187 protein-coding genes and 2 pseudogenes (1 of these 189 cut by a window edge) are annotated in these 230,686 nt (G+C 73.2%); 85 read left to right on the top strand and 104 right to left on the bottom strand.

Annotated features, from left to right (window positions below; translation table 11 throughout):
* Positions 1-94 precede the first annotated feature (94 nt).
* The 3 genes from ACWCXH_RS00005 to ACWCXH_RS00015 all read right to left on the bottom strand — a co-directional run bounded on the left by ACWCXH_RS00005 (position 95) and on the right by ACWCXH_RS00015 (position 1,849).
* Positions 95-592, bottom strand: coding sequence for an adenosine-specific kinase (locus ACWCXH_RS00005; protein WP_449798988.1), 498 nt, complete (start codon positions 590-592; stop codon positions 95-97).
* Positions 593-936: 344 nt separating this feature from the next.
* Positions 937-1,398: an ATP-binding protein gene (locus tag ACWCXH_RS00010; protein WP_449798989.1), complete on the bottom strand. Its 462-nt coding sequence runs from the start codon at positions 1,396-1,398 to the stop codon at positions 937-939.
* A 10-nt stretch (positions 1,399-1,408) separates the two neighbouring features.
* Positions 1,409-1,849, bottom strand: coding sequence for an STAS domain-containing protein (locus ACWCXH_RS00015; RefSeq protein WP_449798990.1), 441 nt, complete (start codon positions 1,847-1,849; stop codon positions 1,409-1,411).
* A gap of 180 nt (positions 1,850-2,029) precedes the next feature.
* Here ACWCXH_RS00015 and ACWCXH_RS00020 point away from each other — a divergent pair, with 180 nt between their 5' ends.
* Positions 2,030-2,248 (top strand): hypothetical protein, encoded by a 219-nt coding sequence (locus tag ACWCXH_RS00020; protein WP_449798991.1) that lies wholly within the window; start codon positions 2,030-2,032, stop codon positions 2,246-2,248.
* Positions 2,249-2,545: 297 nt separating this feature from the next.
* On the opposite strand, the gene ACWCXH_RS00025 is transcribed toward ACWCXH_RS00020, so the two are convergent.
* Positions 2,546-2,755 (bottom strand): hypothetical protein, encoded by a 210-nt coding sequence (locus tag ACWCXH_RS00025; RefSeq protein WP_449798992.1) that lies wholly within the window; start codon positions 2,753-2,755, stop codon positions 2,546-2,548.
* Positions 2,756-2,944: 189 nt separating this feature from the next.
* Here ACWCXH_RS00025 and ACWCXH_RS00030 point away from each other — a divergent pair, with 189 nt between their 5' ends.
* Positions 2,945-3,715, top strand: coding sequence for a pirin family protein (locus ACWCXH_RS00030; protein WP_449798993.1), 771 nt, complete (start codon positions 2,945-2,947; stop codon positions 3,713-3,715).
* 314 nt (positions 3,716-4,029) lie between these two features.
* Here ACWCXH_RS00030 and ACWCXH_RS00035 read toward each other — a convergent pair whose 3' ends face one another.
* Positions 4,030-4,512 (bottom strand): hypothetical protein, encoded by a 483-nt coding sequence (locus ACWCXH_RS00035; RefSeq protein WP_449798994.1) that lies wholly within the window; start codon positions 4,510-4,512, stop codon positions 4,030-4,032.
* A gap of 293 nt (positions 4,513-4,805) precedes the next feature.
* On the opposite strand from ACWCXH_RS00035, the gene ACWCXH_RS00040 reads away from it, so the two are divergent.
* Positions 4,806-5,120 (top strand): WhiB family transcriptional regulator, encoded by a 315-nt coding sequence (locus tag ACWCXH_RS00040; protein WP_449798995.1) that lies wholly within the window; start codon positions 4,806-4,808, stop codon positions 5,118-5,120.
* Between the two features lie 80 nt (positions 5,121-5,200).
* Here the strand turns inward: ACWCXH_RS00040 and ACWCXH_RS00045 are convergent, their stop codons facing one another.
* The gene (locus ACWCXH_RS00045; protein ID WP_449798996.1) at positions 5,201-6,217 is read right to left on the bottom strand and encodes a medium chain dehydrogenase/reductase family protein; all 1,017 of its coding nucleotides are present in this window, start codon (positions 6,215-6,217) and stop codon (positions 5,201-5,203) included.
* Positions 6,218-6,419: 202 nt separating this feature from the next.
* Between ACWCXH_RS00045 and ACWCXH_RS00050 the strand changes: the two genes are divergently transcribed.
* The 4 genes from ACWCXH_RS00050 to ACWCXH_RS00065 all read left to right on the top strand — a co-directional run bounded on the left by ACWCXH_RS00050 (position 6,420) and on the right by ACWCXH_RS00065 (position 9,885).
* A complete protein-coding gene (locus ACWCXH_RS00050) occupies positions 6,420-6,998 on the top strand; it encodes a helix-turn-helix domain-containing protein (protein ID WP_449798997.1) in 579 nt (192 codons plus the stop codon).
* Positions 6,995-8,305: an MFS transporter gene (locus ACWCXH_RS00055; RefSeq protein WP_449798998.1), complete on the top strand. Its 1,311-nt coding sequence runs from the start codon at positions 6,995-6,997 to the stop codon at positions 8,303-8,305. The genes ACWCXH_RS00050 and ACWCXH_RS00055 overlap by 4 nt, the downstream gene beginning before the upstream one ends.
* A gap of 86 nt (positions 8,306-8,391) precedes the next feature.
* Complete coding sequence (locus ACWCXH_RS00060) at positions 8,392-8,865, top strand: carboxymuconolactone decarboxylase family protein (protein ID WP_449798999.1); 474 nt, start codon at positions 8,392-8,394, stop codon at positions 8,863-8,865.
* A gap of 96 nt (positions 8,866-8,961) precedes the next feature.
* Positions 8,962-9,885, top strand: a complete 924-nt coding sequence (locus ACWCXH_RS00065; RefSeq protein ID WP_449799000.1) for an RNA polymerase sigma-70 factor — start codon at positions 8,962-8,964, stop codon at positions 9,883-9,885.
* Positions 9,886-10,102: 217 nt separating this feature from the next.
* On the opposite strand, the gene ACWCXH_RS00070 is transcribed toward ACWCXH_RS00065, so the two are convergent.
* From ACWCXH_RS00070 to ACWCXH_RS00090, 5 genes are all read right to left on the bottom strand, one after another.
* Entirely contained in the window at positions 10,103-10,723 is a 621-nt protein-coding gene (locus ACWCXH_RS00070; RefSeq protein WP_449799001.1) for a hypothetical protein, read from the bottom strand.
* Complete coding sequence (locus tag ACWCXH_RS00075) at positions 10,723-12,117, bottom strand: DUF58 domain-containing protein (protein ID WP_449799002.1); 1,395 nt, start codon at positions 12,115-12,117, stop codon at positions 10,723-10,725. The genes ACWCXH_RS00070 and ACWCXH_RS00075 overlap by 1 nt, the downstream gene beginning before the upstream one ends.
* On the bottom strand, positions 12,114-13,160 hold the full coding sequence (locus tag ACWCXH_RS00080) for an AAA family ATPase (protein WP_449799003.1): 1,047 nt from the start codon (positions 13,158-13,160) through the stop codon (positions 12,114-12,116). Before ACWCXH_RS00080 ends, ACWCXH_RS00075 begins: the two co-directional genes overlap by 4 nt.
* Before the next feature lie 108 nt (positions 13,161-13,268).
* The gene (locus tag ACWCXH_RS00085) at positions 13,269-13,808 is read right to left on the bottom strand and encodes a hypothetical protein (protein ID WP_449799004.1); all 540 of its coding nucleotides are present in this window, start codon (positions 13,806-13,808) and stop codon (positions 13,269-13,271) included.
* Complete coding sequence (locus tag ACWCXH_RS00090; RefSeq protein ID WP_449799005.1) at positions 13,805-14,803, bottom strand: DUF4129 domain-containing protein; 999 nt, start codon at positions 14,801-14,803, stop codon at positions 13,805-13,807. Before ACWCXH_RS00090 ends, ACWCXH_RS00085 begins: the two co-directional genes overlap by 4 nt.
* Before the next feature lie 370 nt (positions 14,804-15,173).
* Here ACWCXH_RS00090 and ACWCXH_RS00095 point away from each other — a divergent pair, with 370 nt between their 5' ends.
* Positions 15,174-15,620, top strand: coding sequence for a universal stress protein (locus tag ACWCXH_RS00095; RefSeq protein WP_449799006.1), 447 nt, complete (start codon positions 15,174-15,176; stop codon positions 15,618-15,620).
* 167 nt (positions 15,621-15,787) lie between these two features.
* Here ACWCXH_RS00095 and ACWCXH_RS00100 read toward each other — a convergent pair whose 3' ends face one another.
* From ACWCXH_RS00100 to ACWCXH_RS00115, 4 genes are all read right to left on the bottom strand, one after another.
* Entirely contained in the window at positions 15,788-16,168 is a 381-nt protein-coding gene (locus ACWCXH_RS00100) for an ArsR/SmtB family transcription factor (RefSeq protein WP_449799007.1), read from the bottom strand.
* Positions 16,169-16,789: 621 nt separating this feature from the next.
* Positions 16,790-19,168, bottom strand: a complete 2,379-nt coding sequence (locus ACWCXH_RS00105) for an FtsX-like permease family protein (RefSeq protein ID WP_449799008.1) — start codon at positions 19,166-19,168, stop codon at positions 16,790-16,792.
* A gap of 4 nt (positions 19,169-19,172) precedes the next feature.
* The gene (locus ACWCXH_RS00110) at positions 19,173-19,937 is read right to left on the bottom strand and encodes an ABC transporter ATP-binding protein (RefSeq protein WP_449799009.1); all 765 of its coding nucleotides are present in this window, start codon (positions 19,935-19,937) and stop codon (positions 19,173-19,175) included.
* The gene (locus tag ACWCXH_RS00115) at positions 19,934-20,437 is read right to left on the bottom strand and encodes a PadR family transcriptional regulator (RefSeq protein WP_238864452.1); all 504 of its coding nucleotides are present in this window, start codon (positions 20,435-20,437) and stop codon (positions 19,934-19,936) included. Before ACWCXH_RS00115 ends, ACWCXH_RS00110 begins: the two co-directional genes overlap by 4 nt.
* A 147-nt stretch (positions 20,438-20,584) precedes the next feature.
* Here ACWCXH_RS00115 and ACWCXH_RS00120 point away from each other — a divergent pair, with 147 nt between their 5' ends.
* The 5 genes from ACWCXH_RS00120 to ACWCXH_RS00140 all read left to right on the top strand — a co-directional run bounded on the left by ACWCXH_RS00120 (position 20,585) and on the right by ACWCXH_RS00140 (position 27,395).
* Entirely contained in the window at positions 20,585-21,892 is a 1,308-nt protein-coding gene (locus ACWCXH_RS00120; protein WP_449799010.1) for an ABC transporter substrate-binding protein, read from the top strand.
* 197 nt (positions 21,893-22,089) lie between these two features.
* Positions 22,090-23,790 (top strand): glycoside hydrolase family 13 protein, encoded by a 1,701-nt coding sequence (locus ACWCXH_RS00125; protein ID WP_449799011.1) that lies wholly within the window; start codon positions 22,090-22,092, stop codon positions 23,788-23,790.
* Between the two features lie 63 nt (positions 23,791-23,853).
* Positions 23,854-25,185 carry an ABC transporter substrate-binding protein gene (locus ACWCXH_RS00130; protein ID WP_449799012.1) on the top strand — a complete coding sequence of 444 codons (1,332 nt, stop codon included), beginning with the start codon at positions 23,854-23,856 and terminating at the stop codon, positions 25,183-25,185.
* 6 nt (positions 25,186-25,191) lie between these two features.
* Positions 25,192-26,511, top strand: a complete 1,320-nt coding sequence (locus ACWCXH_RS00135; RefSeq protein WP_449799013.1) for a carbohydrate ABC transporter permease — start codon at positions 25,192-25,194, stop codon at positions 26,509-26,511.
* A complete protein-coding gene (locus tag ACWCXH_RS00140) occupies positions 26,508-27,395 on the top strand; it encodes a carbohydrate ABC transporter permease (RefSeq protein ID WP_449799014.1) in 888 nt (295 codons plus the stop codon). Before ACWCXH_RS00135 ends, ACWCXH_RS00140 begins: the two co-directional genes overlap by 4 nt.
* On the opposite strand, the gene ACWCXH_RS00145 is transcribed toward ACWCXH_RS00140, so the two are convergent.
* The 6 genes from ACWCXH_RS00145 to ACWCXH_RS00170 form a co-directional block, all read right to left on the bottom strand.
* Entirely contained in the window at positions 27,384-31,553 is a 4,170-nt protein-coding gene (locus ACWCXH_RS00145) for an SAV_2336 N-terminal domain-related protein (RefSeq protein WP_449799015.1), read from the bottom strand. The genes ACWCXH_RS00140 and ACWCXH_RS00145 overlap by 12 nt on opposite strands.
* A 74-nt stretch (positions 31,554-31,627) precedes the next feature.
* Entirely contained in the window at positions 31,628-32,701 is a 1,074-nt protein-coding gene (locus ACWCXH_RS00150; protein ID WP_449799016.1) for an AAA family ATPase, read from the bottom strand.
* On the bottom strand, positions 32,698-34,335 hold the full coding sequence (locus tag ACWCXH_RS00155) for a VMAP-C domain-containing protein (RefSeq protein WP_449799017.1): 1,638 nt from the start codon (positions 34,333-34,335) through the stop codon (positions 32,698-32,700). The genes ACWCXH_RS00150 and ACWCXH_RS00155 overlap by 4 nt, the downstream gene beginning before the upstream one ends.
* 71 nt (positions 34,336-34,406) lie before the next feature.
* On the bottom strand, positions 34,407-35,291 hold the full coding sequence (locus tag ACWCXH_RS00160; protein ID WP_449799018.1) for a trypsin-like peptidase domain-containing protein: 885 nt from the start codon (positions 35,289-35,291) through the stop codon (positions 34,407-34,409).
* Between the two features lie 32 nt (positions 35,292-35,323).
* The gene (locus ACWCXH_RS00165) at positions 35,324-35,752 is read right to left on the bottom strand and encodes a CU044_2847 family protein (protein ID WP_449799019.1); all 429 of its coding nucleotides are present in this window, start codon (positions 35,750-35,752) and stop codon (positions 35,324-35,326) included.
* 230 nt (positions 35,753-35,982) lie between these two features.
* Positions 35,983-36,801, bottom strand: a complete 819-nt coding sequence (locus tag ACWCXH_RS00170; RefSeq protein ID WP_449799020.1) for a hypothetical protein — start codon at positions 36,799-36,801, stop codon at positions 35,983-35,985.
* Positions 36,802-37,324: 523 nt separating this feature from the next.
* On the opposite strand from ACWCXH_RS00170, the gene ACWCXH_RS00175 reads away from it, so the two are divergent.
* Genes ACWCXH_RS00175 through ACWCXH_RS00185 form a run of 3 tightly spaced genes read left to right on the top strand, consistent with a single transcriptional unit; the run spans position 37,325 to position 41,967 of the window.
* Positions 37,325-39,001: a GMC oxidoreductase gene (locus tag ACWCXH_RS00175; RefSeq protein WP_449799021.1), complete on the top strand. Its 1,677-nt coding sequence runs from the start codon at positions 37,325-37,327 to the stop codon at positions 38,999-39,001.
* Positions 39,002-39,032: 31 nt separating this feature from the next.
* A complete protein-coding gene (locus ACWCXH_RS00180; RefSeq protein WP_449799022.1) occupies positions 39,033-40,559 on the top strand; it encodes a patatin-like phospholipase family protein in 1,527 nt (508 codons plus the stop codon).
* A 22-nt stretch (positions 40,560-40,581) separates the two neighbouring features.
* On the top strand, positions 40,582-41,967 hold the full coding sequence (locus ACWCXH_RS00185; RefSeq protein ID WP_449799023.1) for an MBL fold metallo-hydrolase: 1,386 nt from the start codon (positions 40,582-40,584) through the stop codon (positions 41,965-41,967).
* Between the two features lie 306 nt (positions 41,968-42,273).
* On the opposite strand, the gene ACWCXH_RS00190 is transcribed toward ACWCXH_RS00185, so the two are convergent.
* The 4 genes from ACWCXH_RS00190 to ACWCXH_RS00205 all read right to left on the bottom strand — a co-directional run bounded on the left by ACWCXH_RS00190 (position 42,274) and on the right by ACWCXH_RS00205 (position 47,791).
* On the bottom strand, positions 42,274-43,791 hold the full coding sequence (locus tag ACWCXH_RS00190) for a DEAD/DEAH box helicase (RefSeq protein ID WP_449799024.1): 1,518 nt from the start codon (positions 43,789-43,791) through the stop codon (positions 42,274-42,276).
* 369 nt (positions 43,792-44,160) lie between these two features.
* Positions 44,161-44,364 (bottom strand): cold-shock protein, encoded by a 204-nt coding sequence (locus tag ACWCXH_RS00195; RefSeq protein WP_030303996.1) that lies wholly within the window; start codon positions 44,362-44,364, stop codon positions 44,161-44,163.
* Between the two features lie 356 nt (positions 44,365-44,720).
* Positions 44,721-45,815 carry a tryptophan 7-halogenase gene (locus ACWCXH_RS00200; RefSeq protein WP_449799025.1) on the bottom strand — a complete coding sequence of 365 codons (1,095 nt, stop codon included), beginning with the start codon at positions 45,813-45,815 and terminating at the stop codon, positions 44,721-44,723.
* On the bottom strand, positions 45,812-47,791 hold the full coding sequence (locus ACWCXH_RS00205; protein WP_449799026.1) for a LodA/GoxA family CTQ-dependent oxidase: 1,980 nt from the start codon (positions 47,789-47,791) through the stop codon (positions 45,812-45,814). Before ACWCXH_RS00205 ends, ACWCXH_RS00200 begins: the two co-directional genes overlap by 4 nt.
* Before the next feature lie 409 nt (positions 47,792-48,200).
* Between ACWCXH_RS00205 and ACWCXH_RS00210 the strand changes: the two genes are divergently transcribed.
* From ACWCXH_RS00210 to ACWCXH_RS00245, 8 genes are all read left to right on the top strand, one after another.
* Entirely contained in the window at positions 48,201-50,042 is a 1,842-nt protein-coding gene (locus ACWCXH_RS00210) for an FAD/NAD(P)-binding protein (RefSeq protein WP_449799027.1), read from the top strand.
* Positions 50,039-50,776, top strand: a complete 738-nt coding sequence (locus ACWCXH_RS00215) for a class I SAM-dependent methyltransferase (RefSeq protein WP_449799028.1) — start codon at positions 50,039-50,041, stop codon at positions 50,774-50,776. Before ACWCXH_RS00210 ends, ACWCXH_RS00215 begins: the two co-directional genes overlap by 4 nt.
* Before the next feature lie 3 nt (positions 50,777-50,779).
* The gene (locus tag ACWCXH_RS00220) at positions 50,780-52,270 is read left to right on the top strand and encodes a lyase family protein (RefSeq protein WP_449799029.1); all 1,491 of its coding nucleotides are present in this window, start codon (positions 50,780-50,782) and stop codon (positions 52,268-52,270) included.
* Between the two features lie 35 nt (positions 52,271-52,305).
* Entirely contained in the window at positions 52,306-53,244 is a 939-nt protein-coding gene (locus ACWCXH_RS00225; RefSeq protein WP_449799030.1) for a GHMP family kinase ATP-binding protein, read from the top strand.
* Complete coding sequence (locus ACWCXH_RS00230) at positions 53,234-55,498, top strand: pyridoxal-phosphate dependent enzyme (RefSeq protein ID WP_449799031.1); 2,265 nt, start codon at positions 53,234-53,236, stop codon at positions 55,496-55,498. The genes ACWCXH_RS00225 and ACWCXH_RS00230 overlap by 11 nt, the downstream gene beginning before the upstream one ends.
* Positions 55,495-56,214, top strand: coding sequence for an AzlC family ABC transporter permease (locus ACWCXH_RS00235; RefSeq protein WP_449799032.1), 720 nt, complete (start codon positions 55,495-55,497; stop codon positions 56,212-56,214). The genes ACWCXH_RS00230 and ACWCXH_RS00235 overlap by 4 nt, the downstream gene beginning before the upstream one ends.
* Positions 56,214-56,513: an AzlD domain-containing protein gene (locus ACWCXH_RS00240; RefSeq protein WP_449799033.1), complete on the top strand. Its 300-nt coding sequence runs from the start codon at positions 56,214-56,216 to the stop codon at positions 56,511-56,513. The genes ACWCXH_RS00235 and ACWCXH_RS00240 overlap by 1 nt, the downstream gene beginning before the upstream one ends.
* A gap of 175 nt (positions 56,514-56,688) precedes the next feature.
* Positions 56,689-57,432: an alanyl-tRNA editing protein gene (locus ACWCXH_RS00245; protein WP_449799034.1), complete on the top strand. Its 744-nt coding sequence runs from the start codon at positions 56,689-56,691 to the stop codon at positions 57,430-57,432.
* A 490-nt stretch (positions 57,433-57,922) separates the two neighbouring features.
* Here ACWCXH_RS00245 and ACWCXH_RS00250 read toward each other — a convergent pair.
* The 5 genes and pseudogenes from ACWCXH_RS00250 to ACWCXH_RS00270 form a co-directional block, all read right to left on the bottom strand.
* Positions 57,923-58,185: pseudogene (locus ACWCXH_RS00250) on the bottom strand (aldo/keto reductase); the annotation flags it as partial.
* A 15-nt stretch (positions 58,186-58,200) separates the two neighbouring features.
* The gene (locus ACWCXH_RS00255; RefSeq protein WP_449799035.1) at positions 58,201-59,013 is read right to left on the bottom strand and encodes an ABC transporter permease; all 813 of its coding nucleotides are present in this window, start codon (positions 59,011-59,013) and stop codon (positions 58,201-58,203) included.
* Between the two features lie 13 nt (positions 59,014-59,026).
* Positions 59,027-59,923 (bottom strand): ABC transporter permease, encoded by an 897-nt coding sequence (locus ACWCXH_RS00260; RefSeq protein ID WP_449799036.1) that lies wholly within the window; start codon positions 59,921-59,923, stop codon positions 59,027-59,029.
* Between the two features lie 3 nt (positions 59,924-59,926).
* Positions 59,927-61,123, bottom strand: coding sequence for an ABC transporter substrate-binding protein (locus ACWCXH_RS00265; protein WP_449799037.1), 1,197 nt, complete (start codon positions 61,121-61,123; stop codon positions 59,927-59,929).
* 39 nt (positions 61,124-61,162) lie between these two features.
* On the bottom strand, positions 61,163-62,224 hold the full coding sequence (locus tag ACWCXH_RS00270; RefSeq protein ID WP_449799038.1) for an ABC transporter ATP-binding protein: 1,062 nt from the start codon (positions 62,222-62,224) through the stop codon (positions 61,163-61,165).
* Between the two features lie 156 nt (positions 62,225-62,380).
* On the opposite strand from ACWCXH_RS00270, the gene ACWCXH_RS00275 reads away from it, so the two are divergent.
* On the top strand, positions 62,381-63,904 hold the full coding sequence (locus tag ACWCXH_RS00275; RefSeq protein ID WP_449799039.1) for a PucR family transcriptional regulator: 1,524 nt from the start codon (positions 62,381-62,383) through the stop codon (positions 63,902-63,904).
* Between the two features lie 100 nt (positions 63,905-64,004).
* A complete protein-coding gene (locus tag ACWCXH_RS00280) occupies positions 64,005-64,304 on the top strand; it encodes a hypothetical protein (RefSeq protein ID WP_449799040.1) in 300 nt (99 codons plus the stop codon).
* A 41-nt stretch (positions 64,305-64,345) separates the two neighbouring features.
* On the opposite strand, the gene ACWCXH_RS00285 is transcribed toward ACWCXH_RS00280, so the two are convergent.
* The 5 genes from ACWCXH_RS00285 to ACWCXH_RS00305 form a co-directional block, all read right to left on the bottom strand.
* Positions 64,346-65,536 carry a hypothetical protein gene (locus ACWCXH_RS00285; protein ID WP_449799041.1) on the bottom strand — a complete coding sequence of 397 codons (1,191 nt, stop codon included), beginning with the start codon at positions 65,534-65,536 and terminating at the stop codon, positions 64,346-64,348.
* A gap of 231 nt (positions 65,537-65,767) precedes the next feature.
* Positions 65,768-66,124 (bottom strand): hypothetical protein, encoded by a 357-nt coding sequence (locus ACWCXH_RS00290; RefSeq protein WP_449799042.1) that lies wholly within the window; start codon positions 66,122-66,124, stop codon positions 65,768-65,770.
* A gap of 512 nt (positions 66,125-66,636) precedes the next feature.
* Positions 66,637-68,016 (bottom strand): pyridoxal-phosphate dependent enzyme, encoded by a 1,380-nt coding sequence (locus ACWCXH_RS00295; protein ID WP_449799043.1) that lies wholly within the window; start codon positions 68,014-68,016, stop codon positions 66,637-66,639.
* 90 nt (positions 68,017-68,106) lie between these two features.
* Positions 68,107-68,532, bottom strand: a complete 426-nt coding sequence (locus tag ACWCXH_RS00300) for a hypothetical protein (RefSeq protein ID WP_449799044.1) — start codon at positions 68,530-68,532, stop codon at positions 68,107-68,109.
* 46 nt (positions 68,533-68,578) lie between these two features.
* Positions 68,579-68,794 (bottom strand): hypothetical protein, encoded by a 216-nt coding sequence (locus ACWCXH_RS00305; RefSeq protein WP_449799045.1) that lies wholly within the window; start codon positions 68,792-68,794, stop codon positions 68,579-68,581.
* Between the two features lie 192 nt (positions 68,795-68,986).
* On the opposite strand from ACWCXH_RS00305, the gene ACWCXH_RS00310 reads away from it, so the two are divergent.
* Positions 68,987-69,412 carry a helix-turn-helix domain-containing protein gene (locus tag ACWCXH_RS00310; protein WP_449799046.1) on the top strand — a complete coding sequence of 142 codons (426 nt, stop codon included), beginning with the start codon at positions 68,987-68,989 and terminating at the stop codon, positions 69,410-69,412.
* 66 nt (positions 69,413-69,478) lie between these two features.
* Here the strand turns inward: ACWCXH_RS00310 and ACWCXH_RS00315 are convergent, their stop codons facing one another.
* The 3 genes from ACWCXH_RS00315 to ACWCXH_RS00325 form a co-directional block, all read right to left on the bottom strand.
* On the bottom strand, positions 69,479-70,081 hold the full coding sequence (locus ACWCXH_RS00315; RefSeq protein WP_449799047.1) for a ClpP family protease: 603 nt from the start codon (positions 70,079-70,081) through the stop codon (positions 69,479-69,481).
* A gap of 1 nt (position 70,082) precedes the next feature.
* Complete coding sequence (locus ACWCXH_RS00320; protein ID WP_449799048.1) at positions 70,083-70,721, bottom strand: ATP-dependent Clp protease proteolytic subunit; 639 nt, start codon at positions 70,719-70,721, stop codon at positions 70,083-70,085.
* Positions 70,722-71,013: 292 nt separating this feature from the next.
* Positions 71,014-71,385 (bottom strand): winged helix-turn-helix transcriptional regulator, encoded by a 372-nt coding sequence (locus ACWCXH_RS00325; protein WP_449799049.1) that lies wholly within the window; start codon positions 71,383-71,385, stop codon positions 71,014-71,016.
* A 92-nt stretch (positions 71,386-71,477) separates the two neighbouring features.
* Between ACWCXH_RS00325 and ACWCXH_RS00330 the strand changes: the two genes are divergently transcribed.
* On the top strand, positions 71,478-72,317 hold the full coding sequence (locus ACWCXH_RS00330; RefSeq protein ID WP_449799050.1) for an SDR family oxidoreductase: 840 nt from the start codon (positions 71,478-71,480) through the stop codon (positions 72,315-72,317).
* A gap of 153 nt (positions 72,318-72,470) precedes the next feature.
* Here ACWCXH_RS00330 and ACWCXH_RS00335 read toward each other — a convergent pair whose 3' ends face one another.
* The 5 genes from ACWCXH_RS00335 to ACWCXH_RS00355 form a co-directional block, all read right to left on the bottom strand.
* Complete coding sequence (locus ACWCXH_RS00335) at positions 72,471-72,911, bottom strand: hypothetical protein (RefSeq protein WP_449799051.1); 441 nt, start codon at positions 72,909-72,911, stop codon at positions 72,471-72,473.
* Positions 72,912-73,173: 262 nt separating this feature from the next.
* Positions 73,174-74,019, bottom strand: a complete 846-nt coding sequence (locus tag ACWCXH_RS00340) for a serine hydrolase domain-containing protein (protein WP_449799052.1) — start codon at positions 74,017-74,019, stop codon at positions 73,174-73,176.
* 256 nt (positions 74,020-74,275) lie between these two features.
* Positions 74,276-75,370 (bottom strand): mechanosensitive ion channel family protein, encoded by a 1,095-nt coding sequence (locus tag ACWCXH_RS00345; protein ID WP_449799053.1) that lies wholly within the window; start codon positions 75,368-75,370, stop codon positions 74,276-74,278.
* 354 nt (positions 75,371-75,724) lie between these two features.
* Positions 75,725-76,120, bottom strand: coding sequence for an SsgA family sporulation/cell division regulator (locus tag ACWCXH_RS00350; RefSeq protein ID WP_449799054.1), 396 nt, complete (start codon positions 76,118-76,120; stop codon positions 75,725-75,727).
* A gap of 282 nt (positions 76,121-76,402) precedes the next feature.
* On the bottom strand, positions 76,403-76,843 hold the full coding sequence (locus tag ACWCXH_RS00355; RefSeq protein ID WP_449799055.1) for an SRPBCC family protein: 441 nt from the start codon (positions 76,841-76,843) through the stop codon (positions 76,403-76,405).
* A gap of 257 nt (positions 76,844-77,100) precedes the next feature.
* Between ACWCXH_RS00355 and ACWCXH_RS00360 the strand changes: the two genes are divergently transcribed.
* From ACWCXH_RS00360 to dnaE, 4 genes are all read left to right on the top strand, one after another.
* Entirely contained in the window at positions 77,101-78,018 is a 918-nt protein-coding gene (locus tag ACWCXH_RS00360; protein ID WP_449799056.1) for a SigB/SigF/SigG family RNA polymerase sigma factor, read from the top strand.
* Positions 78,019-78,127: 109 nt separating this feature from the next.
* The gene (locus ACWCXH_RS00365) at positions 78,128-78,610 is read left to right on the top strand and encodes an STAS domain-containing protein (RefSeq protein WP_449799057.1); all 483 of its coding nucleotides are present in this window, start codon (positions 78,128-78,130) and stop codon (positions 78,608-78,610) included.
* A 118-nt stretch (positions 78,611-78,728) separates the two neighbouring features.
* Positions 78,729-79,196, top strand: coding sequence for an ATP-binding protein (locus ACWCXH_RS00370; RefSeq protein WP_449799058.1), 468 nt, complete (start codon positions 78,729-78,731; stop codon positions 79,194-79,196).
* Positions 79,197-79,459: 263 nt separating this feature from the next.
* The gene (dnaE, locus tag ACWCXH_RS00375; RefSeq protein ID WP_449799059.1) at positions 79,460-83,026 is read left to right on the top strand and encodes a DNA polymerase III subunit alpha; all 3,567 of its coding nucleotides are present in this window, start codon (positions 79,460-79,462) and stop codon (positions 83,024-83,026) included.
* A gap of 165 nt (positions 83,027-83,191) precedes the next feature.
* Here the strand turns inward: dnaE and ACWCXH_RS00380 are convergent, their stop codons facing one another.
* The 5 genes from ACWCXH_RS00380 to ACWCXH_RS00400 are packed head-to-tail and all read right to left on the bottom strand — an operon-like array spanning position 83,192 to position 89,001.
* Positions 83,192-83,959, bottom strand: a complete 768-nt coding sequence (locus tag ACWCXH_RS00380; RefSeq protein WP_449799060.1) for a 3-oxoacyl-ACP reductase — start codon at positions 83,957-83,959, stop codon at positions 83,192-83,194.
* 5 nt (positions 83,960-83,964) lie between these two features.
* The gene (locus ACWCXH_RS00385; RefSeq protein ID WP_449799061.1) at positions 83,965-85,338 is read right to left on the bottom strand and encodes an aldehyde dehydrogenase family protein; all 1,374 of its coding nucleotides are present in this window, start codon (positions 85,336-85,338) and stop codon (positions 83,965-83,967) included.
* A complete protein-coding gene (locus ACWCXH_RS00390; RefSeq protein WP_449799062.1) occupies positions 85,335-86,084 on the bottom strand; it encodes a gamma-glutamyl-gamma-aminobutyrate hydrolase family protein in 750 nt (249 codons plus the stop codon). Before ACWCXH_RS00390 ends, ACWCXH_RS00385 begins: the two co-directional genes overlap by 4 nt.
* A complete protein-coding gene (locus tag ACWCXH_RS00395) occupies positions 86,081-87,439 on the bottom strand; it encodes a glutamine synthetase family protein (protein WP_449799063.1) in 1,359 nt (452 codons plus the stop codon). The genes ACWCXH_RS00390 and ACWCXH_RS00395 overlap by 4 nt, the downstream gene beginning before the upstream one ends.
* A complete protein-coding gene (locus ACWCXH_RS00400; RefSeq protein ID WP_449799064.1) occupies positions 87,436-89,001 on the bottom strand; it encodes an amino acid permease in 1,566 nt (521 codons plus the stop codon). The genes ACWCXH_RS00395 and ACWCXH_RS00400 overlap by 4 nt, the downstream gene beginning before the upstream one ends.
* A 213-nt stretch (positions 89,002-89,214) precedes the next feature.
* Here ACWCXH_RS00400 and ACWCXH_RS00405 point away from each other — a divergent pair, with 213 nt between their 5' ends.
* Positions 89,215-89,964 carry a FadR/GntR family transcriptional regulator gene (locus ACWCXH_RS00405; RefSeq protein WP_449799065.1) on the top strand — a complete coding sequence of 250 codons (750 nt, stop codon included), beginning with the start codon at positions 89,215-89,217 and terminating at the stop codon, positions 89,962-89,964.
* Positions 89,965-90,310: 346 nt separating this feature from the next.
* Here the strand turns inward: ACWCXH_RS00405 and ACWCXH_RS00410 are convergent, their stop codons facing one another.
* Positions 90,311-90,514: a cold-shock protein gene (locus tag ACWCXH_RS00410; RefSeq protein ID WP_449799066.1), complete on the bottom strand. Its 204-nt coding sequence runs from the start codon at positions 90,512-90,514 to the stop codon at positions 90,311-90,313.
* Positions 90,515-90,934: 420 nt separating this feature from the next.
* On the opposite strand from ACWCXH_RS00410, the gene ACWCXH_RS00415 reads away from it, so the two are divergent.
* Positions 90,935-91,162, top strand: coding sequence for a hypothetical protein (locus ACWCXH_RS00415; protein WP_449799067.1), 228 nt, complete (start codon positions 90,935-90,937; stop codon positions 91,160-91,162).
* Positions 91,163-91,298: 136 nt separating this feature from the next.
* Here the strand turns inward: ACWCXH_RS00415 and ACWCXH_RS00420 are convergent, their stop codons facing one another.
* The 3 genes from ACWCXH_RS00420 to ACWCXH_RS00430 form a co-directional block, all read right to left on the bottom strand.
* Entirely contained in the window at positions 91,299-92,630 is a 1,332-nt protein-coding gene (locus ACWCXH_RS00420; protein ID WP_449799068.1) for a hypothetical protein, read from the bottom strand.
* A gap of 164 nt (positions 92,631-92,794) precedes the next feature.
* Positions 92,795-92,953 carry a hypothetical protein gene (locus tag ACWCXH_RS00425; RefSeq protein WP_449799069.1) on the bottom strand — a complete coding sequence of 53 codons (159 nt, stop codon included), beginning with the start codon at positions 92,951-92,953 and terminating at the stop codon, positions 92,795-92,797.
* Positions 92,954-93,058: 105 nt separating this feature from the next.
* Positions 93,059-94,033 (bottom strand): LysR substrate-binding domain-containing protein, encoded by a 975-nt coding sequence (locus ACWCXH_RS00430; RefSeq protein WP_449799070.1) that lies wholly within the window; start codon positions 94,031-94,033, stop codon positions 93,059-93,061.
* A gap of 119 nt (positions 94,034-94,152) precedes the next feature.
* Between ACWCXH_RS00430 and ACWCXH_RS00435 the strand changes: the two genes are divergently transcribed.
* The 8 genes from ACWCXH_RS00435 (at position 94,153) to ACWCXH_RS00470 (ending at position 104,043) form a co-directional block, all read left to right on the top strand.
* Positions 94,153-95,838: an ABC transporter substrate-binding protein gene (locus tag ACWCXH_RS00435; protein ID WP_449799071.1), complete on the top strand. Its 1,686-nt coding sequence runs from the start codon at positions 94,153-94,155 to the stop codon at positions 95,836-95,838.
* A 64-nt stretch (positions 95,839-95,902) separates the two neighbouring features.
* Entirely contained in the window at positions 95,903-96,784 is an 882-nt protein-coding gene (locus ACWCXH_RS00440) for an ABC transporter permease (protein WP_449799072.1), read from the top strand.
* A complete protein-coding gene (locus ACWCXH_RS00445) occupies positions 96,781-97,773 on the top strand; it encodes an ABC transporter permease (RefSeq protein WP_449799073.1) in 993 nt (330 codons plus the stop codon). Before ACWCXH_RS00440 ends, ACWCXH_RS00445 begins: the two co-directional genes overlap by 4 nt.
* The gene (locus tag ACWCXH_RS00450; RefSeq protein ID WP_449799074.1) at positions 97,770-98,585 is read left to right on the top strand and encodes an ABC transporter ATP-binding protein; all 816 of its coding nucleotides are present in this window, start codon (positions 97,770-97,772) and stop codon (positions 98,583-98,585) included. Before ACWCXH_RS00445 ends, ACWCXH_RS00450 begins: the two co-directional genes overlap by 4 nt.
* Positions 98,582-99,565: an ABC transporter ATP-binding protein gene (locus ACWCXH_RS00455; protein ID WP_449799075.1), complete on the top strand. Its 984-nt coding sequence runs from the start codon at positions 98,582-98,584 to the stop codon at positions 99,563-99,565. The genes ACWCXH_RS00450 and ACWCXH_RS00455 overlap by 4 nt, the downstream gene beginning before the upstream one ends.
* The gene (locus ACWCXH_RS00460; protein ID WP_449799350.1) at positions 99,565-100,842 is read left to right on the top strand and encodes an alpha/beta fold hydrolase; all 1,278 of its coding nucleotides are present in this window, start codon (positions 99,565-99,567) and stop codon (positions 100,840-100,842) included. Before ACWCXH_RS00455 ends, ACWCXH_RS00460 begins: the two co-directional genes overlap by 1 nt.
* Positions 100,843-100,866: 24 nt before the next feature.
* Complete coding sequence (locus ACWCXH_RS00465) at positions 100,867-102,036, top strand: M6 family metalloprotease domain-containing protein (RefSeq protein ID WP_449799076.1); 1,170 nt, start codon at positions 100,867-100,869, stop codon at positions 102,034-102,036.
* Between the two features lie 780 nt (positions 102,037-102,816).
* Positions 102,817-104,043, top strand: coding sequence for a PP2C family protein-serine/threonine phosphatase (locus ACWCXH_RS00470; protein ID WP_449799077.1), 1,227 nt, complete (start codon positions 102,817-102,819; stop codon positions 104,041-104,043).
* 29 nt (positions 104,044-104,072) lie between these two features.
* Here ACWCXH_RS00470 and ACWCXH_RS00475 read toward each other — a convergent pair whose 3' ends face one another.
* From ACWCXH_RS00475 to ACWCXH_RS00490, 4 genes are all read right to left on the bottom strand, one after another.
* A complete protein-coding gene (locus tag ACWCXH_RS00475) occupies positions 104,073-105,188 on the bottom strand; it encodes a substrate-binding domain-containing protein (RefSeq protein WP_449799351.1) in 1,116 nt (371 codons plus the stop codon).
* A 32-nt stretch (positions 105,189-105,220) separates the two neighbouring features.
* Positions 105,221-106,285: an ABC transporter permease gene (locus tag ACWCXH_RS00480; RefSeq protein ID WP_449799078.1), complete on the bottom strand. Its 1,065-nt coding sequence runs from the start codon at positions 106,283-106,285 to the stop codon at positions 105,221-105,223.
* Positions 106,282-107,844 carry a sugar ABC transporter ATP-binding protein gene (locus tag ACWCXH_RS00485; RefSeq protein ID WP_449799079.1) on the bottom strand — a complete coding sequence of 521 codons (1,563 nt, stop codon included), beginning with the start codon at positions 107,842-107,844 and terminating at the stop codon, positions 106,282-106,284. The genes ACWCXH_RS00480 and ACWCXH_RS00485 overlap by 4 nt, the downstream gene beginning before the upstream one ends.
* A gap of 79 nt (positions 107,845-107,923) precedes the next feature.
* Complete coding sequence (locus ACWCXH_RS00490) at positions 107,924-110,815, bottom strand: SpoIIE family protein phosphatase (protein WP_449799080.1); 2,892 nt, start codon at positions 110,813-110,815, stop codon at positions 107,924-107,926.
* A gap of 170 nt (positions 110,816-110,985) precedes the next feature.
* Here ACWCXH_RS00490 and ACWCXH_RS00495 point away from each other — a divergent pair, with 170 nt between their 5' ends.
* Positions 110,986-111,894: a cyclase family protein gene (locus tag ACWCXH_RS00495; RefSeq protein ID WP_449799081.1), complete on the top strand. Its 909-nt coding sequence runs from the start codon at positions 110,986-110,988 to the stop codon at positions 111,892-111,894.
* A 55-nt stretch (positions 111,895-111,949) separates the two neighbouring features.
* On the opposite strand, the gene ACWCXH_RS00500 is transcribed toward ACWCXH_RS00495, so the two are convergent.
* Positions 111,950-112,534, bottom strand: a complete 585-nt coding sequence (locus tag ACWCXH_RS00500) for a hypothetical protein (RefSeq protein WP_449799082.1) — start codon at positions 112,532-112,534, stop codon at positions 111,950-111,952.
* Between the two features lie 420 nt (positions 112,535-112,954).
* Here ACWCXH_RS00500 and ACWCXH_RS00505 point away from each other — a divergent pair, with 420 nt between their 5' ends.
* On the top strand, positions 112,955-114,184 hold the full coding sequence (locus ACWCXH_RS00505; RefSeq protein WP_449799083.1) for a PP2C family protein-serine/threonine phosphatase: 1,230 nt from the start codon (positions 112,955-112,957) through the stop codon (positions 114,182-114,184).
* 81 nt (positions 114,185-114,265) lie between these two features.
* On the opposite strand, the gene ACWCXH_RS00510 is transcribed toward ACWCXH_RS00505, so the two are convergent.
* The 4 genes from ACWCXH_RS00510 to ACWCXH_RS00525 all read right to left on the bottom strand — a co-directional run bounded on the left by ACWCXH_RS00510 (position 114,266) and on the right by ACWCXH_RS00525 (position 117,676).
* A complete protein-coding gene (locus tag ACWCXH_RS00510) occupies positions 114,266-115,297 on the bottom strand; it encodes an alcohol dehydrogenase catalytic domain-containing protein (RefSeq protein ID WP_449799084.1) in 1,032 nt (343 codons plus the stop codon).
* A gap of 214 nt (positions 115,298-115,511) precedes the next feature.
* The gene (locus ACWCXH_RS00515; RefSeq protein ID WP_449799085.1) at positions 115,512-116,759 is read right to left on the bottom strand and encodes an MAB_1171c family putative transporter; all 1,248 of its coding nucleotides are present in this window, start codon (positions 116,757-116,759) and stop codon (positions 115,512-115,514) included.
* 12 nt (positions 116,760-116,771) lie between these two features.
* Complete coding sequence (locus ACWCXH_RS00520; protein ID WP_449799086.1) at positions 116,772-117,320, bottom strand: ParH-like protein; 549 nt, start codon at positions 117,318-117,320, stop codon at positions 116,772-116,774.
* A gap of 5 nt (positions 117,321-117,325) precedes the next feature.
* Positions 117,326-117,676 carry a hypothetical protein gene (locus tag ACWCXH_RS00525; protein ID WP_449799087.1) on the bottom strand — a complete coding sequence of 117 codons (351 nt, stop codon included), beginning with the start codon at positions 117,674-117,676 and terminating at the stop codon, positions 117,326-117,328.
* Positions 117,677-118,135: 459 nt separating this feature from the next.
* On the opposite strand from ACWCXH_RS00525, the gene ACWCXH_RS00530 reads away from it, so the two are divergent.
* The gene (locus tag ACWCXH_RS00530) at positions 118,136-118,807 is read left to right on the top strand and encodes a phosphatase PAP2 family protein (RefSeq protein ID WP_449799088.1); all 672 of its coding nucleotides are present in this window, start codon (positions 118,136-118,138) and stop codon (positions 118,805-118,807) included.
* Positions 118,808-118,814: 7 nt separating this feature from the next.
* On the opposite strand, the gene ACWCXH_RS00535 is transcribed toward ACWCXH_RS00530, so the two are convergent.
* From ACWCXH_RS00535 to ACWCXH_RS00640, 22 genes are all read right to left on the bottom strand, one after another.
* On the bottom strand, positions 118,815-120,158 hold the full coding sequence (locus ACWCXH_RS00535) for a glutamate-1-semialdehyde 2,1-aminomutase (protein WP_449799089.1): 1,344 nt from the start codon (positions 120,156-120,158) through the stop codon (positions 118,815-118,817).
* A 7-nt stretch (positions 120,159-120,165) separates the two neighbouring features.
* The gene (gene rfbC, locus ACWCXH_RS00540) at positions 120,166-120,714 is read right to left on the bottom strand and encodes a dTDP-4-dehydrorhamnose 3,5-epimerase (protein WP_449799090.1); all 549 of its coding nucleotides are present in this window, start codon (positions 120,712-120,714) and stop codon (positions 120,166-120,168) included.
* Positions 120,711-121,961 carry a polysaccharide pyruvyl transferase family protein gene (locus ACWCXH_RS00545; protein ID WP_449799091.1) on the bottom strand — a complete coding sequence of 417 codons (1,251 nt, stop codon included), beginning with the start codon at positions 121,959-121,961 and terminating at the stop codon, positions 120,711-120,713. Before ACWCXH_RS00545 ends, rfbC begins: the two co-directional genes overlap by 4 nt.
* Positions 121,958-122,905 carry a glycosyltransferase family 2 protein gene (locus ACWCXH_RS00550; protein ID WP_449799092.1) on the bottom strand — a complete coding sequence of 316 codons (948 nt, stop codon included), beginning with the start codon at positions 122,903-122,905 and terminating at the stop codon, positions 121,958-121,960. Before ACWCXH_RS00550 ends, ACWCXH_RS00545 begins: the two co-directional genes overlap by 4 nt.
* Complete coding sequence (locus ACWCXH_RS00555; RefSeq protein ID WP_449799093.1) at positions 122,902-124,233, bottom strand: hypothetical protein; 1,332 nt, start codon at positions 124,231-124,233, stop codon at positions 122,902-122,904. The genes ACWCXH_RS00550 and ACWCXH_RS00555 overlap by 4 nt, the downstream gene beginning before the upstream one ends.
* A gap of 5 nt (positions 124,234-124,238) precedes the next feature.
* Positions 124,239-125,522 (bottom strand): DUF4910 domain-containing protein, encoded by a 1,284-nt coding sequence (locus tag ACWCXH_RS00560; RefSeq protein WP_449799094.1) that lies wholly within the window; start codon positions 125,520-125,522, stop codon positions 124,239-124,241.
* The gene (locus ACWCXH_RS00565) at positions 125,510-126,535 is read right to left on the bottom strand and encodes an NAD-dependent epimerase/dehydratase family protein (protein WP_449799352.1); all 1,026 of its coding nucleotides are present in this window, start codon (positions 126,533-126,535) and stop codon (positions 125,510-125,512) included. Before ACWCXH_RS00565 ends, ACWCXH_RS00560 begins: the two co-directional genes overlap by 13 nt.
* A gap of 2 nt (positions 126,536-126,537) precedes the next feature.
* Complete coding sequence (locus tag ACWCXH_RS00570) at positions 126,538-127,185, bottom strand: PIG-L deacetylase family protein (protein ID WP_449799095.1); 648 nt, start codon at positions 127,183-127,185, stop codon at positions 126,538-126,540.
* Positions 127,182-127,976: a glucose-1-phosphate cytidylyltransferase gene (locus ACWCXH_RS00575; RefSeq protein WP_449799096.1), complete on the bottom strand. Its 795-nt coding sequence runs from the start codon at positions 127,974-127,976 to the stop codon at positions 127,182-127,184. The genes ACWCXH_RS00570 and ACWCXH_RS00575 overlap by 4 nt, the downstream gene beginning before the upstream one ends.
* Positions 127,973-129,208, bottom strand: a complete 1,236-nt coding sequence (locus ACWCXH_RS00580) for a class I SAM-dependent methyltransferase (RefSeq protein WP_449799097.1) — start codon at positions 129,206-129,208, stop codon at positions 127,973-127,975. The genes ACWCXH_RS00575 and ACWCXH_RS00580 overlap by 4 nt, the downstream gene beginning before the upstream one ends.
* A complete protein-coding gene (locus ACWCXH_RS00585; protein WP_449799353.1) occupies positions 129,209-130,480 on the bottom strand; it encodes a glycosyltransferase in 1,272 nt (423 codons plus the stop codon).
* Between the two features lie 14 nt (positions 130,481-130,494).
* Entirely contained in the window at positions 130,495-131,796 is a 1,302-nt protein-coding gene (locus ACWCXH_RS00590; RefSeq protein WP_449799098.1) for an O-antigen ligase domain-containing protein, read from the bottom strand.
* Entirely contained in the window at positions 131,789-133,312 is a 1,524-nt protein-coding gene (locus tag ACWCXH_RS00595) for a right-handed parallel beta-helix repeat-containing protein (RefSeq protein ID WP_449799099.1), read from the bottom strand. Before ACWCXH_RS00595 ends, ACWCXH_RS00590 begins: the two co-directional genes overlap by 8 nt.
* An 8-nt stretch (positions 133,313-133,320) precedes the next feature.
* Positions 133,321-135,279, bottom strand: a complete 1,959-nt coding sequence (locus ACWCXH_RS00600; RefSeq protein ID WP_449799100.1) for an alginate lyase family protein — start codon at positions 135,277-135,279, stop codon at positions 133,321-133,323.
* On the bottom strand, positions 135,276-137,477 hold the full coding sequence (locus ACWCXH_RS00605) for a bi-domain-containing oxidoreductase (protein ID WP_449799101.1): 2,202 nt from the start codon (positions 137,475-137,477) through the stop codon (positions 135,276-135,278). The genes ACWCXH_RS00600 and ACWCXH_RS00605 overlap by 4 nt, the downstream gene beginning before the upstream one ends.
* Before the next feature lie 36 nt (positions 137,478-137,513).
* Entirely contained in the window at positions 137,514-139,448 is a 1,935-nt protein-coding gene (gene asnB / locus ACWCXH_RS00610) for an asparagine synthase (glutamine-hydrolyzing) (protein ID WP_449799102.1), read from the bottom strand.
* A gap of 3 nt (positions 139,449-139,451) precedes the next feature.
* Positions 139,452-140,987, bottom strand: coding sequence for a Wzz/FepE/Etk N-terminal domain-containing protein (locus ACWCXH_RS00615; protein WP_449799103.1), 1,536 nt, complete (start codon positions 140,985-140,987; stop codon positions 139,452-139,454).
* Entirely contained in the window at positions 140,984-142,348 is a 1,365-nt protein-coding gene (locus ACWCXH_RS00620; protein WP_449799104.1) for a Wzz/FepE/Etk N-terminal domain-containing protein, read from the bottom strand. Before ACWCXH_RS00620 ends, ACWCXH_RS00615 begins: the two co-directional genes overlap by 4 nt.
* On the bottom strand, positions 142,345-143,640 hold the full coding sequence (locus tag ACWCXH_RS00625) for a glycosyltransferase family 4 protein (RefSeq protein WP_449799105.1): 1,296 nt from the start codon (positions 143,638-143,640) through the stop codon (positions 142,345-142,347). Before ACWCXH_RS00625 ends, ACWCXH_RS00620 begins: the two co-directional genes overlap by 4 nt.
* The gene (locus ACWCXH_RS00630; RefSeq protein WP_449799106.1) at positions 143,630-144,946 is read right to left on the bottom strand and encodes a nucleotide sugar dehydrogenase; all 1,317 of its coding nucleotides are present in this window, start codon (positions 144,944-144,946) and stop codon (positions 143,630-143,632) included. The genes ACWCXH_RS00625 and ACWCXH_RS00630 overlap by 11 nt, the downstream gene beginning before the upstream one ends.
* Before the next feature lie 72 nt (positions 144,947-145,018).
* On the bottom strand, positions 145,019-146,503 hold the full coding sequence (locus tag ACWCXH_RS00635) for a sugar transferase (protein ID WP_449799354.1): 1,485 nt from the start codon (positions 146,501-146,503) through the stop codon (positions 145,019-145,021).
* A gap of 716 nt (positions 146,504-147,219) precedes the next feature.
* Positions 147,220-148,263, bottom strand: coding sequence for a zinc-dependent alcohol dehydrogenase family protein (locus ACWCXH_RS00640; RefSeq protein ID WP_449799107.1), 1,044 nt, complete (start codon positions 148,261-148,263; stop codon positions 147,220-147,222).
* A gap of 174 nt (positions 148,264-148,437) precedes the next feature.
* On the opposite strand from ACWCXH_RS00640, the gene ACWCXH_RS00645 reads away from it, so the two are divergent.
* Positions 148,438-150,165: a GAF domain-containing protein gene (locus ACWCXH_RS00645; protein WP_449799108.1), complete on the top strand. Its 1,728-nt coding sequence runs from the start codon at positions 148,438-148,440 to the stop codon at positions 150,163-150,165.
* Between the two features lie 51 nt (positions 150,166-150,216).
* Here the strand turns inward: ACWCXH_RS00645 and ACWCXH_RS00650 are convergent, their stop codons facing one another.
* From ACWCXH_RS00650 to ACWCXH_RS00670, 5 genes are all read right to left on the bottom strand, one after another.
* Complete coding sequence (locus ACWCXH_RS00650) at positions 150,217-150,891, bottom strand: response regulator (protein WP_449799109.1); 675 nt, start codon at positions 150,889-150,891, stop codon at positions 150,217-150,219.
* A gap of 71 nt (positions 150,892-150,962) precedes the next feature.
* Complete coding sequence (locus ACWCXH_RS00655) at positions 150,963-151,769, bottom strand: universal stress protein (protein WP_449799110.1); 807 nt, start codon at positions 151,767-151,769, stop codon at positions 150,963-150,965.
* 22 nt (positions 151,770-151,791) lie between these two features.
* Positions 151,792-152,394 (bottom strand): CBS domain-containing protein, encoded by a 603-nt coding sequence (locus tag ACWCXH_RS00660; protein ID WP_449799111.1) that lies wholly within the window; start codon positions 152,392-152,394, stop codon positions 151,792-151,794.
* A gap of 22 nt (positions 152,395-152,416) precedes the next feature.
* On the bottom strand, positions 152,417-153,112 hold the full coding sequence (locus tag ACWCXH_RS00665) for a CBS domain-containing protein (RefSeq protein ID WP_449799112.1): 696 nt from the start codon (positions 153,110-153,112) through the stop codon (positions 152,417-152,419).
* 420 nt (positions 153,113-153,532) lie between these two features.
* Positions 153,533-156,253, bottom strand: a complete 2,721-nt coding sequence (locus ACWCXH_RS00670) for a bifunctional acetate--CoA ligase family protein/GNAT family N-acetyltransferase (protein ID WP_449799113.1) — start codon at positions 156,251-156,253, stop codon at positions 153,533-153,535.
* Positions 156,254-156,432: 179 nt separating this feature from the next.
* On the opposite strand from ACWCXH_RS00670, the gene ACWCXH_RS00675 reads away from it, so the two are divergent.
* On the top strand, positions 156,433-158,829 hold the full coding sequence (locus ACWCXH_RS00675) for a glycoside hydrolase family 65 protein (protein WP_449799114.1): 2,397 nt from the start codon (positions 156,433-156,435) through the stop codon (positions 158,827-158,829).
* A gap of 12 nt (positions 158,830-158,841) precedes the next feature.
* Here ACWCXH_RS00675 and ACWCXH_RS00680 read toward each other — a convergent pair whose 3' ends face one another.
* Positions 158,842-159,459 (bottom strand): Rv1733c family protein, encoded by a 618-nt coding sequence (locus ACWCXH_RS00680; RefSeq protein ID WP_449799115.1) that lies wholly within the window; start codon positions 159,457-159,459, stop codon positions 158,842-158,844.
* Positions 159,460-159,649: 190 nt separating this feature from the next.
* Between ACWCXH_RS00680 and ACWCXH_RS00685 the strand changes: the two genes are divergently transcribed.
* The 5 genes from ACWCXH_RS00685 to ACWCXH_RS00705 all read left to right on the top strand — a co-directional run bounded on the left by ACWCXH_RS00685 (position 159,650) and on the right by ACWCXH_RS00705 (position 161,812).
* Positions 159,650-159,889, top strand: a complete 240-nt coding sequence (locus tag ACWCXH_RS00685; protein WP_449799116.1) for a DUF1918 domain-containing protein — start codon at positions 159,650-159,652, stop codon at positions 159,887-159,889.
* 20 nt (positions 159,890-159,909) lie between these two features.
* Positions 159,910-160,065 carry a universal stress protein gene (locus ACWCXH_RS00690; protein WP_449799355.1) on the top strand — a complete coding sequence of 52 codons (156 nt, stop codon included), beginning with the start codon at positions 159,910-159,912 and terminating at the stop codon, positions 160,063-160,065.
* 64 nt (positions 160,066-160,129) lie between these two features.
* Entirely contained in the window at positions 160,130-160,327 is a 198-nt protein-coding gene (locus ACWCXH_RS00695) for a hypothetical protein (RefSeq protein ID WP_449799117.1), read from the top strand.
* Between the two features lie 10 nt (positions 160,328-160,337).
* A complete protein-coding gene (locus ACWCXH_RS00700) occupies positions 160,338-161,186 on the top strand; it encodes a universal stress protein (RefSeq protein WP_449799118.1) in 849 nt (282 codons plus the stop codon).
* Between the two features lie 92 nt (positions 161,187-161,278).
* Positions 161,279-161,812: a flavodoxin family protein gene (locus ACWCXH_RS00705; protein ID WP_449799119.1), complete on the top strand. Its 534-nt coding sequence runs from the start codon at positions 161,279-161,281 to the stop codon at positions 161,810-161,812.
* Between the two features lie 153 nt (positions 161,813-161,965).
* Here ACWCXH_RS00705 and ACWCXH_RS00710 read toward each other — a convergent pair whose 3' ends face one another.
* The 3 genes from ACWCXH_RS00710 to ACWCXH_RS00720 form a co-directional block, all read right to left on the bottom strand.
* Entirely contained in the window at positions 161,966-163,081 is a 1,116-nt protein-coding gene (locus ACWCXH_RS00710; protein ID WP_449799120.1) for a baeRF2 domain-containing protein, read from the bottom strand.
* Positions 163,082-163,202: 121 nt separating this feature from the next.
* Positions 163,203-163,634 carry a CBS domain-containing protein gene (locus ACWCXH_RS00715; protein ID WP_449799121.1) on the bottom strand — a complete coding sequence of 144 codons (432 nt, stop codon included), beginning with the start codon at positions 163,632-163,634 and terminating at the stop codon, positions 163,203-163,205.
* 276 nt (positions 163,635-163,910) lie between these two features.
* Positions 163,911-165,236, bottom strand: a complete 1,326-nt coding sequence (locus ACWCXH_RS00720; RefSeq protein ID WP_449799122.1) for an acyltransferase family protein — start codon at positions 165,234-165,236, stop codon at positions 163,911-163,913.
* 199 nt (positions 165,237-165,435) lie between these two features.
* On the opposite strand from ACWCXH_RS00720, the gene ACWCXH_RS00725 reads away from it, so the two are divergent.
* Complete coding sequence (locus tag ACWCXH_RS00725; RefSeq protein WP_449799123.1) at positions 165,436-166,044, top strand: hypothetical protein; 609 nt, start codon at positions 165,436-165,438, stop codon at positions 166,042-166,044.
* Here the strand turns inward: ACWCXH_RS00725 and ACWCXH_RS00730 are convergent, their stop codons facing one another.
* Positions 166,045-167,205, bottom strand: coding sequence for an NAD(P) transhydrogenase subunit alpha (locus ACWCXH_RS00730; RefSeq protein WP_449799124.1), 1,161 nt, complete (start codon positions 167,203-167,205; stop codon positions 166,045-166,047).
* A gap of 129 nt (positions 167,206-167,334) precedes the next feature.
* Here ACWCXH_RS00730 and ACWCXH_RS00735 point away from each other — a divergent pair, with 129 nt between their 5' ends.
* Complete coding sequence (locus ACWCXH_RS00735) at positions 167,335-170,883, top strand: hydantoinase B/oxoprolinase family protein (RefSeq protein ID WP_449799125.1); 3,549 nt, start codon at positions 167,335-167,337, stop codon at positions 170,881-170,883.
* Positions 170,884-170,926: 43 nt separating this feature from the next.
* On the opposite strand, the gene ACWCXH_RS00740 is transcribed toward ACWCXH_RS00735, so the two are convergent.
* The 3 genes from ACWCXH_RS00740 to ACWCXH_RS00750 are packed head-to-tail and all read right to left on the bottom strand — an operon-like array spanning position 170,927 to position 173,216.
* Complete coding sequence (locus ACWCXH_RS00740; protein ID WP_449799126.1) at positions 170,927-171,415, bottom strand: hydrogenase maturation protease; 489 nt, start codon at positions 171,413-171,415, stop codon at positions 170,927-170,929.
* A gap of 5 nt (positions 171,416-171,420) precedes the next feature.
* Entirely contained in the window at positions 171,421-172,350 is a 930-nt protein-coding gene (locus ACWCXH_RS00745) for a nickel-dependent hydrogenase large subunit (RefSeq protein WP_449799127.1), read from the bottom strand.
* Complete coding sequence (locus ACWCXH_RS00750) at positions 172,347-173,216, bottom strand: hypothetical protein (protein WP_449799128.1); 870 nt, start codon at positions 173,214-173,216, stop codon at positions 172,347-172,349. The genes ACWCXH_RS00745 and ACWCXH_RS00750 overlap by 4 nt, the downstream gene beginning before the upstream one ends.
* A 271-nt stretch (positions 173,217-173,487) precedes the next feature.
* Here ACWCXH_RS00750 and ACWCXH_RS00755 point away from each other — a divergent pair, with 271 nt between their 5' ends.
* From ACWCXH_RS00755 to ACWCXH_RS00775, 5 genes and pseudogenes are all read left to right on the top strand, one after another.
* Entirely contained in the window at positions 173,488-174,348 is an 861-nt protein-coding gene (locus tag ACWCXH_RS00755) for a universal stress protein (RefSeq protein WP_449799129.1), read from the top strand.
* A 14-nt stretch (positions 174,349-174,362) separates the two neighbouring features.
* Positions 174,363-175,067, top strand: a complete 705-nt coding sequence (locus ACWCXH_RS00760; protein ID WP_449799130.1) for a helix-turn-helix domain-containing protein — start codon at positions 174,363-174,365, stop codon at positions 175,065-175,067.
* A 337-nt stretch (positions 175,068-175,404) separates the two neighbouring features.
* Positions 175,405-175,653 (top strand): annotated as a pseudogene (locus ACWCXH_RS00765) (DUF397 domain-containing protein); the annotation flags it as partial.
* A gap of 38 nt (positions 175,654-175,691) precedes the next feature.
* Positions 175,692-176,915, top strand: a complete 1,224-nt coding sequence (locus ACWCXH_RS00770; RefSeq protein ID WP_449799131.1) for a PP2C family protein-serine/threonine phosphatase — start codon at positions 175,692-175,694, stop codon at positions 176,913-176,915.
* A gap of 241 nt (positions 176,916-177,156) precedes the next feature.
* Entirely contained in the window at positions 177,157-177,960 is an 804-nt protein-coding gene (locus ACWCXH_RS00775) for an MBL fold metallo-hydrolase (protein ID WP_449799132.1), read from the top strand.
* 115 nt (positions 177,961-178,075) lie between these two features.
* On the opposite strand, the gene ACWCXH_RS00780 is transcribed toward ACWCXH_RS00775, so the two are convergent.
* Positions 178,076-179,062 carry an Acg family FMN-binding oxidoreductase gene (locus ACWCXH_RS00780; protein ID WP_449799133.1) on the bottom strand — a complete coding sequence of 329 codons (987 nt, stop codon included), beginning with the start codon at positions 179,060-179,062 and terminating at the stop codon, positions 178,076-178,078.
* Between the two features lie 240 nt (positions 179,063-179,302).
* Here ACWCXH_RS00780 and ACWCXH_RS00785 point away from each other — a divergent pair, with 240 nt between their 5' ends.
* The 5 genes from ACWCXH_RS00785 to ACWCXH_RS00805 all read left to right on the top strand — a co-directional run bounded on the left by ACWCXH_RS00785 (position 179,303) and on the right by ACWCXH_RS00805 (position 182,133).
* On the top strand, positions 179,303-179,971 hold the full coding sequence (locus ACWCXH_RS00785) for an OsmC family protein (protein ID WP_449799134.1): 669 nt from the start codon (positions 179,303-179,305) through the stop codon (positions 179,969-179,971).
* Complete coding sequence (locus ACWCXH_RS00790; protein ID WP_449799135.1) at positions 179,968-180,393, top strand: CBS domain-containing protein; 426 nt, start codon at positions 179,968-179,970, stop codon at positions 180,391-180,393. The genes ACWCXH_RS00785 and ACWCXH_RS00790 overlap by 4 nt, the downstream gene beginning before the upstream one ends.
* A gap of 36 nt (positions 180,394-180,429) precedes the next feature.
* A complete protein-coding gene (locus ACWCXH_RS00795; protein ID WP_449799136.1) occupies positions 180,430-180,858 on the top strand; it encodes an Hsp20/alpha crystallin family protein in 429 nt (142 codons plus the stop codon).
* A 56-nt stretch (positions 180,859-180,914) separates the two neighbouring features.
* Entirely contained in the window at positions 180,915-181,193 is a 279-nt protein-coding gene (locus tag ACWCXH_RS00800; protein WP_449799137.1) for a dsRBD fold-containing protein, read from the top strand.
* A 436-nt stretch (positions 181,194-181,629) separates the two neighbouring features.
* A complete protein-coding gene (locus ACWCXH_RS00805; RefSeq protein WP_449799138.1) occupies positions 181,630-182,133 on the top strand; it encodes a universal stress protein in 504 nt (167 codons plus the stop codon).
* Positions 182,134-182,232: 99 nt separating this feature from the next.
* On the opposite strand, the gene ACWCXH_RS00810 is transcribed toward ACWCXH_RS00805, so the two are convergent.
* The gene (locus tag ACWCXH_RS00810; protein ID WP_449799139.1) at positions 182,233-183,078 is read right to left on the bottom strand and encodes an SDR family NAD(P)-dependent oxidoreductase; all 846 of its coding nucleotides are present in this window, start codon (positions 183,076-183,078) and stop codon (positions 182,233-182,235) included.
* Positions 183,078-183,674: a TetR/AcrR family transcriptional regulator gene (locus tag ACWCXH_RS00815; RefSeq protein ID WP_449799140.1), complete on the bottom strand. Its 597-nt coding sequence runs from the start codon at positions 183,672-183,674 to the stop codon at positions 183,078-183,080. The genes ACWCXH_RS00810 and ACWCXH_RS00815 overlap by 1 nt, the downstream gene beginning before the upstream one ends.
* Before the next feature lie 475 nt (positions 183,675-184,149).
* Here ACWCXH_RS00815 and ACWCXH_RS00820 point away from each other — a divergent pair, with 475 nt between their 5' ends.
* From ACWCXH_RS00820 to ACWCXH_RS00885, 14 genes are all read left to right on the top strand, one after another.
* A complete protein-coding gene (locus ACWCXH_RS00820) occupies positions 184,150-187,149 on the top strand; it encodes a BTAD domain-containing putative transcriptional regulator (protein WP_449799141.1) in 3,000 nt (999 codons plus the stop codon).
* A 335-nt stretch (positions 187,150-187,484) separates the two neighbouring features.
* A complete protein-coding gene (gene eccCa / locus ACWCXH_RS00825; RefSeq protein WP_449799142.1) occupies positions 187,485-191,483 on the top strand; it encodes a type VII secretion protein EccCa in 3,999 nt (1,332 codons plus the stop codon).
* A gap of 56 nt (positions 191,484-191,539) precedes the next feature.
* Positions 191,540-192,937: a type VII secretion integral membrane protein EccD gene (gene eccD / locus ACWCXH_RS00830; protein ID WP_449799143.1), complete on the top strand. Its 1,398-nt coding sequence runs from the start codon at positions 191,540-191,542 to the stop codon at positions 192,935-192,937.
* A gap of 13 nt (positions 192,938-192,950) precedes the next feature.
* Positions 192,951-194,288 carry a type VII secretion protein EccB gene (gene eccB, locus ACWCXH_RS00835; RefSeq protein ID WP_449799144.1) on the top strand — a complete coding sequence of 446 codons (1,338 nt, stop codon included), beginning with the start codon at positions 192,951-192,953 and terminating at the stop codon, positions 194,286-194,288.
* 2 nt (positions 194,289-194,290) lie between these two features.
* Positions 194,291-196,945, top strand: coding sequence for a hypothetical protein (locus tag ACWCXH_RS00840; protein ID WP_449799145.1), 2,655 nt, complete (start codon positions 194,291-194,293; stop codon positions 196,943-196,945).
* Positions 196,942-200,271, top strand: coding sequence for a right-handed parallel beta-helix repeat-containing protein (locus ACWCXH_RS00845; RefSeq protein WP_449799146.1), 3,330 nt, complete (start codon positions 196,942-196,944; stop codon positions 200,269-200,271). Before ACWCXH_RS00840 ends, ACWCXH_RS00845 begins: the two co-directional genes overlap by 4 nt.
* Positions 200,272-200,333: 62 nt before the next feature.
* A complete protein-coding gene (locus tag ACWCXH_RS00850) occupies positions 200,334-200,675 on the top strand; it encodes a WXG100 family type VII secretion target (protein WP_449799147.1) in 342 nt (113 codons plus the stop codon).
* Between the two features lie 70 nt (positions 200,676-200,745).
* The gene (locus tag ACWCXH_RS00855; protein WP_449799148.1) at positions 200,746-201,033 is read left to right on the top strand and encodes a WXG100 family type VII secretion target; all 288 of its coding nucleotides are present in this window, start codon (positions 200,746-200,748) and stop codon (positions 201,031-201,033) included.
* Between the two features lie 5 nt (positions 201,034-201,038).
* Positions 201,039-201,647, top strand: coding sequence for a hypothetical protein (locus ACWCXH_RS00860; RefSeq protein ID WP_449799149.1), 609 nt, complete (start codon positions 201,039-201,041; stop codon positions 201,645-201,647).
* A gap of 155 nt (positions 201,648-201,802) precedes the next feature.
* Positions 201,803-204,553, top strand: a complete 2,751-nt coding sequence (locus tag ACWCXH_RS00865; RefSeq protein WP_449799150.1) for a hypothetical protein — start codon at positions 201,803-201,805, stop codon at positions 204,551-204,553.
* Positions 204,554-204,613: 60 nt separating this feature from the next.
* A complete protein-coding gene (locus ACWCXH_RS00870) occupies positions 204,614-205,075 on the top strand; it encodes a YbaB/EbfC family nucleoid-associated protein (RefSeq protein WP_449799151.1) in 462 nt (153 codons plus the stop codon).
* Between the two features lie 2 nt (positions 205,076-205,077).
* Complete coding sequence (locus tag ACWCXH_RS00875; RefSeq protein WP_449799152.1) at positions 205,078-205,443, top strand: WXG100 family type VII secretion target; 366 nt, start codon at positions 205,078-205,080, stop codon at positions 205,441-205,443.
* Positions 205,440-210,095, top strand: coding sequence for a WXG100-like domain-containing protein (locus ACWCXH_RS00880; RefSeq protein ID WP_449799153.1), 4,656 nt, complete (start codon positions 205,440-205,442; stop codon positions 210,093-210,095). Before ACWCXH_RS00875 ends, ACWCXH_RS00880 begins: the two co-directional genes overlap by 4 nt.
* 338 nt (positions 210,096-210,433) lie before the next feature.
* Positions 210,434-210,835, top strand: coding sequence for a pyridoxamine 5'-phosphate oxidase family protein (locus tag ACWCXH_RS00885; RefSeq protein ID WP_449799154.1), 402 nt, complete (start codon positions 210,434-210,436; stop codon positions 210,833-210,835).
* An 18-nt stretch (positions 210,836-210,853) separates the two neighbouring features.
* Here ACWCXH_RS00885 and ACWCXH_RS00890 read toward each other — a convergent pair whose 3' ends face one another.
* A complete protein-coding gene (locus ACWCXH_RS00890) occupies positions 210,854-212,572 on the bottom strand; it encodes a GAF domain-containing protein (protein WP_449799155.1) in 1,719 nt (572 codons plus the stop codon).
* Between the two features lie 395 nt (positions 212,573-212,967).
* On the opposite strand from ACWCXH_RS00890, the gene ACWCXH_RS00895 reads away from it, so the two are divergent.
* Genes ACWCXH_RS00895 through ACWCXH_RS00905 form a run of 3 tightly spaced genes read left to right on the top strand, consistent with a single transcriptional unit; the run spans position 212,968 to position 218,422 of the window.
* Positions 212,968-214,458: a Dyp-type peroxidase gene (locus tag ACWCXH_RS00895; RefSeq protein ID WP_449799156.1), complete on the top strand. Its 1,491-nt coding sequence runs from the start codon at positions 212,968-212,970 to the stop codon at positions 214,456-214,458.
* Between the two features lie 26 nt (positions 214,459-214,484).
* A complete protein-coding gene (locus ACWCXH_RS00900) occupies positions 214,485-216,593 on the top strand; it encodes a flavin monoamine oxidase family protein (protein WP_449799157.1) in 2,109 nt (702 codons plus the stop codon).
* Complete coding sequence (locus ACWCXH_RS00905) at positions 216,590-218,422, top strand: alpha-keto acid decarboxylase family protein (RefSeq protein WP_449799158.1); 1,833 nt, start codon at positions 216,590-216,592, stop codon at positions 218,420-218,422. The genes ACWCXH_RS00900 and ACWCXH_RS00905 overlap by 4 nt, the downstream gene beginning before the upstream one ends.
* Before the next feature lie 82 nt (positions 218,423-218,504).
* On the opposite strand, the gene ACWCXH_RS00910 is transcribed toward ACWCXH_RS00905, so the two are convergent.
* Positions 218,505-220,889, bottom strand: a complete 2,385-nt coding sequence (locus ACWCXH_RS00910; protein ID WP_449799159.1) for a phosphoketolase family protein — start codon at positions 220,887-220,889, stop codon at positions 218,505-218,507.
* A gap of 275 nt (positions 220,890-221,164) precedes the next feature.
* On the bottom strand, positions 221,165-222,220 hold the full coding sequence (locus tag ACWCXH_RS00915) for a hypothetical protein (RefSeq protein WP_449799160.1): 1,056 nt from the start codon (positions 222,218-222,220) through the stop codon (positions 221,165-221,167).
* Positions 222,221-222,300: 80 nt separating this feature from the next.
* Here ACWCXH_RS00915 and ACWCXH_RS00920 point away from each other — a divergent pair, with 80 nt between their 5' ends.
* The 3 genes from ACWCXH_RS00920 (at position 222,301) to ACWCXH_RS00930 (ending at position 225,189) form a co-directional block, all read left to right on the top strand.
* Complete coding sequence (locus ACWCXH_RS00920; protein WP_449799161.1) at positions 222,301-222,885, top strand: TetR/AcrR family transcriptional regulator; 585 nt, start codon at positions 222,301-222,303, stop codon at positions 222,883-222,885.
* Positions 222,886-222,968: 83 nt separating this feature from the next.
* Positions 222,969-224,189: an MFS transporter gene (locus ACWCXH_RS00925; RefSeq protein WP_449799162.1), complete on the top strand. Its 1,221-nt coding sequence runs from the start codon at positions 222,969-222,971 to the stop codon at positions 224,187-224,189.
* Between the two features lie 58 nt (positions 224,190-224,247).
* On the top strand, positions 224,248-225,189 hold the full coding sequence (locus ACWCXH_RS00930) for an MBL fold metallo-hydrolase (protein ID WP_449799163.1): 942 nt from the start codon (positions 224,248-224,250) through the stop codon (positions 225,187-225,189).
* Positions 225,190-225,217: 28 nt separating this feature from the next.
* On the opposite strand, the gene ACWCXH_RS00935 is transcribed toward ACWCXH_RS00930, so the two are convergent.
* Together ACWCXH_RS00935 and ACWCXH_RS00940 are read right to left on the bottom strand one after the other, a co-directional pair.
* Positions 225,218-226,339, bottom strand: coding sequence for an aromatic ring-hydroxylating oxygenase subunit alpha (locus ACWCXH_RS00935; RefSeq protein WP_449799164.1), 1,122 nt, complete (start codon positions 226,337-226,339; stop codon positions 225,218-225,220).
* Between the two features lie 56 nt (positions 226,340-226,395).
* On the bottom strand, positions 226,396-228,843 hold the full coding sequence (locus ACWCXH_RS00940; protein ID WP_449799165.1) for a GcvT family protein: 2,448 nt from the start codon (positions 228,841-228,843) through the stop codon (positions 226,396-226,398).
* Positions 228,844-229,244: 401 nt separating this feature from the next.
* Here ACWCXH_RS00940 and ACWCXH_RS00945 point away from each other — a divergent pair, with 401 nt between their 5' ends.
* On the top strand, positions 229,245-230,686 hold the 5' portion of the coding sequence (locus ACWCXH_RS00945; RefSeq protein WP_449799166.1) for an APC family permease. The gene runs 115 nt beyond the window's last position; the window shows 1,442 of its 1,557 coding nt (coding positions 1-1,442); its start codon is at positions 229,245-229,247; the stop codon falls past the right edge of the window.

Below are 230,686 nucleotides of genomic sequence, written 5' to 3' on the forward strand. Positions count from 1 at the left end.
CAAGCGCCGCGCCAAGCACCACGACGTCGGCAAGTCCGTGAAACGCGCCGAGTCGATCAAGGAACACCAAGCGCAGCGAGGTTAAACGCCAAGCTCAGAGCTTGTAGCCGATCCGGCGCAGCAGACCGTGCCGGTCCGCGGCGTCCTCGTCGGTCTCGACACCGACCGGGGGTACGCCGTCGATCACGCCGATCACCCCGCGGCCCCGCCCGGTGAGGGCGATCAGGACGTCCACGGGGTTGGCGGTCGCGCAGAAGACGGTGCACAGCTCGGGCACGAGCTTGATGGCGTTGAGAACGTTGACCGGGTAGCCCTGGCTGAGCAGGATCACGAAGGAGTGGCCCGCCCCGATCGCCTGCGCGTTGCGCACCGCCAGCGCGACCAGCTCGTCGTCGTTGCCCGACCGGCGGACCAGGCAGGCGCCGGAGGCCTCGCAGAAGGCGATGCCGAAACGCAGGTGCGGCCCGACCCCGGCCATCGCCTCGTGCAGGTCCTCCACGGTCTTGATGAAGTGCGACTGGCCGATGATCACATTCACGTCATCCGGCTTTTCCACGCTCACCACGTCGAAGGACAGCCCGGCAGCAGTCATCAGGACACCTCCTGTTTCTCGTTCGGCATCGGACGATGCACGTCGCCCCGATCATGGCCACCGCCCGGGCACACGGCGCGGACGGCGCGCGGGCGGGGCGGCGACGAGGTGGAACGACCGGTCACGCCTGCCGCGGGACGCGGTGCTCGGCGCGGTGCCGGCCGGGTCGGGCGTGCGCCTCCGGCGGTTCGTCCGACCAGCCCGGGGCGTCGCGGTCCTCCAACTTCTCGCGCAGCCGGGCCCGCCCTTCCCGGGGCCGGAACCCTTCCCCGACCCCGACCCGGCACCGCCGCCGGAGCCCCATGCCGGCCAGCAGTGACGTCCGACAGCACCGGCGTCCGCGGTCAGCCCCGGCGGACGTGACGGTCGGGCGGAGACCTCACCTCCAACCAGACCGACTTCCCGTCCCCCTCCGGCAGGCACCCCCAGGCCCCGGCCAGCCTGTCCACCACGCGCAGGCCGTGCCCGCCCGGCAGGGCCGGGTCGGTGTGCGGGAGCACTTTCGGCGGCACCGGGCTGGCATCCGCCACCTCCGCCCGCAGCCGGCTCCCGTTCCAGGCGAGCCGCAGTTCGCGGGGCCCCCCGGGGGCGTGCAGGCAAGCGTTGGTGACCAGTTCCGAGACCATGAGCAGGACGTCCTCCGCGACGGCCTGCTGCTCGGCGTCCGCGGCGGGCAGCCAGTGCCACGACAACAGCGCCTGCCGGCTGAACTCGCGGCTGCGCTGCACCGCGCCCTCGATGTCACCGAACGCGAGCCGCCTGATCTGCTCGCCGCTCGGCAGTCGACCTGCTGCGGGAGTGGTCATCGAAGCCTCCTCAGGCCGAGCCTGACGGAGGAACGTCGCCCCGGGCGTCCGTCGGTGTCGGGCCGGGCTCCTTCAGGGCCGATTCGAGATCGGGATGGATCCGGAACACGCCGTCGGCACCGGTGACCGCGAACAGCCGTTCCACGACCGGGCGCGGACCGGCGAGTTCCAGTCGCAGCCCGGCCGCCTCGGCGTCGATGCGGGCCCGCAGCAGGATGTTGAGGCCCGTCGAGTCGCAGAACCGAAGCTCCCCGAGGTCGACCACGATCCGTTGGACGCCCTCGTCGACGGGCGCGGCGAACACGCCCCGCAGGCCGTCCGCCGTGCCGTGGTCCAGCTCGCCGGCCACCGCGACGATCCGCACCGGCCCCGCGTGGTCCACCGCGACGAGCAGGCCGTCGCGTTCGCGTTCCTTCTCCCCGTCGGCAGGGTCCTCGGCTGGCGGTGGCATGGCGGGCTCCCGGATCGGTCGGGACGGCGGCGTACCGTCCCGGACATCATCCCGCGCGTCACCACCGGCCGCGCGGACGACCTGATCGCGGGGCACCGTTCCGGGTGCGGCCTGGCGGACCGCCTGCTGGTCGTCCATGCCTCGCGTTTGCCCGCCCCGGGTCCGGCTACACGCTTGGACGTGCAGGAGCTGGAGGCGATCCCGTGGCGGTACCGGACAACGGCCGAAGCGGCCCCCACCGCGCCGGTCGCCCATCGCCGGGTGTTCGCCGGACGCCGTCTCCAGCCCCAACTGGTCGACGATGCCGCTCGGTTGGTAGCGACGGGCCTGGTACTGCCGGCGCTCACCACCGGTTCGGTCCTGCCCGCCGCCGCTCTGGCCCGGCACCTGCCGGGGTGAAGGCAGCCGGACCGGCGAGGTCGATCGCCGTGGTGGTCAGCCCGATCAGATGACTTGGGATCGGTGTTGGCGCGGGTGTCCCGGGCCCTGGGGAGCAGGCGGACAGGTTGAGCGGCCGGCTGCCGATGGTGAGGCCGACCAGGCCGGATCAACGGCCGCCACAGTCCACTCGCAGCAGGGGAGTTCCGGCATGGACGTTCTCTTCGTCACGAGCGTTGGGCGGCGAACGGGTGGTCCGGCGTGCCGATCCCGCGGGCGGCGGCGTTGCGCGCGACCCGGCCGGGCCCGGGTGCGGGGTCAGGAGGAATCCTCGTCGCGGACCAGCCTCAGCCCGGGGCGCGCGGCCTCGGTCTCCTGCTCGGCCGCCAGCCTGGCGCCCATCGCGCGCAGTTGGGCCTTGCCCTCGTCGTCGGCGTCCTCCTCGCCCGGGTACAGGGCCAGATAGCAGCCCCCTTGCTCGTCCTCCCAGGTGTAGCTCCGGTACTGCGGCGTCGTTTCGTCCGACATGGGAACCTCCGCTCCTCGACCCTCGGGTGGCTTGCCATGGATAACGAACTCCCCCCGGCCGGGATGCGGTGCGGATATCGAGGAATAGTTGAACCATGAACTATGTTGTTCGGAGGCACCGGGAAGCCCACCGGGCCTCGCCCGGCACCCCCAAGCCGCCGCCGCACGATCGCCTGAAAGGACCACGAGATGAGCACCCTCGCGAACCACCCCCGGATCGACGTCCGCCGCTCCGGTGAGCGCCTCGCCACGAAGATCGACTGGCTGGACTCCAAGCACTCCTTCTCGTTCGGCGGGCACTTCGACCCCGCCAACACCCACCACGGGCTGCTGCTCGTCAACAACGACGACATCGTCCAGCCCGGCAGCGGTTTCGAGACCCACCCGCACCGCGACATGGAGATCGTCACCTGGGTGATCCAGGGTTCCCTGGTCCACCAGGACTCCACCGGCCACTCCGGCGTGATCTATCCCGGACTCGCACAGCGCATGAGCGCCGGCACCGGGATCCTGCACTCGGAGAAGAACGACTCCTGGCGCCTGGGCGGCGCCGACGTCCACACCGACCCCGTCCACTTCGTCCAGATGTGGGTGGTTCCCGACGAAAGCGGCATCACGCCGGGCTACGAACAGCTCGAGATCGACAACGAACTGCTGTCCGGCGACCTGCTCCCGGTCGCCTCCGGCATGGCCAAGCACGAGGGCGAGTCCGCCATCCGCATCAGGAACCGCCACGCCGCACTGCACGTCGCCCGCCTGCAGCCCGGACAGAACGTCGAGCTGCCCGACGCCCCCTTCGTGCACCTGTTCGTCGCCCGCGGCGACGTCGCCCTCGAAGGCGTCGGTCCGCTCGGCGCCGGCGACGCCGTACGCTTCACCGCGGTCGGCGGCCAGAAGGTCACCGCGATCGAGCCCGCCGAGATCCTGGTGTGGGAGATGCACGCCACCATCGCCCACTGAACCGGCCCCGCCCGGCCGTCGGTCAGCCGCCGATGGCCCCGCGGCCGGTCTCGCCGAGCCGCCGACTCCCCACCGCGCTGCACCCCCCGCCCGCCCAGCGCGCCACGGCCGAGCGGGCCGGCCGGCGTCGGGAGCGGCGGCACCGATCACCCACCGGCCGGCCCGGGAACGGCGCCGCGACCCGCTCCGGGCCCCAGAACCCGCGCTCGACCTCGGCCGTGTCGTGCAGCAGCGGCTGCTCCCGTCGTCCGGGGGGTGTCGGGGACGAAGGGGGGCCGCGCCGCCGCAGCCCCACTTCCGTCGATCGACGTGGTTCACCCCGGACGCACCTCCCGCAGCGACGCCAGCCCGTGCAGGACCCGGCCCTCGGCCCGCGCCTGCTCCAGGCGCCGGGTGAAGACGTCCAGACGAGCCTGGGGCTCCAGCTCCATCAGCCCCGGCGGCCACGTGCCCGGCGGCACCAGGATCACCACCGCCGCGCCTCTGCCCTCGGCCGCCGCCAGCCACGTGGGCGACGCCGCGACCAGCGCGTCCGGCTCCCACACCTCGCGCCCGCCCACCAGCACCAGGCGCTCCATTCGCCCGCCGCCGACCTCGACGGCCCCGCTCGTGGCCGGCGGCTCGCCGGCGGCGAGCACGAAACCGCTGTCGACCGCGTTCGCCATCAGGTCCGCGTGCAGCCCGACCCCGACCTCCACGACCACCTCCGCGAGCGGCGGCCCGTCCGCCACCTCCCGCACCGCCAGTGCCCACACCACCGGCATGCGCCCACGCCCGTACTCCGTCTCGTCAGCCACACCCACCTCAACGAGCCACGGCCCCGGGCGGCACACACCCCTCACACGATCGGGCCCGGGCGCCGGCCGCGGCGACCCACCGGTGAGCGGCAAGGTCAGCGGCAGGATCCCGGAGGTCACGCGCCACGCGGCACGAGGCCCGCGCGGCGCGACCCGCCGCGGGTTCGATAGATTCACCCGATCGGGTGAGGTACCGCTTCCGTGGGAGCTGGGGCGGTGCGTAGTCTCGACGACCCGGTCTGTGATCAACTGTCAGGGCCGGTGGCGGAGCGAACCCTGGGGAGGGGATCGGCGTGGAGGACACGGACTGGGCGAAGCGCGGGATCTGCCGTACGGCGGATCCGGACGAGCTGTTCGTCGACGGTGCGGCGCAGAACCGCGCGAAAACGGTGTGCTCGGGGTGCCCGGTGCGGACCGAGTGCCTGGCGTACGCGCTGGACGAGCGGATCGAGCACGGGGTGTGGGGAGGCATGACGGACCGCGAGCGGCGAGCACTGCTGCGGCGGCGTCCGACGGTGGTCTCCTGGGCGCGACTGCTGGAGCAGGCGCGGACCGAGTACGAGCAGCAGGTCGGGCGCGTGCGGGCGGAGTTGGCCCGCGCGAGCTGACCGGGCCGCAGGGTGGCGCGGCCCGGTCGGGTCCCGTCCGGTCCTCCTGACGGATCATCGGAGCGCGGTCCTGAACACCGTCAGGGTGTCAGGACGACCTTCCCGGTGACGGTGCCGGACTCCGCCAGGCGCAGGGCCTCCGCCGCCCGGGTGAGCGGGAGCCTGGCGGCGATCGGCGCGGAGACCTCGCCGCTGCGCACGGCGGCGAGCACCTGGGAAAGGTCCGCGCGCAGGCGGTCCCGGAAGCGGTCCTTGGCGAGGGCGCGGCCGGCCCAGATGTTGTAGAAGTGGGCGCGGCGCCCGTTGGGCAGGGTGTTCCAGAGCCAGGTGCGGGCGAGGATCTTCAGGACGGGCCACTGCTTGGACCCGGTGTCGTCGCGGGTGGAGGCGCTGCCGTAGGCGACGAGCGTGCCGCCGGCGGCCAGGAGGTGCCAGGAGTCGATCACGCTGCGGCCGCCGACGTGGTCGAAGACGGCGTCGACGCCGCCGGGCGCCAGTTCCCGGACGCGGGCCGGGACGTCGCCGGAGCGGTAGTCGACCGGGATGACGCCGCGTTCTTGCAGGGCGTCGTGGTGCCGGGCGGACGCCGTGCCGATCACGGTCACGCCCGCCGCCAGGGCGAGCTGGACGAGGACGGAGCCGACCCCGCCGCTCGCGCCGTGCACGAGGATCGTCTGCCCGGCCCGCACCCGCGCCCGGCGGTGCAGCATCTGCCAGGCGGTGATGCCGTTGACCACGACGGTCTCCGCCTCGTCGGCGGCGAGCCCCTCCGGGACCTCGACGGCGTCCGCCGCGTCGAGCACGACGTGGCTGGACCATCCTCCGGTCTTCACCAGCGCGGCCACCCGCCGTCCGGTCAGGCCCGGGTCGACGTCCGCGCCGGTGGCCAGCACCCGACCCACGAGGTCGTAGCCGGGGACGAACGGGAAGGGCGGCTGGTCGTAGTACCGCCCCCGGCGCATCTGCTGCTCGGCGAACGAGACGCCGCTCGCCTCCACCGCCACCACGACCTGCCCCGGGCCCGCCTGCGGCACGCGGCCGTGCCGGATCTCCAGGCCTTCCGGCGCCACGATGCCCGGCAGAACGACCTGAACCATGCGGTCGGTCTCCATGCTGACCGCCCCCTTCCGTAGAGCTTGTTGCCTTCGCTAGAAGTTATAACGCCCAGCGCAAGTGAGCGTCAAGAAAAAGTGTTAGAGCATCTAACGGAAAGCTCGCCCGACTCTCCGGGCCACGGTGCAGAGAATTCTCTGCAGAGAGGCCTATGCAGAGACTCCTCTGCACCTTAGGGTGATCCCCATGACCGACCAGCCCCGCCGCCGGATCGACGCCAAGAGCCTGCGCGGCCTCGCCCACCCCCTGCGGATGCGCATCCTCGACGAACTGCGCACCACCGGACCCGCCACCTCCGCCCGCCTCGCCGAGCGGCTCGGCGAGAACACCGGCACCGTCAGCTGGCACCTGCGCCACCTCGCCGAACACGGCTTCATCGAGGAGGAGAAGGACCGCGGCACCCGGCGCGAGCGCTGGTGGCGGGCCGTACGCAGCCGCGACGTCCTCAACACCGCCGACTTCGACCGCGACCCGGCCACCAAGGGCGCCCTCGACGTCTACCTCGGCGAGATGCTCCGCGAGCAGTTCCGGCGCGTCGCGGACGCCCTGGCCGCCGAGTGGCCGGAGGAGTGGCGGGGCGCCGGCACCGTCTCCGGCTGGTCGAACCTGCGCCTCACACCCGCCCAACTGCGCGCCCTCAACGACGACCTGATGGCCGTGATCGACCGTCACACCCCCGACCCGGACGCCGAGCCCGATCCCGCGGCCCGTCCGGTGATCCTCCAGATCCAGTCCCTCCCCCGCAAGGAGTCCGACCCTTCATGAGCGCCGCCGACGTCTCGACCGAGCGCCCCACCACCGGTCTGCTGCGCCGCCACCGCGACTTCCGGCTGTTATGGACCGGCGAGACCGCCAACAAGTTCGGCTCCGCCGTCACCGGCCTGGCCATGCCGCTGATCGCGGTCACCACCCTGCACGCCTCCACCCTCCAGGTCGGCGTCCTGAGCGCCGCCGGCTGGCTGCCCTGGCTCTTGATCGGCCTGCCCGTCGGGGCGTGGGTCGACCGGATGCGCAGCCGCCCGATCATGCTGGCCGCCTCCGCCGTCTCGCTGCTCCTCTTCGCGACCGTCCCACTGGCCGCCCACGCCGGGATCCTGACGATGGCCCAGCTCGTCGCGGTGGCCCTCGCCACCGGTGTCGCCTCCGTCTTCTTCCAGACCGCGCACACCGCGTACCTGCCCGAGCTGCTCTCCCCCGCCGACCAGGCCGAGGGCAACGCCAAGCTCCACGGCAGCGCCTCCGCCGCGAGCCTCACGGGCCTCGGTGCCGGCGGCCTGATCGCCCAGCTCACCGGCCCCGTCAACGGCGTGCTCGCCAACAGCGTCACCTTCCTGCTCTCGCTGGTGTGCACCGGCCGGATCCGACACCGCGAACCCGTCAAGCGGGCACGGGCGAAACGCGCACTGCGCCAGGAGATCGGCGAGGGGCTGCGCCTGGTCGCCGGCGACGTCTGGTTCCGCACGTTCACGCTCTTCGGCGCCGCCTCGAACCTGACGCTCGTCGGGTACCAGTCGATCCAAGTCGTTTTCCTGGTACGGGAAGTGGGGCTGCCCGAGGGCGCAGTCGGCGGGCTCGTCGCCGCAGCCTCGACCGGTGGCATCGCAGGCGCGGCCGTGGCCCGTCGAGTCGCCGCCCGGATGGGCACGGCGCGGGCGATGCTCTTCTTCGAGCTGGTGCTGCCGTCCGTCGCCGTCCTGATCCCGCTCACCACGCCCGGCGCAGGCCTGGCGCTCTTCGTCCTCGGCGGGTTCGGCGTCTCGGCCGGGGTCGTCGCCGGGAATGTCATCAAGTCGACCTTCCAGCAGCGCTATTGCCCCGCCGAGCTGCTCGGACGGCTCTCGGCGAGCAGCGCGATGCTCAACTTCGGGACGATCCCGGTGGGCGCCGTGCTCGGCGGCCTGCTCGGCACCTGGATCGGCGTGCGGCCCACGATGTGGCTGCTCACCGCGGGCGTGCCGCTGGCGGCGCTGATCCTCTGGTTCTCCCCGATGCGCAAGCGCCGCGACCTGCCCACCACACGGGCGCAGCGGCGGGTCTCCGGGGCCCGCCCGGCCGCGGCAGTGACGTCCTGAGACGCGGATCACACCCGACCGTGTCACAACGCGGCGGGCTGTCCCGTCTCAGGGTGCAGCCACTCACGATCACGGAGGAGCACACCATGGACGCCCGACTCGACTACTTCGCCAACGCGACCATCGGCAAGAGCTTCAAGCACATCATGGCGGCGGGCAGGACCATCAAGGACTCGCCCCTGCCGCCCGCCACCCAGGAGCTCGTCGCCCTGCGGGTCAGCCAGATCAACGGCTGCGCGGTCTGCGTCGACATGCACACCAAGGACGCCGCCGCGGCCGGCGAGAGCGCGGTGCGGCTCAACCTGGTGGCGGCGTGGCGCGAGGCCACCGTCTACACCGAGGCCGAGCGCGCCGCACTGGCCCTCGCCGAGGCGGGCACCCGCGTCGCGGACGCGGCCGGCGGGGTCGGTGACGACGTGTGGGCCCGCGCAGCGGAGCACTATGACAAGGACCAGATCGCCGCCCTGGTGCTCCTCGTGTCGTTCATGAACATGGTGAACCGGCTCAACGTCATCACGCAGCAGCCGGCCGGGGCCTACGAGCCCGGACAGTTCCACTGACGTGACGGGCGCGGGCGCCTTCCGGTGGCACAGGGGATCGCCGGAAGGCGCCCGCGCGGCCCGGCAGCACCGATCGACGAGCGAGAGGACACCGACATGAGCAGGGTCGAGGACTTCGAGGAGCTGCGACCGCTGCTGTTCTCGATCGCCTACCGGATCCTGGGCAGCGTGAGCGAGGCCGAGGACGCCGTGCAGGAGACGTGGCTGCGCTTCGACGCCACCGCGGCGCAGCCCACCTCCACCAAGGCCTACCTGTCGGCCGCGGTCACCCGGATCTCCATCGACGTCCTGCGGTCGGCGCGGGTGCGGCGCGAGGCGTACGTCGGGCCGTGGTTCCCCGAGCCCCTGCTGAGCGATCCGTACCAGGACCCGGCGCGGGCGGCCGAGTTGGCCGACTCCGTGTCGATGGCGGCGCTGCTGCTCCTGGAGCGGCTCAGCCCGCTGGAGCGGGCGGTGTTCGTGCTGCGGGAGGTGTTCGCGTTCGGCTTCGACGACATCGCCGCGGCGGTGGGGCGTTCGGAAGCGGCCTGTCGGCAACTGCTGGTGCGGGCGCGGCGGCACATGGAGGCGGGGCGCCCGCGGTTCGCGGCGGACCGCCAGGAGCGGCAGGAGTTGGCGACGCGGTTCTTCGGCGCGCTGACCGACGGCGACGTGGGAGCGCTGCGGAACCTGCTCGCCGCCGACGTGCAGCTCGTCGGGGACGGCGGCGGCAAGGCTCCGCAGCTGGCCAACGCCGTCGTCGGCGCGGACAACGTGGCCCGCGTGCTGGGCGCGTTCTTCCCGCTGCTGCAGCGGATCGACGCAACGTGCGAGCCGCACGAGGTCAACGGGCAGCCCGGCGCGGTCGTCCGCGACCGGGACGGCAGGGTGCTCCACGCCATGACCCTCGACGTGCTCGACGGGCAGGTCCAGGCCGTCCGTGTGGTGATCAATCCGGACAAGCTCGGCCACCTCGGGCCGGTCGCCGACGCGTGGGCCGTCGGCCGGGAACTGAAGCGCGTCCGCCGCCAGTCGCCGTGAGCCATGGGCCGGGCTCGCGCACGCCGCGCAGCTCGCCGACCAGCGGACGCGCGAAGGAGGCGTGACCCCGCCGCCGTCCCGGCAGTGGGACCGCCACGAGGCACAGGTGCCGACTGCCGCCGCCGGGACCCGCGAGGACGGCGGCCATGTCGTCGGCGTCGTCGGGCGATCTCCACCCGGAGGTCGCCCGACGGCCGGATCCGGCTCCCGGGCGGTGTCACCCCTGGCCGGAACCGTCGCCGGCCCCGGCATCGTCCGCGGACCGCGGGGCCGGGCGCAGGGCGAGGGCGACGCCACAGGCCGCGGCCGTCAGACCGAGCAGGGCGATCGGGCGGGACCACTCGCCCGCCCCGGTGGGCGCGAACGCCACCGGCAGGACCAGCAGGCACGCCGTGACGGCGGCGACCGCGGAGGCCGGCCGCACGGTGCGGCGCCGGGGGCCGAAGGCGTCGAGGAGCAGCAGGTAGCCGATGAGCAGGACGGTCACCGCGAGGGCCTGCCACACCGGCGGCTCGCCCAGTGCGGCGAGCAGCACGGAGCCGGTGGCGAGGACGGTCGTGCGGGTGGCGGCGAGGCGCGCGGGCCAGCTCGCCGACCGCCTCGGCGGGCCGTCCGGCGGCGGGGCGGCCCAGAGTGCGAGGCCGGTGACGGCCACGGCCGCGGCGGGCCCGAACCGGTCGGTCGCGCCACCGCTCCCGGGGAGGCCGACGGCGGCGAGGGCCAGTGCGGCGCCGGTGCCGCGCAGGACGGCCCGTTCGAGCTGCGGGGCCCACCGGGCGGCGCCGGGCGGGGGCACCGCTTCCGTCGCACCCACCGGCGTCGGGGTCGTCGGGGTCATCAGGCCGCTCCCGTGATCGTGCGACGCAGCAGCGGCGCGAGTGCCAGGTCGAGGGTCTCGCCCGGCGTGTGGCGGACCACCGGGATGCCGCGGCCGCGCAGCGTCGAGCGCATCGCCTCGCGTTCGGCGTGCCACAGGCGCAGGGCGAGCGCGTCGGTGTCGTCGTCCGGCCGCGCGGCCGGTTCGCCGGCCGGGACCTCCACCACGACGAGCGGGTTGCCGCGTTCGCGCACCTGGCCGAGCACATCGAGGATCCGCTGGTCGGCGAGCGGCGTGAAGGCGTACACGAGGGCGTGGCCGGGCAGGGCCGGCAGCGGGACGCGGGGCACGACGGCGCCGCGCCGGGGGCGGTCCTGGCGGACCTCCAGCACGCTCTCCACCATGCGGTAGAACTGCCGGTCCCCGCTGCCCGCGGTGAGCCAGCGCAGCGTCCCGCCGGCCGCGACGAGGCCGATCCGGTCGTGCCGGCGCAGGTAGGCGCGGGTCAGTCCGGTGGCGGCGCGGAGCGTCTCGTCGAGGCTGCGCAGTCCGGTGGCGGCGTCGCGGAAGTCCGCCAGGGTGTCCAGCAGGACGACGGCGTCGGCGGCGCGTTCGGCGGTGAACTGGTTGATCTGGACGGCGTCGCGGCGGGTCGTCGACGGCCAGTGGATGCGCCGCTGCCGCTCGCCCGGCACGTGCGGGCGCACGCCGATCACCTCGGTGCCGGTGCCCCCGTGCGCGGTGGTGTGCTCGCCGATCCGCTCCGGCAGCCGCACCGGGATCGGGGTGAGGTGGGCCGCGCTGGGCACCGGGAAGACGTCCACCGTGCCGAGGTCGGTGCGCACGGTGCGCCGGGTCAGGCCACCGGCGTCGTGGACGTCGATGTCGATGACGCCGAGCTGCCAGCGGCCCCAGCTCTCGGCGTGGACGACCAGGTCCACGCCGGTCGCGGTGACGCTGAATGCGTCCAGCGTGACGCCGGGGCCGAGCGCCAGGGTGGGGTCGAGCCGGCCGATCCGCCCGTCGTGCCGGACGGTGACGTGCACGGTGACGGGCTCGCCCTCGAAGCAGCGGCGCGGCTCGGCGGTGTTGTCGGCGGACAGGCTGGTCGGCCGAGTGCGTCCCGGGGCGGTGAAGGCGAGCAGGACGGCGGGCCCGGCCGCCGGGGCGAGCAGCCAGGCGTGGCCGGTGAGCAGGGCGGCGACGGCCGCGGCGGTGGCCACGGTGAGCAGGCGCAGCGTGTGCTCACCGGCGCGCCAGTGCGGCGAGGGCGGGCTGCTCGGCAGGCCGTCGACGATCCGGGCACCGACGATCCGGGCGCCGACGACGGACCGGGCAGCGACAACGGCCCGGCCCGTGCCGCCTCGTGATCCGTCGGGGGCGGCGGACTCCCCCGACTGCGGCGGGCGGTTCACGAATTGGCCGCGCGGGGCAGGGTCTGCGGCGCCGGGACGGCGTCGGCCAGGCGCTTCACGACGTCGTCGGCCTCGATCTGGCGCACCCACAACTCCGGTGCGAGCGTGATGCGGTGGGCGAGCGCCGGGACGGCGAGCGCCTTGACGTCCTCCGGGGTCAGGTAGTCGCGGCCCTCCAGCATCGCCCGTGCCCGGGCCAGCTGGATCAGCGCGAGGCCGCCGCGGGGCGAGGCGCCGACCTGGATCTGCTGGTCGTTGCGGGTCGCGTCGACCAGCGCGATCACGTAGTCGACCAGGTCGTCGTCGACCTCCACCCGCTCCACCGCCGCGCGCATGGCCAGCAGCTCCGAAGGGCTGCCCACGGTGTCGAGCACCGCCTCCGGTGCCGCCCGGTCGAGCCGGGCGCGCAGCATCGCCGCCTCCGTGACCACGGGCAGGTAACCCATCCGCACGCGGAGCAGGAAGCGGTCGAGCTGCGCCTCCGGGAGGGCGTAAGTGCCCTCGTACTCGATCGGGTTGGCGGTGGCGATCACGAGGAAGGGGTGCGGCAGGCGGCGGGTCTCGCCGTCCATCGACACCTGGCCCTCGGCCATCGCCTCCAGCAGGGCGGCCTGGGTCTTCGGCGGGGTGCGGTTGATCTCGTCGGCGAGCAGGAGCTGGGTGAACAGCGGGCCGGGCCGGAACACCATCTCGCCGGTGTTCCGGTCGTAGAACGGGGCGCCGGTGACGTCCGAGGGCAGCAGGTCGGGGGTGAACTGGATCCGGCGGAAGTCCAGGCCGAGCGTGGTCGCGAACGAGCGCGCCAGCAGGGTCTTGCCGAGCCCGGGCAGGTCCTCGATCAGGACGTGGCCGCCGGCCAGGGCGCCGAGCATGACCAGGCGGAGCGCCTCCGGCTTGCCGACGACGGCCCGTTCGATCTCCGCGAGCACCGCGCGGGCGCGTTCCCCGGCCTCCTGTGGGGTCAGCTCCGGTATCGCCACAACTGGTTCGGCCGGGGTGTGCACGCCGTCGAGTACGGCGGGGGCCTGGGGTAGGACGGACATGGCTCTCCTGCAGGGATGTTCGTGGATGGTGGACTTCGAAGCACCGCGCGGGCCGCGCTCGACGCGGACCGGGACGCGTGGTCACGCCCTAGGAGGACGGCCGGACCGTCACAGGGACTCCAGCCGGTCGACGAGGGCGTGCAGGACCGGCGCCGGGACGGTCTCGGCCGGGGCCGGCGCCTCAGGGTCGATCCAGGGCCAGAGCCGGGGGCCGACCAGTTCGGCGGCCCGGTCGCGGTCGGCCGGCAGGCGCAGGCCGTGGACGTCCGACAGCCGTACGACGTACAGCCGTTGGAGGCGGGTGCGCAGCGGCCCGCCGTCGCCCTGCGGGTCGAGCGCCTGGCCGACGGTCCAGCGCCAGTCGCCGAGGCCGGGCTCGTGCGCCTCCATCAGCCGGGGCCGGCGCCGCAGGATCGTCTCCAGGGCGCCCGCGCCGGCCACGTACCGGGCGGTGACCAGGGCGGTGGCGGTCAGCAGGACCGCCCCGGCACCGGCCGCGGGCACGCCGCCCACCAGGGCGAGCAGGGGCTCGGCGAGGACGGCGGCCACGGTCAGCTCGATCAGGCTGTGCCGGATGGAGCCGGGCGCGGCGAGTTCACCGTCCGAGTCCTCGGGTGTCCGCGTCCGCGGGGTGGACCGGATTCTCATCGGCGGTGTCCTGTCGCGGCGGCCGGCGTCGGCTCGGACAGCGCGGGCGCACCCTCGGCAAGTGCCGCCGCGAGCGTTTCGGCGATGGCATCGAGGGCCGCCCGGGCTCGGCGCACCTGGCCGTCGTCCATCGGGTGGGTCGAGTACCTGGCCTCGCGGAACAGCGCGGTGAGCGTGTGTGCCTGGCCCGGGTCGATGCTCCGGTGCGACAGCGCGCGTTCCACCAGCTCCGTCGGACTGTCCGACGCGCGCCGGGAAACGCCGACGCCGGCCAGCGAGGCTTCCATGGCCACGAAGCAGGCGATGACGGCCGCCCGCGCGTCGTCCCCGGCCAGCGCCGTGCGGGCGGACACGACGGCCTCGGCGAGGACGTCCTCCGAGCGCGGCGGCGGCGCGGCGGGCAGCAGCACCCGGGTTTCCCGGCGACGCAGGCGCAGGCGCAGGCGCCGCAGCAGCATGACGGCGACAACCACGAACGCAACGGCCATCACCAGCCCCAACACACCGAACACGAGCCCGGGAAGGACCATGAGCGCCTCGTTGTCCGACGGCTGGACCGCTTCCGAAGGACGCGGCGTCGGTGTCGGCGGGAGATCCGGCGGCACGTGCGGCCTGAAGCCGTGGTCCCCGCCCGTGCGGGCGTTGAGGACCAGCATCAGCGCCGGCACCCCGAGGGCGGCCAGGGGCAGCAGGACCATCGCCGCCTCCCGCAGGCGCTCGGCGCGCGGCGTCGGCCCGGCGAGGTTCCGGACCTCCTCCCGGAAACGCACCGCGAACCGGCCGACGAGCACTGCCCAGCCGATCCCGAGCAGCACCACGAAGCCGATGACGCCCACCGGCCCGGCTGTGGCCGTGCCGAGCAGCCCGCCGTCGGGCCGCAGCGCCGCAGCGGCCGTCAGCAGGCCACCGACGACCAGCAGGACGCCCGTCAGTCTGATGTCCCCCCGGACCCGGCCGGTCCGCCGACGTCCGGTCAGCGGCGTTTCGCCGTCCATGCGCCCCCCGATTCCCCCACCGCGCGCTTGACGACGCGAATCGTACAACGCCGCACACCAACCGCCCGTCCCGGCCGGGCGCCTGTCGTCCACGACGACAACCCCCACCATTCCGTTCCTTCCGTCCCCCCGCCATCGCCCGCGGCCGATCGCGCGCGGACGCCGTCGAGATCGCGTCAAGGGCGCTGTGATCACACACTGCCAGAACCCGGCATTCTTCGGCCCCCTCCCGTGTCCGGAATCGATCACCCGGCGGGCCCCGCGCCGCCGTCACCCGGGTGCCGGGCCGTACTGGCGGCAGCGATCGGCGGCACGCACCGTGGTGGGTGGGGCAACGACGGACGGGGCAACGACCGACAGGACGGTACAGATGAACGCGAACGAATCCGTTCCCCGCGTCGTGGTCGGCGTCGACGGCTCGCAGCCCTCGCGCGCCGCGCTGCGCTGGGCGGTCCGGCACGCCGAGCTGATCGGCGGGGTCGTCGACGCGGTGGGCGCGTGGGAGCCGCCGAGCCACTTCGGCTGGTCCGCGCCCGTGGTCGACACGTCCTTCGACCGGAACCTCGCCGAACGACGCTTCGCCGAGGAACTGGACGAGGTGCTCGGCGACGACCTGCCGGTGCCGGTCCGCCGGACGATGGTGATGGGCGACCCCTCCGACGTGCTCCTCGACGCGTCGCGGGGCGCCGAACTGCTGGTCGTGGGCAGCCACGGCCACAGCGGGTTCACCCGGGCCCTGCTCGGCTCGGTGAGCACGCGCTGCGCACAGCACGCCGCCTGCCCGGTGGTCATCATCCGCCCACAGCAAGGCGATTGACGGATCCGGCACCGCCGGGAGGAGTCCAGCCCGGCCAGCGCCGACCTCGCCGCTCGCGGTGAGTTCCGGAAGGAAGCGGGAGGCGGCGGTGGCGGGCCTGCGGGGACGCGGGCTCAGGGGGATGTCGGCACCGCGGGGAGCGACGGCGCGCTCAGGGACGCGACGGGTCAGTCGCGGGTCGGGCGCTGGGGCTGGGCGAGCAGGCTGTTGAGGAGTTCGGCCTGGTCGCTGATCACGCCGCCGAGGATGGTGCGGGCCACCCGGAGGAGCTCGGCCACCCGGGGGTTGGTCAGGCGGTAGTAGACGGTGGAGCCCTCGCGGCGGGCGATCACGAGGTTCGAGCGGCGCAGAACCGCGAGCTGCTGGGACAGGTGGGAGGCCTCGACCCCGACCTCGGGCAGCATCTCGGCGACGGCGTACTCGCGCTCGCTCAGCAACTCCAGGACGCGGATGCGCACCGGGTGGCCGAGGGTCTTGAAGAACTCGGCCTTCAGTTGGTACAGGGGCGTGCCGACCGCGGGAGGTGGGGTGGGCGTTTCGGCGTTCACGTCGTCACCGTCTCCGTCGGGCCGAACATCATCAACAAGTCGACCCTAGCAATCGACCCGACGAACGCGCGGGTCAGGGCACGAGCCGTCCGACTCCGCCAGGTGCCCGCCGCCGCCCCCGGGCACAACTCCAGGGGCGACGGCGAGCGGCACGCACCCCCCGAGACCATCGGGGACGGACAGGCGGGGAGGAACGCCCGCAGCGACCGCACGGGCCACACCCACCCGGCACGGGCCGAGCCACCACCACTGCCCGCGCCGGGCGCAGAGCGGGCGGCGCGGCCGTGCGGCGCTGCGGTGAGATACGCGTTCCTCGACCTGACCTTGCATGCAATTGAAGAGCTTATCAACTGCTAAGGTCGTCATGTGTCAGCTCACCGGAAGCGTGCTGCCACACCGAGGCCGCCCCGGAACCGACGCCGGGGCGGCCTCGACGGCATCCCGCCCGAGCGTTGACCGAGGGATGGGCCGGCAACGCTCCCGCCGCTGAATCGACGCAACCCTTCGGCGCGACGGCGCATGCCTCACGCCCCCCGCGAACAGGCAGCCGGACAGCACGTCGCCCCGCCGGAGGGCCGGCGGGGCGAGTCAACAGGCTCTGCCGCAGCAGCCGAAGTCCGCCTACAGCCCGGGCGCGTCCGGGGCGCGGGTCCCCGGGCGGACGCGCAGCACCGGCAGCGCGGAGAGCACGGCCGCCGTCGTGGCCCCGACCGCGGCCACCGCGAGGACCGTCCAGGCGGACGGGGCGCGGGCGATCCCCGCACCGATGCCGCCCAGCTCGCCCTGCCGGTCGATGAGCCACCGGACGAGCGGAATACCGGCGGCCGCGCCCACGGCGGCCGTGGGCAGGGCGATCGCCGTGCCCCGGACGGCCAGCACCACGGCGGACTGGCCCGGGGTCAGGCCGGTCGCCCGGAGCAGCCCGAGGTCCCGGCGGCGCTCGTGGAAGCCGGCCGCGGCCGTGGTGAGCAGCTCCACCAGGCAGATGAGGGCGAGGAGGAGCAGCAGGCCGACCACGCTGGCCCGCAGGGCGCCGGGCCTGGTGACCGGGCCGGCCGGGAGGCGGAGCTCCACCTGCCCGCCGAGACCTGCGCGGGCGGGGAGGTCGCGCTGGACCTCGGCCGGGTCGTGGCCGGGACGCAGGGTGACCTGCCAGAAGCCGGGGCGGGTGGGGTCGCCGGGCCGGTCGAGGGTGTCGAAGCCGGTGGACAGGACGCGGCCGCCGTGCTCCGGTTCGAGGTCGCGCCCGACGACGTGCAGGATGCGCGGGGTCCCGCCGGTGGTGACCCGGACCCACTGGCCGACCTTGGCACCGAGCAGGTCGAGCGCGCCCTGTCCCGCGACCGCCTCGTCGGTCGCGCGGATCGCCCGGCCCTCGACGACGGTGTACGGGTACGGCGCGTCGGTGGTGCCGACGGCCCGCAGGGTGAGCGTCGCGGACTGGCCGGGCGCGAGGGCCTGGAGTTCGGTGCCCGGGTAGACGCCCCGCACGGCGGGGTCGGCGGCCAGGGCGCCGACGAGGTGCCCGTCGGCGGCCGTCTGCTCGGGCACGGTGCGGCGGACCGTGACGGACGGGGCCGTGACCCCGCCGTCGGGGCGGGTGACGGCGTCGAGCGTCGCCCAGGTGCTCAGGGCCAGGGTCGCGGCGACGACCGGAACGGTCAGCCGGACGGCGCTCACGACCAGGCCCGAGCGCCGGCGCAGGACGCCGCCGAGTCCGAGCACGAGGGCCGGCGGCAGCCGCCGCAGCAGGCCGAGCCGGACCGGACGGGCCGTCATGGCCGGCGGCCGGGTGCCGTCCGTCGGGGGGACGGGGGCGACCCGGGCGGCGCGCAGCGCCGGCAGGGCGGCTGCGGCCCCGACGGCCACGAGCGCGGCGGCCATCACGGCGCCGGTGGCCGCCGTGCCGCCGGGGACGAGCCGGTGGAGCGCGTCCGTCCCAGCGCCGAGGGCCGGGAAGGCGTGTGCGGCGATCGCGGCGCCGCCCGCGCCGAGCAGCACTCCGGTGCCCGCCAGCAGGAGCTGTTCGGCGATGAACATCCAGGCGACCTGGCCGGCGGTGAAGCCGAGCGCCTTGAGCAGGGCGATGTCACCGGTCCTGGCCCTGATCCGGCCGCCGGCCGCGCCGGCCACCGCGAGGGCGGCGGAGAGCAGCGCGGCCAGGCCGCTGAGTCCGAGCAGCAGGCCCGCCAGCCGGTTGTCCTGTTGCCGCGCGGCCCGCGCGTCCAGCCAGGTGGTGATCCGGGACACCCGGTCGGCGCCCAGGACGCTGACCACGCGCTGCGCCGTGTAGCCGGCGTCGGAGGGGTGGGCCAGGCGCAGTCCGAGGGTGAGGCCCTGCGCCGACCGGTCCGGCTGCACCAGGTCGAGGGTGGCGGGCAGGGTCCAGCCGAGGTCGTAGCCCGCGGCCTGGCTGGGCAGCTGGTCGGGACTGTCCGCGATGCCGACGACCCGCAGCTCGACGGGCGCGCCGTGGCTGTCGAGGACGGTCAGACGGTCTCCGGGGCGGGCCCAGGCGGCGTCGGCCGCGGACTGTTCGAGCACGATGCCGTGGACGTCGGCGGGGTCGAGCCAGGCGCCGGAGCGCAGCAGCGGGCGGGCCGCCCCGGGGGCGTCGCCGCGCAGCACGAGCGTGGTGCGGTCGGTGCGGCCCGCCGCACCGCTGGGGGCGGCGGCGCCGTCGGCGCTGCGGCCGACCAGTGTGGTCTCGGCCGTGTGCTGGGGCGGTGAGACCGCCACCACGCCGGGCTCACGGGCGAGCACGGCGGCCGACGGTTCGCCGGTCCCGCTCGCGGCGGCCGCGGGCGGGCGCAGGTCGATCCTGATGTCGGGCGATCCGGCGGCCCGGAACTGCCGCTGCCACGGGTCGGCGGCGGCGCCGAGCAGGGTGCCGGCGAGCAGGAGGGCGGCGGCGGTGCCGCCGGTGGCGAGAACGATCAGCAGGGCGTGGACGCGGTGCGAGCGCAGGTCGGCCCGGATCCAGCGGAGGAGAGCGCGCACCCGGTCACCCGCCGAAGTCGATGACGTCGCGGACCCCGTTGGCGCTGCGCCAGGCTGCCGGGGGCTCCTCCACCCGGGCGTCGTCGGCGATCCGGCCGTCGAACAGGCTGACGACCCGGTCGGCGGTGCTCGCCGCCCGGGCGTCGTGGGTGACCAGCACGATGGTGGTGCCCTGCTCGTGGTAGCGGCTGAGCAGCGCGAGGACGTCGCGGGTGCTGCGGCTGTCGAGGTTCCCGGTCGGCTCGTCGGCGAGGAGCAGCTGCGGCCGGTTGACCAGGGCGCGGGCCAGGGCGACCCGCTGGCGCTCGCCGCCGGAGAGCTCGCCGGGCCCGGCGGTGGCCTTGTGCGCGAGGCCGAGGTCGGCCAGGAGTTCCTCGCGGCGTTCCCGGGCGGTGCGGCCGGACATGCCCGCGAGCACCGCGGTGAGTTCGATGTTGTCGGCGACGGAGAAGTCGGAGAGCAGGTTGCCGCTCTGGAAGACGATGCCGTAACGGCGGCGGCGCAGGCGGGCCCAGGCGGCCTCGCGGAGCCGGTCGACCCGGCGGCCGTCGAGCCGCAGCTCGCCCTCGTCGGGCCGCAGCAGGCCGCCGAGGAGGTGCAGCAGGGTGGACTTGCCGGCGCCCGAGGGGCCGGTGACGGCGACGAACTCGCCCCGGTCGATCCGCAGGCTGACGCCGCGGACCGCGGGTATCAGGGTCGAGCCGCTCAGGTGCGAGCGCACCAGGGCGTCGGCGGCCAGCAGCGGCGGGGTGGGCTCCGCGCCGGTCATGTCAGCTCCTCCTGGCAGCGCTCCAGCCAGTCGAGGTCGGCCTGCAGGTGCAGCACCGCGCCCTCGATCAGCAGCAGCGAGGTCCGGTTGCCGCGCTCGGTGGCGGCCAGCTTGTTGAGTCCGCGCATCGTGTTGATGCAGTGCCGGCGCTGGTTGTTGATCAGCGTCAGCCGGTCGGCGAGGTCGGTGCCTTCGGCCAGGATGAGCTTCATGAAGAACTCGTCCCTGACCCGGGGCCCCTCGGTGGGCGCCTCGAACCAGCCGGCGAGTTCCTCGGTGCCCTTCTCCGTGATCTCGTAGACCTTCTTGTCCGGTCTGCCTTCCTGGGTCACCTCGGTGCCGCGGATCAGGCCGGACTTCTCCAGTCGGCTCAGGGTCACGTAGATCTGGCCGATGTTCGGCTGAGGGTACGCCGCGCCGAAGGTCTGCTCAAGCCCCTGCTTGAGCTCGTACCCGTAGGCGGGCTGCCGGGCCAGCAGCGCCAGCAGCTGATGGCGCACCGGGCGTCACCTCTTCCTCTTCGTTCATCGTCGCTGGTTACACCTCGGTCACACAGTACGGGCAGGTGGGCACCCGCGAGCAGGGAGGCCGTATAAAGGGACGTGCGTCGGCGCCCACCCGCGCGCGCGGCGGAACGAAGGAGCTCCATGGAAGACCGGCCGCCCACCGGGCCCGACCCGGGCCGCCGGCGCGTGACGCGCGCGCTGGTGGGCGGGGCGGCGGTGCTCGCGGCCGGCGGCGCCTCCGCCTGGTTCGGCCTGGCCGGGCGCACGGCGGCGGCGGGCGACCCGGAGGGCGTCGGGCCGGTCACGCTGGCCACCGGCCGGGACACCACGGGCTACCTGCGCGGGCTGCTGGCCGACTGGAACGCCGAGCACCCGGACCAGCCTGCCGAGCTGGTCGAGCTGCCCGAGGCGGCGGACGAGGTGCACGCCCAGCTCGCCGGGGAGCTGTCGGCCGGCGGCAGCCGGTTCGACGTGCTCAACCTCGACGTGGTGTGGACGGCGGAGTTCGCGGCCCGGCGCTGGACCGTCCCGCTGGACGAGTCGGACTTCACGCTGGACGGCTTCCTGCCCCCGGTCGTCCGGACCGGCCGCTACGACGGGCGGCTGTACGCGGTGCCGTTCGTCGCCAACGCCGCCCTCCTGTACTACCGCAGCGACGTGCTGGCCGCCGCCGGTGAGCAGCCGCCCACCACGTGGGACGAACTGGCCCGGCAGGCGCGGACGCTGGCCCCCGCGCACGGACTGGCCGGGTACGCCGGCCAGCTGAGCCCGTACGAGGGGCTCTCCGTCAACGCGCTGGAGGCCATCCGCTCGGCCGGCGGGGACCTGCTGGCCGGCGACGGGTCGGTCGTGGTCGACAGCCCGCAGGCCAGGGCCGGGCTGGAGTTCCTGGCCGGAGGTGTGCGCGACGGCTGGATCCCGGCCGAGGTGCTCGGCTACCAGGAGGAGGAGTCCCGCGCGGCGTTCGGCCGGGGCGGCCTGCTCTTCCTGCGGAACTGGCCGTACGTCTACCACGCGGTCGGCGAGCCCGGTTCGCCGGTGGAAGGGCGGTTCGGCGTGGTGCCGCTGCCCGGCCCGCACGGGCCCGGCAGCGGAGTGCTGGGCGGATCGGGGCTGGCGGTCAGCCGGTTCTCCCGGCGCCAGCGCACCGCGCGGGCGCTGATCGGCTACCTGACGAGCCGCCGGGCACAGTCCCGCGTACTGACCGACGGCGGGCTGCCGCCGGTCCGGGCGGACCTCTACACGGACCCGGACCTGACGGCCCGCTTCCCGTACCTTCCCGCGCTGCGCACGGCGATCCTGGCGGCCGGGGCGCGCCCCGGCGTGCCGCAGTACCAGCAGCTGAGCCTCGCGTTCAGCGAGTCGGCGTTCGAGGTCGTGTCGGGCCGTCGGACCGCCGGGGCGGCGCTGCCCCGGCTGGCCGCCGACCTGCGCGCCATCGTCGGCTGAGCCGACGTCGGCGGGGCGCTCGGCCCGCACTCGCTCGTCCTCTACCCGCGAGTACCTAACGAATACCTAACACGTATCTATGCTCGCGCGGGCCCCTCCTTCCGTAACTCCCGAGAAACCTGACCAAACAAGGGCTTAACACGGGCCATCTTTGCCTGCTATACCTAACGCGAATGCATAACCGTTGGAGTAGCGAGATGCCCACCCCCACCCTCCCCGACGGCGACGCGGTCACCCTTCCGCGCGCCCGGTCACACTCCCCCGCCATCCCCGCCGTCCGTGCCTGGTGGCGCGACGCCGTGATCTACCAGATCTACGTGCGCAGCTTCCGCGACACCGACGGCGACGGTGTCGGCGACCTCGCCGGCGTCCGCGAACAGCTGCACCACGTACGGCAGCTGGGCGCGGACGGCGTCTGGCTCAACCCGTTCTACGTCTCGCCCCAGCACGACCACGGCTACGACATCGCCGACCACTGCGCCGTCGACCCGGTCTACGGCGACCTCGCGGAGTTCGACCGCCTCGTGACGGACTGCCGGCTGCTCGGCCTCAAGCTCGTCCTCGACGTCGTGCCCAACCACTGCTCCAGCGAGCACCCGTGGTTCCAGAAGGCGCTGGCCAACGGCCCGGACAGCCCCGAACGGGCACGGTTCCACTTCGCCGACGGGCGCGGCGCGGACGGCGAGCTGCCGCCCAACAACTGGCGGGCCATGTTCGGCGGCCCGGCCTGGAGCCGGGTCACCGAGGCCGACGGCCGGCCCGGCCAGTGGTACCTCCACCTGTTCACTCCGGAGCAACCGGACTTCAACTGGCGCAACCCCGACGTCGCCGCCCACTTCGAGGAGGTGCTGCGGTTCTGGCTGGCCCGCGGCGTGGACGGCTTCCGGATCGACGTCGCGGCCGGGCTGTTCAAGCACCCCGACCTGCCGGACTCCCCCGACCCGGACGCGGACGAACGCACCCGCGACTCGGTCAACCCGCTGGCCTGGAACCAGCCGGAGGTGCACGGGGTCTGGCGCCGGTGGCGCGCGATCTGCGAGGAGTACACCGCCCGCGACGGCCGCGAGCGGCTGCTGGTCGGCGAGGCCTCCGTGCCCACGCCGGCGGAGCAGGCGCTGTACGTGCGCCCCGACGAACTGCACCAGGCCTTCTTCTTCCACCTGCTGCACGCGCCGTGGGACCTCGCACACTTCCACCGGGTCATCGACGACGCCGTGCGGGACATCACCGCCACCGGCTCGACGGTCACCTGGGTGCTCAACAACCACGACCAGGTCCGCACGGCCAGCCGGTTCGCGGGCGACGACCCCGCTGCCGGCCCCGCCCGCGCGAAGGCGGCCGCCCTGCTGATGCTGGCCCTCCCCGGAGCCGCCTACATCTACCAGGGCGAGGAACTCGGACTGCCCGAAGTCCTGGACCTCCCGGACGAGTTGATCACCGACCCGATCTTCCGCCGGACCGGCAGCCGGGCCGGGATCCGCGACGGCTGCCGGATACCGCTGCCCTGGTCCGGCCCCGAGGCGCCGTTCGGCTTCAGCCCGCCGGACAGTGCGGCCACGCCCTGGCTGCCGCAGCCGGCCTCGTTCGCCGCGCACACGGCCGAGCGGCAGCGGGCCGACGCCGGATCCGTGTTCCACCTCTACCGCACCGCCCTGCAGTTGCGCCGTGAACTCCCCCAGCTCGGCGAGGGCACGCTGCGGTGGCTGGAGGCCCCACCCGGAGTCCTCGCGTTCGTCCGCGGCGAGGGGCTGGTGTGCGCCGTCAACTTCGGCGGCGCCCCCGCTCCGGCCCCGGTCCCCGGTCCGCCGCTACTGGCCAGCGGCCCGTGCGCCGACGGCGTCCTGCCGCCCGCCACCGCTGCCTGGTGGATCAACTCCACGACCACTCACCTGATCTGACGTTACGTCATGGATGTCAGAGAACCTCGTGAACCCACCCACCCCACGAAGGAAGTCCCGACGATGAGACTCCGCAGCATCCTCCCCGCCATGTCCGCCGCCGTCGTCCTCGCCGCCACCGCGACCGCCTGCGGCAGCAGCGGCGGTGGTGGCACCGCAGCCGACTCCGCCACCCAGGAACTCAAGGGCCAGAGCCTGACCGTCGCCGCCGTGTGGAGCGGCGCCGAGCAGGAGAACTTCAAGAAGGTGCTCGACGCCTTCACCGCGAAGACCGGCGCCACCGTCAGCTACACCTCCACCGGCGACAACCTCTCCACCGTGGTCGGCAGCAAGATCGAGGGCGGCGACCCGATGGACGTGGTCATGGTCGCCCAGCCCGGCGTCATCAAGCAGTTCGCCGACAAGGGGTGGCTCGCACCGCTCTCGGCCGCCGTCACCGACGCCGCGAAGAAGAACTACGCCGGCATCTGGTCCAGCCTCGGCACCGTCAACGGCACCCAGTACGGCCTCTACTTCAAGGCCGCCGACAAGTCCACCGTCTGGTACAGCCCCACCGCCTTCCAGAACGCCGGCGTCCAGCCCCCGGCCACCTTCGACGACCTGCTCAAGACCGGCCGGGCGCTCTCCGACTCCGGCACCCCGGCCTTCTCCGTCGCCGGCCAGGCCGGCTGGCCCCTGACCGACTGGTTCGAGAACGTCTACCTCTCCCAGGCCGGGCCCGAGCTCTACGACAAGCTCACCCGGCACGAGATCCCGTGGACCGACCCGTCCGTCATCAAGGCCCTGACCACCCTCGGCAAGGTCCTCGGCGACCCGCAACTCGTCGCGGGCGGCGGGCAGGGCGCCCTGCAGACCGACTTCCCCACCTCCGTGCAGCAGGTCTTCGGCGCCCAGCCCAAGGCCGCCATGACCTACGAGGGCGACTTCGTCGGCGGCGTCATCGCCTCCGAGCTGAAGAAGCAGGTCGGCACCGATGCCAAGGTGTTCCCCTTCCCCGCCGTGGACGGCGGCAAGGCCCCGGTGATGGGCGCGGGCGACGCGGCGGTCGTCCTCAAGGGCGCCAAGCACGCCGAGGCCGCGCAGAAGTTCGTCGAGTTCCTGGCCGGCCCCGAGGCCGCGGCCGTCTGGGCCAAGGCCGGCGGCTTCATCTCGCCCAACAAGGCCGTCGACCCGTCCGTCTACCCCGACGACACCACCCGGCAGTTCGCCAAGTCGGTGATCGACGCCGGCGACGCCTTCCGCTTCGACATGTCGGACCAGGCCCCGGCCGCGTTCGGCGGCACCGCGGGCCAGGGCGAGTGGAAGGACCTCCAGGACTTCCTCGCCAACCCCTCCGACGTCCAGGGCGCCGCGGCCAGGCTCGAAGCCGACGCCGCCAAGGCGTACAAGGGCTGATCCGACATGTCTCTGCGCTCATCCCGCGGGGACCGGGCATCCGGTGGCGCCCTCCGGCGCCACCGGGGCCTCGCCCTGCTGTTCGTCCTGCCCGCCCTGCTCCTGCTCGGCGCCCTCGTCGTCTACCCCATCGGGTACTCGGTGGTCCGCAGCCTCTTCGACGCCTCCGGCCACCGCTTCGTCGGGCTCGACAACTACGGCACCGCCTTCACCGACCACGCCACCCTCACCGCCGTGCGCAACAACGCGATCTGGGTCGCCGTCGCCCCGGCGCTGGTGACCGCGATCGGCCTGGTGTTCGCGGTGCTGACCGAGAAGGTCCGCTGGGCCACCGCGTTCAAGCTGCTCGTCTTCATGCCGATGGCGATCTCCTTCCTCGCCGCCGGGATCATCTTCCGCACGGTGTACGACGCCGACCCGCACCGCGGGGTGCTCAACGCCGCCGCCGTCGCCGTCCACGACACCTTCGCCGACCAGCCCTCCTACCCGGGCGCCCGGCCGCGCCCCGGCACCGGCCTCGACCAGGCGCAGGGCGGCGACATCAAGGCGCCGGCCGCCACCCGCGCCGTGCTGCTGCCGCTCGTCGGCGTGCAGCCCGGCTCGCTCCCGGCCACCGCCCGCACGGCCGCGCAGCCGGCCGGCGGCGACGGGGTCAGCGGCACGGTGTTCCTCGACTTCGTCCCGGGTGGCGGCGGCCGCCCCGGGCAGCTGGACGCCGGCGCCGGAAAGAAGGGCCTGCCCGGAATCAAGGTCCAACTCCGGGACGGCGACCGGACCATCGCCACCACGACCACGGCCGCCGACGGCACCTTCCAGTTCGCCGCGGCACCGTCCGCCACCACCGCCGTGGTCCTGCCCGCCGCCGACTTCGCCGCCCCCTACCGCGGCGTCGACTGGCTCGGACCGGCATTCGTCACCCCCGCCATCATCGGCGCCTACACGTGGATCTGGGCCGGCTTCGCCATGGTCATCATCGCCGGCGGCCTCGCCAACCTGCCCCGCGAGACCATCGAGGCGGCCCGGATCGACGGCGCCGGCGAATGGCAGATCTTCCGCCGCATCACCGTGCCCCAACTCGCCCCGGTCCTCGGCGTCGTGTTCATCACCATGGTCATCAACGTGATGAAGATCTTCGACCTCGTCTACATCATCGCGCCCGGGCCGGTACAGCAGGACGCCGACGTGCTCGCGCTCCGGCTCTACCTCGTCTCCTTCGGAGGCGGCAACGACCAGGGCCTCGGCAGCGCGCTCAGCATCCTGCTGCTGCTCCTCGTCGTCCCGGTGATGCTCCTCAACATCCGACGCTTCCGAGGGAGCCGCGCATGACCACCACCTCGTCCGTCCCCGGCGGGCGGCCCTCCGTACCGCTCACGAGCCGGCTCGCCGCCCTCACGCGCAGCGGGCTCGTCCAGGCGGTGCTGATCGTCGCCGCCGTGGCCTGGCTGGTGCCCACCGTCGGCCTGCTCGTCTCCTCGCTGCGGCCCAAAGAGGCCGCCGCCACCGGTGGTTGGTGGACTGCGCTGACCCACCCCGCCCAGCTCACCCTGCAGAACTACACCGCTCTGCTCGGCGGCGGCGACGTACCCAAGGCACTGTGGAACACCGTGCTCATCAGCGTCCCGGCGACCCTGCTGACCGTCGCCCTCGCCGCGGGCGCCGGGTACGCCTTCGCCTGGATGCGGTTCCCCGGCCGGGACGGCATCTTCCTCGGCGTGGTCGGGCTGCTGGTCGTACCGGTCCAGGTCGGTCTCATCCCCGTCGCCAAACTGGAGGGCGCCGTCGGGCTGTTCGGCACCATCCCCGGTGTGGTGCTGTTCCACGTCGGCTACGGGCTGCCGTTCGCCGTGTTCCTGATGCGCAACCACTTCCTGGACATACCGGCCGAACTGCTGGAAGCAGCACGGATGGACGGCTGCGGGGAATGGCGGATCTTCCGCACCCTCGCCCTGCCGCTCGCCGCGCCGGCCGTCGCCTCGCTGTGCATCTTCCAGTTCCTCTGGGTCTGGAACGACATGCTGGTCGCGCTGATCTTCGCGGGCAACGACTCGCAGCCGCTCACCGTCTACCTGCAGTCCCAGATGCGGCAGTTCGGCAGCAACATGGACATCCTCGCGCCCGGCGCGTTCCTGTCCCTGATGGTGCCGGTGGTGGTGTTCCTCTGCTTCCAGCGGTTCTTCGTCCAGGGGGCGATGGCGGGGTCAGTGAAGTGAGGCGGCCGGGCCGTCACCTCCGCCGCCGCCGATCAGGCGGGCGATGGGACGGAGGCGGGGGTGGTGGGGGCCCAGGCAATGGAGGAGGTCAGCGTGGGCCGCGTTTGCAAGGCGGGTCGCCGCTTCGCGGTTCCCCATGGCGGCCCAGACCTGGGCGAGGCGCCAGCGGTTCTCGCCCCAGCCGGGGTGGGGACGGCTCTCGTCGTGCACCCGGCGGTGGAGGGCGGCCGCCTCTTCGAGGGCTTCCTCGGCCTCGTCGTACCGGCCGAGGGCGGAGAGCAGCATGCCGTACATGTCGAGCGCGGTGGCCAGCCGGTGCGGCTGCGTCTTGGCACGCTCCCGGCGGTAGGCGAGGACGGCGTCGGCGATATCCGAAATCTGCGCCAACTGCCTTTTTATGAGCTGCCGTTGTGTCGACTCCCCGGGCCGGCGCCCCTGGGGTGACTCCAGCCGGTCCAGGTACTCCCGCACGACGTCGACCAGCGTCTCGCTGGCGCTCATGATCACGTCGAGTCCGTCGGCATCCCGCGAAGTCCCCGCCTTGCGGATGCTCGTGACCAGGACCTCGCACACCGCGATGCTGGGACGCTCCTGAAGCAGCGAGAGCCGAGCCCGGTCGTGACGGATCGCCACCTCCAGCACGGCCACGTCCGGACGGACCGCGCCGAGTCGGAGCAGCCCGGTCCCCGCCTGCTCCAGGTGGGTCTCGGCCTCGGCCAGTCGGCCGGCCTCCAGCTCGGTGAGACCGAGTTCTCGCTGGATCTCCGCCTCGACGAGGGGGTCGGACCCTTCGGACTTCATCGTCTCGGCAGCAGCCTGGAGTTCGCTCCTGGACTCGTCCAACCGGAACAACTCGCGGTGAATGGCGGCCGTCAGGCGGCGGGCACGGACGATCTGGCCGTCGGGCAGCGCCAGTGCCTCGGCGACGCTTTCGAGGGCCTGCTCGAAGCGACCGGCGCCGAGGAGGACCTTGGCCATGAGCAGAGCCGGGTTCGCGGACGTGTACGTGTACGGCAACGTCCGGGCCAACGTCCGACGGTGGCGCAGGTACGCCTCGGCGGCGTCGAACTCGCCCTGGGCCGCGCGGAACCTGGCCAGCCGGTACAGGAGTTTGACACGCGTTTCCAGCGAGCGGTCGTCCACATCGGGATGCTGGAGCACCGTGTGGGCGTGCGGGAGGAGGGCCGTGCAGGCGGCCCATCGCTCGCGGGGGGTCGGGTCGGACCGAAAGGATTCGAGCACGGCACGTACGGCGGCGGACGCCCAGTTCATCCGCTCGTCCGGCGCCATCCGGGTCCGAACGGCCTGTTGCAGCCCGACGGGCATGTGGAAGGACACCGAACCGCGGCCGTCCGGCGTGACGCGCAGCAGCCTCGGAGCGGACACCCGGTTCAGGACCGGGGGCGAGAGCCCCGGGCCGCGTCCGCGAGCGGCTTGGAGGCCGTGGTTGATCAGCTCGACGGACAGCCCGGTGGGGGCCAGGAAGGCGCAGATGGTGAGGACGTCCAGTGCCTCCCGGCCTTCCTCCGCCAGTTCGTCGAGCAACGGACCGTAGTCGACCGGTAGTTCGCTTGCCGACCGGGCTGGGTCCGGGCCGGTCGCGGCAGCCGGTGACGACGCGGTGTCGGTTGCCTGGGCGAGCAGTCCGGGCAGGGCCGCCAGGTCGTCCTCCGGCGTTCCCGTGGGAGCGCCGGAGCGCGGATCCTTCGGTGGCTCGTCGGCGGGGAACTGGATGACGTGTCCGTCCAGGACGGCGCGGTCGCCGGTCAGCACCCGGGACGTGATGAGGACGCTGCCGTACCCTTCGGGCGGCCAGCGGTCCCCGAGCAGCGTGCGCGGCGAAGTGCCCGCCATCCAGCGCTCGTTCTCGGGCAGGTCCCGGCCGAGGTCGTCGATGACGATCAGCCAGCCGGGGTGCTCGACCAGCCACCGGTTCAGTACGGCCGCGGCGTCGCCGTCAAGGCCCTGCAGGACGGCCAGTTGGTCGAGGGACTCCGCGATGCTCGCGTAGTTGCGCCCGTCCACCCACCAGACCAACGAGTAGTCGGCCAGGTGCAAGTGCGCATAGGCGAGGGCGAGTGCGGTCTTTCCGATGCGGCCCGGGTGCTGGACGAGGCAGAGCGAGCGCCGTTCCGTGGGGTACTGCGTCCGGTGGGCGGCCGTGGCGGATCCCTCGGGGTGGAGGATGCGCTCGACCTGGAGGAGCCGGTTCTCCCATCCGGTCATGTCGGGGCGGCCCTGCGGGAGGTTGTTCCAAACCGGCTGGCTGGTGTCGGCCGGCCGCTGTGCGGGCCGCGTGGCGGTCACATCGACTTCCCGCGATCTGCGCCACAGCCACCGGCGTCGCGGGAGCTCGATGCCGAGGCTGATGGACTGTTCCTGGCGGATGGTGAGGGTGGATCCAACCCCCGCCTCCCGTACCCGCGACCCCGCCGGCAGACTGACCGCCAGCCGCTCCGCCAGCGCCCGGTCAGCGCCGCCGAGGCCGCGGAGCACCTCGACGGCGACCTCGGCGAACGGGACGCTCTCGGCCGGCAGCCCGGCGCCGCCCGCTGACCCGCCGTCCGCGAGCGCGGCCAGCGCGCGGAAGTCGAGCGTGCCGCCGAACGCGCCCGCCACCGACTGCGACACCCCGGCCAGCACACGCAGCACTTGGGCGGACTCGCTCCTCGTCAGGGTGCCGAGCAGCCGTTCCCGCACGCCCGGGCGGAAGTCGTACAGCACCGCCTCCGGGTCCTCGCCGGGCCGCTCGGGCGAGCGGCGTTCGAGCAGGCCCGACAGGTAGATCTCGGCGAGGTGCATGGCGGACGAGTCGCCGAGCATGGCCGCCTGGACGTGCCGCATGACCGGCAAACTCAGCGGTGCCGCGGCCAGGAACCCGGCCAGCTCGTACGCGGTCGGCGAGGCCTCCCGCCGGAAGCGGGCGAGCAGTCCGGCGGGCGGCTCCTCGGCGGGCGGTTCGGGCTCGCCGAAGGTCATCGCCCCGTCCAGCGGCACCGCCAGCGCCGGTGTCCAGTCCGACGCCCGCCCCGACAGCATCCGGGCCCAGGGCGCGAGCCAGTCCGCCCGCAGCTCCAGGACCCCGGCCCAGGCTGTCCCGCGGGTGCCCCACCCGTCGTCGTCCGGCACGTAGACGACCGTCGGGCGCTCCCCCGGCCGGACCCGGGCCCGGGTCGGAACGGGCCGCAGCGCCGTGCGGTGCCAGTGCCGTCGTGGCAGCACCTGGAGGACGGTGACCGGTGCGTGCCGGCTCCACTCGCGCATCACCGCGGGCAGCGCGCCGCCGTGCCAGAGCGGTCCGACGCCGTCTGTGAGCAGCAGGATCACGCGGCGCCCGCGCGGGTCGGCGGACAGCCCGAAGTCCCGTCCCTGCGCGCCCGCGCCGCGCGGTGTCAGGGCGGGCGTTCCGGCGCGGTCGTGCACCGACCAGGCGCGTACGCGGTGGAACGCGCCGTGGCGGCGCAGCAGTGCGACGAGTTCGTCGCCGAGGGCGGACCAGACCGCCATGGTCGGGCCGCCGTCCACCACGAGGTCCACGTCGAGCCAGCGTTCGGGGGCGCCGCGCCACACCGGGAGCAGCAGTCCGGCCTGGCCGGAGATGGAGACGGTGGCCTCCTCGTCCAGGACCAGCTCGTGGGCGGACCGGACGGTGCGGCGCAGCGGGCGCAGGGCGCGGGAGAGTGCGAGGGTGCCGGTCAGCGCGGGTCGGGCGGGGCTGCGGACGGTCGCCGCGGGGGCCGACTCCAGCGCACGAGGCCCCGGCGTGGGCGGCAGGTGGAGCGGGATCACCGGCTCGGGCTCGGCCGGTTGTGGTACGGGAGCCGCGCCGGCCGGTGCCGCAGCGGGAGCGGGCTCCGCACCGTCCTCCGCCGCGGCCCGGTCCACTGCCGCCCTCAGCGCCGCGCTCCACGCCGCCGTGGCCCGTTCGTCCGCCTCCGTGTCGATGGCGGGCAACGGCGGCAGCACCAGGCCCGGCCCGTGCCCCTGCTGGTGCGGCGCGGCCGACGGCGGGTCGGGCCGCAGGCCGCAGGCCCGCGCGAGCCAGAGCACGTCGGCCAGGTCGCGCGGGTCGGTGCTGCCCTCGGGTTCGGCGCCGTCGGCGGTCAGGAGGCGGCCGAGCTGGCGGAGCAGTTCCGGGGGCACGGGGGTGGCGGGCACGGCGGGGTCAGCGCTCCTCGGGGGAAGGCGGAAGGCCTGGCGCGCCGACTGCCCGCACGGTCCGGGACGTCATGTCAGCGTTCCTCCAGGGAGCGCAGGAGGTTCCGGTCGACGAGGTGCCGGCCGGCCTCGTCGTCCCACAGGCCGCGGGCGGCCATCAGCAGGGCGTTGAGCAACTGGTCGTTGGCGAGGTCGGCGCCCTCCTCGTGCTGCTTGGCGAGGAAGCGGGCGATCAGCTGCTCGCGGACCTCGGCGGGGACGGCCGCCGGGCCGGTGAGGTGGGCGGCGACCATCCGGGCCAGCTTGTCGGGACCCGGGCGGGGGATCTCCAGGCGCAGGCAGCGGCGGAGGAAGGCGGGCGGGAACTCGCGCTCCTCGTTGCTGGTGAGGACGACCAGCGGGAACTCGGTGCAGCGGACCCGGCCGCGGTGCAGCGAAGCCCGGCCGTCGTCGTCGGCGGTCATCACCTGGGCGTCCTCGTCGTCGAGTCGGCTGAGTTCCGGGATGACGAACTCGCCCTCCTCGAACACGGTGAGCAGGTCGTTCGGCAGGTCGAGGTCGGCCTTGTCGATCTCGTCGACGAGCAGCACCCGGGGCCGGTCCCAGGGCAGCAGTGCGGTGCCGAGCGGGCCGAGCCTCAGGTAGGGGCCGATGCCGGGGGCGGGCCGGGAGCGGGCGTCGGCGTCGGCGGGGCGCAGCCCGGTGTCCTGGAGGCGGCCGATCGCGTCGTAGTGGTACTGCCCCTCCTGGAGGGTGGAGCGGCTGGTGATCGGCCAGTGCAGCACCGGGCCGAGCCGCAGCTCGTGCGCGACGCTGTACGCGAGCGTGGACTTGCCGACCCCCGGCGGGCCGGTGACCAGCAGCGGGCGGCGCAGGTGCAGGGCCATGTTGACGAGGTGGATCTCCTTCTCGTCGGCCTGGTAGGCGGCGGCCTGGTGGGCGCGGCCGAGCTTGCGGGCGGCCACCGTCTCGGCCATCTCCGGCGGTGCGGGCAGCTCGGCCGCGTCGCCGTCGCGGCGGAAGGAGCGCCAGGGCGGGGCGTCGGGGAGGTCGTGGATGCCGTCGTGCGGGGCGCCGGTGGAGCGGTAGATCCACCAGGCCGGACCGTCGGCACGGTTCTGGGCCGCGCCGTCTCGGGAGGAGGTCAAGTGCGTGGTCCTTCCGGCGATGCGGATACGGGGGCGCGGAACGGGGCCGGGGCGAGCCAGGCGGCGTGCCCGGGCTCGTCCCAGAGCAGGGTGAGGTGGTGGCCGAGGTCCGTCCGGTCGTCCTCGCTGGCCGCGCGGCGGCGGCGCTGCACGTGGGCGGCCAGCGCGGGCAGCTGGGCGGCCGCCAACTCGCCGAGCAGCACGTGGAGTTCGGCCGGGCTGCCGGTGTCGTCACGCCGCCAGATCATGACCGGGATGCCCTCGCGCACGGCGTCCTTGACGGCCTGGTGCCCGACCTCGCGCCGCTTCGGGTGGTAGGCGTACGGGAAGGACAGCGCCAGGATCGCGGTCTGCGGGCGGCTGTCCAGCCACCGCCGGACGTCGCCCTTGGTGCCCCCGAGGTGCAGGGTGCGCCCGGTGAGCTCGGCGTCGATCGGGGCGGTGCCGTCGCAGTGCACGATCCAGCCGGGCAGGTCGGCGACGGTGCCCGGGCCGCAGCTCTCCACCGTGGCTTCCAGGGCCCGCCACTTGTTCTTCCACGCGGTGTGCCAGAACGCGGACCTGATCCGGTCCAACGAGCGCACCACGACCGGGAAGTGCATGCCGACGGGGTAGTCGTCCTCGTCCATCGGCCACAGCTCGGCGGGGTGGCCGAGCAGGGACCAGGGCAGCAGGAACTCCACCCGCAGTCCGTCGGCGTTCGCGGCCGCGGCGGCCAGGTCGCCCCACGTGGTCAGGTGCCGGCTGCCGTGCCGCTCCAGGGCCGAGCGCGGCAGCGGTTCGTCGCCCGCCCGCTTGGAGATCAGGCGCCAGGGCTGCTCGGTGGCGTCGTAGAGGGCGGCCTCGAAGACGTACACGGGCTCGGTGTCCGAGCCGACCGGCGAGACGTCGTCCAGCGTGATCTGCAGGACCAGCGGGTGGTGCTGGGCCGGGCCGGTGGTTTCGTGGTCCTGCCTCGTCGGGGCGGCCAGGTCGTCCTCCGCCAGCCCGAGTTCGCGAGCGTACCGCTCGACCAGGTCGGTCAGCGGGACGGCCTGCGGACCCGGGCACGCGGCGGCGAGCCGGACGAGGAAGCGCAGCAGCAACGGGGGCCCGTCGCCCAGGCGGGCCTGGTTGAGCCGGCTCACCGCCTCCGGCAGGCCGTCCTGCGGCCGGACCGGGTGGGTCTCGCCCGGTGCGCACGCGGACTCCACCAGGTGCAGCACCCGGGCGGGCCGCGGCTGCGGGTCCAGCGAACGCAGCGTCCGCAGGAGGACGAGCTGCGCCTGCGGGGCCAGCAGCCCGGGCTCGGCGACGGCGTCGACGGCGGCGTCCAGCCACCCGACGGCGGCGGTGCCGGGACGCAACGTGCTCAGGACGTCGGCGAGTTGGATCAGGGCGTGGGACGGCTCGTGCCACTGGCGGCAGGCATGGACCAGGTTCAGGAGGTGGTCCCGTGCCTGCGGGCTGTCCGGCACGACGAACGGCGCGGCGGGACCGAGCCGGTAGCGCAGCTCGCCCAGCACGAGGTGGCGGAACTCCGGCTGGTGGAGGTCCGCGACCTCGCAGAGGAACTCGTGCAGCACGGCGTCCGCCTTGGCCGACCACGGCGCCCAGCCGCCGGGCCCGTCGGCCGTCGGGTCGACGCCGGGCACGTGCGTACTGGGTAGGGGCCCTGGTGGGCGGGGGTGGCCGCCCAGCTTCCCCAGCCAGGAGAGGGCGCCTTTCACGAACCGCCCTCCGGGGCGCCGGTCAGCGCGCGCAGGTCGTCGACGGCGGCGAGGCCGGGACGAAGGAGCTCCAGGGCATCGGTCACCGCGGCCAGGGCCGCCGCCGGGTCGCGGTGCCGGAGGCAGGCCTGCGCCAGTTCCAGCAGGTGGTCGACGGCTTGCGCCTGGTGGGCGACGTGCAGCGGGCCCCGACCGGCGAGCGTCTCGTTGGCCGTCCGGATGACGCGGCGGCGGAAGTCCGGGTCGTGCATGTCGTCGATTCCGAGCAGGACGGGCAGCAGCCTGCGCGCCGCGGGCAGCGGGCGCGTCCTCCGCGGATTCGCGAGCCGGGCGCGCAGCGGGTCGTCCGCGGGCAGCACCTCGGCCAGCGCCGACAGCGGCGTGAACCAGCCGCCGCGCACGCCGTCGAAGTCCCGGCTGCCCTTGAGCACGCCGCAGACGGCGCCGGAGTCGAGGCGGATCACCATGCCGCCGCTGAAGCCGTCCCGCACCTCGTCGCCGGTCACCCGGACGAACCCGGCCGCCGGCCCGGCGACGGTGAGCAGCAGCGAGTCGCCCTGGACGCCGGGCGTCGGCGTGTACGGCGAGAAGCCGGCCACCGCCACCGCCGTGCCCGGGGGCGGCGGCTCGCAGTCGAGGACGAGCGCCGGCGGCTCGAACGGTGCGTTGAGCGTGAGCAGGGCGAGGTCGGGATAGTCGTGGAAGCGTCCGTCGCCGGGCTCGGCCGGGAACCGCCGGGGCGCGCAGATCACCGGCGTCCGCCCGAACCACCCCTCCACGGCCGGCTCGTTCACGGCCCGGCGCGCCACGTGGCCGGCCGTGAGCACGACGCCGGGCGCCACCAGGAACCCGCTGCCCAGGAACGACGCCCCGTCACACACCCGGACCGCGGCACCTCGCGCGGTCGGCCCGGTCACCGCTCGTCGCCGCCCTGCGGCGCGAACCCGGCGGCGTGCCCGGCGCGCGCCGCCGCGACCCGGGCGGTGTCCCAGCTCATCCGCACGGTGAACGACGCCTCACCGCCCGCCTCCGCCAGCACTCCGATCACCGCGCCGGACTTGACCGCCAGCTTGAGCCCGAACTCGACCTCCAGCGTGTCCGGTACGGCGGGCCCGGTCCCGACGATGCCGTCGGCGGCCCACCGCCCGACGCTCTTCACCACCTCGCGCACCGCGTCCAGCCGCTGCGGCAGTTCGGCCAGCGCCTTGGCGGCGGTGTCCCGCACCCCGGCGTCCCCACCCGGCTCAGCCGCGACGAACCCGGGCTCCGCCCGGTCCAGCACCGTCACCTCGGCATGGACGAACGCGCCCTCACCGAGATCCACCGTGATGACGTCCCCCATCAACCGACTCCCCTCAGTCCGGTCCAACGGAAGAACTATAGGACGATCAAACGGTGGTGACTGCTGATCAGCACAGGAGCAACCCCGGCACCGCTCCCCGGCGACGCTCCCCGGAACCGGTCGGGCCGGAAGGTTCGGTGGCTTTCCGGTCGCGTGACATCGCGCCGGAAGTCGCCATCGGTTCATCGGAAATTGGGCTGTGGAGCGGCCCGACGAGGTTCCCGGCGGGCTCAGTGGGGCCCGCGGCCGATGTCGCGGCCGAGTTCCAGGGCGAGGATCTGGTCCAGGCGCACGAAGGTCTCGAAGCGGGTGCCCGGCGGCAGATCGGCGCGGGTCTCCAGTGCGTCGAGTGCGCGCAGCGCGACCCGGGCGTCCAGGTCCTCGTCGAGGCCGTCGAAGCTCGCCCGGACCATGTCGGCCTCCGGCGGGCCGGAGGGCATGCAGGCGAGGTCGGCCACGAGCCCGCGCCAGCGGACCAGTCTCTCAGCGGCGTCCGCGAGGGCGTCGGCGGTGAGCCGCACCGGGGCGGTGACGGCGTGTTCGAGGAGGACGAGGCGCAGCGCGAGGGGATCGCCCTCGGGCGGCAGGGCCGGGGCCGGCGGCGCCGCGGACAGGTCGGGGCCGGCATTCGCCGGCTCGGCGGCCACCGGACCGGTGACCAGGAGTGCCGCGGCGGCCGACGGGCCGGGGTGGGCGTGGGGGCGACTGGTGACGGCCAGGTCGGCCTCCGCCTGGTCGGAGGTGTCCGCTTCCCGGCGTGTGCGCAGCTGGGCGGGCGGGTGGATGCCGAGTTGGTCGGCGGCGTTGCGCAGGGCCCGGATCCGCTCGTCGAGGCCGTCCGGGCCGTCCGGGACGGCGAGCTCGGTGATCACTTGCAGGCCGCGCGTCTCGCAGGTTCGACCCAGTACGTCACCGGTCAGCAGGGCGCGTAGATCGCCGAGCCCGAACGGGTGGGCCTGTTCTCCGACATCGACGGTCACGCGCAGGAGTCCGCTCCGACGGGGGCGGATCTCGCTGCGCCGGCCCGTCCGGGAATCGGTGATACGCAACAGCGTCTCCCTCTCGACTCAGTGGTGCGGTCAGGATGCGGCATCGTCCGGGTCGTCGTGGGTACGGCCACCGGCGTACTCGGCGAGTTCCCCCTGAAGGTCCTGACGACGCCGACCGTATCGAGACGTGCCGGGAGAACGTGATGACGCGTTCCTCCTGGTCCGGGGTGAGCTCGGCGCCCCAGCCCTCTGGCAGGACAATGTGCCGGACGGGCCCGGGCCAGGCGTGGCCGCACCTGCGTAGGCCCCTCCGGACCGGCCGGTCCCGCCGGTCCAGCCCCGGCCCGTGCGTCGCTCTCGTGGCCCAGATCATCCCCTCTCCATCACGGTCGCCGTCTGGCACATGTTCACTACCGCCACCGAGTACCACGACCTCGGTGGCAACTACCGACCACCGAGAGCCAACCGGTGAACGTGCGCCCACCTGGGCAGCGTGCGCGTGCCGACCTCCGGTGGGACGATGGGAGGACCCGGTGGGGTGGCCGGCCTGCGAGGGGGCGGTCGTCCCTTGGAGGCTGAGCGCATGGGCACCTTCGACGCCGTCGTGATCGGGTCCGGTTTCGGTGGTTCGGTGACGGCCTACCGGCTGGCGAAGGCGGAAATGAGCGTCTGCCTGCTGGAGCGCGGAAAGGCGTATCCGCCCGGTAGCTTCCCCCGTAGCCCGCACGACACCGCCGCGAACTTCTGGGCTCCCGACCACAGGCTGTACGGGATGTTCGACGTGTGGAGCTTCTCGGACCTCGATGCCGTCGTCTGCAGCGGACTCGGCGGAGGTTCGCTGATCTACGCCAACGTCCTGCTGCGCAAGCCCGCGGAATGGTTCGTCCAGGGCGGCCCCGACGGCTCCCCGGGCGGCGAATACTGGCCGGTGCAGCGCAAGGACCTCGATCCGCACTACGACGCGGTCGAGGAGATGATCGGGGTGCAGCGCTACCCGATCACACAGGAGCCCTACCACGGCACGTCGAAGACCGCCGCCCTCCGGGAGGCGGCGCACCGACTGGGTTGGGACTGGGAGTTGCCTCCGCTGGCGGTGACCTTCGCCAACCCCGGTCACCCTGCGGTGCCCGGGGTTCCCATCGACGGCGGCGACCGGAACCTGCACGGGGTGCCGCGCTACACGTGCCGCCTCGTCGGTGAATGCGACATCGGGTGCAACTTCGGCAGCAAGAACAGCCTCGACCTCACCTGTCTCAGCGTCGCACGGGACCTCGGCGCCACCATCCGCACCTGTTGCGAGGCGCGTTCCTTCGAGCGCGACGGGGACGGATTCACCGTCAGGTACATCTCGCGCGAGTACCTGGAGAACGGACAGGACGCGCCCGACCGACCAGTTGCGCGTACCGTCACCGGACGGCGACTCATCCTCGCCGCCGGCGCACTCGGCACCCCGTACCTGCTGATGCGCAACCGCAGTTCCGTCCCGGGGATCAGCCCGGCTCTCGGTACCCGCTTCTCCGGGAACGGCGACTTCCTGGGGTTCGTCTTCAAGGCCACCAGGACGCTGGACACCGGTGCCGTACCGCGTCTGCTGAGACCGAGCTTCGGCCCGGTCATCACCAGTGCCATGAAGGTTCCCGACCTCCTCGACGGCGGGAACGGGCGCGGGTTCTACGTTGAGGACGCCGGATACCCGGAGTTCCTCAACTGGCTGGTGGAGCAGAACGTCCTCACCGCCTCGGAACGCGTTCTGCGCTTCCTGTTGCGCCGCGGCTGGTCCCGGCTGCGCCACAGTCCCCGAAGCGAGATCGGCCGACAACTCACCGGCGCCCTGGGCAAGGGCCTGCTCACCGCCACGTCGATGCCGCTGCTCGGCATGGGACGGGACGTGCCGAACGGCCGGATGCGGCTACGGGACGGACGCCTCGACCTGGAGTGGGACACCGCGGCGTCGGAGGACTATTTCGAGCGGGTGAACCGGACGATGCGGGACCTGTCGGCAGAGCTGGGCGGACGGTACGCCTTCGATCCCCTGACGTACCTGAACCGTCTGATCACCGTCCATCCGCTCGGAGGTGCCCCGATGGGGCGCACCTGGCACGAGGGTGTCGTGGACGAGTACGGGCAGGTGTACGGCTGTCCGGGCCTGTCGATCGCGGACGGTTCGATCATGCCCGGGCCCGTCGGCGCCAACCCCTCCCTCACCATCGCCGCACTGGCCGACCGGGCGGCCGACAAGATCATCGAAGACCTCCGGTAGACAGGTAGGCACGTTCAGAGGGCGGTCCGCCATGACACACCATCATGATGCCAACGTCCACCGGTCGCTGATCCTCGCCGGCGGCGGTCTCAAGGTCGCCTTCCAGGCGGGCGTGCTCCAGGTCTGGCTCGACGAGGCCGGGTTGCGCTTCGACCACGCGGACGGTGCGAGCGGAGGCACCTTCAACCTCGCCATGTACTGCCAGGGAATGCCAGGACGGCAGATCGCCGAGAACTGGCGCACCATGCGACCGCTGCGGGGCATCAGTCCCAACTGGGCGCAGTACCTGAAGGGGCCGTACGCCGCGTCCCTCTTCACTCTCGACGGCTACCGTCGGTTCGTCTTCCCCTCGTGGGGGCTGGACTGGGAGAAGATCCGTGCCACGGACCGCCTCGCCACGTTCAACCTGTACGACTTCAGCACCAACGAGCTGAAGGTCCTGACCGCCGACCAGATGGACGAGGACCGCCTCGCCGCGGCCGTGTCACTACCGATGTGGTTCCCTCCCGTCCGCCTCGACGGGGAGACGTACATCGACGCGGTGTACGTCACGGATGCCAACATCGGTGAGGCGATCCGGCGGGGCTGCCGTGAACTGTGGATCATCTGGACGGTCAGTCAACGGCGCCGCTGGCACGACGGCTTCGTGGCGAACTACTTCCAGATCATCGAGACGGTGGCCAACAGCCGGCTGCAGGAGTGGCTGCGGCGGATCGAGGCCAGCAACGCCGCCCTCCAGTCGGGCGGAAACGGCGAGTTCGGGCGTCGGATCGACGTCAGGATGCTGCAGGCGGAGGTCCCGCTCAACTACCTGATCAATTTCAGTGGGGACCGCTTCCGCGAGGCGGTCGAGCTCGGCGTGCAGAAGGCGCGCGCATGGTGCGCGGAGCAGCACATCCCGCTGACCGCCCCGACGCCCTGTGCGGCCGACGACGGCACGAGCCTGCGGTTCGCGGAGCGCATGACCGGTGCGGTGGCCTTCGGCGCCCCGGGCGCCGATGCCCCGGCGGCACCCCGCGGACCGTCCGAGGGCCTGTCGGTGCATCTGACGATCCGCGTGGACGGGCTCGACCGCTTCATCGTGTGCCCCGACCACGAGGCGGCCGTCAGCGGTGAGGTGCGGTGCGACGCCCTGGGCGGGCGGCGCCCGGTGGAATGGGGATCCTTCAGACTCTTCATGGAGGATCCCGACCCGGAGCACCTGCAGATGCAGTACTGCCTCTTCTTCACCGACCGCGCCGGCAACCGGCTCACCCTCAGCGGCCACAAGGACGTCAACGAGGACTCCCGGCACGGGATGTGGGCCGACACGACGACGCTGTACACCAGGATCCTCCGTGGCCATCTCCACCCCGACGAGCAGGCCGGCGCCGAGGTCGTGGCCTGCGGGGTGGTCCGCATCCGTCTGCCGGCTCTGGCCTGCCAGTTGGCGAGCTTCCGGGTGCGGTCGGGGCCGGGCCGCTGTGCGGTGACCGCGCTGGGCAGGTTCGGCCGGTTCTTCCTCGGCCGGCTCTGGGACGTGTACGGCCAGGGCGTTCTGGCGTGGTCGCCGATCTGACCCGCGGAGAGGAGTGGTGGGCATGGAGCCCGTTCGGGGGTCGGTCGAGCTGGACCTCTCCGCCGACGTTCTCTGGGACGTCTTCCGGCGCCCCGACCGGTGGCCCTGGTGGAACGCCTGCATGGCATGGGTGGGCACCCGGGAGCTCTCCCAAGGGGGCCGCCTGGTCTGGCTCTTCGAGCCACTGCGCTGGTGGTACCCCTACCTGATGCCCGCCGTCGCCACCCTGGTGGAGGTGGACGAGGGCCGTCAAGTGACCTGGGAGGTCACCGCGTTCCCCGGATTCCGGGCGCGGCACTCGTACACGATCGAGCCGTTGGGACCGGGCCGGTCCCGGTTCAGCTCGTGGGAGCAGGCGGCGGGTCCCGCCTTCCGGGCGGCCGAGGCGTTCTGGCTCGCCCACTTCACCTTCGTCAGGAACGCCTCGCTGCAGGGCGCGCGACTGCTCGCGGCCCGGTTCCGGCAGGAGGGCCGTCTCGACCCGGCCACCCTGCCGCGCCGCCGCCGGATGCCGCTGGCCGGCGCACGGGACGTGCTGGGCGCGGCGGACGTGCTCCGGCTGCGCTACCAGGAACTGGCACCCGGCGTCTGGGCGGTGATCGGCGGAGGCGGCAACTCCCTTGTCGTGGAGTCCCTGGGCGAGGTGCTCATCGTCGACCCCAAGACTCCCCCGTTCAGCCGACTGCTCAGCCGTTGGATCGACCGGGAGTTGGGCGGCCGGTGCAGCACCGTGATCGACACCCACCACCACTACGACCACACTTTCGGCAACCCGGAGTACGACGAGGCGGCGATCGTGGCACACACCTCCGTCCCCCACCTCATGCTCCGGCGTGACGGCGGGTTCTGGCGCAGGCATCCCGCCGGGATGCCTCAGCCCGAGAACCTGGTCGTCGGCACGGACCACCTGCGGGTCGGGGACCAGGACGTCACCGTCCACCATCTCGGCAGGGCGCACACCGTCGGCGATCTCGCCGTCCACCTCCGCCGGAACGGACAGGACATCGTGGCGACCGGCGACGTCGGCTGCCCGGACCACTACCCCTTCCTCGACACCGGGGAGGGCGGAGCCGACCTCCCCGGTTGGGCTGCCGCGGCCGAAGCGCTGGCCGAGCGCTACCCGGACGCCGTGTTCGTACCGGGGCACGGCGCCGTCGGCTCGGCCCGTGAGCTGCGCCGAGGTGCCGACTACCTCCGCTTCCTCCGGGACTCGGTGATCGGGTCGGTCCACGACGGCCTGGACGAGGACGGCGCGGTGCGCAACGTGGACGTCTCGTCCTGGCGGCTGGCGATGCTGCCGGTCATGCGGTACGGAACGGCGTTCACGACGTCGGGTTCCAACGTCCGCAGGGCGTTCCGCCTGCTGTCGGGAACGGGCCGGGAGGGAGCGAGCCGTTCAAGTGGATAGGCGGCGGTGTTGCCGCAGTGCTCTTGGCCGGGTCGCTGATCTCCGTCCTCAACGGCGGGCGGCCACCGGTTGGCAGCCGGCGGCGCGGGCGGGCGCCGACGTCCTGGTGCGGTGGGGCCGCGTCCTCCACGCCCTGGAGCCGGCGCACCCCAAGGGGCCGCAGGAGAACGCCGTCGACGCGTGGCGGGACTACGCCGAGGTGCTGGTCCGCTCCCCTGTGACACGGTCTGCCCGCCCGCGCCGCTCATCAGCGGGCGCCGGCCGCCTGCGTCGAGCGAGTCCGGGTGGAGGCGGCCCGGCGGGCACTCACCGAGGCCGACGAGCCGGTGGCCGCACTCGCCCGCCGTCGCGGCCGGAGGCGGCCCGGGTGTCGCCGGAGGTCTGGGCGGGACGACCGTGGCGGCCGCGACTCGTGGACGAGCTGCGACGCGGCCGCTCGACAACGGGGTCGGGTACGACGACGGGCACGCCGGTGGGCACGCGGGCGCCGGTGATGCGGGCAAGATCCTCGTCGCCGGCGCTGACCCTGGTGGTGACGGGGGTGATGCCGGCGGTCGTCATCATGCGGGCCATCTCGCGGCGCTGGCTGGGCAGCACCAGCGTGACGACGGTGCCGGACTCTCCGGCCCGGGCCGTGCGCCCGCCCCGGTGCAGGTAGTCCTTGTGGTCACCCGGCGGGTCCAGGTTGACGACGAGGTCGAGCCCGTCGACGTGGATGCCCCGGGCGGCCACGTTGGTCGCGATCAACGCGGTCACCTGGCCGGTGCGGAACTGGTCCAGGGTGCGGGTGCGCTGCGGCTGGGACTTGCCACCGTGCAGGGCGGCCGCCTTCACCCCGTTCGCCAGCAGGTCCCCCACCAGGCGGTCCGCGCCCTGCTTGGTGTCGATGAACATGATCACCCTGCCGTCACGGGACGCGATGTGGGCGATCGTGGCGTTCTTGTCGAAGTTCTGCACGTGCAACACGTGGTGCTCCATGGTGCTGACCGCTCCCGCGGACGGGTCCACCGAGTGCGTGACCGGGTCCTTGAGGAAGCGCCGCACCAAGCGGTCGACGTTGCGGTCCAGGGTGGCGGAGAACAACATCGTCTGGCCGCCTCCGGCGACCTGTTCGAGGATCTCGGTGACCTGGGGCAGGAAGCCCATGTCGGCCATCTGGTCGGCCTCGTCGAGCACCGTGACGCCGACCCGGTCCAGCCGGCAGTCGCCGCGCTGGATCAGGTCCTTGAGCCGGCCCGGGGTGGCCACCACCACCTCCGCCCCGCGGTTCAGCAGCCACGCCTGCCGGCTGATCGACGTCCCGCCCACGACGGTCGCCATCCGCAGGCGTACGGCGCGGGCGTAGGGGGTGAGTGCCTCGGTGACCTGCTGCGCGAGCTCGCGGGTGGGGACCAGCACCACGGCCAGCGGGTAACACGGCTCGGCCCTCTGCCCAGCGGTGCGCGCCAGCACGGCGAGGCCGAACGCGATGGTCTTGCCGGAGCCGGTCCGGCCTCGTCCGAGGAGGTCGCGGCCGGCCAGCGAGTTCGGCAGCGTTGCGGCCTGGATCGGGAACGGCGCGGTGACGCCCTGGCGGGTCAGCACCGACAGCAGCGGCTTCGGCATGTCCAGCTCGTCGAAGGACTCGACGGCCGGCAGTGCCGGGGTGGTGCCCACCGGCATCGCGAACTCGCCCTGCGCGGAGGGACCCCAGGGGGCACTGCGGCCGGAGGGGCGTCGGCCTCCGGCGGGCCGGTCGCCGTAGAAGGAGCCTCCACTGGCACGGGAGCCGGCCGCGGAACGGAGGTCGGCGTTGTGGTACGAGGAGCGACTGGAGCGGGCCATGCGGAACCTTCCTCGGGGCGGCACGTCACGAGGAAGGCTCCGTGGCGCCGGGCGCCGGGCGGAGACCGCAAGGGAACGGGCCGGAAGTGTGACGGGCGGAGCGTGGACGGTGGAACCGTGCGGCAGGTCACCCACGGTCGGCGCTCACCGTGGAGGGCGGGAGCGAAGAACCTCGAACCGCGGGCCGTCACAGCAGGGCACCGATCCGGGCGCGGCGCTGTGCGTCTCACGTGGAAACGGCCGCCGGTGGCGGAGCCAAGGGCCTGAACGGCCGGGAGGATGCGCCGTGGCGCAATGACCGAGGGGCCCGCACCGGGCATGTACGCGGTGCGGGCCCCTCGCTGCTGGGCAGGTGCCGTGGCAGAAGAACTACAGCGGGCGAATGTTCTCGGCCTGCGGGCCCTTCTGGCCCTGCGTGACGTCGAACTCGACCTTCTGGCCCTCAAGCAGCTCACGGAAGCCGTTGGCGTTGATGTTCGAGTAGTGGGCGAAGACGTCGGGGCCGCCACCGTCCTGCTCGATGAAGCCGAAGCCCTTCTCCGAGTTGAACCACTTCACAGTGCCATTAGCCATTAAGAAATCTCCTTCAAGGGACTGCCCGAAGCACGCACGGTGCGGGCTTCGAGTCACCGCATGGAGCGCCCACCGGAAAAAGAGCCGGGGAACAGAAAATGCGCCTGCAATACATCAGCAGGCGCACACAAAGTTCATGGGAACCACTACTGCAACTGAATCGACTGTAGCAGGCCACGGCCCGCCGCGGTGGGATGTTTCACCCCCGGTTCCGGCGAAGCCTTCCCGCCGGGCGGCCGTCCCTTGCCGAAAGGACCGTGAACACGCTTGGAGAGCAAGCCCCTTGAGCATGTTGCCGCACCCCGTCGGGGCCGACGGCCCCCAGAGGAGAACGGAGCCACCGCCGGCGCAGGCCCCTACGTCGGCCAGGAGGAGGCGCCCGCTGGAGATCGGCGACGCTGCCAGAACGGACTGTCGGGCCAGCGCTGTTCGAGGGCGTAGTAGGCGGCGTGGTTGCGCCGGTAGGCGGCGGTGACCCTCGCGAGGTCGGCGGCGTAGTGGTCGAGGGCGCGCGGGTCTCCGTCGAGGTGGGCGTGGACGGCGGCCCCGGCTGCCTGTCCGGTGTAGAGCGCGGTGAGGATGCCCTGGGAGGAGAGCGGGTCATAAGCGGCGGCCGCGTCGCCGGCGGCGGTCCAGCCGGCGCCGTGGACACGGTCGAGGTGGGCGGTGTGGGCCGGTGCGCGGGTGGGCGGAGCGGACGGTGGGACGGGGTGGGCGGCGGCGCGGGCCGCTGTGGGGCCGGTGTCGGCCAGGCGGCGACGGAAGGCGTCGGCGTCGGTGCGGGCGGCGGGCAGGCCGGCGTCGGTGAAGAACGCGACGAGGAGCCGGCCGCCGGGCAGCAGGGCGCTGTACCACCAGCCGTCGGGCACGGCTTCGACGAGCGTGGTGCCGTCCGCGGTGGCGCCGGGGCCGAGGGCGAGGTGCAGCGCCACCAGCCGGTCGCCGACGACGCGGCGGGCGCCGTGGGTGGTGGCGACGGCGGCTCGGCGACCGGTGGCGTCGACGAGGTGGCGGCAGTGCACGGTTCGACCGGCGAGCACGAGGGTCCAGGTGGAGTCCCCGTAAGGGCCTGCAGGACGGACGGGGGCCTCGCGGACGTCCACGCCGGCCTCCGCGGCTGCGGCCCGCAGGCGGCGGTCGAACAGCGCGCGGTCCAGGTGCCAGCCGGGCCCGTACGGGTCGTTGATGCTGTCGACGGACCCCGCTTGGGGCGATCCCCACGCCGAGCGGTTGCCGTAGCAGGGCAGGTGCCCGTCGCCGGGGACCGTGTCGGCCACGCCGAGGTCGCGCAGCAGCATGCGTGCGGCGGCCGGCAGGGCCTCGCCGACCTGCGGCGGGCCGCCCGGGGCGTGGGCGAGCAGGACGCTGCGCCCCCGGGCGGCCAACGCGAGGGCGGCGGCCGAACCGGCCGGCCCGCCGCCCGCCACGACGACGTCGTACTCGACCGTCACGAGCCACCCGCGGTCGGCGTGCCGGACTCCTCCCCGAAGGGGTCGAGCTTGTCGAAGTACCCGATGGTGACCTCCTCGGCCGAGAGCCCGGTGAGCGCGAGGACGTCGCCGGCCACCTGCGCGGTGAGGGCGTCCTCGGCGAGGATCGAGGCGGACACGTGGATGGCGCTCAGGTTCCGGTGGTCGGAGACGCCTTCGAGCGGGAAGCCGGGCGTGGACTCGACCTGCATCCGCTCCGGGAAGCGCCCGTCGCCGACGGTGTACGGGCGGACCTCGACGATGCCGAAGTCGTACCACTCGGCGACGGCCTGTTCGAGCTGCTCCTTGTAGTCCGGCGACCTGAGGCCGCGCAGCCAGGAGGCCCGGCGGGCGAACGCGGCCTCGCGGCCGTCCTCGTCGGTCGCGGCGGTCTCCTTGTTGACGATCCGGTAGTCGCTCTCCTTGAGGACGTGGTTGGGCACCCGTGCGGGCCAGAAGGTGGGCAGGTAGGGGTCGTAGCGGGGGCCGAGCTGCTTGGCCGACTCGTAGCCCGAGCGGCAGCTGGCGGTGTCGGTCTGCCAGGGGACGGCCATCCAGCGGGTCAGGTCGCCGGGGCCCGACTGGTGCAGGGGCCCGTCGGGGCCGAGCGCGCGGGCCTGGGTGAGCTCGTCGCCGTAGTCGGGTTCGACGGTGCCCTCGGCGCGGTGGCGGATGCGCAGCGGTTCGCTGTACATCGTGGCGTGCCGGATCGGCCAGGTGACCTCGCAGCCGGGGTGGAAGGCGTCGGCGAGGCAGAAGTCGAGGGCGGCGCGGTCCAGCAGGCCGGGCTGGTCGGCGACCGGCGCGTCCTCCAGGCGCGGCGGGAAGCCGGGCCACGGCGTGGTCGTGAACTCGCCCTTCGTCCAGGCGAGGAGGATCGAGTCCTGGGTCGGGGAGAGCGTGAGGTACTGGAGGAGCGATGTGGGGATGCTCTTCATGCCGTCGCCGTAGATCCACGGCCAGGGCATCGGCGAGAGGCCGTCGCGCTCGGGGTCCCGCAGCGACGTGTAGACCTGGCGGCGCAGTTCCTCGTGCGTCGCGGAGGGATCGGCGAGCTTGGCGAGGTGGTCGGGGGCGAGGAAGTGCTCGGGCCCGCCGAAGCCGAAGTGGGTGGCGAATCCCTTGTTCACCCACTGGAGTTCGCAGAAGCGGCGCAGGATCGGTTTGACGTCCCGGTCGAAGTTGACGGTCTTGGCCGGCTCCAGCGTGCCCTGGGTGACGAAAAGGTCGTGGAGCAGGTCGTACAGGGTGCGCGCGGTCTTGATCTCGGGCGCGTAGTTGGGCGGGGCCACCACCACCCAGGCGGGTTCGACCCGGACCGGTGTGCCGCCGATGGTCACGGTGGCGGTGACCGGGCCGTCCGAAGTGTCGTCGCACCAGCCGTCGTTGTTGCCGTACGAGACGAGTTCGCCGCCCCGGGGGTTGCGGGAGGTGCCGAGGCCGCCGAGGACGACGAGGCGACCGGCGTCGTCGGTGTGCATCGAGCCGAGCGGGACGGGCGTGCCGAGGAAGGACCCGCCGGTGAACTCGACGGACTCCTTGCCGCCCGCCGTCAGGGTCTTGCGGCCGGGGTCGATGACGAGGCCGGCCCGGTCGGTCACCTTCGCGTTGCGCCGGGGCTCGGGCTTGTCCTTCATGTCGGGGATGTCCAGCGGCAGGCTGAACTCGTACCAGGCGGCCTTCTTGTTGGCCACGTGCACGGACCACTCGATGTGCACCTGCGGATCGGCGAGCGTGAGCTCGCGCACGACCCGGCCGTCCGCGCCGTAGCCGTAGAGCCGGAAGCGGGCGGCCTGGCGTTTGACCGCGCCCTGGTCGTCCTTGTAGAAGCCGGGCTGCTCGGCCGGTGGGTCGGGCACCTCGGGGCCGTGGAACCAGCCGTCCTCGCGGGCGCTGTTGCCGACCCGGGCGATGCCGATCGCGGGGTGGATCTTGACGTAGGCGATGTCGTTGGTCAAGGAGCGTTCCTTTCCGCGGGCTCGGGGCGCGGGCGTCATGGGCGCGCGCCCCACACGTCAGCGTCTTCGGTAAGCGAACCATCGAGGTTGAGGGCGCGCCCGGGTGACGTGGGGGCGCACGGGAGCACGTGCGCGCCGCCAAGGAGGCCGGAAGGGCACTCACCGCGGGCGGCGGTCCAGGTGGCGCAAGTTGTCCGACGCGCCGACGGAGAACCCATTCAACCCGTGAATCGTCCGGAAAACCACGCGTCACACTGGTCGAATTACGACCCTCCAGTACGGACCAAGTCGTAATCGGAGTATGGACTTTGGCATGTCCGTCGCGTAGCGTGGCGCCGTCGACCCCATCGGCCACTTCAGTCTCCGGGGGTTTCACTTGGGATCCGAGTATTCGATCGCCATCATCGGCATGGGATCTCGTGGCTGCAGCATCCTTGAGCGAATCATCACGCTGGCATTGAAGCCGGAAAAGCAGGGCGCGCCGCCAGGTCCGTTTCGAATAGAGATAATCGACCCCTTATCCGAGGGTGAGGGCCTTCATTCCGTCACCCAACCCGACTATCTGCTGCTGAACACCCTGTGCGGCGAGATATCGATGTTCCCCGACGCCGACGCGGTCGGGGCCGATGCGGGCGAGGCCGGCCCGAGCCTGTACGAGTGGGTCACCGAACGCGGCCTGCGGCTGGCCGAGGACGGGCACACGGTCGGCCGCTCCGGTCGCCCCGTCCGGCCCGACGACTTCCTGCCCAGGCGGGTGCTCGGCGAGTACCTCCGGTGGTTCTTCGCCCGCCTGCGCGACCGGGCGCCGTCCTGGATGAGCGTGAACCTGCACCGCACCGAGGCCACGGCCCTGTCCTCCGACCCGGACGCGGGCGTGCGGATCGAACTCGCCGACGGGACGACGGTCAGCACCGATTACGCCTTCGTGACCGTCGGCCACGTCCCCAATCGGGAGAAATCCTCGCCGCCCGCGCAGAAATCCCACCCGGCCACTTCCCGGCACATCACCGACCCTTATCCGCTGCCCGACAAACTTGCCGCTGTCGCGCCGACGGATTCGGTCGCCGTCGGCGGTTTCGGCCTGTCCGCCATGGACATCATCGCGGCATTGACGGTGGGCCGCGGCGGCCGGTTCGTCCGCGACGGCGGGCGATTGCACTACCGGCCCGGCGGCGCCGAACCGAGAATTCTGCTGTATTCCCGTTCCGGCGTTCCGTTCCGGGCCCGCCCGCACCGCGCACGAATGCACAGCCGTTTTCAGCCGGTCGTCCTCACCCGGTCGGCGGTGGCCGCGCTGCGGGCCGCCGGGCCCGTGGACTTCGAGGACGACCTGTTCCCGCTGATGCTGGCCGACATGCGGATCGCCTACCACCGGTGCCGCGCCCTGGTCGAGGGCGGCGAGGACGCCGAGGTGACGCTCGCCGCCGAACTGACCGCGGCGGCCGAGACGGACAAGCTCGCCGCGACGCTCGACCTGCTCGACCAACTGCACGGCCCCTTCGACCCCTTGAAGGCCTGGGACGACTCCGCGGCCATGGCACTGCAGGACAGCCGCGCCTACCAGCGCTGGCTGGCCGAGACGGTCCGCCGCGATCTCGTCGAGGCCGGGCACGGCCTGGACCGCAGTCCCGTGAAGGCGGCCCTGGAGGCGGTCCGCGAGGTCCGCGACACGCTCCGGGACGCCGTCAACTTCGGCGGCCTGACCAGTGCCTCCCTCGACCGCTTCCTGCGATCCACCGTGCCGCTGATGAACCGGGCGGTGGTGGGCCCGCAGAAGGAGCGCCACGCCGAACTGCTCGCCCTCATCGAGGCGGAGGTCGTGCGCACCCCCTTCGGCGCCGCGCCGTCGGTCCGCCGCAACGACGACACCGGCCACTGGACGATCGCCTCCACCCGCCTGGTGACACCGCACCGCGAGGACGTCGACTGGCTCTGCACGGGCAACTCGCCGTGGCCCGCCGTGGACTCCTCCGCCAGCCCGCTGATCCGTTCCCTCCACGAGACCGGACGGATCCGCCGACTGCTCCCGGACAGCGGCGCCGTGCGGGGCGCCGACGTCGACGCCTCGCTGCACCCGGTCGACGCCGCCGGCGTGAGCGACCGGCGGCTGTGGCTGATCGGGCCCCTGTGCGAAGGGGCGACGTTCTACAACCACCTCGTCCCGACCCCCGGATACTCCCGCGCCTTCGTCGACGCCCACCGCTGTGTCGCGGAACTCCTCGCGCTGGAGAACGAAAGGAACCCCCAGTGACCACCAACGCCACCGCCGGCCGCCCCGGCGCCGCCAACGAGCAGGACGAACTCGCCAAGGGCCAGTGGAACGACGCGTACCGGCTGGAGGAGGGCCACGCCAACCTGTGGGGCGACCCGCCGGTTCCCTACGTGGTGAACGCGGCGAAGCTGTTCGCCGACCACTCGGCCTTCGTGGTCCTGGACCTGCCGTGCGGTGACGGCCGCAACCTGCCGCCCCTCGCCCAGGCCGCGACGGTCGTCCTGGGCGGCGACACGTCCCGCAACGCGATCGGGATCGCCCGCCAGGTGGTCGCCGGGGCCAACGCCGACAACGTGGTCTTCAAGGTGACCGACGCGTTCGCGACCGGGCTGCCCGACGACTCCGTCGACGGGATCTTCTGCTGGGACCTCCTGGGCCACCTCACCGAGCCCGTCAAGGCGTTGCAGGAGCTGTACCGGATCTGCCGCCCCGGCGGGCACGTCGTCGCGAACATGTGGACGATGAACGACTGCCAGGTGGGCGACCCCGGCATGAAGGAGGTCAGGCCGAAGGAGTACCTGGACCACGCCGACTTCTACTGCCGCTTCTTCGACCGCCCCGACCTGGACGCCTACCTCGCCGACTGCGGGCTCACCGACGAGGTCGCCGCGGTGGAGCTGCTCCGCTGGATGGAGCCCCCGCACGCCGGCTACCGGCCCTACTTCCACGAGCACGAGAGCCTGGCCTTCACCATCCGCAAGAAGGGCCGATGACCCGTGGCGGCGCCACTGACCGGACGGATCACGACCGGCCCGCACGAGCTGTTGCACGACGAGGTGCTCGCGCCCCAGTTCGAGTTCGAGCTGGAACACCTCCTGCCCTGGTACCTGGCGATCGAGAAGGTCCTCGCCCTTGAGTACCGGCGGTTGGGCCTGATCGACGCCGGGCAGGCCGAGCTGATCGGCAAGGCGCTGCACGGCATCACGGCGACCGCGATCACCGCCGATCCCGAGCACAACATGTCGGACATCGCCTTCGCGCTGGAGCGGTACGTCGACCACCGGCTGCCCGCTCCCGTCCCGGCCTGGCACGTCGACCGCAGCCGCAACGACCTGCAGGCCTGCGCGCAGGTGATGTTCGCCCGGCACCAGCTGTCCCTGACCGCCGACGCCCTGCTCGCCTTCGGGCGCTCCGCGCACCGGCTGGCCGGGCGGACCGCCGAGCTGCTCATGCCCGGGTACACCCACGCCCAGGCGGCGCAGGTCATCACCCCCGGCTACTACCTCGCCGCGGTCGGCGAGGAGGTGCTGCAGGCGGCCCGCCGGCTCCTCACGGCCTACGACGAGATCGACCTGTGCCCGCTGGGCGCCGGCGCGATGGCCGGCCAGGAACTCCCCTGGGACCGTGACCGCTCCGCCCGGCTGCTCGGCTTCGCCGGCCCGCGGCCGCACGCCCTCGTGGCGGTCGCCTCGCGGGACTGGGCGCTGCGGATCACCGGCGAACTGTCGCAGTTCGGCGTCGTGCTGAGCCGCTTCACCACCGACCTGATCTCCTGGGGCAGCAGCGAGTACGGCTTCATCGACCTGCCGGACGCCTACGCGGGAATCTCGTCGGCGATGCCGCAGAAGAAGAACTTCCCGCTGCTGGAACGGATCCGCGGCAAGACGGCCCACCTCACCGCCTTCCACCTGGACGTGCTGACGGGCCAGCGGAACACCGCGTACTCCAACTCGGTGGAGGTCTCCAAGGAGGCCGGAACCCACGTCCTGACGGCGTTTCGGACCGCCCGCAGCGCGCTCGCCCTCGCCACCGCCGTCCTGGACAACCTGGAGTTCCGCGCCGACCGGATGCGCGAGGCCTGCGAACGCGAGTACCTCGGCGGTTTCACCCTCGCCAACCTGCTGACCCTGGACGAGGGCATCCCCTGGCGCATGGCCCAGGTGGTGGCGGGCGGCTACGTCCTGGCCGCCATCGAGCAGGGCGCGGCGCCCCAGGACGTCCGGCCGCAGCTCCTGCGCCGGGTCGCGAAGGAGCACGGTTTCGAAGTCGCCGAACCGCAGCGCCTGCTGGCGACCGCGTTCGACGCCGAGGCCGGCCTGCGGCGGAAGGTCTCCGCCGGGTCGACCCAGCCGGCCCAGGTGCGCGCCGTGCTCACCGCCCAGTGCGGCCGCTACGACGGGTTCGAGGCGGCCTGGCGGACGCGCAGCGACCGGGTGCGCGAGGCCGTGGCGGAGTCCGACCGCCTGCTGGGCATCACGTCCGCCTGAACGGACCGTCACGGACGGCCAATGAGGGAAACGACATGTTCATAGGAAAGGAAGCGGGCATCGGGGTCGCCAACGGCACCTTCGGGGAGCTGCTGCAGGGGATGCTGCTCGAACGCCGGCGCCGGTTCCTGGTGACCTTGCCCATCGACGCCTGGTCGACGGCGGTCTTCCGGGCCACCGCGACGACCGACGAGATATCGGTCAGTCCCGCCTCGAAGCACAAGTCCCGACAGCTGGCCACCCGCATCCTGCGGGCCCACGGCTACACCGGCGGCGGCACACTGGAACTCGACACCGCGATACCGGAGGGCAAGGGGCTGGCCAGCTCGTCGGCCGACCTCGTCGCCACCGCCCGCGCCGTGGCCGACGCGCTGGGAGTCACCCTGGACGAAGCGGCGACCGAGCACTTCCTCCGCGGGATCGAACCGTCCGACGGCGTCATGTACGCGGGCATCGTCAGCTACTACCACCGCGAGGTACGGCTGCGGGAGCGGCTCGGCTTCCTGCCACCGCTCACCATCGTGGCGCACGACCCGGGCGGCACGGTGAACACCGTCGACTTCAACCAGTCGGCCGCGGCACCGACCCTCCGGGAACGCCGCGAATACCGGGACCTGCTCGACGCCCTGGGCACCGCCGTGAGCTCCGGCGACCTCGCCGCGATCGGCCGGGTCTCCACCAGGAGCGCCGAGTTGCACGCCCGGCGGACCCCCCGGCCGGACTTCGAGGAGATGCGCGGGATCTGCCGGGACCACGACGGGCTCGGACTGGTCGTCGCCCACAGCGGCACCGTCCTCGGCATCCTCCTCGGCGAGCACGGCACCGACCCGGAGCGGGTCGAGCAGGTCCTCGCCCGCTGCGCCCGCCTGCCGGGCACGGTGCAGGTCCACCGCACCCTGGGCAAGGCCGATTACGACGCCCCGCCCCCCTTCGTCCACCACGCCGGCTCCATCGGAGGAGACTGTGCTCTTTGACAGTGTTGTCGACGCGATAGGCCACACCCCGCTGGTCCGGCTGCGTCTCGACGCGGCCCCGGGCGTGGAGGTCTTTGCCAAGCTGGAATGCCAGAACCTCTTCGGCATGAAGGACCGGGTCGCCCGCAACATCATCCTGACGGCCAAACGGACCGGCGACCTGCCCGACGGCGCCGCGATCGTCGAGAGCTCCTCGGGGACGATGGCCCTCGGCGTGGCACTCGTCGGCCGCGCGCTCGGCCACCCCGTCCACATCGTCACCGACCCGCGGATCGACGAGATCACGCTGGCCAAACTGCGTTCCCTCGGCTGCGAGGTCCACATCGTCAGGGCGATGACGGGGACCGGCTGGCAGGGCGCCCGCCTGGAGCTCCTGGCCCGGCTGCGCGCCGAACTCCCCGGCGCGTTCTGGCCGGACCAGTACGGCAACCCCGACAATCCGGCCGGCTACCGCGCACTGGCGGCCGAACTGCTGGACGATCTCGGCGAGTTCGACGTGCTGGTCGGCTCGGTCGGCAGCGGCGGCTCGCTCTGCGGCACGGCCCGGCGGTTACGGACCACCCTGCCGGAGCTACGGGTGGTCGGGGTGGACTCCGTCGGCAGCGTGCTGTTCGGGCAGCCCGACCAGCCCGGACGCAAGCAGAGCGGCCTCGGCAACAGCCTCATGCCGGGCAACCTCGACCGGCGGCTGATCGACGAGGTGCACTGGCTCAACGACCTGGAGGCCTTCACCGCGACCCGCGACCTCGCCCGCGAACAGCAGATCTTCGCGGGCAACACCTCCGGATCCGTCTACCAGCTGCTGCGCCACCTTGCGGCCGGCGCAGCCCCGGGGACGCGGATCGTCGGCATCCTCCCCGACCGCGGCGACCGCTACACCCGCACCATCTACGACGACGACTACTGGACCGAGCACCGGGTCGACCAGCAGGTACCCGCCGCCGAACCGGTCACGATCGCCCCGGACCGGGTCGCCGAGAGCTGGTCCCGCGCCGAGGAGATCGAACGCTCCGCGGACCGCCAGCGCCTGCTCTTCGTCGAGTCGAACACCACCGGCACCGGCCTGCTGGCGCTGCGGCTCACCCGGGACCTCGGGCTCACGCCGGTCCTGCTCACCAACTCCCCCGAACGCTACCCGGGCGTGGCCGCCACCGGCTGCGAGGTGGTCACCTGCGACACCAACTCCGCGGCGGCGCTGCGCCAAACCGTCCGCGCCAACTGGCGCCGGGAGGAGATCGCCGGGGTCGCCACCACCAGCGACTTCTACCTCCCCACGGTGGCCGGGCTCACCACGCTCCTGGGCCTGCCGGGGAACTCCGTGGAGAGCATGACCGCCTGCCGCGACAAGACCGTCACCAGGGCGCGGCTGGCGGAGGCCGGCGTCCGGCAGCCGCGGTTCGCGATCCTGGCCGACCCGGCGGAGGTGCCGCAGGCGGTGGCCCGGACCGGCCTCCCCTGCGTGGTCAAGCCGGCCGACGACAGCGGCTCCAACAACGTCCTGCTGTGCACCACCGCCGAGCAGGCGATCGCGCAGAGCCGGGTGATCCTGGCCGAGACCGTCAACGTCCGCGGGCAGGCCACCGCCGGCACGGTGCTCGTCGAGGAGTACCTGGACGGACCGGAGTTCAGTGTCGAGACGTTCAGCTGGGCCGGCGAGGTGCACTGCGTCGGGATCACCCAGAAGCACCTGGCCGGCCCGCCGCACTTCGTCGAGCACGGCCACGTCTTCCCGGCCGCCCTGGCGCCCCGCGTGGCGAACGGACTGGCCGAGGCCGCCCGGCGGGCCGTGCGGGCGGTCGGGCTGACCAACGGCGCCGCACACACCGAGGTGCGGCTCACCGACGAAGGCCCGGCCGTCATCGAGATCAACGGCCGGCTGGCGGGCGGGATGATCCCGGAGCTGATCCGGCTGTCCACCGGGATCCACCTGCTGGAGGAGCAGGTGCGGGCCGCACTCGGCCGCCCGCCCCGGCTGGACCGCGCCCCGACCGGGGCCGCCGCCATCCGCTTCCTGCTCGCCGACCGCGAGGGCACCTTCTCGCACGTCGCCGGGATCGAGGCGGCGCAGGCCCTCGAAGGCGTCCGGCATGTCACCGTCACAGCTCGCCCGGAACAGCGGGTGGAGCCCGCCCGGAACGCATACCATCGGCTCGGCTACGTCATCGCCGAGGGCGAATCCCCCGACGTGGCCGCCGAGTTGTGCGCCAAGGCGCACGACGAACTCACGATCGTGCTGCGAGAGCGGAACACATGACCAAAGCGCAATCCACCGCGAGCCCGGTACCCACCGCCGACAGCTGGCCACGGCAGAGAGCGGCCGTGCTGCGGGACGCGGTGGGCGTCGGGCTCGCGGTCGGCGCCCTGGGCCTGTCCTTCGGCGCCCTGGCCGTCGTCGCGGGCTTCTCCGTGCTGCAGAGCTGCGTGCTGTCCCTGCTGATGTTCTCCGGGGCCTCGCAGTTCGCCGTGATCGGCGTCCTCGGCGCCGGCGGCGCGGCCCTCACCGGCGCGGCGACCGCGGCCCTGCTGGGGGTGCGCAACAGCCTGTACGGGCTGAACCTGTCCGCCCTGCTTCAGGTCGGCGGCCTGCGGCGGGTGGCCACGGCGCAGCTGGTGCTGGACGAGAGCTCGGCGATGTCCATGGGCCGCGGCACCGAGCGAGAAGCGCGGCTGGCCTTCCACGCCACCGGGGCGGCGGTCTTCGTCTGCTGGAACCTGGCCACGCTCGCCGGCGCGCTCGGTGCGAAGGTCCTGCCCGACCCGGAGGCGCTCGGTCTGGACGTCGCGTCGCCCGCGGCGTTCGTCGCGCTGCTGATGCCGCGGCTGCGCGAGCGGCGGTACTGGGCGGTGGCCGCGGCGGCCGCCGCCGTCGCCCTCGCCGGGGTGCCGTTCCTTCCCGTCGGGGTGCCGGTGCTGCTCGCCGGACTCGTCGCCGGACTCGCCGGCCCGGCGCTGCGGAAGGAGAGCCGCTGATGTGGACCGCGATCCTGCTCGGCAGTCTCGGCGTCTACCTGCTCAAGCTGGCCGGGCTGTGCGTACCGGAGTCGGTGCTGAAGCGGCGGCGCGTCCAGGAGGTTTCGGCGCTCCTGCCGGTCGCCCTGCTGGCGGCGCTGGTCGCGGTGCAGACCTTCGGCAGCGGCCACCACCTCACGCTGGACGCCCGCGCGGCCGGCTTCGGCGTGGCCGTGGTGGCCGCGCTCCTGCGGGCGCCCTTCCTCCTGGTCGTGGCGCTCGGCGCCGCCACCGCGGCGCTTCTGCGGCTGCTCAGTTGACGTAGCGTCAAATGATCGACGACTGACCGCGTATGCTCGGAGCGACTGGCGACGCGCGGCCGTACGGGCGAGTACGGGCAGGTCTGCGCGCGAGGACCGCCAGAGGTACCGCAGTGTCACCGGAAAGGAGACGGAGCCGACGGGCCCGGCCGGGCAACTGCGGCTCCAACTGCCCATGGGAATCGACCACCACGGCCGTACACACCGCCTGGACTGGGAAGACGTCACGCTGAGGGAATGGGACTGCACGGTCCTGTGGTCGGATCCGGCCGACCCCGAGGCCGGAATCGTCCTGGACCGCTCGGCCTTCTACCCGGGCGGCGGCGGCCAGCCGCCGGACCACGGCGTGCTGATCTGGCAGGGTGTGCAGACCACCATCGTCGGCACCCGCAAGGGCGACGACCTGTTCCTGCTGCCCGCCCCCGGCGACCCGGTCCCGCCTGCGGGCACCACGGTGACCGGCGCCCTCGACGACCGGCGGCGCACCTCCCTGATGCGCACCCACTCCGGGCTGCACGTCCTGTGCGGCACGGTCTTCCGGGACTTCGGCGCGCTGGTGACGGGCAACAGCATGGAGCCCGGCGAGGCCCGGATGGACTTCAACCTGCCGGAGGTGCCTCCGGGCTTCAAGCAGGCCCTGGAGGACGCCGTCAACGCGGAGATCGCGGCCGACCGCAAGATCGTGGTCCGAGTCCTGCCGAAGGACGAGGCCGAGGCCATCCCCGACCTGGTCCGGACCCAGTTCAAGGCCCCGCCCAGCATGCCCGAGGTCCGCGTGGTCGACATCGTCGGTCTCGACGCCCAGGCCGACGGCGGCACCCACGTGGCCTCCACCGGCCAGATCGGCCGCATCGTCGTCACCAAGGTGGAGAGCAAGGGCCGCCAGAACCGCCGGGTCAGGATCCGGCTGGAGCCCTGACACCACGGCCTGTCCTCGGCGGGCTCGGCCCGGGAACCGGTCGGCCGCCGGCGGGGCCGGGCCGGTGAGCCGGGGCGCCTCCGACTCCGGCCCCGCCGCGCAGCGCTGAGGCCCGAGGCCGTGGCCGGCCATGGCCGCACGGGCGGGGAAAACCCGCAGCCACCGAAATACCGACGGCTTGTCATGACTGAAACACTGTCGGACCGGGCATAAGGCCGTCAGCCACCGATGGCCTCGGCTGAAGCTCCCCCACGAGCCCAACCGAGGCCTGGCCGGCGACCGGGCCTGGACGTGACTCCCCCCACGGAGTGGCGACCAGGCCCGCATGGTGTTCAACCAGCGACACGCAGCGTACATGTCATATCGACGTAACGCTACTGCCTCGTGCCCGGCCGCTCGTCCGCCCGCGCGAATCGGCCGGTTCCGCGGGCTCCGCGCCGCTCATCGCAGCAGCTCATCCGGGCCCGGCCGGGCGTCCCGCGCGCCGGCGTCACCAGCGGTCTGCACCTGCGACCGGATCCGACGGTCGTACAGCTCCCGTACGGCGGCCAGGGTGGCGTCCGGCAGCGGCGCCAGATCGGCGGCGGCCGCGTTGGCCCGGGCCTGCGCCACGTTGCGGGCACCCGGGATCACCGTCGTCACCCCCGGCTGCTGGATGATCCGGCGCAGCGCCGTCTGCGCCGCGGGGGCGCCCTCGGGCACGAGCGCGGCGAACTCCTCCGCCGCCTCTTTCGCGCCCGAGCGCGTCTCCCCGTACGTCCGACGGCTTCACGGTCGACCTCCGGGTGCGTCAGCGGACAGGCGCTGGGCGAGGTGGACGGGGATCACGGAGAGCAGGACCAGGACGGCGGCCACGACGTTGACGACGGGGGCCTGGTTGGGGCGGGCCAGGTTGGCGTAGATCCAGACGGGCAGGGTCTGGACGCCGGGGCCGGCGGTGAAGGTGGTGACCACGATCTCGTCGAAGGAGAGCGCGAACGCCAGCAGCCCGCCCGCGAGCAGCGCCGACCGCACGGCCGGGAAGGTGACGTACCGGAAGGTCTGGAAGGTGTGCGCGCCGAGGTCGGCCGAGGCCTCCTCGGCCGAGGGCGACATCCGGCGCAGCCTGGCGACGACGTTGTTGAAGACCACGACGATGCAGAACGTGGCGTGCCCGATGACGACGGTGAGCAGTCCGAAGCCGAGGCCCGCCGGGCCGAGCACCGTGCGGAACGCGGCGTTGAGCGCGATGCCGGTGACGATGCCGGGTAGCGCGATCGGGAGGATCACCAGGAACGACACCGCCTGCCGGCCGAAGAACCGGTACCGCTGGACGGCGAAGGCCGTCATGGTTCCGAGGACCAGTGCCACCAGGGTGGCCCCCGCTCCCGCCTGCAGTGAGGCGACGAGCGCGCTGCGGGCGCCGTCGGACTGCCAGGCCCGCACCCACCACTCGGTGGTGAGCCCGGTCGGCGGCCAGGCGAAGGACCGGTCCCGGTTGAGCGAGTTGAGGAGGACCAGCAGCAGTGGCAGGTAGACGACGGCGAGGCCGGCGGCCGTGGCCGCGCGCAGCGCGATCCGGGTTCGGCGGGAGAGGATCACTGGTGTTCGCCCCCTACAGCGAGTCCAGGGCGCCGGTCCGGCGCACGGCGAGCAGGTAGCCGATGATCATGACCACCGGCACGCAGGACAGCGCGGCGGCCAGCGGCAGGTCGAGCGTCACGTTGTCGGCGATCGCGGTGCCCAGCACCTGGGTCTTCCCGCCGACGATCCGCACCGCGATGTAGTCGCCCAGGCTCAGCGAGAAGGTGAACACCGACCCGGCGAACACCGAGGGCTTGACCAGTGGAAGGACCACCGAGCGGAAGGTCCGCCCCGCCGAGGCGCCCAGGTCGGCCGAGGCGTCGAGGAGGTCGGGCGGCAGGTTCTCAAGCCCCGCGTAGACCGGCAGGATCATGTACGGCAGCCACAGGTAGGCGAGGACGACGATCACCGCCGCCGTGCCGTACCCGGGGCCGGCCAGTCCGAACGGGCCACCGAGCCAGTCGAGGACGCCGCCCTGGCTGAAGATCGCCCGCCAGGCGTACGCCTTGACCAGGTAGCTGGCCCAGAGCGGGGTCAGCACGGCCACCACGAGGAGCCTGCGGGTGCGCGGCCGGGCGATCCGGGCCATGTAGAAGGCCATCGGGAACGCCACCACGGCGTCGATCACCGTGACCGCGACGGCGATGCCGAGCGTGCGCAGGGCGATCGACCGGTAGACCGGCTCGGTGAGGACGGTGGTGAAGTTGGCCGTGTTCCAGATCCGGACGACGTCGGAGGTGAAGTCGTCGACCGTCCAGAAGGCCGAGAGGAACAGGACGGCGAGCGAGCCCAGGTAGGCCAGCACCAGCCAGGCCATCGGCGCCGCCAGCAGCAGCGCCAGCCGCAGTCCGGCGTACCGGTGCAGGACGGAGGCCGCCTGCCGCACGCCGCCCCGCCGCAGTGGCGGGGCGGCCAGGTCGGTCGCCATCGGTCAGCCCTTGATCTCGGTCCAGGCGGCGGTCCAGGCGGCGTAGTCGGTGCAGGAAGCCCCTCGGCCGTCCAGGCAGTTCTTGACCGGGGTGGTCCAGTAGTGGACGTTCTTCCAGTACGCCTCGTCGGTGGCGTGGAAGGTGGTGCAGAAGTTCTTGTCCGACGTCCGGTCGCAGGCCTTGGAGTTGGCCGGGGCCTCGCCGAACCACTCGGCGACCTGGGCGTTGGCCTTCGGCGAGACGATCCAGTTCATCCACTGGTAGGCGCAGTCGGGGTGCGCGGCCTTCGCCGAGACCATCCAGGTGTCCGACCAGCCGGTCGCGCCCTCCTTCGGCAGCACCGCCTGGACCGGCGCCTTGTCGGCCTGCGCCATGTTGGCGATCACCTGCCAGGTGGTACCGACCACGGTGTCGCCGGTCTTGAAGGAGTTCTCCGCCTTCTGGTAGTCGCTCCAGTACTCGCCGACCGACTTGTGCTGGGTCTTCAACAGGTCGACGGCCGCCTTGAGTTGGGCGTCGTCCAGGGCGTAGGGGTTCTTGATGCCCAGGTCCGGCCTGGTCTTCATCAGGTACAGCGCCGCGTCGGCGATGTAGATCGCGGAGTCGTAGGCGGTGACGTGGCCGGCGTAGGCGAAGGCGCCGTCGAAGACCACGCTCCACGAGTCCGGCGCCGGTGAGACCTTGTCGGTGCGGTACATCAGCAGGTTGGCACCGCGGCCGTGCGGGATGCCGTACATCCGGCCGTTCACCGAGTTCCACGGCTGGTTCTTCAGGCCGTCGAAGACGTCCGCGTAGTTGGGCACGAGATCGGTGTTGACGGGTGCGACATCGCCGGCCGCGATCAGCCGGAGCGTCGCGTCTCCGGACGCCGAGACCGCGTCGTACTGGCCGGTCTTCATCAGCGAGACCATCTCGTCCGAGGTGCCGGCGATCTTCGTGTTGACCTTGCAGCCGGTCTGCTGCTCGAAGGGGTGGACCCAGTCGACGTTCTTGTCGTCCGAACCGTCCTCGGCATAGCCGGCCCAGGCGACCAGGTTCACCTGACCCTCACCGGCGCCCAGGGACTGGAGCACCGGCAGTTTCGGCGGGTTCGGACCGTGGGTGCCGGCCGTTCCGGCGGTGCTGCCGCAGCCTGCGGCCAGCAGGACGGCGGCGGTGGCGGCGGCGGCCGCGGGACGGGCGATCGCGGGGATGCGCATTCGGTGTGTTCCGATCTTCGAGGAAGTGGTGGGGACGGGCTACTCGCCGACGCGGACGGTGTGCTTCCGCTGCCAGGCCAGCACGACGTCGGTGCCGCGGTGCCGGACGACGTCGGCCGAGCCCTCGTCGAGGTTCTGCCGGACGGCGGTCAGCCGCCCGCCGGCCTCCAGGTCGACCAGGAACCGGGTGTGGCCGCCCGCGTAGACGACCTCGGCCACCCGCCCGGTCGCCGACAGCTCGTCGGGTCCGGCGGGATCGTCCGGGTGCGCTATCCGGATCCTCTCCGGCCGGACGCTGAACAGCCCGGCCTCGCCCACGACCTGCTCGGCCGCCGCGCCGTCCAGCAGGTTGGCAGTGCCGACGAAGCCGGCGACGAAGGCCGTGGCCGGGCGCTCGTACACCTCGGCGGGCGAGCCGACCTGCTCGATCCGGCCCGCGTTGAACACCGCGACGCGGTCGCTCATCGTCAGGGCCTCGTCCTGGTCGTGGGTGACGAACACGAAGGTGATCCCGACCTCGCGCTGGATCTGCTTGAGCTCCACCTGCATCTCGTGACGCAGTTTCAGATCGAGTGCGCCGAGCGGCTCGTCGAGCAGCAGCACCTTCGGGCGGTTCACCAGTGCCCTGGCCAGCGCCACCCGCTGGCGCTGGCCGCCGGAGAGCCGGGCCGGCCGGCGCCGCTCGAAACCGTCGAGCCGCACCATCGCGAGCGCCGCGCGCACCCGCTCCGCCCGTTGTGCCCTGGGCACCCGGCGGACCATCAGGCCGTAGCCGACGTTCTGTTCGACCGTCATGTGCGGGAAGAGCGCGTAGTCCTGGAACACCGTGTTGACGTCCCGGTCGAACGGGGCGAGACCGGTGACATCGGCTCCGCCCAGCAGGATCCGGCCGGAGGTCGGCGGCTCGAAGCCCGCGATCATGCGCAGCACCGTGGTCTTCCCCGACCCGGACGGGCCGAGCATCGCGAAGAACTCGCCCTCACCGATCTCCAGGTCCACGCCGTCGACCGCGCGGACCTGGCCGTCGAAGGTCTTCGCCAGCCCTTCGAGGCGGACCGCCGCGCGCGCCGGAGCCGGTCGGGGCGGATCGTCGTCGCTCATCAAGTCGTGCGGCCCTCCTGGTCGGTGTCGCGCCATCGGTGTCATGCAACGGACCAACGGCCCGGCGCTCGGAAACCTAGGAGGATTCCCCCGATCCGGCCATGGACGCCCGCACGGACTTCCGCCGCCGAGTTGTGCGGCGCTACAGTCCGGCGCATGTCCGTGACGCTGCGCGAACTGCTTCGGGAAGAGGTCCTCGGCCTGCGGCTGTGCACCGGCGCCGCCGGTGTCGACCGCGTCGTGCGCTGGGTCGCGGTGACGGAACTCGCCGATCCGACACCGTGGATGACGGGGGGCGAGCTGCTCCTCACCACGGGCCTGCGGCAGCGGACCGGCGCCGCGCAGACCGCCTTCGTCCAGCGGGTGGCGGCCGCCGGCGCGTCAGGCGTGGGCTTCGGCACCGGCCTGAGCCATCCCGCGGTCCCGCGGGCGACGGTGGCCGAGGCCGAGCGGCTGGGCCTGGCGGTGCTGGAGGTGCCGTACGAGACGCCGTTCATCGCGGTGAACCGCCTGGTCGCCGAACGGATCGCGGCCGAGGACCACAGCGCGCAACGGCGGCTGGCCGATCAGCACGACCTGCTGCTCCAGTCCCTGCTGAACGGCGAGGGCCTGGCCGCGCTCCTGCGGGTGCTGCGGCGGACCTGCGGGTCCGAGGTCGCCGTGGTCGACCGCCACGGCACGGTCCTCGCCGCCGCCCCGGAGCGTTCCGACGCGCTCGCCGAGGAGCTGCGCAGGGCCGGGCCGTCATCCCCCGGGGAGCACGACGGGCCGCTCCGGCTGCCGGTGCAAGTCGACGGGACGGTCGCGGCGTTCCTCTGCCTGCGGTCGGCCGGCCACGCGGCGGACGTACTCCCGCACGCGGTCGGGCTGGTCGGTCTGGAGCTGGCCCGCCGGCAGGCCCACCTGGCCGGGCGGCGGGAACTGGTCGGCCAGGTCGTCGAGGACATCGTGCGGGACGTGATCGCACCGGCGGCCGCCGAACGCAGGCTCGACGCGTTCGGGCTCGACGCCAAGGCCGCCCACCGGGTCGTCCTGGGCCGCCTGGCACCGGACGGCGGAGGGCCGGCGGCGGACCGGCGACTGGCGCGACTGCCGTGGCTCGCCCCGGGCCGCCCCGACTCCCCCGAGCCGGTGCTCACCGCCGTGGTCAACCGGTACCTGGTGGCGGTGGTCCCGCAGTCCGCGCCCGCGGATGCGCTGGCCCGGCGGTTCGGCACCGCGCTGTCCGGGCTCGACACCCGCGCCTCGGTCGGGATCGGCGGCTGCTACCGGGGCGTCGACGGCCTGCGCTGGAGCTGGTTCGAGGCCCAGGCAGCCCTCACCAGGGGCCCCGGGGTCCACACCGGCGACCCGCTCAACCTGCCGCGCCTGCTGCTGTCCAGCCCCGGCCTGCCGGTCAAGCAGCTCGCCACCGAGGTGCTGCGCCCGCTCACCCGGTTCGACGAGGCCAACCAGGCGGACCTCGTCTCGACCCTGCACGCCTACCTGGGCGCGGACTGCTCGGTCCAGGCGGTCGCCGACCGGCTGTACGTCCACCGGAACACCGTCCGCTACCGGCTGGACCAGATCGAGCGCCTCACCGGTCGGTCGCTGCAGTCCATGCAGGACCGCTTCCAGCTCTGGCTCGCCCTCCTCGCCGCCTTCCCCGACCGCGAGTCGGCCGGCTCCCAGCCCGACTGACCGCACTGCGGGCGCCCCTCGCGCGGGAACCGGATGACGCCGACTCCCGTCCCGCACGTCGGAGTTCACACGTTCGACCGGCACATCCACGGGGGACGGAATGTCGGAGAACATCGATCTCGGCGGAGCGTTCGTCGCCATCGTCGGGCTGGTGTTCGTCGGGGCAGGGCTCGCGGCGGCGATCGGCGTGGCCGCAAAGGCCGACCGACGGGCGCGGATCCTGCGGCACGGACTGCGGGCCGAGGGCCGGTGCCTGGAGACGTACGTGACGGTCGAGCGGCGGGTGGGCTCGGACCGGTCCGAACCGGGCCGTCACGTGCGGCACACGATCATCGGGTTCCGCACCGCGGACGGCCGCGGCGTCCGCACCGAGGAGACGTCGGCCGGCCGCGCTCCGTGAGGTGACGGCTCCACCGCTGAACGTTGCGGCCAGGGCCGCCGTCAGCGCGTCGGCCGTCGGCCCTTGCGGTGGTCCTGCTTCGGGAGGATCCGCCCGAGCATCGTCGGCCCCGAGGGTTCCCTGCGCACGGGTGCCTTCGGGAGCGGCGTCTCGTCCTCGAAGACGAAGGTCCGGCCGCTGATCTCGACCCACACGGACTCGTGCAGCAGCAGCCGCTGTCCGCGCCGCAGCTGCCACACCCGCCCCGGCCGGACCGCGCGCTCGGCGCCGTCGGCCGAGCGGACCCGGCAGCCGTTGGTGCTCGTGTCGTACGCCTCCAGGACGCCGTCGCGGCAGGCCAGCCGGACGTGGGAGCGGCTGACGAGGTGGGTGGCCGCGCCGGTGAGCCAGGGGCCGATCAGGACGGCCCGCTGCCCCTCGCGGGCCACCGGGTCGCGCCCAACGACGACGTCGTGACCGGCCACGACCACGACGCGCGTCTGCACCTCGTCGTTCACGTGGATCTTGACCTCGACCTGGCTCGGGCGCGGCCCGCGGTCGATCAGCGGCAGCCGGTGCGTCGGACAGACCGCCCGCCCCCGGTCGTGCCGCGGCAGCGCCTGCCCCGCGCCCGTCCGGCGGCCGCCCTCGAAGAGCCGGCAGCCGCGCTCCGGGCAGCGCCAGAGGCGTTCGAGGAACTCGCGGCGGGGGCCGCTGCCGGTACGCCGGTCGAGCATGCCGACGGAGAGCAGCAGACGCTCCTCCTCCTTGCGCGTGATCTGCCAGTCCTGCGGCACGGGCATGACCCGCCGGACGATCCCGACCCGGCCGCCGGGCAGGGGGACGGGCTTCACGAAGCGGTCGCGGTTGCCCGAGATCCACGGGTAGCGGCGGTGGAACTCGACGAACCCGTCGTCGCTGACGACCGAGACGCCGGAGAGGTCGGCGATCTCCAGCAGCCGGTCGTCCGCGACCGTGCGCGGCTCCATCAGCCCGGCCTCGACCCAGTCGTGCAGCTGCGCCCGCTCGGCCCGGCTGAGGTAGCCGTCGGTGAGCAGCGAGTCGTCGACGACGGCGTAGATCTGCAGGGTGTGGTCGCCCACGTGGGAGGCCAGCGCGCGGCAGAGCGCGGTGAGCCGCTGCAGGTCGGCCTTGCGGGCGCTCAGGAGGCCGTCGTCCCGGACGACGTTGGAGACGTCGACGACGAAGTCGGCCGAGGCCGGGTCCAGCGTCAGGAATTGCGCCGCAGACATGGGCCGAGGCTAGCAGCGACGGTGTCGATTCAACGTCAATGTCGCGGATTCTCAGGCCAGTTGCACGACAAGCACGGGTGATGCCGGTACTTCGCCATCACGGCCGGCCTGAACCTGGCGGTCCTCGCACTGGTGGGACTGGTGCCCCGGCGCGCCCAGCAGGCGCACGGCTGACGGACGGCGGCCTGCGGTGGGAAAGCTCGTGCTGGTGATCGGTGGTGACGACCAGGGTCATCTCTGCGGCGGGCTGTCCCGCGAGTAGGTGTCAGGCCGGTTGTGGGTGCCGCCGGAGTTCTGGTTGTGGATGGCCGCGTTGGCGGTGTACGACGTCCCGTCGGCGAAGTCGACCAGGCAGTGCAGGTGGGCGGTCTCCCCGCGCGCGGTGTCGTGAACGTGCGGGGTGCAGGAGACCGAACCGACCGGCCGGTGGTCCTGGGTGGTGATGTGGGACTTCATCGCGTTCTGCAGGGCCACGTAGGCGTCGCTGGTCGGCCCGCAGGCGACTGCTGCGGCGGCCAGGGCCACGGCCACGGTCACCAGGGAGGCCCGCGGCAGCCGAGCCGGCCCGCGAAGTCGGTCCACGCGCATCGGTGAGCTCCTGATCGCCGGTCGAAGGGAGCCCCGATCGTAGCCCCCGACCCGACGTCCACCGCGCCCGCGGCCTCGCCGTCCGGCCCACCCCGCCGAACGGGCCCAGCCGATCCCCGTCCCGTACGTCAACGCCTGCCGCTGACAGGGCGGTCGCCGATACGGTCCTCCGCCCGCGGACGACATTCCGACCGGCATGGCTGGAACTCGCCGCCTCAGGGCGGGAGTGGAGTTCGCCTGACGACATGGCTGCAAACCACAAGGAAGAAGTAGCCATGAGCGGCCCGGAGTTCACCAGCGCCCCCCGCGAGGCCCTCGCGGGCTGAACCCGCCCGGGGGCGTTTCCTCCACACGATGGAACGCTCACCGGAACCCCACCGAACCCCGCACAGACCCACACCCGCTTCCAGCCCTGGCGGGTCTTGGCTCGATGAACCACCACCCCGGCGCCGAGAAGCCAACGGGGGTGGCAGCACCGAGGGCTACCGCCCCTCCCCGTCGGCATCACTCGCCTACAAGAGCGCCGCCTTCGTCAGCACTCCGGCCGCCTTCCCGTCCACCAGCACCACCACCCCTGGCCGCCCGCCCGCCAGCGCGGCCCGCGCCTCGGCGGCCGACTGCCCGACCCCGACCGTCGGCAGGGCCGGCCCGAGCAGCGGGCGCACCGGGCCGTCGGCCTTGGCGCTGCCGTCCGCGAGCGCCGCCTGCAGCACCTCCCGGGACACCGAGCCGAGCACCTCCGCGTCGGCCACCCCGTACGGCCGCGCCGCCCGTGGCAGTACGACCGGGGCGACCCCGCCCGGCACGGCCCGCAGCGCCTCCAGCGCCCCGGCGACGGTCGCGTCCGCGCCGACCGTCACCAACGGGCCGGCTCCCTCCAGGGCTGCCCGCAGCTCCTCCTCCCCCGGCTCCTCCAGGAAGCCCAAGCGCCGCATCCACCCGTCGCTGTGGACCTTGGACAGGTAGGACCGGCCCGAGTCCGGCAGCAGCACCACGACCAGGTCGTCCGGCCCCAGTCCGCGCGCCACCCGCAGCGCCGCCGCCACCGCCGTCCCGGACGAAGGGCCTGCCAGGATGCCCTCCTCCCGCGCGAGCCGGCGCGCCGTCAGCAGCGACTCGCGGTCCGGAATCCGCTCGAACCGGTCTATCACCTCCGAGCGGTAGGCCTGCGGCCAGCGGTCCTCGACCGTCTCGGGGTGGAGGAAGTGGCCGATGCTCTCGACGAACCACGGGCTGCCGTCCCCGCCTCCGTACGACGAGGACTCCGGGTCCGCGCCGATGACCGTCACCGCGCCGCCGGACACCTGCTTGAGGTACCCGCCGGTGCCGGTGACGGTGCCTCCGGTGCCCACGCCCGCGACGAAGTGGGTCACCCGGCCGCCGGTCTGCTCCCAGATCTCGGGACCGGTGGTCCGGACATGGGCGTCCGGATTGGCCAGGTTGTCGTACTGGTTGGCGAGCCAGGCACCGGGGATCTCCTCAGTGAGCCGGCGGACCACGTTGAACAGGTGCCGCGGGTCCTCCTGCGGCACGGAGGTCGTCGCCAGCACCACCTCGGCCCCGTACGCCCGCAGGATGTCCGACTTCTCAGGTGCCGACTTGTCCGACACCCCGGCGATCACCCGGTACCCGCGCCGGCGGCCGACGATGGCGAGCCCGATGCCGGTGTTGCCCGAGGTCGCCTCGATGATCGTCCCGCCCGGCCCCAACAGGCCCTCCCGCTCGGCGGCCAGGACCATCGACAACGCGGCGCGGTCCTTGACGCTGCCGCCGATGTTGAGGAACTCGGCCTTGGCGTAGATCGGCGCGGCGGTCCCGGCGCCCAGCCGCGCAAGGCGGAACAGCGGTGTCCCGCCGATCGCGTCGAGGACGGACTCGTGCACTGCGGTCATGATGCGCTCCTTCATCCGGTGCAACGTGTGCAGACATGTCCGAGCCTGCCCACGCCCGCACCCGGCTAGACGGGTCCGAAGCGGGGTCGGTCACTTGCCTCCCCAGACGAACAGAAAGAGCACGAGGGGGACCAGACTCAACAGGACACCGATCACTTTGCCGATCGGGCCGCCATTCCTCCGACCTGCGAGCAGCAGCACGACACCGGACGGGAAGACGGCCACGAAGATCGGCAGCGGGATCAGCAGGAACCCTAGGGAGAGCATGATCTCGATGCCGAACTGCAGCCAGCCGACGACAAGGCAGGCCACGCGGAAGCCCCAACGCCCGGGCACCGCCAGGGGAATCAAGGTGCTGAAGCCGGCCAGACACCATCTGACGAGGGTCTCGCCGTCGGCGCCTGCCTCACCTGTCACGTACGCGACCGCGTAGATCAGCCACGAGGCACCGGCCCACGCGGCGAGCCCCCAAGGCCGGGGCTCGGCGTAGCGCGAGGCCAACGATCCGGTCATCATCCACCCCCAAGGATGCTTTGAACGCGTTCAAGATGCTTGAACGCGTTCAAAATAGCATCGTCATCCACCTCCTGAAGACCAGCCCCCTCAGGCGGCGGACGAGCACGCCATCCGGCAGCCGTGACAGGACGATCCGACCGGCCGCGCGGGAGCCGTGGTTGGCCACGGCGATGCTGCCGGGGGTGACCGAACCCGCCGGTTCGGAGGTGACGGACAGACAGCCGAGGACGGGAAGCAGCGTGCCGGCGATCCGGCTGAGCATGGACGTTCCTTCGCGGCCTTCGACGGCGGGCCGGTGCCGCCATCCCCGCGGAGCACCGCCACCGGCCGCCTGAGCAGCCGTACTCGATCCGGAGCGGGTTCACCGGCCCGCGGCTCCCGGCCGCCGCTCGGCTTCACCCAGGGCAGAACGTCACTCCCTTCCCCCGGCGCCCCGGATCCTTAGGCTGGAGGGGTGAGCACTCATGCGCCGAACGAAGCCCGCGTCATCCCCCTGCGCCCGCAGACCTCCCCGGCCGGTTCCGGTGGGGCGTCCAGTGCCCCGCAGCCGTCCGCGCCGAAGGAACCGCTGTGGCGCGACCTCGTCGGCGACGTGCTGCGGCGCGAGCGGCTCGCCCAGGAGCGCACGCTGAAGGACGTCGCCGAGGCGGCCCGGATCTCGATGCCGTACCTGTCGGAGCTGGAGCGCGGACGCAAGGAGGCCTCCTCCGAGGTGCTCGCGGCCGCCGCCCGGGCCCTCGGGCTCGGCCTCGCCGACCTGCTCTCGCTCGCCCAGGACGACCTGGCCCGGCACACCCGGAGCCGGACGGGCCGGAGCTCGGTCGGCCGCGGCCGTACGTCGCCCACCGCACGGTACGACGGACTCTGCCTCGTCGCCTGACCGAACCGGCGGCCGGTACACCCCTGTAGTACCGGCCACCGACCGGGCCGCTCGGGGCCCCGCGGCTCAGGCGAACGCGATCCGTCGGCTCAGCACCTCGTCGGCGATCCCGTACGCGACGGCCTCCTCCGCGGTGAGCACCTTGTCCCGGTCCATGTCCGCGCGCAGCGTCCCCACGTCGTGGTGCGTGTGCCGGGACAGGACCTCCTCCACCTGTGAGCGGATGCGGACCATCTCCTTGGCCGCGAGGCTGAGGTCGGAGACCGTCCCCTGCCGGCCGCCGCTGGCCGGCTGGCCGAGCAGCACCCGCGCGTGCTGGAGCACGAAGCGCCGCCCGGGATCTCCGCCGGCCAGCAGCACCGCCGCCGTCGACGCCGCCTGGCCGACGCAGAACGTCGAGATCGGCGCCTGCACGAACGTCATCGTGTCGTAGATCGCCATCAGTGAAGTGAACGATCCGCCGGGCGAGTTGAGATAGATCGAGATCTCCCGCTCCGGGTTCTCCGACTCCAGGTGCAGGAGTTGCGCGATGACCACGTTGGCGACGCCGTCGTCGATCTCGGTGCCGAGGAAGATGATCCGCTCGTTCAGCAGCCGGCTGAAGACGTCGTAGGACCGCTCGCCCTGCGCGGTGCGCTCGATCACGTAGGGAACCGTGTACGACCCCATGTCACAGCCCCATCCGTCGCCGCGACGAGGAGGGGCGGATGTCGGCGAGCGACTCCACGACCCGGTCCACGATCCCGTACTCCCTGGCCTGTTCGGCCGTGAACCAGCGGTCCCGGTCGCCGTCGCGCGCGATCGTCTCCTCGCTCTGCCCGGTGTGCTCGGCGGTGATCCGCTCGATGGCCTTCTTGGTGAACAGGAGGTTCTCCGCCTGGATCTCGATGTCCGCGGTGGAGCCGCCGATGCCCGCCGACGGCTGGTGCATCATGATCCGCGCGTTCGGCAGCGCGAACCGCTTGCCGGGCGCGCCTACGGTGAGCAGGAACTGCCCCATGCTGGCGGCGAACCCCATCGCCAGCGTCGAGACGTCGTTCGGGATGAGCCGCATGGTGTCGAAGATGGCGAGCCCCGCGGTGACCGACCCGCCCGGGCTGTTGATGTACAGGCAGATGTCGGTGCGCGGGTCCTCCGCCGAGAGCAGCAGCAGCTGCGCGCACACCCGGTTGGCCGACACGTCGTCGACCTGCGTGCCCAGCAGGACGATCCGCTGGGCGAGAAGCTGCGCCGCGAGGTGGTCGTCGAACCGGCTGGGCCGGGTGTCTCCCTCCTCCGCGCGGGGCGGAAGGGTGCCGAGTGGAGTCATCAGGTCTCCTCGAAGAAGCGGGAATGCCGTCGACTCCACTCTTGACCGCCGGAGACCCTCGGATGCGCTTTCTCTGCCCGCCGCAGATTCGCCACGGGCAGAGGCGACCTCAAGTTCCGGGCGACGGGATCCCACCAGTACCTGCGGCAGGCACCCCTGCACTCGCAGCGGCTCGTCCTCACCCACCACGCTCGTGGAGGGCCCGGCTTCGCGGAGACGGCCTTCGCCTGACCGGATCGGGCCGTTCACCGACTTCCGGTCCGCAGGCCGATGGCCGACCCCCGCTATCCGGCTATACGGCGTCGCGCGGCGGCAGCCGGCGTGTGATCCGGTCGAACAGGTCCGCCAGCGGCTCGCTGACCTCCTGGCCGAACTCCGTCAGTGCGTAGGTGACTTGAGGCGGTGACGTCGGCTCGACCTCTCGCCGGAGCAGACCGTCCCGGACCAGGACGCGCAGGGTCTGGGCGAGCATCTTCTCGCTGATCCCGTGGATGCTCTCGCGCAGCTCGTAGAAGCGGAGAGCGTTGCTCCGCAAGGAGATCAGCACCCAGACGCCCCACCTGCTGGTCACATGGTCGACCACGTCTCGCGCAGGGCAGTCGGTGTGAAACACCTCATACCGCTTCCCCGCCTCGGCCTGTCCGAACTGCACCCCTCCCACCATGTCATGAGCTTACCTCAAGGTATGTCCTTACGAAAGATTAGCCCGGCTCCTAACGTGAAGGCCACATCAGGGAATCGAGCAAGGAGCTGATCATGATCGTGGTGACCGGGGCTACCGGAAACGTCGGCCGGCCGCTGGTGCGGGCGCTCGCTGCGGCGGGCCACCAGGTGACGGCGGTGTCACGGCACGCGGCGCCGGTACCGGACGGCGTTCGCCACGTCGCGGCCGACCTCACCGAGCCCGCCGGCCTCGTACCCGTGCTGGCGGGAGCGAAGGCGCTGTTCCTCCTGCTGTCCGGCGACATGCACGCCGCCGGGGCCGGCCCGGCCGAGATCATCGGCCGGGCCGCGGCTCGCGGGGTCCGGCGCATCGTCCTGCTGTCCTCGCAGGGCGTGGCGACCAGGCCGTTCGGCCCGACGCGGATCGCGATGCGCGCCGTGGAGGACGCACTGCGGGAGTCCGGCCCGGAGTGGGCGATCCTCCGGCCTGGCGGATTCGCCTCGAACGCCCTCTGGTGGGCCGAGTCCATCCGCGCACAACAGCTCGTCGCCGCCCCCTTCGGCGACGTCGGCCTGCCGATCGTCGACCCGGCCGACATCGCCGAGGTCGCGGCGGCCTGCCTGCTGGAAGACCGTCACACCGGCGGCGTGTACGAGTTGACCGGCCCGGAGCCGATCACGCCCCGCCGGCAGACGGAGGCCATCGCCGCCGCGCTGGGCTCGCCCGTCCGGTTCTCCGAACTCACGCGTGACGAGGCCAGGTTCGCGATGGCCCGGGCCATGCCGGTGGAACTCGCCGACGACACCCTGGACATCCTCGGCTCCCCGAACCCGGCCGAACTGCGGATCAGCCCGGACGTCCAGCGGGTCCTCGGCCGCGCGCCGCGCCCGTTCGCCGACTGGGCCGCCCGCAACGTCGCCGCGTTCCGCTGATCGCACCGCCCCGGTTCACCGGAGTCGGGCCCGCAGGCCGACGGCCGGCCCCCACCTCGACGAGCGTGGGGCCGGCCGCTTCACTTCGGGTGTCGCCTCAGTCGGGCATCAACTGCCACCCCGGCAGTTGACGGCCAGGACCGTGGCCACAGGTCAGCGCACGGACACGGCGAACACCGGCGACGCGGTGTTCCCGCTGACGATGCGCAGCTCGTTGAGGCCCTTGATGCCGAGCTTCACGCCGAGCGAGTAGGCGCCGTTGCGGTTCGTGTTCACGGACGCCGGCAGGGTGACCCACTTGCCGTGCTGCTTCTGCTGCAGGGTCACCTTGGTCCCCGGCTTGAGGCCGGTGGTCGTGCCGTTGACCCGGAACAGCTCCCAGGCACGGACGGACGACACCGACAGCTTGGCGTTGATGCCGGCCTGGGTGGCGGCCGCGGCGGACGAGCCGGACGCGGCAGCCGTGGCGGCGACGGGCCCGGCGGTCGAGGCGGACGGGGCGGCGGCGATGGCGGTGCCCGCCAGGCCGATGGAGAGCACGCTGACGGCGGTCACGGCGGCCAGGCGCAGGGAGTTCCGCTTGGAGACGATCACGGGTGCACCTCTTTCGAGGGGAGGTGGTTGCCGGCCCGACCGCGGTGTCCGGTGCGATCCGGGCCCTGTCATGTACACGGACGCTGCACCGCGCGAATCGGTTGTGCGCGAAAAGTCACCACCTTGTAACAGCCTGCGACGCCCCCGATTCGCCCTCGTCCGGCCCACCTCCTCCCGTCGCCCTGCCAACCCTGTGTTCTGATCGTCCCGTTGACGCACCACCGACAGGAGCTCGCAGCGAGCCCACGCGTGACGCGTCGCGTCAGCCGCACAGGGCTGCCGCCTGCGCCTGCATCATCCCCTTGCTCGGCGGAACGGGTGCCTCGCCCTTCAGGTCGGCGCCGAGGTCGTAGACGTTGCCGACGAGGACCAGCTGCCGCTCACCGTCGGTGGTGGTGAGCGCGACGCTGGTGAAGCCGGGCCCGCCGCCGTCGGTCTCCCAGGCACCGATCGTCCTGGCCTGCGGCTCCGGGCCGCACGACACGTCCATGCGCTGCACGCCGAGCCCGTACGCCGGTGCGTGGGGGAAGTTCACCGTGGCGAGGAGTTCGCGCTGTTGCGCGGGGCGCAGCAGCTTGCCGGTGAACAGGGCCCGGTGGAAGTGGGCCAGGTCGTTGACGGTGGAGATCATGGCGCCGGCGGTCCAGCCGTACGACGGGCTGAAGCGGGTCACGTCCTGGCGCTTGAAGTCGTAACCGTGCAGGTGAGGGCCGTGGATGGCCGGATCGGTCAGCGGGAAGGAGGTGTCGTCGAGGCCGATCGGGGCGAGGATCCGCCGGTGGATCTCGGCGGACGCGCTGTGGGGCGTGACCGCCTCGATGACCAGACCGGCGACCAGGTAGTTGGTGTTGGAGTACGACCAGCCGGATCCGGGCGCGAACAGCGGCTTGTGCTGGACGGCACGGGTGATCACCTCGCGCGGGGTGTAGACGTAGCCCCGGTCGTGGCGCTCCAGGTAGGGGGCGAAGAACTCGGGCTCGGTGGTGGGGTCGTAGATGCCCGCGGTGTGGTTGAGCAACTGACGGACGGTGATGGCCGAACCGTCGTTGCCGTTCCCGTCGGGGTGGTTCGCGACCAGCCGGTCCGGCGCCCTCGGCCGCCGCCCCAACGATGGGCCGGACGTCCGTCCTCACACTGCGCTCACCGGCCCGCCGGGTGGTCCCGGCCCTGCTGGTCGCCCAGGCTCTCCTCGTCCACCTCCAGCCCGCCTCCGCCGCTCACGCGCACTGTCGCTCGGCCGCCGGCTGCGTCGTCCGATTACGGCTACGGCTTCGCCTGCGTCAGCCCCGACCGATCCCGGACATCGAGGACGCACCGGCGGGTTCCTGACCTTCCATCCGGTTTGGGGCCCACACCAACGGCGGTCACGTGGTGTGGGGGCCCCGGGCCGGGCGAGGGGTGTCGGCGGGCTCCCGGGTGTCCGGGCGCCGCACGGCCGCGTCCCCCACGGGTATGCGGGGCAGGGCGTACGGGTGTTCGTCCCGCAGGTAGCCGATGAGGTGCTCGCGCAGCGCGCAGCGGAGTGCGAACGCGTCGTCGGCGTTGGCCGCCGTGGCCAGCGCGCGGACGACGATCGTGGTGGGGGTGGTGTCGACCACCTGCAGGGCGCTGCCCTGACCGTCCCACAGGTCGCTCTTGGCCAGGAAGTCGTCGAACTCCTGCCGCAACAGCCCCACCGGGGCGTGGTGGTCGAGGTGGAGCAGCGCCGTACCGGTGATCCGACTGGAGCGGCGGGACCAGTTCTCGAACGGGCGGCCGACGAAGTAGGACATCGGCATCACCAGCCTCCGCTGGTCCCAGGTTTCGATGACCACGGCCGTCAGCGTGATTTCCTCGACCTTCCCCCATTCACCGGCCACCACCACCACGTCCCCGATGCGGGCCAGGTCACCGAAGGCCATCTGCACCCCGGCGAAGACGTTGGCGAGCGTGCTCTGCGCCGCCACGCCCGCCACCACGCCGACCAGCCCGGCGGAGGCCAGCAGGCTCGTGCCGACGCCGCGGACCTCCGGGAAGGTCATCAGGACGGCGCCCAGCGTGGCGACGGCGACGATCGCCTGGCAGATCCGGCCGAGCAGGCCGGCCTGGGTCCGGGCGCGCCCGGCCCACACCGGGTCCCGCCGGTGGACGGCGATCCTGAGGGCGCCCTCCGTGACGAGCACGACCAGGCGGCCGCACAGCCATCCGCCGGAGGCGATCGCGAGGATCACGGTCAGGTGCCGCAGCCCCTCGCGGACGGCGGGCGGTGCGGCGATCCACGGCTGCGCGGCGGCGAGCACGAGGCACGCCGCCAGCGCCAGGACCGGCCGGCGGCACCGGCGCACCAGGACCGGCACACCGACGGCGCCCCCGGGGACCGCCAGCCGCCGCGCCACCACCTGCGCCACCCGGTCGAGGCCGTAGGTGACGAGAGCGGCCGCGACACCGACGACGGCGAGGCGGAGCAGGCTCCACCACATGTGCCGGTCTCCTTTCCACGGCGGCGGTTCAGGCGGTTCAGTCGGGCGGCTCGGGCGGTCCGGGGCGGCCCGGCTGCGGCGCGGCCGGTTCGGGCACGGGCCGGAGGGGATCCGGCTCCGGGAGCGGATCCGGCGGGGGCTCGGGCGAGCCGGGCGGCGGTGGGGGGTCGGGCACCAGGGGCGGGCCGGGCGGCCTGGTCGGATCCGGCGGGGCCGGGGGCTCCGGCGGGAGCGGCGGCGGTGGCGGAAGGCCGGGCCCGGCGGGGGTGAGGGTCATGGGCTCCTCTCCTCTCGGTCGAATCGGTCGAATCGGTTGAGCCGGTTGAGCCGGTCGAATCGGTCGCTTCGGTGCGGTCACGCGTCCAGCAGGCCCCTCAGGCCTTGGTCCCAGTCGATCCGGGTGTGTTCGAGCCCGGGCGGGACGATGCGGGCGGCGGCGGCCAGGAACCGGGCGACCGCGTCGGCGGAGGCGGCGAGCAGGGCGACGCCCTCGTCGCCGGCGAGCGCGATCAGGACGTAGGCGTCGGCGAACGGTGCGACGTGGACGTCGCCCTCCCCCACGGGCACGTGGAGGCCGGCGACGAGCAGGTCGCGCGAGAGCGTCCACACCGCGTCGGGCTGGTAGGACGCGAAGTCCAGGGCTATCGCGTGCGGTTCGTCGGACCGGTAGGACCAGCCGACTTCCAGGAGCCGGCTGCGTTCGTCGCCGGTCATGAGTCGCATGGTGATCCGGGTGGCAAGACGTTCCATGGGGCGGTTCCCCTTTCCCGGGTTCGTCGGGACGGGACGACCGCAGGCTGTCCCGGCCCGTCCGTGTGTGGTGTCCGGTTGTCCGGCGCGTCCGGCAGTACGGCCTTCCTGCCGCAGGGTCAGAACTCCCGGGTGTCACGGCGCTGGTTCATGACTGCCTCCGCTCCTCTCCTCGCGGGCCGGGCCCGCGTCGTACGGGCCCGGCTGGTCGTGCCCGGTCGGCTGCCCCGGATGCCGCGGTTCATGCCACCCGATCGGAGGACCGCCCGGGACGTCCGGCGTTCAGGCGCACGGCGCTGGGCCGCTGCTGCTGCGCTCGACGTGGTGCTTGAAGTCGTTCAGGTCGTCGATGACGCGGCGGTCGACGAAGCCGAGCGCCTCGACGAGGTGCTCCCAGAGCCCGCGCGGCTCGATCTCCAGCTGGAGCATGACGCGGGTGGTCCGGTCGTCCACCTTGTGGAAGGTGACGACGCCGCTGTGGCGCACCGGGCCGGTCCCGCCGTCCCAGGCCACCCGCTCGCCCTCCACGACCTCCGTGGTCACGGCCTCGAACTCCCGGCGGCCGCCTGCCGTCACGACCACCCAGCTGCTGTTCCCGGGGCCGGACACGTCGACGCTCACCACGCCGCGCATGAACCGCGGGAAGTCCTCGCACCGCACCCAGCGCCCGTAGACCTCGCCGCGCGGCGCCGCTATCTCGACCGACTCCTCGATCCGTCCCATGCGCTTCTCCTCCTCGGCCTCCGTACCTGCCCCCCGACGCCGCCCGGGTGGCGGCCCACGGGTGCCCGGGTGCCCCGATCCCCGCCCGGCATGCACGGTGCGGCGCCTCCACTACGGTCCGTCCACGAATCGCCCGCCATGACGCCCTATCCGCCGCCCACCCGGCCGTTCACACAACCCTCACGACGGCAACCGGCATGGACCCGGCCTCGACGGGTACCCGGGGACGGACCGTACGCCGAGGGGAAAGGACCGACATGGCCACGACCAGTGACGAACTCCTCCACCGCGCGACAGGCCCGGCTCCGGACGAGGCCCCGCCGGTCGGCGCGCCCGGAAACCTGTGCGCCATCGCCCCCGGGCCCGACGGCATCCCCGAGCTCGACGGCATCGAGGACCCCCGCCACGTCGCGCCCGCCGATGCTCGCGAGCTGACCCGGGTGCTGCTGGTCAGGCTTTCGACGCTGGAGGAGGGCACCCGCGAGTACTCGTACGTGCGTGCCACGCTGATCGAGCTCAACCTGTCGCTGGTCCGGTTCGCGATCCGCCGCGTGGGCAACCGCCGGGAGCCCGTCGAGGACCTGATACAGGTCGGCTCGGTCGGCCTGATCAAGGCGATCGACCGCTTCGACCCCGACCACGGCGCGGAGTTCACCACCTTCGCCCTGCCGACCATCCTCGGCGAGATCCGCCGCCACTTCCGCGACGCCACCTGGGCCGTGCACGTGCCGCGGCGGCTGCAGGAGCTGCGCATCACCCTCGCGAAGTCCCGCGACGAGCTGTTCCAGCGCCTGGGCCGCGCGCCGACGGTGCCCGAGATCGCCGAACACCTCGGCCTGTCGGAGGAGGAGGTGACCGAGGGTCTCGCCGCCGCCAACGGCCACACCGCGGGCTCCCTGGACGCCCCCGCCACCGAGGGCCAGGAGGAGCCGAACCCGCTCGCCCAGCGCCTCGGCGAGGAGGACCCGCGGTTCGGCACCGTCGAGGACCTGATCGTCCTCAAGCCCCTCATCACCGCCCTGCCGGAGCGCGACCGGCTCCTCCTGGCCATGCGCTTCGGCGAGGACCTCACCCAGTCCCAGATCGGCGCCCGCCTCGGACTGTCCCAGATGCACGTCTCCCGACTCCTCAACCGCCTGCTGAAGAAACTCCACGCGAACCTCACCGCCCCCTGAGCCGGCCCCCCGCACTCCCGCGTCGCCGCGCACGCCACCCACGGCCTTGGCCGTGCCCGGGTGGCGTGCGTACGCTCATGGAGCACACCCGTGGAGGGGAAACACGACGATGCCCGCAGAGAACGAGCCCGCGACCGTGCCGACCACCGCATTCCCCGACCCCTTCCAGCCGAGCGCCACCCCCCGGCCCGACCTGGTCGTGGACACCCGGCACACCGACGCCCGGGCGGCCGTCTGCGCGCTGGCGGGCGACCTCGACATCGAGACCCTGGAGCCCGCCAGGAACGCGTTCGACGACCTGGTGCGGCAGCGCCCGCCGCTGCTCGTCGTCGACCTCGGGCTCGTCGACTTCTGTGACTCCTCCGGCCTGAACCTGCTGCTGCGGACCCGGATGGCAGCCATCGCGGCGGACATCGAGTTCCGCCTCGCGGCGCCGTCCGCCACCGTGCTGCGGCTGCTCGAACTGACCTGTGCCGACAGCGTGTTCTCGCTCCACCCGTCCGTGGACGCGGCGCTCGCCGCACCGCTGCGACCGGCGGCCCGAACCCGGACGGCGCCCGGCGCGGTCGATTCCGGCCGACGGCGCGCATGATCCGGAAGCGGCCGGGAAGCCGAGCAGACGAAGCACGACGAGACAGACGTAGCAGACTCAGCAGCCTCGACAGCCTCAACAGACGAAACGGACCGCGACGCCGAAGGGGAACCCGCACATGACGACCAGCCGGGCAACCCTGGACGACGACCGGCCGGGCACCGGCCCCACGCTGCCGCCCGGCGGACAGCGCCGGCACCTGCACCTGGCCGGGCAGCCGAAGCCCGTCGCCCGCGCCCGGGCGTACGCCGCGCAGGCCGTAGCCGACTGGTCGTGGCCGACGGGCCCCTCCGGCGGGGACGACATCGCGCTCCTCGTCGCCGAGCTGGTCGCCAACGCCATGCTGCACGCCGGCGGCCCGGTGGACCTCGTCCTCGACGCCTCCGAGACCCGCCTGCGCATCGAGGTCACCGACCGCTCGACCGTCCTGCCCGAACCGCGCCGCCCCCACCGCCCGGGCCTGCCCGGCGGGCACGGCCTCTTCATCGTCCAGAACGCCGCGACGCGCTGGGGCGCCCAGCCGCACGCCGAAGGCAAGACGGTCTGGGCCGAGATCGACGCCGTGCCGCCGCGCCCCGGCGACTGACCGGCCGCGCCTCGGTCATCAAACGGCCCTGACGGCGGCGACCGCAGACCGGATCCGCTCAACCGACACGTCCGGGGGCAGTCGTCACCGCGCAGCACAACTCGGCGGATCAACGCCTTGTCAAGGCCGCGGGAAGGATCCGTCAAAGTCTCCGCCGCGAAAGCCCCTTGCGGCGCGTCGTCCGCGCCGACCCGCTAGCCTGGGCCGCTCCTTCCCCCCGCGATCCCCGCGATCCCCGAGATCCCTCCGAGGAGCACAGCGCCGTGTCCGACAGCTTCGCGCACCTGCACGTCCACACCGAGTACTCGATGCTGGACGGGGCGGCGAAGAACGGCAAGCTGTTCGCCGAGGCGGAGAGACAGGGCATGCCCGCCATCGCGATGAGCGACCACGGCAACATGTTCGGCGCGTACGAGTTCTTCCACGCCGCCGCGAAGACGGCCGTGAAGCCGATCATCGGCATCGAGGCGTACGTCGCGCCGGCCTCGCGCTTCCTGAAGAAGCAGGTGTTCTGGTCCCCCGGCGGCCAGCGCCCGTCCGGCGCCGACGGCGAGGGCGGCAAGGACGTCTCCGGCGGCGGCCGCTACACCCACATGACGATGTGGGCGCGGAACGCGACCGGCCTGCGGAACCTCTTCCGGCTCTCCTCGCTCGCGTCGATGGAGGGCTACTACATGAAGCCCCGCATGGACCGCGAGCTGATCGCCGCCAACGCGGACGGCATCATCGCCACCACCGGCTGCCCCTCCGGCGAGGTGCAGACCCGGCTGCGCCTCGGCCAGTACGACGAGGCGGTCAAGGCGGCCGGCGCCTACCAGGACATCTTCGGCAAGGAGAACTACTTCCTGGAGCTGATGGACCACGGCCTGGACATCGAGCGCGAGGTCCGCTCCGACCTGCTGCGGCTGGCCAAGCAGCTGGACATCCCGCTGCTGGCGACCAACGACTCGCACTACGTGACCGCCGACCAGGCCGACGCCCACGACAGCCTGCTGTGCGTCGGCGTGGGCAAGAACAAGGACGACCCGAACCGGTTCAAGTTCCAGGGCACCGGCTACTACGTGAAGACCTCCGCCGAGATGCGCGAGCTCTTCCGCGAGCTGCCCGAGGCCTGCGACAACACCCTCGCGATCGCCGAACGCGTCGAGTCCTACGACGAGGTGTTCACCTACGTCGACCGGATGCCCCAGTTCGACGTGCCCGAGGGCGAGACCCAGGCCTCGTACCTGCGCAAGAAGATCGACATCGGTCTGAAGGCCCGTTACGGGGACAGCCCGAGCCAGGAGGTGCTCGACCGGATCGAGCTGGAGATGGGCGTGATCACCCCGATGGGGTTCGACGCCTACTTCCTCGTGGTCGCCGACATCTGCCAGTACGGGCGCGACAACGGCATCCCGGTCGGCCCCGGCCGCGGTTCGGCGGCCGGCTCGATGGTCGCCTACCTGACCGGGATCACCCAGCTGGACCCGCTGGAGCACGACCTCCTCTTCGAGCGCTTCCTCAACCCCGAGCGCATCAACCCCCCGGACGTCGACATCGACTTCGACGACCGCCAGCGCGACCAGATGGTCCGCTACGTGACCGAGAAGTACGGCGCCGCCTACACGGCCCAGGTCAACACCTTCGGCACCATCAAGGCCAAGGCCGCCGTGAAGGACGCCAACCGCATCCTCGGCTACCCGTTCTCCATGGGCGACCGGATCACCAAGGCGATGCCCCCGGACGTCATGGGCAAGGGCGTGCCGCTGGCCGACCTGTTCGACGAGAAGCACCCCCGCTACAACGAGGGCACCGAGATCCGGGCGCTGTACGAGAACGAGCCGGACGTCCGGAAGATCATCGACACCGGCCGGGGCATCGAGGGCCTCATCCGCGGCACCGGCGTGCACGCCGCCGCCGTCATCCTGTCCTCGACCCCGCTGCTCGACCTGATCCCGCTGCACATGCGGGACAAGGACGGCGTGATCATCACCGGCTTCGACTACCCGTCGTGCGAAGCCATGGGCCTGATCAAGATGGACTTCCTGGGTCTGCGGAACCTGGGCATCATCGACCACTGCATCAAGATCATCAAGGCCAACCGGGGCGTCGACGTCTCCATCGAGGACGTCCCGCTCGACGACCCCACCACCTACCAGCTGCTCGCCCGCGGCGACACCCTCGGCGTCTTCCAGCTCGACGGCGGGCCCATGCGCGCCCTCCTGCGGCTGATGAAGCCCACCGAGTTCGCCGACATCTCCGCCGTCTCCGCGCTCTACCGGCCCGGCCCGATGGGCATGAACTCGCACACCAACTACGCGCTGCGCAAGAACGCCCAGCAGGAGATCATCCCGATCCACCCCGAGCTGGAGGCCCCGCTCGCCGACGTCCTCGGCCCCACCTACGGCCTGATCGTCTACCAGGAGCAGGTCCAGCGCGCCGCCCAGGTGCTCGCCGGCTACTCGCTCGGCCAGGCCGACCTGCTGCGCCGCGCCATGGGCAAGAAGAAGAAGGAAGTCCTGGAGAAGGAGTTCATCCCCTTCCAGGCCGGCTGCCGCGAGCGCGGCTACTCCGACGAGGCCATCAAGGCCGTCTGGGACGTCCTCGTCCCGTTCGCCGGCTACGCGTTCAACAAGTCGCACTCCGCCGCGTACGGCCTGGTCTCGTACCAGACCGCCTACCTGAAGGCCAACTACCCCGCCGAGTACATGGCCGCGCTGCTCACCTCGGTCGCCGACGACAAGGACAAGATGGCGGTCTACCTGGCCGAGTGCCGGCAGATGGGCATCAAGATCCTCTCCCCCGACGTCAACGAGTCGGTGGTCGACTTCACCGCCGTCGGCAGCGACGTCCGCTTCGGCCTCAAGGCCGTCCGCAACGTCGGCGTGCCCGTGATCGACTCCCTGGTGCGCACCCGCGAGGAGAACGGCAAGTACACCTCCTTCCCCGACTTCCTGGACAAGGTCGAGCTGGTGGTCTGCAACAAGCGCACCGTCGACTCCCTGGTCAAGGCGGGCGCCTTCGACTCGCTCGGGCACACCCGGCTCTCGCTCAGCACCGTGCACGAGAGCGCGATCGACGCCGTCACCGGCGTGAAGAAGCAGCAGGCCATCGGCCAGGACGACCTGTTCGGCGCACTGGACGCCGGCGACGGCGCCGGCCCGGGCATCGGGCTGGACTTCCAGCTCACCGACCAGGAGTGGCCCCGCCGCCAACTCCTCGCCCTGGAACGCGAGATGCTGGGCCTGTACGTCTCCAGCCACCCGCTCGACGGCGCCGAGCACATCCTCTCCCAGAACCGCGACACCTCGATCGTCGAACTCCTCGGCTCCGGCCGCTCCGAGGGCGAGGTCCGCCTCTCCGGCCTGATCACCGCCGTGGACCGGCGCATCAACAAGGCGGGCAACGCCTGGGCGATCATCACCGTCGCCGACCGCGACGGCTCGGTCGAAGTCCTGTTCTTCCCCGCGACCTACAACCTCATGGCCGAGCAGATGATCGAGGACAACGTGGTCTCGGTCCGCGGCCGCCTCAACGAACGCGACGGATCGCTCAGCATCTTCGGCCAGGACATCACCACGCTCGACGTCTCCTCCGCCGAACTCGGCACCAAGCCGCCCGTGCAGATCACCGTCCCGGCCTCCCGGCTCACCCCCCAGGTGGTCGCCGAACTCAAACTCGCCCTCCAGGCCCACCCCGGCGACGTCCCCGTCCGCCTGCTGACCACCAACTGGGACAAGAACACCCTCTACGAGCTCGGCTTCCTGGTGAACCCCGACAACGGCCTCGCCTCGGACATCAAGACCCTCCTCGGCAATCGCGCCTGGGCGGGCGCCGCCGTGCGGGCCTGAGCCAGGGGATCAGCCCGGCGCCGCCGGCGGGTCGTCCGACCAGCCGGGGGCGCCGCGGTCCTCCGGCTGCTCGCGCAGCCGGAGGGCATCGCCGTTCCCCCATGCTGAGACGGCCCGCCCGCCCCTGTCATGGGGGCGGACGAGCCGGCGGCGGCCTCGCGGGAACTACTGCGGCGTCACGTACGCGCCGGAGATGCCGCCGTCGACGAGGAAGGTGTTGGCGGTCATGAAGGACGAGTCGTCGGAGGCGAGGAAGGCCACCGCGGCGGCGATCTCCTCGGGTTCGGCGAAGCGGCCGAGCGGGATGTGGACCAGGCGGCGGGCGGCCCGCTCCGGGTCCTTGGCGAACAGCTCCTGCAGCAGCGGGGTGTTCACCGGACCGGGGCAGAGCGCGTTGACCCGGATGCCCTCGCGGGCGAACTGCACGCCCAGCTCGCGGGACATCGCCAGCACGCCGCCCTTGGAGGCGCTGTAGGAGATCTGCGACGTGGCCGCGCCCATCACGGCGACGAACGAGGCGGTGTTGATGATCGAGCCCTTGCCCTGCCGCTGCATGTGCGGGATCGCGTACTTGCAGCACAGGTAGACGCTGGTGAGGTTGACCTCCTGGACGCGCTTCCAGGCGTCCAGGCCGGTGGTGAGGATGGAGTCGTCGTCCGGCGGGGAGATGCCCGCGTTGTTGAAGGCGATGTCGAGCCGGCCGTACTCGTCGACGGCCCGCTGGAAGAGGTCGCGCACCGCGTCCTCGTCGGTGACGTCGGCCTGGACGAACAGGCCGTCGACCTCGTTCGCGGCCTTGGCTCCGGTCTCGGCGTCGAGGTCGACGCAGACCACCCTGGCCCCCTCGGCGGCGAACCGGCGGGCGGTGGCCAGGCCGATGCCGCTGCCCGCGCCGGTGATGACGGCCACCCGGCCGTCGAGTCGCTGGGTCATGCTGATCACTCCTCCGTGGAGATGAAGACGTTCTTGGTCTGGGTGAAGGCGTCGAGGGCGTCCGGGCCGAGCTCGCGGCCGAGACCGGACTGCTTGAAGCCGCCGAAGGGGGTCGAGTAGCGCACCGAGGAGTGCGAGTTGACGGACAGGTTGCCGGCCTCGACGCCGCGGGAGACGCGCAGCGCGCGGCCGAGGTCCCTGGTCCAGATGGAGCCGGACAGGCCGTACTCGGTGGCGTTCGCGATGCGCAGGGCGTCCTGCTCGTCGCGGAACGGGACGACGGCGACGACCGGGCCGAAGATCTCCTCGGTGAAGGCGCGGTCGTCGTGCCGCACGGGTGCGAGCACGGTCGGCGGGTACCAGAAGCCGGGCCCCCCGGGGGCGGTGCCGCGGAAGGCGACGGCCGACTCGTCCGGGACGTAGGAGGAGACCCGCGTCCGGTGGGCGGCGGAGATGAGCGGGCCCATCTCGGTCTTCTCATCGGCCGGGTCGCCCACCCGGACACCCCGGACGGCGGGTTCCAGGAGCGCCAGGAAGTCGTCGAACACGGACGCCTCGACCAGGATCCGGGAGCGGGCGCAGCAGTCCTGGCCGGCGTTGTCGAAGACCGCGTAGGGCGCGGTGGCGGCGGCCTTGGCGAGGTCCGCGTCGGCGAAGACGATGTTGGCGCTCTTGCCGCCGAGTTCGAGGGTGACGGGTTTGACCTGGGCGGCGCAGCCCGCCATGACCTCCTTGCCGACCCCGGTCGAGCCGGTGAACACCACCTTGCGCACGTCGGGGTGGGTGACGAAGCGCTGTCCGACCACCGGGCCGCGGCCGGGCAGGATCTGCAGCACGCCTTCCGGGATCCCGGCCTGGAGGGCGAGTTCGCCCAGCCGCAGGGCGGTGAGCGGGGTGAGTTCGGCCGGTTTGACGATGACGGTGTTGCCTGCGGCGAGGGCCGGGGCCAGGGCCCAGGCGGCGATCGGCATCGGGAAGTTCCACGGCACGATGACGCCGACCACGCCGATCGGCTCCTGGAAGGTGACGTCGATGCCGCCGGCCACCGGGATCTGGCGGCCGAACAGCCGCTCGGGGGCGGCGGCGTAGTACTCGATGACGTCGCGCGCGTTGCCGGCCTCCCAGCGGGCGTTGCCGATGGTGTGGCCGGCGTTGGCGACCTCCAGTGCGGCGAGGTGCTCGCGGTCGGCGTCGACGGCGGCGGCGAAGGCGCGCAGCAGCCGGGCCCGGTCGGCGGGGGCGACCCGGCGCCAGGTGTCGAAGGCGGCCTTGGCGCGGGCCACGGCGGCGTCGGTCTCGGCGAGGCCGGCTAGTTCGAGGGTGGTGATCACCTCCTCGGTGGCGGGGTTGACGACCTCGAAGAGGTCCGGTTGGGTCATCGGGCGGTCTCCCTCTGGCTGGCGGGCATGGAGCTGGCGGTGATGAAGGCGTGGAAGAGACGCTGGTCGTCGGGGTCGGTCTCCGGGTGCCACTGGACGCCCAACGCGAAGCGGCGCCCGGGCAGTTCGAGTGCCTCGATGGTCCCGTCCGCGCTCCGGGCGGTGGCCCGCAGCCCGGTGCCGACCCGGTCGACGGCCTGGTGGTGGTAGCAGGAGACCTCGGCCGAGGAACCGAGGGCGGCGGCGAGCCGGCTGCCGTCCGCCAGGCCGACCCGGTGGCGCACGAAGCGGGCGGGGACGATCTGGTGGCTCCCGTCGGGCAGGTGCTGGAGGAGGGTACCGCCGAGCTCGACGTTGAGCAGCTGCATGCCGCGGCAGACGCCGAGCAGCGGCAGGTCGCGGGCGAGGGCGCCGTGCAGGAGGCCGCTCTCCCAGTCGTCGCGGGCGTGGTGCGGCGCTCCGGTGCGCGGGTCGGCGGTCGCCGCGTACCGGGCCGGGTCGATGTCGGGCCCGCCGGCGAGGACGAGCCCGTCCAGCGCGTCGAGCACCGTGGCGGTCCCGCCCGGTTGCGGCGGCAGCAGCACCGGGGTGCCGCCCGCGCGGACGACGGCGTCGACGTACGTCTGCGGCACGAGCGAGGCTCGCTGGTGCCAGACGGACCAGGCGGCCTCGTCCTGGTAGCTGGTGATGCCGATCAGGGGCCTACGGCGGTCGTCGGTCACGTCGGTCACGTCGGTGCCGGTCACAGCCGCTCGAATCCGCGGCGCCGCTCCCAGTCGGTCACCGCCCGTTCGTAGGCGGCGAGTTCGGTCCGGCCGGCGTGGGTGTAGTGGCGGACGACGTCCTTGCCGAAGGCTTCGTCGGCGACGGCGCTGCGTTCGAAGGCGTCGACCGCGTCGCGCAGGGTGGCGGGCACCCGGGGCGCGTCGGAGGCGTAGGCGTTGCCGGTGAACTCCGGTTCGAGTTCGAGCTGTTGCTCGACGCCGTGCAGGCCCGCCGCGATCAGCGCGGCGACCGCGAGGTACGGGTTGACGTCGCCGCCGGGGACGCGGTTCTCGAAGCGCAGCGACGGGCCGTGGCCGACCACGCGCAGGGCGCAGGTGCGGTTGTCGCGGCCCCACGCGATGGCGGTGGGCGCGAAGCTGCCGGGGACGTACCGCTTGTAGGAGTTGACGGTGGGGGCGAGCAGCAGGGCGAAGTCGGCCAGGCAGGCGAGCTGGCCGGCCAGGAAGTGTTCCATGGTGCGGGAGAAGCCGTGCGGCCGGTCGCCGGCGAACACCGGGGCGCCCTGCTCGTCGCGCAGGCTGAGGTGGATGTGGCAGGAGTTGCCCTCGCGTTCGTCGTACTTCGCCATGAACGTGAGGCTGCAGCCCTCCTGGGCGGCGATCTCCTTGGCACCGGTCTTGTAGACCGCGTGGTTGTCGCAGGTGGTGAGGGCGTCGGCGTACTTGAAGGCGATCTCGTGCTGGCCGAGGTTGCACTCGCCCTTGGCGGACTCGACGGTGAGGCCTGCGCCGGCCATGCCGTTGCGCAGCCGGCGCAGGAGCGGCTCGATCCGGCCGGTGCCGAGGACGGAGTAGTCGACGTTGTACTGGTTGGCCGGAGTGAGCCGGGTGTAGTCCTTGTCCCAGGCCTGTTCGTAGCTGTCCCGGAAGACGATGAACTCCAGCTCGGTGGCGGCGTGGGCCTGCCAGCCGTAGCCCGCCAGCCGCTCGATCTGGCGTTGCAGGATCTGGCGCGGGGAGACGTCGACGGGGCGGCCGTCGTGGTGGGTGACGTCGCACTGGACCATCACCGTGGCGGGGTGCCAGGGCACGGCCCGCAGGGTGGCGAGGTCCGGGCGCAGCACCAGGTCGCCGTAGCCGTCCTCCCAGGAGGAGATCTGGTAGCCGTCCACGGTGTTCATGTCGACGTCGACGGCGAGCAGGTAGCCGCAGCCCTCCGCGGCACCCGGCACGACGTCGGTCAGGAAGTAGTCGGCGGCGACGCGTTTGCCCTGGAGGCGCCCCTGCATGTCGGTCATGGCGAGCACGACGGTGTCGACGGACCCGTCGGCCACGCGGGCGCGCAGCTCGTCGAGGGTGAGCCGGGGGCGGGTCATCGGACCTCCAGATCGGTTTCGCGTGCGTCGGGTTCGGGCGGCGTGCCGTGGACGACCGGCCCGGTGAACCAGTGCCGGGCGGAGACCAGCCACCACAGGCCGGCGAAGCCGACCACGACGACGACCGCGACGGGCGTGTAGTTGAAGCTCTCGGCGGTGATCGGGCTGACGGTGGGGAGCATGAACAGGACGGTGATCACGGCCGTCCAGCCGACCGCGACCGCGCCGATCGGCCCGCTCCAGCGGCCCAGGTGCCAGGGGCCGCGCGGGAACTCCCGGCCCTGGCGCAGCCGCAGGTACACCGGGATGACGTAGGAGATGTAGAGGCCGATGACGGAGATCGAGGTCACGGCGGTGTAGGCGGTGTTGTTCCACAGCGCGGGCAGGCCGAGCAGCAGCGCGCCGCCGGTGGCCAGCCAGACCGCGTTGGTGGGGGTCTGGGTGCGCGGGTCGATGCGGTGCCAGAGGGCGGAGCCGGGCAGTGCGCCGTCGCGGGAGAAGGCGTAGATCATGCGGGAGTTGGCGGTGACGGAGGCCATGCCGCAGAAGAACTGGGCTCCGATGACGACGAGCAGCAGGAACTCGGCTCCGCCGTTGCCGATCGCGTCGATGAAGATCTGCGCGGGCGGGACGTCGGTGGCGCTGTTGAGCGCGCCGTCGTAGTCGCGGATCGCGAAGGTGATGCCGAGCAGCAGGACCCAGCCCGCCGCCAGCGAGACGGTGATGGCGTTGACGATGCCGCGCGGGCCGGAGCGGGCGGCGTCGTGGGTCTCCTCGGTCATGTGCGCGGAGGCGTCGTAGCCGGTGAGGGTGTACTGGGCCATCAGCAGGCCGAGCATCGCGACGTAGAACTGGTTGTGGAAACCGGTGTTGTTCACGAACTCGGTGAAGACGAAGGACACGGAGGCGTGCCGTTCCGGCAGCAGGGCGAGCGCGCCGACGATGACCGCGACGCCGGCCAGGTGCCACCAGACGGACACGTTGTTGAGGACGGCGACCAGGCGCACCCCTCGGGTGTTGAGCAGGCCGTGCAACAGCAGGATGACGGCGAAGATCTCCACGGTGTGCGCGGGGCTCGCTTCGACGCCGAACTGGAGCGTGAGGAAGGCGTTGGTGAAGAAGGCGGCGCCGTAGTCGACGCCGGCGGTCACCGCGACCTGGCCGAGGAAGTTGAACCAGCCGGTGAACCAGCTCCAGGCCGGGCCGCGGCTGCGGGCCAGTTTGGCGGACCAGTAGTAGAGCCCGCCGGCGGTCGGGTAGCTGGAACAGATCTCGGCCATCGCCAGCCCGACGCAGAGCGTCAGCAGGCCGACCACCGGCCAACCCCAGATGATCATGGCCGGGCCGCCGGTGTTCATCCCCGTCCCGTACAGGGTCAGGCAGCCGGAGAGGATCGACACGATCGAGAAGGAGACGGCGAAGTTGGAGAAGCCCGACATCGAGCGGGCCAGTTCCTGGGTGTAGCCGAGCTCGCGGAGCCGCTGTTCGTCGGCGGAAACAGCGGGGGTGTTCTCCGGAAACACGGGCGGGGCAGGGTGGTCGGGTGAGCGTGCGTCGGTCATGGGCACCCCTGGGGGTTGAGGGTGTGCCGGGTGGCGCGCGGCCACGACGGCGTGGCGCGGCCGCTCCGGCGGGTTCGACGGTCGGACGGCTCTTCAATGGTCTGGAATCAGACCATTGGGTGGGTGAGCAGCATCGTTCCGGCTGGCCCGGGGCCACGTCAAGAGAGACGGGGGAACCAAGTCGAAGATCCCGCTCGTGGGTACGATTCCGGCGTGGACGTCGACGAAGCACGCGAGCGGGCGCGCCTGGACTGGCAGGCCGGGTCGATCTTCCGCCCGGTCCGGACCGGCAACGCCTTCGAGGAGACCGTCGAGCGCCTGCTCCAGGCGATCAAGCTCGGCGTCTTCGGCTTCGGCGACCGGCTGCCGGCCGAGCGCGAGCTGGCCGCCCGGCTCGGCGTCAGCCGCGAGACCCTGCGCGAGGCGCTGCAGACCCTCCAGCAGGCCGGCTGCGTCGAGTCCCGCCGCGGCCGCTACGGCGGCTCCTTCGTCACCTACCAGCTGCCCGCACCGGACGTCGCCGACCTGCGGCGGGCCGCCCGCGACCTCGGCGGCGAACTGGAGGACGCGCTGACCTACCGCCACGTGCTGGAGACCGGCGCCGCCGAAGCCGCCGCCCGGCGCGCCCTCTCCCCCGACCAGCAGGCCCACCTGGAGGGCCGGCTGACCGACCTGGAGGGCGCCCCGCCGGCGCGTTACCGGCAGCTGGACTCGCGCTTCCACCTGGCCATCGGCGAACTCACCGGCTCCCCCACCCTGGCCGCGGGCATCGCCGAGGCCCGGATGCGCCTCAACGACCTCCTCAACGCCATCCCGATGCTGGACCGCAACATCGAGCACGCCGCCGACCAGCACCGCGCGATGGTCCGGGCGATCCTGGCGGGCGACGCCGACGCCGCCCGCCGCGCCACCGAGGAGCACCTCGCCGCGACGGCCGCGCTGCTCCGGGGCTTCCTGACGTAAGGCGGGTCCACCCGAACGGCCCTGCCCGGACCGCGACCGGCGCCGCGTGGCACGAGGATGAGCCGTGGCACGATCCGAGAGGAACTCGGGATCATGGCGATGGACCCGGGCATCCGGGCCCTCCTCGGGACGTTCGACCTCACCGGCGTGCCCGTCGTCGACACCACCGTCACCCAGATGTACGGCGAGTTCGGGGAGTTCGCCCACTCCGCCCGTCCGGACCGACGAACCTCCGCGCCAGCCGCCCCACCCGGAACGCGTGCCGACGGTACGACAGAGGGGCCCGCACCGCGCATTGCGCACGGCACGGGCCCCTCTCTTCCGGACGAAAGCCCGGGCAGAAGACCTACAGCGGGCGGATGTTCTCGGCCTGCGGGCCCTTCTGGCCCTGCGTGACGTCGAACTCGACCTTCTGGCCCTCGAGCAGCTCGCGGAAACCGCTGGCGCTGATGTTCGAGTAGTGGGCGAACACGTCGGCGCCGCCCCCGTCCTGCTCGATGAAGCCGAAGCCCTTTTCCGAGTTGAACCACTTCACGGTGCCAGTAGCCATGAGAAATCCCCTTTGAGAGACTGTCCGAAGTCTGCACCATGCAGACTTTCGAGTCGCCGCGATGAGAACCCGCCGGGAAAGAGCCGGAAAACAAAAATGCGCCCGCAAAAATCAGCAGGCGCACACAAAGTTCATGGGAACCACTACTGCAACTAACTCGACTGTAGCAGGATCGGACCCTCCCGGGCGAATACTTCGCGTGAATTTTCTGGCCCACCCGGCCGGACATGACCTCCCCGCTCCAACCGGGACAGCAACAATCATCCCTTGTAGGGCAGTTGGCGTTGCCCACGCCCCACCCCAGCGCGGCAGAAAGTTTGCGCCAGAACGAGGGGATGAGCCAACCGGCCGACGCACGGCGGCGGATTCGGACCCTCCGGGACGGCCCGTTCCGCCGGTTTTCGGAGCATACTGACCAGGATGAGAAACTCACCGGCAGTCCGACACCCCCTGCCCACCAGCCCCTTCAAAGCCCGGCCCGCCGCACCGCCCAAGCGGTTCGCCGTGGGCGACCGCGTCACCCACGACAAGTACGGTCTCGGCCGCGTCATCGAGGTGGAGGACGGAGCCGACGCCGCAGTCCTCGTCGACTTCGGCCCACGACAGGAGCGGATCACCCCGCCGTACGCCAGGATGTTCACCCTCTGACCGACGCCCCGGCGGTGAGCCCGGCAGCCAGCCGGCAGGGGCGGCGGACGCCGGCGATGTCCGGGCTGCGGCACCGTATGACGAGGCCGCCCCGGGCCTCTGCGCTCGGGGCGGCCACCCGCGTGAGCCGTTCGCGTCAGCGGACGATTCGCTCCACGATCCAGTCGACCAGCGGCTTGGTCACCTGACTGTGCTCGGTGTTCCGGCTGTCACACTTGAACTCGTCGAGCGCGCTCTTCTCGTCCGCCCCCTCGACCTTCTCGTACGGGTCGACACCCCACCCGGCCGGGTCGTAGTCAAGCGCGACCGCGCTGACCGAGGGGACGAAGCAACTGAACTTGTACGTCTCCGGGATGCCGGCACCGAGCGCCCCCGCGATCTTGCCGAACGAGTCGAGGGTGCCGCCGGGCGCACCGTCGAGGCCGGGGACGTACGAGGTGAAGCCCCGCCGGACCTGGCCGGCGGCCCGCATCTCACCGATCGGCTTGCGCTCGCCGCCATCGGGCTGGAAGTTGGCCTGGGCGTAGACGACCAGCGGTACCTGGTACTTGAACACCTCGCCGCCGGGCGGCAGGTCGCGGCCGGTGCCGTTGCCGGTGCCGTTGGCTACGCCCAGCTTGCGCGGCCGCCGCGGGAACTGGCCGAACTCGCGCAGCTCGGCCAGGAACTGCGTGCGCAGTTCACTGGCGGTGGCGACGGGGCCTTCGTACTTCGCGTCCGGGATCCAGGCGTACAGCAGCTGCTGCGCGGCGGGGCTTCTGATCAGCTCGGCCTCCTTCACCTTGCCGGGCTCGGCCGGCAGCGACTCGAAGAAGTAGGCCATCTGCTGGAGCACCAGCGGGATCCAGGCGCCGTTGTGCGGGGAGTCCCACGAGAGGTAGGTCCCGGTCTGGTGGTCCTGCTCCTTGTCCTCCATCTCGGCGAGCGCGTAGCGGGTGATGATGCCGCCCATACTGACCCCGCCGACGATCAGCTCCGCCTTGCCGCGGCGCCGCCGGATGACCTCCTGGATGGCGCTGATCACCACGCCGGCGTTGGCCTGGATGTAGGTGTGCCGCTGCTCGAAGCCGATCAGGACGACGTCGACGCCCGTGGCGAGCAGCTGGTCGAGGAACCCGACCTCGCTGCCCGGGTAGGGCGCGTTGAAGTGGGCGAACAGCCCCGGCAGGTCACTGGGGCCGTAGTTGAAGCCGTCCGCGAAGAGGAACGGCCGCTCCAGCTCGTCATGGCCGTCGGCCAGGTACACCGCGGCCTCGCCAAGAGCCACCTCCCGTCGGTACGGTCGGGCGGACCGCAGCGGCAAGGTGTACTTCGGCTTCCGGCCACCGGCACGCGCCACACCGATCGAGGTTCCGAACCACGGGCCCTGCGGCAGGCGCTTCGCGAACTCCGCCGCCTTCTCGGACGAGGAGGCCTCCTCGGACTGATTCCACGTCAGTTCGACGTCGATCCTGGCTTCCTGTGTCATGGGGACTGCTACCGCCTCTTCGTTGTGTTGTTCACGAACCTGACACGGCGCACCGCGATAGCACACGAACGGGCTGGGAGTGCATGGGAGTTGTCACACCTCCCTGCGCATGGTGAGAGATCGGCCCCCACCCTCGCAATGACTTATCGCGAATGCGCCATCACTCAATGTGCCGTACGTTCGCACAGAAACCGGATCGCCGCGCCGACTGAGCACAGCTCCGGTGCGAACAGGGCCCGGCGGCCGGCCGGGGTCAGGAGCGGCAGTGCTGCGCGGATGCCGGCGACACGCATGCCGGCAATCCGGTCGTGGTCGGCGCGCAAGCACAGGAAGATCACGTAGCCGGGCGGGGGGTGGAAGCCGGAACGTAGGCGGCTCAGGAACGTGCCCCGCCGCCGGACGGCAGTGGCGGGCCGACGGCAACGCGGTCAGCCCGTGCCCGCTGCCGCCCCGCTCCGGTCCCCGGCCGTGCGCAGCCACCGTTGGTAGGCCGGGCTGCGTTCGGCCGCGGCCCGGTGGGCCGCACGGGCGTGCTCGACCAGCTCCGCGCCCAGGGCTGCCAGTTGGCCCGCCTGGTGCCAGGCGATCAGGTGCCGGTACCAGAGCGGATCACCGGCGACGGGGCGGACGGCGATGCCCGGGGCCTCCTCGAACGTGGCCTGGCACAGACTCACCGCGTGCCCGCTGCGGACCAGTTCGAGCAGCAGTCGGCCTTCCGCCTCGTGGACGGTGCGCATCCGGTGGCCGGTCGCCCGGAAGGTGGTGGACCAGTACTCGCGGACGCGGTCGTCGTCCGGGCGCGGTGCGACCCAGTCCTCGCCCTCCAACTCGTCCAAGTGGACCACCGGCCCGGCGGCGAGGCGGTGGCCGGCCGGCAGGGCGACGAACACGGGCTCGGTGACGACCGCCCGCAGGACCACACCCGGGCGTGCGGGCAGCTCGTAGCCGGGGCAGTCGCCGACCACGGCGGCGTCGAGGCGCCCGTGCGCGAGGTCGTCGACCAGCGGAACGGAGGAGCCCTGCGCGCGGGAGGCGATCCGCGCCTGGGGGTGGTGGGTGCGCAACGCCGTGATCAGACCACCGAGCAGCGGGGCGTTGACGGACCCGAGCCGGAAGCAGGGCGTCGGGCTGCCAGCGCGGGCGGCCAGGGCGGAGGTGCTCAGTAGCTCGTCGACGGTGGGGAGGACGGCACGGGCGCGGGTGAGCACGGTCTCACCGAAGGCGGTCGGGACGGCGCCGGTGGGCCGGCGGTCGAACAGCGGGCCGCCCAGCACGCTCTCGATCCGGCGCAGTTGGGCGCTGAGGCCGGGCTGCGTGAGCCGGAGCGAGGCGGCGGCCCGGGTGAGGCTGCCGGTTTCGGCGATGGCGCAGATCATCCGCAGGTGCCGTATCTCAAGCTCCATAAGCGGATGTTATGAGCAGCCGGGAGCTCCCGGAAGGGGTCAGGACGGCCCAATCTTGTCCCACATGTGAAATGTCATATCGCATAGATGGAACCGGAAAGCGCACAGAAGGGGGACACATGAGGACACGAAGAGCCGCATGCGCCCTGACCGCGACCCTCGGACTGCTGTCGGCGGCGGCCTGCGGCGGGCCGGACGGCACCGGCGCCGCCGCGGACGCCACCCCGGCGCCGGGCGGCACGCTGCACGTCCTGTCCAGCATCGACCTGGAGCACCTGGACCCGGCCCGCGCCTACGTCACCTCCACCCAGGACGTGGGCCGCCTGCTCTACCGGACGCTCACCACGTTCGCCCCCGCCCCCGGGCAGGCCGGCGGACGGATCGTCCCGGACCTGGCCACCGACACCGGCCGCCCCGCCGACGGCTCCCGGACCTGGACCTTCACCCTCAAGGACGGCGTGAAGTTCGAGGACGGTCGACCAGTCACCAGCAAGGACGTCAAGTACGGCGTCGAGCGCACCTTCGCCGCCGAGCTGCCCGAGGGCCCACCGTACGCCCGGCTCTGGCTGGCCGGCGGCGAGACGTACAAGGGCCCGTACCGGGATCCGGCCGGGCTCGCGTCGATCGAGACCCCGGACGAGCGGACCATCGTCTTCCATCTCAACCGCCCGGTGGCCGACTTCGGCTCCGCCGTGTCGCTGCCGATGTTCGCCCCGGTGCCGCAGGACAAGGACACCGGTGCCGGCTACGACAACCGCCCGTTCTCCTCCGGCCCGTACCGGATCGACACGTTCGAGCCCAAGAAGCAGCTCACCCTGGTCCGCAACACCGCATGGGACCGGACCACCGACACCGTCCGCAAGGGCCTGCCGGACAAGGTCGTCATCGACCTCGATCTCGACCCGGCGGTGGTCGACCAGCGGCTGATCGCCGGTCAGGGCGAGGACGCGGACGCCGTCGCGCTGGAGCCGATCGGCCCGGCCTCGGTCGGACGGGTGATGAACGACCCGCGGCTGAGGAAACGCCTGGTCACCGGCGAGTCCATCAACACCCGCTTCCTCAGCGTCAACACCAGGCACCGGCCGTTGGACGACGTCCGGGTGCGCCAGGCCATCGCGTACGCGCTCGACAAGGACGCCCTGCGCACCACCCGCGGCGGCCCGATCGCGGGCGACGTCGCCACCACCCTGCTGCCACCCACCCTGCCCGGCGCGGCGCCCGAGGACCCGTACCCGAGCAAGGACGGCAAGGGCGACCCGGACAAGGCCAGGGCCCTGCTCGCCGAGGCCGGCCACGCCTCCGGCCTGGAGCTCACCCTCGACACCCCGGCCACCGCCGGCGGCAAGGCCCAGGGCGAGGCGGTGCAGGCCTCGCTCGCCCGGGCCGGCATCACCGTGAAGATCAACGAGATCAGCTCCTCGGCCTTCTACAGCACGGTCGGCAGCCCGGCCCGGCAGCACGACCTGGTGATCGACGGCTGGACGCCGGACTGGCCGGGTGCCTCCACCTATCTGCCGATCCTGTTCGACGGCCGGCTGATCACAACCGAAGGCAACAACAACCGCGCCCAGTACGACTCCCCCGAAGTCGACGCCCGGCTGGACGAGATCGCGGCCATGGGCGACCCCGCCGCCGCGCAGGGCGCCTACGGCGAACTCGCCAAGCGCATCATGCGCGACGCCCCCGTCGTGCCGTTCCTCTGGGACAGGGCCGCCGTCCTGGTCGGGCCGAACGTGACCGGCGCGTACGGGCACACCGCCTTCGTCGGCCGGCTCGACCTCGTCTCGCTGGGGCTGCGGAGGTGAGCGAGCGGACGATCGAGAGGTGCGCGTTTCGCGAAGCGACCGCCGGGCGAAGCGAGGAGGGCGCATGATCGTCCTGCGCAAGCTGCTGACGCAGCGCTCCGCGGCGGTGGCGGCGGCCGCGGTCGCCCTGCTGGTGCTCACCGCGCTCGCCGCCCCGCTGATCACCTGGCTGGCCGGCACCACCCCGACGGCGTTCCACGGCGAGGCGGTGGACCCGGCGCTCGGCGGACTGCCGCGCGGGGCCGCGGGCGGGATCGGTGCCGAACACTGGCTGGGCGTGGAGCCGGTCAACGGCCGGGACGTGCTCGCCCGCGTGGTGTACGGCGCGCGGGTCTCACTGCTGATCGCCGTCCTGGCCACCGCCCTGTCGGTGACGCTGGGCACTGCCCTCGGCCTGCTCGCCGGCTTCCTCGGCGGCTGGACCGACACCGTCATCGGCCGGCTGATGGACCTGCTGATGTCCTTCCCCAGCCTGATCTTCATGATCGCGCTGATCTCGGCCGCGCCCGGTGCCGACCGCCGGCTGCTGCTGGTCGTGGTGCTCGGGTTCTTCGGCTGGCCCTACGTCGGGCGGATCGTGCGCGGGCAGGCCATGGTGCTCGCCCGCGGCGAGTTCGTGGCGGCGGCCCGGGTGCTCGGCGCGTCCCGGCGGACACTGCTGCTGCGCGAGGTGCTGCCCAACCTCACCGGACCGGTGCTGGTGGTGGCGACGATGTCGATCCCGGCCTGCATCGCCACCGAGGCCGGGCTGTCCTTCCTCGGCGTGGGCGTCCAACCACCGACGCCCTCCTGGGGGCAGATGATCGCCACCGCCGTGCCCTGGTACGCCGCCGACCCGGCCTACTTCCTCATCCCCGGCGCCCTGCTGTTCGTCACCGTGCTCGCCTTCAACGTGCTGGGCGACGCCGTGCGCGACACGCTCGACCCCCGGAGCACACCCCGATGATCCTCTATCTGCTGCGAAGACTGGCCGTCACCGCGCTCATCCTGCTGGTCATCTGCGCCGCCACCTTCGCGATCTTCTACCTGATGCCCGCCGATCCGGCCCAGGGCGCCTGCGGCAAGGCCTGCAGTCCCGAACGGCTCGCCGGGATCCGCGCCACCCTCGGCCTGGACCGCTCCCCGCTCGCCCAGTTCGGGGACTACCTCGGCGGCATCCTCTCCGGCCGCACGTACGGCACCGGCGCGCAGGCCGTCCAGTGCCCGTTCCCCTGCCTGGGCTTCAGCTTCCAGACGAACCGGCCGGTCTGGGAGATGCTGACCGGCCGGCTGCCCGTCAGCGTCTCCATCGCCCTCGGCGCGGCCGTGCTGTGGCTGGCCGTGGGCGTGGCGGCGGGCGTGGTGTCCGCGCTGCGGCGCGGCAGCCTGTGGGACCGAGCCGCGATGACGGCCGCCCTCGGCGGGGTCTCGCTGCCGGTCTACTTCACCGCGCTGGTGCTCCAGTACCTCCTCGTGGTCAAGCTGAACGTGCTGCCCTACCCCACGGCCGTCCCCCTCACCGAGGACCCGGCCGGGTGGGCGCAGTCGATGGTGATGCCCTGGATCACCCTGGCCATGCTCTACGCCGGGGTGTACGCCCGGGTCACCCGCAGCGAGATGCTGGAGAGCCTCGGCCGGAACTACGTCCGCACCGCGCGCGCCAAGGGCCTGTCCGAGGTCACCGTGGTACGCCGGCACGCGCTGCGGCCCGCGCTGATGCCGATCGTGACGATCTTCGGCATGGACCTCGGCGCCCTGCTCGGCGGCGCGCTCATCACCGAGTCGGTCTTCGGCCTGCCCGGCGTCGGCAAGCTCGCCGCCGACGCGATCGCGGGCGCCGACCAGCCGGTGATCCTCGGCGTGACGCTGTTCGCCGCCTGCTTCGTGGTGCTCGCCAACCTGGTGGTCGACCTCGTCTACGCCGTGCTCGACCCGAGAGTGAGGGCCGTCGGATGACCCTCCTCACCGTACGCGGCCTCACCGTCGACTTCGGCTCCGGCGTCCGCGCCGTGGCCGGGCTCGACCTCGACCTGGCGGCCGGACAGGTGCTCGGCGTGGTCGGCGAGTCCGGCAGCGGCAAGTCCGTCACCAGCCTCGCCGTGCTCGGGCTGCTGCCCCGCGACGCCCGGGTCGGGGGCGAAATCCGCTTCGACGGGCGCGAGTTGACCGGCCTGAACCAGCGGTCCCTGCGTCGCCTGCGCGGCGACCGGATCGCCATGGTCTTCCAGGACCCGCTGTCCTGCCTCAACCCGTACTACCCGGTGGCCTTCCAGATCGCCGAGGCCTACCGAGCCCACCACCGGGCCGGGCGGAAGGCGGCCCACCGGGTCGCCGTCCGGATGCTGGAGCGGGTCGGCATCCCCGAGCCCGAACGGCGCGCCCGCTCCTACCCGCACGAGTTCTCCGGCGGGATGCGGCAGCGGGTGATGATCGCGATGGCGCTGTGCCTGGAGCCCGACCTGCTGATCGCCGACGAGCCGACCACCGCGCTCGACGTCACCGTCCAGGCCCAGATCCTCGGCCTGCTGCGCGAGCTCCGGCAGGAGGCCGGTACCGCGATCATGCTGATCACCCACGACATGGGAGTGGTCGCCGGCCTCGCCGACCAGGTCGTCGTGATGCACGACGGCCGGGCGGTCGAACGCGGCTGCGTCCACGAGGTCTTCCAGCGGCCGCAACAGCCCTACACCCGCGGCCTGCTCGCCTGCGTCCCACGCATCGACGGGCCGCTGCCGCACCGGCTGCCCACCCTGGAGGCGACCACATGACCACTCCGCTCGAAACCCCCCTGCTCGAAACCCACGGCCTGGTCAAGCGGTTCCCGGTCCGCCACGGCCTCACCCGGCGCCTCGCCGGACACGTCACCGCCGTCGACGGCGTCTCGCTGCGGGTCGGCCCGGGCGAGACCCTCGGCCTGGTCGGCGAGTCCGGCTGCGGCAAGTCCACCGTGGCCCGCCTGCTCACCCGGCTGGAGCGGCCGACCTCCGGCACCATCCACTTCGCCGGCCAGGACCTCGCCGACCTCGACGAGACCCGGCTGCGCCCCGTCCGCCGTGAACTCCAGATGGTCTTCCAGGACCCGCTCTCCTCGCTCAACCCCCGGCAGACCGTCCGCCGGATCCTCGCCTCGCCCTTCGCCTACCAGGGGCTGGAACCCGACGAGCCGGTGGAACGGCTGCTGGAACGGGTCGGCCTGAGGGCCGAACACGCCGACCGCCACCCGCACGAGTTCTCCGGCGGCCAGGCCCAACGCATCGGCATCGCCCGCGCGTTGGCCCTGCGGCCGAAGCTGGTGGTGTGCGACGAGCCGGTCTCCGCCCTCGACGTCTCGGTGCAGGCCCAGATCCTCAACCTGCTCAAGGACCTCCAGGACGAGCACGCCCTCGCCTACCTGTTCATCGCCCACGACCTCGGCGCCGTCCGGCAGATCAGCACCCGGATCGCCGTCATGTACCTCGGGGCCGTCGTCGAGAGCACCGACCGCGACACCCTGTTCGCCGCCCCGGCCCACCCGTACACCCGCGCCCTGCTGTCCGCCGTACCGCTGCCCGACCCGGACGCCGAGCGCGCCCGCGAGCGGATCGTGCTCCGCGGCGACCTGCCCAGCCCGCTGGACCCGCCCAGCGGCTGCCGCTTCCGCACCCGCTGCCCCGAGGCGGCCGACCGCTGCGCCGCCGAGCGGCCCGTCCTGCGGGCGATCGCCCCGGGGCACGACGTCGCCTGCCACTTCGCTGGAGGAACCCCGTGATCCGTACCAGCCACCGCCTGCCCGGGCTCGCCGTGACCGACCACGTCTTCACCGTCCCGCTCGACCACGCCGACCCCGGCGGCGCAACCATCGAGGTCTTCGCCCGCGAGCTCGCCGACCCGGTCCGCGCCCGGGACCGCCTGCCCTGGCTGCTCTACCTCCAGGGCGGACCGGGCGGGAAGTCACCGCGCCCGCTGAACACCGGCGGCTGGCTCGGCCACGCCCTGAAGACCCACCGGGTACTGCTGCTCGACCAGCGCGGCACCGGCCGCTCCACCCCCGTCACCGCCCACGCGGCGGCCGGCCTCGGCCCGGCTCGCCGGCTGGCCGATCACCTGGCGCTGCACCGGGCCGACTCGATCGTCGCCGACGCCGAACTGATCAGGCGTCAGCTCTTGGACGACGAACCGTGGGAGACGCTCGGCCAGAGTTACGGCGGGTTCGTCACCCTCAGCTACCTCTCCTTCGCGCCCGAGGGCCTTCGAGCCTGCTACATCACGGGCGGCCTGCCGGGCCTCGACGCCACCGCCGACGACGTGTACGCCGCCACCTATCCCCGGGTGCGCGAGCGGCTCGCCTCCCACTACCTCCGCCACCCCGGCGACCGCGCGCTGCTCCGGCACCTCGCGGACCTCGTCGACCGCCACCCGACCCGCCTCCCGGACGGCGACCGGCTCACCGTACGACGTCTGCGCACCCTCGGCCTCATGCTCGGCATGGGCGACGGCTCCGCCCGCCTGCACTGGCTGCTCGACGAGGCCCTCGACGCCGACGGCGCACCCACCGCCACCTTCCTCCAGCAGGTCACGCAGCTGACCTCCTTCACCGACAACCCGCTCTTCGCCGTCCTCCAGGAGTCCATCTACGGCCGCGGCGCCACCGCCACCGGCTGGGCCGCCGAACGCGCCCTGTCCGCCCATCCCGCCTTCGCCGAGGACGCCGACCCGCTGCTGCTCACCGGCGAGATGATCTACCCCTGGATGTTCCGGGAGATCGCGGGCCTGCGCCCGTTCGCCGAGGCCGCCGACCTGCTCGCCGCACGGACCGACTGGCCCGAGCTGTACGACCCGGCCCGGCTCGCCGCGAACCGGGTCCCGGTGGCCGCCGCCGTCTACCACGACGACATGTACGTGGACGCCGGCCTGTCCCTGCGCACCGCCCGCGCGGTCGGCGGCCTGCGCGCCTGGGTCACCAACGAGTGGGAGCACGACGGCGTCACCGCCTCCGGCGGGCGAGTCCTCGCCCGCCTGATGGACCTGGCCTCCGGCCGGGCCTGACCATCCCCCGAAAGGAGAGACCTCTTGAACCCCCGTATCCTCGCGGGCGCGATCGCCCTGGCCCTCCCGCTCCTCGCCGCCGGCCCCGGCGTCGCCGCCTCCTCCGTCCCGACCTCCGCCTCCGCCTGCGCGCTGCCCGGCCGGACCGGCTGGACCGACGAGGGCCACACCACCGACGCCACCCAGTTCCAGCAGCCGCTGGGCACCAAGCACGTCCTGATGCTGTTCGTCGACTTCCCCGACGCCCCGGGCACCGGCGACCTCGCCGACTACCACGACCGACTCGCCCCCGCCGCCGACTGGATGAGGCAGGACTCGTACGGCCGCACCCGCCTCGACATCACCCCGCTCAACCGCTGGCTCCACCTGCCGCAGCCGTCCACCTCCTACGGCTTCCAGCGCGGCATCAGCTTCGAACAGCACGAGGCGTACGTACGCCAGGTCGTCGAGGCCGCGGGCCCGGACGTCGACTTCTCCCGGTACGACCTGCTCTACATCGTCCCGACCAGATCCGCCTCCGCCATCACCTTCTCGCCCACCTACCTGTACGACCCGGCCGCCCCCGGCATCGTGGCGGGCGGCACGCGGATCAAATGGGCGGTCACCTTCGGCCAGGACATGTACCACTGGGGCCCCAAGGTCGCGGACCACGAGACCTCGCACACCTTCGGCCTGCCCGACCTGTACGCCTTCGACGGCACCGACACCCACCGCTACGTCGGCGGCTGGGACCTGATGGGCCTCATCTCCGGCCCGGCACCGCAGCATCTGGGCTGGGAGCGCTGGAAGTTCGGCTGGATCGACGACCGCCAGGTCGCCTGCCTGCCCACGACCGGCAGCCGTACCGTCCGCCTGCGCGCGATCGAACGCCCCGGCGGCACCAAGATCGCGGTGATCCGCACCGGCGAGACCACCGCGTACGTCGCCGAGTCCCGCCGCGCCGTCGGCGGCGACACGTCCGCGTGCTCCACCGGCGTGCTGGTCTACCGGGTCGACACCTCCGTCCAGACCGGCTACGGCCCGATCCGGGTGATCAACGGCAACCCCACCGCCACCCCGCCCGAGGGCTGCACGCCGCTCGACATGGCGGCCTACCGGCCCGGCCAGTCCTTCACCGACCCCGCCACCGGCGTCCGCATCGAGGTCCGGCACCGGGGCCCGCTGACCGACACCATCACGGTCAGCAAGCAGTAGGCGTCGCGCGCCACCCCACGAACTCGCGCCGGCGGCCGCCGGGTGACCCCCCACGGCCGGGCGGCCACCGGCGCGACCCCGTCCCCCACCGACCTTTCGGCCACCACCGCGCTCCGCACGACACGCCCCGGGACGCCAACCGATTCCCCGGAGGGTTCCACGCCGCTCCCGACGTCACCACTGAAAGTCATGGTGAGGTGACTCGAACCTCGGATCACGCGGCGACCCGGCGTCTCCCGGGGCTGCGGTGAGCAGCGGCCTCCCGCCGGGCGCCGGTTGCCTGAGGGCCGACGGGCGCTTCGCGGACCGCGGGCAGGTCATCGCCGTGGCAGGCCCGGTCGGGGTCGCGCGGGTCATGGTGCCACTCGCCCCGTCGCGCCGGCCACGTGTCGGGGGTGCCGCGCCATGCCGTCGCGTGCTCGACTCCGTCGGCAGGCGGCAGTGGCTGGTGTGCCGTGATGATTGAGGTATGTGTGTACAGGCGGATCACGAACCGGATGACGCCCGCCACCGGAATTTCGGGGTCACACCGCTGCATGTCGCGGCGCCCTCCGCGGCTGTCGGAATCCCGCCGCCGTCCGGGCGGACGCTCTCCGGCACGCTGACGGATCCGCCGCTCGTGGGGCCGCGGCGGCCCGCTCCGCCCACCCGTGCCCGGCCGGTTCGCCGCGGCTTCTCGTTCAACCGCGCACACCGGCACCGGAGCACACGGTGAGGCTCCCAGGCCGCGGCGGGGCTGACCGGCACCGTGCGACGGAGCCGGTCGGGGCGGAGCCGCGGGTGCCCGCCCCGCCGGCATGGATACGCTGGCTGCCGGCCCTCTATGTCGCGGCCATCCTGGCGCTGGAACCGATCACTCCCGTGCAGTGGCCGGTGAGCTTCCTGCTCATCGCCCTGCCCGTCGTCGCCGCCTACGCCCACGGTCCCGCCTTCGTCGCCACCATCACGGTCTTCGCCGTGCTCTTCGAAGGCCTCCTGGCGGGCACTCCGTGCTGCGCGGGCCGCGACGTGGGCTATCTGTGGGAGCGCCACTACGTGGCCACCTACTTCTCCACGGCATTGGTCGGGATGCTGGGCGCCCTGCTGGCCGCCCACCGAACACGCCGGGAACGCACCCTGGCCACCGTGCGCTCGGTGGCCGAGACGGCGCAGCGCGTGCTGCTGCGTCCGGTCCCCCACCTCCTGGGCCGCATCGGCATCGAAACCCTGTACCTGTCGGCAGCCGCGGAGGCCCGGATCGGCGGCGACCTCTTCGAGGCGATGAGCACCGCGCACGGTGTGCGCCTGCTGATCGGCGATGTCCGGGGCAAGGGCCTGCTCGCGGTGGAGACGGCCGCGGCGATGCTGGCCGCCTTCCGCGAGGCCGCCTACGACGAGCCCGATCTGCCCGCGATAGCGCGTAGATTGGAGAGGAGCATGAGCCGCCGGGCCGCCCAGCTCCCCGGCAGTGAGGAACGCTTCATCACCGCTGTGCTCGCCGAGATCCCCGGCGACGAGCCCGTGGTCCGCATCGTCAACTGCGGTCACCCCCCGCCGCTGCTCATCGACCAGGGCCGGGTCGGCGAACTGGCTCCGTGCGATCCGTCGCCGCCCCTCAACCTCGGTGTGCTGCTCGGCGGCGACTACCACGTCGACGTGGAGCCCTTCCGTCCGGGCGACCAACTGCTGCTGTACACCGACGGCGTGACCGAGACCCGCGACCGCACCGGAGCCTTCTACCCGCTCACCCAGCGTGTCCGCGGCTGGACCGCCCTGCCGCCACGCGAGCTCTTGAACCGCCTGCACCAGGACCTGCTCGCGTACAGCGATGCCGCCCTCGACGACGACATCGCCGTGCTTGTCGCGCACCGGCTCCCCGACGGGGAGGAGCCGGGCCCACACGCCGAGCCCGCCCGGGATGAGTTGAAGGGCAGGCTCGGCGGCAGCGGGAGCGGCAGCGCGGGGCGTCGGCGCTGGGCCGCCACCCCGCGGCAGCCCCTCACCGACGACCGCACTGACGCGAACTGATCGCACGGCCTCCGTCAGCACCGCGCCCGCTACCTGCCCCAGATCGTCCGGTACGCCTGGCGGTAGCCCGACGGGTCCCAGGAAGTTGCTCCGCCACTGTTGGCGGCCGTGGTGATGTGGACCGGGGCGACGTAGCCGCTGGCGGGCTGGTGGGAGAAGGCGCGGTTGAACTCGTCGACGATCTGCCAGCCCTGCTCGGTGAGGGGCTCGGGGACGGTGGCTGCCTGGAACTGCCTGCTGTCGATGCGCTGGAAGGCCGAGGGGTCGCCGTCGCCCGCGCCGATGTTGTACGGGGCGGCGTTGCCGGGCCTGCCGGCCGCGCGCAGGGCGGGCGCGGCGTCGGCGAAGTACAGGTCGTTGATGGCGACGGAGTGCGTCCACTGGCCCTGGAAGCGGGCGAGGAGGGCGGAGACCTCCTGGGGGGTGCGGACGGTCGCGTCCGGGATGGGGATGTTCTCGGAGGCCAGAAGCCTCACGCCGGCGCAGGTGGCGAGTTCGCCCTTGATCAGTTGGGACTTGTTCTTCGCGAACGGGATCGAGTCGTCGGTGAAGACGACGACTCCGGCGTTGCCGTTGGAATCCGCGATGACCCAGTCCGCGCTGAGCCGCGCGACGTCCCCGACGCTGGTGGTGATGTTGCTGAAGAGCAGGGGGCTCCTGCTCGGCCCGGGAGCCGCGACCGCGTGCCAGCCGATGAGCGGGATGTGCGCCGCGTCGGCCTGCGCGACCTGCTGCGAGGTCAGGTCCGGGTCGAAGCCGCCGATGACGATGCCCGAGGGTTCGAGGCCGACGGCTTGGCCGAGCGCCGCCTGGGTGCCCGCGGGCGTGCCCTGTCCGTCGATCACCCGGACGCTCCAGCCGATGACCGTCGCGGCCTCGACGACGCCCCTGGCGACACCCGCGACGCCGGGGTTGGTCATGGTCTGGGCGACGTACACGATGGTCCTGCCGGGAACCGCCCTGGGGCCGCTGGTGGGGCCGTTCCAGGGGACGTCGAGCTGCTCGGCCCGCTGGACGTCCGCCTTCGCCCTGGCGAGGGTGGCCGCCGGGCAACCGGCGCTCGACGGCCCTGCGACGGGGGCCCCGGTCCCGGTCGACACGCCGCGCTGGCAGCCGTCCACGGCGGCGCCCGCCGTTGCCAGCATGACCGCTGCCAGCACGGTCGCCGCACCGCGCTTCACGGCGTGTCCCGGGAGGATGCCGCGTCCGCCGACGGCGGCGTGAGCGGACCGCGGGTCTCGGCGCCGCCGGCGCGCAGCCGGCGGCGTGCGGAGTAGCCGGCCAGGCCGACGGCGAGGAGCAGCGTCGCGCCGTTGAACAGCGGCACGGCCCAGAAGTCGGCGCCGAGCTGCCCGATGCCGGCCAGACCGATGGCGAGGACGGCGACGGCGACCACGGTGCCCAGGGCGTTGGCGCGTCCGGGTTTGATCGCGGTGGAGCCGAGCAGTGCGCCGACGAACGCGGGCAACAGGTACTCCAGGCCGACGCTCGGGTTGCCGATCTGCTGCTGCGCGGCGAGCAGGACCCCCGCGAAACCGACGACCAGGCCCGATCCGGTGAAGGCGTAGACGCTGTAGCGGCGGGTGGGGATTCCGACGAGTTCGGCGGCGCGCGGGTTGGAGCCGATGACGTACAGGTACCGGCCGAGCGGCAGCCGCTCCTGCAGCAGCCACAGGACGGCCGCGAGCGCGAGCACGTAGGAGGCGGACACCGGCAGTCCGAGGAAGGTGGAGTCGTAGAGGTCGGTGAAGGCGACCGGCAGACCGCCGGTACCGGGGAGGACCCGGGCGCCACCGGTGATCCAGCCGGTGAAGGCGTACAGGATGCTGCCGGTGCCGAGCGTGGCGATGAAGGAGTCGATCCGCCCGAACTCGACGATGACGCCGTTGAGGGCCCCGAAGGCCGCTCCGCCCAGGATCACGGCCAGGCAGGCGAGCGGCCAGGGCCAGTTGCCGTCGACGATGAGCCGCAGCACCGCGACGTGCGCGAGGCCGAGGCCGTAGCCGATGGACAGGTCGAACTTGCCGGTGGCGATGGGGATCGTCGCACCGAGCGCGAGGATGGCGGGGATCGACTGGTTGGACAGGATCGAGGAGACGTTGTCGAGCGTGGGGAAGGTGTTCGGCAGCGCGACGGAGAAGACCAGGAACAGCAGGGCGGCGAGGGCCGGCAGGCCGTAGCTGCCGATCAGGTGCCCGCGCCGGCGGCCCTGCGGGGATCGGCGGGACGGCGGTGCGGTCATCGGCCCGTCGCACGCCTGTTGCCGTCACCGTCGGTGACGGGAGGCATGGCCGAGGCGGCGGAGGTGAGTTCCGTGACGGTGAGGGCCGCACCGGCCAGCTCGGCGGTCACGGTCCCGCGGACGAACACCAGGGCGCGGTGGCACACCGTGGCGACCTCCTCGAAGTCGGTGGAGATGAGCAGGACCGCGAGGCCGTCGGCCAGCGCCTGGTCGAGCAGGCGGTAGAGCTCGGCCTTGGCGCCGACGTCGACGCTGGCGGTCGGCTCTTCGAGGATCAACAACCGCCGGTGCGCCCGGAGCCACCGGCCGACCATGACCTTCTGCTGGTTCCCGCCGGACAGCGTGGCGATCGGCGCCTCGCTGTCGCGGGGGTGCACCGAGAACCGCTCGATCAGGGCGGCGGCCTGGGCCCGCTCGCGCCGCGGGCTGATCCAGTGCAGCGCCGACCGGCCGCCCGCCCGGGGGTTCGCCAGGAGGTTCTCACGGACCGTCAGTTCTGCGGCGCAGCCCTCCTCCTGACGGTTGCCGGTGACCAGGCCGACGCCGGAGTCGACGGCATCGGCCACCGAGTGCGGGGTGTACGGTCGGCCGTCGAGCAGGGCCCGCCCGCCGAGGATCGGACGGGATCCGGCGAGGGCGCGGCCCAGGTCGAGGTGGCCGGCGCCGGTGAGGCCCACCATGCCGAGGATTTCGCCGGCGCGCAGCTTCAGGCCGACCGGCCCGGCGTTCGCGGTCCGCACCGCGTCGAGGCTCAGCACCACCGGGCCCTGGGTGGGAGCGACCGGGGCGGCCCGGTGGCTGACCGGTTCGCGGCCCACGATGTCGCGGACCAGGCGCCGGCGGCTGTGGCCGGCGAGCGGGCCGGAGCTGATCAGACGGCCGTCGCGCAGGACGGCGAAGGTGTCGGCGACCTGGTGGACCTCGTCGAGCCGGTGGGTGACGTAGACGATGCCGTGCCCTCGGTCGCGCAGGGTGCGCAGTACGGCGAAGAGCCGGGCGCAGTCCGCGGCGGGGAGGCTGGCGGTCGGCTCGTCCAGGACGATGAGCTCCGCCCGCGTCGCCAGCGCGCGGGCGATGGCGACGAGCGAGCGCTCGGCGGGGGCGAGGTCGGCGATTCGCGCGTCGGCGTCGAGGTGCCCGGCGATCAGGGCGAGGGCGTCGGCGCAGCGCTCCCGGGTCCGCCGCCAGGAGACCAGCCCGTGACGGCGCGGGTAGCCGACGACCAGGGCGACGTTCTCGGCGACCGTCATCCACTCGACGAGACCGAGATCCTGGTGGATGAAGGCCATGCGGCGGGCGGCGGCCTCGGTGCCGAGCGGGTGCCCGGCCACCGTCACCTCGCCCTGGTCCGGGTGGTGGATCCCGGCGAGGGTCCGGATGAGGGTGGACTTGCCGGCACCGTTCGGACCGAGCAGGGCCAGGACGCTGCCGCGATGGATGTCGAGGTCGATCCCGGCCAGCGCGGGAGTGCCGCCGAACCGCTTGCCGAGACCGCGGATGCGGACGAGTGGGCCTTGGCGCGCGGGTGGGCCCGCCAGGGGACCGGGGGTGTCGTGCATGGACCACCGTTCCTACCAGCTCGACCCGGCCGCCGGGGCGTTGACACGCCACGGTGGCCGTTGGCGTCCGGAGGGCGGGTCATTCGATTTCGGGAATGTCGGCGAACTGGTTCTCGAAGAAGTGGCTCTCGAAGGGGTCGGGGACGCCGCCGGACGCCTCCAGAGCGCATTCGGCCCAGATGACCTTGCCCCTGGCCGTGTAGCGGGTGCCCCAGGCCTGGGTGAGCTGGGCGACGAGGAACAGGCCGCGGCCGCCCTCGTCGGTGGTGGCCGCGTGCCGCAGGTGGGGGGCGGTGCTGCTGCCGTCGGAGACCTCGCAGATCAGGGTGCGGTCGTGGATCAGGCGGACCTGGATGGGCTCGATGCCGTAGCGGATGGCGTTGGTGACCAGCTCGCTGAGCAGCAGTTCGGTGACGAAGGCGACCTCGTCCAGCCCCCAGTCGCTCAGTCGGCGGGCGGCGGCGGCGCGGATGTCGCCGACGCGGGCCGGGTCGGCGGGCAGGTCCCAGGTGGCGATCCGGCCGGGGTCGAGGGCGCGGGTGCGGGCGACGAGCAGCGTGACGTCGTCGGCCGGGTGCTCGGGCACCACGGCCTCCACGACCGTGCGACAGGTGTCCTCGGGTGAGCGGTTCGGGTGGGCCAGGGCGGTGCGCAGGCGGTCGAGGGCCACGTCGGGGTCGCGGTGGTGGTCTTCGAGGAGTCCGTCGGAGTAGAGGACCAGCTGGCTGCCTTCGGGGAGGTGCAGCTCGGCGGTTTCGAACGGCAGGCCGCCCAGGCCGAGCGGGGGCCCGGCGGGGAGGTCGGGGAGGGTGACCGTGCCGTCCGGGTGGACCACCGCGGGTGGCGGGTGACCGGCGCGGGCCAGCGTGCAGCGCTGCGAGGTCGGGTCGTAGACGGCGTACAGGCAGGACGCGCCGATGATGCCGTCGTTGCCGGTGGCGGGCTCCGCGCCGTCCTCGTCCCGGTCCAGACGCCCCACGAGGTTGTCCAGGTGGGTGAGGAGCTCGTCGGGGGCGAGGTCCAGTTCGGCGAAGTTGTGCACGGCGGTGCGCAGGCGGCCCATGGTGGCGGCGGCGTGCAGTCCGTGGCCGACGACATCGCCGACGACCAGGGCGACCCGGGCACCGGAGAGGGGGATGACGTCGAACCAGTCCCCGCGCACCCCGGGCTCGGCGGGCAGATAGCGGTGGGCGACCTCGATGGCGCTCTGCTCGGGCAGGCTGCGCGGGAGCAGGCTGTGCTGCAGGGCCAGGACCATGGCGTGTTCGCGGGTGTAGCGGCGGGCGTTGTCGATGCAGATGGCGGCGCGGGTGGCCAGCTCCTGGGCCAGCGAGCGGTCGTCGTCCCCGTAGGGGGCGGGGTTGCGGGCGCGGTAGAAGCCGGCGATGCCCAGCACGACGCCGCGGGCCAGCAGCGGGACGGTGATGAGGGAGTGGACGTCGTACGCGAAGAGGCGCTCGGCCGCCTCGGGGTCCTGCGAGATCCAGCCGGGGGCCTGACGCAGATCGGGTTCCAGCACCGCCTGCCCGTCGGCCAGGCAGCGGCGATGGGGCGTGGCGGGGCTGAGGCGGACCCGTTCGCCGACCGGATAGAAGGGGCAGTCGGTGCGGATGCCGTGGACCACCGTGCGGTGCAGCTCGCTGCCGGGGTCGGTGGGCTCCTCGCCGCGCAGGACGGTTTCGGGCAGGTCGATGGTGACGTAGTCGGCCAGCCGCGGGACGGCCATCTCGGCGAGCTCCCAGGCGGTGCGGGTCACGTTCAGGGTGGTGCCGATGCGGGTGCTGGCCTCGGACAGCAGTTCCAGGCGGCGGCGGGCCGCGACGGCGTACCGTCCCACGCCCGGCTCGCCCAGCAGCAGCAGCCTGGTGGCTGCGCCGCCCTCGGGGGCGGACGGCGCCGTGGTCCCGCGGGCCGGTGCGGCACCCACGGGCTCCCGGAGCGGTGGGACGGTGGCGGTCGCGGCAGTCGCGGCGGTCGCGGCGGTCGCCGGGAGGCCGACCGGCCGACCGGCCTGGTCGGGGCGACCGGCCTGGTCGGGGGCGACGAGCCGGGGCAGCGAGTCGCCGTGCAGGACCGCCTCGATGACGAAGCCCTCCACCCCGGACGGGCTGGCCATCGGACGGCTCAGCAGGGTGACCCGCCGGCCCTGGGAGAGCATCACCTCGACCGCGGTGCGGCGGGCCGAGGAGATCAGCTCGGTGGCCATCTGTTCGAGCAGTATCTGGTCGTGCCGGTCCAGCCCGCTTCGGGACAGCTCGTCCAGAGCGACCAGGCGCCCGTCCCCGGCCGCCTGGTCGCTCTGGGCGCCGCGCCTGGAATCGAGGTACGCGCGCAGCAGGGTGCGCTCGCGCGCCGAGCTCTGCGCCAGCAGGCGCCGCTCGATGGCGGTGGCGGCCTTGCGGATCAGGTCCTCCATCTGCGGGTCCTCGTAGGCGGGCGGATAGGCGAAGCAGAGGACGCCCTCGATCCGTCCGCTGAGGGGGTCGCGGACGGGAATCGCCGTGCAGGCGTTCGACTGGCCGCGCTCGGCGAAGTGCTCGGCTCCGGAGACCCGGATGAGCCGCCGTTCCGTGAGCGCCAGCCCGATGCCGTTGGTCCCGCCGTACTGCTCGGCGAACACGAAGCCCGGGACGCTCTGGATCGCGGGCAGCTGCCTGACCATGGACGCTTCGCCGAAACGGCGCTGCAGCACCGCCCCGTCCCCGTCGGTCAGGGCCACGTTCATCCGGGTGCCGGCGAACCTGGATGCCAGCCGGTCCAGCACGGGCCCGGCCGCGCGGACCAGCCGGCCGTCCAGATCGATGTCCGGCCGGTACGGGAGCTCGGACCCGTCCGGGGAGATCCCCATCGACTGGCAGCGTTGCCAGGAGTTCAGGATCAGACTCCGCACGCCGCCTTCGACCGGCTCACCGAGCATGAACCGCTCACGGGCCCGTACGGGGCCGGTCCCCGCCACATCCGAAGCTGTCATGACCGCCACAGCGCTCACATTTCCGCAGAGCTGCACCCTTCGATGCAATATTAGGACTTTGCCCGTTCTGCGGTGCTTGGCACCAGATCGCGCACACTCCCCGAGCACGGTGGCGGTATTGCGGCCGTCACCGCATCATCGGCAGAGCGGGGGACGGGTTGAGGAGTGCCATGACCAGTGTCAACGGGCCGGCGATGACCCGCGACGAGTTCGACGGGCTTTTCCGGCAGCTGCGCCGCGACCATCTCCCCGGGCCGGTCGAAGGGAGGCGACGGGTGGCGGCCGCCGGACTCGTGCACACGGGTGAGGTCGTCGCCATGGGGCGGCCGTGGGACAGCGTGCCGGGCCCCGACAACCGCAGGCCGGCACTGCACCAGATGACCGAACTGGCGGACGTCACGGCCCCCGAGCCGACCGTGCACCGGGACTTCATCGCCTCCGACTACCACGGCAAGGCACAGACGCACCTGGACGCGCTGTGCCACATCGCGTACGGCGGACTGCTCTTCGCGGGAGTGCGGGCGCGGGAGGTGTTCTCCTCGCAAGGTGCCGCCTACGGTGCGGTGACCGACCTGCTGCCCGGGCTGGTGGGCCGAGGAGTCCTGCTGGACGTGCCGCGCCTGCGCGGCCATGCCTGGCTGGAGCCGGGAGAGGCGATCGGCGGCCCGGAGCTGCTGGTCTGCGCCGAGGAACAGGGCAGCCCGCTCCTCCCTCAGGACATCCTCCTGGTCCGCACGGGCCACCTCGCCCGACGGCGGCGGCTGGGCGCGTGGGACCCGGACGACCTCAGCGCGGGACTGCATCCCGGCGCGATGCGCGTGCTGAGCGAGTCACAGGCCTCGGCGCTGGGCAGCGACGGTGACAGCGACGTGCGCCCGAGCCCCGTCGACGGCGTCCACTCGCCGGTCCACGTACTGGCCATCACCGCCCTGGGCCTGCCGTTGATCGACAACCTGGACCTGGAACCGTTGGCCGAGGCATGCGCGCGCACCTCGCGATGGGAGTTCCTCTTCGTCACCGCGCCCCTGAACATCCCCCGCGGCACCGGCTCCCCGGTCAATCCGCTCGCGGTCCTCTGAGCGCTCGCGGTCCTCTCGGCGGGGCCGGGAAGCGGCCGTGCTCCGGGCGCCGCCGTCACCACTCGTCGTGTTCGCCGATCACCCGGAAGCTGCCCACGGCGCCGTCGTCACCGAACACGCCCCCGTGGACGGTACTGGTCACGACGCCATTGGTGGCGCCGTAGGGACCCACGGTGGCAACCGGAGCGCCATTGTCACAGGAAAAGCCGCGGAAGACCTCGACGGTCTTCCGGCTGTCGTTGAAAATACTGAAGCTGGTGGAGCCCAGTCCGCTGGCAGCGGTGATGCACCCCTCGGAGGACGCGGAGTACGTACGCTCGTTGAAGTAGATCCTTCCCGCTTCCTCATGGCCGCGGCCGCGTCCGCCACCCTGGCGGTCGTGGCCCTCGCGCTTCTCCCTGCTTTCGCCGCCGCCCTCGACAGCCGCGGCCGGGGCGGCCGGGGCGGCTTGTTCGACGGGCTGGGCCGCCTGCTCGACGGACGGGGGCGCGGGGGCGGCTTGCTGGACGGGCTGGGCCGCCTGCTCGACAGACGGGGACGCCGAGGCGGATCCGGCGATCAGGGCATAGGTGATACCGGTGGCTGCAAGGGTCGCCGCGCCTGCGCCGGCAGCGGCCACAGCCAATATGCGGGTGCGCATGTCACTGTCTCTCTGTCTCACGGACGTCGGCCGGGCGGCCGACCTGCGACGAACGTAACGACAGCCCCTATGACTGTCATTTCGGACATGTCCAAGGTGTGACACCATGAGTCCAGCCAGGTGAAAATGCGGCACATATCGCATACCGGTGAAATGCCTGTACCTCGCGAGGCCTCTTCCAGATTGAGATCCATTCTCAGATTGAGATCCATTCTGCGCGGGGCCTTCCCGCTGCGAGCAACATTGCCTGGCGCCGTGCTGATTGGGGTGGTTCGAATTCGCCACTCCATGCCGCCGAAGTCCGGCGCAGCGAAGCACCCCGGGGGGACGACGCCACCGGGACGGCTGCCTTCGGTAGTCGGCCACCACGCATTGTGTTACACACCTGCGCTCGCCGACGCCCAGGAGCACAGTGGGGACATGGAAGTCCGAGCACGCGCGGCCCGCCACCAGCAGCGCGGGCAACGGGGCTGGGCGCTGCTGCTGATCCCGCTCGCCCTCATCGCGGCGATCACCGTGGTCGATCTCCGGTCCCCCACCACCATCCACCTCGGCCCGCTCCTGGTGATCGCCCCTGCCCTCACCCCCTCGTTCGCCGGCCTCCGCCCGACCGCCCTCGTCGGAGCCCTGGCCGTCGCCGCCCAGGTCCTCATCGCCTTCCTCCACGGCGGCTTCACCACCAGCAACCACATCGCGCAGATCGTCGCACTGACCGTCCTGTGCGTCCTGATCGTCATGTTCACCGCCATCCGCGAACACCGGGCCAGACAGCTCGCCCGCGCCCAGTCGGTCGCCGAAGCCGCCCAGCGCGCCCTGCTGCGCCCGCTGCCCGAACGGATCGGGCCGCTTCAGATCGCCACGATGTACCTCGCCGCCGAAAAGGAGACGCAGATCGGCGGCGACCTCTACACCGCCACCCGCACCGCGGGCGGAACCCGCATGGTCATCGGAGACGTCCGGGGCAAGGGCCTGGCCGCCGTCGGCGAGTCGGCCCTGCTGGTCAGCGCCTTCCGCCTCATCGCCGCACAGCACGACTCCCTGGCGGACCTGGCGTCCACGCTCGACCACAACGTGGGGCGCTACCTCACCGACTTCGCCCAGGAGAGCAGCGACATCGTCGAGCACTTCATCACCGCGATCCTCCTCGACCTGCCCGACGACGAGCCCGTCGCCCGCATGACCAACTGCGGACACCCGCCGCCCCTCCTGCTGCGCGACGGCCGCGCACTGCCCGTCGACTCCGTGCCGGCCGCTCCGCCCCTCGGCGTGAACGACCTCGGCGACGGCGGGTACCCGAGCGACGACTTCCCGTTCGAAAGAGGCGACACCCTGCTGCTGTACACCGACGGGGTCACCGAGGCACGCGACGACTCCGGCGAGTTCTACCCGCTCGCCGAACGCGCCGCCCACTGGGCCAAATGCTCCCCCGAGACACTCGTCAACCACATCCGCCGCGACCTCCTCGCCCACGTCGGCCACCGTCTCAACGACGACGCCGCCGTCATCGCCATCCGGCGCGCCGAACCCGCCGCCCACCCCGCGGAGCCCGGCCGGAACCCGCCCGCTCCGCCCCGACCGGGGCCGGGCCCGGCGGAGGGCGACCGGGCGGTTCCCGGATCGGGCTGCGATGAACTTCCGCCCACCACATGACCGTTGGCATGCAGTGCGAAGCTCCCGACGTAGACAGTGCCGACCTCACAGCCGGACGGAGCTCCGGCACGTCGGTCTCCGTCATCCCGTTCCGGTGGTGAGCACCATGCGGAAGCGGGCGGTACCGGAGAGCATCTTCCGGTACGCCTCGTCGGCCTGGTCGAGCGGCGCGGTCTCGATCATCGGGCGGATTCCCTGCAGGGCACTGAACGCCATGGTGTCCTGGACGTCCTGCGCACTGCCGGACGGGTGGCCGCGGACGGTCCGGGCGTGCATGAGCAGCTGGACGGGGGTGATCCGAAGCGGCTCGGTGTCCGCGCCGATGACCACCAGTTCACCCCGGTGGGACAGCCCGTCCACGGTCGCCGTGATGGCGGCGGAGTTCGCGGCGGTGGCCAGGACGACCCTGGCGCCGCCGAGGGACTGCAGCGCGTCTGCGACCGCCGTGCCGGCCGTGCTGTCGATGTAGTGGTGCGCGCCGAGCTGCTTGGCGAAGTCGGCCTTGTCGGCGCCGCGGGCGATGGCCACGGTCTCGAAGCCCATGGCGGCCGCGTACTGCACACCCAGGTGGCCGAGGCCGCCGATGCCGAGTACGGCGACGAGGTCGCCCGGCCGTGCGGAGCTCGTCCGCAGCCCGTTGTACGTGGTCACCCCGGCGCAGGCCATCGGCGCGGCATCGGCGGCCGCCAGCGCGTCGGGGATCCGGGCCAGGGCGTCGGCCGGCACCACCACCGCCTCGGCGAAACCACCGTCGTACGCCCAGCCGGGAACCTTCAGGTTCGGGCACAGGATGAAGTCGCCCTGCCGGCAGGCAGCGCAGTGCCCGCAGCTGCCGCCGAACCAGCCCACCGCGACGCGGTCGCCGACCCGCCAGCCGGCGCTCTGTGTTCCCTCGCCGAGCTCGTCGACGCGCCCGGCGATCTCGTGCCCGGGGACCAGCGGAAACCGGACGCCCGGCAGCCCGGCGTTCACGAACATGGCGTCGCTGTGGCAGATCCCGCAGGCCTCCACGGCGACCCGCACATGACAGGGGCCCGGCCGCGGCACATCACGCTCGACGATCTCGAACGCCCCGCCGACGGCGGCCACCTGTGCCACTCGATAGGTACTCATCCGGATTCCTCCCGATGCACCGGCACGCCCCCCTCAGCACCAGCAGACCAGCTCCGTCCCGAACACGCTCGCCGAAGCCGGCTCGCACCGTCGGCGCCAACCACCGCGGTCGCAACTCCCTGCGATCGGACGCGCCGCTGCGTGCCCGATCGACCGGGCCGGCGCCGCGCCGTGCTCCCCTGGCACGGGGTGGTGCACGCTGCGCTCCTGTCCGCTATCCCCCACCTGCGGGAGGGCCGGCGGAAGCGCCCGTGGGAAGGCCCAGTTCCGCCCGCACCCGCTGCCGGACCTCCGCCACCACCCTGGAGTCGGTGAACTCCTCGCAGACCATCACCAGCCAGGCCGTCTCCGCTTCGAGGTCGCTCAGCAGCGAGGGCGGCACATAGCCTTCGGTCAGCGCGCACGGGTACCGGTGGCCCACCGCCGCGGCCTCCAACGCGGCGGCGAGCACCGCCGCCTCCACCGTCGCCGCCCGCCGCCGCTCCCCCGCCTCGCTGCCGCAGGCCGCCGCCGCCCACTCCGGCACCCGTGGATGGAGGTGGGCGCGCAGCCACAACTGCGCATCACGGATCTCGATCACCCGCCGGTAGAGCGCGAACTCCGTGTTCCCCCGCCGACCGATCCCCGCACTCTGCCGCTCCAGGGTGATCTCGGGGCGGATCGCGTGCAGCGCCGACCAGAGCGGCCCGATCCGCCGGTAGCTGCGCCGGGCGCGCAGCCGGCGCAGCGGCGCCACCGCCCGCTGCTCCCAGGCGCTCAGCGAGGCGCCGCCCAGGCCCAGGGCCAGCGCGAGAAGGGCGACGGGCGCGGAGAACGCGTCCTCACCCGCGTCCTGCCGACCGGTGCGCAGACCGGAGATCAGGGGCTCCACGCTCGACCCGGCCCAGACCAGCCCGAAGACCCCGCCGCCGACCACCAGTCGCAGGCCGGTGCGGAGCAGACCGGGGCCGAGACCCCGCGCCGCGCGGTGCACCACCGCCGTGAACAGGCCGACGCACCAGGCGCTGTACACCGTGAACACGAGACTCGACACGGCCAGGGCGGCCCGCCCGCCAGGAGGCACGGTGATCACCCCTCCGACCGGAGTCACCCCAGCGGCCCGGTAGAGCACGGCGGTTGCCGACATGACCAGTCCCGCCCCGGCGACCTGCCAACGGACCCTGGCGGGACGGAGTTCCGGCGGCCCGAGGGCGTGGGCCATCAGCACCAGGAAGCAGCAGGCCGCGAGCTTGAGTTCCGCAGTCACCAGCGGCAGCGCCCGGCCGATCGGCGAACCGTCTGCCGCCGCCGAGGCCGACAGCTCGCCGATCCCCAGCAGCACGAGGGAGAGCCCGATGCAGGCCGCGAAGGCGACCAGCGCCCAGCGACCGGGCCTGAGCCGGCCGCCACGCCAGTACCAGGCCCGATGCCCGGCGCCGAGCAGCGCGATGGCGCCCGCCAGGCACTCGACCGCCGCGATCACACGCCGCGCCGATCACACATCGGTGGGCCCGGACCCCGCTTGCCGCACCGGACTCCCGAACAGCGCGTCGAGCCGGGCCGCCGCCTCGCTGCGCTGCCCGGAACCGGGCGGGGCCGACTGCGGTCGACGGCCGGCCTGCCGGTGCAGGACCAGCGAGGCGAACAGCTCCGCCTCGCGCTCCTGGACATCGCTGTACACGTCCCGCCCCAGCATCCGGCGGACCAACTCCGTGGACAGGTGCGGCGCCAGCACACCGAGGGCGGCCGAGTCGACGGCGGCGGAGTCCTGGTGGCCGCAGAGCAGGTGCCCCACCTCGTGGAGCACGATGTGCTGCTGGTGCAGCACCGTGGTGCCGGTCGGATAGCCGATGTACTCGGCGCGGTCCGTGCTCACCAGCACGCCGCAGGTACCGAAGGAGCCGGCCGGCAGCGGCAGGAACTCGACCGGGCGGCCCAGCCGTTCGGACAGCACCTCGCCCAACGCCGGGAGTCCGAACGGCTCCGGCAGCTCAAGGGTGCGCACCAGCCGCCGACAGCGCCGCCACAATTTGCGCCGCTCCATTCCGGTCACCGTCGCGTCCGCCGCTCGGCCTGCTCCGTCACAACGTCGGATTCCTTTTCAGCCAACGTCCTTGACAGTGCCCGGGTCCTGGGTGCAGCGGCCTCGGCCTCGCGGCGGGCGATCGGCCCGATCAGGTCGCCGATCGTGGTCAGCGCCTGCGGCGAGAGCGTCGCGGCGCGCGGTGCGACATCCCGGGCGCCCGCGTCCCGCAGCGCCCCGAGCAGCAGCTCCCCGGCGATCCGGTCGCCCGACTCCACCTCGAAGAAGTAGGTGCCGGGCACCTGGAAGAACCGGGCCAGCGCTTTGAAATGACGCTTCGTCGGGTTGCCCCGGCGTCCCCCCGGTCCAGCTGCCACCACTGCGCCCTCCCCGGCGATCCGCGATTCCCGCAGGTCATCGTAGACGGCCCGCGAGGTGCTGGACAGCGCATCGGGGATTCACCTCAGCTGACGGCCGTTGTCTTGAATTGATCCTGGCGAACCTCCTCCGGGCGTGTCACGGTGAACACCGCCGCCCGGCTCGACAACCCCGACCTGCTCGGTCTCCTCGGCGAACAGGGTCCGGTGCACTCTCCATGACTGTCCGTCGGCGGCTTGCCGCGACCGGATTGCCGGTTGGGTCGACAAATGGAGGCTGATCCCGATGGGGGCCGTGGAAGCGGTCGGCGACCAGTGCCCGAATTCCGGGCCGCCCGCGGGAGCCGGGGTACTGACGGGACACACGGGCCGTGGCGTGCCCGGACTCATGGTCACCGGAGTCGTCCGGAAACGGCGCCCCGCCGTCGTGCCCGCAGGTCGACGGGACGCGGTGGGCGTGTGACCGGCCGGCCGGCGCCCGCGGTGCTGCCCCCGTCGCTGCGCGTGTGGCTCGGGCTGCTCGCGGCCTTCGCCGCGTTGGTCGTCGTCGCGCTCGGGATCCTGTACGCCGACGAGGGCGGGCCCGGCACGGTGGACGCGCGGATCCGGGCGGCAGTGGACGGTGTGGGGCCGCCGTGGCGGTCCGTCGCTCTGGCCATGGACTCCTTGGGCGAGCCGGTGGGCGCCTCGACACTGGTCGTGGCCACGGTGACGGGCTGCCTGCTGCTCCGGCGTCCTCGTGCAGCGGTGTTCGTCGTCGCCGGCGTCGGCACGGCCGTGGGGACGGCGACGCTGCTCAAACACCTGGTGGGACGCACCATCCACGGCGGGAACCTGTCCTACCCGAGCGGGCACACCGCCTTCGTCACCGCGCTCGCCCTCGTGGTGGCGATGCTCGCGACCCGCCGCCGGGGCCGAGACGGGCTCGGCCCCGGCAGGACGACCGGCGCCCTACTCGTGCTCGCCGCGGCGCTGATCGCCGGTGCGGCCATGGGCTGGGCGCAGGTCGCTCTGGGCGCGCACTACCCGACCGACGTCCTCGGCGGCTGGTGCACCGCGCTGACGGTGGTACCGGCGACCGCGTGGCTGGTCGACCGGACGGCCGGCGCGGTTCGGCGGGAGCGCCGCTGACGTCGCGTCACGCCAAGCGGCGGAACACGGGCTTCACCGGCCGCCCGCCCAGCCAGGGGGTGGGGTCGGCGGCGTCCAGTGCCTTGCGGTAGACGGCACAGGCCCCGGCCACCACGTCGACGGTGTGGTCGATGTCGGCGTCGCCGAGCGCGCTGCTCACCACGAACGACGGGGCCAGCACTCCGCCCGCGAGGAGTTGGCGCAGGAACAGGGTGCGGTACTGCTGCGACGGCTCCCGGTTCTCGTCGAGGGTCGCGAAGACCAGGTTGCTGGCCCGGCCCCTGACGACGACGTGGTCGCCGACGCCCGTGCCCGCGGCGGCCTCGCGGACGCCGGCGGCGAGCCGCTCGCCGAGGGCGTGCAGCCGAGCGGTGATGCCCTCCTCGACGTAGGTGGTCTGCACGGCCATCGCGGCGGCCAGCGCGTGCGTTTCCGCACCGTGCGTGGTGGACAGCAGGAACACCCGCTCACCGGGGTGACGCAGCCCGCCCCGCTCCATCAAGTCGCGGCGCCCGGCCAGCGCGGAGACGGCGAACCCGTTGCCCAGCGCCTTGCCGAACGTGGAGAGGTCGGGGACGACGCCGTACAGGCCCTGGGCGCCCGCCTCGGACCAGCGGAAGCCGGTGATCATCTCATCGAAGATCAGGACGCAGCCGTGCCGGTCGGCCAGCTCACGCAGGCCGGTGAGGTACCCGGGCGGCGGCTCGGTGTGGCCGGCGGGTTCGAGGATCAGACAGGCGACCTCGTCGCGGTACCGGCTGAGCAGTTCCTCCGTCGCGGCCAGGTCCCCGTAGGGGAACGCCACGGTGAGCTCGGTGGTCGCCGCCGGAACACCGGCGGACATCGGCGTGGTGCCGATGAACCAGTCGTCGACGGAGAAGAACGGATGGTCGCCGCAGATGGCCACCCGCGGGCGCCCGGTGACGGCGCGGGCGAGTCGCACCGCGGCGGTGGTGACGTCCGAGCCGTTCTTCGCGAACTTCACCATCTCGGCGGTCGGCACCGTGGCCAGGAAGCGTTCCGCGGCCTGGACCTCCACGATGGACGGCCGGACGAAGTTGCTGCCGCGGTCGAGTTCCCGCCGCACCGCCTCGAGCACGCGTGGGTGGGCGTGGCCGAGGCTGACCGACCGCAGGCCGGAGCCGTACTCGACGTAGCGGTTGCCGTCGATGTCCCACACGTGGGCACCGCGGCCGTGGCTGATGACCGGGGCCAGGTTCTCGGGGTACTGGTCGTCGCCCTTGGCGTAGGTGTGCGCGCCCCCGGGGATCACGGCGTGCAGCCGCTCGTTCGCCATCCGCGACCGGGGCAGGAGGAACTCTTCGCTCTCTTCGGTGACTCGGGTGTCCATGCCGGCCTCACCTCTCCTTGTGTCGCAGGACCTCGGCGAGGCTCGGTGCCTCCCGGTCCCGCTTGGACATCGATGTGGCCGGCAGCGGCCAGGGGACGGCGAGCTCCGGGTCGTCGAAGGCGATCGTCACGTCCTCGGCCGGATCGTGCGGGCGGTCGATCCGGTACGAGACGTCGGCGTCGGTCAGTGCCTGGAAGCCGTGCGCGCAGCCCGCCGGGATGTAGACGCTGACCTGCGTCTCGCCGGAGAGCTCGAAGGTGGCCACGTTGCGGTAGGTGGGCGAGTCGGGCCGCAGGTCCACGACGACGTCGAAGACCTCCCCGTACGAGCACCGCACCAGCTTGGCCTCGCCGGCACCGGAGCGCAGGTGCAGGCCGCGCAGCACGCCCCGGACCGAGCGGGACACGCTGTGCTGGACGAAGGCGTCGGGGTCGAGGCCCACCGAGCGGAGTACCTCGGCGTCGAAGGTGCGGCAGAAGAAGCCGCGCTCGTCGGCGTACGGCGTCGGCTCGAAGAGGTACGCGCCGGCGATCGCCGGGACTTCGGTCGCCTTCATGGAGCCTCCCGCAGGGCATGGGCGTGGGTGTGGGCGTGGGTGTGGTCGGTCGTCGGGAAGAGGACCGCGGTCAAGGCGGTGAACTGGTGCTCAAGGCGCCGGGCGGCGGTCAGGTTCCGCTCGGTGAGGGTCCGCCGCAGCTGCGCCGATCGCCGCTCCAGCGCCCGGAACTGCCTGATCAGCCGGTCGGCGTCGACCTCGCGAGCCGGGTGGCAGTACGCGCCCAGCCCCATCCGGTCCATGAGCGCGTCGCTCTTCGCCGCATAGCTCAGTGCGAGCGTCGGCGTGCCGACCTTCAGCGCGCAGATCAGGTTGTGGTACCGGGTCGCCACCACGGTGTCGGCGGCCGCCATCTCCTTCATCAGGTCGGCCAGTGAGGCCGTCTCGGCGGCGGTGACCAGCGGCGAGTCCACCGCGTCGAGGATCGCGGCGACCACCGGCACGTCGACCTCGTCGCCGATGAGCAGCCGGACCGGCCTGCCGTCCTCGACCAGCGCGCGGACGAAGCGGGTCGTCCCGTCGAGGTAGCGCCGGTGGATCTCCTCGGCCCGGGCGCGGTCGTCGTTGCCGCCGTGGAAGTCCATGACGCCGACGCAGACCGTGCCCGGCGGCCCCGAGGACGCGCTCGCCGGCAGCGTCGGCAGGGCGAAGGCGAGGTCCGGGTAGACCTCGTCCCGCGCGGTGTCCACGCCCATCGCCCGCATCGCGTCGCGGGACAGGGCGTCCCGGTACGACCGGTACGCGGCCAGCCGCGCCGACCAGCGCACCAGGGCCCGGGTCGGCCGGTTGCCGATCGCGGCGGCGCCGACGCCGACCAGCGCCACCCGGGTGCCCAACAGCCGGCCGGAGGCGCAGAGCAGGAACAGCGCGTACGGGAAGCCCCACGGCCGCAGCGGCAGCGTGGCCTCCAGGACGCCCATGCCCGGCACGATCACCACGTCGTGCCGGCGCACCCAGGCGGCGGTGCGGACGGCGTCGACGAGTTTGCCCAGACCCTTCGCCGCGATCGCGCCCGCCCGCGATGCGGTCCGGTACTCCCCGCGGTACCAGTGCAGCCGCGTCGCGGGGATCCGGTACCGGGCCGTGACGACCTCGGGTCCGCCGCACAGCGCGTCCACGACCGCCTGCGGGTGCTCGGTGCGGAGGTAGCCGAGCACGGCCTCCAGCGACCCGTCGTTGCCGAGGTTGCCGGAGCCGAGCAGGCCGAACACCCCGACGCGCACCGGAGTGCCGTCCGCGGACGTCATGCCTGCCTCCCCTCACGTCCGGCCACGAGGGCGTCGACGGAGACCGTGAGCTGGGCCGGCTCGACCGGGGCGCGGTCCTCGACCCGCTCGCCGGCGCCCGGCCGGAGCCGGCTGGTCATCCATGCGACCAGGTGGCGGTAGCACGCGCGCCGGTCGTCCGGGGACAGCGGCGCCCGCCGGATCGCCGAGGCGAAGCCCCAGACGTACTCGGCGAGCAGCCGGGGCGTCGGGTGCAGCGGGCCCGCCCGGCGCGGGTCCAGGTTGACGCACCGGGAGCGCTTGGACGGGTTCGCCCGCTCGGCGCGGGTGGGGTGGTCGCGGCGGAAGTACAGCAGCTCCGGCACCTGGTGGAAGGGCCCGTGCAGGGTGATCTCGGCGACGAACGTGCGGTCCGCGTGGTGGTAGCTGTCGTGCGGCTTCACCCGGCGGAGCACGTCGGCCCGCACCACCCCGTAGAAGTCGTCGCCACCGGGCTCGAACAGCAGACTGCGGAAGCGCTCCGGCGCGTGCGGCGAGTCGGTGGCGAGCCCGTACTCGTAGGGGACCTTCACCTGGCCGTCGCCGTCGATGACCGCCTGGCCGGAGTGCGCGAGGATCACGTCCGGCCGCTCGTCGAGCGCCTCCACGCAGCGCAGCAGCAGGTCCCGGGCGTACAGGTCGTCGTGCGAGGCCCACTTGAACAGTTCGCCACGGCATTGGGTGAACACGTGGTTGTGGTTCGGCGCGGCGCCGATGTTGCGGGGCAGCCGGAGGTAGCGGATGCGCGAGTCCCGCGCGGCGTACCGGCGGCAGATGTCCTGGGTCGCGTCGGTCGAGGCGTTGTCGGAGATGACCAGTTCGAAGTCCTCGTAGGTCTGGCCCAGCAGGGCGTCGAGCGATTCGGCGAGGTATTCCTCGCCGTTGTAGACGGGCAGGCCGATGCTCAGCCTGGGTTGGGCGGTCATGGGGTCCTCAATTCGGGGATGCCGTCCTCTACTTCGGGGATGGGGGCGCGGTGGCGCTCGCGCAGGGCGGTCCGCAGCTGCAGCCACCACACGGCCGAGCCGCAGGCGGTCGCGGCGGCGACGCCCCAGGCCGAGCCGACCGTGCCGGCCACGGCCGCCCCGCCGAGCCCACCGCCGACGTAGCAGGCGGAGGCGAACAGCTGGCAGCGCAGGCTTCGCCGGGCCGCGGCGAGCGCGCGCAGCCCGGCCGCCGCTCCGCTGCCGAGGCCGGCGCCCGCGACGCCGAGCGTGGCCGGCACGATGAGCCGCGAGGCGGAGGGCCAGACGCCGCCGAGTACGAGCTCGCCGGCCCGGTCCGGCAGCAGGAGCAGCGCCGCGCCCCAGAGCAGCGCGGCGGCGGCCTGCCCGCCGCCCAGCAGGAGGCAGAACCTGCCGAGCTGTTGCGGTGCCCGCCTGAGCACTCGCGCCGCCTCCGCCACGGTGACCAGCGACAGCCCCATCAGCAGGGCGAGGAACGGGCCGAGCAGGAGCTCGGCGCCCCGGACCGCACCCACCGCGCCGACCCCGGCGATCGCGCCGAGCCCGTACGCCCGCAGCTGGCTCGCGCCGCTGAGGCTGACGTTCTCGGCCAGGTACCGGTAGCCGAGATCGCGCTGCTCGCGGAGCCACCCGCGGGCTCGGGTCACCCGGGGCCGGATGCCGGACTGGATGCAGCCGTACCCCGCGGCCACCGCGGCGGAGGCGCCCCAGGCCAGCACGAAGGCGGCCACGCTGCCCACGCGGGCCGCCGCGACCATCGCCGGGACGAGCGCGACGCCCTGCACGAGGTCGTTGGCGAACGCCTTTCGCCCGGTGCCGGCGGCGAAGAACGCGAACCGCCAGGCGTCCTGCAGCAGCAGCGCCGGCAGGACGACGCCGAGGCAGGCGAACGCGGGCCCCACGCGGCCGCCGAGGCCGAGCCCGACCAGCAGACACACGGCGCCGAGGGCGGCACCGACGCCGAGCGCGGCACCCGACGACCGGGCCGCCGCCGCGCGCCAGGACGCGACCGGCACGCCGCTGAAGCGCACCACGAGCGGGTCGGTGGCCAGCCCGCGGGCGACGTTGAGCACCACGCCGTAGGTCAGCCAGGCCAGGCTGAACACGCCGAACGCGGTCACGCCCAGCTCGCGTGCCACGTAGATCCCCACCGCGAAGTTGGTCATGCTGGAGGCCGCCTGGTCGGCCAGTCCCCAGGACAGCCGGCCGACGACGGCCCGCTTGGCGGTCCGCCGGGCCGCTCCCGGCGGGGCCGCCGGTGTCGTCGTCTTCACCCCCTCGGTGGTCACCGGCGTCACGCCTTGATCAGCCCGGCGCCCCGCAGGGCACCGGCCGCGACGGCGACCGTGTCGAACGGCAGCCCGGACCGCTCGGAGACGTCCAGCAGACTGTGCTCGCCGTCGGAGAGGCTGAGCACCCAGAGCATGGCCATCTGGGCCTGCTTCGCGTCGCTGCGGCCGCCGAGCGAGTCGTACAGCCCGCGGCGGCCCAGCTGCGGTTCGCCGTACGGGCTGAGGTTGAGGTAGCGCCGGTTGCGGTCGAGCACGGCGAAGGCCTCGCGGCAGACGGCGAGCGTGTCCGCCATCGCCTCCGGCCGGACGAAGTCCAGGTTGTCCGCCGAGGTGTGGTACTCGGGGTACCCGGCGTACGGGGTCCGGCCGAGCGAGCCGACACCGAGGTCGAACCCGGGCGAGCAGTACTGCCGCTCGTCGTAGCCGTACGGGGTGAACTCGGTGATGTGGTGCGGGCGTCCGGAGGCGCGCAGGACGTGCCGCAGCACCCGGTCGATCTCCGCGTCGCCGCGCCGGCTCTGCTTGTACGTCAGGTGGCCCGGGTCCCCGGCGCAGGCCAGCACCAGGCCGTGCTTGACCCGCTCCACCCGCTCCGCGTTGCGGGCCAGCCAGGTGATCGCCCCGATGGTGCCGGGGGCGAAGATGAACCGGTAGGTGTAGTACGGCGTCCGCTGCGCCAGCTCGCGCGCCAGGAACGTCGCGACCGCGATGCCCGCCAGGTTGTCGTTGGCCAGCGACGGGTGGCAGACGTGGCAGGAGACGATCACCTCGTCGGCGACCTGCCCGGGGACGACGTGCTCGGCGTAGGTGAGGTGGCCGTCCGCGAGGGTCGAGTCGATGCGCACCTCGTAGTCGCCGTCCGGCAGTTCGTCCAGGGTCTCCTGGGACAGGCAGAACCCCCATTCCGGCGTGTAGTAGCTGGTGCGGTACGGCACCCAGGTCGGGTGGTCCGGCAGGGTGTGCAGGTGTGCGCGCAGCTCGCTCAGCGGCATGGTGGCCGCCACCGGCACGCTGTAGCCGAGCACGTGCAGGCTGGACGCGGCGAAGTCGACGACCCGGTTGCCCGCGCCGTCGGCGACGTACGCGTCCCGGATGTTCCACTCCTGCGGCACCGTCCAGTCGAGCACCCGCGTCCCGGTCGGCACCTCGTGCACCCGCAGCGGAAGGTACTCGCCGACGATCTCCAGAGTGGCGCGCACCCCGTCGCCGGTGATGCTCCGGCAGAGCGGGTACATCCGCTCCACCAGCGCGTACATCTCCTCGCCGAGCTCGGTCACCGGCGCCACCGCAGGGTGTCGTCGACGGCGCCGGCCCCGGACGCCTCGCGCAGCACGGCCAGCCGGGTGAAGCGTCGCTCGAAGCCCTCCCGGGTCAGCCCGAACTTCCGGTAGGCGTCGGCGAGTTCGAGCGCGCCGTGCTTCACCGTCCACTCGCAGTCGAAGCCGGGCACCGCGGCGCGGAACCGGGAGAAGTCCACCCGGTACGACCGCGGATCGGCACCGCTCTCCCCGGTGATCACCACCCGCGAGCCGGACACCGCCTCGGCGACCTGCTCGGCGATCTCGGCGACGGTGACGTTGTTGATCTCGCTGCCGATGTTGAACGCCCGGTCGTGCACCGCCTCCCGCGGCGCGACCAGCGCGGCCGCGAAGGCCCGGGCGATGTCGGCGGCGTGCACCAGCGGGCGCCAGGGGGTGCCGTCGGAGAGCACCAGCACCTCGCCGGACAGGAGCGCGTGGCCCACCAGGTTGTTCAGCACGATGTCGGCGCGCAGCCGGGGCGAGTAGCCGAAGGCGGTGGCGTTGCGCATGTACACCGGGGTGAAGTCGCCGTCGGCCAGGGCGTGCAGGTCGTCCTCCACGCGCACCTTGGACTCGGCGTACGGCGTGACCGGGCGCAGCGGGGCGTCCTCGGTGACGAGGTCGTCGCCGCCGGCGGCGCCGTAGACCGAGCAGGTGGAGGCGTACAGGAAGCGCCGCACTCCGGCGTCGCGGGCCAGGCGGGCCAGCCGGACGGAGGCGTGGTGGTTGATGTCGTAGGTGAGGTCGGGGGCCAGCGAGCCGAGCGGGTCGTTGGAGAGCGCGGCCAGGTGGATCACGGCGTCGAACCCAGCGACGTGGTCGGCCGTGACGTCGCGCAGGTCCACCCGCTCCCCCGGCGGATCGGCGGGGACCGGGCCGAGGACGCAGTCCGCGAAGAGGCCGGCGTCCAGCCCGGCGACGTCGTGGCCGGCGGCGGCGAGGACCGGGGCCATAACGGTGCCCAGGTAGCCCTGGTGTCCGGTCAGCAGTACGCGCATGTTCAACCCCCCAGGTTGAGAGTGAGCTTGGTGATGTCGAACGCCTCGGCGTAGCGGGCGTGGCATTCGATGCCGCGGATCCGCGCGAGCCCGAGGAAGGACTCGCGGTCGTACCAGGGGCGGTGCCGCTGCGAGGGGTAGTGCTCCTGCAGCAGCCGCACCTTCTGTTCGGCGACCTCCGGGGCGAGCGGCTGGTACGCGGCCGGGCGGCCGAGGTCGCCGTCCCACTTGGCGATCTCGTAGCCGAGCACGAGGTGGTCGCGGAACGCGGTGGTCATCAGCTGCGCCAGGCCGCGGTGGTCCTGATGGGCGTCGTCGGTGCGCGGCGCGAGGACGAGGTCCGGTTCGGTCTGCGCGCGCAGGTCCTCGACGGCGGACTTGGCCTCGTCCCAGTGCGCGGGCAGCCGACCGTCCGGCAACTTGTGCACGGTCAGGCGCAGTTCGGCGCCGGGGCAGAAGGCGGCGAGCGCGGCGTGCTCCTCCTGCTCGCGCTCGCCGCCGCCACCGGAGAGCACCAGCGCGTCGACGCGCAGGCCCGGGCGCGCGAGGCACATCGTCAGCAGCGTGCCGCCGGCGCCGATGGCGATGTCGTCGCAGTGCGCCCCCACGGCGACGATCCGGTCCAGGCGCCCGGCGCCGAGCCGGATCATGCGCTCACCCCGGCGCCGTCGCGTTCCCACACGGCCCACGGGCGGTCGCCCCGGGCGTAGGCGGCGTCGAGCGCGGCCCGTTCCTTCACGGTGTCGGTCGGCTTCCAGAAGCCGCGGTGCTGGTGCGCCACCAGCCGTCCGCGCTTGGCGAGTCGGGCGCAGCCGTCGGCGACGAGGTCCCCGTTCTCCGGGATGTGGTCGAAGACCTCCTGGCGGAGCACGAAGTAGCCGCCGTTCTCCCACAGCGGCATGTCGCTGACCGCGGTGATGCCGCCGACCAGGCCGTCCTCCCCGAGGTCCACGCAGTGGAACGAGGACTGCGGCGGCACCACCATCATCGACGCGCCGGCGTCGCGCTGGGCGAACCGGTCGATCATCTCCGGCAGCGGGGCGTCGGTGAGCACGTCGGCGTAGTTGGCGAGGAACATCTCGTCGCCGTCCAGGTGGTGGCGCACCCGGCGCAGCCGCTCGCCGATCGGCGACTCGATGCCGGTCTGCGCGAAGGTGATCGTCCAGGAGGCGATGTCGGTGGACAGCAGCTCGGTCTTCCCGCCCCGCAGTACGAAGTCGTTGGACGTCGTCTCCTCGTAGTTGAGGAAGAAGTTCTTGATGTGGTGGGCGCCGTACCCGAGGCACAGGATGAACTCCGTGTGCCCGAAGTACGCGTAGTAGCGCATGACGTGCCAGATCAGCGGTCGCGGGCCGACCATCGCCATCGGCTTGGGCACGTCGTCGGAGGCTCCGCTGCGCATGCGCAGCCCGTAACCGCCGCAGAACAGGACGACCTTCACGGCCCCACCTCGACAATGCTCAGTTCCGGGATGGGGAAGACCAGCCGGCCGCCCCACTCGTGGACGAAGGACAGCTGCTCGACCAGCTCCGCCCGCAGGTTCCACGGGAGGACGAGGACGTAGTCCGGCCGGTCGGTGGCGATCCGCTCGGGCGGCAGGATCGGGATGCGGGTGCCCGGGGTGAACCTGCCGTGCTTGTAGGGGTTGCGGTCGACGGTGTACGGGAGCAGGTCGGGCCGGATGCCGCAGTGGTTGAGCAGCGTGTTGCCCTTGCCCGGGGCGCCGTAGCCGACGACCGTCTCGCCGCGCTCGGCCGCCTCGATGAGGAACCGCAGGAGGTCCCGGCGCACCTTGGCCACGCGGGCGGAGAACTCGGTGTACCCGGACAGCTCCTGCAGCCCGGCGGCCTTCTCCCGGTCCAGCACGTCGGCCACCCGCTGCGTCGGCTCGCCAGCCGCCTCGGTCGGCCGGGCCCACAGCCGGATGGAGCCGCCGTGCGTGGGCAGCAGCTCGACGTCCACGAGCGCGAGTCCGCCGCTCGCCAGCGCCCGGGTCGCGGACGCGACCGTGTAGTACTGGAAGTGCTCGTGGTAGATCGTGTCGTACTGGTTCTCCTCGATCAGGGTCAGCAGGTGCTGCACCTCGATGGAGACCCAGCCGTCGTCGGACACCAGGGCGCGCAGGCCCCGGGTGAACCCGACCACGTCGGGGATGTGCGCGTACACGTTGTTGGCCACGACCAGGTCCGCCGGGCCGTGCTCGGCGCGGACGGCCGCGCCGGTGGCCGGGTCCAGGAACGCCGTGAGCGTGGGCACACCCGCCTCCCGGGCCGCGGCGCCGACGTTCACCGACGGTTCGATGCCGAGGCAGCGGATCCCCCGGTCCACCACGTGCCCGAGCAGGTACCCGTCGTTGCTCGCGACCTCGACCACGAAGGCGTCGGGGCCGAGACCCAGCCGCTGTACGGCATCGGCGACGAACGTGCGGGCGTGCTCCACCCAGGAGGTCGAGTAGGAGGAGAAGTACGCGTACTGCGTGAACGTCTCCTCCGGCGTGATCAGCGGAGGGATCTGCGCGAGCCAGCAGTCGGTGCAGACCCGCAGGTGCAGCGGGTACGCCGGCTCCGGCTGGTCCAGTTGGTCAGCGGCGAGGAAGCTCTCGCACGGCGGGGTCGCCCCCAGGTCGACGACGCTCCCCATCGCCGCCGAGCCGCACAGTCGGCATCGTGTCATCTACTGCCCCCATTCCCGCTCGCGCGGGGTGCCCCGCCGCGAGCCAGCGTTTCCGTTCCCTACCGGCGGCGCGCCGTCCGCGCCGCCGGACCGACCCGCGATCGCGGTGCGGTACCCCTCCACCAGGCGCTCCAGCCCGACGGCCGGGCTGAACCCCTGCTCGTAACGGCGCCGGGCCGCCCGGCCCATCTCCTGGTTGCGGTCCGGCCCGGCCGTGATCCGGCGTATGCAGGACGCGAGCGAGGCGGCCTCGCCCGGCTGGTGCAGCAGCCCGGTCACCCCGTCCTCGACGAGTTCGACGAAGGCGCCGTGACCGGCCGCGACGACCGGGACCGCGGCCGCCATCGCCTCCACGACCACCAGGCCGAACGCCTCCAGCCACGTCGAGGGGGCCACCACGGCGACCGACCGCGCGACGGCCTGCCGGCACTGGTCCGGGTCGTACAGGCCGACGTACCGCACGTCGTCCCGGCCCGCCGCCCACGCGGTCACCTCCTGCTCCAACGGCCCCGCCCCGGCGATCACCAGCGGCACGCCCGCACCGCCCTCCGCGGCGATCGCGTCCCACGCGGCCATGAGCAGCCGCACGCCCTTGGCCTCCGCGAGCCGGCCGAGGTAGAGCAGGTGCTCGCCGGAATCCGTTCGGCGCACACCCGGCTCGGGCACGAAGTTGTGCTTCACCGCCAACCGCTCGGCCGGCATGCCGGCCCGCGACAGGACGTCGCGCTGCGCCGCGGAGATGCAGAAGAACCGCTCCACGCCGGACCACCACCGCCGCCGGTTGACCATCAGGCTGACCGCGAGCGGCACCGTCGCCAGCCGGGAGTTCCGGTAGCAGCCGTGCCGGACGGCGGGCAGCGGTGACGCCCCGACACACTCGGTGCACGGCCGGCCGTCCCGCTGCAGCGTGCCCGGCGGGCAGACCTGGGTGTAGTTGTGCAGCGTGGCGACGGCGGGCACGTCGGCGTCGGCGCAGGCGGCCAGCACCGCGGGCGACAGGAGGGGGAAGACGTTGTGGACGTGCACCACGTCGGGCCGCTCGGCGCGGAGCCGGGCGGCGAGCTCCGCGCGGACCGCCGGGTTCCACGGCACCAGCAGCGGCACCGCGGCCTTGCCCGGCAGGGAGCGGGCGGCGATGTCGTCGCTGCGCCGCTCGAACGCCTCGACCCGGTGGCCGGCCTCGCGCAGCAGCCCCACCTCCTGGTCGACGACCTTGTTCTCCCCGCTCGGCTGCGCCGAGGCGTAGCGGTTGTGCACCACGAGGATGTGCATGCTCAAGTTCCCTCCTATCTCTGGGCCCATTGCGGTGTGCGTCGTCGGGGGACTTCGGGCGACGGGAGGGGAGCGGCCGCGGCAGGTGCCGCCAACAGCGAGGCGGCCACGGTCAGATGCAGCAGGTACGGCGAGGCGTCGCCCAGCCCGGCCTCGGTGTACGACGCGATCGCGCAGTAGCTGATCAGGAAGATCGCGCCGGCCCTCGACAGCGACGGTGGCCGCAGCAACGCGACGCCGCCCAGCACGATGACGATCGCCGCCACGATGGCGACGCCGGTCAGCCCCTGTTCGTTGTAGACGGCCAGCCAGCTGTTGTCGATCGGCAGCCCGCCGAACGACTTGTCGCCCAGGCCCCTGCCGAACAGCTGCTCCGCGGTCGTCCGGGGCGCTGCCAGCAGGGCGTCCCAGACCTTGGCCCGACCGGTGAGGTTGGAGAAGTTCTCCTGGCTCTGTCCGCGCAGGAACCACGCCTGGAGCAGCGAACTCAGGCCCACCGCGGCCACGGTGGCGCACAGCACCGCCCAGGCGAAGAACCGGCGGGCGGCGGCGCTGGTCAGGACGAGCGAGCCGACCGCCAACGCCAAGCCGATGATCAGGCCGAGCGTGGCCGTCCGGGTGTGGGTCAGCGCGAGCAGGACGAGTGACGGCACGATGATCGCCGCCGCGCCGGCCCTGGTGGTCCGACGATCCAGGAGGAGCAGCACGGTGAGCCCGATGATCACCGCGGCGTACTGTCCGATCTGCGGCGGGGTGAGCGGCCACAGCGCGCCGACCAGTCGCCCGCCGTAGAGCTCGGGCATGGCCGCGCCCGGTGAGACGACCAGGCCGGCGGCCACCGACGCGAGCACCGCGACGTACATCCGGATGTGGTACCGGACGAACGTCTGGCTGCCGTCCCACCAGCGGCTGAGCAGCCAGAGCGTGCCGACGAAGAGCGCCAGCCGGGCGCAGCGGAACAGCGCGCCGAACCCGGACTCCAGGTTCGCGCTGGAGATCACGCTCAGCACCAGCAGCAGGGTGAGCAGGAAGAGGTGGGCGCTGGCCCGGATGCGCAGCCGGAGGTTGAGGGCGAGCGCCAGTGCGAACGCGGAGACCAGCGCGCCCATGGTGACCATCTGGATGAGGGAGCGGGGCAGCGGGATGACGGTCTGCGCCCCGGCGGAGCCGAGCGTGTTGAGGATCAGCAGCCCCCAGACCAGCTCGACGGTCTTCGGTGGGCCGGCGGGGCACGGTTCGGCGCCTCGCTGCGTGCCCGCGGTGTCCGGTCCGCCCGGCGGCTTGTCGTAGGTCAGATCCCGGCCCACCTCAACCACCGGCCTGTGGCTGGAAGGTGCTGCCCGTGTCCTGCTGGTACGGCGCGCCCTGCCACTGCCCGAAGTCGAGCGTCCGGCTCGGGTCGTGGGCGACGAAGCTCCATGGTCCGAGGTAGGCGTTGTCGTGCCAGCGGTTCTGCTGCTTGCCGGTGATCGCCTCGGCCACCGGTTCACCCTTGTACGGCGACCAGTCCGGATAGGTGCCGTAGTTGGCCAGCACCGCCATGCGGCCGCACTTCACCGTGCACCCGACGACGGACGCGTGCAGCACGAAGCGGTTGCCGTGGATGTCCACCCGCTGGGTCTTCCACCGGCAGTCGGCGTAGAGCGGTGCGGTGGCGATCGTCGGCTGGGCGCAGCGGTCGGTGTTCTTCACCAGCAGGGTGCAGTCACCGGACGAGGTGTTGGCCGGGCTGTTGCAGAACCGGTCGGCGTTCTCCCACAGGGTGATCCCGGACCAGTTGTCCTCCAGCACGTTCCCGTAGATCTCGATCTTGTCCGTGCGGGCCGGGATCCGCGGTTCGCCGCCGGACTCGGACAGGTAGACGGTCGCGAACGGGAAATTGTCGCCGCGGTCGGCGGACCTGCGGCCCTCGACCACGTCGTTCCGCCGGATGGTGTTGTTCCGGATGACCGCGTTGTAGCTGGTCTCGTAGATCAGCGCGGCACCGTCGTTGGCCTCCAGCACGTTGTCCTCGATGCGGAAGTCGTTGTTGTTGGTGTCCGCCCACAACCCGGTTCCGCGGTTGTCGTGCACCCAGTTGCCGCGTACGTCGGCGCCGTTGACGGCCCAGAACTTGACGCCTCCGGTGCAGCCGCAGCCCGGCTGGCGCCGCTCCCACTCGTCCGTGTCGTTGGCCGCGATCTCGTTGCCCTCGACCACCAGACCGCCGACGGGGGCGCCAGCCTTGTACGCGTTCATGCCGTACTGGCCGTTGCCGCGCAGGCAGCTGGCGCGGACCTGCTGGCGGGCACCGGCCATCAGCCCGGCGCCGGAGTTGTTCTGGATCGTCGCGTGCTCGATCACCCACCCGTCGGCCGAGTCGTGGTTGACCACGCCCTCGTTCTGCGGCGCGACGAAACCCTGCACGGTCAGGTAGCGGATGGTGACGTTGCCGGCGCTGCCGCCGAACGCGTACTGGTTGGTCTTCCGGCCGTCGAGCACCGCGCCCGGCGCGCCGAGGTAGCTGTCCCCCTCCTTGGGGACGACCTGGGCGTACCGGTCCGCTTCGAGGCTGTGCGTCCCCGGTTGGAGCCAGAACGTGGTGTTCGGGGGGCTGCTCCTGGTCTTCGCCGCCAGGTCGCCGACCACCGCGGGGTCGACCGTGACCGCGCCCGCCGGCGCGGTCACCGGCCCGGCCTCGGGTTCGGCGCACACCTGGGCCACGGACCCGGACGGCGTGGCGGTCGGCTCCGCCGGAGCGTCCGACGTGCTCGTACAGCCGGTCGCCATCAGCAGGGCCAGCGTCAGCGCCGCCGACGCCGACGCTCCCCGGCGCCACCTCTTGATCCCCACCCGCCCCCCTAGCCGCGGAACCTGAGGACGGTGGTGAACCCCTGCGCGCCGTCGGCGAAGCCGGTGCCGACCAGCGTGGTGGCGGGTTCCTTGCGGCCGAAGCCGGCGGAGTACCAGCCCAGCGGCGGGTCGGTCTCGCCACGGTGTGCCCGCCAGGACAGCTGCCCGGGCAGGTCGAGCACCGCGGAGCGGTCCTCGCCGTCCCGGGTCCAGGTCAGCACGGCCCGGTTCCCCGTCAGGTCCGCGGCGACCTCCGGGCCGAGGTGGAACGCCAGGCGCACGGCCCGGCGCGGGCCGCGCACCTCGTCGACCACCCGCAGCTCCTGACTCGCGGCGGTCAGCTCCACGCGGCGACGGTGCACCGAGTTCCGGTAGCCGTCGTGCTCGGCGCACCAGCGGGCCACGCTCCCGTTGGACGTGTCCGCGACCAGGACGCGGCTGCGGGCGTGCCGGGTCCACAGGAACGGGCCGCCGGAGGCGGACTGGTCACCGCCGTCCAGCTCCAGGGTGTTGTGGCCCAGGGTCGACCGGAAGTACCTCCGCCACTCGGGCTGCCCGTGGTAACAGAACGTCCCCGGGTCCGCGAGCACGTCGACCCCGTCGTGCCGGACCTCCACGGACAGCGCGTCCGCGTGGGCGTGCGCGGCGATGGCCAGGAACCCGTGCGGACCGCCGTCGCAGCGGCACCAGATCTCCCCCGGACCGCGCAGCACGGTCATGCCCGCGTCCGGGAAGTGGACCGGCCGGGCCGCCGGGCGGGTCACGGCCGGTGTGCTTCCGGTCCGCCCGTACGGCCGGACCAGCGCGGCCAGCAGCGGGGTGCGCACATCGCTGCCGGTCACCGCCGGCCACCAGGCGAGCCGGCCGAACACGGCGTCCCCGGTGGCCAGCAGTGAGGCCCAGCGGTCGGTGCCCGCACCGTCCACGACCAGACCGTGACCGTCGTCCGCGTCCCCCTGGCGCGGCGGCCGCAGCCGGTTGTCCACGACGGCCGCGAGCGCGTCGGTCATCCGCAGCAGTACCAGCCGGACGGTCGCGGGGACCGGCACGGCGGCGGCATCCGCCTCGGCCACCGCGGCCAGGCCGAGTTCCAGGACGAGTCCGTGGTACTCGGTGGCCAGCTCGCGGTTGAGGCCGGAGGGGAAGGTGTTGCCGCGCAGGTGCCGTTCCAGCGACCGCAGCGCGCCGGATCGCCAACGCGCCGAGGAGGGGAACCACCCGAACGCGCAGGCCGCGGCGAACTGCCCGGCGGCCTCGGCGATGACGTGGTTGTTCGCCGAGGAGCCCCGGCTGGGGAAGGCGGCCAGCCAGCGCTGGTGGTGCCAGATCTGGTTCAGCGCCACCGGGTTGCCCTCGAACAGCCCGGCCGCGCCCGGCCAGCCGTCGAGCAGCCGGCGGATCCACACCCAGGACAGCAGCCGGATGCCCAGCTCGATGCCGCTGATCCAGTGCACGCCGCGCAGCGGTGGGTTGGCCGCCCACCACGACCGCAGGTGCTCGGCCACGCGCTCGGCGTACCGCCCGTTCCCGGTGATCGCGTAGGCGGCGGCGAGCACGGTCAGGTACTGGTGCCGGGACGGCTCCCAGATCTGCTTGATGTCCCCGACCGCGTCCTCGTCCCGGTACGGCACGTCGAAGGCGTAACCGGACGGGGCCCGGCGCCCGGTCTTCGGGTCGCGCCACCAGTCCGGGGCGGCCAGGTCGTCGCGGTCCACCCCGAAGAACCCGGCGTGCCCGTCCATCAGCCGGTCCGCCTCGGCGACGAGACGTTTCGCGGCGTCCGGCGGCACTGCGGCGATCGCCCCGGCGGGCAGGACGGCGGTGAACCGGGCGCCGGTCACGCTCGGGCAGTGCGGCGGCGCCGACCGCCACCGCCGCCTGCGCACCGCGTCGCCCACCCGGCCGCCGACCTCCCGCGGTCCCATCCGGGACAGCCGCCGCAGGTACCAGCCCGCGCTCATGGTCATCGCGTCCTCGCCAACGTCACCGGCGCGCCGCCGGCCAGGCCGGCCGGCACGGCGAGGGTGGCCGCCGTGGTGGCGACCAGCGACTCCAGCGGCACCGGCATCGGCCCCCCGGTCCGCACGGCCTTGACGAACGCGGCCAGTTCGGCGGACTGGCCCTTGTCCCGGGCCTTGGGCAGCCGCGAACTCACCCACCGCTTGCGGCCGGCTGTGCTTTCGAAATGCACCGAGGCGCGGACGAAGTCGTCGAGCTTCAGCACCTTGCCGTCCGCGACGAGGTCCAGCGTCTCCTTGGGGAAGCCGGATGCGCCGGTGGTGACGTAGCTGAGGGTGGCGGTGGAGCCGTCCGGGTAGCGCAGCACGACCTGCAGGTCCTCGTTGCCGGACGCGGCGACGGCGTACACCGAGACCGGGTCGGCCCCCAGCAGCCAGCTCGCCGTGTCGATGAAGTGTCCGCCCTCGCCGACGAACCGCGAGCCCTCGGTGCCCTGCTGGAGGTACCAGCTGCCGTGCTGCAGCCGGCCCGCGTTGACCAGGTAGCGCAGGCTCGCCGGACCGGTCCGGGCGCCGAACCGGGCCCTGGCCTCCCGCAGCAGCGGCGCGAACCGGCGGTTGAAGCCCACCTGCAGCCGGTCGTTGCCGGACTCCTCCACCGCCGCGAGCACGCCGGCCAGTTCGTCCTCGGTGAGGGCCAGGGGCTTCTCCACGAACACCGTCTTGCCGGCCAGCAGGGCCCGCCGGGTCAGTTCGGCGTGCGAGCTGTGCCGGGTGACCACGAACACCGCGTCGATGGACGTGTCGCCGAGCACGGCGTCGAGGTCGGTGGTCGCCTGGGCGAAGCCGAACTTGCGCTGGGCGTTGGCCGCGGACAGCGCCGTCGTGGTGACGACCGTGGACAGGGCGACACCCTCGCGCTGGGCCAGGTGCGGCAGCAGCATCGACGTCGCGTAGTTCCCCGCGCCGACGAACGCCAGCCGCACCGGCGCGTTGGTCGCCCGGGCCGGGGCGGGCGCCTTGCCGCCGAGGCGCACCGCGGGCACCGCCACCGCCGGGGCCTGCGCCTGGCGCTCCCCTTCGGCCCCGGGGTAGCGGAACAGCACGGCCACGGCCTTCAACTCGCCGTCCTTCAGGCGCCGGTACGTCTCGACGGCGTCGTCGAAGTCGGCGATGTGGGAGATCAACGGCTCCACGTCGACGCGGTCGCGGACGGCGAGGTCGAGGAAGCAGGCCAGGTTGCGGCGCTCGGTCCAGCGCACGTAGCCGATCGGGTAGTCCCGCCCCTCCAGCTCGTACTCCGGGTCGTAGCGCCCGGGGCCGTACGAGCGGGAGAACCGGACGTCGAGCTCCTTCTCGTAGTACGCGTTCCACGGCAGGTCCAGCCGGCACTTGCCGATGTCGATCACCCGGCCGCGGTCCCGGCTCAAGTGGGCGGCCAGCTCGACGGGTTGGTTGCTGCCGCCGCCGGCGGCCAGGTACACCTGGTCCACGCCGTGACCGTCGGTCAGCTCGGCGACGGCGGTCTCCACGGCCGCGGACCCGGGATCGCCGCAGGCCACGGCGCCCAGGCGCGCCGCGAGTTCGCAGCGCACCGGGTCGGGGTCGGCCCCGACCACGCGGACGCCCGCGGCGGCGAGGAGCTGCACCACCAGCTGCCCGATCAGCCCGAGGCCGATGACCAGCGCCACCTCGCCGAGCTGCGGCTCCCCCTGGCGGACGCCCTGCAGAGCGATCGACCCGACGGTGCCGAAGGCCGCGTGCCGGGGCGCGAGGCCGTCCGGCACCGGGGTGTAGAGGTTCTTCGGCACCCAGTTCAGTTCGGCGTGCAGCGCGTGCTCGTTTCCGGCGCAGGCCACCAGGTCGCCGACCTTCACATCGTCGATCCCGGCGCCGACCTGTTCGACCACCCCGCACAGCGAGTAGCCCAGCGGCGTGTAGGAGTCCAGCTTGCCCATCACCTTGCGGTAGGTGGCGGGCAGCCCGTTGGTGGCCACGCTCTGCATGACCTTGGCCACCTGGTCCGGGCGGGAGCGGGCCTTGCCCAGCATCGACATGCCGGCCTCGGACACCTTCATGAGCTCGGTCCCGGTGGATATCAGCGAGAAGGCGCTGCGGACCAGCACACCGCCCGGCTTGCATCCCGGCACCGGCACGTCGAGCACCGACAGCTCGCCGCTCTTGTAGTTCTGCACAACCTGTTTCACCGGAAGTCCCCTTGTTCCTAAGCCGTCGAGTGAGCCCTACGCCGTCAAGTGAGCGCTGTGGCCGGAGCCGGAGGTCGCGCCGCGGTACCAGTACTCGAGGGTCAGCACGTGCCACAGATGCTTGGAGAAGTCCTGCTGCCCGGCGGCGTCCGCGGCGACGAGCCGCGCCAGCGCGTCGCGGCGCAGGAACCCGGAACTCACGAGCACGCCGTCGTTCACCACCTCGCGCACCAGCGGTGCCAGGTCCCGGCTCATCCAGGCGCGCAGCGGGGCGCTGAACAGGCCCTTGGGCCGGTACACGATCTCCCGGGGCAGGATCGAGGTGGCCGCCTCCTTGAGGACGGCCTTGCCCTGTCGTCCGACGATCTTGCGATCGCCGGGCACGGCGAACGCCGCCCTGACCACCTCGACGTCCACGTACGGCACCCGCACCTCGGTCGACGCGGCCATGCTCGACCGGTCCGTGTACGCGAGGTTCAGGCCCGGCAGGAACATCCGGGCGTCGCCCAGGCACATGCGGTTGACGAAGTCGTCGAGGTCGTTGTCCTGGTAGACGTCCGCGTGCTCGGTCAGCACGTCCTCGACGGTCCCGGCCAGGTCCGGATTGACCAGGGCGAGCAGTTCGTCCCGGTCGTACATGGTGTAACTGCGCCGGAACGCGGTCTCCTCGGGCAGGTCGGCGAAGGAGAGGAACCGCTTCGCGAACCGCACCGACCGCAACCCCCGGCTGGCCGTGGCGACCGGCAGCCGGTCCACGGTCGCGGCCAGGCCGCGCCGCAGGGGCCGCGGGATGCGCTGGTAGCGCAGCGCGAGCCGGTTGGCCAGGTGCTTGCGGTAGCCGGCGAACAGCTCGTCGGCACCCATCCCCGAGAGCATCACCTTGACCCCGGCCTCCCGGGCGGCCGAGCAGATCAGGAAGGTGTTGATCGCGGCGGGGTCGCCGATCGGCTCGTCCAGGTGGTACGTCATGCGCGGCAGCAGGTCGAGCACGTCCGGAGCGATCTCGATCTCGTGCAGGTCGACGCCGAACTGCTCGGCCACCCGCCGGGCGTAGCGGAGGTCGTCCGGCATCGCCTCGAACCTGGCGTCCTCCGCCCGGAACCCGATCGTGTAGGCGGAGATGCCCGGTTGGTCGCGGGCCGCCAGGGCGGTCAGGTAGCTGGAGTCCAGCCCGCCGGAGAGGAAGGTCGCCACGGGTACGTCGGAGAGCAGGTGGCGACGGGTCGACTCCTCGACGATGGCGGCGAGATCCGGCACCTCGCCGGCCCGGGCCCGCTCCCGGCCCTCGGCGGCGACGTCCCGCAGGTGCCAGAAGCGGCCGCGCTCCACCCGGCCGTCGGGCCGGCACCGGAGCCAGCTCCCCGGCGGCAGCTTCTCCGCCTCGCGGAACGCGCACCGCGAGTCCGGCACCCAGTAGTACAGCAGTGAGGCCACCAGCGCCGCGTCGTCCACCTGCAGCGACCCGCCGGTGGCGGCGGCCAGCGCCTTGAGCTCGGAGGCGAACACCAGGCCCTCACCGCGCCGGACCAGGAACAGCGGCTTGATGCCGAGTTGGTCGCGGGCGAGCACCAGGTCACCGGTCCGCTCGTCGAAGATCCCGAACGCGAACATGCCGCGCAATCGGGGCAGGCAGTCCGTGCCCCAGCGCCGCCAGGCCTCCAGCAGCACCTCGGTGTCGGAGGTACCACGGAAGCGCACCCCGGCGGCCGCCAGTTCGGCGCGCAGCTCGGGCGCGTTGTACAGCTCGCCGTTGTACGTGAGGACGAGGCCGTCCGAGACCATCGGCTGGGCGCCGGTCTCGGACAGGTCGACGATGGCCAGCCGGCGGTGCCCCAGGTGCACTTCGCCGTCACCGACGGGGTGGCCGTACCGGCCCGCCCCGTCCGGACCGCGGTGGGCGAGGGTGTCGGTGAGCAGGTCGGTCACGACCTTCCCGTCCGGCCATCGGTACGTGCCCGCGATGCCACACATGTCCTACCTCGCCTCCTGGTCGCTGTCCGGGACCCGTGCGGTCCACCTCTGTCGTCGTTCCGTCCGCCGCCCGCCCGTCCCGTTGCGCCGGGGCGGGCGCGCGTTCCGGCCGCGCGGCGCGGCGTGCGGCCCGTCCCACAGCGTGCCGTCGGTCCGGTCCCGCGGGTCGGGGTCGATCAGCACCACCCCGATCACCGGGATGCCCTGGTCCGCGAGCTGCCGCGCCACGGTGTGCAGCCATGCGGCACTGCCGTGCCCGGCACGCACGACGAGCACGGTCCGCGTGCCGAGGTACTGGAGGTCGGTCCACGCCGTGCCGGGTGCCACCGACCCGACGCCGAGCCGGCGCTCCCGGGGCGGCGCGGCCCCGGTGCGGCCGCCGACGACGACGGTCGGATCCCCCGGCCTGGCGCGGCGCTTGGCGAGCTGCGGGCCGGGCAGGCCGTCGACGACGACCCACGGCCCCTCCTCCTCCGCCGCCAGCGCACCGGCGAGGTCCAGGGCGATCGCGCTCGTGCTGCGCGCACAGCCCAGTTCGAGCAGCGACACCGCTTCCGCGGAGCCGCGCACGCTGCGGGCCAGGGTCGCGGTGAGCCGGGTCCGGGCCGTCCGGGTCCGCCGGCGCTGCCACCGTCCGCCCGACCTGCGGGGCACGCCGCGCAGCTCCGCGATGACCGAGGCGCCGAGGTTCGCCGCGATCTCCCGGCGCAGCACGGGGCGGTCCGCCACCACCGCGCCGACCGCGGCGACCGCGAGCCCGAGGACCAGGCCGAGGACGAGCCCGATCGCCGCGTCGGTGGCGGCGTCCTTGGGCAGCGACTGCCGCACGGCCCGGGGCGCGTCCACGATCTGCGTGCCGGCGACGAGCCGGGGCGTGCCGACGCTCGCCTCGGCGGCGCGCTGGCTGAAGTCGGTGATCCGCGAGGCGAGTTCGGCCCGGCCGGCGTCGAGCGACTCCCGGCTCGCCGCCGTCTTCGGGTCGCTCCGCTGCGAGGCGTCCCCGATCGCCTGGTCGACCTGGGCGAGTTCCTCGCGCAGCCGGTCGCGCTGGTCGAGCAGGGCCTTGGCCTCGGCGTCCGCGGCCTCCTGGATCCGCCGCACGTGGTCCGCGACGAAGGCGTCGGCCAGCGCCTTGGCCCGGGCCACCGCCTCCGCGTCGCTGTGGCCCGCCACGTTGATCTGCAGCAGGTTGTTGGTCAGGCCGGTGCCCCCGTAGTCCCGCATGAAGTCCTCGGGCTTCTCCGAGGACCCGAGGGACTGCAGGGCCTTGCCGGCGATCCCCGTGGTCTGCAGCAGGGCGGCGTCGGTGCGGATCAGCGTTCCGGGGTCGTTCGGCTGGTCCGCCTGATGGGCGACCAGCACCTTGACCGTCGCGCTCGGCGCGGGCGGCCGCAGGACGGCCAGCGCCGCGCCTGCCAGCAGCCCGAGCAGCGCCATGACGCACCACAGGCGGCGGCGCCTGCGCACCGCGACCACCAGCGACTGCAGGTCCAGCAGCGGGGCGGGGGCCGCCGGCTCCGGCGTCGTGCTCGTCGTCACTGCGGACCTCTCCTCGCGTCGTCGCCGACCGCGAGCACCGGCGTGGCGCCCTCCGGCCGGCGGTCGGCGGAGCGCGCCGGACGGTCCAGGACCGTCTCGGCGACGACGACACCGACGACCTCGTGCCCGGCGTCCGCGCACGCCCCGGCGATGCCTGCGAGCTCCCCGGCGGTCCAGGTGCCCGCGCTGAGCACGACCAGGGCACCGGACTCGCCGTCGTGGTCCGGAAGCAGCGGCCGGGACACCGACACGTCCACCGCCCGCAGCACGGGATCGCCCGCTGCCTCGGCGACGAGCTGCCCGGCGGCCCGGCGGGCCGTCTCGTCGCCCTCCGGGACGACGACCAGCAGCCGCCGGGGGAACGGCAGTTGGTCCCGAAGGCGGGCGCACACCCGCCGGTGGCGGAGCTGCCGGCCGGCCTCGTCGCCGCAGGCGCGCGGGGTCGGCAGGTCCCACCGGACGTCCGTGCCCAGCAGCCGGCGGACCAGGGTCCGCGGGCCACGGCCCCCGGGCCGGTGCGCGGACCGGTCGCCGGGGACGTCGACGGTGCCGAGGAACGCCGAGCCCAGCGCCGCGGCGATCTCCGGTTCGGTGCGCAGCCGACGGCTCGTCCGGGCGGCGGTGAGGTGGCCGACGACCGCGAGCAGGAAGAACAGCAGCGCCCCGGCGGCAACGAGCTGGATCCTCGTCGGCGGTGCCTCGCCGGACGGCCGGGGCGCCGACCCCATGACGACCATGTTGGCCTTGTTGGCGGCCGGGTCGACCTGGTCCAGCTTCTTGATGGCGTCCTGCAGCGCGGTGCGCAGATTCGCCAGCTCGGTGCGGGTCTGCACGCTCTCCACGGTCTGCCCCGGACCGGCCGCAGCGGCGAGGTCGCTGATGCGGCGGCCGGCCTGGAGGACCAGCTGGCGCAGTGCCTCGGGCTGCGCCGCTTCGGGGTCGGTGCTGTCGCCCGCGATCCGCGAGGCGAACGCGACGAACTGATGGGCCACCTGATCGGAGAGCTGCTGTGCGTGCTCCGGGGTGTCGGCCGTACCCGAGATCTTGATGATGTTCCCGTCCGCGGCCGTGGCGCTCACCCGGTCCCGCAGCTCGCTGCCGCTGACCCCGGTCCAGCCGAGCGTGGCGGCCGCGCGGTCGACCACCACCGAACTGGTCGCGATCTCCGCCTGGGTCAGCAGCTCGCGGTCCTGCCACACCCCCGGCAGCAGGACCGATGCCGACGTCGTGTAGCGCGGTGGAAACAGCAGGGAGGCGCCGCAGCCGACGAGCGCACCCACCACGGCGAGGACGGCGAGAAGCCGCCAGCGCCGACGGAGGATCCGGCCGACCGTGACCAGGCGTATCGTTTCGTCGCTCAACGGCGAGGCCTTCTCCCTGCCCGGTCCGTGCCGCCCGCCGACACCGGAGCCCGACTGCCTTTCACAAGCGGGCGGCAGGCGGCGGCGTAGGCGGCGAGCAGCGATCGCTGGGAGTTCCGCCAGGAGAGCGGCCCGCTGATCCGCTCCTGGCCGAGCTTGCCCATCCAGGCCCGCTTCTCCGGATCGTCCATCAGCAGCGCGATGAGCTTGGCGAACTCGGCCTCGTCGTTGGCGGGCGCGTAGACGGCGGCGTCACCGGCGGAGACCCGCGCCTCCCGGAGGTCGAACGAGACGATCGGCCGGCCCACCACCATGTACTCCAGGACCTTGTTCATGGTCGACACGTCGTTGAGCGGATTGCGCGGGTCCGGGGAGAGGCAAACGTCCGCGGTGGACAGGTAGCGCACCAGGTCGGCGTCCGGAACCCGCCCGGTGAACTGCACCTGCTCCGAGAGCCCGAGCCGCCGGGACAGCTCCACCATCGCGTCGAAGGTGTCGCCCCCGCCGACGAACACCGCGTGCCAGTCGGTCCGCCCGAGCTCATCGCGCAGTTTCGCGAGGGCCCGCAAGGCGTAGTCGACGCCGTCCTGCGGGCCCATGACGCCGAGGTAGCACAGCAGATGGGGCTTGCCGCGCTTCAGCTCCGGCTCGGGCGGCACCGGCTGGAACCGGTCGGTGTCGGGCGCGCTGCGCACCACGAAGACGTCCTCCGGCCGCCGACCGCCACGGCGCAGCGCGACGTCCCGGTAGCTCTCGTTCGTGACGAGCACGACGTCCGCGGCCCGGTAGGTCAGCCGTTCCAGCGCGCACACGGCGCGGTAGAGCAGATCCTCGCCGCGGTCGAACCGGGAGAGGTACAGCTCGGGTACGAGGTCGTGCTGGTCGAAGACGAACCGCGCGCCGCGCCGCTTCAGCCACAGTGCCGGCAGGAACAGCAGGTCGGGCGGGTTGCAGGCGTGGACCACGTCGACCGGGCCGACCTTGCGGGCCAGCCGGGCCGTGTGCCACAACGCCGATCCGTACTCCCGCAGGTAGCCGGCCGGCCCCCCGGTGGCCGCGCGCAACGGGTAGCGGTGGATCCGCACCCCGTCGATCTCCGCTTCCGGCTCCGTGTCCCGCTTGCTCCCCCGCGGACAGATGACGTGCACCGTCCAGCCCGCGTCGCGCAGCGTCGTGCACTCCTGCCACACCCGCCGGTCGAACGGCACCGACAGGTTCTCCACCAGGACCAGCGCGCGACGGGCCCGCCCGTCGCCGCCGACCGTGTCATCGAACGACGTGTCACCAGGCAAGGCCCACGTACCCCGGTCCGGTCCGGCGCGCCTCGGCGTCGGGAAGGCGGACGAGGTCGACGATCACCGGGCCGTCGCCGTGGGGCAAAGCCGACAGCACCGCCGGGTCCTTGGTCCCGACCACGCACACCTCAGCGTGTTCGAGCACCTCGCCGACGGACTCCGCGAGCAGCTGCGCGAGGTGCGGCAGCCTGGTCTCGATGTACTCGCGGTTCGCGCCGAGCAGCCGGGCGAGGTTCACGTTGGGGTCGTAGATCCGCAGGTCGTAGCCCTTGCCGAAGAGCCTCTCCGCCAGCTCGACGAGCGGGCTCTCGCGGAGGTCGTCGGTGCCGGGTTTGAAGGACAGGCCGAACAGGCCCACCCGGCGCTTGCCGGTGCGCTCGACCAGTTCCACCGCGCGCTGCAGGTGTTCGGAGTTGGAGGGCAGCACGTGGGAGAGGATGGGCACCGAGACGTCGGCCCGCTGCGCCGCGTGGACCAGGCTGCGCAGGTCCTTGGGCAGGCAGGAGCCGCCGAAGGCGAAGCCGGGCCGCAGGTAGGCGGGGCTGATGTTCAGCTTGCGGTCGGCCAGGAACACGTCCACCACCTGGTGCGAGTCCACTCCGAGCGCCCGGCACACCGCGCCCAGCTCGTTCGCGAAGCCGATCTTGAGGCCGTGGAACGCGTTGTCCGCGTACTTGATCGCCTCGGCCGTCGGGACCGGCACCCGGAACACCTCGCCGGGCAGTCCGTCGTACAGCGCCGCGACCACGTCGCCGCTCGCGGGGTCGAGCTCGCCGATGACGGTCTTGGGCGGGTCGAAGAAGTCCCGCACGCTCGTCCCCTCGCGCAGGAACTCCGGGTTGACGGCGACCCCGAAGTCCACCCCGGCCGTGCCGCCGGCGTACTTCTCCAGGATCGGTACCAGCAGGTTCAGGCAGGTGCCCGGGAGCATGGTGCTGCGGAACACGACGGTCTGCCGCCCGCCCCGCTCGGCCACCGCGGCACCGATCTGCTCGGTGACCCGCTCCAGGTACGTGGTGCACAGGCTGCCGTTGGGCTCCGACGGCGTGCCCACGCAGACCAGCGACACCTCGCTGGCCATGATCGCCTCACGGACGTCGCCGGTGGCGCGCAGCGCTCCGGTCCGCACGACCTCGGCGATGAGCTCGCCGATCCGCTCCTCGACCACCGGGGCCTTGCCGTCGTTGACCAGGTCGACCTTCACCTGGTTGACGTCCACCCCGATGACCTCGTGCCCCAGGCTGGCCAGGCACGCGGCCGACACGCAGCCCACGTAGCCGAGCCCCAGGACGCTGACCCTCATGACCCGTTCCTCCCCTCAGGCAGGCCCTTCTGGCCGGCCATCCACGTGCCGATCGGACGACGCCCCCTCGCGTCAGTACGCCCCCTGCCCCTGGAGCACCGCGCGCAGGGTCTTCCACAAAATCACCGTGTCCAGGGCGAGCGACCAGTCCTCCACGTACCGAAGGTCCAGCCGGACCGCCTCCTCCCACGGCAGGTCGCTGCGTCCGCTGATCTGCCACAGGCCGGTGAGCCCGGGCTTGACGAGCAGCCGCCGCCGGATGTCCGGGCCGTACGCGGCGGACTCCTCCGGCAACGGAGGCCGCGGACCGACGAGCGACATCGAGCCGGTGAGCACGTTGAGAAGCTGCGGGAGCTCGTCGATCGAGTACCGGCGCAGCACTGCTCCCACCCGGGTCACCCGTGGATCCCGGCGGAGCTTGAACAGCAGGCCGGCGCCCTCGTTGCGGTCGGCCAGTTCGGCACGTGCCCTGTCAGCCCCGGCGACCATGGTGCGGAACTTGACCAGGGTGAACTCGCGGCCGTCCTTGCCGACCCTGTGCTGCCGGTAGAACGCCCCGCCCCGGCTGTCCACCAGCACGAGCAGCCCGACGAGCACCATCAGCGGCGCGAACAGGACCAGCAGGACTGCCGCGCCCAGCCGGTCGACGACCTCCTTGACCGCCCGGCGCCCCCCGGTGAAGGCCGGCATGCTGACCCGCAGCATCGGGATCCCGAGCACCGCGTCGACGTGCAGCCGCGGTCCGGCCACCTCCATCAGCACCGGTGCCACGACCATCTCGGCATCGCCGCCTTCGAGGTTCCAGGCCAGCCGCTGCAGCCGGTCGGGTGACCAGTACGGGTCCGGTGTGATCGCGACGACCCGGTAGCCGTCGCGGCGGACGTGGTTGGCGACGTCCGTCAGCCGGCCGACGACCGGCACTCCGTCCAGTCGGTCACCGTCCGGACCGAGCGAGTACGGCGTGCACACCGCCTCCACCCGCCAGCCGAGGTGCGGGAACTTGCGGGTCCGGGTGATCAGGTCGCGCACGGTGGCCGGGCTCCCGGCGGCGAGCACCGGGCGCAGGCACCGTCCGTGGTTCCGCTGCTTGTGGAGCCAGAGGCGCAGCAGATACCGCTCGGTCATGGTGATGAGCGTGATCGCCGGGATCGCGACGAAGATCCAGAGCTTGATGTTGCTTGAAGTGAGGGCGATCCCGCCGAGCGCGAGTACGACGGCCGCCGTGAACAGTGAGCGTCCGAGCCGGCGGAATTCCTCGGCCCCCTGGCCGAGCACGGCCGGAGCCCACGACCGGGTCATCGCGAGCGCTCCCAGCACCAGCAGCTCGGTGCCGAAGGCGAGAATTCCCCATTTCTCGTGCCAGTTGGCCGCGTCCCTGACCCCGAAGAAGCCGCCTATCGCCGCGACCACGAAGGCGGTGGCCACGGTATCGCTGATGATCACAGTACGGCGGTACTGCTGCTCCCAGTCGATCTCGGGCCGGCTGATTCTCCCGTTCCTCGGACGCCCCCGCGCCGGCAGAAACGGGCCGACTAATTCTCCTTCCCCCTGCTCCACAGCCCCCTTCAGGTCGCCAGTGGGTTCGACGTGTTCGCTCCACACGGTTCCTCCCCCCGGGAGGCTCACGCCTCCCGCACCTGATTCCTCCCCTCGGGAGGCCCCGCCTCCCGTGTCGCGCTGTTCCTACCTCCGGGAGGCCCCGCCCCCCCCCCCGCGAATGGCGAACCGGCTACTGCAGCGCTACTCGAACATCCCGCCCAGGCGCCGGCTGTTCGCATGTCCTGCCGGAGTCCCGAGGTGCGCGGGAGACCGTCGACGGTGGCTCTTCACACTCAAAGCCCCCTCTCGGGCGCCAAGAATCGATCACCCCGACGTCTGCCGCCGGGGACGCGACCACCGGCTGTCCGCAGCGCCGGACCTGTGGATCACCACGGGTCGCCTCGCGTCCGACCGTGCGATCGAAAATCAATGTAGAGCATCGGGGCCGTCCAATGAGGGGGATGTGTGAAACGCGTGCTCGAGATTTGAAGCCGGATCTACCGAACGGCGGCCGCCGACGGTGCCTAGAAGACGAAGACGTGTGTGGTGACCTGTGATGACGGGGGTTCTCCGGGCTGCCGGCACCGGCAGCCCCAGGCGTCCCGCCACTGCCGGCCGGGCCGCGCTCGGGACATGGGCGAAGCCACCTGTCCGCCGGCGCCGTGCGGCGCGGGTGCGGGCCGGGCCGCCGGCGACCGCCGGGGTCGGCGCGGCGACCCGGCAGATGCGCGAACTCACGTCCGGAAGAGCGCGACCTTGAGGGACCCGGTGTCGGCCACGTCGGCGAAGACGTCGTACGCCTCCTGCATCTCGTCGAGACCGAAGCGGTGGGTGACCAGCCCCGCGACGCCAAGCCGGCCAGCGGCCACCAGGTCGAGCAGCATCGGGGTGCTGTACGTGTCCACCAGACCCGTGGTGATGGTGACGTCGCGGATCCACAGGTCCTCCAGGTGGAGCACCGCCGACGTGCCGTGGACGCCCACGTTGGCCACCCGGCCACCGGGGCGCACCAGGGTGGTGCACAGCTCGAAGGTTCCGGGGACGCCCACCGCCTCGATCGCGACGTCCACGCCGAGGCCGTCCCGGCTCAGCTCCCGGACGGCCTCCGGGGTGGCCTCGGCCGCGGTCAGCGTCGTGTCGGCACCGAAGCGCCCGGCGGCGTCGAGGCGGCTCTGCGCGAGGTCGATCACGACGACGCGGGACGGGCTGTACAGCCGGGCGGTGAGGACCGCGGCGAGCCCGACCGGCCCCGCGCCGACGATCGCGACGGTGTCGCCCGGGCCCACCCGTCCGTTGCGGACGCCGACCTCGTAGGCGGTGGGCAGGATGTCCGCGAGGAGCAGGGCGTCCTCGGTGGTGACGTCTTCGGGCAGCTTGTGCAGGGAGGTGTCCGCGAAGGGGGTGCGGACGTACTCGGCCTGGCAGCCGTCGATCAGGTGACCGAGGACCCAGCCGCCACCGCCCGTGCACTGGCCGTAGCGCGACCGGCGGCAGTACGCACACCGGCCGCAGGCGGAGATGCACGAGATCAGCACCCGGTCGCCGACCCGGACCGTGCGCACGCCCGGGCCGGTCTGAGTGACGGTGCCGACGGCCTCGTGGCCGAGGACGCGCCCCTCGGCGACCTCGGGGACGTCACCCTTGAGGATGTGCAGGTCGGTGCCGCAGATGGTGACCGCATCCACCCGGACGACGGCGTCCTCCGAGTCCCGGAGGGCCGGGTCGGGGACCTCGCCCCAGGTGCGGCGGCCGGGTCCGTGGTAGGTGAGCGCTTTCATGCCGTGTCCGTTCCTTTCGCGGGCCGGAGCCGGTGGTTCCGCCCTTCCAACCTTCTACCGATCCGTGGCCGCCGCCAGGGGCCCGGTGGGGTCCTCCCGCTGGGCCGATGGGCCCCTCGCGCCCGGCGCGGCGGGCCGTCCGCGCCTACCCTGGTCAGTGGCGTCAAGCGAGCCATGGAGGGTTCCTTGGGCAGCGCATCGGAGGATCCGTCTCCCGTGCCGAAGCTGCGGCTGGACGAGCTGCTGGACGAGCTCCAGGCCCGGCTGGACGCGGCCCGCGGCACGCGCGACCGGGTGCACAGCCTGCTGGAGGCGGTGCTGGCGGTCGGGCGCGACCTGGAGCTGTCCCAGGCGCTGAAGCACATCGTGGAGGCGGCGGTCACCCTGGTGGACGCCGAGTACGGCGCCCTGGGCGTGATCGGCGAGGACCAGCGGCTGTCGCAGTTCATCCCGGTCGGCGTCACGGACGAGCAGGTCGAGCTGATCGGCGCCCTGCCGTCCGGGCACGGCATCCTCGGCGAGCTGATCCGCCACCCGGAGCCGCTGCGGCTCTCCCGGATCTCCGACCACCCGTCCTCCTACGGCTTCCCGGCCGACCACCCGCCGATGAACAGCTTCCTGGGCGTGCCGATCCGGATCCGGGACAAGGTGTTCGGCAACCTCTACCTGACCGAGAAGCGCGGCGGCGGTGACTTCGACGCCGAGGACGAGTCCGTGCTCGCCACCCTCGCCGTCGCCGCCGGGGTGGCGATCGACAACGCACGGCTCTACGCCCGGGCCCGGCAGCGGGAGCGCTGGCTGGAGGCGGGCGCCGACGTCACGGCCAGCCTGCTGTCGGGGAGTTCGGAACAGGACGTGCTCGACCTGCTGCTCGCCCGGGCCACCGAGATCGTCGGTGCGGACCTCGCCGCCGTCGCCGTGCCGCTGCCGCAGACCGGCGAGCTGGAGGTCCGGATCGCCGCCGGGCTGGGCGAGCAGGAGCACCGCGGCCTGGTCCTGCCGGTGGAGGGGTCGTTCGTCGGCGCGGCCGTCCGCACCGGTGGCCTGGTGGTGAGTCCCGATGTCCGGAAGGATCCGAGGATCACCACCGGACCACCCCGCTGGAAAGGCCTGGGCCCGGCCGTCGCCGTCCCCATCGGGACCGCCGAACGCGGCGTGCGCGGCGTGCTGATGCTGGCCCGGGCCGCGGGAGCCCCGCTGTTCGACGAGGGCGAGTCCGGTCCGCTGCTGGGCTTCGCCGCCCAGGCGGCGGTGGCGATGGAGCTCGCCGAGCGCCGTCGCGACTCCGAACAGATCGCACTGCTCCAGGAGCGCGACCGGATCGCCCGCGACCTGCACGACCTGGCCATCCAGCGGCTCTTCGCCACCGGGATGACCCTCCAGGGTGCCACCCGGTTCATCGAGCACCCCGAGGCCACCGACCGCGTCCTACGGGCGATCGACGACCTGGACGAGACGGCGAAGACGATCCGCGCCACCATCTTCGGCCTGCGCCTGCGCGAGCGCGGCCCGGCCGCGGTCGGCCTGCGCGCCCGGCTCGTCGAGGTCGTGGAACACGCCGCCCGCGCTCTCGGCTTCACCCCGGGCCTGCGGATGACGGGCCTGCTCGACGTCGGGGTGCCCACCGGGGTCGCGGACGCGGCCGTCGCCGTCCTGGAGGAGGCCCTCTCCAATGCCGCCCGCCACGCGAAGGCGGATTCCGTCGAGGTGTCGATCGACGTCGGCGCCGAGCTGACGATCGCCGTGACCGACGACGGAGTCGGCCTCCCCGGGGGCGGCCGCCGCAGCGGCCTCGCGAACCTCGCCGACCGTGCCACCGCCCTGGGCGGCACCTTCACCGCCCGCACCCGCCCCGAGGGCGGCACCGAACTGCTCTGGCGCGTGCCCCTGCCGAAGGCCTGAGCCTCCGGCTCCAGCACGTCCCGGACCGCGAGCCGGGGCGTGGCTGGCCTCTCAGTGCGGGCGCTGGTGGCGCTGGTCGGGATCGGCGTGGGCGGCGATCACGGCGGCCTGGAGGCGGCGTTCGACGCCCAGCTTGGCGAGCAGGCGGGAGACGTGGTTCTTGACGGTCTTCTCGGCGAGGTAGAGCTCCTGGCCGATCTGGCGGTTGGTCTTGCCCTCACCGACCAGGGCGAGGATCTCCCGTTCGCGCGGGGTGAGCCCGGCGAGGACGGCGTCGGCGCCGCTCTCCTCGTGGTGGCGCAGGTTGTCCATCAGCTTGCGGGTGGTGGCCGGGTCGAGCATGGACTGGCCGGAGGCCACCGTGCGGACCGCGCTGACCAGGTCGGCGCCCTTGACCTGTTTCAGGACGTAGCCGGCCGCTCCGGCCATGATCGCGTCGAGCAGGGCGTCGTCGTCGTCGAAGGACGTCAGCATCAGGCAGACCAGTGCGGGCATGCGGTCCCGCAGCTCCCGGCAGACGGTCACGCCGTCCCCGTCCGGGAGGCGCACGTCCAGCACGGCGACGTCCGGGCGCAGCGCCGGCGCCCGGGCGAGGGCCTGGGCGCAGGTGCCCGCCTCGCCGACGACCTCGATGTCCGGCTCGGCCTCCAGGAGGTCGCGCACGCCCCGCCGGACGACCTCGTGGTCGTCCAGCAGGAACACCCGTACGGGCGGTGACGCGTCCATGGCCTGCTCCCTGCGGTGCGCGGTCGGTGGCACCACCGATTCTGCGCGCCCGCGCCGCGGGGCGCACCGCTTCAGCCGTGCGGAACGACGGCGACCGGGCACCAGACGCGGTGGACGACCGCCCGGGTGACCGGTCCGAGGCGGTGCCCGGTGCGGCCGAGCACGAGCAGGCCGGCGGAGCGGGAGGCGCCCACCAGCGCATCGGCGGGCCGGGCGCGCCGGACGTCCGGGACGGCGTCCACGGCCGTCCCGGACGCCAGCAGGTCGACCAGGACGCCCTCCTCCGCCTCGGTGAGCCGGGCCCGCTCGGCTGCGGAGAGCGACCACCACTTCGCGGGCGTCCAGGCGTGGACGGCCCGCAGCGGGACGCCGGAGTCCCGTGCGGCCCTCCGGGCGAAGGCGAGGACGGCCTCGGCGGGCTCGTGCGCGTCGATGCCCACGAGCACCTCCCGGGGTGGTCCGGGCGGCGGCCCGGGCGTCGCCCGGACCAGGACGACGGGGCAGAGCGCGTGGGCCGCTACGGCCAGGCCGACCGAGCCCAGCGGTCCACGGGGCTCGCGGGAACCGAGCACCAGCAGACCGGCCGAGGCTGCCGAGGCCGTGATCCCGGCTGGTGCGTGGTCATCCGCCACGGCCGTATCGACGCTGAGGCCCGGGTGGTTCGCCCGCACCCAGTCCGCCGCGTCGGCGAGCATGCCGAGCGCCCGTCCGCGTGCCTCGCTGACGCCGGGCAACCCGGGAACCGCGTGCAGCGGCCGGGGCCAGGCGTACAACAACTGGAGCCGGGCGCCGCGCCGGGCCGCCTCGTCGGCGGCCCAGCGGGCGGCGGCCAGGCTCTCCGGCGATCCGTCGACAGCGGCGATCACGGTTCCGGTCACCCCGGCCACCCCGGCCGCCCCGTCACGCCGGCGCGGCGAGCCGCAGCTCGACGCCGACCACGCCGGGCACGGACCGCACCAGCCGCTCCAGGACGGGCGCGGTGACGGTGTCCGGCAGGTCGCCGGACAAGGTGATGCGACCGTTCTGCGCGCGGACGTCGGTGTCCACCGCGGCCACCGGGCCGAGGGTGGCGGTCAGCTCGAAACGGACCCGGTCGGCCAGTTCGCGGTCATCCTCCAGGTAGACCTTGAGCAGGTCGCCGCGGCTGACGATGCCGACCAGGTAGTCCTCCTCGTCGACGACCGGGAGCCGTTTGAAGCGGCCGCGGGCCATCGCCCGGGCGGCCTCGTTGAGTGGGCTGCCGGGGTGCACGGTGACCGCCGGGACGGACATCATGCGCCCGGCCGTCAGGGCGTCGGCGCGCTCGCCGTCCCGGTCGCCGGCGGTGAGCAGGTCGGCCTCGGAGACGACTCCGATCACCCGGCCGTCGCCGGTCAGCACGGGGAGCGCGCTCACCCGCCAGCGTTGCAGGGTCTCGGCGACCTCACGGAAGTCGGCGTCACGGCCGACGGCCACCACCGCGTGGGTCATGACGTCGGCGACGGTGTTCGGAGTGCGGGTCATGGTGTCCTCCTACGAACGACGTCTACGACGCCGCGCGGTAGGCGCGGGGGTGTTCCAGGTCCGGGGAGGTGTCGTCCTCGGTCCAGTCGAGCGTGTGGTGGACGGCGACCACACCGTCCACGGCGCGGCAGAGCCGCTCCGTGATCGGGACCAGGCTGCGGCGCGGAAGCCTGCCCTTCAACGTGACGACTCCGTCGCGCACCGCCACCTGGACGTCGCCGGGGGCGAGCCAGAGGGCCTGGCCCAGGACGTCGTGGTTGATCTCGTCCCGGATGGCCGCGTCGTGGCGCAGGAAGACCTGGAGCAGGTCCGCGCGACTGACGATGCCGACCAGACGGCCGATCTCGTCGACCACGGGCAGGCGCTTGACCTTGTGCCTGCCCATGGCGCGGGCGGCCTCGGCCACCGACCAGCCGGGGCGGGCGGTGACGGCGGGGCTGGTCATCAGCCCGCCGGCGGTCTCGGCCTCGGCGCGGGCGCGGTCCTCCGGGTCGAGCCAGCGGCCCGGGTAGCGGCCCTCCGGGTCGGGCAGCACGGCCGCCTTGCGGATCAGGTCGGCCTCCGAGACCATGCCGAGCGGGCGGCCCTGGTCGTCGATCACCGGGATCGCGGTGATGTCGTTGCGGTGGAACAGCGCCGCGATCTCCTTGAACGGCGTGTCGGGCCGGGCGGTGACGACCTCACGGGTCATCACGTCGTTGACGCTGCGGTGCTGCATCGTCCTCACTCCTCCTCCAGTGGTCCCGCCTTCACTGTCCGCCCGCCGGAAGCCACCGGACAGGGCCGGACGGTCCCTGCCGCCAGGGCCGGTTCGGCCCAGGACAGCACGGCCGGACGGCCGGACGATGGGAGGGCCCCGAGTCCTTCCGGAGGCGGTCCCCCTGCCGCTCGACCCGGCGGACGTCCAGGCCGTCGTGCTCACCCACGCCCGCCTGGACCACTGCGGCTACCTGCCGAGACCAGGCCGCGTTCGCAGCGGACGTGCAGCGAGCCGGGGAGGACTCCGCTGCCGGGGGTGAGGGCGGCCGGGGAAGGCTCGTGCGGTCGCGGACCCGGGTCCGGTCGGGTGGCCGTGCGGAGGAGGCCGCCGGGAGGACGTCGGCCACGGCGCCGTCGAGAACGCCGTGCTTCACCGTGTTCACTCCCCCTCGGCCGCAGTCGGCCGGCGCAGCCGGCGCAGGTAGGGGTCGAAGGACGGCCGGGGTTCGAGGCGGACCCTGGCGTCCACGCAGACCGCCCCGTCGGGGCGGACGATGACGGGGTTGAGGTCGGCCTCGACGAGCTCCGGGAAGTCGTCGGCGAGCCGGGAGAGCCGGGCGAGGACGCACCGTACGGCGGCGAGGTCCACGGCCGCACCGCCGTGCTGCCCCGACAGCATTGGTGCGCTGCGGAGTTCGGCGGGCATGGTGGTGAGGTCGCGCTCGCTCAGCGGGGCGAGCCGGGCGACCCGGTCGGCCAGGACGTCGGTGGCGGTGCCGCCGAGGCCGAGGACGACGAGCGGGCCGAAGACCCGGTCCTGGACGACGCCCGCCAGCAGTTCCACCCCGGGGGCGGCCATCGGCTGGACCACCGCGCCGGCCAGTTCCGCGCCGAAGCGCCGGGTGAACTCGCGGTAGGCATCCCGCACTTCGGCGCCCGCGGCGAGGCCGGTGCGGACGGCTCCCACCGCGCTCTTGTGCACCTGTCCCGGCCAGTACGCCTTCAGGGCCACCTTGCCCTCGTGCCCGAGGTGGCGCAGCTCTTCGGCGGCGGCGACCGCCGCGTGCTCGTCGCGCGCCCAGACGGAGGTGGTGAGCGGCAGCCCGTAGCTCTCCAGCAGGTCGGCCGTGCTCAGCGGGTCGAGCCAGCCGCCCTCGGGGTGGGCGCAGAGGTGGCCGTCGACCAGGCTGCGGGCGGTACTCCGGTCGCAGTCCGCGGCGTCGGCGGGGGCGGACGGGCGTTCGGCGAGCCGACGAGCGCGGTCCCGGGCGTGGCCCAGGGCGCGGGCGGCCGCGACGGCGTCCGAATAGACCGGCAGCAGACCGTCGTCGGCGCAGGGCCGGCAGCGGACGGGTACCTGCTGGTCGAGGAGCACGGCGGCGATCGGGACGCGGCGCCGGGCCGGCCCCTCCAGCAGGGCGTACACCGGGTCACGGTCGTGCGTGACGCCGAGCGCCGTCGGCACCAGGCACACCAGGATGGCGTCGATGTCCGGCTCGTGCTCCAACGCCCGCAGGAAGTGGGTGAGTTCGACCGGTCCCACCGCCGCGGTGGTGTCCACCGGGTTCCGGACGCAGGCGCCGGCGGGGAGCAGTCCGGCCAGGTGCTGCGGCAGTTCGGGCAGCGCGAGTCCGACGTCGGCACAGGCGTCGGCGGCCAGCACGCCGATGCCGCCCGCGTTGGACACCACGGCGACCGCGCCGCGCGGTGCGGGCAGCGGCTGGGCGTGCAACAGGGCCGCGGCCTCGACGAGTTCGTCGATGCTGCGGGTCGCGGTGATGCCGGCCTGCCGGAACAGCGCCTCCCTGGTGACGGTGGGGGTGGCGGCGGCCGCCGTGTGCGAGGCGGCGCCGCGGCGCCCCGCGACGGAGCGTCCGGCGTCGACGGTGAGCACCGGGATCGTGCGGGTGACGCGGCGGGCGGTGCGGGCGAAGGCCCGCGGGTTGCCGAAGGACTCCAGGTGGAGCAGGGCGAGGTCGGTGCGGCCGTCCGCCTCCCACCACTGGAGCAGGTCGTTGCCGCTGACGTCGTACTTGTCGCCGAGCGACACGAAGCTCGACAGTCCGATGCCCAGCCAGCCCAGCCGTTCCAGCAGGGCGATTCCCACGCCGCCGCTCTGGACGGCCACTCCGGCCGTCCCGGCGAGGGGGAACGCGGCACCGAACTCGGCGTCCAGCCGGACGGCGGGATCGGCCTGGGCGAGGCCGAGGCTGTTCGGGCCGACCAGGCGCATGCTGTACCGCCGGCAGGCGCGCATCAGCCGGCGGGCGTCCTGCGCGCCGAGCCCGGAGGTGAGCACCACCAGTGCCCGGACCCCGGCGGCGCCGCACTCCTCGGCCACCTGCCCCACCGCCGCGGCCGGGACGGCCAGCACGGCGAGGTCCGGCACGGCGGGCAGGGCGGCGACGGAGGGGTACGCGGTCACGCCGTCGACCTCCGCGGCATGCGGGTTGACGGCCCGGACCGCCCCGGTGAAACCGCCCCGGCGGATCTTCCCCAGGACGGTCCGCCCGACCGAGCCCTCCCGCCGGGAGGCTCCGATCACCGCGACCGACGCCGGACGCAGCAGCGCCGCCAGGCTGGCCACGTCGGCGCGGCGGCCGCGCTCGTCCACGGCCGTGCGGTACCGCTCGTCCGTCTCGTCCAGCGGCACCCTGAGCCTCACCTCGCCCTGCTCGAAGCGCCGCTGCACGGGCAGGCCGAGATCGGCGAAGACCTGGTGGACGGCGCGGTTGTCGAACAGGGTGTCGGCCTCGAAGAAGCGGACGCCGCGGGCCCTGGCGCCGTGCACCAGGTGTTCGAGGAGCAGCGTGCCCACGCCCCGGTGGTGCCAGCGGTCGGCCACGGCGAGGGCGAGTTCCGCGGTCTGCGGCGGGTCCTCCAGCAGCTCGCAGTCCGCCTCACCGATCAGCTCCTCCCCCACCCAGGCCCCCAGGGACAGCAGGCCCTGGTGCTCCCCGCACAGCCGGTCGGCGGCCTGTTTCGGCGCGTTGTGGCTGACGCCGAAGAACCGCATCCGCCGGCTCTCCTCGGACATCCCGTCGGCGTGCAGGTCGAGGACGGCCTGGTGGTCCTGCGGGCCGAGGGCCCGGATCCCGACCGTGGTGCCGTCGGCCAGCAGGGCCTCGGCCGTGGTCTGCGGCGGGTGAACGACGGACATGGCGGAACTCCTCAACCGTCGGGTGCTACGCCTCAAGCCTCCCCGGGCCGGGCCGTCCCCGGGGAGGGCCGACCGGCCCCGCTCGGCCCGCCGAAGGGCGCCGGTGTCCCGGTGCACCGAGCGGCTCGGCCCGGTGGTGCGCAGACTGGGGAGCAAAGCGGTCGGCAACGGAGGTCGCGATGGCAGCGGACCCACCTGCGGGACAGCCCGACATGCCGGACGCGTGGACCCTCCGTTACCAGGGCTTCGACCCCGGCGAGGAGGGGCTGAGGGAGGCCCTGTGCGCGGTCGGCAACGGCTACCTGGTCAGCCGGGGCGCCGCGCCCGAGTCGGCCGCGGACGGGGTCCACTACCCGGGGACGTACGTGGCGGGCTGCTACGACCGAGCGTCCTCGACGGTCGCGGGGAACGTGGTCACCAACGAGGACCTGGTCAACTGCCCGAACTGGCTGCCGCTGACCTTCCGCCCGGTCGGCGGGGAGTGGTTCACCGGCCCGCCCGCCGCGCAGACGGTCGAGCTGGACCTGCGCCGGGGCGTGCTGACCCGCGACGCCCTGGTCGAGGACCGGCGCGGGCGGCGCACCCGGGTCGTCCAGCGCCGCTTCGCCAGCCAGGCCCGGCCGCACCTGCTCGCGCTGGAGAGCACGTTCACCCCGGAGAACTGGTCGGGCCCGCTGGAGGTCCGCTCGGCGCTGGACGGCCGCGTCGCCAACACCGGCGTCGCCCGCTACCGGGGGCTGGCCGAGCGTCACCTCACACCGGTGGGCCAGGGCGTGGACGAGCGCGGACTGCTCTGGGTGGAGGCTGCCGCAGCCGGCTCGCCCCTTCGGATCGCCCTCTGCGCCCGGACGAGCACGGACCGGGCGGCGGCGGTGGCCACCGAGTGCCGCGAGGGCTGGGCGGCCCACATCCTCACCGTGGCGGCCGAGTGCGGCCGACCGGTCACGGTGGAGAAGACGGCCGCGCTGCACACCTCGCGGGACCGGGCGATCGAGACTCCGCTGCGCGCCTGCCGCCAGCTCACCGCCGAGGCCGCGGACTTCGACCGGCTACTGGCCGAACACGCCCTACGGTGGGCCGAGTTGTGGCGCCGCTGCCGGATCGAGGCCGCCTTCGACGGCATCGGCGCGCTGCACCTGAACCTGTTCCATCTGCTCCAGACCTACTCCGAGCACTCCGTCGACCTGGACGTCGGCATCCCGGCGCGCGGGCTGCACGGCGAGGCGTACCGGGGACACGTCTTCTGGGACGAGCTGTTCGTCCTGCGGCTGCTCAACCTCCGCTTCCCCGAACTCGCCCGCGCCGTCCTGCGATACCGCCACCGCCGCCTCGACGCCGCCCGCCGGCAGGCCCGCGAGGCCGGGCTGCGCGGGGCGATGTACCCGTGGCAGAGCGCGAGCGACGGCCGCGAGGAGTCCCAGCAGTTGCACCTCAACCCGCTGTCCGGCCGCTGGCTGCCCGACCACAGCCACCTCCAGCGGCACGTGGGCTCGGCGGTCGCGTACAACATCTGGCAGTACTACCAGGCCACCGGGGACCGGGACTTCCTCGCCACGGCCGGCGCCGAGATGCTGCTGGAGATCGCCCGCTTCTGGTCCTCCAGCGCGGTCCACGACCCGGCACACGGGCACTGGTCGATCCGCGGCGTCCTCGGCCCCGACGAGTACCACGACGCCTACCCCTGGGCGAACCGGCCCGGCCTGGACGACAACGCCTACACCAACGTGCTGGCCTCCTGGGTGCTGGCCCGGGCCCAGGACGCACTGGACGTCCTGCCCGGCTACCGGCGCGACGAGCTGCGCGAGCGACTGGCCCTCGACGACCAGGAGCTCGACCGCTGGGAGGAGGTCGGGCGGCACCTGCACGTCCCGTTCCACGAGGGCGTGCTCAGCCAGTTCGACGGCTACGAGCGGCTCGCCGAACTCGACTGGGCCGCGTACCGCAAGCGCCACCCGGACCTGCGCAGGCTCGACCGGATCCTGGAGGCACAGGGCGACAGCGTCAACCGCTACAAGGCCTCCAAGCAGGCCGACGCCCTGATGCTCTGGTTCCTGTTCTCCGCCCGCGAGGTCCGCGACCTGCTGCGCCGCCTCGGCCACCCGGCGCACCACGAACTGCTCCGCCGCACGACCGGCTACTACCTCCGGCGCACCGTCCACGGCTCCACGCTCAGCTCCGTGGTGCACTCCTGGGTGCTCACCCGCTCCGACCGCCGCGCCTCCTGGCGGTACTTCCGCGACGCCCTGGTGGCCGACCTCCGGGACAGCCAGCACGGCACCACGGCGGAGGGCGTGCACCTGGGCGCCATGGCAGGCGCCGTGGACCTGCTGCAACGCTGCTACACCGGGCTGGAGATCCGCGAGGACGCCCTCTGGCTCGACCCGCGCCTGCCGTCCGCCCTCGGCCGGCTGGAGCTGGACCTGCGCTACCGGGGCCACTGGGGCCTCACGGTCGCCGTCGACCGGCGCACGGCCACCGTGAGCCTGCGCGAGGACCGCCAGGACCCGGTCGTCGTCCGTCTGCGCGGCAAGGAAGCGACGGTCCGACCGGGCGAGACCCATCGCTTCCACCTGTGACGCCCGTGGCACTCACCGGCGCCCGGTCCAGCGCGGCTCGACCCGCTCCCAGGCGTCGTCCCAGCTCGCCTCCGCCCGCCGCTCCAGTGCGCGGCGGCGCAGCGCGAAGCCGCCCTCCGCGCCCAGCCCGAGCGCGGCGGCCGTGCCGAGGCCCACCAGCGTGGCGTCCGAGAGGATCGGAGCCGCCCCCTTCGGCGCGCCGACCGGGTGCCCGGCGTCGTCGAGCCCGACCCGCACGGCCGTCCCGGCGAGCGTGCCGTCCGGGACCGGGACGCTCCCGGTGCCGGGGCCGGCCGGGTACGTCCAGCGGGCCTGGGCGTGCGTCCGCGGACTGCCCGCCCGGAGGTCGTCCGTCACCGCCGGGCCCGTGGTCACGGCGGTGACGACGTGCCGGTGCCGGGCGACCTGCTGCGCGGTGCGCGTCTCCGCGCGGACCACCAGCACCGCCGCTGCCGTCGCCACGACGAGCACGCCGAGGAGCGTCAACGCGAACCCGGCCACCAGGCGGCTGTACGCCCGGTCGAGGGCACGGCAGAGCGGATTGTGGTCCCGTCCGGCGGCCCGGCGGAGGTGCTGCCGCAGGGACGTGCCCATGGCCGGGTGCGTGTGCGTGGTGGCTGCGGCGGACATGGCGCGCCTCCTCGGTGCCGGGGGCCCCGCAGGCCGTACGGCCAGTCTTCCGCCGCCGCGACCGCGTCCCCAGGGCCGGGCGGTCCCAGGACACGGGACCGTCCGGCCCCTGCCGCGCGAGGCCGTCGGTGGTGCCATGGAGGTACGGACGGCCGGGCGCCCCGGCCGCGCACCGACCCGGGAGGACGGCATGAAAGCCGCACTGGGAGACCGCATCATCGTCCAGGCCACCCGGCCCGGCGCGGCCCGCAGGGACGGCGAGATCGTCGGCCTGCACCACCCGGACGGCAGCCCGCCGTGGGACGTGCGCTGGTCCGACGACGACCGGGTGACCGAGTACTTCCCCGGCCCGGACGCCCGGATCCACCACTACGAGCACGAGGACACCCGCCGCCCGGTCCCGGTCCATCCGCACCTGTTCGCCGACTGACCGGCCGCCCCGGCGAGGAACTGGGCGCCGCCTCCGAGCACGCCCTCGCCGTGGTCGTCGGCCGTCACGGGCGCGGCGGCTTCACCGGCACGCGGCTCGGCTCGGTCCCCCACGGCCCGCTGCACCGCGCGCACTGCCCGATCGTGACCGTGCCCTCCCCCGAACGCCGAGCCTGACCCGCGTCGAAGGGCGCCGGCCGTCCTTCCCGCCGATACTGGGGCACGACCCCCGGGAGGAATCGTGGACCACGGTCTCGGCGTCCGGCTCGACCGGCCGTTCCCACAGACGGTGGAGGCCGTCACCGCCGCGCTGAAGGAGCAGGGCTTCGGGGTCCTGACCACCATCGACGTCCGGGCGACGCGGCGCGCGAAACCCGGCGGGGTCGCGGACGGGGCCGTCCGGCGGCTGACCGCCGCGCCCGACCCGTTGCGGGACTGAGGAGCCGACCGTGAACGCTCCCGTCGTCGTCGGTTTCGACGGCTCGCCCGAAAGCCTCGCCGCCACCGACTGGGCCGCCCGTGAGGCGCGGTTGCGCGGCTGTCCGCTCGAACTGCTCCGGGCCTGGCCCCTGCCCAAGCGGGACGTGGTCGGCAGTGACCAGACCTACCGGCTCGCCATGGACCAACTGGCCTCCCGTGAAGCCGAGTTGCGCGCCAGGTACGCCGACCTGCCGGTCAGCTCCGCGCACCTGCCCGCCGACCCCGCCGAGGCCCTGGAGGGCGCCGGGCAGCGCGCCGCGCTGCTCGTGCTGGGCTCGCGCGGGCTGGGCACCGTGCACGGGTTCCTGGTCGGCTCGGTGAGCCAGGAGGTGCTGCGCCGGGCCGCCTGTCCGGTGGTGCTGGTCCGGGCCGGTGGGGGCGGCCAGGGCGGCGCCGTCCTCGCCGGGCTCGACCTCGCGCACCCGGCCGACGAGGTGCTCGCCTTCGCCTTCGAGGCCGCCGCCGTCCGCGCCGCGCCCCTGCGCGTCGTCCACGCCTGGGGGCCGCCGGCCGGCAGCGAGTACATGTCCTACGGCGCCATCGGCGGGCTGGAGGGCGAGCTTTCCGCCGTCGAACGGACGCGGTTCACCGAGGTCCTGGAGCCCTGGCGGGCCCGCCACCCCGAGGTGGACGTGACCCCCGAGCTGATCCGCGGCAAGGCCGGCGTCGTCCTGGTGGACGCCGCGGCGACGGCGGGGCTGGTCGTCCTCGGCCGCCGGGCCCACCGGGGCCCGTTCCGCCACCATCACCTCGGCCCGGTGGCCCACGCCGCGATCCACCACGTCCACTGCCCGGTCGCCGTCGTCCCCCAGGGCTGACCGGGACCGGACGGCGGCCCGATCCGGGTCGAACGGCCCACGCCCGGACCGTCCACGTCGCGCGAGCCTGAGGGTGACGAAAGGCGGAGACCATGCACACCGTGATCGTGTACGAGAGCATGTACGGCAACACCCGGGAGATCGCCGAGGCCATCGCCGAGGGCGTCCACCAGGCCGATCCGACCGCTTCCGTCGACTGCCTCCCGGTGGCCGACGCCGGCACGGAGCTGACCAGGTCCGCGGACCTCCTGGTGGTCGGCGGCCCGACCCACCTGCACGGCATGTCCTCCGGGCTCAGCCGCCGGATGGCCGTGGCGGCCGAGAGCCGCAGGGAAGGCCGCGAGGACGCCGCCGCCGAAGCCCGGGAGACCGCCGAAAGGTCGGGCCTGCGCTCCTGGTTCCACGACCTGCCGGACACCGAGCCCGGCACCTACGCCGCAGCCTTCGACACCCGCGTCGGCACCCCGTTCGCCGGCGGCGCCGCCGAGGGCATCGCCCAGCGGCTCTCCCGCCACCACTACGACGTCGTCGCCGAGCCCGAGGGCTTCATCGTCGAGGGCGCCGACGGTCCGCTGCGCTCCGGCGAACTCGACCGCGCCCGCGCCTGGGGCGCCGGCCTGGTCTGACCGCCCCGTCCGCGGCGTGATGACCCCGGGTGTGGTCGTCGCCCACCGCGAGACCACCGTCAAGGAGACCGCCGGGAAGTCGATCGCCGGGCTGTTCCACCATCGCGGCGCGGGCCTTCAGCATCTCCACGCGTCGGACGGCGCTTTCGAGTATCAGGTGTGGCGGGTCAGACCGCCGATCCCCTGGGCGGGGTTGCCGGGGGTGCCGGGCCGGAGGACCCGGACGTCGGCGCCGGTGAGCAGCGCCGATCGGATGGCGGTGTCCGCGAGGTCCGCCCGCAGCACCGGCTTGAGGTCCGGGGGCAGGGAGGCGGGCTGGTCGGCGATGTCGGTGGGTCCGGGGCCGAACCAGGCGGTGCGGCGGCCGGCGAGCCCGTCGGTGATCAGCAGGGTGCGCAGCGCGCCGTCGGCGAGCGCGCGCACGGTCGCGTAGATGCCCTCCACCGCGTGGCCGCGCGGGGAGAGCTGCTCGACGTAGCCGCGCAGCAGCGCGGTCGTCCGCTCCTGGCCGGCGCGGCAGGTCTCCGTCTCGACCTGGGCCATCCGGTGCGGCCAGGCCCCGTCCGGGCTGCGGCTGCCGCTGACCGGCCGGATGGACACGTTGTGGCGGACCCACGTGGGCAGGTGCTTGGTGAGGTACTGCCGCGCACGGACGTCGCCGGCCAGCATCAGCACGTGGGCGTCCACCTCGGCCAGCGCCGTGCCCAGCGCTTCGGCGACCTGGACGGCATTGTGCTCCCAGGAGTCCTCGGCCCGGTGCTGGTAGCGCATCTGGGACCGACCGCCGGGCCGGTTGCGCTCGATCTCGTCGTCCGGGCCGATGACGGTCCGACGGACACCCTCCGTGGCACCGTCGGGATAGAGCCGGAGATCCGCTCCGGTGCGGTCGATCACGGCGACCACGTGCGCGGGGCGGTCCTGGCGCCAGGCCAGCAGCGGCAGCAGACGCGGCAGGGGCGCCCGCAGGACCAGGTCGCGTTGCTCACAGCCCGGAAGGACGGCCGAATGCACCACCTCCCCGCCCGTGGCGAAGGCCGCGAGGACACCGGAGCCGGGCTGGGAGGACAGGAAGCGCCGGGTCAGGGCGTCCAGCTCGTGGGTGCCCGCCCCCTGGGACGCGAGGTCGCGGCACAGGCCCTGCCAGCGTTCCTCGGCGTCCAGGCCCATCTCCGGGCGGGGATCGAGATCGAAGTAGACCGACAGGACGGGGCCGGGCGAGGTGAGCACATCACGCAGGGCCTGCGTGCCGGTCTCTGTTCCAGTAGTCATCCGGGTTCTCCTTGAAACGGTCCGCCTGCGGCTGCGGGGACCACGACGACGGAGCAGGAAGCGTTCCCGGCGCAGTGCCGGCCGTTCTGCTCCGACCGCGCCGTCGGCAACCCGCGGGCGGTCACGTGAGACTCAGGCGAGGGGCGTAGACGGCTTCGACGAACTCGGCGACCTCGTGCCGGTCCAGGTGCCGGGCGATGTCGGCCTCGCTGATCATGCCGACCAGCCGGTGGGCCTCGATGACCGGCAGGCGGCGGATCCGGTGCTCCTCCATGATCCGTAGGACCTCGCCCTGGTCGGCGTCGACGTCGATGGTGATCGGCTTGCCCCGGGAGAGTTCGCCCGCGGTCATGGTCCTGGGGTCCCGGCCCTCGGCCAGGCACTTGACCACGATGTCGCGGTCGGTGACGATCCCGTGCAGCCGGTCGTCGGTGCCGCAGATCGGCAGGGCGCCGACGTCCAGTTCACGCATCCGCCGCGCTGCCACCTCCAGCGTTTCGCTCTCCAGCACACAGGTCGCCCCGGTGTGCATGATGTCGCGTGCAGTGACCATGACCGCCGTCCCTTCTGTGAGTCCCGGGTCCGTCTCCGGGCCGGCACGGCTTGCGGGATCCGGCCCGGTACGCCGACCTCCGGTCCCACGCTGAGTGCGCCGGCCCTTCCCGGGGGTGGCACCGGCCGCTCACCGTCCTCGTGGACGGAAAGCCTCTCCTTCCAGGTTCGTCCTGGTCGTGGGCCCCGCGCATTCCGGGCCGTCCGCCGCCGAAACCGCGGGACGGAGCCCATGCACCCTCCTGGCCGCGTCGGGACGTCCTGCGTCAACCGTGCATCAGGAGGATGTCGAGCGGTTCGCCGCCGTGGAGGAGGGCGGCGGCCTCGGCGAGCAGTGGAACCACTGTCCGTGGCCGCGGGAGGACAGCACCACCAGGAACCCGCCGACGTACAGCGCGAGGACGGCCCCGGCCGGGTGGCCGGCCGGGGCGAAGCCGTCGACGGCCAGGCGGGCGAGGGCCGGCAGGACCGCGGCCAGACCGCAGGCGAGCACAACGGCCAGCCTCCACCCGTCACGTCCCGGATCGGCGGCGAGGCCGCGCAGCGGTCCTTGCGCCCGTTGCACGGCCAGGGTCAGCGGGACGAGCACCAAGGCCAGGACGGCGATCCAGAGTGGGCGCAGCGCCCACCACTGCCCGGTGCCGACGGCGGGCTGGGGCGCCGGCCCGGCCGGGTAGAGCGTGATCGCGACGATCACCACCGGGACGGGATGCCACAGGTAGACCGTCATCACCGCCCGGTTGAGACGGACCAGCCGCTCCTGCCGCTTCACGGGGAGGACCAGACGCCGCCCGGCGGGCTCCGCCGCCAGCAGGAGGCCGCACTGCGCGGCGGCGAACGCGAGCAGCGCGATGGACGGCGGCGTGGTGTTGCCGGCGCGGCGCCCGGTGCCGACCATGTCCACCGGGAACGGGCCCCAGGCCAGCAGGCCCGCGAGGAGGACGGCACCGGCCGCCGCCATCAGGACCGGGCGCCGGCCGCGGGTCAGGCGACCGTCGTGCCAGGCGAATCCCCACTGGTGCATGGAGCCCCACACCAGCAGGTAGTTGGCGAAGCCGACCACTGGCAGTCGCGGGCCGAGGACCGCCAGATCCACTGCCGCGGCGGCGATCGCCATCACGAAGGGCACGCGCAGACCCCACCGTCGGTGCGCGACGAGGAGCACGGGAGTGAGCGCGATCAGCAGCAGGTAGACCGGCAGGAACCACAGGTGCAGGGCGAGGTACCAGCCGGTCCGCGCCAGTTCGCTCGGGTCGGCGCCACTGGCCCGGGCCGCCGTGACCCCGAGGAAGGCGACGGCCAGGTACACCGTGGCGGGCCACAACAGGCGCAGGGCACGTCGGCGTACCCAGCTCGCCCAGTCCCCGCCGCGTCCGCGGTGCCCGGTCCAGGAGGCCGCGTTGGCGAAGCCGCCGACCAGGAACACGGCGGGCATCACCTGGAAGAGCAGTGTGAGCCAGCGCCCCCAGGCGACGTACTGCAGTGCGTCCTGACCCGAGACCTGCCCGTTCCGGTACGTGGGGTTCGTCAGCAGCCAGTGGCCCAGGACGACCGTGCCGATCGCCCCCACGCGCAGGAGGTCCGCATAGCGGTTGCGTTCCACGGTTCGGCTCTCCAGGGCGGGGCCGGGTACGGCTCGCGTCCTCGCCCGACTCGGCGCCACGGCTCCACCGCCCGTTCGCGCGGCGGCGGCCCCAGCCCCAGTAGACGTCCGGACGGACCGGTGCGCCTCCCGGACGGTGAACCCCGGAGCAGGGGCCGGGGTGACACTGGTCGAGGGGCCGGAGGACGGGAGTGGACGGATGCCTGGTGGCGGACACGACGCGTACCGCGCCCTGATCACCGAGCTGGCCGGTCTCGTCCGGCTCGCGCACGGCGCGCTGCGCGGCGCGACGGACGTGCTGACGGATCCGGCGGGCGGTGCCGACGGGATCGCGGAGGCGGAGAAGGCGCTGGCGGAACTGCGGGACCGGATCGAGGAGGACGCCGCCGACACGCCCGGTGGGCGGGCCGCGGTGGTCGTCGGCGTACACGTGGGCACCGAGGCCGAGGCCCTGGGGCAGCTGGCCCAGCGGCTGCTGGAGGCGGCCTGGGCGCGGCAGGAGCAGGAGCCCTTCGGCGCGCGGCTGTGCGCCCCGCTGCGCGGGCTCGCGGAGGCGGCGCTGGACCTGGTCGCGCGGGCGGCCGACGTCCTGGAGTCGGGTGCGCCCGAGGGCGTCGCGGACGTGCTGACCGACCTGCACGAGGTCGGCCAACGCCAACGGCTGCTGTACGCGTCGCTGATCCGGGAGGAGGCCACGGGCCCGGCCGACACCGCCGATCTCGTGCTGCTGTCCTGCTGCTACCAGCAGTGCGCGGGGCACGCCGGATCGATCGCCCGCCACGCCGGCCTGTTCTCGCACGCCGCCTAGCTAGGGCAGGCCCGCGAGGGCGGTCGCCTCCAGCAGCAGGCGCCTGGTGGGGTCGTGCACCACCATGCCCCCGTGCGTCACCAGCATCGGTCCCAGGACCGGGTCCGTCGCGGGCGCCGCGCTCCGCAGGAGGCGGGCGAGCAGCGCGACGGCGTTGTGGGCGTACGCGCGCGAGGCGGTGGCGGGCACCTGGGCCGCGAGCTCCCCCGCACCGATCACCGTCACCCCGTCGCCGACCAGTGTGGTCGTGCCCGGCAGGGCGTCCTCGACGTTGCCGCCTTCCGGTCCGGCCGTGAGGTCCACCAGCACCGAGCCCGGCCGCATCGCCGCCACCGCCGCGGTGGTGAGCAGCACGGGAGGCATCCGGCCGGGAAGCGCCAGGGCGGTCACCACGAGCTCGTGGCGCGGGACGGCCTCGCCGAGTCCGGCCGTCCACGCGGAGCGCTCGTGGTCGAGGGCCTCCCACAGCTCCCGGTCGTCCGCGACGGGGTGGAGGCCGGGCAGGTCCAGCAGCTCGGCTCCCAGCGCGGCCACCGCGGCTCGCTCGTGGCGGCGGAGTTCGACGGCGTGGACCGGCGTGCCCAGGCGGCGGGCCGTGTCGATCGCCTGGAGGCCCGCGGGTCCGGCGCCGACCACGAGGGCCCTGACCGGGTCGAACAGCCCGTCCGTCGCGCCCCAGGGCGGCAGGCAGCGGCCCAGCCGGGTGGCGGCGAGCAGCACCGCCCGGTAGCCGGCCACCCTGGCCTGGGAGGCCTCGGCGTCCAGTGGGTAGGCCTCGGGCCGGTCGGGCGGTGCCAGGTCGAGGCCGATCGCCGTGACCCCGCGGGCCGCCCACTGCCGGACGAGGTACGGGATCCGCTGCGGGCGCAGCATCGCGGCCACCACCTGGCCCGGGTGCAGGTCGCGCGCCGCGGTGCCGGTCGGCGGACGGACGCCGAGCAGCACGTCCGCGCGGTGCAGCAGTTCGGTCCGTCCGGTCACGGCGGCGCCGCCCGCGGCGCGGTACTCGGTGTCGTGGTGGCCGGCCAGGGCGCCGGCACCGGGCTCGACCAGGACCGTCGCGCCGAGGCGGTCGACGGCGGGTACCAGGTCGGGGACGAGGGCGACCCGGCGCTCGCCCGGCGCGGTCTCCCGGAGCACTCCTACCGTCGTGATCGCCATCGTCGCCTCCACGATCGACCCGCACGCCCAGTATGTCCCGTTTTTGCACTCGTCCCGTTTGCCCGCCCCCTCCGCGCGGTCGGATACTCGTGCGCGGGGCGCCACGCGGCACGGCGGAGGGAGCCGGGCATGGCCGGATCCAGGGGGTGGCAGTTCTGGGTGGACCGGGGCGGGACCTTCACCGACGTCGTCGCGCTGGCCCCGGACGGCCGCCTGCTCACACACAAGCTGCTCTCCCACGACCCGGCCCACCACCGGGACCCCGCCGTGGCCGGGATCCGGGCCCTGCTCCCGCCCGGCGCCCGCGTCGACTCCGTGCGGATGGGCACCACGGTCGCCACCAACGCCCTGCTGGAGCGCACCGGCGAGCCGACCGCGCTGGTCGTCACGCGCGGCTTCGCGGACGCCCTGCGGATCGGCTACCAGAACCGGCCGCACATCTTCGCCCGCGAGATCGTGCTGCCCGAGCCGCTGTACGCCCGGGTGGTCGAGGTGGACGAGCGGATCACCGCCGACGGCACGGTGCTGCGCCCGCCCGATCTCGACGGGCTCGCCGAGGAACTGCGCGGCTGCCTGCGCGACGGCATCCGCTCCGTCGCCGTGGCGTGCCTGCACAGCTACCTGCACCCCGCGCACGAGCGGGCGATCGGCCGGCTCGCCGGGCAACTCGGCTTCGCCCAGGTCTCGTTGTCCAGCGAGGTCAGCCCGCTGATGAAGCTGGTGCCGCGCGGGGACACCACGGTCGTGGACGCCTACCTCTCCCCCGGGCTGCGCCGCTACGTCCACCGGGTGGCCGACGAACTGGCGGACGTCCGGCTCATGTTCATGCAGTCCAACGGGGGCCTCGCCGAGGCCGGGCACTTCCGGGGCAAGGACGCGATCCTCTCCGGCCCGGCCGGCGGCATCGTCGGCATGGTGCGGATGTCCCGGCTGGCGGGGTTCGAGCGGGTGATCGGCTTCGACATGGGCGGCACGTCCACGGACGTGTCGCACTTCGCGGGCGAGTACGAGCGGGTGGTGACCACCCAGGTCGCCGGAGTGCGGCTGCGGGCGCCGATGCTGGCCATCCACACCGTCGCGGCGGGCGGCGGCTCCGTGCTGCGCTTCGACGGCGGACGGCTGCGGGTCGGGCCGGACTCGGCCGGCGCGGATCCCGGGCCCGCCTGCTACCGGCGCGGCGGCCCGCTCACCGTCACGGACGCCAACCTGCTCCTCGGGCGCATCCAGGCCGGGCACTTCCCGCACGTCTTCGGGCCGGGCGGCGACCAGCCCCTCGATGCGGAGCTGACGCAGCGTCAGTTCGCGGAACTGGCCGACCGGATCGGCGACCGGACACCCGAGGAGGTCGCCGAGGGCTTCCTGCGGATCGCGGTGGGCAACATCGCCAACGCGATCAAGCGGATCTCCGTCCAGCAGGGCCACGACGTCACCCGCTACGCCCTCACCACCTTCGGCGGTGCGGGCGGCCAGCACGCCTGCGCGGTCGCCGAGGCGCTGGGCATCCGGACCGTACTGGTCCCGCCGATGGCCGGCGTGCTGTCCGCCCTCGGCATCGGCCTGGCCGACACGACCGTCCTGCGCGAGCGGGCGGTCGAACGGCCGCTGGCGGACGAGGAGATGGCCGCCGTACGCGCGCTCGCCGACGAGCTCGCGGCGGCCGTCACCGCGGAACTGCTCGACCAGGGCACTGCGCCCGATCGCGTCCGCCTGACGTACCGGGCCCGGCTGCGCTACGAGCGCACCGATACCGCCATCGCCGTCCCGCTCGGCGAACCCGCCGCCATGGCGGCCGAGTTCGAGCAGCGGCACCGCGCCACGTACTCGTTCCTGATGGACCGCCCGGTCGTCGTCGAAGCCCTCGCGGTGGAGGGCACCGGGCTCTGCGACCAACCGGAGCTCGACACGCTGCCTCCCGTGTCCGAGGCCGAGCCGACCACCGTGCGGCTGTACACCGGCGGCGAATGGCGCCGGGTCCCGCTGCTGGAACGCGAGTCCGTGCGACCGGACGACACCGTCACCGGCCCCGCCGTGATCGCCGAGGCGAACGCCACCACCGTGGTGGACGACGGCTGGCGGGCGACGGTGACGTCGGCCGGCCACCTGCTGGTCGAGCAGGTACGGGCCCGCGCCGAGCCGTCCGTGGAGACCGCCGCCGACCCCGTCCTGCTGGAGGTCTTCAACAACCTCTTCATGGCGATCGCCCAACAGATGGGCGCCCGGCTGGAGTCCACCGCGCAGTCCGTCAACATCAAGGAGCGGCTCGACTTCTCCTGCGCCCTCTTCGACCCGGACGGCAACCTCGTCGCCAACGCCCCGCACATCCCCGTCCACCTCGGCTCGATGGGCACCACCGTCAAGGAGGTGCTCCGCCGCCGCGGCCCGCACCTGCGCCCCGGCGACGCCTACGCCGTCAACGACCCCTACCACGGCGGCACCCACCTGCCCGACATCACCGTGGTGACCCCGGTGTTCGACCCGTCCGGGCACGACGTCCTGTTCTTCGTCGCCTCCCGCGGGCACCACGCCGAGATCGGCGGCATCACCCCCGGCTCGATGCCCGCCGCCAGCCGCGAGATCCACGAGGAGGGCGTGCTCCTCGACAACTGGCCGCTCGTGACGGACGGGCGGCTGCGCGAGGCCGAGACCCTGCGGCTGCTCACCGGGGCGCCGTACCCGTCCCGCGACCCCGCCACCAACCTCGCCGACCTGCGGGCCCAGGTCGCCGCCAACCGCAAGGGCGTCGACGAGCTCAACGCGATGATCGACCAGTTCGGCCTGGACGTCGTCCAGGCCTACATGCGCCACGTCCAGGACAACGCCGAGCAGGCCGTGCGCCGGGCGATCGACGGCCTCTCCGACGGGGCCTACCGGTACGAGACCGACTCCGGCGCCGTGATCGCGGTCGAGGTCCGGGTCGACCGCGAACAGCGCAGCGCCGTCATCGACTTCACCGGCACCTCGCCCCAGCTCGACACCAACCTCAACGCCCCCTCCGCCGTCGTCACCGCCGCCGTCCTGTACGTCTTCCGCACCCTCGTCGCCGACGACATCCCGCTCAACGACGGCTGCCTGCGCCCGCTGCGGATCGTCGTGCCGCCCGGCTCGATGCTCGCGCCGCGGTACCCCGCAGCCATCGCGGCCGGCAACGTCGAGACCTCGCAGGCCATCACCGGCGCGCTCTACGCCGCGCTCGGCGTCCAGGCCGAGGGCTCCGGCACGATGAACAACCTCAGCTTCGGCAACGAGCACCACCAGTACTACGAGACCATCGCCTCCGGCTCCGGCGCCGGGCCCGGCTTCCACGGCGCCGACGTCGTGCAGACCCACATGACCAACTCCCGCCTCACCGACCCCGAGGTCCTGGAGTGGCGCCTGCCCGTCCTCGTCGAGGAGTTCGCCGTCCGCCCCGGCAGCGGCGGCGAAGGCCGCTGGCGGGGCGGCGACGGCGCCCTGCGCAGGCTGCGCTTCCGCGAGCCGATGACGGTCAGCATCCTGTCCGGCCACCGCCGGGTGCCCCCGTACGGCCTGGCCGGCGGCTCACCGGGAGCCCTCGGCGCCAACCGGATCCTGCGCGGGGACGGCACCGTGGCCGACCTGCCCGGCTGCGGCAGCGCCGACGTGGCGGCCGGGGACGCGCTGGAGATCCGCACGCCCGGCGGGGGCGGATACGGCAGCTGACGGTGGCAGTCCCCGTGGCCGGGCGGGTTCACGCCGGGAGCCGTCAGCCCGCCCGGTGCTCCTCCACGGCCCGCCGGACCTCGGCGACGGCTCGCGGCACCGCGTCGGCGACGGCCGGGCTCAGGCCCTCGCCGATCGAGAAGTCCGCGCCCTCCACCGCGACGATCAGCAGCTCGCGCGGCAGCTTGGCGAGCGCGGCGGCCAGGGCCACGGCGTGGCCGAGGCCCAGGCCGTGGGTGCCGGCCGCCGCCTCGTCGTCCGCGAGGGGGTCGGCGAGCAGGTGGTCGGCGTCGACGGTGACCCGGTGGATGCGGCCCGGCTCGCCCGGGTGGCTGTGCACCGCGTCGACCACGACGGCGAGGTCCGCGCCCTCCCACAGCTCCATCAGCCGGGTCGGCTCGCCGTCGCACAGGGTGATCCGGTCGGCTTCGAGGCCCCCCGCGGAGAGCTCCGCGAGGACGGCCACGGCGGCGCCGTCGTCGTGGCGGTACTCGTTGCCAACGCCGATGACGACGATGTTCTGGTCGTCCACGTCGGTCACCTCCGGTCCACGGTGAGGGTGAGGAAATGCGCCGCGCAGGAGATGCACGGGTCGTGGTTGCGGATCGCCTGCTCGCACTGGCGGGTCGGCTCCGCGTCGTCCAGGTGCGGGCGCGGCTGGACGACGGCCCGCAGGTCGGCCTCGATGGCGGTCTGGCTCTGCGCGGTCGGCGGGACGATCACGGCCCGCCGGACGAGCCCGTCCGCGTCGACGTCGTACCGGTGGTAGAGCAGCCCGCGCGGGGCCTCGGCGGCGCCGTACCCGGTGCCCGCGCGCGGCGGGACGGGGACGGCCGGGGCGGACGGTGGCGGGAACTCGAAGCCGGCGACCCAGCCGAGGGTGTCCTCGGCGTCCGTCCTGGCCTGGCGCAACACCGTTGCCAGGTGATCGAGTTCGGCGCGCGTGGGGAGCCGGTGGAAGCCGCCGATCCGGACGTCGACCAGGTGGATCGCCCGCCCGCCGAGGACCTCGACGATCTCGTTGCCGGCCTTCTCCAGCCGCAGGCCGCGCTGCAACAGGGCCGCGTCGGTGCGGGCGAGCGCCAGCGCGTCGGGCAGGCGCAGGAAGTCGGGGGCGTGCAGCAGGTAGACGTGCAGGGTGTGGCTCTCGGTCCACTCGCCGCAGTACACCAGCCTGCGCAGCTGCGCGAGTTGGCCGTCCACGACGACCCCGCAGGCGTCCTCGATCGCGTGGCAGGCGCTCATCTGGTACGCCACCGGGCAGATCCCGCAGATGCGGGCGGTCAGGTCGGGCGGCTCGGTGTACCGGCGACCGCGCAGCAGGGCCTCGAAGTAGCGCGGGGGCTCGTAGATTTCCAGCCGGACGGTCTCCACCTCGTCGTCGCGGACCGAGACGCGCAGCGCGCCCTCGCCCTCGACGCGAGCCAACGCCCCGGCGGTGAGGGTCCGTTGGGTGCGGTGGGTCATCCGCCGTCCTCCGTGGGTTGCCGGGCCGCCTGTGCGAAAGCGGGGGCCTCGGCGTTGAACGTACGGTAGAGGCCGGAGATGTCCGGGTCCGCCACGCCGTCGCGGCGCAGCAGCGGCAGCATCGCACGGGTGTTGGGCGTCTCCATGGGACCGTAGCAGCCGTAGCAGCCGCGTCCGTACGCCGGGCAGAGCGCGCCGCAGCCGGCGGGCGGCGTCTGCCAGGCCGTGCCGTACGGGCCGCGGGTGCCGATCCAGTCGCCGCGCTCGGCGCGGCACAGCGCCTCGCTGACCTTTCCGACCTGCGCCAGGTCGTAGGCCGAGCCGTCCTGGAGGCCGGGGCCGGTGCCCATCGAGACGCAGAAGCAGACCCCGCCGGGCTCGGTGCACTCCGCGACGACGATGAACGCGGCGGCGCGCCTCGGCCCGTAGACCGGGTCGGCGTAGGCGCCGCCGGTGAGCACCCGGTCCTGGACGGCGATCGCGCGCAGGTCGCAGGGCCGCATGCCGAGGAAGGCGTAGCGCGGGGGCGGATCGTCGTCCTCACGGACGGTGACGGTGCCGTCCTCGGCCCGGTCGGCCTGCCAGAGCCGGGCCCGGGGCGGGTGCGGGAAGGTCTTCCAGGACTGTGGCCCGGCGGAGTGCGCGAAGGCCGCCCGGTCGTCGCGCCGGCGCAGCCGGTAGGTGCCCGCCTCGGTCCCGACGCCCCAGCCGTACGGCAGCTCGTCCGCCGAGGCCGGCTCGGCGAGGACGATGGCGCCGTCCCGGACGGTGGGCCCGATCACGGTGGGCCCGCGCTGCCGGAAGGCGTCGACGAGGACGGCGAGGCCTTCCTCGTCCAGTTCGGCGAGTGCTGCGGTGGTGTCCATGGGGTGGCCCTCCGGCCGGCCTCCGGCACCGCCCCGGGATGGGCGGCCCGTGTCCTTCCACTGTCGGCCGCTTCCCGGTGTTCCGCATGGGCCGGTCGGCCCCGCCGGCCGGCCATCGGGGCCCACCGGCCTGCGGGTCCGGCCCGACCGGCCCTCCCGGCCGGGTGCCACGACGTGGACGCTGAAGGTGGTCAAGAGCTCCGCACAGAAGGAGGTCAAGAGCTCCGCACAGAGCCGGTGGCGGCGCCGGCCGGGCCGAGAGGAGTCCGCGATGAACGGCTTCGAAACCCGCCGCCCCGTGATCGTGGGCGTCGACCGCTCCGAGGCGAGCCGTTGGGCCGTGCGCTGGGCGGCGGACGAGGCCGGGTGGCGGGGTCTACCGCTGCACCTGCTGCACGCCCAGGATTGGCCGACAGGCGAGCCCGCGCAGGATCCGAGCCGCTGGGTGATCGGCCTCCGGGCCGCCGGCGACGCGCTGCTGGACACCGCCCGGCTGCTGGCCGGCGAACAGCACCCCGGTCTGGAGATCACGACCAGGCTGACCGAGGGCCGGCCGGTCCGGGTGCTGCGCGAGGCAGCTGACGAGGCCGCGCAGCTGGTGCTCGGCATCCGCCGGCTCACCGAGGCGCGCTCGGCGCTGCCGATCGGTTCCAAGGGCGCGTCCCTGGTCGGCCACCTGCGCTGCCCGATCACGCTCGTCCCCGAGCCGCCCGAGGGCCTCTCCGGGCCCGGCGCCGTCGTGGTCGGGGTGGACGGCTCGGAGTCCTCCCGGGCCGCGGTCGCCTTCGCCTTCGAGGAGGCCGCGATCGCCGGGGTCGACATCCAGGCCGTGGAGGTCCGGCGCCCGGCCGGGGCCGACCGGCCCGACCCGATCGAGGAGTCCCTGATGGACCTGTCGGCGTCGCTGGCCGGGTGGGAGGAGAAGTACCCGGACGTCCGGGTCCGGCGCGAGGTGCTCACCGGCTCACCCGCCCCCATGCTGGCGGCCGTCGCGACGCGCGCCCGCTGCCTGGTCATCGGCAGCCGGGGCCTCGGCGGCTTCCGCGGCCTGCTGTTCGGCTCCACCGGACGGGCCCTGGTGCACCGCTGCACGGTGCCGCTGGTGATCGTTCCGAACGGCACCCCGGCCTGAACACGGAGGTCGTGATGAAGACCACGAACGAAGACCGGGCGCCCACCCGCCCGGCCGACCCCGGCGACCTCGGCCGCCGGGTCGCCCACCGCCGCGCGCAACTCGGCCTCACCCGGGCGCAGACGGCGGAACGCGGCGGCCTGGACGCGGGGTTCGTCGCCTACCTGGAGACGCATGCCGTCCCGGTCGGCGTCGACAGCCTCACCCGGCTCGCCGACGCGCTCGACACCACGGTCGGCTGCCTGCTCGGCGGCGGCCACGACGTGCCGTCCGGGCGGGCCCGCGCCAACGCCCGCGTGCTCCTGGAGGAGTTGGACCCGGCCGCCTGCTGGGCCAAGCTCGCCCCGGGCGGCGTCGGCCGGGTGGTGTTCACGAGACCGCACGGCCTGGTGGCCCTGCCCGTCAACTACCAGGTGCTCGACGCCACCATCCTCTACCGCACCACCTCGGACAGCGACCTCGCCGAGACCACCGGCCAGGAGGTCGCCTTCGAGGTCGACCAGCTCGACGAGGTGTTCGCCACCGGCTGGAGCGTGCTCGTGAACGGCACCGCCGCGACCGTCACCGGCGAGGACGTCGTGCACTGGTTCGAGCAGCACGCCGATCCCCACCCGTGGGCGGGCGGCGGCGACCGGAACACCTGGGTCCGCATCCGGCCCACGGGGATCACCGGCCGGATCATCCGCCCCGAAGGCCCCCCGATCGTGGGGTCCGAGTAGGAGGGGAACGGAGTCGGCCTTCGGCCTCCGCTTGGCGGGAAGGCTCGTCGGGGCCGGTCCGGGCGCAGGCGTGTGACGGTGGTGACGGGCGATGGGGTGGATCCACGCGAGGAGGGCGAGGACGAGGGTGATGCGGTGGGGGGGGTGGTGTCAGGCCGCATGGGTACTGGCCGGGAGGTCGAGTTCGGCCCAGATCGTCTTGCCGTTGAGGTGGCGCGGGCTCGTTCCCAACGATCGGCGAGCGCGTCGACGAGCGTGAGGCCGCGCCCGGACTGGGAGTTGGGGAGGAGTCCGGCCGGGAGGACCGGGAGGCGGTCGCCCCGGCAGCAGCCACAGCGACAACGAGTGCGTCGAGGTCACCGAGACCGCCGCCGCCACCCTCGTCCGCGACTCCAAGGACACGGTCGGCCCTCACCTCACCTTCTCCCCCGCCGCCCGGCACGCCTTCGTCCACTCGGTGAGGCTCGGGCGAGGATCCGCCAACTCCTCACGGAGATACGGCCCGGTCTGCGTGGGCCGACATGCCGCGCATCGGCGTAATGAGCCGCTCCGACGGCTTCCCAGGTCACTTTGTACGAGGCGGTGACCAGCACTTGTGGCAGGAACGAGGTGGCGAACCGGGTCATGGATGAGGAGAGCGTGGACCGGTCGGAGGGTTTCGGCGAACGGCTGCTCGGCGTGCTGCTGGATCGGGCGCGGCTGACGCCACCGCAGCTGATCGCCCCACTGATCGCGGAGGAGGTGGCCGGGATCGGCGGCCGCGACGTCTCCATTTTGCTCCAGGACTACGCGCAGGAGCTGCTGGTGCCGCTGCCGGGCACGAAGCTGCACGTCGGCCAGCCCGAGCCGATGGCGGACTCCCACGCCGGCCGGGCCTTCCTGAGCGAGGACGTCGTCGAGGTGCCGCAGGCCCATGGCGTCCGGATGTACCTGCCGCTGCTGGACGGCAGCGACCAGGTCGGTGTGATGGCCCTGACCCTGGACGCCGTCGGCAACGACGACCGGCGCCTGCTGCGCCGGCTCGCTGCGCTGGTGGCCGAGATGCTCGTCACCAAGAACGCCTACACCGACCAGTTCTTCCAGGCCCGGCGCCGGGAGCCGATGAGCGTGTCCGCGGAGATCCAGTGGAGCCTGCTGCCGCCGCTGACGATGTCCGCGCCGCAGGTCGCGGTGGCCGGCATCCTGGAACCCGCCTACCGCGTCGCCGGCGACAGCTTCGACTACGCCCTCAACGACAACATCCTGCACGCGGCCGTGATCGACGCGATGGGCCACGCCTTGGACGCCGCCGCGATGGCGACCGTCGCCATCGGCGCCTACCGGCATGCCCGGCGCGTGTTCATCAGCCTGCCCGAGAAGTACGCGTTCATGGACGATGCCATTTCCCGGCAGTTCGGTCCCGACCACTTCGTCACGGCGCAGCTGATGCACCTGAACATCGCCACCGGTGAGATGGAGCTGGTCAACGCGGGCCACCCCGCGCCGCTGCTGATCCGCGACGGCAAGGTCGTGCGGCAGTTGGAGAGCGCGACGACGCTGCCCGTCGGCTTCGGCGGTGAGGAGCCCCGGATCAAGGAGCACACGCTCCAGCGGGGCGACCGGGTGCTGTGCTACACCGACGGCATCATCGAAGAGCACGTCGCCGGCGGGGAGCCGTTCGGTGAGGAACGCCTCATCCGCTGTATCAACCGTCTCGGGGAAGAGCCGTCAGGGGGGATGCGGGCAGATCTGCGCCGGCTCTCCCACACGCTGAAGAGGGAACGAGGCGGGCGCACCAGCGACGACGCCACCCTCTTCATGATCGAATGGCACGGGGGCGCCGTCGACCATCTCGCGGTTCCTGACTGAACGCCTCGACGCCGACCGAATCCGAACCGGACAGCACCGCCCGCGCGGACGAACGCCCCCTCCACGCTTGGCCAGCCGACCCTCCCGAGGGGGAGCGTTCGATACACGATCCGCAGTCGAAGTACCAACTCCGGTTCGACAAACGAGCCTTGAACGATGAACACCGAGCTGACATGGTTCAGGAGCAGCCACAGCAGCAACGAGGGCAGCACCTGCGGATCACGTGTTCTAGGCTCTCGGGATGGCCAACGAGCTTCTTCGCCTTGCAGTCCTGGGTTCCGCGACGCCGTATCCGAGCGCGGACAACCCGTGTTCCGGCTACCTGGTGTCCAGCGGGGACACGCACCTGTGGATGGACGCGGGCAGTGGGACGCTGGGCCCCCTGCAACGTCACGCCCGGCTGGACGAGCTGGACGCGATCTGGATCTCGCACCTGCACGCCGATCACAGCGCGGATCTGCTCACCGCTTACTACGGCGCCCTGTATTCGGAGGTCCGTCTCGCCGCGCCGATCCCTCTCTACGGTCCGCCGGGTATCACCGACCGGCTGGCGGACTTCCTCACCAACACGTCCGTCCGCAGCCCGATCGAATCCGCCTTCGCGGTCACCGAGTTGCATGACGGCCATCAGGTGAGCGTCGGCCCGCTCCGACTGACCAGCCGGGCAGTGGCGCACGGCATCCCGGCCTTCGCCCTGCGCGTCGAGGCTTCGGGTCGATCGCTGGTCTACTCCGGAGACACCGCCCCCTGCGCCAGCCTGACGCAACTGGCCGACGGATGCGACACACTGCTGTGCGAGGCCGAGAGCGCGCAGGCTCCCGCCGAGGGTGAACAGGTGCATCACACCCCCGAGGATGCCGGCGAGACGGCCGCCGCGGCCCGGGCGGGCCGGCTGATCGTCACCCATGTCGGCCGGTTCCTCACGCCACAGCAGGCGGTGGCCCGCGCCTCGACGCGCTTCGACGGCCCCATCGACCACGCCGCCCCCGGATCGACCTTCGAGATCGGGCAGGCGACCGGCGCACCTGGACGTTCGACGAGCTGACCTCGTCCGAAGCGTGCTCCACCGCGAACGAGTGGAACGAGGCGGACCGAATCAATGACGTTCAGTCAGATTTCCGCCGGCACGGCCCGCGCGCCTCCCGTGTACGGGCCGCCGACTACCCCTCCGTCTGGTCGAGCACGTCCTCGACGGGCCGACGCGGGGTGGCCGATCCGGGCGGGCCGTAGCCGACGCGCAGGACCAGCTGCGCGTGGGCCGGGCCGTCGGCAGGGTCGCGCAGGCGCCAGCGGGTGTCGGGGATCTCGACTGCCTGGTGCAGGACGGACGCACGCACGCCGTGAAGAGTGGCGATCAGCCACACGCGCTCCAGCGCCTGGCCGGTCCGCATCCAGTCGGCCTGGTGGTCGAAGTGCGTGGTGAGCATGGCCAGTTGCGGCAGTGCCTCGAAGCGCTCCGCCGGGGTGGCGTGGCGCGGCGGGTGGCCGGTGAAGCCGCGCATCGGGACGCGGGCGTCACGGTCGTGCGAGCCGAGGGCTTCGAGCGGGATGCCGTCGCAGGACGGCTCCAGCCGCAGCCAGCGGCGGGTCTCGGCCTCGCGGGTGACGTCGGCGGCGATGCGCGCCTCGGCTTCGGAAGTGAGCGAGAGCACGCGGCGCACCCCGGCCTCCTCCAGCATGGTGAGCGTGACGCCCTCCGCCTGGGCCGCCGTGATGAACTCGGCGACGAGCGCCTCCGGGACGTCCCGGTTGGCGAACGGCTGGCGGCTGGAGTGGCGCCCGGCGATGGCCGGGTAGAGGTCCTCCCCGAACGGTCGCGGGGATCGCGCCGGTGCGGACAGGTCGAGCACGGCCCGCGGCTGTGTGTCCTCGCCGGACGGCTGCAGCCGGACGGCGGCGTCGCGGCCCAGGTGGGCGGCGGCCACGCGCAGGTTGAAGAGGGCGGCGCCGATCGAGATGTGCAGCGCCCTGCCGTCGGGGTCGGCGGCCCGAACGGCCCGGCCGAGGTCCGCGTGGACCTCCAGGCCGCGCAGGTCGGACGTCGGGCGGAAGCGCCAGGGCTGGCTGTTGTGCAGCGACGGCGCCATGCCGCCGGCTTCGGCCAGCAGGTACAGGTCGGCGGTGGTGAGGGCGGTTTCGGTGGTCATGGTGGCTCACTCCCTGCCGACGAGGGCTCCGGTGCTATCGATCATCCGGCGCACCGGGGCCGGACGCGAGGGCCCAACGACCCTGTCTCCACGTGCCAAGCGGGCACGGCGTCCCCGCCGGCCCTGCCGGTGGGGCCCTGTGGCGGGCCGAACGGCCCTGCCGCCCGACGCCCGGTGGCGGTGCGATGGACGCAGAGGCCCGGTGCACCGTGCCGGGCCCTGAGCCCCGGAGGCACGGCCGTGCTGACCGACGACACCCGCACCACCACCCAGCAGCTGCTGCACACCGCCGGCGGGCGGACGATCGCGGTGTCCCGCTTCGCCCCGGAGGCGCTGCCGGACACCGGCCGTGTCATCCTCGACACGGACTGCGAGCCGTACGACACGGACGAGGTCTGGGCCTCGCTCACCCCGGCGGAAGCCAGGCGGCTGGCCGGAATGCTGCTGCGCCAGGCCGCCGCGGTCGAACGCCCGCACGCGCTGCGCCCGGGGCGGATCGAGGTGGATCCGGTGGCGGGAGACCTGTACGCCATCGACCTCCGCTCGCACGCCCTGGCCGTCGACCAGCCCCTCCAGTCCGGTGGCGGCGACGCGGCACCGACCCCGGTCGAGCTGTGCGCCTCCGCACTGGCCTCCTGCACGGCCCACTACGCCGGCGGCTACCTCGACCGGCACGGGCTCGGCCGCGCCGGGCTCCACGTCACGGCCGACTACACCATGGCCGAGGACCGCCCGGCCCGGATCGCCTCGGTGTCCGTCGAGATCACCGTCCCCGGCCTGCCGCCCGAGCGGGCACCCGGCCTGCTCGCGGTCGTCCACCACTGCACGGTGAAGAACACGCTCGACAACCCGCCCGCCGTCACGGTCTCGCTGAACGGCGGCGGCTCCGGGGAAGGCCCCTCGTCATGAAGGCCGCGGACCTCATGACCGCTCCGCCGGTCACCGTCGACCTCGGCGCGACCGCCTTCGAGGCCGCGCGGCGGATGGAGCAGGAGGCGGTCGGCTGCGTCCTCGTCACCCTGGACGGCCGGCTCTGCGGCATCCTCACCGACCGTGACCTGACCCTGCGCGCCCTGGCGCACGGGTCCGGGCCCGGACAGCCGGTCGCGGACCTCATGACCACCCCGGTCACCACCGTCGACGTCGGCGACGACCTCGACACCGTGTACCGCACCTTCCGCAGCTCCGACGTCCGCCGACTCCCGGTCCTCGACCAGGGCCGCCCGGTCGGCATGCTCACCGTCGACGACCTGCTGCGCGACGTCGTCCAGCGGCTCTTCGACCTGCTCGTCCCGGTCTCCCGCAGCGCGCTGCCCGAGACCGCGGCCTGAGCACACCAGGAAAAGACCGTCCCACAGGAGGACATCATGGCCGGCGACCTGCTCAGAAGATTCCCCTTCGGCTACCGGTGGCCCTCGCTGCCGGACCTCTTCGAGGACTTCCCCGCCGATTTCCGGATACCGGTCGGCGAGCACGTGATCCGCATCGAGGAGTCCGAGAGCGACGGCGTCTACCAGCTCAGGGCCGAGCTCCCCGGTGTCGACCCGGACAAGGACATCACGATCAGCGTCGCCGACGGCGTCCTGACCGTCCAGGCCGAGCGCAGCGAGGAGAAGAAGGACAAGCAGCGCTCCGAGTTCCGCTACGGCTCGTTCACCCGCAGCGTCCGGCTGCCCGCCGGTGTCCGCGAGGAGGACGTCACCGCCGCCTACGACCAGGGCGTGCTGACCGTCCGCGCGCCGATCGGCGAGGAGAAGAAGACCGCCCGCAAGATCCAGATCACGCAAGGCGGTTGATCCCGTGACGGGTCCGGGGCACCACCCCGGACCCGGCCCGACCCGGGAGGCCCGGAATGCACACGCACACCACGACGCCGATGCGCACCAAGCGGTGGTCCCTGCGCCTCGACCTCTTCGAGGAGGGCGACACCACCAAGGTCCACGCCGTCCTCGACACCGGCGACAACGTCCTGGAGACCCGCACCACCGCCCGCCGCAACCCCCACGACCCCCCGGTCCCCGAAATCGGCGACGAGTACGCCGCCGCCCGAGCCCTCATCGACCTCGGCCACCAGCTCCTGCGCGCCGGCCTCTCCGACTCCGCCGCCAACGCCCCCGCCGACGCAGGCTGACCGGCCGAGGCGGCCCCAACCCACCGCAGCGGCGCCGCCGTTCGCCGCCCGGCCGTGGTCAGTCTCCCCAACCCACCCGGGCGGTCAGGTCGTACCAGTCGGGCAGCGCGCCGGGCGGCAGGTGGCGGCGCAGATCGCCGACCACGGCGGCTTCGGCTCCCCGTCACCCTGCGCCACCACTTCACCCGGCACACCGACACGTCCCCCAGGCCTACCGCACCGCCTTCCGGGCCTGCGCCCGGCCGTGACAGCCCGGCGCGGGCAGTGCGGCGCGGGCAGTCCGGTCACCCGCCGATGATCGTGCGCGCCCACCCGGCGCGACGGACATGCCGACGCCGCACTGCCGGAGCACCATGAAAGGGCAGCGGACGCGCCCGCTCCCCCGAAACGGCCGAACCGGGCGCCCGCACCCTCAGGCCGCGCGTTGGAGGTTCCCGTGGTCACCGAGAACATCACCCCCGGACCGGAGTCCGCCGGTCCGATCGTCGTCGGCACGGACAGCTCGGAGTCCGCCCGCCGGGCCCTGCTCTTCGCCCTGCAGGAGGCACAGCTGCGGGGCGTCGGCGTGCGCGCCGTCTGCGCCTACGGCTCCGCCCACGCCGGACCGGAGGACCTGGCCACGCCCGCCTGGCCCCGCACGACGGGCGAAATGCCGACGCACCTGCACGAGATCGTCGAGCGCGACGTGACGGACTCCGTCGAGGAACTGCTGCAGCAGGTCGGCGAGCCCGCCGTCGAGGTCGAGGTCCGCTGCGAGCGCGGCCGGCCCGCCAAGGTCCTGCTGGACGCGTGCGAGGACGCGAGCCTGCTCGTGGTGGGCACCCGCGGCGCCGGCTTCTGGGGCCGCCTCGCGCTCGGCTCGACCAGTACGGAGATCGTCCACCACGCCCACGTCCCGGTCGTCGTCGTGCCGCTCGAACCACCCGCCGCGGCCGTGTGAGGCGAGGTCACCGCCGCGGCACCGGCCACCGGTGGCATTCGGGCCCGACGGCCCGGAGCCGGTGCGGCGGTGGCCGCCGAGGGCCCCGTGCCGGCGGGTTCACGCGCTCGGCAGTGGGAAGTTCATCCGCATCACCGCATCGAAGGCGGCGTCCGGCAGCAGCCGCTTGGCCAGCATCGTTCCGCGTGCCATCGCCCCGATCGCGTACCGCGCCCGCGGCCTGCGGACGGTCGCCGCGCGGACGATCACCCTGGTCGCCGTCTCGGCCGGTACCGCGCCGTTGCGGCGGCGAAAGGCCTTGTTGGCGTACATGTCGGCGAGCTCGGCGCGGAACCGCCCGTACGGGTCGGCGGGGTCGGCCTCGGCCCGCATCGTGCCGACCGCGGTGTCGGCGAACTCGGTGATCGTGGGCCCGGGTTGGACCACCACGACCTTGATGCCGAACGGCGCGACCTCCAGCCGCAACGAGTCGCTGATCGCCTCCACCGCGTGCTTGCTCGCATGGTAGAACGCACCGCCGGGCGGGGAGAAACGCCCGCCCATGGAGGACAGGTTGACGATCCGCCCGTGCCCGGCACGCCGCATCCCGGGGAGCACCAGCTGGGTCATCCGGACCAGCCCGAAGACGTTGGTGTCGAACTGCGCCCGCACCTCGCCGGGCGGGGCGGACTCCACCGGCAGGTGCAGGCCGTACGCGGCATTGTTGACCAGTATGTCGACGCCGCCGTGCTCCTCCTCGATCCGGGCCACGGCGGCGGCCATGGACGCCTCGTCGGTGACGTCCAGCGCCAGGGTGGTCAGGCCTTCGAGGGCCAGCTCGGCGAGCGTCTCCGGCCGGCGGGCGGTGGCGTAGACGCGGTGGCCCAGCCGGTGCAGGGCGAGCGCAGTGCGCTGGCCCATGCCGGAGGAACACCCGGTGATCAGGACGGTCTTGGCGGTGTTCATCAGCCGGCCTTTCGGTGCAGGAGGTCCCAGACGGCTTCTTCCGCCTGGGCGAGGGCCTCGCGGGAGAGCCGGGCGAGACCGCCGGGGCGCTGCTGCTTCAGCAGCCCGGTGAACGCGCCGACGGCCATCGCGACCAGCAGTTCGGGGTCTCCGGCGCGGATCTCGCCGGCCCGCTGGCCGCGTTCGATGAAGTCCTTGGCCAACGCGTCGATCTGCGCGGCCAGAGCCTGGCTCTCGGGAGCCAGGAAGGTGTCGTGCTGCTGGTGCTCCAGGAAGACGAACGCGTCCAGGTGGTCGGTCGCGTACCGGGTGAAGCCGCGCCAGAACCGGCCGAACTCCTCGCGGGTGTCCACCGCCGGGCCGCCCTCGGCGAACGCCTCGGCCAGCCGGCCCAGCAGCGCCCGCTTGGCGTGCTGGAAGGCGGCATTGCCCAGCGCCTCCTTGCTCGGGAAGTAGCGGTAGATGCTGCCCACCCCCACCCCGGCTCGCTGCGCCACGGCGGGCATCTGGGTGCCCTCGTAAGTGCGCTCGGCGAACAGTGCGACGGCGGCGTCGAGCAGCCGTTGGGCAAGGTCGGGTTTGTTGGACGGAGTCACGGAATGAATGTTCATTCCGCCCCTTGGGTGCTGTCAAGCGCTGGGCGCCGGGAAGGAACCGCGGTCGTGGCGCCCGTCGTGCACGCCGCCCGCCGAGATCACCGCGCTCCAAGCGACGGCTAACCACGCAGGTGCGGTGGATGAGCCGGGTGCGGCGCACGACCGCTACGGCGGCCTCCGGCCGGGGAACGCATTTCCCGCAGGGCCGCCCCGTCCGCTTTCCCACCCTCCCTTTTGAACCGGATCAGTGCTCATTCCGTGAGGGTGACGACAGGGCGGCCATCGATCGTCGACGAACGTTGACGCTGTGTCAGGCGTCTCAATCACCGCGTTGCGGCGCCATGTCAAGAATGTGCTAGTAATACGAACAATGACGCCCCTCGGGGAGGCGGGGAACCCGGGCCACGCATCGGAAATGGCGGTCCAGGGCCCTCACCGGGACGTTTGGGTGTCACGCACGAGGGGACTGCAGTCCATGATCCATCCCGTCCGGTTCTTCCTGCTGGGCACCATGCGGGCGCAGTACGGGGACGAGGGACTACCGGTCGGATCGCCCCTGCAGCAGGCGATGATGGCCACGCTGCTGCTGCGCGACGGCCGCGGGGCCAGCGCCGGCGAGCTCATCGAGGCGCTCTGGGGCGACGAGGCCCCGATCAGCGCGTCCGCCATGCTGCGCACCTACGCCTGGCGGTGGCGCAAGGCCCTGGAGCACGACCACGACGCCCCGGCGATCCTCACCTCGGTGGGCGACGGCTACCGCACCGTCGTACCGGCCGACGCCGTGGACGCGCTGCACATGGAGAAACTGGCAGCGGCGGCGATCGGCGCGGCCCGCGCCGGCGAGGACCCCGCACAGGCGCGCGGGCTGTTCGCGGAGGCACTGGAGTTGTGGGGCGGCGAGCCACTGACCGGGGTGCCCGGGCCGTTCGCCGAGCAGCAGCGCACCAGGCTCGGTGAACTGCGGATCAGCCTGCTGGAGGAGCGCTGCGGCCTGGACCTGGAGCTGGGCGACACCGCCCTGGCCATCCCGGTGCTGCGCGACCTCACCGCCGAACACCCGCTGCGCGAGCGGCCGTACACACTGCTGATGCGGGCGCTCTACCAAGGCGGCCGCCAGGCCGACGCACTGGCCCTCTTCGACCGGGCCCGCCGGCTGCTCGCCGAGGAGCTGGGCGTCGACCCCGGACCGGAGCTGCGCGAGACCCACCAGCGGATCCTGCGCAACGACCCGGCCCTCCTGGGTACCGCCGCCGGCACCGTCGCCACGCACCACGCGCCGACCCGGCAGCCGACCCTGGTACCGGCCCAACTTCCCGCCGACACCGTCGACTTCACCGGCCGCCAGGTCGAACTCGACGCGCTGCACACGGCACTCGCCGCGGCGGTGCGGGAGCCGGCCGGGGACGCCGTGCTGCCCATCGCGGCGGTCTCCGGGATGGGCGGGGTGGGCAAGACGGCGCTGGCCCTGCGGGTCGCCCACCGGCTGCGCCCCGGCTTCCCCGACGGCCAGCTGTACGCGGACCTGCGCGGCGACCAGGACGCGCCGGCCGACCCGAACGTGCTGCTGGCCAGCTTCCTGACCGCCCTCGGCGTCGCACCGGGCGCCGTACCGGAGTCGATGGAGGACCGGGCCCGGCTCTTCCGCTCACTGCTGGACGTCCGCCGGGTGCTGGTCCTGCTCGACAACGCCAGGGACGCCGCCCAGGTCCGTCCGCTGCTGCCCGGCTCGGCCCGGTGCGCCGTCCTGGTGACCGGCCGCGCCCGGCTGTTCGGCCTGGCCACCGCCGTCCAGGTCGACCTGGACGTGTTCAGCGTGGACGAGGCGCGCGACCTGCTGGCCCGCACGGCCGGCGCCGAGCGGGTCGCGGCCGACCTGGCGGCGGCCGGCGAGCTGATCCGCCACTGCGGCCGGCTCCCGCTGGCCGTGCGGATCGTGGCGGCCCGGCTGGCCTCGCGCCCGGCCTGGACGGTGGCCCGACTGGCCGACCGGCTGGCCGCGGAACGGGACCGGATGGCCGAGCTGCGCCTGGGCGACCTGGCCGTGGCGGGCGCCTTCGAGTGGGGCTACCGCCAGTTGACGGCGGAGCAGGCCGACGCGTTCCGGGTGGTCGCGGCGGTCTGCCGACCGGACATCGGCGTACCGGCGGCGGCCGCCGTCCTGGGGGTCGCGCAGCGCCGGGCCGAGGACCTGCTGGAGTCGCTGGTCGACGCGGGCATGCTCACCGCCCCACGGCCCGGCCGCTACCGCTACCACGAGCTGCTGCGGGTCTTCGCGCTGCAGATCGGCGGACCGGACGGCGCCGAGGAGCACTCCACGGCCCTGCGCCGCCACATGCGCTTCCTTCTCTCGGGCGCGACCGCCGCCTTCCAGCAGCTGGTGCCCGGCGATCCGATCGGGACCGCGCTCATCCCCGGGCTCACCCCGGGCCTGGCCTTCGAGGACGCCCACGCGGCCGCCGACTGGGTGGCCGCGGAGTTCGAGGCGGCGATCACCTCGGTCCTGGCGACGGCCGACGAGGCGGCATCGGTCGAGGACGTACGCGTCGCCGCCGACCTGCTGGTCGCGCTCAGCCCGTTCGACGCCGACCCGCGCTACGAACGCCTCACCGGCGCCGCGGCGGCGGTCGCCGCAGCGGCCGACACGCTCGGCGACCAGCGCTCGCTGGGCCGCGCCGAGTTCATCCGCGGCAACCTCGCCGTCCAGACGGCCAGACTGGACGAGGCCGCCGAACACAGCAGACGCGCGGCCGACGCCTGCCGGGCCGGCGGCGACGTGGTGGTGCTGCAGCAGGCACTGAACGACCTCGGCGTGCTCGCCCAGTTCCAGCACCGCTACCAGGAGGCGGTGCGCCTCTACGACGAGGCGAACTCGCTGGCACGGGCGCTGGGCCACCGCGCCGGGCAGACCGCGACCGCGCTCAACTCCGCGCTCGCCCAGGTCCGGGACGGCCGGCCCGCCGAGGCCGCCGCCGCCTGCCGCAGGCTGCTGCCGGGCCTGACCGACGCGGAGGAGTGGACCGGCCTGTCCTACGCCCTCTACGTGCTCGGCCTGGCCTCGCACGAGCTCGGCGAACACCGGCAGGCCGTCACGGCACTGGAGGAGTGCCTGCGGATCTGCCGGGCCGCGGGGATCCCACTGCGCGAGGCGCAGGCCCGCTACCGCCTGGCCGACACGCTGCGCCTGCTGGACCGTCACGAGGAGGCCCTCGAACAGGCGCGGCAGGCGCTGGACGACTGCCGGGAGCTCTCCGCCGAGCGGGACCTTGGTCACGCCCTGGTGATCACCGCCAGGACGCTCGACGACCTCGGCCGCACCGACGAGGCCCTCGACCACCTGCGTGCCGCGGAGGAGCTGTTCGACCGGCTCGGACTGCCCGACGCCGAGCACGTACGGCAGTTGCTAGCCCGGCTGGACGGCTCGGCCGGCGCACCCGACACACCCGCGACGGTCGGCTACGTGATCGGCGTCGCGTAACCCGCCGGGGCCGGACGGCGACCCCGGCGGGCAGTGACCCGCCGGGGTCAGGAACCGGTGTTGTTCCAGACCTTCATGTCGCTGGTCCTCCTCGCTGCTCCCGCGCGGCTTTCCGTGGTGTGTCCGCACGTTCCCCTCGCAGTGGCCGCATGCACGGCACTGCTTGCGGCCACAGCCTCCCAGCCCCCGATATCCGCTCGATATCCGGCGCTCTTCGCCGCACCGCAGCCCACCGCGGAGACCGGCCCGGCCCCCGTATACGGCGCGCGGATCCCACGGTGATCGGCCCGGGGCAAGCTCGTTCCTCCGCGGCCAAGCAGAAACGGAGTACGGGTTTGAGCACGGTTCTCGTCAAGCGCCCGCCCCGCGCCGACGGCCCCCCGCTCCCCGAGGGGCAGATCGAACTGGCCGAACCCCCGGTGCTGGGCGAGCCGGCCACCCCCGACCTCGGCTCCGCCCTGATGTACCTGCCGATGGGCCTGGGCGCGGGTGCCATGGTGCTGATGTTCTCCATGCGCGGCGGCGGTGCGTCGACCTACATGATGTCCGGGATGATGGGCGTGGCGATGGTCAGCATGACGCTGACCCAGATCGGCCGCCCGGGCGCCGAGCGCCGGCGCCGCATGCGCGCCGAACGCCGCGACTACCTCCGGTACCTGGCGCAGAAGCGCGTCCAGGCCCGGCAGGCCGCGGCGGAGCAGCGCGCCGCCCTGCTGTGGGACCACCCGGATCCCGCGGAGCTTTGGGCGCTGGCCCGCGGCACCCGGCTGTGGGAGCGGCGCCCCGGGCACGAGGACTTCACGCGGGTGCGGATCGGGCTTGGTGCGCGTCGTGCGGCCCTGGAGTTCCTGCCGCCGCGCACCAAGCCGGTGGAGGACCTGGAACCGCTGTGCGCCGTCTCGCTGCGTCGTTTCACGCATGCCCACCAGAGCGTTCCCGGGCTGCCGGTCCCGGTGGGTCTGCGCCGCTTCACCAGCGTGGAGTTCGCCGGCCGGGCCGAGGAGGCGCTCGGCCTCGCCCGGGCGATCGTCGGACAGTTGGCGGTGCTGCACTCCCCCGACGAGCTGCGGGTGGCGTTCCTCGGCGACGCCGGAGCCCGCGAGCAGTGGGACTGGCTCAAGTGGCTGCCGCACAACGCCCACCCCGGCGAGGAGGACGCCGCCGGTCCGGCACGCCTGGCGGCCGAGGACGCCGAGAGCCTGCTGGACCTGCTCGGCCAGGAGGTCCGCGACCGTCCCGAGCACGACCCGGCGGCCTCGCCCAGCGTCGCGGAGCCGTTCGTGGTGATCGTGGCCCAGGGCGTGCGGATCCCCGCCAACTCCCGTCTGTCGGGCGGCGGTCTGCGCAACGTCGTGCTGCTCGACGTCACCGGCACGATGCCGGGCGGCCCCAAGGTGCTGCGGCTGACCGCGCACGACGGGAAGGTCGGGTTCGCCTCCGGCGAGGACACCGTCTCCGCCGACGCCGACGCGCTCAGTGCCACCGCGGCCGAGGCGCTGGCCCGCTCGCTGGCGCCGATGCGCACGAGCGGCAGCGTGGACCTCGCCGACCGACCGCTCGAATCGGACCTCGACCTCGTCACCCTGCTGGGCCTGCGCGACCCGCACACCTTCGACGTGGCCGCCAAGTGGCGGCCCCGGCAGGTGCAGGCCGCCCGCCTGACCGTGCCGCTCGGCGTCACCGACGACGGCGAGGTCGTGGAACTGGACCTCAAGGAGTCCGCGCAGGGCGGCATGGGCCCGCACGGCCTGCTGATCGGCGCGACCGGCTCCGGCAAGAGCGAGCTGCTGCGCACCCTGGTGATGGGCCTGGCCGCCACCCACTCCTCCGAGGTGCTCAACCTCGTCCTGGTGGACTTCAAGGGCGGCGCGACCTTCCTGCACATGGACCGGCTGCCGCACACCTCCGCGGTCATCACCAACCTGGCCGACGAGATCCACCTCGTCGACCGCATGCGCGACTCCATCAACGGCGAGATGATCCGCCGCCAGGAGCTGCTGCGCGAGGCCGGATACTCGTCGCTCTACGACTACGAGAAGGCGCGGGCCGCCGGCGCCGGCCTCGCCCCGCTGCCGTCGCTGCTGATCGTGGTCGACGAGTTCTCCGAACTGCTCGCCAGCAAGCCGGAGTTCGTCGACCTCTTCGTCTCCATCGGCCGGCTCGGGCGCAGCCTCGGCGTGCACCTGCTGCTCGCCTCGCAGCGCCTCGACGAGAGCCGCATCCACAAGGTGGAGGGCCACCTGTCGTACCGGATCGCCCTGCGGACCTTCTCCGCGATGGAGTCGCGCAGCGTGATCGGCGTCTCCAGCGCCTACGAGCTGCCCTCCTCGCCGGGCAACGGCTACCTGAAGATCGACACCACCAACCTGGTGCGCTTCAAGGCCGCCTACGTCTCCGGCCCGGCCCCCGAGCCGCTCGCCGCCGACGAGCAGCCGGCCCAGGAGGCCGGCGTGCCCGGCGGGCTGACCGACTTCGGGCTGGAGCGGCAGGGCCCGCTGCGCTCCGAGAGCACCGAGGACTCGCTGACCGAACTCGCCGGCCGCGGGCTCCGCCCGGCCGAGCACCCCGAGCCGGCCGCCGCCGCGTCCGGCGAGCAGGCGAACTCCGAGAGCCTGCTGGAGGTCCTGGTGGGCCGCCTGGAGGAGAGCGGGCCGCCCGCCCGGCAGGTCTGGCTGCCGCCGCTGGCCGCCTCCCCCAGCCTGGACGAGCTGCTGCCCGGCATCGTGCCGGACCCCGTCCGTGGCATGAGCGCGGCCGGCCACCCGGCGCTCGGCACGCTGCGGGTCCCGCTCGGCGTCGTGGACCGCCCCTACGAGCAGCTGCGCGAACTGCTGGTCGCCGACCTGTCCGGGGCCGACGGCCACGTCGGGCTCGCGGGCGCCCCGCAGACCGGCAAGTCGACCCTGCTGCGCACCCTCATCCTCTCCCTCGCGCTCACCCACACCCCGGGCGAGATCCAGTTCTACTGCCTGGACTTCGGCGGCGGCGGCCTGGTCTCCACCGCCGGCCTGCCGCACGTCGGCTCGGTCGCCACCCGCCTGGAACGCGACCGGGTGCTGCGCACGGTGGCCGAGCTGACCCAGCTGCTGGAGCGCCGCGAGCGGGAGTTCACCTCCCGCGGCCTGGAGTCGATGGCCGCCTACCGCGCGCTGCGGGCCACCGGCGGGATCGACGACCCGTACGGCGACGTCTTCCTCGTGGTGGACGGCTGGTCGACGCTGCGCCAGGACTTCGAGGACCTGGAGGCCAGGGTCATCGACCTGGCGGCCCGCGGGCTGTCCTTCGGCCTGCACCTGCTGGCCTCCGCGGTGCGGTGGTCCGAGCTGCGGCCCCGGCTGCGCGACCTGCTCGGCACCAAGTTCGAACTGCGCCTCGGCGACGCGCTGGAGTCCGAGGTCGGCTCGCGGATCGCCGCCGCCGTCCCGCACCAGCCCGGCCGCGGCCTGACCGCCGGCGGCCACCACTTCCTGTCCGCGCTGCCGCGCCTGGACAGCTCCGGCGAGACCGCCGACCTGACCCCGGCCACCAAGGCGGCCGTGGCCGAGATCGACGCCTTCTGGACCGGCTCCCCGGCCCCCGGCGTGCGCCTGCTGCCCACCCGCCTGCCGGCCGACCAACTGCCGCCCTCCGAAGGGGACCTGCGGGTCTGCCTGGGCTGGGACGAGCAGCGCCTGGAGCCCACCTGGCACGACTTCTCGACCAGTCCGCACCTGATGGTCTTCGGCGACGGCGAGAGCGGCAAGACCAACGCGCTGCGCCTGGCGGTCCGCGCGATCACCTCGCGCTTCGGCACCGACGAGGCCCGCATCGTCGTCGCCGACCCCGAGCGCGGCCTGCTCTCCTCCGTCCCGGAGGAGTACCGGGCCGGCTACGTCGTCGACCGCGACTCCCTCGCCCAACTCGCCGCGAACGCCGCCCACTCGGTGGGCAAGCGGGTGCCCGGACCGGACATCACCCCCGAGCAGCTGGCCCGGCGCGACTGGTGGGAGGGCCCGCGGCTGTTCGTCGTCGTCGACGACTACGACCTGCTCGCCGGCGCGCCCGGCGCTCCCACCCCGCTGGCCCCGCTGGTCCCCCTGCTGGCCCAGGGGCAGCACATCGGGATGCACGTGGTGATCGCCCGCAGCACCTCCGGGGCGATGAGGTCGATGACCGACCCGGCCCTGCGGCGGATGTGGGAACTCGGCAACCCGGCGCTGCTCTTCTCCTACCCCAAGGAGGAGGGCAAGTTCCTCGGCGAGGCCAAGCCGCGCACGCTGCCCGCCGGGCGCGCGCAGTTCGTCACCCGCCGGGCGGTGCGCCTCGTCCAGACCGGGCTGGTGACGCCCGCGTGACCACCGCGCCCGCCACGCCTTCCACCCCGTCCACCGCCTCGCCGTCCAGGAGCAGCATGTCGACCCCCGCGCCCGCCGGTGCCCTGCCGGTCACCGAGGTGTGCCGGCTGACCGTCGTCCACGCCGACGGCCGCTTCGACGTCTCCGTCCCCGTCTCCACCCCCGTCTCCGCGCTGCTCCCCGTGCTGCTGGGCAGGCTCGCTCAGAGCCCGCAGGAACGCGGCACCGTGCATGTGCTGCAGCGGCTCGGCGAGGACCCCCTCGACCCCGACGGCACTCCCGAGGGCCTGGGCCTGCGGCACGGTGACGTGCTCCACCTGCGGCCTGGCCAAGCGGCGCTTCCCGCACTGCACTTCGACGACGTCGCCGACGGCGTGGCCCAGGTGATCGGCGGTCGCGCGGACCGCTGGCAGCCGGTGGCGACGGTGCGCCTCGCGCTGACGGCCGGGGCGCTGCTGCTGGCCGTGCTCGCCGCCGCCCTGCTGAGCGGCGGCCCGGGAGCGCTCACCGCGACCAGCACCGGGGTGAGCGCCGCGGCGCTGCTCGCGGCCGCCTGCCTGGTCGGCACCCGGCCCGGTGCGCAGCGCGGCACCGTACTGACCGCCGCTGTGGGGGCCATGGTCCTGGCCGCGCTCGCGGGGCTGACCTTCCGGGGCGGGCCGGACCACACGTTCGTGCTCGGGCCGGTCGAGGTCGTCGCGGGCGCCGTCGCCACGGCGGTCGTCTGCGGCGTTCTGCTGGTCGTCCGTCCGCTGCCGTTCCTGCTGCCGGGCACCGCGCTGCTCACCGCGTTCGCGGCGGCGGCCGGCGCGGGCCTGGTCCGGGTGGCGCACTGGGACGCCGCGCAGGCTCTCGCGGTGGTCGCGGTGGCCCTGTTCGTCCTCGGCCAGCTCGGCCCCCGGCTGGCGCTGCGACTGGCCGGGGTGCGGGTGCCCGCCCTGCCGCACGACGCCGAGGAACTCCAGCAGGACATCACCCCCGAACCCCAGGAACGCCTGGAGCGCGCGGCCGGGGTGGCCAACGACTACCTGGACGCGCTGAGCCTGGCCTCGGCGGTGCTGTACGTGGCGGCCTTCTGGTTCCTGGTGCACGAGCCCGGCTGGATCAACCGGGCGCTGCCGCTGGTCCTCGCCGGGGCGGTGCTGCTGCGCTCGCGCGGGCTCACCGGTGTCCTGCAGCGGGTCTCCGCCGTGCTCGCCGGCACGCTCGGCCTGACGCTGCTCGTCTTCGCGCACACCTCCGCACACGGCACCGCCACCCGGATCCTGGTGCCGGCCGTGCTGCTCGCCGCGGCCGTCCTCCTGCTGGTCCGCGCTCCCCGGCTGACCGACCGGCTGCTGCCCGTCTGGGGCCACACCGGCGACATCCTGGAGACGGCCACGGTGATCGCCCTCCTGCCGCTGCTCCTCCAGGCCCTGCACGTCTACGGCGCGCTGCGCGTGCTGGCGAGCTGAGCGGGGGCCGGGCGTGCAGACACGACGCGACCACCTCCAGGCGTACCGCTTCGCCATGGCCCGCCTGGCCACCGCCCTCGTCCGGGGCGAGGTCGGCCGGGGCGAAGGACCGACCGGGCGGGCCACGCTCGCCACCGTGCTCGGCGCCGGCATCGTGGTGCTGCTCTGCGTCGGCTTCGGTGTCTTCGGGCTCATCTCCCCCGTGGCGGACACCAGTTGGCGCTCCCCCGGATCGATCATCGTGGAGCAGCAGACCGGCAACCGCTACCTCTACCTCGACGGACAGCTCCGGCCCGTGCGCAACTACGCCTCGGCCCTCCTGCTCGGCGGCAGGAGCAACGCCGTGCACACCGTCTCCAGCTCGGTGCTCGGCACCACCCCGCACGGCGCCCCCGTCGGCATCACCGGCGCCCCCGACTCGCTGCCCTCTCCCGCGAACCTGCTGCCCGGCCCCTGGACCTGGTGCCTGCGACCGGACCTGGCCGGCGGTCAGCTGCTCGACCTCGCCCCGGACGGCCAGAGCGCGGCGTTCCCCGAGGACCGGCAGGTCCTGCTCGCCGGCCCCGACGGGGCGCACTGGCTGCTGTGGCGCGGCGTCCGCTACCCCGTCCCCTCCGACGCCGCGCTGATCGCGCTCGGCCTGGACGGCGACCGCCCGGTGCCGGCCCCGCCGAACTGGCTCGCCGCACTGCCCACCGGCGCCCCGCTCGCCGTCTCCGTCCCGGACACCGGAAAGCCGGCCGGCCAGGTGGCCGGGCACCCGGTCACGGTCGGCCAGCTCTTCCGCACGACCACGGGCACCGTCCAGCACTCCTACGTGATGACCGACGCCGGCATCGCCCCGGCCAGCGCCACCGCGGCGGCCCTGCTCGCCGCCCGCCCCGGCGCACCGGCCGCCCTGACCGTGAGCGCGACGGACATCGCCGCCGCCCCCGTCTCCGCCGACCAGTCGCTGCTCACCGCGCTGCCCGACGTGCTGGGCGCACCCGGCCTGGACCCCGCGGCTCAGACCGCGTGCCTGCGCCAGCGGGCGGACAACGGCAAGCTGACCAGCCAGCTGGTCGTCGAGGGCGGCCAGGCCGCCACCGGGACCCGGGCCGTCCTGGTCCCGCCGACCCGCGGCATGCTCGCCGTCGACCTGGAGCAGCTCGCCCGCCAGAGCGGCAGCGCGCAGACGTTCCTGGTGACCGACCAGGGGATCGCCTACCCACTGGGCGACAGCCGCGCCGCCACGGCCCTCGGCGTCACCGGCACGCCGGCCACCGCGCTGCCGGAGGACCTCCTCAAGCTGCTGGGCCACGGCCCGACGCTCACCGCCCGGGCGGCCGCCGACACCGTGCAGGGGGGCTAGCCGTGCGCCTCGCCATGAAGCCCGTCCGCTCCGCCGGCCCCGCCCTGCGGATCCGGCCGGCCGGCCACGCGTTGCTGGTCCACCCCAAGGGGGAGCCGGACCCGAGTGCGCTGGCCTTCGCCGGCGCGCTCACGCCGGACGCCGAGCACACGCTGGTCGTGGTGGACCTGCTGCCCGCCGCCCTCGACGCCTCCTGGCCCTCGCTCGCCGACCTGCTGGCCCGCCGCCCCGGCAGCCTCCGCCTGGTCTTCCACCCCTCGGTGGAGGGCCCGCCGGTCGGGCAGCGGATCGCCGACCACCTGCGGCGCACGGTACTGACGCCCGACGGCGAGGTGCTGCCGACCGCCGGCGGCGGCCTGTTCGTCCCCGCGGACAGCGGCACCGGATGGCTGCGGCTGCGGCCCGGGCGCGCGGCCGAACGTGACTCGCACCGCTACCCCAAGCCGCTGTGGGAGTTCGCCACCTACGACCGCATCTGGGAGACGAGCCCGCTCGGCGTGGTCGAGCCCGTACCCGGCGGCGTGTGGGTGCGCAGCGCCCGGCCCGCCCAGCTCTCGGCCGGGCGGCACCGGCTGATCGCCGGCCTGCCCGGCCACCCGGGCGCGCTCACCGTGGTCCTCGGCAGCCCCGGCGGACCGGCCGTACCGCTGGCCGACGTGACGCGCTTCTGGGGCACCGTGCTGCCCTCGGCCCGCACCGGGGTGCGGTTCGTCCACTTCGGACCGGTCGCCCTTCCGGAGGGCAGCGGCGCACTGGGACAGGTGCTGGCGGACGCGTTGCGCCAGCGCGTCGTGCTCTCGCCGGGACCGGCGGCCGATGTCACCGGGCCCGGGGTGGGCGGTTGGGGGAACGACGGGCCGTCGCTCCAGGGCGAGACGGTCTACTCGCCGGCGCCCGGGTACCTGGCGGAGCCGCAGGCCTGGAACGTGGATCCGGACAGCTCTGCCACGCGTGTGGTGGAACCGCCGGACGTGGAGCGGCCAGCTGTTCCTGCGCAGGCACCGGCGCCTGTTTCAACGCCCGCTGCCGGGGCGGTCGTCGGGCTGCCGGAAGCACCGGCACTCGCGCCAACGCTCGCTGCCCGAGGGGTTGTCGAGCTGGGTCCGGTGTCCGGGAGCGGTCCGGAGCCCTCGGCCGAGCGCGTCTCCGCGCAGGAACCGGTGCCGGCGCCGTTGCCGTTGCCGTTGCCGTTGCCCACGTCCGTGGTGATGTCCTCCCCTGGTCCGGTCGCCGACTGGCCGGCTCCGGCCTTCGCGCCGCCGGCCCCCGCGCCTGCGACGGAGTCCGAGACGGTCAACGCGCCCGGCACCGAGCCCGGGCACGCCCCGGCGCCGGTGCTCCCCCCGCTCCCCGCACCCCTGTTGGAGTCCGCCCCGCCGGCCCCCGCACCCGACGCGGAGCCCGTGGCGCCGTCGGCCGCACCTGCGCCGACCACCCCGCAGCTCCCGTCCATCGAGCCCTCGAACGCCCCTGCCGACAGCCCCGAACCGCCGGTGATGTCCGACCCCGACGACATCCAGCCGCCGACGCCTGCGCCGTCGGCCGCACCTGCGCCGACCACCCCGCAGCTCCCGTCCATCGAACCGTCAAACGCCCCTGCCGACAGCCCCGAACCGCCGGTGATGTCCGACCCCGACGACATCCAGCCGCCGGCGCCCACCCCCGCACCCGCGATCCCCCGGATCCGCCTGGAGTCCGGCGCCCCCAGCGCGCCGCCGGTCGAGCCGGCCCCCTCGGTCGACGCCCCGACACTCCCGCCCGCAACGCCCGTCACGCCGGCCGTCCCCCCGGCCGCCATCCGTGCGCCCGGCGTGCAGGTACAGCCCGTACCGTCGGCCGCCGCCCGGGCGCTGCCGCCCGAGCGCGGGCTGGAACGCGAACGGGACTGGGTGCGCCGCAAGTTCAGCGCCCAGTACCACGCCGTCGCCGGCACGGTGGCCCGGGTGATGTCCGAGTCGCCGGGCCTGCGCAGCTCCTCTCGGGCCCTGGACGGCGACGCCCTCACCGACCTGGTGGCGGTGCGCCTCTACCTCTCCGGCGACAGCGCCGCGGTCGACGCCGCGGTGCGCGCCGGGACGGCCGGCCCGCACGTCCCGCTGGCCCGCTGCGTCGCGTCCGGCCTGTACCGGCTGCCTTCGTACCGGGGTGTGGCCCTGCTGCGGGCCGCGGTCACCGGCCCGGAGCTCGACTGGTACGAAGAGGGCAGGGCGGCCACCGAGTGGGCGTTCTGCACCGCCCGGATCACCGTGCCCGAGACGCCCGGCGACGGCACCACCGACTTCCTGATCTGGTCGATGACCTCGCGCCGGACCAGCCTGCTCGACCCCTCCGACCCGGACCGCGTGGTCTTCACGCCCGGCACCACGTTCAAGGTGCTCCGCGCGGGATCCGCGACGGAGCCCGTGCTGCTGCGCGAGCTGCTGCCGTCCGAGAGCGACGAGGACGCCCACCCGGACGCCCCCCGGCTGCCGCTGGACGAGATCGCCCTGGAGGGCCTCACGCAGGCCGCCGAGCAGTTGCCCGCCCAGGGCGCGGCAGCCGCCGGCCCGTCGGACCCGCCGCCCACGGCCCCACCCGGCCTGATCACCACCCCGCCCGAGCCGCCGGCCCGCGCCGCCCAGGGCACCCGTGCGCCTATCGAGGGAGCAACATCGTGACCCGGCAAGTCCTCCTGGTGTCCGCCGACCGGCCCGGCGCCCACCGGTCCATCGCCGCCGCACTGGCCGACGCCGCCGACGGCGCGCTGATCACCGTCGCACCGGGCCGGTACGACGAGGCGCTGACGGTCACCAGGGCGGTGACGCTGGCCGCCGAGGGCGCCGCCGGCACGGTGCAGATCCACTCCGCGGCCGGCAGCACGGTGGTGCTGGACGCGGAGGCCGTCCAGCTGTCCGGCCTGCTGCTGAGCGGCGCGGACCGCGAGGCGCCGGTCCTGGACGTACGGCGCGGGCAGGCCGCGCTGGACGGCTGCCACGTCGCCGGCGAGGCCTGGGCCGCGGTCCTCGCGTGGCACGAGGGCGTGCTCGGGCTGCGCGACTGCAAGGTGACCAACACCCAGGGCGCCGGGATCGTGGTGACCTCCGGCGGCGGCAACGTCGTGGAGCGGTGCGAGATCACCGACGTCGGCTCGTCGGCCGTCGTGGTCGCCGAGCACGGGCGGCTCACCGTGCGCGAGTGCGCCGTCCAGGGCGCGCGCGGCAACGGGATCTGCGTCAACGGCCACGGTACGGCGCTGGTCGAGTCCTGCCGCATCCACGGCAGCGGCAAGCCCGCGATCGCCGTCGAGCAGAACGGCCGCGCGGACCTGCGCCGGCTCACCGTCACCGGCAGCGCCGCCCTGGACGCCTACCTCACCAGCGCCGTGCAGACCCTGCTGACCGACTGCACGTTCACCGGCTCGGGCGGCCAGGCCGTCCACGTCAGCGGCGGCGCCACCCCGCTGCTGCGCGACTGCGTGATCGAGGGCGCCTCGACCGGCGGTGTGCAGGTCACCGCGGGCTCCCGCGCGCAGCTGGAGAACTGCCGGATCGCCGGCACGCCGGTGGGCCTGCTGGTCGAGGCCGGCGGCGAGGCGGACTGCGCCGAACTCGCCGTGACGGGCGCCGCGGTGGCCGCCCGGGCCACCGGCGAGGCGAAACTGACGCTGCGCCAGGCCGAGTTCACGATGGACGGCGGGCCGGGCGGCATCGGCCTGGACCTCGCCGAGCGCGCGCAGGCGGCACTGACCGGCCTGCGGCTGCGCGCCACCGCCGGCACCGGACTGGCGATGGCCGGCGGCGCCCGCGCCGAGCTGACCTCCTCCCACCTGGAGGGCTGCCGGACCGTCGTCGGCCCCGACTGCGAACTCACGGCCCGCGACAGCGGGTTCGCCGGTTCCGACGCCGACGGCATCAAGGTCTCGGGCGGCGGCGCGGTGACGGCGGTCGGCTGCCGGATCAGCGGCGCACGCGGCCACGGACTGAACGTCCAGGCCTCCTCCCGCGCGGAACTGGACAACTGCGCCGTCTTCGACAACTCCGGCGACGGCGTGCGCTGCAACACCGACGAGCCGGTGCGGGTGCACGACTGCGAGATCCGCGACAACGGCGGCACCCCGGTCCACCAGCTCAAGTCCGGCGGCCGGGTCTCGGTCGAACGCCTCGACACCGGCGGCGACGAGCGGGCCACGCCCACGGCGGGCGACCAGCGCGGACCGGCGGACAGCGCGGGCGCACCCCGTCACCTGGGCACCGGACCGCTGGCCGAACTGGAGGCCCTGGTCGGCCTGGAGAGCGTCAAGCACGAGGTCACCGGCCTGATCAACGTCAACAAGATGGCCCAGCGCCGCCAGGAGATGGGCCTGCCGATGCCGCCGATGAGCCGGCACCTCGTCTTCGCCGGGCCACCCGGGACCGGCAAGACGACCGTCGCCCGGCTGTACGGCGCGGTCCTCGCCGAACTCGGCATCCTCAGCCAGGGCCACATCGTCGAGGTCGCCCGCGCCGACCTGGTCGCCCAGATCATCGGCGGCACCGCGATCAAGACCACCGAGGTCTTCACCAAGGCGCTCGGCGGCGTGCTCTTCATCGACGAGGCCTACACCCTGACCAACCAGTCCCGCGGCAGCGGCCCGGACTTCGGACAGGAGGCCGTCGAGACCCTGATGAAGCTGATGGAGGACCACCGCGACGAGATCGTCGTCATCGTGGCCGGCTACTCGGCCCAGATGGACCAGTTCCTCGCCTCCAACCCGGGCATGGCCTCCCGCTTCGCCCGTACCGTGGAGTTCCCCAACTACAGCCCCGCCGAACTGGTCACGATCGTGCGCGGCCTGTGCGCCAAGCACTTCTACGAACTGGACGCCGGCGCGCTGGAGGCGCTCAACCGGTACTTCGAGGACGTGCCGAAGGGAGCCACCTTCGGCAACGGCCGAGTCGCCCGGCAGGTCTTCGAGGAGATGATCAGCCGGCAGGCGTCCCGGTTGGCCGTCCAGCCGCCGACGGACGACAGCGAATTGAGCCGGCTCAGCGGCGAGGACGTCATCACCGTCCCGGGTGAGCAGGCGGGCGCAGGCCCTGGCGTCCCCGAACCGACGGTGCCCGCCGCACCGGCCCCGGTGAGCGACGGGACGCACGCGAGCACCCCGCCCGTCGACACACCCGCACTGCGCCGGCTGGACGGCCTGACCGGCCTGGACGGCGCCCGGCTGACCCTCCGCTCCCGCCTGGCGCAGCTGGCCCGGCTCCGTGACGCCGGCGAGCCGCTCGCCGGCCTGGCGAACGTCCTGCTGCAGGGCCCGCCCGGCAGCGGCCGTCGCGCGCTCGCCGGGCTGTACGGGCGCGGCCTGGCCGAACTCGGCCTGCTGCCCACCGGTGTGACCCACCGGCTGGCCCTCTCGACGGTCCCGGCCCGGTGGGCCGAGCAGCCCGTGTTCCGGTTCGCCGCCGCCTGCACCGAGGCGGAGGGCGGGCTCCTCCTGCTGGACCTGGACCCGGCGTTCGCGGAGCGCGCGCCCGCCGCCCGGACGGCCGTGCTCACCGCGCTGACCCGGCTGGTCGCCTCGGGGCCGGGCGTCGTGCTGGCCCTGAGCGGAAGCGCACCGCACGTCATGGAGGTGCTGCGCGAGCACACCGACCTGATGGAGGCCTTCGCCGAGAGCGTCGAACTCGCCGGGTACCGCGCGGAGGAGCTCGTGACGCTCACCGACCGCCGACTGCGCTCGCTCGGCTTCCAGTTGGGCGAGGCGGCCGGCACGGAGTTGGTCGCGCGGTACTCCGCGGAGCCCCCGCAGGGCGGCGCGTACGCGGTGCACCGGTTGGCCGATGCGCTGGCCCGCTCGGCCCGCGCGCGCACCGTCACCGTCGAGGACCTGCCGCCCGCGCCCGCCCCGGCGTCCCCGCCGGTTGCACCCGCTACGCCCGCTGCGCCGGCCGCGCCGCCGCAGGCCGTCGCGGTCCCCCCAGAGCCCCGGACACCGGGCACCGCACCCCTGGTGCACTCCTGAGCCCGGCTCCGTGACCCCGCGCGGCGCGAACGCCGTGCACCCCGAAATGAAAGGACGTACCCATGGCACTGACCTCCGTGGAAATCCAGGGCATGACCGCCGCCCAGGGCACCTTCCAGACCGCCCTGGACGAGGCCAGCGGCTCGTACGCGCAGATGGAGGGCCAGATCGACGGCCTGCGCGGCAGCTGGACCGGCGAGGCCGCACAGATCTACCACCAGGCCATGCAGGACTGGCTGACCGACTTCCAGAAGGTCAACCAGGCGCTGACCACGATGCTGGAGAAGCTCGCCGCGAACACCAACGTGTACGCCAACACGCACGAGAACACCCAGCAGATCGCCGGCCAGGTGGCCTCGGCCATGGCCTCGGGCGTCACCGGCCTGCCCGGCTTCCCGGTCTGAGCCACCCCCTCTCACCGCCGACGGCGGACCTCACCGCCCCGGCGCCCCACCCAGCCAAGGAGAACGCAGCATGAGCACGTACACGGTCCAGATGGAGCAAGTCGACTACATCGTCGGCGAGATGAACGCCATCACCCAGAAGCTCAACCAGACCCTGGCCGACCTGGACAGCCAGGCCAAGATCAACCTCCAGGCGTGGACCAGCGACGCCCAGGCGACCTACGCCCAGGTCAAGGCGCAGTGGGACCAGGCCGCCGCCGACATGACGGCCAAGGCCACCACCGCCGTGCAGATGCTCGGCACCATCAACGAGTACTACGACCACGGTGAGCGCCAGGGCGTTCAGCTCTGGGGCTGACGGCCATGGCCGATCACTACATCCCCCTGCCGAAGAAGCCCCCGCCGCCTCCGCCGATCGTGCCGTACGGCGGGAGCACGTCCGTGCCCGACGGGACGGGGACGGGGACCGTCACGTCGCACACCACGTTCACCGCGCCGCCGGTGCCCCCCACGGACGGGCAGCACGACGGGACGTCCGTGGACACGGCCTCGATGGAGGGCTTCGCGCTCAACATCCAGCAGCTCATCAAGCCCACCACGGACGCGCGCAAGCTGCTGAACGCGGTCAGCGTCGCGCCCGGCGCCTTCTACCACGCCAACAAGATGCGCGTCTCGGTCAACGGCCCCAACGGGGACGACGGGCTGAAGAAGCAGTTCGAGAAGGTGCTGGACGATCTCGCCAAGGGGCTCACGGACCTGCACCAAGGGGTCCTCGACCTGGCGCAGAAGTACAAGACCATCGAGGACGCCAACCACATGACGGCCACCGACCTGCAGACCTACATGGGTAACGCGTCGTCGGACTTCGGCGGCCTGGTCACCGATGCCGGGGGCAGCCCTGGCACCGGTGGTGGCGGCGGCGGTGGCGGCGGTGGCGGTGGCGGCGGCAAGCCGAGCAATGGCACCACCTGACGTCCCCGCGTGCTGAACGGCGCCGTCCACGGCCGTCGGGACAACCGAGACCGTGGACGGCGCCCGCGCGGGGCCCCGTTCGGGCCACCGCGCCGCGGGCGGCACCAGGGCCGGCGGGCTGACGGACAGCGGAACGACAGGAGGGAGAGGGCGCGATGGGCGACCCGAACTACAACGGCAACGGCTTCAACCAGGGCAACGACGGCGCGGTCTACGGCAACCCCGGCTCCGACCCCGGCTCGGTGGGCGACTACGACACCTGGGACTGGAAGCAGATCGAGGCCGCCATCAACGGCATGGCCGCCGGCACCGGCGACGACACCGGCCACGGCAAGGCGGTCTCCGACCCGCAGTCGCTGCAGAACGCGGCCGACACCTTCTACCAGGTCCAGCTGGTCCTCGCCGGTGTCGCCAAGAGCCTTGTCGACCAGGGCAAGGCGCTCGCCGGCGAGCACGGCCCGTGGAAGGGCGCCGCGGCCGACTCCTTCATGACCATGCTGACCACCTTCTCCAAGCAGGTGCAGGCCACCGCCGACGTCCTGTCCGGCGGCTCGACCGGCACCTACGCCGTCCCCCAGCAGCTCGCGGACAACGCGGCCAACCTCGCCAACGCCCAGAACCTCATCTCCCAGATCGACACCTGGTACGCCAACCAGGCCATCGCCCAGGGCGTGCACGCGATGGACAACGGGCTCATCCCGATCAGCCAGAAGCCCGAGCTGGTCAAGATGATGACCGACGACATGCGCAAGGTGCTGAAGAGCCTGGCGAGCGAGTACCAGGTCACCATCGACTCCGTCCACGCACCCGGCCCGATCACACCGCCGGTCAACCAGCCCAACCTCCCGGACGACAAGAAGCCCGACACCAAGATCCCCGACCCGAAGGACCTCGGGGCGGGCGACCACGGCCCCGGCGGCGGCAAGGGCTTCAACCCGCCGGACCTGAAGAAGTTCAGCAGCGCGCCGCAGCCCTTCCCCGGCGACCTGGGGACCGGCAGCCACGGCCCCGGTGTCGGCGGTGGCGGCGGTATCGGTGGCGCCAAGGACTTCCCGGGGCTCGGTACCGGCACCGGTCTGCCGTTCCCCGGCAAGCTGGGCACGGGCGGCTTCGACCCCGTCGCCCTCGACCACGCGCTCAACCCGGGCGCCGGCGGCGGGGTCCACTTCCCCGGCAGCACCGGCGTGGGCGGGCTCGGGGGCCTGCCCGGCGTCACCCCGTTCGGCCTGCCCGGGACGACGGCCAACTCCCGCGGCGCCCGGTTCCCCGGCCAGACCGGTGCCGGGGCCGGTGAACTCTCCGCCCCGCACGGCACGTTCGGCACCGCCAAGCCCGTGGCCTTCCCCGGAGCCACCGGCGTCGGCTCCGGGACCGGCTCGCACGGGCTAGGCGGCGGCCTCGGTGACGGCCTGGGCAGTGGCGTGGGCAGTGACCTGTCCGGCGGCCTGGGCAACGGTCTCGGCGCAGGCTCCCCGGCGGCCTTCCCCGGCCGGACCAGCACGGAGTCCGGCCTGCCCGGCGCCTTCTCGCCGGCCTCCGGCAGCGGCCTCGTCTCCGAGGGCCCGGGCGCCGGCGCGGGCCTGGGCGGCGCCGGCATGCCGATGATGCCCGGCATGGGCGGCGCGGCTGCCGGACAGAACGCGCCGGGCGAACGCAGCGACGCCTCCGGCCTGCTGGACGCGAACGGCGAGCCGTGGGCCGGCAGCCCGCTCGCGAACGAGGAGGTCGGCTCCCCGCTCGGCACCGCCGCGGGCGGCGCGGCCCTGGACCTCCCGTCGGTCAAATCCGCCGACCTGCCCGAAGCCCAGACCGCTCCGGGCGCCACCGTCCTGCCCGGCTTCGGCGAGGCTGCGGGCGCAGCGGGCGCCCCCGGAGCAGCCGCCGAGGCGCCCGGCATGGGAATGCCGATGATGCCCGGCATGGGCGGCGCGGCTGCCGGACAGAACGCGCCGGGCGAACGCAGCGACGCCTCCGGCCTGCTGGAGAGCGACATCGAGCCGTGGGCGGACGAACTCGACGCCGCCGAGGAGGAGATCACCGCCGGTGCGCTCGCGGGCGGCCCCGGTCTCACCCTGGCGGGCGGCGGTCCGCTCGCGGTGTCCGGCGACGCTCCGCTCGGCGCCGAACCGGTCCAGCAGGAAGCTGCGGCGGAGCAGGCCGTCCTCGGCTCGGACGGGCTGCCGCTGCCGGTGCCGGGGGCGGTGGCGCCGACGGCACCGGCCGTCGTGCCGGAGTGGGAGGAGCCTGCGGCCCCGGTCGCGCCGGTCGTCGTCACCGCAGCTGCTGTTGCCGCCGTCGCCGTCGCAGCCACCACCATCGAGGAGAAGAAGAAGGCCGCCGCCACCCCGGAGGCCGAGGCGCCCGCAACCGCCGTGGTCGAGGCGTCGAACGAGCCCGAGGTGGCGCTCCCGGCTGCGGCTCCCCCGGCCGCGCCGGCCCACGCCGACCCGCTGACGGCGCCGCTGCCGCTGCCGACCGAGAGCGGCGACCACGAGGAGCACGAAGCATGGGAGGCGGCCGGCTCGGCCTTCGTCCCGCTGCTCTGGTCGGTGCCCACCGAGGAGGAGCAGGAGGTCACCGCTCCCGGCTACGCGACGGAGGCGGCCGCCACCTGGAGCGGAGAAGCAGGACGGGCGGAGCCCGAGGAGCCGCAGTTCGCGGTCTGGCGGCCGGACCGTTCGGCACCGGCCGCGGGCGCCGCGGGCCAGTCCGCGTTCACCTTCGACCCCGCCGCCGTCTCCTGCGGCGCCGGAGAGGCCGGGGAGGAGCCCCTCCTCCTGGAGGACGAGTCGAGCGAGGAGCCGGAGCCCGAACCGGAGGCTCCCCGCGGCATCGCCGACCTGCTGGTCCAGGAGAGCGACGCCTGGGGCAGAGCGCCGAAGGAGGGCTTCTCGGCCCTCGGCTGACGAGGCACCGGCCGACGAGGCATCCGACCCGATCCACAGCACGACACCCCGAGGAGGGGCATGAGCACCACACCGTACGACCAGGGCATCGAGGACCTGATGGCGCTGTACCACCGGCAGCGCGAGGAGGCCGTGGAGACCCGGCGCAGGATCAACGAGGTCACCGCGACCGCCACGGCCCCCCGGCAGGCCGTCGAGGTGACCGTCACGGCGCAGGGTGACGTCACCGCCATCGACTTCCCCACCGGCGCCTTCCGCCGGATGGCGCCCAAGGAACTGTCCGAGCTCCTGCTGACCACCATCAAGCAGGCCCGCGCCCAGGCGCTCCAGCAGGTGGCGGAGCTGACCTCGCTCGGCCTCCCGCCCGGCGTCTCCGTCGCCGACCTGCTCCAGGGCAAGGCCGATCCGACGGTCCTGCTCTCCGAGGACCCGACGATGCCCGACTCCGTACGGGACTACCTCGCCGCAGGCCGCCCCACCGCGGGCCGCAGCGGCGCCCGGCGCACCGGAACGGAGGGCTGACGATGGCCAACGAGCCGTTCTCCGTCGACACCGACGGGCTGCACCTCCAACTGCCCTACGTCCAGGAGCTCGCGGCCCGGTTCAAGGGCATCGCGAGCGGACTGGAGGGCCGGCTGTCCGACCTCGGCCCGTGCTGGGGCGACGACGCCACCGGCGAGGCGTTCTTCAAGCAGTACGACAACCCGCACCAGGAGATCCACAAGGGCATCGGCGGCATCGGCCAGGTGGTGCACAGCACCGCCGAGGGCATCCACACCATGGCCGTCAACTTCGAACGGCTGGAGGACACCAACATCGAGTCCGTCCGCCGGATCAACACCGGCGCCGGCGAGCACCGGCCCGCGCCCGAGAGGCCCGTGCACGGATGAGCATCGACCTGCCCCCCGAGATCGCCTGGGTCGCCCGGCTGGCCGTCGGCCAGTCCTGGCCCAAGGGCGACGAGGACAAGCTGCGGGCGCTCGGCGCCGCCTGGTACGACACCGCCCAGCAGCTCGACTCGATCACCAAGGAGATCGGTCCGGCGACCCTCGGCGTGCGGAACAGCATCAGCGGCCCGGTCGCCGAGCAGTTCAACGCGTTCACCCAGCAGCTGCAGACCAACCTGCCGCAGATGGCCGAGGCCGCCAACCAGATCGGCGACCTGGGCGACAACACCGGGGTGCAGGTCGAATACGCCAAACTCATGGTTCTCGCCCAACTCATCTGGCTGGCCTATGAGTTGAGCTCGCTCTCGTTCACCGCGCCGGAGGCGGTCCCGGCCGCGATCACCTCCGCCCGCCTGATCATCCAGATGATCCTGCGCCGGCTGCTGGTCTCGGTCGTCTCCGGCGTCGGGTTCATGGTCGGGATGGACGCGCTGATCCAGAGCATCCAGATCCTGCTCCTGCACGACCGGACCAAGTGGGACACCGACAGCACCGTCCAGGCCGTGGAGGGCGGCGCGATCGGCGGCGCGATCGGCGGCATCCTCGGCGGCGGACTCGGAGCGTTCGCACCGAAGTTCGCCGGCTCGCTGATCGGCAAGCTCGCCGTCGGCGGCGCCACCGGCGTGATCACCACCGCCACCATGACGGCCGCCTTCGGCGGCGACGCGGACTACACCTCGGCCCTCACCTCCGGCCTGATCGGCGCGTTGGGCGGCGGCAAGCACGGACGCGGCGGGGAGGAGGGGAAGACCGGGATCGACCCCGTCAACCTCAAGGAGATCAAGCCGCCGGACCTCCACCTGCCGGACGTCCACACGCCGGACGTGCACTCGGCGGACGTGCACGGACCTTCGGTCCACCCGACGGACACCGCGCCCGCCCCGATACGGACCGGTTCGGGCGACAACACCGCCGGCGTCAAGGAACCGACGACGTCCGACACCCGCACCGTGACGGTCACGCAGGACACCGGCACGCACTCCGTCGGCACGCCCGACGTGCGTACCGTCAGCACGCCGTCGGTCTCCGAGAGCCACGCGACGAGCGAGGTCACCCACGGGCAGACCGACACCTCCGTCGGCACGCAGGAGCGGACCAGCCCCCGCACCACGGACACCACCGTCGAGACGCCCGCCCGGACGACGGCGTCGCGAGGCGACACCGGCACCACGACGGGATCCGGGCTCCACGGGAGCGAGACCACGACCTCGGCCCCGACGGCCCACCAGGAGTCGGACCTCCCCGGCTTCGAGACCAAGCCGACCGACACGAACGCCGGCGACACCCGTCCCGCCGAGACGCCCGGTACGACCGGGATCACCGGACCCGCTGTCGCCGACAAGCCGACGACGACCGCCGCCGGCACCGACCGCGCCACCAACACCCCCGCCACGAGCGGCGACAGCAACACGGCCACGACCAATCAGACCCGTCCCACCGAAGGACAGGCGCAGGCTCCGGCACAAGCACCGGCGCAGTCCCCTCGGGTCACCACCGAAACGAGCACCACCGGCACCTCGACGGACGGCCGAACCGCCGCCCCCGTACGTACCACCAGCGAGCCGACTGTCACCCACACGGAGAGCAACCCGACCACCCAGGCCCCGGCCGACCAGCCCCAGACCGTCCACGCCCCGGTCGACCACACCCCCGTCGAGCACGTCGCGACCGGCCCGGTCGATGTCCACCACGCCGGCCCCGAGCACACCTTCGCGGCCCCCGACGTCCAACCGCCGCTCCCGCCCCACACGGCACCGCCCGAGCCCCCGCCGCCCCTCGCACCGCACGAGCCGGTGCGGGTCGAGCTCGGCCCGATCGCCTTCGACGGCGGCTCCGCCGACCTGACCGCTCCCCGGCAGCAGGCCCTGAACACCACCGCCCGCCAGGTCGCCGACCTCGGGGTGCGCAACGCCCGTGACGGCGGCGGACCGCCCGTGGTCACGGTCGAGGGGCGGGCGAACGTCCTCGATCAGGGCCTCCCCCACTTCGGGAAGTCCCTCAAGCTGGGGCAGGAGCGCGCCGAGGCGGTCGCCACCGCCCTGCGCAGCGAGCTGAAGGACCGTCTGGAGAGCCTCCAGAGCGACGGCCCGGTCGTGCTGCGCGGCGAGGACGTCACCGTCGTCCCGCGCTCGCGCGGCAACCAGGACTTCGAACCGGGTTCGCCCGAACACACCGGCGACCACGTCGCGGTGAGCGTCGAACTGCCGCCGCCCCCGCAGCTCGAAAGTGACCCCGGCACCCCGCACGAGACCCACGAGCAGTCCGCTTCCGTCGTCGTCCCCGAGGCTCACGTCGCGGAACCCTCCCCCGAACCGGTCGCCCGCCCGGTGCCGAAGCCGGCGTCGCCCGACTGGCGTTCCCGCCTCGAAGGCGCGCCGACCGCCCGCGTGCACACCGAGCGCTTCGACCCGGCGCGCGACCCGCTCAAGGGCAACGCCCCGCACTCGCTGGCCGGTTCGCAGACCCTGGTCCGCTCGGTGGTGCGCCGCGTCCAGGCCGAGAACGGCACGTGGGTGCGCCACCACACCGTCGAGCTGCCGGTGCACCTCGGGCACAGCGGCATGTCGGCCGGCGAGCTGGCCGGCGTGCACGAGCGGATCCAGCGCGCGATCGACAACCACCTCAACGGCGGCCTCGAACTCCCGCGCTCCGGCGACCAGTTCCACCTCGACCTGAAGCTCGTCGCGGGCGACGACCACCCCGAGGCCATCACCATCGGCCGCAACGACCAGAAGGTGCCGCTCGACCAGCGCTCCTGGAACGTGCCCACCGACCCGGCCCTCGACGGCAGCCACCTGCCCCGCGTCGTCCACGAGGTCCTGCACTACCTGGGCCTCAAGGACGAGTACCAGGACCCCGACAGCCTGTTCCGCCGCACCGGCGACGGCCCGGGCGTCCACCGCGACGGCCTGATGGGCCACGACCTCAGCGGCTCCGGCGAGGTGCCCCGGCGCTACCTGGAGACCATCGAGGACACGGTGGACCACACCGCCGTCGTCAAGGACCACCCGCACGGCGCCCCCGACGCGCCGGAAACGGCCACCCGCACCGACCTGCCGCACCTGGACGCCGACGACGTGGCCCGCTGGGACGCGCCGCACGTCCTGACCATCGAGGGCAAGACGCCGGAGGCGAACGCGGAGAACACCTACAGCGAGATCGGCAAGTCCCTCGATCCGGACTCCGACCTCGGTCGCCGGTGGCACGACCCGGCCGAACGGCCGGCGATCGTCAAGGTGATCAAGGAGTGGATCGACGCGCCCAAGCCGAGCGTCCCCAGGGCAGACGGCTCCGCTCGGCCCGAGAACTCCTCGGACGTCCTCTCCCGCTACTACCCGACGAAGGACCAGGCGGCCTCGGCCGTCCTCGACCGCGTCAAGTCCCTGCCGATGGTCGAGATCGAACACGACCTCGCCGTGAACATCAGCCAGGACCCGCAGGTCCACGGGGCCGTGTCGGGCTTCGTGACCAACAAGCTGGTCCCCTGGCTCGCGAATCACGGCAACACCGAGTTCGGCGCGGAGCTCGGCACCACCACCACGGGTCTGGCGGACAAGCAGCGCCTCTACCTGCCGTACGTCGACTACGGAAACAAGACGATCACCGGGATCCTCCACGCCCCCGGCGGGGAACCCTTCTCCACACTGGTCTCGGCCATCCACGACGTGGCGGAGCTCATGTACAACCACGACGACCTGAAGGACTTCGTGACCGTCACCGAGGGGCCGAACGGCGAGTTCAAGGGCTACGTGCTCTCCGACGCCCCCGACCCCGCGGCGGAGCACAAGTACCCGGGGTGGACGAGTCCGGCGGGCGACGCTCCCCCCACTCCCCCGATGACCCGGGAACCGGTCGACAAGAGCTTCCGCGGCAAGGAGGCCACCCCCAACCAGCTGAACCCGCAGGTGGACACCGCCGGCCGGCTGGGCTACCCGGTCTCGCTCGGCCCGTCGCGGACCACCGGCAAGATGATCAGGCTCGCCCACGAGGCGGGCGCGACCCCGGAGGAGAAGAAGGCCCTCGCCTACTCCCTGTTCAGCCTCTGGTACACCGACTACCGCCGCGACATCACCGACATCCACCGCTACCACTTCGTGATGGACATGGCGGCGAACTTCGGCGTCGACTACGACCCGTTCTCCCGCCCCCGCCACCCGGTCACCGGCGAGGACGTCTACGGCCCGCTGATCAACGACGCCCTGGACCGCCACCGCGCCAACGCGGAGCAGCTCCAGCGGAATTACACCCCGCCGACCCCCGAACCGCCCGCCGCCCCCGCGGCGAGCACCTCCGCCGCGGCCTCCTCGTCCACAGCCGCCCAGCCGGGGCAACCCAACCCCAACCACCCCGCGTGGCGGCAGGACCCGGAAGCGATCGACCTGCTGCGCCGGCTCATGAACGGACCGGTCCCGGTCGCCGAACTGGGCGATCTGACGGCCGGGGCGGACAACCCGAACGCGCGCGCCATCAGCCTGTTGAACGGAGAGACGAAGGCCCAGTGGCTCGTTACGCGCCAGCAGCGCCCGGGCCAGCCGGAGACGTTGGTGCTCAACAACAAGGGAAAGCAGGCCTTGAAGAAGTACCCATTGATCTGACCAGCCTGTTGCCACCCATCGCCGTCCGCCGGCCGGATCCCACCCGGCCGACGGGCGGCGCAGGACGGGTTCCGCGCCACCTGGCCCGCGCGGCCCGGCCCACCCTGCTCCGGCTTCCCGGACACCGAGGCCGTTCGGCCCTACCGGAAGGCCGCCCGGCTCCTGCACGCTTGCCTACGGCCCCCGATCCGCCCGCCCGGCGGATCCAGGACTTCGGAGACCCCGCCCGGGCCGCCCGACAGGCCCGCAGGACCGGGCCCGGCCCAGGACCGGTCGGCCACCGGCCGGGGACCGAACGGCCCTCGCCCGCCGGCGAGGCCGCGCGAACAATCGAACCCATGGAACCCGACCGCATCCCCACCGCGCAGGCCCCCCTGGACGCGCGGCACTGCCTCCGCCTCCTGGCCGGTGCCTCGGTCGGTCGCGTGGTCTACACGATCGGCGCCCTGCCGGCCGTGCTCCCGATCCGCTACCGGCTCGGACTGGACGGCAGCGTCCTGCTGCGCGCCGCCGCGCACTCCGAAATGGTGCGGGCGGTGTCCGGCGCGCTGGTGGCGTTCGAGGCCGGTGAGGTCGACGAGACGGACGGAACAGGATGGAGCGTGACCGTGCTCGGACGGGCGGACGTGTCGGAGGGCCCCGCCGAGGAGACCGCGGCGGCCCGCCTGCCGCACCAGGTCTCGATCCGGATCCGGCCCGAACTCGTCACCGGCCGCCTCCTGCCGGACGCCCCGCACTGACCGGGTGCACGACCTGATTCAGACGGGCAGCGGCGCGGACCACACCACCCGGGTGCCGCCCTCCGCAAGGCGCTCGACCTCGAACGACCCGCCCAGCGCCTCGGCCCGCTCCGCCAGGTTCCGCAGGCCGCTGCACCGCCCCTGTTCCGGAATGCCGACCCCGTCGTCCTGCACGGCCAACGCCACCCGCCCGCCGGCCGCCTGGAGCACGACCTCGACCCGGCCCGCCTTCGCGTGGCGCGCGGCGTTGCTCAACGCCTCCGCCAGCACGGCGAGGACGTGCTCCGCGACCTCCGCCGGGACATCGGTGTCCAGCAGGCCCTCCATGCTCAGCCGCGGCGCGAAGCCGAGCACCGCCTGTGCCTGTTCCACCGCGCGCACGGCCCGGGCCCGCAGACCGTGGCCGGCGGCCTCCTCGCGGGCTCGCAGGCCGAAGATCGTCGACCTGATGATCTTGATGGTCTCGTCCAGGTCCCCCACCGCGCGCAGCACCCGGTCCGAGGCCCCGGAGTGGTCGATGAACCGGGCCGCGCTCTGCAGGGTCATCCCCGTGGCGAACAGCCGCTGGATGGCCAGGTCGTGCAGGTCCCGGGCGATCCGGTCGCGGTCCTCCAGCATCGCCAGCTGCTCGGCGTCACGGCGGCGCTCCGCCAGCTCCAGCGCCAGCGCGGCCTGGTCGGCGAAGCCCAGCAGCGGGCCGATCTCGCGGTCGGTGAACTCGGGTGCGCCGGCCTCCCTGGCCAGCAGCAGCACGCCGTCGACCGGGCCCTCGGCCCGGCCCAGCGGCACCGCGACCGCCGGCCCGAGCCCGTCGAACCGGCGCGGCCCGGCGGACAGCCGCGGATCGCCCGCCAGATCCGCCGTGGTCACCGGCACCCGGGAGGCACAGGCCTCACCCGACAGGGACCCCTCCAGCGGCACCGCCAGGCCCGCCCGGGCGCCCGTGTCCCCGCCCAGCGCCAGCTCCACCCGCACCGTGTCCGTCCCGGCCACCGGCACGGAGACGTCAGCCAGGTCGGCACCGGTGATCTCCCGCGCCCGCTGCGCTATCAGCTCCAGCACCTCCGAACGCGACCCCCCGGACAGCAGGGCACGGGTGATCTCCCCGCTCGCGCTCAGCCAGCGCTGCTGGCGCTGGGCCTCCTCGTACAGCCGGGCATTGTCGATCGCCACCCCGGCGGCAACGGCCAGCGTGGAGATCACCGCCTCGTCGTCCGCGTCGAACTGCTCCCCGCCCTGCTTGTCCGTCAGGTAGAGGTTGCCGAAGACCTCCTCGCGCACACGCACCGGCACGCCCAGGAAGCTCCGCATCACGGGGTGGCGCGCCGGGCACCCGAACGACGAAGGGTGCGCGGACAGGTCTTCCAGCCGCAGCGGCTCCGGGTGGCGGATCAGCTCGCCCAGCAGGCCCCGCCCGGTCGGGTACGGGCCGATCCCGGCGATCTCCTCCTCCGTCAGGCCCACCGTGAGGAACTGCGACAGCGTCTCCCCGTCCGGCCCGATCACCCCGAGCGCCGCGTACCGAGCGTCCACCAGGACCGCCGCCGCCTCCACGATCCGCCGCAGCACCTGCGTCAGGTCCAGCTCGCGGCCGACCGACAGCACCGCCTCCAGCAGGCTGTGCACGCGGTCCCGGGTGCCGCGGGCCGCGTCGATCCGCGCCTGGAGCTCCTCCAGCAACTCGTCCAGCCGAAGCTGCGGCATCCGTGACCGCACCGTCTCGCCGCTCACGGACATCCTCCTCGCCTCGGCCGCCGCGCCCGATTCTCGCAGACGACGGCGGACCCCGGGGCGTCCTCCCGCCAGTCCGCGAGGAGGGACCGGGAGCGCCCGGCACCGGGACCTCCGGCGCCGGGGTGAGGCTGCTCGACCCCTGTGGCCGGTCCCGGGGGGTGGACGGGCGAGGCGTTCGACCGGGCCGGAGTCGGAGACGGCGGCCACGCAGATGCGGACCTCGCCTCGCACTCGCCCGCGCGCACCTCCACGGGGTGCCGCATCCGGTGGCACTGTGCGACCCCGCCAACGAGCCGACCTCCGGTTGACAGGACTCTCGGCAGTGAAGCTACGTTAGGTAGTACTTTCGTCACATCTTGTGATCGCCGCTGCCCACTTCCCGCGCGAGGAGCCCGAGCATGACCACGACCCCCACCCGTCCCACCGCCGTGCCGTCCATCGAGCAGCTGCCCCAGCCGAAGCTGCGCACGAACACCGACATCCAGGGCAACATCCTGGCGGCGTTCAACAAGGACTTCATGGACTTCCGCTACCTGCACTTCCCGGACGCCGCCAAGGGCCGCGGCTGGCTCTCCGCGATCCTCAACACCGTCGCGACGACCAGCGAGACCGAGGACTTCAACGAGCAGTTCTCGCTGGCCCGCCGGGCCTTCGGCCGCGACCCCGCGATCACCGCCGTCCGCTGCGGGGTCTCCCTCACGTTCGACGGCCTCAAGACCGTCGCCAAGAACCCCCAGCAGGTCGAGACCGACCTGAAGGACTTCGCCGCCCTGCGTGAAGGCAGCGCCAAGCGGGCCGCGCAGCTCGGGGACACCGACGAGAGCGACCCCAAGCACTGGCTGTTCGGCGCCGGGACCGGTGACAAGGCCGTGCACGCGGTCCTCATCATCGCCGCGGACACCGAGGAGCTGCTGAAGGAGAAGCTGAAGAACCTCGACGCGGTCGAGAAGGCGCACCAGATCACGCGCGTCCACGTGGACGAGGGCCGCACCCTGACGGGCGCCCTCAAGGGGCACGAGCACTTCGGCTACAAGGACGGAATCTCCCAGCCCGGTGTGAAGGACTTCCACCGGGAGGACTCGGAGCGCAAGGGCTTCCGCGACAACCGCGCCGGGACCGAGCTGATCGAGCCCGGCGAGTTCGTCTTCGGCCACAAGAGCGAGACGGGCGACCGGAAGGCACCCGAGTGGATGAAGAACGGCTCGCTCCAGGTGGTGCGCCGGCTGCACCAGGACGTCGCGGGCTGGAACAAGGCCGTGGTGGACGGCGTCAAGCAGTTCACCGGGACCATGGACGCCAACCGGCTCGGCGCCTGCCTGGTCGGCCGCGCGAAGGACGGCACACCGCTCGCCCCGCCGTCCAACGCCGTGACCGGGCTGGGCTCGGACCGCAACGACTTCGACTACCGGGACGACCCCGTCGGGCAGCACACCCCCTGGGTCGCCCACATCCGCCGCACCCACCCTCGCGCGTTCGCCGGCATCGCCGACAACAAGCCGAAGAGCCACCGCCTGATGCGCCGGGGCATCCCGTACGGCCCGGAGTTCACGGGCACCGCGGACGACGGCAAGGACCGCGGGCTGATGTTCGTGTGCTACGGCACCTCACTGGAGCAGCAGTTCGAGCTGGTCCAGCAGCACTGGTCCAACAACCCCGACTTCACCCCTGGCATCGAGGCCCCCACCCCGGAGCCCCACAACGGCTTCGACAAGGTCACCGGCCTCGCCGGCAAGGCCTCGATCGCGCTCGCGGACGGCACGCACGGCACGGTCGACATGAAGCGCTTCGTCCGCACCACGGGCGCGCTCTACGCCTTCACCCCGTCGATCAGCACGCTGCGGCTGCTCGCCGAGGGCAAGGACCTCCCCAACAAGCCGGTCGGCTCCTGACCACCGAGCGCCCCCGAGGAGACACCATGGAGAACCCCGACATCGAGGGCACGGCCGACGACCGCGCCCGCTGGCGAACCTGCCGGCAGCTGGCGCGCGAGCTGCTGCTGGTCGGTCCGGACGACAAGGACCTGAGGCTGCGCTACCTCGACGTCCTGATCAAGGACGGCATCCCGGAGACGGACCAGCCCAAGGACGTGCTGATCGTCGGCGCGGGCATCGCGGGCCTGGTCGCCGGGAAGCTGCTCAAGGACGCCGGGCACAACGTCACCATCCTGGAGGCCAACGCCAACCGGGTGGGCGGCCGGATCAAGACCTTCCGCTCCACCGACGACGAGCCCGACGGACCGTTCTACGACCCGGATCAGTACGCGGAGGCCGGGGCGATGCGGCTGCCCAGCTTCCACCCGCTCACCCTGGCGCTCGTCGACAGCCTCGGCCTGAGCCGGCAGCTGTTCTTCAACGTCGACGTCGATCCGGACACCGGCAACCAGAACGCGCCCGTCCCCCCGGTGGTCTACGAGTCCTTCGAGCCCGGCAGGATCTGGAAGTACGGCGCGGACAGCCCGGACTTCCGCGAACCGGTCAAGCGCTTCAACTCCTGGATCCGCACCAACCGGGTCCAGGCCCGCCGCAGCGAGTACGCCGCCGACCCCAGCTGTATCAACGAGGGCTTCCACCTCACCGGCGACGAGGTGCGGATCACCGCCGCCGACATGGTCAACCAGGCGCTGGAGCCGGTCCGCGACTACTACTCGGTGATCAGGGACGGCAAGCGGGTGAACAAGCCGTTCGCCGAGTGGCTGGACGGCTGGGCCCGGGTGATCCGCGACTTCGACGGCTACTCGATGGGCCGCTTCCTGCGCGAGTACGCGGGCTTCAGCGACGAGGCCGTCGAGGCGATCGGCACGATCGAGAACATGACCTCGCGGCTGCACCTGTCCTTCTTCCACACCTTCCTGGGCCGCAGCGACATCGACCCGAAGGCCACCTACTGGGAGATCGCGGGCGGCAGCTGGAGACTGCCCCACGTGCTCGCCGAGGAGCTCCGGGAGGAGCTGCGGATGGGCGAGCGGATGATCCGGATGGAGTACTGGGACCCGCGTCGGGACGGCGGGGCCGGCCGGAACGTCGGCCCGAACGGGCCGCAGGTCGCGGTCCAGACCGTCCCCGAGGACGACCCCGAAGCCGAACCCGACGTCTGGAAGGGCGACCTCGCGATCGTCACGGTCCCGTTCTCCGCCCTTCGGTTCGTCCAGGTGACGCCCCCGTTCTCGTACAAGAAACGCCGGGCCATCATCGAGACCCACTACGACCAGGCCACCAAGGTGCTGCTGGAGTTCTCCCGCCGCTGGTGGGAGTTCACCGAGGCGGACTGGAAGACCGAACTCGACTCCATCGCGCCCGGCCTGTACGAGTACTACCAGCGGGCCGGCGAGGAGGACGCCGAGGCGGCCGTGGCCGCCGCCCACAACGGCCACCGGCCCCCGCGCAACCTGCCCGAGGTGCTGCTCGGCGCACACGCGAGCGTGGACGAGCGCCGCATCAGCCAGGCCCAGCGGGAGGTCTACGAGCACACCCCGCTGCTCCGGGCGAACGTGCGCCCCGCCACCAACTGCTTCGGCGGCGGCTCGACCACCGACAACCCGAACCGCTTCATGTACTACCCCTCGCACCCGGTGCCCGGCGGCGACGGCGGCGGCGTGGTGCTGGCCGCCTACAGCTGGTCGGACGACGCGGTGCGCTGGGACTCCATGGAGGACGACGAGCGGTACGTCTACGCGCTGCGCAACCTCCAGTCGGTGCACGGCCGGCGGATCGAGGTGTTCTACACCGGCTACGGGAAGACCCAGAGCTGGCTGCGCGACCCGTACGCCTTCGGCGAGGCGGCGGTGTACACCCCGCACCAGATGACCAGCTTCCACCTCGACGTGGTCAAGCCGGAGGGCCCGGTGCACTTCGCCGGCGAGCACGTCTCGCTCAAGCACGCCTGGATCGAGGGCGCGGTGGAAACCGCCGTCCGGGCGGCCATCGCCGTACACGAGGCGCCGCCTGCGCCGCCCGCGGCGGAACCGGAGATCCGGCCCGAGGTGCGGGTCCGCCGGGAACGCCGGCAGGAGGCGCTGAGCAGATGAGCGGCAACCACGACTGGACGGTGGGCCGGTACCTGGCCACCAGGCTGGAGCAGTTGGGCATCCGGTACCTGTTCGGGGTGCCGGGCGACTTCCTCGGCCCGTTCCTGACGATCATGCACGCCACCACCGGCGTGCGCTGGATCGGCACCCCGACCGAGATGGGCGGCGGCTACGCCGCGGACGCCTACGCCCGGGTGCGGGCCGCCGACGCCGACCCCGACAAGGGCGAGCAGGGCATCGGCGCCGTCGCGGTGACCTACGGGGTGGGCGCGTTCAGCCTGCTCAACACGATCGGCGGCGCGTACGTCGAAGACGTGCCACTGATCGCGATCAACGCGGCGCCCTCGTACGAGCAGTGGCTCAACCAGCAGGCGGTCGGCCTGCTCACCTCGCACATGAGCCCGCGCCGGGAGAGCAACCTGGACGTCTACCGGCAGGTCACGGTGGACGCGCAGGTGCTCTCCAACCCGGGGCTCGCGCCCTGGCAGATCGACGGCGCGATCACCGCGTGCCTGACCGAGCGCAAGCCGGTCTACCTGGAGGTGATGGAGGACCTCTGGCACGCGCCGTGCGATCCTCCGCAGGGTCGACTCGTGCCCCACGAGCGGACGTTCACCAAGCGGAACGAGGAGATGCTGGCCAAGGCGGTCGCGGCCGCGGCGGAGCTGATCGGCACGTTCGGCACACCGATCGTCTGGGCCGGCGAGGAACTGGTCAGCCAGCGGCTGGAGGACGAGCTGCTGGAGTTCGTCCAGAGCACCAGGATGCAGTTCTGCACCACGGTCGGCGCGAAGTCCGTGGTCTCCGAACGGCATCCGCTGTTCGCCGGCGTCTACAACGGCAGGGCGAGCCTGCCGGAGATCCGGAAGACCTTCAAGAACGCCGGGTGCCGGATCGGCCTGGGGACCTGGTCCACGTCCAAGAACCTCGGCGGCGAGCAGTCGATCGGCGATGACTGGATCGTGGCGGCCCGCGACGGCGTCAGCGTCGGCGCCAGCTACTTCCCCGAGGTCCAACTGGGGCGGTTCATCCCGGCGTTGCGCGACGCACTGGCAGGACAGACCTTCGCGGCGGACCACTTCGCGCTGGCGCACGCGGCGGGCCTGGACGTCCCGGCCAGCACGGCCGCCTTCCTGGACTCGCTGAGCGCCGCCCAGTACCCGGCGGAGCTCACGTACGACAGCTTCTTCCAGCACATCAACTTCTTCCTGGAGCACCAGGCCACCGGCGGGGACCCGCAGGCCCCCTCGCCGTTCACGGTGGTCTCGGACGCGGCGTTCGCACTGCTCGGATCGATGAACCTGCGGATCACCGAGCGGGCCGGCTTCCTGGCGCAGAACAGCTGGCTGTCCATCGGCTACTCGGTCGGCGCGGCCACCGGCGTGGCGCTGGGTCGCCAGCAGCCCATGAAGCGGCCGCTGGTGTTCGTCGGGGACGGCTCGTTCCAGGAGATCTGCCAGGAGCTGTCCACCCAGGTGCGCCACCACCTGCAGCCGGTGGTCTTCGTCCTGGACAACGAGGGCTTCTACGGCATCGAGCAGATGCTGGTCAGCCCCTGCTACTACAAGGAGAAGCCGTCCGACGGGGCCGACTTCTACAACGTGCTGCACCCGTGGCGCTACGAGAAACTGGCCGAGGTCTTCGGCACGGAGAAGGACCGGATGCACGGGTACGAGGTCACCACCCACACCGAGCTCGGCTCACTCCTGCTGGACATCGCCGATCCCGGCAACGACATCAACCACGCGCCGATCCTGGCCCGCATCCGGCTCAGCCGGCACGACTACCCGAAGGCGCTCCAGTACAAGATCGACGAGAAGTGCCAGTAGTTGCCCCGAGTCCACCGGCCCCCGTCCCCGACGGGGGCCGGTGCGCGCCGTCGACTCCTGACGTCCGGCCCCTGGTCCCGGGTCAGCCCTGCCAGGTCCAGTCGGTGACCTCGGGCAGGTCGGTGCCGTGCTCGCGGATCCAGTCGTGGTGGCGGGCACGCTGGTCGGCCATCTCCTGGCGCAGGGCGGCGGCCGGTACGGCCAGGCCTGGGACGCGGTCGATGACGTCCATGACGAGGCGGTAGCGGTCGAGGTCGTTGCGGACGACCATGTCGAACGGCGTGGTGGTGCTGCCGGACTCCTTGTAGCCGCGCACGTGCAGGTGCGGGTGGACGGCGCGCCGGTAGGCGAGGCGGTGGATCAGCCACGGGTAGCCGTGGTACGCGAGGATCACCGGCCGGTCGCGGGTGAACAGGGCGTCGAACTCCGCGTCCGGCATGCCGTGCGGGTGCTCCTCGGCGGGCATCAGCCGGGCCAGGTCCACCACGTTGACCACCCGGACGCGCAGGTCCGGCAGGTGCCGGCGGAGCAGGTCGGCGGCGGCCAGGACCTCCTGGGTGGGGACGTCGCCGGCGCAGGCGAGGACGACGTCGGGCTCGCTGGTGCCGTCCTCGGTCCCGGCCCATTCCCAGATCCCGGCACCGCGGGCGCAGTGGGCGCGGGCCTGGTCGAGGGTGAGCCAGTCGAAGCAGGGCTGCTTGCCGGCGACCACGACGTTGACGTAGTCGCGGCTGCGCAGGACGTGGTCGGCGGTGGCGAGCAGGGTGTTGGCGTCCGGCGGGAGATAGACGCGGACGGCCTCGGGACTCTTGTTGAGGACGTGGTCGACGAAGCCGGGGTCCTGGTGGGAGAAGCCGTTGTGGTCCTGGCGCCAGACGTGCGAGGTGAGCAGGTAGTTGAGCGAGGCGATCGGTGCGCGCCAGGTCAGGGAGCGGGTGGTGCGCAGCCACTTGATGTGCTGGTTCACCATGGAGTCGACGATGTGGACGAAGGCCTCGTAGCAGGAGAAGAGGCCGTGCCGGCCGGTGAGGAGGTAGCCCTCCAGCCAGCCCTGGCAGGTGTGCTCGGAGAGGATCTCCATCACCCTGCCGTCGCGGGCGAGGTGTTCGTCGACGGGCAGGGTGGCGGCCTGCCACGCCTTGCCGGTCGCCCGGTAGACGGCCTGGAGGCGGTTGGAGGCGGTCTCGTCCGGGCCGACCAGGCGGAAGTCCCGGCGCTCGGCGGTGGCGGCCGTCAGGTCGGCGAGCAGGTCGCCCAGGACCCGGGTCGGCTCGTGCAGGGTCGCACCGGGCTTGTCCACGGGGACGGCGTAGCGCTCAAGGGCCGGCATCGGCAGGTCGCGCAGCAGCAGTCCGCCGTTGGCGTGCGGATTCGCGCCCAGGCGGCGGGGGCCTTCGGGGACGCGGTCGAGGACCTGCGCCGATGGACGGCCGTGTTCGTCGAAGAGTTCCTCTGGCCGGTAGGAGCGCAGCCAGTCCTCCAGCTGCCGCAGGTGCGCGGGGTTGTCGCGGACCTGGTCGAGCGGCACCTGGTGGGCGCGCCAGGTGCCCTCGACCGGCAGGCCGTCCACCTCGGCCGGTCCGGTCCAGCCCTTGGGCGTGCGCAGCACGATGAGCGGCCAGTGCGGCCGGCGGGTGCTGCCGCCGGCGCGGGCCTCGTGCTGGATGGCGGCGATCCGGTCGAGGGCGGTGTCCATGGCCTCGGCCATGGCGCGGTGGACCGTCAGCGGGTCGTCGCCGCCGACGTACAGCGGGAGGTGGCCGTAGCCGCGGAGCAGGGCGTCGAGTTCGGCCTCGGGCAGGCGGGCGAGGACGGTCGGGTTGGCGATCTTGTAGCCGTTGAGGTGGAGGACCGACAGCACCGCGCCGTCGTGGACGGGGTCGAGGAACTTGTTGCCGTGCCAGGAGGCCGCCAGCGGGCCGGTCTCGGCCTCGCCGTCGCCGATCACGCAGGCGACCAGCAGACCGGGGTTGTCGAAGGCGGCACCGTAGGCGTGCGAGAGTGCGTAGCCGAGTTCCCCGCCCTCGTGGATGGAGCCGGGCGTCTCGGGGGCGACGTGGCTGGGCACGCCGCCGGGGAAGGAGAACTGGCGGAACAGCCGGGCCATGCCGGGCTCGTCGCGGGTGATGTCGGGATAGGTGGCGGTGTAGCTGCCGTCGAGCCAGGAGTTCGCGAGGACGGCGGGCCCGCCGTGCCCGGGGCCCCAGACGCAGACGGCGTCGAGGTCCCGGTCCTTGATCACGCGGTTGAGGTGGGTGTGCACCAGGTTGAGGCCGGGCGAGGTGCCCCAGTGGCCCAGCAGGCGGGGTTTGATGTGCTCGGGGCGCAACGGCTCGCGCAGCAGCGGGTTCGCCATCAGGTAGATCTGCCCCGCCGCAAGGTAGTTGGCGGCCCGCCAGTGGGCGTCGAGCGCCCGGATCTCCTCGTCGGACGGTCCACCGGGAGCCGGACCGGGGGTGATGGACATGACTGTGCTCTCCTCGGAGTCTGTCGGATTCACCGATCGCCGACGGGCGGTCGGCCCTCATCGTCGCCCCTGCGGCCGAACTTTTCGCAGGGCCGGACAGACCACATTCTGCGAGCGGGAAGCGGGCCGATGGCCCCTGCCCGCCCGGGGCCTCACCCGAACGGCCCGGTGCCCCGGCCCACTGCCCCCTCGTCCGCCCCGCTGTCCTGGGCCCGCCGGGTGTCCTGTTCGCCCTGGCCTGGAGCCTTGCCCTTCCGCGGGCGAAGGCGCACCAATCAGGGCGGGGCATTCATCTTCGGGGTGTCCGGCACCCCGGGGGGACGGGCCGTGCCGGTCCCCCCGGGGTGGGTGGTGGTGTTCAGTCGCCGGCGCCGTCGGGGTCGGTGTCGGGGATCCAGGAGCCGTGGATTCCGGCGGTCACCCGTCGGGGCAGGTGGACGGTGGCTACCCGGTCGAGGCCGGCGGCGTCGAGGACCAGCAGCTGCGAGGCGTCCTGCTTGAGGTCGGAGATCACGGTGAGCAGGTAGCCGTCGTCCTCGTGGGTGGCTCCGGCGGCGGGAACGAAGACGGATGTCCTCCTCGGGCAGCACCGCGGCGAGGAGTTCCTCGGACGTCGAGAAGGCCTGGGCCGCCACCTCCAGGGCGCGGCGGTGAGCGGCCGTGGGCACCTCTCCGATCAGGCCCGTCAGCAGGGTGCGCAGGACGTCCGCCGAGGGTGCCCAGATCTCCTCCCTGCCGCAGCCCGCCGATCCCGCGGCTGCAGCGAGGGACAGGGCCAGCGGGTTGCCGCCGGCGAAGCGGAGCACGCGGTCGCGCGGTTCGGGCCGGATCCGTGCCGAGACCAGCAGGCTGCGGGCCTGCTCCTCGGAGAACGGTTCCAGTTCGGTCACGTGCAGGAGCTCGGACCAGGCGGGGTCGGCGGTCCACTGCGGCTGCGGAGCGAGCCGGCCGGCCAGGACGACCAGGGCGCTGTCCGCGGCGCGGGGCAGGAAGTGGTGCCACAGCCAGCTCTCCAGCCACTGGCAGTGCTCGAAGGAGTCCACGAACAGCACCGTGCCGGGGACGTCCAGGAAAGGGCCGGCCGCGCGCTCGAAATCGGCCGGGTCCCGGCTGACGAAGCGGCCGTCGAGTTCGACGAGCGGCCGGCCCGCCGCACGAGCGTGGTCCGCCAGACGACGCAACAGTGTGGACTTCCCGATGCCGCCCGGTCCGAACACGTAGAAGGCGAACGGCGCCTGCGGATCGCCGGCCAAAACCTCCCCGAAACGCCTGAGTTGCTCGTCCCGGCCGATGAAGGCCCGGACGCGCGCAGCGCTCAGTCTCTCTCCCATGGACACCATGCCGGCTCCGTTCCCCTTGATTGAGCCGCCCATCCAAGCAGACGCAACTTCTTCGCGTTAAGCTGTTGTCCATGAGTGCCCGAGCGACCACACGCCCCGGCGGGCGCAGCGCCCGCGTCCAGCAGTCCGTGCACCAGGCCGTCCGAGATCTGGAGGCGGAACTGGGGCGGGACGCGCTCACCGTGCCGCTGATCGCCGCCCGCGCGGGAGTCACGCCGTCCACCGTCTACCGGCGCTGGGGGGACCTGCGGGAACTGCTGTCCGACGTGGCCGTCGAGCGGCTGCGCCCCGACACGCCCCCGGCCGACCACGGCAGCCTGCGGGCGGACCTGGAGGCGTGGGCGGTGCAGTTCGCCGAGGAGATGTCCTCGACGGCGGGCCTCGTGTACGTCCGCGACGCCCTGCTGGGCGACCCCGAGCAGGGCAACGCGGCCCGCTGCTCGGACTACGCGGCCGAGCAGTTGAAGGCCATCGGCGTGCGCGCGGCAGGGCGCGGAGAGGCCGTGCCCGACGTGGAGACCCTGCTGGATGTCGTCGTCGCCCCCCTGATGTACCGGATCCTGTTCCGCCCGTCGGACCTGTCCGCGTCCTACACCGACCACCTGGTGGCGACCGCGCTCGGCCGCATCGCGCCGCCTTCCCACCCCACCGCATAAAAGCTAAATATTTGCGTTTCGGGAGGCGTGAGCCCTACAGTGCTAAACGCAAAGCATTCGCCTTAAGGCTCAGAGGTGCTTCCATGACCAGCGTCACCACCCTGTCGTCCCACCCCCGTCGGCTGCCCGTGCTGAGCCGCCGCGGCGCCTTCCCGCTCCACGCCTCGGTCCTGGTCGGCCTGCTGGCCGCCTCCAGCGCACCGACCCCGCTCTACGCGCTCTACCAGACCGCGTGGCACTTCTCGGCCATGACGCTCACCGTCGTGTTCAGCACCTACGCGCTCTCACTGCTCGTGGCGCTGCTGACCGCGGGAACGCTCTCGGATCACCTCGGCCGACGCCCCGTCCTCGCCGGGGCGCTGCTGGCCGAAGCCGTCGCCATGGCCGTCTTCGCCACCGCCCAGGGAGTGCCGGCGCTGATCGCCGCCCGGATCCTGCAAGGCCTGGCCACCGGCGTGGCCACCAGCGCCGCCGGAGCCGCCCTGCTCGACTTCGAAGACCCTCAGCACCCGGGCCGGGCGACGGTCGCCAACGGCACCACCCCCGTGGCCGGCATGGCGGTCGGCGTGCTGGCCGCCACCGCCCTCGTCCAGTACGCCCCCGCCCCCACCCGCACCGTCTACCTGCTGCTGCTCCTGCTCTTCACCGCGCAGGCCGCCGCGGTCCTGCTCACCCCCGAGACCGCACGCCCCCACCCCGGCGCCTGGCGCTCACTGCGCCCCGCGATCACCGTCGCCCCCGCCTCCCGGCCGGCCATGGCCCTCGCCACGCCCGGCATCGTCGCCGCCTGGGCCCTGGGCGGCTTCTATTCCTCCCTCGGCCCCTCGCTCGCCCGGCTCATCGCCCCGCACGCCGCCCGCGCCACCGGCGGCCTGGTCTTCTTCACCATGACGGCCGCGGCCGGCCTCGCCGGCCACGCCGCCCGGGCACTGCCCGCCCGCACCGTGAGCCTCACCGGCACCGCACTCCTGATCCCGGGAGCCCTGCTGACCCTGAGCGGCCCCCAGCTGCACAGCCTGCTCGCGCTGTTCTCCGGCACCGCCCTGGCGGGCGCGGGCTTCGGCGCCGTCACCCAGGCAACCCTGCGCCTGCTGCTGCCCCCGGCCGCTCCGGGCGAGCGCGCCGGCACGCTCGCCGCCTACTACGTCCTCAGCTACCTGGCCATGAGCGTCCCCGCCGTCCTCGCCGGCCTGCTGACCAACCTGTACGGCCTGCAGACCGCCGTCTCGCTCTACGCCGTGACCGTCGTCCTGCTGACCCTGACCGGCCTGACCCGCGCCGTGCGCCGGCCCCGCAGCGCCTGACCGGGTGCTGCCCGGCCGCACCGCCCGCCCTGCCCCACCCACACGGAAGGACCCACCGATGAACACCGCCACGCCCCGTCACACCAGCCCCTTCACGAGCACGGGATGGAACCTCGGCGACATCGCCGTGCGCCGCGTCGACGAGATCGAACTTCCGCGCCAGACCGGACCCTGGCTGCTGCCGGACGCCACCAAGGAGGTGCTGGACGAGGCGTCGTGGCTGCGCCCCGACTTCGCCGACGCCGATGTCCCACGGCTGGCGAGCCACAGCTTCGCGGTGGAGGCCGGCGGACTGCGGATCGTCGTGGACACCGGCATCGGCAACGGCAAGACCCGCACCAACCCGGCCTGGAACGGTCTCGACACCGACTTCCTGGAGCGGCTGGCGGCGGCCGGCTTCCCGCCGGAGTCCGTGGACCTGGTGATCACCACGCACCTGCACACCGACCACGTCGGCTGGAACACCCGCCTCGCCGGCGAGGACTGGGTCCCCACCTTCCCCAACGCCCGCTACGTCACCAGCCGCACCGAATGGGACCACTGGGCCGCCACCGACCTGGACGAGGCTCGCCGCCAGATGTTCCGCGACTCCGTCCACCCCGTCCGCGACGCCGGGCAGTACCACCTCGTGGACGTGCCCGAGCAGGGGTACGAGGTGGCGCCCGGCGTCGTCCTGGTCCCGGCCCCGGGCCACACCCCGGGGCAGGTCGCCGTGGAGCTGCGCGGCAGCCACCGCCGGGCACTGATCACCGGCGACAGCATCCACCACCCCGTGCAGCTGTCCCACCCCCACGTGAACAGCTGCGTCGACATCGACTCCGCCCAGGCGGTCCGCACCCGCGGCCGGCTGCTCGATGCCCTGGCGGGCACCGACGCGCTGCTCCTGGGCACGCACTTCCCGCAGCCCACGGCCGGTACCGTCCACCGGGAGAACGGCCGTTACCGGCTGCTCGCCGAGCCCGGCAGCGAGAACCCGACCACCGCGATGGTCGAGCCGTAAGCTCACGGCAGCACGGGGCGGGGACGGGTCAGCCGCGGAGCCGGTCCGTCACCCACTCGTGGAAGGCCCCGATGTGGTGCTCGCTGGGCACCAGCACACCGCCCCGCGCGTACGAGCGGGAATCCATGCCCAGCTGGGTGCGGTCGCACGCCCCGAAATCCTGCACGTTCACCCGGTGGAAGAGTTCCACCGAGCGGGACACGTCCGTACCCGACTCGACCACGTCCTTGAGGAAGAGCCAGTCGCACTCGATGACGGTGTGATCCACCGCGAGGGGATACATCCGGAGGACGATCACGTGGTCGGGCACCAGGTTGACGAAGACCTGCGGCTTGACGGTGATCGCGTAGTACCTGCGGTCCTGCTCCTCGGAGACGCCGGGGATCCGCGCGACCCCGGCACTTCCGTCGACGGTGAAGCCCTCGGCCTCCGCAGCGAACTCGGCACCGTGCCCGACGTAGTACTGGGCCGCGTAGCCGTCGGCGAACTCGGGCAGGACCTCGGTGAGTTCGGGGTGGATCGTGGCGCAGTGGTAGCACTCCATGAAGTTCTCGACGATCAGCTTCCAGTTGGCGCGCACCTCGTAGCGGATCCGCCGGCCCACGGCGAGCTCGTCGGCCTGGTAGCGGTCGATCGCGCGCGGGTCGCCGAGCCGCTCGGTCGCGGCGCCGATGACGTCGTCCTCGAAGGAGGGCGGGTCGTCGGCCAGGCAGACCCAGACGTACCCGAGCCACTCCCGCACGTGCACCGGGACCAGGCCGAAGGCCGTCCGGTCGATGTCGGGCATGCCGGTCAGGTTCGGCGCGGCCACCAGCTTGCCGTCGAGCCCGTACGTCCAGGCGTGGTAGGGGCACCGGAAGTTCCGCTTGACCTCGCCGGACTCCTCGGTGCAGATCCGGGCACCGCGGTGGCGGCAGATGTTGAGGAAGGCCTTGATCGTGTGGTCGCGGGAGCGGGTCACCAGCACGCTCTCCCGGCCGACCTGGACGGTCCGGAACGTGCCGGGCGCATCCAGGTCGGCGGCGCGCACGACGCAGAACCACATCGCCTCGAAGATCTTCTCCTGCTCCCGCGCGAAGATCCGCGGGTCGGTGTAGGAGGATCCGGGCAGGGTGCTGATCAGGCTCGGCGGGAGTTCGGTCGCGGTCACAGCGGCCGCCTTTCGTGAGTGGGGAACCGGGATTCCTGCCGGACCGCCGGTCCGGATCACCGGCGGATGCGGGCCATCTCCGGGTCGAACAGCGGCTCTTGGGCGACCGTGGCGGGCAGCCGCTCCCCGAAGTACTCGATGTGCACCCGGTTTCCGGGGACGGCCGCGGCGCCCGGCAGCCAGGCGTAGGCGATGGACCTGCCGACGGTGTACCCGTACGCGGCGCTGGTGACGTAGCCCGCCGGGGTGCCGTCGACGTATACCGGCTCCTTCCCCATCACCACGGCCTGCGGGTCGTCGAGCAGGAGGCAGGCGAGCCGGCGCAAGACGGTCCCCTCGCCGAGGCCGGCCAGCGCGCCGCGGCCGACGAAGTCGCCCTTGTCCATCCGGACGGCGAAGCCGAGGCCGGCCTCGTAGGGGTTGTGCTCGGCGGTCATGTCCGTCCCCCAGGAGCGGTAACCCTTCTCCAGGCGGAGGCTGTTGAACGCGCTGCGCCCGGCGGCGACCAGGCCCAGCGACCCGCCTGCCCGCCACAGGGTGTCCCACAGCCGCGGCCCGGCATCGGCGGTGGTGTACAACTCCCAGCCGAGCTCGCCGACGTACGACAGGCGCATCGCGGTGACCGGGACGTTGCCGAGGTACGCCTGCCTGGCCTTGAAGTAGCCGAAGCCGCGGTGCGAGAAGTCCGCGTCGGTCAGCGGCTGGACCAGCTCGCGGGCGAGCGGGCCCCAGACGCCGAGGCAGCAGGTGCCGGCCGTGATGTCGCGGACCTGGACCGTACCGTGCGCCGGGAGGTGCCGGGTCAGCCAGTCGAGGTCGAGATTGCCGTTCGCGCCGACCTGGAAGCGGTGCTCGCCCAGCCGCGCCACCGTCAGATCACTGCGCACACCGCCGGATTCGTCGAGCAGCAGGGTGTAGGTGACCGAACCGACCGGCTTGTCGAGCTGGTTGCTGGTGAGGTGCTGCAGGAAGCCGAGCGCTCCGGGGCCGGTGACCTCCAGGCGCTTGAGGGCCGTCATGTCGTACAGCGCGACCCGCTCGCGGGTGGCCAGTGCCTCGGCGCCCGCGATGGGCGACCAGTAGCGCGAGGCCCACTCTCCCCGGCGCGGGATGCCGGCCACCTCGGGCAGGGCGGCATTGGCCTCGTACCAGTGCGGGCGCTCCCAGCCGGAGGCCTCCAGGAAGACCGCGCCGAGTTCCCGCTGCCGACCGCGGAACGGGCTGACCCGCAGCGGGCGCGGCTCCTCCATCGGCTGCAGCGGGTGGATGATGTCGTAGACCTCGACGAAGTTCTGGCAGCTGCGCTCGCGCACGTAGGAGGGCGCGAGCTGGACCTGCTCGAAGCGGTTCAGGTCGCACTCGTGCAGGTCGGTGCGCGGCCCGCCCTCGACCAGCCACTCCGCCACGGCCCGCGCCACGCCCGCCGAGTGCGTCACCCACACGGCCTCCGCCACCCAGAAGCCGCGAAGCTCGGGCGCCTCGCCCAGGAGCGGGAAGCCGTCGGTGGTGAAGGAGAAGATGCCGTTGAAGCCCTCCTCCACCTTCGTCCCGGCCAGCGCGGGCAGCAGCGCCCTGGAGTCGTTCCAGGCCGGCTCGAAGTCCTCTTCGGTGAACGCCTTCACCGAGGGCATGACCGGACCGCCGGGGGCGGCCACCTCGGCGAGGTCGACGGGCATCGGACGGTGGGCGTAGGAGCCGATGCCGATCCGGTCCACGTGCTCGCGGAAGTACAGGTCGCGGTCCTGGTGCCGCAGGATCGGCTTGGACGCCTCCAGCAGCTCGGAGTTGTGGCCGGCCAGCGCGGGCACGGGGGTGGTCCTGGCGTACTGGTGGGCCATCGGGACCAGCGGCACGACGAGGCCGGCCATCCGCCCGATCTTCGGCCCCCAGAACCCGGCGCAGGAGACCACGACGTCGGCGGGGAAGGTGCCGTGGTCGGTCACCACGGCGGTGACCCGGCCGCGCGCCGACTCGACCCCGGTCACGGTGTGGTGGCCGAGGAACCGGGCACCGCGGGCGATCGCCTGGCGGGCCTGCGCCTCGGCGGCCCGCACCGCCCTGGCCAGGCCGTCGTCCGGGGTGTGGAATCCCGCGAGCACCCGGTCACGGTCGAGCAGGGGGTGCAGCTCGGCGCACTGGTCCGGGTCGAGCAGGTGGGCCCGCACACCCCAGGAGGCGGCGTAACCGTGCTTGCGCTTGAGCTCCTCGACCCGCTCCGGCGTGGTGGCGACCTCCAGGCCTCCGACCTTGCGGAAGCACCACTGTCCGTCCAGCGAGAGCGCGGAGTACTTGTCGACGGTGTACCGCGCGAACTCGGTCATCGTCTTGGAGGAGTTGGTCTGGAAGACCAGGCCGGGAGCGTGCGAGCTGGACCCACCGGTGGCGAACAGCGGTCCCTGGTCGAGCACCGTGACGTCCGTCCAGCCGCGCGCGGTGAGTTCGTCGCTCAGCGCGCAGCCCACGATTCCGGCGCCGACGATCACGACCTTCGGTCGAGCTGCCACGTGATCCGCCCCCTCTCGGGAGATCGGAGTTGCACAATACGCAAATGAGTGCGCGATATGGAACAGGGTCGACCGCCCGTCGAACCGTGTCAAGACTCCGCCACGAACACGCTTCCGTCTGCGAGTGGTCACGGCCGGTCCCCTTGACACCCCTTTCCAGCCCTTCCATACTCGGCGGCACGTTGCGGATAAAGACAATCGTCTCAAATTGCGCAACTCATCCGAGGGGGGCCGGCCGTACGCCCATCGATCCGCTCCGCATCCCTGCTCATCGTCGATTCCCGGACGGCGGCCGAGGACGGCCGCGAGCGCGAGATCATCAACCCCTTCCCCCCGACAACGCCTCCGCCGGCCCTCGCGGACCCCCGCGTCCCGACACCCGCCTTGCACCAGGAGCGCCCATGAGCAGCTCGGGAGACATCGGCACCACCGCCCCCGGACCATCGGGTGAGGACACCCGCGACCTGGCCCGATTCGGGTACCGGCAGGAGCTGGAGCGCTCCCTCGGCTCCTTCTCCAGCTTCGCCGCCGGTTTCAGCTACATCTCGATCATGACCGGCGTCTTCCAGCTCTTCGGCTTCGGCTTCGGCGCCGGCGGACCCGCCTTCATCTGGTCCTGGCCGCTGGTCTTCACCGGACAGCTCGCCGTCGCCCTCTGCTTCGCCGAGATGGCCGGGCAGTTCCCGCTGGCCGGCGGGGTCTACCAGTGGTCCAAGCAGACGGCCCGACCGATCACCTCGTGGATGTCCGGCTGGATCATGGCGATCGGCGCGGTCGTCACGGCCGCCGCCGTCGCGGTCGCCTACCAGGTGATCCTGCCGCAGGTCTCACTGGCCTTCCAGGTCGTCGGCAGCGCCGACGACGCCGGGCAGACCACGACGCCGGACGGCGCCAGGAACGCGATCGTCCTCGCCCTCGGCCTGGTGGTGTTCACCACGGTCGTCAACATCGTCGGCGTCCGGCTGATGGCGAGGATCAACAACCTGGGCGTGGCGGTCGAGCTGATCGGCGTCACCCTGCTGATCATCATGCTGGCCGTCCACATCCACCGCGGCCCGCAGGTGGTCCTGCACACCGCGGGCACCGGCGCCGGCCACTCCTCGGGCTACCTGGGCGCTTTCCTGGTCGCGTCCATCATGAGTGCCTACGTCTTCTACGGCTTCGACACCGCGGGAGCCCTGGCCGAGGAGACCAAGGAGCCGCGCCGCCACGCCCCGCGCGCCATCCTCCGCGCCCTCACGGCCGCGTTCCTCGCGGGCGGGCTGCTGATGCTGGTCGGCATGATGGCGGTCGGCGACATCAACGCCCGGGAGCTCGGCACGCTGGGCATGCCCTACCTCGTCAAGTCCACCCTCGGCACCGGCCTCGGCGACGCCTTCCTGATCTGCTCGGCGATCGCCATCACCGTCTGCTGCCTGGCGGTACAGACAGCCGCCGTCCGACTGCTCTTCGCCATGGCCCGCGACGGCCGGCTGCCCTTCGGCCACGCCATCGCCAAGGTCTCCCCGCGGTCGAGGACGCCGATCGTCCCGGCACTCGTCACCGGCCTGCTCACCATCGCACTGCTGGTGGTCAACATCGGCAACCAGCGGGTCTTCTACATCCTCACCTCGGTCGCGATCATCCTCTTCTACATCCCCTACCTGATGGTCACCGGCCCGATGCTGCTGCGCCGGCTGCGCGGCCAGTGGCCGGGCCCGGGCCACGGTCCGTACTTCAACCTGGGCCGCTGGGGCTTGCCGGTGAACGCCTTCGCGGTGCTCTACGGGGCGGCGATGACGGTCAACCTGGCCTGGCCGCGCGCCGCTGTCTACGGCAACGACCACTGGTACTACCAGTGGGG

It is taken from the genome of Kitasatospora sp. NPDC001660, assembly GCF_053596725.1.

Excerpts from the sequence above, each read along its gene's own strand:
- ACWCXH_RS00325 (WP_449799049.1), bottom strand. The coding sequence starts at position 71,385 with ATGGTGGGAGGGGTGCAGTTCGGACAGGCCGAGGCGGGGAAGCGGTAT.
- ACWCXH_RS00900 (WP_449799157.1), top strand. The coding sequence starts at position 214,485 with ATGGAGAACCCCGACATCGAGGGCACGGCCGACGACCGCGCCCGCTGG.
- ACWCXH_RS00915 (WP_449799160.1), bottom strand. The coding sequence starts at position 222,220 with ATGGGAGAGAGACTGAGCGCTGCGCGCGTCCGGGCCTTCATCGGCCGG.
- ACWCXH_RS00140 (WP_449799014.1), top strand. The coding sequence starts at position 26,508 with ATGACCACCACCTCGTCCGTCCCCGGCGGGCGGCCCTCCGTACCGCTC.
- ACWCXH_RS00050 (WP_449798997.1), top strand. The coding sequence starts at position 6,420 with ATGACCGACCAGCCCCGCCGCCGGATCGACGCCAAGAGCCTGCGCGGC.
- ACWCXH_RS00085 (WP_449799004.1), bottom strand. The coding sequence starts at position 13,808 with ATGAGAATCCGGTCCACCCCGCGGACGCGGACACCCGAGGACTCGGAC.
- ACWCXH_RS00705 (WP_449799119.1), top strand. The coding sequence starts at position 161,279 with ATGCACACCGTGATCGTGTACGAGAGCATGTACGGCAACACCCGGGAG.
- ACWCXH_RS00165 (WP_449799019.1), bottom strand. The coding sequence starts at position 35,752 with ATGGGGGACGTCATCACGGTGGATCTCGGTGAGGGCGCGTTCGTCCAT.
- ACWCXH_RS00820 (WP_449799141.1), top strand. The coding sequence starts at position 184,150 with ATGATCCATCCCGTCCGGTTCTTCCTGCTGGGCACCATGCGGGCGCAG.
- ACWCXH_RS00360 (WP_449799056.1), top strand. The coding sequence starts at position 77,101 with ATGGCCACGACCAGTGACGAACTCCTCCACCGCGCGACAGGCCCGGCT.
- ACWCXH_RS00365 (WP_449799057.1), top strand. The coding sequence starts at position 78,128 with ATGCCCGCAGAGAACGAGCCCGCGACCGTGCCGACCACCGCATTCCCC.
- ACWCXH_RS00380 (WP_449799060.1), bottom strand. The coding sequence starts at position 83,959 with ATGACCCAGCGACTCGACGGCCGGGTGGCCGTCATCACCGGCGCGGGC.
- ACWCXH_RS00410 (WP_449799066.1), bottom strand. The coding sequence starts at position 90,514 with ATGGCTACTGGCACCGTGAAGTGGTTCAACTCGGAAAAGGGCTTCGGC.
- ACWCXH_RS00585 (WP_449799353.1), bottom strand. The coding sequence starts at position 130,480 with ATGCACATCCTCGTGGTGCACAACCGCTACGCCTCGGCGCAGCCGAGC.
- ACWCXH_RS00485 (WP_449799079.1), bottom strand. The coding sequence starts at position 107,844 with ATGCACGACACCCCCGGTCCCCTGGCGGGCCCACCCGCGCGCCAAGGC.
- ACWCXH_RS00710 (WP_449799120.1), bottom strand. The coding sequence starts at position 163,081 with ATGACTACTGGAACAGAGACCGGCACGCAGGCCCTGCGTGATGTGCTC.
- ACWCXH_RS00660 (WP_449799111.1), bottom strand. The coding sequence starts at position 152,394 with ATGACCCGCACTCCGAACACCGTCGCCGACGTCATGACCCACGCGGTG.
- ACWCXH_RS00370 (WP_449799058.1), top strand. The coding sequence starts at position 78,729 with ATGACGACCAGCCGGGCAACCCTGGACGACGACCGGCCGGGCACCGGC.
- ACWCXH_RS00225 (WP_449799030.1), top strand. The coding sequence starts at position 52,306 with ATGTTCATAGGAAAGGAAGCGGGCATCGGGGTCGCCAACGGCACCTTC.
- ACWCXH_RS00320 (WP_449799048.1), bottom strand. The coding sequence starts at position 70,721 with ATGACTCCACTCGGCACCCTTCCGCCCCGCGCGGAGGAGGGAGACACC.
- ACWCXH_RS00895 (WP_449799156.1), top strand. The coding sequence starts at position 212,968 with ATGACCACGACCCCCACCCGTCCCACCGCCGTGCCGTCCATCGAGCAG.
- ACWCXH_RS00925 (WP_449799162.1), top strand. The coding sequence starts at position 222,969 with ATGACCAGCGTCACCACCCTGTCGTCCCACCCCCGTCGGCTGCCCGTG.
- ACWCXH_RS00070 (WP_449799001.1), bottom strand. The coding sequence starts at position 10,723 with ATGACCCCGACGACCCCGACGCCGGTGGGTGCGACGGAAGCGGTGCCC.
- ACWCXH_RS00760 (WP_449799130.1), top strand. The coding sequence starts at position 174,363 with ATGAAGACCACGAACGAAGACCGGGCGCCCACCCGCCCGGCCGACCCC.
- ACWCXH_RS00245 (WP_449799034.1), top strand. The coding sequence starts at position 56,689 with ATGGGAATCGACCACCACGGCCGTACACACCGCCTGGACTGGGAAGAC.
- ACWCXH_RS00650 (WP_449799109.1), bottom strand. The coding sequence starts at position 150,891 with ATGGACGCGTCACCGCCCGTACGGGTGTTCCTGCTGGACGACCACGAG.
- ACWCXH_RS00775 (WP_449799132.1), top strand. The coding sequence starts at position 177,157 with ATGGCCAACGAGCTTCTTCGCCTTGCAGTCCTGGGTTCCGCGACGCCG.
- ACWCXH_RS00545 (WP_449799091.1), bottom strand. The coding sequence starts at position 121,961 with ATGACGTCCGCGGACGGCACTCCGGTGCGCGTCGGGGTGTTCGGCCTG.
- ACWCXH_RS00280 (WP_449799040.1), top strand. The coding sequence starts at position 64,005 with ATGTCGGAGAACATCGATCTCGGCGGAGCGTTCGTCGCCATCGTCGGG.
- ACWCXH_RS00770 (WP_449799131.1), top strand. The coding sequence starts at position 175,692 with ATGGATGAGGAGAGCGTGGACCGGTCGGAGGGTTTCGGCGAACGGCTG.
- ACWCXH_RS00395 (WP_449799063.1), bottom strand. The coding sequence starts at position 87,439 with ATGACCCGCCCCCGGCTCACCCTCGACGAGCTGCGCGCCCGCGTGGCC.
- ACWCXH_RS00500 (WP_449799082.1), bottom strand. The coding sequence starts at position 112,534 with ATGCGCACCCGCATATTGGCTGTGGCCGCTGCCGGCGCAGGCGCGGCG.
- ACWCXH_RS00730 (WP_449799124.1), bottom strand. The coding sequence starts at position 167,205 with ATGGCGATCACGACGGTAGGAGTGCTCCGGGAGACCGCGCCGGGCGAG.
- ACWCXH_RS00240 (WP_449799033.1), top strand. The coding sequence starts at position 56,214 with ATGTGGACCGCGATCCTGCTCGGCAGTCTCGGCGTCTACCTGCTCAAG.
- ACWCXH_RS00355 (WP_449799055.1), bottom strand. The coding sequence starts at position 76,843 with ATGGGACGGATCGAGGAGTCGGTCGAGATAGCGGCGCCGCGCGGCGAG.
- ACWCXH_RS00015 (WP_449798990.1), bottom strand. The coding sequence starts at position 1,849 with ATGCCACCGCCAGCCGAGGACCCTGCCGACGGGGAGAAGGAACGCGAA.
- ACWCXH_RS00080 (WP_449799003.1), bottom strand. The coding sequence starts at position 13,160 with ATGTCCGTCCTACCCCAGGCCCCCGCCGTACTCGACGGCGTGCACACC.
- ACWCXH_RS00265 (WP_449799037.1), bottom strand. The coding sequence starts at position 61,123 with ATGCGCATCCCCGCGATCGCCCGTCCCGCGGCCGCCGCCGCCACCGCC.
- ACWCXH_RS00275 (WP_449799039.1), top strand. The coding sequence starts at position 62,381 with ATGTCCGTGACGCTGCGCGAACTGCTTCGGGAAGAGGTCCTCGGCCTG.
- ACWCXH_RS00180 (WP_449799022.1), top strand. The coding sequence starts at position 39,033 with ATGACACACCATCATGATGCCAACGTCCACCGGTCGCTGATCCTCGCC.
- ACWCXH_RS00495 (WP_449799081.1), top strand. The coding sequence starts at position 110,986 with ATGACCAGTGTCAACGGGCCGGCGATGACCCGCGACGAGTTCGACGGG.
- ACWCXH_RS00290 (WP_449799042.1), bottom strand. The coding sequence starts at position 66,124 with ATGCGCGTGGACCGACTTCGCGGGCCGGCTCGGCTGCCGCGGGCCTCC.
- eccD (WP_449799143.1), top strand. The coding sequence starts at position 191,540 with ATGTCGACCCCCGCGCCCGCCGGTGCCCTGCCGGTCACCGAGGTGTGC.
- ACWCXH_RS00490 (WP_449799080.1), bottom strand. The coding sequence starts at position 110,815 with ATGACAGCTTCGGATGTGGCGGGGACCGGCCCCGTACGGGCCCGTGAG.
- ACWCXH_RS00005 (WP_449798988.1), bottom strand. The coding sequence starts at position 592 with ATGACTGCTGCCGGGCTGTCCTTCGACGTGGTGAGCGTGGAAAAGCCG.
- ACWCXH_RS00060 (WP_449798999.1), top strand. The coding sequence starts at position 8,392 with ATGGACGCCCGACTCGACTACTTCGCCAACGCGACCATCGGCAAGAGC.
- ACWCXH_RS00505 (WP_449799083.1), top strand. The coding sequence starts at position 112,955 with ATGGAAGTCCGAGCACGCGCGGCCCGCCACCAGCAGCGCGGGCAACGG.
- ACWCXH_RS00685 (WP_449799116.1), top strand. The coding sequence starts at position 159,650 with ATGAAAGCCGCACTGGGAGACCGCATCATCGTCCAGGCCACCCGGCCC.
- ACWCXH_RS00270 (WP_449799038.1), bottom strand. The coding sequence starts at position 62,224 with ATGAGCGACGACGATCCGCCCCGACCGGCTCCGGCGCGCGCGGCGGTC.
- ACWCXH_RS00260 (WP_449799036.1), bottom strand. The coding sequence starts at position 59,923 with ATGGCGACCGACCTGGCCGCCCCGCCACTGCGGCGGGGCGGCGTGCGG.
- ACWCXH_RS00065 (WP_449799000.1), top strand. The coding sequence starts at position 8,962 with ATGAGCAGGGTCGAGGACTTCGAGGAGCTGCGACCGCTGCTGTTCTCG.
- ACWCXH_RS00430 (WP_449799070.1), bottom strand. The coding sequence starts at position 94,033 with ATGGAGCTTGAGATACGGCACCTGCGGATGATCTGCGCCATCGCCGAA.
- ACWCXH_RS00135 (WP_449799013.1), top strand. The coding sequence starts at position 25,192 with ATGTCTCTGCGCTCATCCCGCGGGGACCGGGCATCCGGTGGCGCCCTC.
- ACWCXH_RS00210 (WP_449799027.1), top strand. The coding sequence starts at position 48,201 with ATGGGATCTCGTGGCTGCAGCATCCTTGAGCGAATCATCACGCTGGCA.
- ACWCXH_RS00680 (WP_449799115.1), bottom strand. The coding sequence starts at position 159,459 with ATGTCCGCCGCAGCCACCACGCACACGCACCCGGCCATGGGCACGTCC.
- ACWCXH_RS00480 (WP_449799078.1), bottom strand. The coding sequence starts at position 106,285 with ATGACCGCACCGCCGTCCCGCCGATCCCCGCAGGGCCGCCGGCGCGGG.
- ACWCXH_RS00520 (WP_449799086.1), bottom strand. The coding sequence starts at position 117,320 with ATGGAGCGGCGCAAATTGTGGCGGCGCTGTCGGCGGCTGGTGCGCACC.
- ACWCXH_RS00850 (WP_449799147.1), top strand. The coding sequence starts at position 200,334 with ATGGCACTGACCTCCGTGGAAATCCAGGGCATGACCGCCGCCCAGGGC.
- ACWCXH_RS00725 (WP_449799123.1), top strand. The coding sequence starts at position 165,436 with ATGCCTGGTGGCGGACACGACGCGTACCGCGCCCTGATCACCGAGCTG.
- ACWCXH_RS00440 (WP_449799072.1), top strand. The coding sequence starts at position 95,903 with ATGATCGTCCTGCGCAAGCTGCTGACGCAGCGCTCCGCGGCGGTGGCG.
- ACWCXH_RS00285 (WP_449799041.1), bottom strand. The coding sequence starts at position 65,536 with ATGTCTGCGGCGCAATTCCTGACGCTGGACCCGGCCTCGGCCGACTTC.
- ACWCXH_RS00640 (WP_449799107.1), bottom strand. The coding sequence starts at position 148,263 with ATGAAAGCGCTCACCTACCACGGACCCGGCCGCCGCACCTGGGGCGAG.
- ACWCXH_RS00865 (WP_449799150.1), top strand. The coding sequence starts at position 201,803 with ATGGGCGACCCGAACTACAACGGCAACGGCTTCAACCAGGGCAACGAC.
- ACWCXH_RS00350 (WP_449799054.1), bottom strand. The coding sequence starts at position 76,120 with ATGGAACGTCTTGCCACCCGGATCACCATGCGACTCATGACCGGCGAC.
- ACWCXH_RS00665 (WP_449799112.1), bottom strand. The coding sequence starts at position 153,112 with ATGCAGCACCGCAGCGTCAACGACGTGATGACCCGTGAGGTCGTCACC.
- ACWCXH_RS00510 (WP_449799084.1), bottom strand. The coding sequence starts at position 115,297 with ATGAGTACCTATCGAGTGGCACAGGTGGCCGCCGTCGGCGGGGCGTTC.
- ACWCXH_RS00570 (WP_449799095.1), bottom strand. The coding sequence starts at position 127,185 with ATGATCCGGCTCGGCGCCGGGCGCCTGGACCGGATCGTCGCCGTGGGG.
- ACWCXH_RS00455 (WP_449799075.1), top strand. The coding sequence starts at position 98,582 with ATGACCACTCCGCTCGAAACCCCCCTGCTCGAAACCCACGGCCTGGTC.
- ACWCXH_RS00385 (WP_449799061.1), bottom strand. The coding sequence starts at position 85,338 with ATGACCCAACCGGACCTCTTCGAGGTCGTCAACCCCGCCACCGAGGAG.
- ACWCXH_RS00565 (WP_449799352.1), bottom strand. The coding sequence starts at position 126,535 with ATGCGCGTACTGCTGACCGGACACCAGGGCTACCTGGGCACCGTTATG.
- ACWCXH_RS00800 (WP_449799137.1), top strand. The coding sequence starts at position 180,915 with ATGCACACGCACACCACGACGCCGATGCGCACCAAGCGGTGGTCCCTG.
- ACWCXH_RS00745 (WP_449799127.1), bottom strand. The coding sequence starts at position 172,350 with ATGACCCACCGCACCCAACGGACCCTCACCGCCGGGGCGTTGGCTCGC.
- ACWCXH_RS00735 (WP_449799125.1), top strand. The coding sequence starts at position 167,335 with ATGGCCGGATCCAGGGGGTGGCAGTTCTGGGTGGACCGGGGCGGGACC.
- ACWCXH_RS00420 (WP_449799068.1), bottom strand. The coding sequence starts at position 92,630 with ATGACACAGGAAGCCAGGATCGACGTCGAACTGACGTGGAATCAGTCC.
- ACWCXH_RS00090 (WP_449799005.1), bottom strand. The coding sequence starts at position 14,803 with ATGGACGGCGAAACGCCGCTGACCGGACGTCGGCGGACCGGCCGGGTC.
- ACWCXH_RS00795 (WP_449799136.1), top strand. The coding sequence starts at position 180,430 with ATGGCCGGCGACCTGCTCAGAAGATTCCCCTTCGGCTACCGGTGGCCC.
- ACWCXH_RS00125 (WP_449799011.1), top strand. The coding sequence starts at position 22,090 with ATGCCCACCCCCACCCTCCCCGACGGCGACGCGGTCACCCTTCCGCGC.
- ACWCXH_RS00300 (WP_449799044.1), bottom strand. The coding sequence starts at position 68,532 with ATGATGACCGGATCGTTGGCCTCGCGCTACGCCGAGCCCCGGCCTTGG.
- ACWCXH_RS00110 (WP_449799009.1), bottom strand. The coding sequence starts at position 19,937 with ATGACCGGCGCGGAGCCCACCCCGCCGCTGCTGGCCGCCGACGCCCTG.
- ACWCXH_RS00750 (WP_449799128.1), bottom strand. The coding sequence starts at position 173,216 with ATGGACACCACCGCAGCACTCGCCGAACTGGACGAGGAAGGCCTCGCC.
- ACWCXH_RS00025 (WP_449798992.1), bottom strand. The coding sequence starts at position 2,755 with ATGTCGGACGAAACGACGCCGCAGTACCGGAGCTACACCTGGGAGGAC.
- ACWCXH_RS00010 (WP_449798989.1), bottom strand. The coding sequence starts at position 1,398 with ATGACCACTCCCGCAGCAGGTCGACTGCCGAGCGGCGAGCAGATCAGG.
- ACWCXH_RS00645 (WP_449799108.1), top strand. The coding sequence starts at position 148,438 with ATGGAGGGTTCCTTGGGCAGCGCATCGGAGGATCCGTCTCCCGTGCCG.
- ACWCXH_RS00855 (WP_449799148.1), top strand. The coding sequence starts at position 200,746 with ATGAGCACGTACACGGTCCAGATGGAGCAAGTCGACTACATCGTCGGC.
- ACWCXH_RS00055 (WP_449798998.1), top strand. The coding sequence starts at position 6,995 with ATGAGCGCCGCCGACGTCTCGACCGAGCGCCCCACCACCGGTCTGCTG.
- ACWCXH_RS00905 (WP_449799158.1), top strand. The coding sequence starts at position 216,590 with ATGAGCGGCAACCACGACTGGACGGTGGGCCGGTACCTGGCCACCAGG.
- ACWCXH_RS00330 (WP_449799050.1), top strand. The coding sequence starts at position 71,478 with ATGATCGTGGTGACCGGGGCTACCGGAAACGTCGGCCGGCCGCTGGTG.
- rfbC (WP_449799090.1), bottom strand. The coding sequence starts at position 120,714 with ATGAAGGCGACCGAAGTCCCGGCGATCGCCGGCGCGTACCTCTTCGAG.
- ACWCXH_RS00910 (WP_449799159.1), bottom strand. The coding sequence starts at position 220,889 with ATGTCCATCACCCCCGGTCCGGCTCCCGGTGGACCGTCCGACGAGGAG.
- ACWCXH_RS00550 (WP_449799092.1), bottom strand. The coding sequence starts at position 122,905 with ATGACCGCCCAACCCAGGCTGAGCATCGGCCTGCCCGTCTACAACGGC.
- ACWCXH_RS00315 (WP_449799047.1), bottom strand. The coding sequence starts at position 70,081 with ATGGGGTCGTACACGGTTCCCTACGTGATCGAGCGCACCGCGCAGGGC.
- ACWCXH_RS00435 (WP_449799071.1), top strand. The coding sequence starts at position 94,153 with ATGAGGACACGAAGAGCCGCATGCGCCCTGACCGCGACCCTCGGACTG.
- ACWCXH_RS00235 (WP_449799032.1), top strand. The coding sequence starts at position 55,495 with ATGACCAAAGCGCAATCCACCGCGAGCCCGGTACCCACCGCCGACAGC.
- ACWCXH_RS00790 (WP_449799135.1), top strand. The coding sequence starts at position 179,968 with ATGAAGGCCGCGGACCTCATGACCGCTCCGCCGGTCACCGTCGACCTC.
- ACWCXH_RS00580 (WP_449799097.1), bottom strand. The coding sequence starts at position 129,208 with ATGACACGATGCCGACTGTGCGGCTCGGCGGCGATGGGGAGCGTCGTC.
- ACWCXH_RS00175 (WP_449799021.1), top strand. The coding sequence starts at position 37,325 with ATGGGCACCTTCGACGCCGTCGTGATCGGGTCCGGTTTCGGTGGTTCG.
- ACWCXH_RS00675 (WP_449799114.1), top strand. The coding sequence starts at position 156,433 with ATGGCAGCGGACCCACCTGCGGGACAGCCCGACATGCCGGACGCGTGG.
- ACWCXH_RS00870 (WP_449799151.1), top strand. The coding sequence starts at position 204,614 with ATGAGCACCACACCGTACGACCAGGGCATCGAGGACCTGATGGCGCTG.
- ACWCXH_RS00295 (WP_449799043.1), bottom strand. The coding sequence starts at position 68,016 with ATGACCGCAGTGCACGAGTCCGTCCTCGACGCGATCGGCGGGACACCG.
- ACWCXH_RS00600 (WP_449799100.1), bottom strand. The coding sequence starts at position 135,279 with ATGACCATGAGCGCGGGCTGGTACCTGCGGCGGCTGTCCCGGATGGGA.
- ACWCXH_RS00475 (WP_449799351.1), bottom strand. The coding sequence starts at position 105,188 with ATGCTGGCAACGGCGGGCGCCGCCGTGGACGGCTGCCAGCGCGGCGTG.
- ACWCXH_RS00415 (WP_449799067.1), top strand. The coding sequence starts at position 90,935 with ATGAGAAACTCACCGGCAGTCCGACACCCCCTGCCCACCAGCCCCTTC.
- ACWCXH_RS00095 (WP_449799006.1), top strand. The coding sequence starts at position 15,174 with ATGAACGCGAACGAATCCGTTCCCCGCGTCGTGGTCGGCGTCGACGGC.
- ACWCXH_RS00130 (WP_449799012.1), top strand. The coding sequence starts at position 23,854 with ATGAGACTCCGCAGCATCCTCCCCGCCATGTCCGCCGCCGTCGTCCTC.
- asnB (WP_449799102.1), bottom strand. The coding sequence starts at position 139,448 with ATGTGTGGCATCGCGGGCACGTACCGATGGCCGGACGGGAAGGTCGTG.
- ACWCXH_RS00780 (WP_449799133.1), bottom strand. The coding sequence starts at position 179,062 with ATGACCACCGAAACCGCCCTCACCACCGCCGACCTGTACCTGCTGGCC.
- ACWCXH_RS00450 (WP_449799074.1), top strand. The coding sequence starts at position 97,770 with ATGACCCTCCTCACCGTACGCGGCCTCACCGTCGACTTCGGCTCCGGC.
- ACWCXH_RS00045 (WP_449798996.1), bottom strand. The coding sequence starts at position 6,217 with ATGGTTCAGGTCGTTCTGCCGGGCATCGTGGCGCCGGAAGGCCTGGAG.
- ACWCXH_RS00630 (WP_449799106.1), bottom strand. The coding sequence starts at position 144,946 with ATGAGGGTCAGCGTCCTGGGGCTCGGCTACGTGGGCTGCGTGTCGGCC.
- ACWCXH_RS00920 (WP_449799161.1), top strand. The coding sequence starts at position 222,301 with ATGAGTGCCCGAGCGACCACACGCCCCGGCGGGCGCAGCGCCCGCGTC.
- ACWCXH_RS00875 (WP_449799152.1), top strand. The coding sequence starts at position 205,078 with ATGGCCAACGAGCCGTTCTCCGTCGACACCGACGGGCTGCACCTCCAA.
- ACWCXH_RS00890 (WP_449799155.1), bottom strand. The coding sequence starts at position 212,572 with ATGTCCGTGAGCGGCGAGACGGTGCGGTCACGGATGCCGCAGCTTCGG.
- ACWCXH_RS00860 (WP_449799149.1), top strand. The coding sequence starts at position 201,039 with ATGGCCGATCACTACATCCCCCTGCCGAAGAAGCCCCCGCCGCCTCCG.
- ACWCXH_RS00715 (WP_449799121.1), bottom strand. The coding sequence starts at position 163,634 with ATGGTCACTGCACGCGACATCATGCACACCGGGGCGACCTGTGTGCTG.
- ACWCXH_RS00400 (WP_449799064.1), bottom strand. The coding sequence starts at position 89,001 with ATGACCGACGCACGCTCACCCGACCACCCTGCCCCGCCCGTGTTTCCG.
- ACWCXH_RS00190 (WP_449799024.1), bottom strand. The coding sequence starts at position 43,791 with ATGGCCCGCTCCAGTCGCTCCTCGTACCACAACGCCGACCTCCGTTCC.
- ACWCXH_RS00930 (WP_449799163.1), top strand. The coding sequence starts at position 224,248 with ATGAACACCGCCACGCCCCGTCACACCAGCCCCTTCACGAGCACGGGA.
- ACWCXH_RS00345 (WP_449799053.1), bottom strand. The coding sequence starts at position 75,370 with ATGTGGTGGAGCCTGCTCCGCCTCGCCGTCGTCGGTGTCGCGGCCGCT.
- ACWCXH_RS00880 (WP_449799153.1), top strand. The coding sequence starts at position 205,440 with ATGAGCATCGACCTGCCCCCCGAGATCGCCTGGGTCGCCCGGCTGGCC.
- ACWCXH_RS00305 (WP_449799045.1), bottom strand. The coding sequence starts at position 68,794 with ATGCTCAGCCGGATCGCCGGCACGCTGCTTCCCGTCCTCGGCTGTCTG.
- ACWCXH_RS00445 (WP_449799073.1), top strand. The coding sequence starts at position 96,781 with ATGATCCTCTATCTGCTGCGAAGACTGGCCGTCACCGCGCTCATCCTG.
- ACWCXH_RS00030 (WP_449798993.1), top strand. The coding sequence starts at position 2,945 with ATGAGCACCCTCGCGAACCACCCCCGGATCGACGTCCGCCGCTCCGGT.
- ACWCXH_RS00120 (WP_449799010.1), top strand. The coding sequence starts at position 20,585 with ATGGAAGACCGGCCGCCCACCGGGCCCGACCCGGGCCGCCGGCGCGTG.
- ACWCXH_RS00195 (WP_030303996.1), bottom strand. The coding sequence starts at position 44,364 with ATGGCTAATGGCACTGTGAAGTGGTTCAACTCGGAGAAGGGCTTCGGC.
- ACWCXH_RS00185 (WP_449799023.1), top strand. The coding sequence starts at position 40,582 with ATGGAGCCCGTTCGGGGGTCGGTCGAGCTGGACCTCTCCGCCGACGTT.
- ACWCXH_RS00670 (WP_449799113.1), bottom strand. The coding sequence starts at position 156,253 with ATGTCCGTCGTTCACCCGCCGCAGACCACGGCCGAGGCCCTGCTGGCC.
- ACWCXH_RS00755 (WP_449799129.1), top strand. The coding sequence starts at position 173,488 with ATGAACGGCTTCGAAACCCGCCGCCCCGTGATCGTGGGCGTCGACCGC.
- ACWCXH_RS00535 (WP_449799089.1), bottom strand. The coding sequence starts at position 120,158 with ATGGACACCCGAGTCACCGAAGAGAGCGAAGAGTTCCTCCTGCCCCGG.
- ACWCXH_RS00810 (WP_449799139.1), bottom strand. The coding sequence starts at position 183,078 with ATGAACACCGCCAAGACCGTCCTGATCACCGGGTGTTCCTCCGGCATG.
- ACWCXH_RS00885 (WP_449799154.1), top strand. The coding sequence starts at position 210,434 with ATGGAACCCGACCGCATCCCCACCGCGCAGGCCCCCCTGGACGCGCGG.